This is a genomic window from Gordonia sp. NPDC003425, assembly GCF_053588635.1.
On record NZ_JBSFQI010000004.1, the window covers coordinates 57,672 to 288,357 of the forward strand.

Genomic DNA, 230,686 nt, shown 5'->3' on the forward strand with positions numbered 1-230,686 from the left:
ACAGCGCCACCGCAGCACCCCCGCCGCGACCGCGTCACGCAGCTTCGGTGATCGCGTCCGGGGATGGAGCCGCACCACAGCGATCGTGCTGGTCTCGCTGGTGGCCGCAGTGGTCGTCTATTTCATCCTCGCGGCGTTCCTCCCCCGCTGGTGGGCCGGCGTCATCGGTCGCAATGTCGACGGCTCCTTCGGCCGCGGTATCGGTACCGGCCTCTCCCTCGGCTTCGTGTGCACCTTCGTGCCGCTGTTGCTCATCGGTTTCGCCGTGCTGCTGCGCGGCCGGTGGAAGAACGTGCCGACCGTCCTGCTCGCCCTCCTCGGGGTCGCGGCGGCGATCCCCAATCTGCTGACCCTGAGTGTGGTGCTCGGCGGCGGCAGCGCCGCCCATGCCGGTCAGCGGATCTTCGACGTGCAGGCACCCGGGTTCCGCGCGTCCACGCTGTGGGGAGCCATCATCGCGGTGGTGGTGTTCGCCGCGGTGGCCTACTTCATCTGGGCGTTCCGGCGTCGCGGGCAGAAGCTACGCGAGTCCTAGCCGTAGGACCCGACCACCTACGCCGATGGTGCGTGTCGGTCAGCCGGCGCGAGCGTGCTCGCGGCGGTTGGCCCGGACGCTGCTGAACAACGCGGCGCCGATGAACACGACGCCGATGAGCCCGGTCACCACGTCGTTGATGTGGTAGCGCACGCTGATCAGCAGGATCGTGGCCAGCGCGCCGATCGCCCAGTGCGCGCCGTGTTCGAGGTAGCGGTATTGGGCCAACGAGCCGGTACGCACCAGGAAGATGGTGATCGACCGGACGAACAGTGCACCGATGAAGCCAAGGCCGAGCGCGATGATGATCGGGTCGGCGGTGATCGCGAAGGCGCCGATCACACCGTCGAAGGAGAACGACGCGTCGAGGACCTCCAAGTAGAGAAACAGGAAGAACCCCGCCTTGCCGGTCGCCTTGGTGATCTCGGTGGGGCCGGAGCCGGTCTCGTCGTCGGTGTGGAACAGCGCACTGAGTCCGTCCACGAGTAGGTAGGTGATCAGGCCCAGGAGGCCGGAGATCAGTACCGTCGCCCGTATCGCGTCGGAGGCCAGAAACTCGCCGACGAGCACGAGTGTGATCGCGGCGAGTACCACGGGCAGCTGATTGAGCCTGCCGATCCTGATGAGCGGCCGTTCCAGCCACGACAACCAGGTGATCTCGCGGTCGCTGAACACGAAGTTGAGGAACAACATCAACAGGAACATGCCGCCGAACGACGCGATCTGCGGGTGCGCCTCGGTGAGAATGGTCTCGTAGCTCGGACTGCCGTCGGAGAAATAGGCGGCGTCGCCCGGCGGCGGATTCATCGCCAGCCGAAATGCCTCGACCGGGTCGAGGCCGGCCGTGATCCAGACGATGAGCAGCGGGAACAGCAGACGCATCCCGAACACCGCGATCACCACGCCGACGGTGAGGAACATGCGCTGCCAGAACGCGCTCATCCGTTCGAGGACCGTGGCGTTGATGACCGCGTTGTCGAACGACAGCGAGACCTCCAGAACGCCGAGGATGGCGCACAGCACCAGGGCCTCCCAGCCGCCATAGAAGTAGGCGACGACCAGCGCCAGGACCGTCACCAGAGTGGACAGTCCGAAGGTGCGGATGATCACCGGAGCCGTTCGGCTTCTCGCGCGAGGGTGAGCACCTCGTCGGCCAGCACGGTGAGCGTGTCGTGGGAGGCCCGCTCGACCACCGCGGTGGCCAGATCCTCGGTCGCACACCGCAGTGCGAATAGTCGGTCGCCGAGGCCGTCGACCTCTGCCCGGGTGAGGATGAGGGCGTCGGCGGGGATGGCGGTGCCCTCGGTGAGCGCTCGCTGTTCGTAGGCGCGCTGGCGGCACGACCGCTTGCAGTACTTGCGTCGCCGTCCCATCTCGGAGTCGACCATGCTCTGCCCGCACCACGCACAGTTGTACGGTTTGCGCGCCGCAGAGGTGGGTCGAATGGGGGTCACCACCCGACCGTACCCGGAGATGTCCGAGACACCCGGTTCAGGCGCGTAGAATAGATGTGTTCAAAGTCAAGGGAGAGGACACCGGCATGGCAGATCGGGTACTTCGTGGTAGCCGCCTCGGTGCGGTGAGTTATGAGACCGACCGTGATCACGATCTCGCGCCACGTCGCATCGTGCAGTACCGCACCGACAACGGCGAGATCTTTGACGTGCCCTTCGCCGACGACGCCGAGGTGCCGTCGAAGTGGCCGTGCAAGAACGGCATGGAGGGCACTCTGCTCGAGGGGGCCGAGCCCGAGGAGAAGAAGGGCAAGCCCCCCCGCACCCACTGGGACATGTTGCTGGAGCGGCGCAGCGAGGAAGAACTCGACGTGCTGTTGAATGAGCGTCTCGACCTGCTCAAACAACGCCGCAGGGGGATCAGTAGCTGACCCGCTGCGCGATCACGACGCAACGACATCACAGAACCGGGGTGGAGCCGATGGCTCCACCCCGGTTTTCTGTCGCCCAGGTGACGTGTTGTCGACGTTCAGGACCGTTTGATGCCGAGTTGGGTCAGACGGTTGTCGATTCCCCAGCGGGCCACCATGAAGAACGCCTCTCCCATCACGCCGCCACTCATCTTGGAAGTACCGATCTCGCGTTCGGTGAACGTGATCGGCACCTCACGGACATCGAAACCGGCGCGGATGGTCCGCCAGGCGAGATCGATCTGGAAGCAGTATCCGGCCGACTCCACCGTCTCCAGTCCGATGCTCTCCAACACCTTGCGACGGTAGGCCCGGTAGCCCGCGGTGATGTCCTTGACCTTGGAGCCCAGGGCCAGGCGCGCGTAGGTGTTGGCTCCGCGGGAGAGCACTTCGCGGTGTCGGGGCCAGTTCACCAGCTTGCCGCCGGGCACGTACCGCGAGCCGATCGCCAGGTCGGCGCCCGCATTGACCGCGTCGAGCAGCCGGTAGAGCTGCTCGGGCGCGTGGCTGCCGTCGGCATCCATCTCGATGATCACCTCGTACTCACGTTTGAGGCCCCACGCGAATCCCGCCAGATATGCCTTGCCCAGGCCGTCCTTCTCGAGCCGGTGCAGCACGTGGATGCGATGCGCGTCGTCGGCTTCGGCGAGTTCATCGGCCACCTCGCCGGTGCCGTCGGGACTCGAATCGTCGACAACCAGCACATGGATGCCACTCAGTGCCTTCTGCAGGCGAGCGATGATGAGCGGAAGATTATCGCGTTCATTGAACGTCGGGATGACGACGAGGGCGCCGTTTCCGTCCGCCGCCACGAGCGGATCGGGAACCGCCGCCCCCGCCGATGCATCATTGTCCGCTGTCACCGATGTCCTCCGACTTCTCGCCTGTCCGCTTTCGCGGGTCCGGCGTGCGTCGCGAACCCCCGAAAGGCTTGAAGGTGAACCTATAACGCCGCGCCACCAGCACCAAAAGCGCCGCGATCGTCGCGAGGACGGCAAGCACCTGCGGCCACGGTCCCAGGGTCGTGGCCAGCGTTTTCGACGAATGCAACGGTAACCGGTGACTGAGGATCGCCGGGGTGAAGATCCCCGACTCGGCCGAGATCGAACCGTCGGGTTCGATGATCGCACTGACCCCGCTGGTGGCTGCGACGACAACCGCTCGCCCGTGTTCGACCGCCCGGAACTGCGACATCGCCAGTTGCTGATAGGTCATGTCGGTGCGGCCGAAGGTGGCGTTGTTGGTGGGGACGTAGAGCAGTTGCGCACCCTGGTCGACGGCGGTGCGGGCCGAACGATCGAAGGCCACCTCCCAGCAGGTGGACACCCCCACCTGCACCTTTCCGGAGCGGCCGGGCACCTCGAGCACCGACGACCCCGCTCCCGGACGGAAGTTGCCGGCCATGTCGGCATACGACGAGAACATGCGGAAGAAGGGTCGCCACGGTAGATACTCGCCGAACGGCTGGACGATGTGCTTGTCGTACCGCGCGACCGGTCCCCGCTCGCCGTCCCACACCAGCACCGTGTTGGTGGGCCGGCCGTCGGCGTTCATCAGCAGGGTGCCCACCAGGATCGGGGCGTTGATCGCCTCGGACGCGTCGGTGATCTCCTGAGCGGCGTCGGGGTTTGTCAGCGGCGAGATGTCCGACGCGTTCTCCGGCCATGCGACGAAATCGGGCTGTTCGACTCGTCCCGAACGCACCTTGGCAGCCAGTGCCAGCGTCTCTCGGACATGGTTGTCGAGAACGGCCCTGCGCTGGGCGTTGAAGTCCAGTCCCAGGCGCGGCACGTTGCCCTGGATCGCGGCTACCTGCACCGAGGCCGACGACACGTTGCGGTCCACGGTGTCGGGGGTCAGCGCGATCGCCGCGATCGGCCCGACGAGCGCCAACACCACCGCGAGAGCGGCCACCCGGGCGGGGGTCCGGTATCCGTGGGCGACGCGTCGGAGGAGAAGGAGGACCAGCCAGGCCAACGACGCACCGAAGAGGGCCACCGCAGCCGACACCCCCGGGGCGCCGAGTACTGAGGCGAGCGGCAACAACGGTCCGTCGACCTGACTGAACGCCGTGCGGCCCCAGGGGAATCCGCCGAAGGGAAACGACGACCGCAGGGCCTCGATCGTCACCCACGACAGCGCGAACCAGACGGGCGGGAACGGCAGACGCATGGTGGTCACCGCCACCACACCGAACAGCGCCAGATAGCCGGCCATCACCAAGGACAGCGCGATCCACGGCAGCGGGCCGACGTACACGCCGATCCACGGCAGCAACGGGATGAAGAATCCGGCGCCGAAGACGAAACCCAGCCACGCGCCGGTACGGACACGCACGGCGCCCGCACCGAGCACCGCGAACAACACACCGAGTGACACGACCGCCATGAACCACCAGTTGCGCGGCGGAAATGCCGACCACATCGCCAATCCGCCGAGTAGTGCGGCGACAGTACGCACCGACCACACGGTCCATCGACCGTGGGCGGATGTGTCGCCGCGCTCGGCGGGTCCGGGCAGATCCGGCTCGTGCACACGGGTGCCGCCGCCGACCCGCTGCGCAGCAGTATCGGAGTCGCCCGTCACCAGCCCGCCCCGCGATACAGCTCCCGGCCGCGATGCACCGTCCGCACACAGCGGGGCAGGTCGGCTCCCGGGGAGACATCGGGCAGCGCGGGTACGCGGGACCGCGGGTCCAACGACCAGCGCTGCACGTCGGCGTGCGACCCGGCGACGACGAGTTCGTCGACCTCCCACACCGCATAGCTGGCGGGGGCCCCCGGAACCAGCGTGCCGGTGACGCCGTCGTTGACCGCCCCGGCCCGCCACCCGCCGCGGGTGCAGGCGGCGAACGCGGCACGAGCCGAGATCGCGCTGCGCGGCTGGTGGTGGTGGACAGCGGCACGCACCACGGCCCAGGGATCGATGGGAGTCACGGGTGAATCCGAGGAGAACGCCAAGGCCACACCGGCCTTCGCCATGGTCGCGAAATCGTTGAGGGAGGCGCCCCGCTCAGCGCCCAGCCGCTGCGCGTACAGGTCCCCCGGGCCTCCCCACACGGCGTCGAAACCCGGCTGCATGCACGCGATCACACCGCACCGACCCAGAACCTGCGCGTGTGCGGCTGACACCATCTCGGCGTGCTCGAGGCGGTGCGCGCGTGCGGCGACGGCCGGGGTGCCCAACTCCGCGGCCAGTGCGTCCAATGCCGCGGCCACAGCTTCGGTTGCCGCGTCACCGATCACGTGGAAACCGGCCTGCACACCGGCCACGGTGCAGGCGTGGAGATGGCGGTGGATGTCGTCGTATCCCAGGAAAGAGATGCCCCCGACATCGGGTTCGTCGGTGTAGGGCCGCGTGAGCCACGCGGTGTGCGAACCAATCGCGCCATCGATGAACAGATCGCCGCCGAGCGCATCGGCCCCGGTGATGGCCATCAGTTCGTGTGCGTGTTCGGCGTTTTCGACCGCCTGCCCCCAATAGCGTCGCACCTGCACCGGATGGTCGAGGTCGGCGAGCGCGAGAAAGTCGTCGAGGCCGCTGATCTCGGGGCCACCGTTCTCGTGGACGGCCACCACGCCGGCGGCCGCAGCCGCATCGAGGGCGCACCGTTGCGCCCGGGTGCGCATCGCCGGGGTGACCAGTTGCCACGCCATGGTGCGCACCAGGTGGTGGGCGTCGGCGATCAGTGGGCCGTCCGGGTCGAACCCGGCAGCCGATTCCAGGTCGGGGACGAGGCGGCGCAGGGCGGTGGAGGCGAGCGCCGAATGCTCGTCGACCCGCGCGAGGTAGACCGGCCTGTTGCCGACCACCGCGTCGATGTCGGCGGTGCTCGGGTGTGTGCGGTCGGCGGGATCGGTTGCCGCCCATGTCGAATCGTCCCAGCCGAGTCCCCAGATCAGGTCACCGTCGGCGGCGTCGGCGGTGGCGGCCGCCAGCCGCCCTAAGCAATCGCGGCGATCGGTGGCGTCGTTGAGTGTCAGGCCGAGCAGCGCGAGTCCGGTGGAGGTGACATGCACATGCGAGTCGACGAACCCGGGTGCGACGAAGCGACCGTCGAGGTCGGTGACCGTCGCGTCGGGATGCAGGGTTCGCCCGACGTCGTCGGCGCCGACCCAGGTGACGACGCCGTCGGTCACCGCCATCGCGGTGGCGTCGGGCGCGGAAGGTGAGTAAACGGCACCGCGCAGGAGCAGTTCGGTTGCCACGAGTGTTCAGTCTGCCCTGTCGGGCTGGTCAGGGATTCAGTGCCCCCGCGGCAGTTGCGGGGTGGCCGATCCCCGGGCGTCACCAGGATCGGTGAAGCTCGTCGCGACGGTGTCGCCGTCGATCGCGGTTCCGTCGATCACGGTGCGGTCGCGGTAGAGACCGGTGGCGTAGAGGCCGGCACGGTCCATCGATTTCATCATCGTGCGGGTGCCCATGGCGACGACGAGCGGGCGGACGGCCGTGCGGACCCCGGGGATGAGCAGCAGAGTGCCCAACACCGTGGAGACCAGGCCGGGGACGATGAGCAGAACCGACGATGCGCCGACCACCGCGGTGTCGACGAGAGGGCCGCGCGCGTCCACCTCGTTACGTGAGGCCTTGCGCAATTCGGCGAAGACCTTACGGCCCTGCCACCGCAGCATGAGGAAGCCGAAGAAGGTGGCCAGAATCGTGATGAGGACGGCCCAGGCGATGCCGAGCGTCATGACCAGCGCGACGAAGACGGCGATCTCGAGCACCAGGTAGACGAGTGCGTAGGGGAATCGCATGGTCGTTGTTGCCTTTCTCCGATCCGGCGTGGCCGCCCGGTTGCGACGGCCGTTTCGTCCGGATCCGTTCATTCTTCCCTGTGTAACGAACGACGGCGCGATTTTGCTCCACTCGCTCCCGGACGACGCGCGTCGTCAGCCGGTGCGGTCCTCGATCTCACCTTCTGCCTGCACGTACACCGCGCGCAACTGGTCGAGCATCTCCGCGGGCGGTTGCTCCCACATGTCGCGCTCGACCGCCTCGAGAAGCCGTTCGGCGATGCCGTGCAGGGCCCAGGGGTTCGACTGGTTCATGAACTCCTGGTTGCGTTCGTCGAGCACGTACGACTCGGTGAGCTTCTCGTACATCCAGTCGGCCACCACTCCGGTGGTGGCGTCGTAGCCGAACAGGTAGTCGACGGTGGCGGCCATCTCGAACGCCCCCTTGTATCCGTGCCGCTGCATGGCGGTGATCCAGCGTGGGTTGATCACCCGGGCACGAAACACCCGGCTCGTCTCCTCCGACAGGGTGCGCGTGCGCACCGCATCGGGGCGGGTGGAGTCGCCGATGTAGGCCTCCGGCGAACGTCCGGTGAGCGCTCGCACCGTGGCCACCATGCCGCCGTGGTACTGGAAGTAGTCGTCGGAGTCGGCGATGTCGTGTTCACGGGTGTCGGTGTTCTTGGCGGCCACCGCGATCCGTGTGTAGGCCGAGCGCATGTCGTCTACCGCGGCGACACCGTCGAGTTCCCGGCCGTACGCGTAGCCGCCCCACTCGGTGTAGACGCGGGCGAGGTCGTCATCGGTGCGCCAGTCCCGCGAATCGATCAGCTGCAACAGACCCGCGCCGTAAGTGCCGGGTTTGGATCCGAAGATGCGCGTGGTGGCGCGGCGGGCGTCGCCGTGTTCGGCCAGTGCCGCGGCGGTGTGCGCGGCGACGTGATTTTGTGCGGCGGGTTCGTCGGCGCCGGCGGCCAGACGCACCGCGTCGTCGAGCATCGTGACCACGTGGGGAAAGGCATCCCGGAAGAAGCCGGAGATCCGGACCGTGACGTCGATGCGCGGACGGCCGAGTTCGGTGAGGTCGATCAGTTCGAGGTCGCGCACCCGCCGCGAGGCCTCGTCCCACACGGGCATCACGCCGAGCAGCGCGAGCACCTCGGCGATGTCGTCACCCGAGGTGCGCATGGCGCTGGTCCCCCACACCGACAAACCCACCGACGCGGGATACTCCCCGTGATCACGCAGATAACGTTCGAGGAGGCTGTCGGCCATGGCCCGCCCGGTCTCCCAGGCCAGCCGCGAGGGCACCGCCTTGGGGTCGACGGAGTAGAAGTTGCGGCCGGTGGGCAGCACGTTGATCAGGCCGCGCAACGGCGAGCCACTCGGTCCGGCCGGGATGAACCCGCCGTCGAGGGCGTGCAGGACCTGCGGGATCTCCTGCCGGGTCTGCCGCAGACGCGGAACCACCTCGGTGGCCGCGAACTCGAGCACGTCGCGCACCGCGGGCGGATGACCGGCGGCGGCGTCGGCCACCGCGTTCTGGCCCCACTCCCCCTTCGCGCAGGCGGCGACCAGTTCGCGGGCGGTGTGTTCGACGGCGTCGACCTCGGTGCGCGGGGTCTCGGTGTTCTCGACGAGTCCGAGTGCTTCGCGCAGGCCAGGCAGCGCCGCGGTGCCGCCCCACAACTGCCGGGCCCGCAGCATCGCCAGCACCAGGTCGACCTCGGCGTCGTCGACGGGCGGTTCACCGAGGACGTGGAGTCCGTCGCGGATCTGCACGTCCTTGATCTCGCAGAGCCAGCCGTCCACGTGCAGCAGCATGTCGTCGAACACGTCTTCGTCGGGCCGCTCGGCGAGCCCGAGGTCGTGATCCATCTTGGCGGCGGTGAGCAGTGTCCAGATCTGCTGCCGAATGGCGGGCAGCTTCGCCGGATCGAGGGTGGAGATGTTCGCGTGCTCGTCGAGCAGCTGCTCGAGGCGGGCGATGTCGCCGTAGCTGTCCGCGCGGGCCATCGGCGGGATGAGGTGATCGACGAGCACGGCGTGCGCGCGACGTTTCGCCTGGGTCCCCTCCCCCGGGTCGTTCACGAGGAACGGGTAGATCAGCGGTAGATCGCCCAGTGCCGCGTCGGTCCCGCAGTCGGCCGACATGCCCAGGGTCTTTCCGGGCAGCCACTCCAGGTTGCCGTGCTTGCCGACGTGCACCACGGCGTCGGCCCCGAAGCCGGGGATGTCGGGCTCGTCTCCGGTGCGGCCGGCCAGCCACCGATAGGAGGCCAGATAGTGGTGCGACGGCGGCAGATCGGGGTCGTGGTAGATCGCCACCGGGTTCTCGCCGAAGCCGCGCGGCGGCTGCACCATGATCGCGATGTTGCCGAATGTCAGTGCCGCCACCACGATTTCGCCGTCGTCGCGGCCGGATCGGTCGACGAAGAGCTCGCCGGGGGCTGGACCCCAGTGCTCCTCGACGGCGGTCCGTAGGCCGTCGGGGAGGGTGGCGAACCATCGGCGATAGTCCTCGGCGCCCACCCGGATCGGGTTGGCGGCCAGCGTTTCCTCGGTCAGCCAGTCCGGATCCTGACCGCCGGCATCGACGATGGCATGGATCAGCGCGTCCGAATCATCCTCGGCGAGGCCGGGAATGGCGCCGGTGCCGGAGTCGGGGCCGATGTCGTAGCCCGCGGCACGCATCGCCTGCAACAGCCGCAGCAGGCTGCGCGGCGTGTCGAGACCCACCGCGTTGCCGATGCGGGCGTGCTTGGTGGGATAGGCCGACAGCAGGATGGCCACCCGCCGTCGTGCCGTGGGGATGCGCCGTAGGCGGGCGTGCGCGATCGCGATGCCGGCGACGCGTGCGCATCGCTCGGTGTCGGGCTGATACCAGGGCAGCCCGTTGTCGTCGAACTCCTTGAACGAGAACGGAACCGTGATGATGCGGCCGTCGAACTCGGGTACCGCCACCTGGGTGGCGACGTCGAGGGGGGACAGCCCGTCGTCACCGTCGGCCCACTCGGCACGCGGGCCGGTGAGGCACAGTCCCTGCAGGATCGGGATGTCGAGTGCGGCGAGACGTTCGATGTTCCAGGCGTCGTCGTCGCCGCCGGCCGACGCGGTTGCGGGGGTGGCGCCGCCGGCCGCGAGTACGGTCACCACCAGCGCGTCGGCGGTGCCGAGCAGGTCGAGAAGATCGTCGGGCGCTGTGCGCAGCGACGCGCAGAAGATCGGCAGCGCCCGCGCCCCCCGCGCTTCGACGGCCGCGGAGAGTGCGTCGACGTAGCGGGTGTTGCCGGCGAGGTGTTGCGCCCGGTAGTAGAGCACGCCGATGACCGGCGCGTCGTCGGGAAGGTCGGCGGCATCCCGTTCGAGGACGCCCCATTCGGCCGTCTGCGCGGGCGGTTCGAAACCCAGACCGGTGAGCAGCACCGTATCGGACAAGAAGTTGTGCAGGTTCACCAGATTCGGGACGCCGCCGAAGGCGAGATAGTTGTGCGCGTCGGCGGCCACCCCGGCCGGCACCGTCGAGAGAGCCATCAGATCCGGGTCGGGCTGCTGTTCACCGGAGAGGACCACCACCGGTGTGCCGACCGAGCGCACCGCGTCGAGCCCTTCCTCCCAGGCCCGCCGGCCGCCGAGGATGCGGACGATGGTGAGATCCGCGGCGGCGACCATGGCCGGTACGTCGTCGAGAAGCAGCCGCGACGGGTTGGCCACCCGGTAGGGCGCATCGCACGCGTCCGCGGTGATCAGGTCGGTATCCGACGTCGACAACAGCAGAATCATCGGCACTCCTCACCGGGATGTCGCGCCCGGACGGTGATATCGCGGAACTCGGGGATACGAGGTGACGGGTCTGGCTCCGCGAGACAGCGATGAACGGTCCCGCGTCACAGTGGCGCGACCGCGCCGGAATCGCACCGGCTTCCGCACACCTCGTGTGCGCTCAGCCTAGTGCAGCGACCACCCCCACCAGAACCCGCCGTAGGCTGAAACGGTGAGTGCCCCCGACGCCCGCTCCGTCCGCGACCGATGCCCGGGCGTGTTCAGCCCACATCCCGCGGCCGATGGCGCGGTGGCACGGATTCGCCTGGTCGGGGGAGCAATCGGGTCCGAGCAGTTGCACACCCTGGCCGACGTGGCCGCGTCCTTCGGCGACGGTCACCTCGAATTGACCGCGCGGGGCAATCTCCAGATCCGCGGGATTTCCGACGTCGAGGGTGCGGGCGCGGCGATCGCCGCGACCGGGCTGGTGCCCAGTTCGAGCCATGAGAAGGCGCGCAACATCGAGGTGAGCCCACTGACCGGGCGGATCGGCGGACACGTCGACGTCCGGCCGCTGGCCACCGACCTCGACGAACGGCTGCGCGCCGACTCCGCACTCGCGGGTTTGTCCGGCCGGTTCCTGTTCGGTCTCGACGACGGACGCGGCGACATCGTCGGCGGCCGTCCCGACGTCGCGGCCGCAGCCCGACGGATCGGCACCGGCGAGGTGCGCTTCGACGTGATCGTCGACGGCGAACCGGTGGGATCGGTGCCGGCTATCGACTCGGTGGCCCCAGCCCTGCTCGACGTCGCACACGACCTCACCGACATCGACTCCTCCGCGTGGCGCGTCGCCGACCTCGCCGAGCAGCCCCGGCGCGTCCTGCTCGACCGTGTTCGCGGTCGTCTCGATCCCGTCGTCGGACAGGTGCCCGATGGGCCGCAGTCCGACGGGGTGGTGCCTGAGGGCCGGTCATCCGACAGCCCCATCGTCGGCTGGTTCGACCAGGACGACGGCCGCGTGCTCCTCGGTGCCGTGGTGGCGCACGGCAGGCTCCCGGCGCGGCTCGGTGAGTTCCTGGCGGCCATCGGGGCGCCCATCATCATCACCCCGCACCGCGAGATCCTCATCGGTGACCTCGGCGAGGGCGTCGCCGACACCGTGGTGCGGGTGCTGGCCCCGATGGGCCTCATCTTCGACGCCGCATCACCGTGGGCCCGGATCACCTGCTGTGTGGGCGCGCCGGGGTGTGCGCGATCGCTCGCGCCGGTCCGCGCCGACGTCACCGCCAGGGTGGAGTCGGGTGAGCCGGTGACCGCGCGCGAGCACTGGGTGGGATGCGACCGCGGATGCGGGTCGCCGAAACGGCCGCACATCCGCGTGGAGGCGTCACCCGGTGGATACCGCCGGGCTCCGGCACCGTGAGCGGTGTCTAGGGTGAGACCACGATGACCGAGTACCTGCGCGACGGCGCTGCCATCTACCGACAGTCCTTTGCGATGATCCGCGCCGAATCGGATCTGTCGGCGTTCGACGATGACGTCGCCGGTGTGGTGGTTCGGATGATCCACGCCTGCGGGCAAACCGACCTCCCCCACGATGTGGTGGCCACCGCCGGAGTGGTTCGGGCGGCGCGCGCGGCGCTGCGCGGCGGGGCGCCCATCTTCTGCGACGCCACCATGGTGGCCGCCGGTGTCACCCGGCGCCGGCTGCCCGCCGACAACGAGGTGCTGTGCCTGCTGCACGATCCGGGCGTCCCCGATCTCGCCGAACGCCTGCAGACCACCCGTACCGCGGCTGCGGTGCACCTCTGGTTGCCCCGGCTGGCCGGCTCCGTGGTGGCCATCGGCAACGCGCCCACCGCGCTGTTCGCCCTGCTCGACCTGATCGATGCGGGCGCCCCCCGCCCCGCGGCCATCGTGGGCGCACCCGTCGGGTTCGTCGGGGCAGCCGAATCGTGCGCCGCCCTGGCCGCGCGCACCGACCTCGACTTCATCACGGTGACCGGGCGCCGGGGCGGATCGGCGATCACCGCCGCCGCGCTCAATGCGCTGGCCAGCCCGCAGGAATGAGCGTCCGATGACCACACCCGTGCACTCTTCCCCACCCGGCACACTCTGGGGCGTCGGGCTGGGTCCCGGCGACAGCGAACTGGTCACCGTCAAGGCCGCCCGCGTGATCGGTGACGCCGAGGTGATCGCGTATCACTGTGCGCGCCATGGCAACAGCATCGCCCGCGCGGTGGCGGCGCCCTACCTGCGGGACGGGCAGATCGAGGAACGCCTGATGTATCCGGTGACCACGGAGACCACCGATCATCCCGGCGGCTATCGCGGGGCCCTCGACGACTTCTACGAGCAGTCGGCGCAGCGGCTCGCCGCGCACCTGCGGGCCGGCCGCGACGTGTGCCTGCTCGCGGAGGGAGATCCGCTGTTCTTCAGCTCGTACATGCACATGCACAAACGGCTCGCCGCCGAGTTCCCCGCCGAGATCGTGCCCGGTGTGACGTCGGTGAGCGCGGCGTCGGCCGCGGTCGGTATCCCGCTGGTGGAGGGCGACGAGACCCTCACGGTGGTTCCCGGGACATTGCCCCCGGACGAACTGATCGCGCTGTTCGCCGGTGCGGACGCGATCGCCGTTCTCAAACTCGGCAGGACGTTCGCGACCGTGCGCGAAGCGCTGACGCGCGCGGGTCGCCTCGACGAGGCCTGGTACGTCGAGCGGGCATCCACCGCGGTGCAGCGCGTCGCCCCGGTCGGTGAGGTCGATCCCGCGCAGGTCCCCTACTTCTCGATGGTCGTGGTGCCCGGTCGTCGCAACAATCCGCGGTTCGCCACCCCGTCTTCCGTTGCCACATCAGGTGAGGTGGTGGTGGTGGGTCTGGGCCCGGGAGCGGCCGATCAGACCACGCCGCAGGTGCGTGCCGAGCTCGCCGCGGCCACCGATCTGGTGGGGTACAAGACGTATCTGGCACGGCTGACACCGCGCCCGGGGCAACGCGTGCACGCCAGCGACAACCGGGTGGAGGCCGAGCGCGCCGAGTTCGCGCTCGATCTCGCCTCACGCGGTGCGCGGGTGGCAGTGGTGTCGTCGGGCGATCCGGGAGTGTTCGCGATGGCCTCGGCCGTCGCCGAGGTGGCCGCCGAAGCGCGGTGGACCGACGTGCCGGTACGCGTGGTGCCCGGGGTGACCGCAGCGACGGCCGTGGCCGCGGCGGTGGGCGCACCGCTGGGTCACGACTTCGCGGTGATCTCGCTGTCCGACCGGCTCAAACCGTGGGATGTGATCGCCGAACGCATCCGGTCTGCCGTGGGCGCCGACCTCGTGGTGGCGATCTACAACCCGGGATCGCGCAGCCGCACCTGGCAGGTGCCGCGGCTACGAGAGATCCTGATCGACACCGTGTCCGCCGACCGGACGCTGATCCTCGGACGCGACGTGGGAGGTCCCGAACAGGACCTGCAGGTCACCACGGTCGGCGAGTTGGACCCGGCGTCGGTGGACATGCGCACGATGATCATCGTCGGATCCTCGGCCACCCGCGTCGTCGAGCGTGCCGGGGGGCGGCTGGTGTTCACCCCGCGCCACCACGACGGCTGACGAGCGACTCAGGCCCGTTCGACATGCCGGTCCGCCAGTGTGGCCGTGACCCAGTCGGCGGCCGCATCGGCATCGGAAACGGTTGGTTCGCCACCGGTTTCGTCGGGACGGTCGATCATGATCACCCGCACCCCGAGGTGCCGGGCCGCGTCGAGTTTGCCTCGGGTGAGCGCGCCGCCGCTGTTCTTGGTGACCAGTGTGTCCACTCGGTGCGTGCGCATCAGCGTGGCCTCGTCGTCGGCGCGGTAGGGTCCGCGCGACCTCAGCAGCCGATGATGGGCGGGCAGCAGTGCGGTGTCGGGTGCGTCGACCACCCGGATCAGGAACCAGGCGGACGTGATCTCGGTGAACGCGCCCACATCCTGACGGCCGGTGGTGAGAAAGACGCGCCCGCCACTCCGGTCGACCTCGTCGGCCGCGTCGGCGATGGTCGGCACCACATGCCACGCGTCGTCGGGTCCGGGCGTCCAGGCGGGTCGCCGCAACCGGAGCAGCGGTGTGCCGGTGGCCGTGGCTGCCGCGACGGCGTGGGCGCTGATGGTGGTGGCGTACGGGTGGGTGGCGTCGACGATCGCGGCAATGTCGTGCTCGCGCAACCATTCCCGCAGCCCGGAGATCCCGCCGAAACCTCCGATGCGGACCTCCCCGACCGGCAGTCGGGGGTCGGCGACCCGGCCGGCGAGTGAGCTGATCACCCCGATCCCCCGTCCATCCAGCCGACCCGCGAGCTCGCGTGCCTCGCTGGTACCGCCGAGCAGCAGCACCTGCGCGGTCACGGGTGATCCCTGTGCGTGGCGGGGTCGGCACGCAACGCAGCCATCCGGGCGTGGGAGTAAAGATAGCTGTCGGTGGGTGTGCGCTGGTCCGACGAACCCAGCACCGGTCCGACAAAAATGACGGCGGTGCGCCGAATGCCGCTGTCGGACAGAGATTTCGGAAGCTCCGACAGGGTACATCGCACGATCTGCTGGTTGGGTCGCGAGGCGAACGCGACCGTTGCCGTCGGGCAGTCGGGGCCGTAGTGCGGCGTCAGCACCTCGACGAGTTCCGCGGTTCGGTGGGCGGCGAGATGCAGGGCGAGGGTGATCCCGGTGGCCGCGAGTCGGTCGAGTTCCTCGCCGGGCGGCATGTCGGTGGACAGCGTCGACACCCGGGTGATCAGTAGGCTCTGCGCCACCCCGGGCACGGTCAGTTCAGTATCCAGGGCCGCGGCCGCGGCGGCAAACGCGGGCACTCCGGGCACGATCTCGACGTCGATGCCCCGCTCTTGTAGCGCGCGATGCTGTTCGGCGAACGCCGAATACAGCGAGATGTCGCCGGAGTGCAGGCGCGCCACGTGGTGCCCGGCACGATGGGCGGTCTCGATGTGACCGATGATCTCGGCCAGCGGCATCCGGGCGGTGTCGATGAGCACCGCATCGGCCGGACACGCCTGCAGCATCTCGGCGGGCACCAGCGATCCCGCGTAGAGGCAGGTTCGGCATTCGCCCAGGATGCGGGCACCCCGCAGGGTGATCAGGTCGTGGGCGCCCGGTCCGGCGCCGATGAAGTAGACGGTCACGGCTTCTCGGCGATCCACTGCACGATCGGCAGCACGGGCCGCCAGGTGGTCATCGACCCGAGCGGTTCCACCGTCTCGATCGAGATGCGGCGCAGCACACCGCCGTGGGCGCGATGCCAGGCGGTGAGCTGTTGCTGCGACTCGACGGTCACCGCGTTGACGACCATCGTCCCGCCCTCGAGCAACGCCTCCCACGCGGTGGCCATCACCTCCTCGTCCAGACCTCCGCCGATGAAGACGGCGTCGGGGTCCGGGGCTGCGGCGAGCGCCGCGGGCACCTCGCCACGCACCGACAGTGCGCCGCACACGCCGTGCCGGTGCGCGTTCTCGGCGATGCGGCCGGCGCGGCCGGTGTGGCGTTCGAAGGCGATGGCGTGCCCGGCGGGATCGGCCCGCAGCCATTCGATGGCGACGCTGCCCGATCCAGAACCGATGTCCCACAGCAGTTGTGGGCCACCGGGCCGGAGTGCGGCGACCGTCAGCGCCCGCACCGGCGACTTGGTGATCTGTCCGTCGTGGGTGAACTCATCGTCGCCACGTCCTGGCGCATTGCTGCCGCGAGGCCCGATGCACGCGATCGCGACGATGTTCAACGGGTCGAGGTCGTGGTGGCGCCAACTGCGGGCGAGTCCTTCCACCACAGTCTGCCGGGGGCCGCCGAGCTGTTCGAGCACCGTCAGCGTCGACCAGCCGAATCCCTGCGCCGTCACGACCTCGGCGAGTTGGGCCGGGGTGTGCCCGTCACGGCTCAGTACCAGCAGGCGCCGGCCGTCGGCGAGTTCGGGGATCACCGAGTGCACGTCGCCGCGCAGGGTGGTGATGACCCGGGTGTCCACCAGGTCCCACCCGAGCTGCGCGCACGCGAGACTCACACTGGACACCGCGGGGATCACCGTGACACGTTGCGCACCCACCGATTTGACCACCGAGCTGCCGACACCGTGGAACATGGGGTCGCCGCTGGCGAGGATGTGCACCACCGGCCGGATGTGCTCGGCGAGCACCGACGCCAGGTGGGTCGACATCGGGGTGTGCCAGCAGATCACCTCGGCGTCGACGCGTTCGATCAGATCGAGCTGACGCCGTGACCCGTAGATGACCGACGCGCCACGCAACTCCGTTCGCGCCCGTTCCGACAGTCCGCTCCACCCGTCCGCGCCGATCCCGACGACGACGAAGCGGGTGGAGATCGGCTGATCGACGGTCATCGTGGCAGCCGACGCCAGATCGCGCGCGGCATCAGACGCATGGCGAACGCCACCGGCCGCAAGGCCGTGGGAATCCACACCTCGCCCCGGCCCTTGCGGTACGCCCGTACCACTGCGTCGGCGACTTGATCGGCGGTCACCGACATGGGCGCCGGTGGCGTGCCCGCGGCCATCAGATCCGCGGTCATGTGACCGATCACGAAACCGGGACGGGCCAGCAGCAATCGCACCCCGCTGCCGTGCAGGGCGTCGGCCAGGCCGCCGGCGAAGCCGTCGAGTCCCGCCTTCGTCGAGCCGTACACGTAGTTGGCGCGGCGCACCCGCACCCCGGCGATCGACGAGAACACGATGATGGTGCCCGATCCCTGCGCGCGCATCGCGTTGGCCAGTGGTGTGAGCACACTGATCTGCGCGACGTAGTCGGTGTGCGCGATCTGCAGTGCGTGGGTGACGTCGTGTTCGGCCCGTTGCTGATCGCCGAGAATGCCGAAGGCAACGATGGCAACGGCGATCGGTCCGTGATCGGCGATCAGGCGATCGACCAGCGCGGTGTGGGTGTCGGTGTCGTCGGCGTCGAACGCGACGGCGATCACCTCGGTGGCCCCGGCGGCGTTCAGCGTCGCCGTCTCCTCGACCAGGTCGTCGGGCCGGCGTGCCGCGAGCACCACGGTGCGCCCGGCGGCGAGGCGGCGTGCCACCTGCAGTCCGATCTCACTTCGGCCGCCGAACACCACGATGGCACCGGGGTCGATGTGCCGAGTGTTCGCCATGTGTGCAGTATGTCAGCATGCCAACCACCTCCGTGCTGTCCCCCGGTGCGCTGCAGTTCCTGACCGAACGTCACCTGGCAACGCTGGCCACCACGCGCGCCGACGGCACCCCGCATGTGGTGGCGGTGGGTTTCACCTACGACCCCGACAACGGGCTCGCGCGGGTGATCACCACCGACGGAAATCAGAAGGTACGCAACGTGGAACGTGCGGGCTACGGTGCGGTGACCCACGTCGACGGCCCCCGGTGGATCACCCTGGAGGGTCCCGCGGTGGTGCGACGCGACCCCGATCGGGTGGCCGATGCCGAGCGTCGATACGCGGCACGCTATCGCGAGCCGCGGCCCAATCCGCGGCGTGTGGTCATCGAGATCGGGGTCGCCAGAGTATTGGGTTCGCGTACGCTGCTGGACTCCTGATCGGGGCGCTCAGAGCACGACGAGGTCATGCGGGCGGGTGTTCAGCGATGCGCAGCCATCATCGGTGACCACCACGATGTCCTCGATGCGCGCTCCCCACGACCCCGGGAAATACACACCGGGTTCGATGCTGAACGCCATTCCGGGTGCCAGGGTCAGTGTGTTGCCGCTGACGATGTAGGGCTCCTCGTGCACCGACAGGCCGATGCCGTGGCCGGTGCGGTGGATGAAGTTGTCGCCGAAACCGGCCTGCACCAACACATCCCGCGCCGCTGCGTCGACCTCCTCCGCGGTGACGCCGGGCGCGACGGCGGCCACCGCGGTGCGCTGGGCCAGTTGTAACGCGCTGTACGCGTCGGCGATCTCGCCGCTCGGCGGGGCGAAGCAGTAGGTGCGGGTGCTGTCGGAGTTGTAGCCGGGCTCCACCGGTCCGCCGATGTCGATCACGACGACGTCGTCGGCGGCGATCACCCGGTCGGAGAACTCGTGGTGCGGATCGGCGCCGTTGGGTCCGGACCCGACGATGATGAACTCGGCACCGGTGTGCCCCTCCGCCACGATCGCGGCGTCGATGTCGGCGGCCACCTCACGTTCGGTGCGCCCCGGCATCAGCCACTCCCCCATCCGCCCATGCACCCGGTCGATGGCCGCCCCGGCACGGCGCAACGCCTCGATCTCGTTGTCGTCCTTGATCATCCGCAGTTCACGAAGCACCGGCGTGGCCAGCGTCGGGGTGGCCCGGTTGCGGTCGGCGAACGGCACCACGTGCAGCGCGGGCATCGACTCCGACACGGCGATGCGTGACCCGCGCGGCAGACCCGACAGCGCCAGAGTATGGGCGTCGTCGCCGTCGACCCAGTCGTCCACCTCGATCCCGAGTTCCGAAACGGCCGACTCGCGGACCGATGCCAGTTCGAGCCGGGCCACCACGAGGTGCGGGTTGCCCGACGCCGGAATCACCAGCGCCATGAGACGTTCGAAGGTGTCCGCACGCGACCCGGTGAGGTACCGCAGGTCGGGGCCGGGCGAGACGATCAGCGCGTCGAGACCGGCTGCCGCGGTGAGCTCGGCCGCGCGCGCGAGTCGCTGCTGGTAGACGACCGACTCGAAACGTTCGTATCGGTTCGCGTGCACGGACCCGGTGGCACTCATGGACGCAGCCTACGCGGGCCCCCACCCGGATGGCATGGTGTGGGTATGGCCGGATCCCTGATGCTGCTCGACGGCGCGAGCCTGTGGTTTCGCTCGTTTCACGCCCTCCCGGAGAAGTTGACGGCACCCGACGGACGGCCGGTGAATGCGGTGCGCGGCTTCGTGGACACCATCGCGTCGCTGGTCACCACGCACCGACCCACCCGGCTGGTGGTGTGCCTCGACCTCGATTGGCGTCCGGCCTTCCGCACCGAACTCATCGGGTCGTACAAGGCGCACCGGGTGGCCGAAGAAGCGCCGCACGGCGCCGGCGGTGATGTCGAGGAGGTGCCCGACACACTGACCCCGCAGGTCGACATGATTCTCGACCTGCTCGCCGCGGCCGGGCTGACCACCTCCGGTGCCCCCGGCTGCGAGGCCGACGATGTGATCGGCACGCTGGCCCACGCGGAGACGACGGACCCGGTGATGGTGGTCAGCGGCGACCGCGACCTGCTGCAGGTGGTCGCCGACGACCCGGTGCCCGTTCGCGTGCTGTATGTGGGCCGAGGCCTGGCCCGGGCCGAACTGATGGGCCCCCGGGAGGTCGCCGAGAAGTACCGGCTCCCGGCCGATCGCGCCGGAACGGGCTATGCGGAGATGTCGATGCTGCGCGGCGATCCCTCCGACGGGTTGCCGGGCGTGAGCGGAATCGGCGAGAAGACGGCCGCGAAACTGATCTGCGAGTACGGCGACCTCGATGCGCTCGAGGCCGCGGCCACCGACCGCGCGACGTCGCTCACCGCGCGCACTCGCAGCGCGTTGCTGGCGGCCGCCGACTATCTCGACGCGGCCCGCACGGTGGTCACCGTGCGGATCGACGCACCGACCGTCGAGTCGAGAGCCGACGACCATCTGCCCAGCGCGCCCGCCGACCCGGCCGCACTCGCCGATCTCGTCGAGGAACTCGGTGTCGGCGGCTCGGTGGGGCGGTTGGCCGCGGCCCTCGGATGGGAGCTACCGGCCGGTTGAGTGTGCCTCAACTGGTGGGTCGGGCCACCTCGTACTTGCCGTCGTCGTCGAGGAAGGTGACCTTGACCTGCTGTTGCTGGCCGCCGACGGTGACCGAGCAGGTGAACGAATCGCCCTTGCGCACGCGCTGCCCCGACGGGCATTTCACGTTGCTGACGTCGGTGGCCTGGTAGTCACTGGTGAGCACGTGTTTGACGCCGTTCTGCGCGGCGGTCTGATCGAGGTTCTTCGGTGCCCATCCCGGCCATGCGAAGGCGGTGATGAGCAGGATCGCCGCGATCAGCACCAGCGCGCCCCCGCCGGCGATCAACAGGTTGCGCAACCCTTTACGTTGCGGCGTCGTCGACATCGCGGCGAACTGGTCGGGGGCCCCGTACTGGCCGGTGGGCCCGTAGGCTCCCGGCTGCTGGCCGTACCCGGGCTGCTGACCATATCCGGGTTGCTGGCCGTACCCGGGTTGCTCGCCATAGGCGGGCTGAGCATACGGCGACCCGGGGGTGCCGTAGCCCGCCTGTGGCTGACCCGGCTGGGAACCGAATGCGGCGGTCTGCCCGTATCCGCCGGCCGGGGGCTGCTGGTAGCCCTGTGGGGCATACCCGGGCGGGGTGCCGGCACCTTGCGGCGCCTGACCGTAGGCGGGCTGGCCATAGGGCGACTGGCCCTGGGGAGATTGGCCGCCCTGGGGAGATTGGCCCTGAGGAGATTGGCCCTGAGGAGGCTGGCCGTAGGGAGACTGGGCTCCCGGCGGCGGAGTGAGGGGGGCCGCCGTGGTCGGCGGGGCCGCAGGAGTGGGAGGCGGTGTCGGTGATCCGGTGTTGACCACTTCGGTCTCGTTGTCCGGCCCGCCGGGCCTGTTGGGGTCATGGGGGTGGCTCATGGTCTGTCTCCCGCTCTACCCGGCCGCGGTCGGTGCCCGCTGGGTTCTCCGATGGATCTACGGTCGAACCGGGCTCGGTTCACACGTTCCGCCGCGACCTGCGCAGCGATCACGGCACCGACCCGATATGCCTGAAGTACGTTACCGCAGCCGTCATCGACAATCACTTACCCGAACGTCCGACCGTCCGGGCGTCATCCCAGTTCGGCTGCGACCACACCGCGCCGGATCGCGCGTACCGCGGCCCGCGCCGGAACCGACAGCGGCGCGTCGTCTCCGACCCCGAGTCGTATCTGTTCGAGCAGGTCGACCACCTGGCGGTTCCATCGAACGAAATCCCCGGGCGACAGCAGTTGTCCCCGCTCCCCGGCCGCGGCCAGCGATTCGGTGAGCGAACGCCCAGACACCCACAGCGACACCGCAACCGAGAACCCGGTGTCGGGTTCTCGGGTGGGCGATATCCGGTGGGACGTCTCCACCGCGGTCACCGCACGCCAGATCTGCACGGTGTCGGCGATCGCCGTGCGCAGCGCAACACTCCCCGGCATGGCGTCGGCTCCGGCGAAGCTCTCCCGGCGCGATTCGAACACCACCGACGCGACGACGGCCGCCAGTTCGGCCGGGCCGAGCCGGTCCCAGACACCGGCGCGGATGCACTCGGTGACCAGAAGGTCGCTCTCGCTGTAGATTCGGCTGAGCAAATGACCTGTCGGGGTCACCGTGACACCGGTCGCGTCGTCCTCCAGATAGCCGAGTTCGGTGAGTACCGCGACGATGCGATCGAAGGTGGTCGACAGCGTCGAGGTGCGTTCGCCGATCGAGCGTTCCGCCGACACGATGTCACGCACGATGCGGTTGCGTTGCTCGGCCAGCCGGAACAGGTCGTCGGAGCCCTCGATGCGATGGGCGGGGTGCGCGCGCAGCGCCTGACGCAGTCGCACCAGGTCGGCGTCGTCGGCTGCGGGGGCGCGTTTGCGCGGCCTCCCGCGCGGCATCTCGAGGCCGGTGGAACGCAACGCCGAGGCGAGGTCTCGCCGCCCCCGGCCGGTCCGGCGATCGGGATTCTTCGGCAGACGCATGTTCCCGAGAACCTCGGGCGGATTGACGAAATCCCGGGTCCCCACCCGGCCGCACCACGCGTCCTCGCTGAGCACAAGCGGTTTCGGGTCGGCGGCCTGCGACGCGGGTTCGAGGACCACGGCCAGTCCGCGATGCCTGCCGTTGGGCACCCCGATCACGTGACCCTTCTTGAGCGCCGCGAGGTCGGCCACGGTGGATTCATGTGCGCTGATCCGCTTCTGGAACTTGAGGTCGCGTTCGCGTTGGCGGATCTCCTCCCGCAACGTCACGTAGCCGAGAAAGCCCGAATACGGATCATCCTCTGCCGCAGCGGCACCGACGTCACCGCCGGCACCCACGGCACCCGGTTCGATGCCCCGCGCGCGTGCCGCGCCGCTCAACTCGACGTCGAGTTTGCGCAGCCTCCGGTACATGTCGTCGACCTTGTGTGCCTGCCCCACCACCGAACGATCGGCCTGGAACTGGGCGAACGACCGGTTGAGGAGCGCCCGCGATCCGTCGATCCCGAGGCGCCCGATGAGGTTGACCGCCATGTTGTATTCCGGGGTGAACGAGCTGCGCAGCGGAAAGGTACGTGCCCCGGCGAGCCCGGCGACCTGTTCGGGCACGAGTTCGGGAGACCAGACCACCACCGCGTGACCCTCGACGTCGATGCCGCGCCGACCGGCGCGGCCGGTGAGCTGGGTGAACTCACCCGGGGTCAGGTCGACATGCGACTCGCCGTTGAATTTCACCAGGCGTTCGAGGACCACCGACCGGGCCGGCATGTTGATGCCGAGTGCGAGGGTCTCGGTGGCGAACACCATCCGGACCAGGCCTCGGACGAACAGTTCCTCCACGGTGTGCCGGAAGGTGGGCAGCAGGCCCGCGTGGTGGGCGGCGAACCCACGTCGCAGCCCCGTGCGCCATTCGTCGACGCCGAGGACGTCGGCATCGGCGGGTGAGATCTCGTCGAGATGACGGTCCACCACCTCGTCGACGGCCGCGGCCTCCTCCGGGGTGAGAAGGGTGAGACCCGACCGCAGGCACTGACTCAGTGCGGCGTCGCACCCGACGCGGGAGAAGATGAACCCGATCGCCGGCAGCAACGCCTCCCGGTCGAGCCGCGCGACGAGTTGCGGACGCGACAGCGTCCCGGCGGCGCGTCCGCGTCCCCCCTGGTTGCGTCCGGCCCGGTTCCCGCGGCGTGATCCGGCCGCGCCGCGTTCGTCAGCGAGCAGGATTCGGTGCCGGATATAGCGTTTGAGCTCGCCATTCACCTGCGGCCGGCCCGATCGCGACGACTGCGGGTCGAACAGGTCGAACATCCGCGAGCCCACCAGCATGTGCTGCTCGAGCGGCACCGGACGGTGCTCGTCGACGATGACGGTGGTGTCCCCGCGTACCGTCTGGATCCAGTCGCCGAACTCCTCGGCGTTGCTCACCGTCGCCGACAAGCTCACCACACGCACCGACGGTTCGAGGCCCAGGATCACCTCCTCCCACACCGCACCGCGGAAGCGGTCGGCGAGAAAGTGCACCTCGTCCATCACCACGTGGGACAGTCCGCGCAGTGCCGGCGAGTTGGCGTAGATCATGTTGCGCACCACCTCGGTGGTCATCACGACCACCGGGGCGTCGGAATTGATGGAACTGTCGCCGGTCAGCAGTCCCACCGACTCACGGCCGTGCACGGCCACCAGGTCGGCGTATTTCTGGTTACTGAGCGCCTTGATGGGCGTGGTGTAGAAACACTTGCTCCCCGCGGCCAGCGCGAGGTGCACCGCGAACTCGCCGACGATCGTCTTGCCCGCGCCGGTGGGTGCACACACGAGCACGCCGTGACCCGATTCCAGGGCCGTGCAGGCATCGACCTGAAAGCCGTCGAGCCCGAAGCTCAACCGTGCCCGGAACCGATCGAGTTCGCTCACAGGATGTCGTCGAAGATGTCCCGGTCGCGTACCGAGGACCGTATCGGTCCCGGCGACGCCACCCGTTCGGTCCGGCCGAGCGACGACGTGTCCGGCGTCCCCGACAGCGTGCTGGCTTCGTCGTCGGGCACCGACAACCAGTCCGGACGGCGGCGTGACTTGCGCTTGTCACTGATGCGGGCGATCTGAATCGAGATCTCCATCAGCAGCGTCAGCGCGAAGGCCAGCGCGCACATCGTGAACGGGTCCTGCCCGGGAGTGGCGAAGGCGGCGAACACGAAGAGCGCGAAGATCAGCCCGCGCCGCCACGTCTTGAGCCGTGCGTAGGGCAGCACCCCGATGTGGTTGAGGGCGACGATGAGCAGCGGCAGTTCGAAACTCACGCCGAAGATGATCAGCAGGTGCAACATGAAGTTGAAGTACTGGTCACCGGCCAGGGCGGTCACCTGAACTCCGTTGCCCACGGTGAGCAGGAACTCGAACGCCTTGGCCACCATCAGGTAGGCGAGCACGGCTCCGGCCACGAACAGCACCGCCGCCGCCGACACGAAGCTGACCGCGTAGCGCCGTTCGTTGGCGTAGAGGCCGGGCGTGATGAACTGCCACAACTGGTAGAACCAGATTGGGCACGCAAGCACGATTCCCGCGGTCAGCGCCACCTTGAGACGCAGCATGAATTGATCGAACGGCCCGGTGGCCAGGAGGCGACACGAGTCGTCGGGGGTCAGCGCAGCCCGCGACGATGCCGGCAGAGAACAGTAGGGCTCGCGCAGCAGGTCACCCAGTGACTCGATTCCGAAGAGGCTGTGGGAGTACCACATGAAGCCGACCATCGTGGTCAGAGCGATGGCGATCATGGCGATCACCAGCCGGGTGCGGAGCTCGTAGAGATGCTCCACCAGCGGCATCGTGCCGTCCGGATTGACCTTGCGTTTGCGGTATCGGGGATCCAGCGGGATACGCACTCGAGTGCTCCGCCGAGCCCCTAAGCGGACTTCTTCACGTCGTCGGCCGCGGGCTCCGACTTCGCGGTCGGCACCTCCGACGTCGACGACCCGCTGGGCAGAGCCTTACTCGCCTCGTCCTTGGCTCCGTCGGCCGGCGTGTCGTCGTCGCGCTGCATCTCCTTCATCTCGCTCTTGAAGATGCGCAGCGAGCGCCCCAGTCCGCGCGCGGTATCGGGCAGCCGTTTGGAGCCGAAGAGCAGCAGCAAGACGATCACGATCACGACGATGTGCCAGGGATGCAAGACGTTCCCGAACATGAAGACCTCCCGATCAGTTCACGCTCATGCTACCCGAGGCGCAGGTTTTGGCATGACAGCGCACGAGCGCGGTAGCGGGGCTTCAGTGGTAGCGGGGCTTCAGTGGTAGCGGGGCTTCAGTGGTAGCGGGCGCGGGCTGCGGTCGCCTCGCTGGTGACCGCATCGGCGATCGCGGGGTCGTCGACCACCCGGATGTGCCCGCCGAAACCGAGGAGGAACCGTGTCAGCCACGCGGGCGAGCCGTAGACGAGGCCGGCGCGCACCGGTGCATCGGGGTCGGTGCGCGCATCGAGTGGCTCCACGGGCTCGATCAGGTAGTAGTCGAGCACCCAGAGTTCGTCGGGATCGATGTCGATGAGCACCGACGGGAGCCCGGGATTGTCGGCGAGGATCACCGACTGTGGTGAGTCGATGGCCCGCTCGGGCGGATCGGAGGGTTCGTCGAGGACCGTGGCCTCCTCCACCCGATCGAAACGGAACAGACGCACACCCTCGCTGCTGCGACACCACGCCTCGAGGTAGGTGTTGTTATCCACCACCTGCAGCCGGATCGGGTCGACCGTGCGTTCGGTGACGGTGTCGCCGGTGGCCGAGTAGTAGCGAATCCGTACCGCACGCCCGGTACGCACCGCCTCACGCAGGGCCGCGTGGGTGGCCGCCGCGCCATCGTCATCATCCGATGCCGCCAGGCCGGGCACCGACTCCCCCACCGCCTGCTCGATCTTGGCGATCGCCCGGTGACCCGCGTCCCGGTCGACCACGCCGGGCATGTCGACAAGCGCCTGCAGCGCGACCAGCAGCGTCGACGCCTCCGTGGTGGTCAGTCGCAGCGGCCGGTCCATGCCCGCCGCGAACTTCACGTCGACGACACCCTCGCTGTACTCGATGTCGATCAGATCATCGGGGTAGTAGCCGGGCAGCCCGCACACGAAGAGCTGGTCGAGATCCTTGGTGAGCTGGCGGGCGGTGACACCGAGATCGGCGGCCGCCTGGTCGATCGAGATGCCGCTGCGCGCCTGGAAATACGGCACCAGGGCCAACAGCCGGCTGATCCGGGAGGGTTGCGCAGTGGCCATCAGACGCTGCTCCCGACGAGCGCGTCGAGTCCGGCGATCACCGCGTCACGCAGTTCCGGCGGATCGAGGACCACGGCTGCGGCGCCTGCGCCGAGCACCATCCGGGTGAGCGTGCCCAGCGACCGGACCTGCACCGTGAGCACGTCTCCGGCATCACCGTCGACGGTGCCGCGTTCGGTGGACGTGGCCAGCCGGCGCAGCCCGGCAGCCTTGCCGTCGGCCACCCAGATCCGCGCGGATCCGGTGTCGGGACCGGTTGCCGAGTCGACCGCTGCGGCGACGACGCCCTGCAGATCCACGTCATCGGGGGCCGCGACGGCGCCGGCCCGACCGACCGTATGGACGGCCGAGATCCGGGACAGCCGGAATGTGCGGGTGGCGTCTCGGTCACGGTCGTGCCCGACGACGTACCAGCGCCGGCGATGGGTCACCACCCCCCACGGCTCCAGGGTGCGGGTGGTGGCCGATGCCGCCGACCCGGGCCGATAGGTGAACCTCACCGCGTGGCCGTCGGTGATCGCGCCCAGGACCACGCCGATCGCGGTCTCCGACCCCATCGACCGGGATGAATCCGACGCCCGGATGCCGAGGTCGTCGTCGGCGCGGACGTCAAAGCCCGCGGCCTGCAACTTGAGCACCGCGGTCTGCGAGATCGCCGACACCTCCGGTGTGACCCACAGCGCCGACGCCGTGGCGATGACGGCCGCCTCGTCGGGTTCCAGGGTGATGTCGGGCAACGCGTAGCTCTCCCGGTTGATGCGGTAGCCGTCCACGCCGCCGCGCTCGATGGGGCCGGTGACCAGCGGGATGCCCAGGTCGCGGAGTTCGGTCTTGTCGCGCTCGAACATCCGGTTGAACGCCTCGTCGGACTGACCGTCGTCGTGGTAGCCCGTGACGTTGCGCCGGATGTACTCCGCGCTCACGAACTGCCGCGTCGACAGCAGACAGATCACCAGATTCAGGAGTCGCTCGACCTTGGACGTCGCCACGACTAGAGAGCCTACGGCTCACATGGAGGCGATGAGGCGATCGACGCGCTCGTCCACACTGCGGAAGGGATCTTTGCACAGCACGGTTCGCTGCGCCTGATCGTTGAGTTTGAGATGCACCCAGTCGACGGTGAAATCACGACCCGCCTTCTGCGCGGCCGAGATGAAATCACCCCGCAACTTCGCCCGCGTGGTCTGCGGGGGCTCGTTGACCGCCGTTTTGATGTCCTCGTCGGTGGTCGCGCGGGTGACCAGACCCTTACGGGAGAGCACATCGAACACGCCCCGGCCCCGCTTGATGTCGTGATAGGCGAGGTCGAGTTGCGCGATCTTCGGGTCGGAGAGATCCATCGAGTACTTGTCCTGATAGCGCTGGAACAGCTTGCGCTTGATCACCCAGTCCACCTCGGTGTCGACCTTGGCGAAGTCGTCGGCCTCGACCGCGTCGAGCATGCGGCCCCACAGGTCGACCACCTTCTCCATCTCGGGGTCGGGACGACGGTTGACCATGTGCTCGACCGCGCGTGCGTGATATTCACGCTGGATGTCGAGGGCGCTGGCCTGCCGCCCACCTGCCAACCGCACCGGTCGCCGACCCGACGGATCGTGACTGACCTCGCGGATCGCGCGGATCGGGTTGTCGAGGGCGAAGTCGCGGAACGCCACGCCCGCCTCGATCATCTCCAGCACCAATGCCGCGGACCCCACCTTGAGCAGGGTGGTCATCTCCGACATGTTCGAGTCGCCGACGATCACGTGCAGGCGACGATACTTCTCGGCGTCGGCGTGCGGTTCGTCGCGCGTGTTGATGATGGGACGTGACCGGGTGGTGGCCGACGACACGCCCTCCCAGATGTGCTCGGCGCGCTGCGACAGGCAGAACGTCGCGGCCTTGGGCGTGGCCAGCACCTTCCCGGCACCGCAGATCAACTGCCGGGTCACCAGGAACGGCAACAGCACGTCGGAGATGCGGGAGAACTCCCCGGCCCGCACCACCAGATAGTTCTCGTGGCAGCCGTATGAGTTGCCCGCCGAGTCGGTGTTGTTCTTGAACAGGTAGATGTCGCCGCCGATGCCTTCATCGGCCAGCCGCTGCTCGGCGTCGACCAGCAGATCCTCGAGCACCAGCTCCCCGGCGCGGTCGTGGTTGATCAGCTGGATCAGGCTGTCGCACTCGGCGGTCGCGTACTCCGGATGCGAACCCACGTCGAGGTAGAGACGTGCCCCGTTCTGCAGGAACACATTCGACGACCGGCCCCACGACACGACACGACGGAACAGGTACCTGGCCACCTCGTCGGGACTGAGTCGGCGATGGCCGTGGAAGGTACACGTGACACCGAATTCCGTCTCGATGCCCATGATTCGACGCTGCACGGTTCAACCCTACCCGCGGTGAGCTCGCCCGACCGGCTGCGCGATCAGGACTCGCCCGCTTCCTCATCGGTCGCCGGCGCCTGATCCGCGGGCTCAGCCGGTGCGGTGTCGGCGGGCAGCAGGTCGGCCACAGCCGCCGAACCGAGCCTGCGGAAGGCCCGTCGCGGGCGGTTGCGGTCGAGCACCGCCACTTCGAGGTCAGCCGGGTCGAGGTCGCGCGGCGCCGCCGCGGCACCATTGCCGGTGTCCACCGGCGCCGACAGTGCGGCCACCGCGATCTTCAGTGCGCTGCGCAGATCCAGGTCGGGTTCGTAGCTCTCCCGCAGCGCGGCCGCGATCGACTCGGTGGCACCGCCCATCACCAGGAAACGGGTTTCGTCGGCAATCGAACCGTCGTAGCTGATCCGGTAGAGCTGCGATGGCTTGGGTTTACCCGGCCGCGACACCTCGGCCACACACAGTTCCACCTCGTAGGGTTTCGGCTGCTCGGTGAACACCGACCCCAGCGCGTTGGCGTAGGTGTTGGCCAGCGACAACGCCGACACGTCGGCGCGGTCGTAGCTGTATCCCCGCATGTCGGCGAGCTGGATGCCGGCCTTGCGCAGACTCTCGAACTCGTTGTACTTGCCGACCGCGGCGAACCCGATCCGGTCGTAGATCTCGCTGGTCTTGCGCAGCGTGTTCGACGGGTTCTCGGCGACGAACAGCACGCCGTCGGCGAACGTCAGGATCACCACGCTGCGTCCGCGGGCGATGCCCTTGCGGGCCAGCTCCGAGCGATCCCGCATGATCTGCTCGGCACTGGCGTAATACGGGAAGGTCATCGCGGGGTCCCCTCGTGCTCGGCGGCGCGACGTTCCACGATGGCACGTGCGGCGGCCTCGATCTCGGTGGGCGGCACCTCCCGGGCACCCTCGGCGCCCACAATCACCGCGGTGGGGAAGATCTTGCGGACGATGTCGGGTCCACCGGTCGCCGAATCGTCGTCGGCGGCGTCGTAGAGCGACTCGACCGCGATCGCCAGGGCCGCATCGGCATCCAGGTCGGGTCGGTACAGCTTTTTCAGCGACGACTTGGCGAACACCGATCCCGACCCGATCGCCTGATATCCGCCCAGCTCCTCGTGCCGGTCACCGGCCACGTCGAAGGAGAAGATGCGGCCCCGCTCGCTGGGGTCGTTGTGGTCGATGTCGTAGCCGACCAGCAGCGGGATGGCCGCCAGACCCTGCATCGCGGCGCCCAGGTTGCCGCGGACCATCGACGCCAGGCGACTCACCTTGCCGTCCAGCGTGAGCGGCACACCCTCGATCTTCTCGTAGTGCTCGAGCTCTACGGTGAACAACCGCACCATCTCGATCGCGATCCCGGCGGTGCCGGCGATGCCCGCCGCCGAGTACTCGTCGGTGATGTAGACCTTCTGCACGTCGCGGGTGGCGATGAGGTTGCCCATCGTCGCCCGCCGGTCGCCGGCGAGGACCACCCCGCCGGGAAAACTCACCGCGACGATGGTGGTGCCGTGCGGGATCTCGGAGGTGTCGGCCGACCCGGCGAATCCACCCATGCGATCAGCCCGCGACTGCGGCAACTGATCCGGCGCATGGCTGCGCAGGAAATCGGTGAACGACGAGATGTCGGCGCCGAGCGATGAGAGGGATTCGCGGGAGGTCGGACGGTAGAACGGCAGTGATCCGAACGTGTCGCTCACTGGCCGCCCTTCTGCACGTATGCGCGCACGAAGTCTTCGGCGTTCTCCTCGAGCACATCATCGATTTCGTCGAGCAGATCGTCGGTGTCCTCGGCAAGCTTCTCGCGACGTTCCTGCCCGGCAGCTCCGTCGGGGCCGAGGTCACCATCGTCGTCGCCACCGCCGCGCTTGGTCTGTTCCTGCGCCATCTGCTCTCCTTAGCATCTGCCCGGGCCCGCATCTACCGCAGCCCGCATGTGCCCGAAGCCCGCCGTGCCCACGCCGGGCAACGGCGTAGGTCCACAGTACCGGCGGACGCCGACTCGGGTTGTGCAGAACACGAGGAGATCTGGTGTCACTCAGTTGGTGAGCTGATCCACCAGGTCGGCGGCCGAGTCGACCGAGTCGAGGAGTCTGCCCACGTGGGCGCGGGTCCCGCGCAACGGTTCGAGGGTGGGAATGCGCACCAGGGAGTCACCGCCGAGATCGAAGATCACCGAATCCCAGCTCGCCGCGGCGACGTCGGCGCCGAACCGACGCAGGCACTCGCCCCGGAAGAACGCGCGGGTGTTCTCCGGCGGCTCAGAGATCGCGCGGGTCACCTCCGCCTCGTCGACCAGGCGCTTCATCGAGCCGCGCGCCACCAGCCGGTTGTAGAGGCCCTTGTCGAGGCGCACGTCGGAATACTGCAAATCGATCAGTTGCAGCCGCGGGGCCGACCAGCCGAGTCCCTCACGCTGCCGAAAACCCTCAAGGATCCGCAGCTTGGCCGGCCAATCGAGGATGTCGGCGCACTCCATGGGGTCACGTTCGAGACGGTCGAGCACGTCGGCCCACGTGTCGAGCACATCCATCGCGCGAGCGTCGTCGGAGTGCTCATGCCGATGGAACCGTTCACACCGTTCGAGGTATTCACGCTGCAGCGCCAGGCCGGTGAGTTCGCGGCCGTCGGACAACGCGACGGTGGCCTGCAACGACGGGTCGTGGCTGATCGCATGCACCGCCGACACCGGCCGCGCGAGTTCGAGGTCGGAGAAGTCGACACCGGCCTCGATGAGGTCGAGGACCAGCGCGGTGGTGCCGACCTTGAGGTACGTCGCCGTCTCGGCGAGGTTGGCGTCGCCGATGATGACGTGCAGCCGGCGGTAGCGTTCCGGGTCGGCGTGCGGCTCGTCGCGGGTGTTGATGATGCCGCGTTTGAGTGTGGTCTCCAGACCGACCTCGACCTCGATGTAGTCCGAACGCTGCGACAACTGGTACCCGGCCTCGTCGCCGGACTGCCCGATGCCCACGCGGCCCGAGCCGCTGATCACCTGGCGGGACGCGAAGAACGTGGTGAGTCCACCGATCACCGCGGTGAACGGTGTGTCGCGGTTCATCAGGTAGTTCTCGTGGGTGCCGTAGGAGGCGCCTTTGCCGTCGATGTTGTTCTTGTAGAGCTGCAGTCGCGGCGCGCCCGGCACACTCGCCACGTGGCGGGCCGCGGCCTCCATCACACGTTCACCCGCCTTGTCCCAGATCACCGCGTCGCGGGGGTCGGTCACCTCCGGTGCCGAGTACTCCGGGTGGGCGTGGTCGACGTAGAGCCGCGCGCCGTTGGTGAGGATCATGTTCGCCGCACCGATCTCGTCGGCGTCGATGATGGGCGCGGGCCCCGACCCACGGCCCAGGTCGAAGCCGCGTGCGTCGCGAAGCGGTGATTCCACCTCGTAATCCCAGCGGGTCCGTTTGGCACGGGGCACGCCCGCGGCCGCCGCATAGGCCAGTACGGCCTGCGTCGAGGTCATGATCGGGTTCGCGGTCGGGTCGCCCGGAGCCGAGATCCCGTACTCCACCTCGGTGCCGATGATTCGCTGCATGACATTGAGGGTAGATGTCGGTCGTGTGAAAGGTCGTCACCAGGACCCCGGCCCCGGTCGCACGCGGTCGTGCGGTGTGGCATTTTCTAGTCGTGAAAGCATTCCGCCGGTTCACCGTTCGTGTGCCGCTTCCCGCACCGCTGTCGGATCTGGCAGACCTGGCCCACAACCTGCGCTGGGTGTGGCATCCGCCCACACAGGACCTGTTCGCCACGATCGACCCGGACCGCTGGGCGGCGATCGGTGACCCGTCCCGACTGCTCGCCGAGGTGCGCCCCGAACGGCTCGCCGAACTCGCCGAGGACGAGTCGTTCCGGCAACGCCTGACTCAGCTCCGGGCCGATCTCGACCGTTACTGCTCGGCCCCGCGGTGGTACGGGAACGAGGAGGCGACCGGGAAGGCCATGCCGCCCGGAATCGCCTACTTCTCGATGGAATTCGGCATTTCGGAGGTGCTGCCGATCTACTCCGGCGGTCTCGGGATCCTGGCGGGCGACCACCTCAAGGCAGCGTCGGACCTCGGTCTGCCGCTGATCGGCGTCGGCCTGTTCTATCGGTCCGGCTTCTTTCGCCAGAGCCTCTCCCACGACGGATGGCAGATCGAGCGGTACCAGGTGAACGATCCGGGCGCGCTCCCGTTGACACTGCTCACCGACGGCAACGACACACCGGTCCTCATCGACGTCTCGATGCCCGGTGGACGGACTCTGCACGCGCAGGTGTGGGTGGCCACGGTGGGCCGAATCCCGTTGCTGCTGCTCGATTCCGACCTTTCGCTCAATGACGACGAGCTCCGCGCGATCACCGACCGGCTCTACGGGGGTGATCAGGATCACCGCATCAAGCAGGAGATCCTGCTGGGTATCGGCGGTGTGCGCGCGCTGCGGGAGTATGTCCGCGTCACCGGGCACCCGGAGCCGACGGTGTTCCACATGAACGAGGGGCACGCCGGCTTTCTCGGCGTCGAACGCATCCGGGAACTCGTCGACTCTCCTGCCGCGCTCGATTTCGACTCCGCCGAGTCGGTGGTGCGCGCCTCGAACATCTTCACCACGCACACACCGGTGCCCGCCGGCATCGACCGGTTCCCCGACGACATGGTGCGCTACTACCTCGACGCGGGCCCCGACGGCATGTCCCGGCTGCTGCCGGGTCTGTCGGCCCGGACCGTGCTCGAACTCGGTGACGAATCCGAGCCAGGTGTCTTCAACATGGCGCACATGGGATTTCGGCTCGGCCAGCGATCCAACGGAGTGTCGCGGTTGCACGGTGCGGTCAGCCGCGAGATGTTCGCCGACCTGTGGCCGGGATTCGACGCAGCGCAGGTGCCGATCGGGTCGGTGACCAATGGTGTGCACGGTCCCACCTGGGTGGCCCGACCGTTCCTGGACCTGTGCCGCAACAACCTGGACGCGGCGTCGGAGGTGTTCGCGGCGATGTCGTCGGCGGACCTGTGGCGCATCCGTTCGGACCTGCGCGCCGGGTTGGTGACCGAAGTGCGCAGACGGGCGTACCAATCGGGCCGCGACCGTGGATTCAGCGACGCCGAATTGGGCTGGACCGGCGATCTTTTCGATCCGCAGGTGCTCACCATCGGGTTCGCGCGGCGCGCGGCCACCTACAAGCGACTCACCCTGATGCTGCGGGATCCGGATCGGATGCGGCGCATCCTGACCGATCCGCAGCGCCCGGTGCAACTGGTGATCGCCGGGAAGGCACACCCTGCCGATGACGCCGGAAAGGCGCTCATCCAGCAGGTGATCCGATTCACCGAGGACCCCGAACTGCGTGACCGCATCGTCTTCCTCCCCGATTACGACATCTCGATGGCCCGCCACATCTACGCGGGGTGCGACGTATGGCTCAACAATCCGGTGCGGCCGATGGAGGCGTGTGGCACGTCGGGAATGAAGTCCGCGCTCAACGGTGGTCTCAACCTGTCGATTCTCGACGGATGGTGGGACGAGATGGCCGACGGCGAGAACGGCTGGGCGATCCCGTCCGCCGAGGGGGTGACCGACGTCTATCGCCGCGACGACCTGGAGGCCGAGGCGCTCTACACACTTCTCGAGGACACCGTGGTGCCGATGTACTACAACCGGGACGCCGACGGGGTACCCGAACGCTGGGTCGAGATGGTCCGGCACACACTGAGCAGGCTCGGTCCCAAGGTGTTGGCCTCGCGGATGGTCCGTGACTACACCCTCGACTTGTACGCCCCGGCCGGGCGCTCCTACGTCCAGGCGTGCGCCGACGACTACGCCGCGGCCCGTTCGCTCGCCGACCTGCGCAACCGCCTGGCCAAGTCGTGGCCCGCGGTGAAGGTCGCTGCCCTCGACGAGGGTATCGGCCCCGATTCCGACGAACTCTCACTCACGGCGCACGTGGAGTTGGGCGATCTCGCACCCGACGAGGTGACGGTGCAGGCGGTGCTCGGTCGGGTGACCGACGACGGCGACATCTACGATGCCGTGTTCATCGACATGGCATCGACCGAGCCGGAATCGCAGGGTCGCACCCTGTTCAGCGCCAAGGGGCGGCCATACCGGTCCGGGGTGCTCGGCTACACCGCACGGGTGGTGCCCCGGCACCGGCTGCTCACCGACGCCGCCGAACTGGGCCTGGTGCACTACCCGGAGGTCAGTGGGGAGGCACCGGCCGTCGGCATTCCGGGCTAGTGCGCCGATTCGTGGCTAGTGTGCCTTCTTCAGCCGCAGCCGCGAGTAGGTGAAGCCGAGCAGCGCCACCGCGATCAGCGCGAGCATTCCGTAGCACAGGGCGAGGTGGGCCACTGACGGATCCCACAGCGTTGCGCCCTTGGTCTGGGGAGCCAGCGGCGAGATCCGGTTCAGGTCGACGGCCTGCGCCGCGGCGGCATATCCCCAGTACGACGGAAAGATCCACGACAGCTGTTCGAGTCCGGGTGCGGTGAGCCGGAACAGGCCCCCGCAGAACACCAGCTGCACCATCACGGCGATCACCAGCGGCGGCATCACCTGTTCGTTGGAACGCACGGCCGACGAGATGGCCAGTCCCACCAGGGTGCTGACGCAGGCGAGCACCGCGATGGCCACGAACAATTCGATGGCGCCGGGCAGCAGCACACCCGCGCCGGGCAGTCCGCGGCGGGAGTAGGTGATGGCCACCATCACCGCACTCTGCAGCACGGCGGCGATGAAGAACACCACCACCTTCGCGGCCAGATACGCCCCGGGCCGGAGGCCGACGGCCCGTTCCCGCTCGAAGATGTCGCGTTCGCCGACGAGGTCACGCACCGTCAGTGCGGCACCCATGAACGTGGCGCCGACGACGAGGACCACCAGCACCTGTACCGCTTCGCCCGCGGTGTCGGCGGAGCGGTTGACGTCGAAACCCACCGAGCCGGGGATCACCAGGGTCAGCAGTCCCAGCACGACCGGTAGCAAGAGCAGGAACACCAGGTAACCGGTATCGGCGAAGATGAGCCGGATCTGTCTGCGCGCCACCGTGCCCGCCTGCCGCGCGGCGCTGGTCTGGGGCACCGGGACCGGCGGCCCGGGCGGGCGCAGCGGTGGCGGCGGCGTCGAGGTGTGCCGGCTGCGCTGCAGGTAACGCTGGTGGGCGGTATCGGGCTGGGCTGCGACGAAGGCGAAGATCTCGGCCCAGTCGGAGGTTCCCATCGCCTCGTCCACCTGGTCGGGATTCCCGTAGAACGCGGTCTTGCCGCCCGGGGCCAGTAGCAGCACCTGATCGCACATCGACAGATATGTCAGCGAGTGGGTCACCACCAGCACCACGCGCCCGGCGTCGGCCAGACGCCGCAGCGTGGCCATCACCTGTCGGTCGAGCGCCGGGTCGAGCCCGGAGGTGGGTTCGTCCAGGATGAGCAGTGACGGACCGGTGAGGAGTTCCATCGCCACCGAAGCCCGCTTCTGCTGGCCGCCGGAGAGCTTCTCCACACGGGTGTCGACATGCTCGAGCAATTGCAGTTCGGAGAGCACGCCGTTGATCACGTTGTCACGGTCGGCGGTGCTCAGGTCGGGCGGGAGCCGCAACTCGGCGGCATACCGCAGCGCCTGGCGCAGCGTCAGTTTGTGGTGCAGCACGTCCTTCTGCGGCACCATGCCGATTCGGGTGCGCAGTGCCTCGTACTCCTCGTGGACGCTGCGGTTCTCGAAGGTCACCCGACCGCTGGTGGGCGCGTTGAGTCCCGCGACGATCCGCGACACCGTCGATTTGCCCGCACCCGACGGGCCGATCACCGCGGTCAGCGTTCCCGGACGAGCGCTGAACTCGACATCGGCGAGCAGCCGTTTGCCGCCGTCGACCACCAGGCTCACACCCTGGACCTGCAATCCTCCCGACACCACGGCACCGGCCTGACCGCGCATGAGGGTGCCGCCGGACACCACGAAGTCGCTGTTGCCGATCGTGACGACGCTGCCCTCGGTCAGGCGCGCCCGGTCGACCCGCTGCCCGTTCACATACGTGCCGTTGACGCTGCGCAGATCCTCGAGGTACAGCCCGTCGGGCTGGGTGATCACGCGGGCGTGGTGGCGGGATGCGAGCACGTCGCTCACCACGATGTCGTTGTCCGGGGTGCGGCCGATGGTCTGGACCCCCGACAGCGAGATGCTCTCCCGGCCGGGTGGCGTGGTCTGTCCGGGCACGCGATAGACCGCCGACACGTTCTGTTGCAGCGATTGCAGGTGCGGGGCGTTGCGCAGTTCCGGTGGCATGGGCGCCACGCCGCCCTTGCGGTAGGTACCGGGGGCGGGCACCCGCATCGGCGTCGACGGCGGTTGCGGCTGCGGCTGCGGCTGTGGCGCCATCGGCATCCGCCCGGATGCCGGTTGCGGCACGGGCCCCCGACCAGAGGGCGGCACGGGTGCACCGACCGCGGCATCGAGCACCGGCCCGGTCGCCGGATCACCGAGGCGTACCTGCACCGAACCGTTCAGGGGCAGCTCCCCCACCCGCCGGCCGCTGGCGAACACACCGTTGGTGCTGCCGATATCGACCAGCCACCACCGATCGCCGCGCCATTCGACGGCGAGGTGACGGCGCGACACCAGCGGATGGTTCACCACGATGTCGTTGTCCGGCGTTCGTCCCACGGTGATCCGGGCCGACTTACCGAGCGGGTGCGTCTGCCCCGCGACCGTGATCCGTCCGGTGGTCATCGACACGCTGTTCATCGTGTGAAAACTCTAGTGGGTGGCGACGACGAAGGCCCGGTTGCGTCGTGCAAGCGCACGACGCAACCGGGCCCGCGAAAGCCGAACCGGGTGGCTACAGGTACTGACCCGTGTTGGTCTCGGTGTCGATCGCACGGCTGGCGCCGGAACTCTTCCCGGTGACCAGCGTGCGGATGTAGACGATCCGTTCGCCCTTCTTACCGGAGATCCGTGCCCAGTCGTCGGGGTTGGTGGTGTTCGGCAGATCCTCGTTCTCGGCGAACTCGTCGAGGATCGAATCGAACAGATGCTGCACCCGGAGGCCGGGGGCACCTGTCTCCAATTGCGACTTGATGGCGTACTTCTTGGCCCGGTCCACGACGTTCTGGATCATCGCACCCGAGTTGAAGTCCTTGAAGTACATGATCTCTTTGTCGCCGTTGGCGTAGGTGACCTCGAGGAAGCGGTTGTCGTCGCTCTCGGCGTACATCCGCTCGACGACCTTCTCGATCATCGCGTTCAGGCATGCGGTGCGGTCGCCACCGAACTCGTTGAGATCGTCGACGTGCACCGGTAGCTCTTCCACCAGGTACTTCGAGAAGATGTCGATCGCCGATTCCGCGTCGGGACGTTCGATCTTGATCTTCACGTCGAGTCGACCGGGACGCAGGATGGCCGGGTCGATCATGTCCTCGCGGTTGGATGCGCCGATGACGATGACGTTCTCAAGGCCTTCGACACCGTCGATCTCGCTGAGCAGTTGTGGCACCACCGTGGTCTCCACGTCCGAGGACACGCCCGAGCCGCGGGTGCGGAAGATCGAGTCCATCTCGTCGAAGAACACGATCACCGGAGTTCCCTCCGACGCCTTCTCGCGGGCACGCTGGAAGATGAGGCGGATGTGCCGCTCGGTCTCGCCGACGAACTTGTTCAGCAGCTCCGGGCCCTTGATGTTGAGGAAGTAGGACTTGGCCTCCTTCGCATCGTCGCCACGGGCCTGGGCGATCTTCTTGGCCAGGGAGTTGGCCACCGCCTTGGCGATCAGCGTCTTGCCGCAACCGGGCGGACCGTAGAGCAGCACGCCCTTCGGCGGCCGCAGCGCGTAGTCGCGGAACAGGTCCTTGTGCAGGAACGGAAGCTCCACCGCATCGCGGATCTGTTCGATCTGCCTGCCCAGCCCACCGATGTCCTCGTAGCCCACATCGGGAACTTCCTCGAGCACCAGATCTTCCACCTCGGCCTTGGGCACGCGCTCGAAGGCGAATCCGGCCTTGGTGTCGATCAGCAGCGAGTCGCCCGGACGCAGTTTGCGCCGCTGCCCGTCCTCGCCGTCCACATCGCCGAGCAGCGGTTCGGCGAGCCACACCACGCGCTCCTCGTCGGCATGACCCACCACGAGGGCACGCTCGCCGTCGCCGAGCACCTCGCGCAGGGTGCTGATCTCGCCGACCGAATCGTATTCGCCGGCCTCGACGATCGTGAGTGCCTCGTTGAGGCGCAGCGTCTGCCCCTTGCGGAGCGTGTCCACGTCGATGTTGGGCGAGCAGGTCAGGCGCATCTTGCGACCCGAGGTGAACACGTCGACGGTCTGGTCGGGATGGATGTCGAGCAGAACGCCGTAGCCGCTGGGCGGCTGGCCGAGGCGGTCGACCTCCTCGCGGAGAGCCACCAGCTGCTGCCGTGCTTCCTTGAGCGTCTCCAGGAGCTTCGCGTTGCGTGCCGTGAGGTTGTCCACCCGGTTCTGGAGATCCGTCGTCTCGGCACCACGGGCGAACGACGATCCCTCACCGTCCGGACGCATGACGGGTGAACTGTAGGCGGGGGTGAACGTCTCCTCGGGCACGTTCGACGTCCTGCCGTGATTCTCACCGGAGGTTTCGTGGCGATCAGATTCGGTCATTGCTGACTCCTCTCCCCGGCAATCGCCCCCCATCGGGAACGCTTGCGCCGTAACCCCACGCTACCGGGGTGCGGCAAATATCGCCCTGCACCGCGCAACCCGCGGTGTTGACGACGTGTTAAATGTGTGTCTTCGCAACGTATTCGCGATGTTTCACCGGGTAAACCGGACGTGGTTCAGCCTCGCGTCGGGCGGCGTTGTACACGCAGTGTGGTGACGCCGTCCGCGAGGCGACGTGCAGTGACCAGAAAAGCGGTGTGCCCTTGCATTTTGTGCTCCGGCCGCACGGCGAGCCCGACCGCGCTCCAGTCACGCACCAGTGATTCCCACGCCCGCGGCTCGGTCCAGCATTCCTGTGCGCGCAGCGCCTCGATGATTCGCGACAACTGGGTGACCGTTGCCACATAGATGGTCAAGACCCCGCCTGGTTTCAACACCGTTCGAACGACGTCGAGCGGTTCCCACGGCGCGAGCATGTCGAGGATGATGCGGTCGAACCGCTCATCGGTGTCGATGTCGGCGAGGTCGGCGATCACCAGCGACCAGTTGTCGGGGGCACCGCCGAAAAAGGTGTCGACGTTGCGTCGGGCGTGCTCGGCGTGGTCGTCACGGATCTCGTAGGAGACCACCTCACCGGCCGGCCCCACGGCACGCAGCAGCGAACAGGTCAGCGCGCCGGACCCTGCGCCGGCCTCGAGTACCCGGGCACCGGGGAAGATATCGCCCTCGGTGACGATCTGGGCGGAGTCCTTCGGGTAGATGACCTGAGCACCACGTGGCATGGACAGCACATAGTCGATCAGCAGCGGGCGCAGCGCGAGGTATTCGGTGCCGCTGGTGGCCGAGACGATGCTGCCCTCGGGGGCGCCGATGAGATCGTCGTGGGCGATGGCACCGCGATGGGTGTGGAAGAGTTTGCCGGGTTCGAGCACAACGGTGAACTTGCGACCCTTCGCGTCGCTGAGCTGGACCCGATCGCCCACGGTGAATGCGCCACTCGCCGCCATTACTGAAGTACCCTCCTGGGACTGAAGTGATGCATGTGACCAGGGTGTTTGGTAGAACCGGTGGTCGTGCATGTCGGACGGCGTTTATGTCAGCGCCGCGCCCTACCCTGCCAAATGTGAGCATGACCGCCTACGCCGGGGCGACAGATCCCGGTTCGCAGACCTCGTCGCGGGGACTGGTCGGCAGGCCGCTGGCCCTGTCACCGTCACGTGCCGCCGACTTCAAACAGTGTCCCCTGCTCTACCGATATCGGGCCATCGACCGTTTTCCCGAGCGCCCCACCGCGGCTCAAACCCGTGGCACCGTGGTGCACGCGGCGCTGGAGAATCTGTTCGACATCCCCGCTGCCCTGCGCACCCGTGAGTCCGCGGAATTTCTCGTCGAGGGCGCGTGGGCGGCGATGTGCGAGGCCGACCCGGAGCTGGCCACCGTCGTCACCGACGCCGAGCAGGGACGCTTCCTCGCCGACGCGTTCGGGCTGATCGCCAACTACTACCGGCTGGAGAACCCCACGGCGTTCGATGCCGATGCGGTGGAGGAACACGTCGAGATCGAATCCGACGACGTCTTGATGCGCGGATTCATCGACCGCATCGACGTGGCGCCCACCGGGGAGATCCGCATCGTCGACTACAAGACGGGGCGATCTCCCGGAGAGGGATTCGAGGCCAAAGCGCTGTTCCAGATGAAGTTCTACGCCCTGGCAATCCTGCGAATCCGCGGCGTGGTGCCGCACCGGCTGCAGCTGATGTATCTCTCGGACGGTCAGGTGCTCACCTACCAACCCGACCGCGACGAACTCGAGAGGTTCGCGCGCACGTTGTCGGCGATCTGGCGGGCCATTCGCGCGGCGGTGGCCACCGGCGACTTCCGTCCCCGTCGGTCACGGCTGTGTGCCTCGTGCGAGCACAAGGTGCGGTGTCCCGAATTCGGCGGCGAGATTCCCGAGTACCCCGGACCGCCCGCGGGTTTCGGTTCTCCCGACACCTAGACCCACTCGACTGCTAGACCCACTCGACTGCTAGTCGGACTGCGCGCCGGCTCCGGAACTGCCCGGCCCCGAACTCTCGCCGGCGGCACCCGCTCCCCCGCCGCCCGCGGATGGGGGCCCGCCCGTCCCGCTGTCGCTCGTCCCTGTGTCGCCCGTGACGGCGTTGGCACCGGCGGCGGCATGCGGAGCGTCACCGCCGGTCGCGTCGGAACCAGACCCGCCCGACTCGGGCGCGGCATGTCGGCCGCCACCGGTGGAAGGCTGTTCGGAGCGCTGGTGGCGGCCTCCGCCGAGGAGTTGATGCCGGCCACCCGGTGGGGGCGCAGGTGTCGTGGACGGCGGGGTTACGGCATCCTCGGCGGTCACGCCGTGGTCGGAACCTGCGACCGGCGCGGTCGGAGACGGCGGGGAGTCGACGACAGGTTCGCTGTAGGCCGTCACGGCCGGGCCGGCGTCGGCGGCGATGTCGGGCGATGTGGTTGTGCCGGAATCGGATTGGTGTGGGGTCTGGGCGACACGCTGTGCGGGCGTGGTGACCACCGGAGCCGCCGGATCGGCGGTGGCCTTCAGGGGTTCCTGCAGCGGATAGAACGCGTTGTTGACCGTGTCCCACCGCTCGAGTTGCTCGTCTGTGGTGTCGAGGCCGGCGTCTGTGCGCACCATCTGTGCCAGCAGCGTCAGCGGATGGTGCGTGGTGCGATAGATCAGGTAGGTGGTGTCGCCGTCCTCGCTGTACAGATGCGTCGGCGGATCCATCTCGTTGAGGGTTGCGTAATTCTCCGAACCCCCGCCGGAGTGGATCGTCAAAAACCCGGCGAGATCGACCACCAGGGAGCTGACGGGCCGAAACCACACCCACTGGAAGTTGGCGACGGGATCACCCACGATGATCACCGAGGTGACGTCGGTGTCGCCCGTGGCGCCCGGGTCGCGCGCCCCGTTCGATTCGGCCCCGAACGCATCCATCGCCATGCTCACCATGAAGTGCTGTTTCGCCCACGACTTGAGGCCCCAGGGACTCCGGGGATCGGAGATCAGCAGGATCTTCGTGGTGGTCGACCCGGTCAACAGGTCGTCGGCATAGGCCAGCTCCGCGGCATTGCCGAGGGCCTCGGCACCCTGCGAATACCCCGTGTAGACGACGACCGCACCCGTGTTCTGCAACGCAGCCATCACGGCGAGGTTGCGTTGCACGGCGACCTCTCGTGAGGCGTCGTAGCCGGGTGCGAGCATCGGTGACGACACGTCGGCCTTGCCGGCGATGAACGGCCCCAGCGACTGCGGGTAGTCGACGATGTAGGTGGTGCGATCGCCCCGGAGACCCTTGATTCGCGGATACAGCGTGGTGTCGTCGGTGCCCGGGGTCACCACCATGATGACGTCGGGGTTGTTGTCCACCTGACGATCGCGGTAGTACCAGTTGACCTGCCCCGGCTCCCCGGTGTACGGGTCGGCGTTCTCAATCACTCCGTCATCGAGAAGGCCGTCGAGCTGCGCCTGCGCCGCTGCGGGCACCTGCGCGCCGGCCGCGCTGCTCGCGAAGACCGTCGGGGCGATCGCCCCGAGGCACAGTGCGCAGCCGACGGCACTCGCGCCGACAGTTCTCTTGAAACCGGTCGTTTTCGCCGGCGTTCGTGTCTTCATCAGCGTTGACATGGTTTCCCGCCATCACAAGCGATGCCGGAGAAGTTCGTTAGGAACGCAAAACTTCTTCGTCACCGAGATCTGGATATGCAGTTCATCGAACTCGCTGAGCATGACGGGGATCGTCGCAGAATGGATTGACTCCCCGGCGCAATTACTCCGATCGAACTACCCGAATTCCCCATTTCGGACGACGCCGCCCCGTGTGCGAGGCCACCCGGGAACGGCCGTGACATACGCTCCGCGGATGGAGAGCCACTATTACGCCCGGGTCGACGGGATTCCCGACGCCGACGAGGATGCCGACACCTACGAGTACTTCACTCCGACGTCGGCGACCCTGAGCGTGTGGTCACCCGACATCCAGCACGGCGGACCACCCGCGGGACTGCTGATGCGCGCGTTGCTGCGGACCGCCTCCGACCCGAGTCAGCATTTCACCCGCGTCACCACCGAGATCCTCGGTCCCATCGGCTTGGGACTCAACCGGGTGCGCGCTCGTATCCTGCGGCCGGGCAAGCAGATCACTCTGCTCGGGGCCGACCTCGAGGTGCAACAGCGCGACGGCAGTTTCCGCCTGACCGCCCAGAGCATCGGCTGGCGGATGAGGACCGCCGACACCGCCACGGTGGCTCGGTCACCGCACCCGGCGCTCCCCGCCCCGGAGACCCTGCCGATCACCACCGGAATCAGCGTCGACACGGGCCCAGGGGTCGATTGGGGAACCGTCGGATTCATCGGGACCACCGAGACCGCGGCGACCGATGGACGCCACGGAGAGACCCCCGCGGTGTGGATCCGCCCGGCCATCCCGCTCGTCGAGGGCGAAACCATGTCGAACCTCGAGTCGGTGTTCACCGTCCTCGACGTCGCCAACGGGCTGGGTTCGACGCTGCGTCCCGACCGGTGGACGTGGATGAACACCGACACCACGATCCACCTGGTGGCTCCGCCGACCAGTCCCTGGTTGGGCATCGACGCCGATCTGGTGACCGGCCGCCACGGGTTCGGGGCGACGTTCGCCGACCTCTACGACGTCAGCGGATATCTGGGGCGGTCGGCGCAGACCGTCCTGCTCGAAGCCCGTTCGGGCGGCTGATCAGAAGCGGCAGGAACGGATGTCGGAGGCCAGGATCGCCCGGGCGCCGAGTTCGGACAGGTCGTCCATGAGGTTCTGGTGGTCGCGACGGGGCACCATCGCGCGTACGGCCACCCATTCCGGGTCCGCCATGGGTGCAACGGTCGGCGATTCGAGCCCAGGGGTGAGGGTGGTGGCCTGTTCGAGGATCGACCGGGGGCAGTCGTAATCGATCATCACGTACTGCTGGCCGAACACGACGCCCTGCACACGCTTGATGAATTGGGTCGCGGCCTTCTCGGCAACGGTGCCCGCCCGGCTGACCAGCACCCCTTCGGAGTCGCAGAGTGATTCACCGAAGGCGACGAGTCCGTGCTGACGCAACGTGCGCCCCGAGCCCACCACATCGGCGATGGCGTCGGCCACACCGAGTTGGATGGAGATCTCGACGGCCCCGTCGAGGCGGATGATGTCGGCGGTCAGGCCACGCTCTGCGAGGTCGCGGCGAACCAGATTCGGATACGACGTCGCGATACGCTTGCCCGCCAGGTCGTCGACGGTCCAGTCCGTGCCGGCGGGTGCGGCGTAGCGGAAACTCGACGACCCGAAGCCCATGGCGAGTTGCTCGTCGACGTCGGCACCGGAATCGCGGGCCAGGTCACGGCCGGTGATGCCGAGGTCGAGCGTGCCCGCGCCGACGTAGATGGCGATGTCCTTGGGACGGAGGAAGAAGAATTCGACCCCGTTGGTGGTGTCGAGAACGGTGAGGTCTTTCGCGTCGGATCGTTTGCGGTATCCGGCCTCGGCGAGCACCGCGGCCGCCGATTCTGAGAGGGCGCCCTTGTTGGGAACTGCGACACGCAGCATGGTCACTCCGGTGATTGGTGGTTGGTCATCCAGGACGAGGTTCTCCGGCCGCACCGAATGGGGTGCGGCCTACAGATGCCGGTAGACGTCCTGCAGCGACAGTCCGCGTTTGATCATCATCACCTGTAACCAGTAGATGAGCTGCGAGATCTCCTCGGCGAGCGACTCGTCGGATTCGTGTTCGGCGGCCAGCCACACTTCGCCGGCCTCCTCGATGATCTTCTTGCCGAGCGTGTGGATGCCGGCGTCGAGGGCCGCGACGGTGCCGCTGCCGGCAGGGCGGTGCGCCGCCTTGTCGGTCAGTTCGGCATACAGCTCGTCGAAGGTTTTCACGAGTTCTTATCCTCGCATGACGACGATGTCGAGGTCGGCGAGGGTCAGTCCCTCCAGACTGCTCCGGAAGGTGCGAGCGAGGCCGGGCGCAACCGCGGCCGCCGAGGGCACCACGAGTGTCGAGCACCCTGCCGCCACCGCCGACGCGGTTCCCGCGGGTGAATCCTCAATGGCCGCGCAGGCGCGCGCATCAACTCCCAGCAATGCAGCCGCCCGCAGATACGGGTCGGGCGCGGGCTTGCCCTGCTCCACCTCGTCGCCGCAGACGGTGGCCACGAACCGGTGACGCCCGAGCGTGTCGAGCGCCAGTTCGGTGAGCTCGCGCACCGTGTTGGTCACCAGCGCCATCGGAATCCCTGCGGACGCGACCATGTCCAGGGCGTCGGCAGCTCCCGGCCGCCAGGGCAGGTCCTCGCGGAAGAGTTCGGCCACCCGGTCGAGCAGCCACCGGTCGTCGGCGGCGTAGTCGCGTGCCTCGGGTGGCACGCCTGCCGCGTCGTACACCTTGGTGAGCGCGTCGACCATCGAGTTGCCGAGCGTCGACTCGCGAAGTTCGCGGGTCATGGTGAAGCCCTGTCGCGCGGAGAGTTCGGCCACCGCGACGTCCCAGAGCACCTCGGAATCGAGCAGCGTGCCGTCCATGTCCCAGAACACGGCGGCGGGCGGCGTCCTCGACGCTCGATTCGTCACTCCAGCATCTTCCCGGACGGCGCCGCCCGCAGCCCAATCCGGTGGCGGCGGTCACGCTCGCCGCGAGTGAAGCGGGGCCCGACGGAGGGTGTCGACCACCGCGTAGACCACGCCGAGGGCGGCCGCCGCCATGAACGACGCATACACGGTGAGCGCGGAGTCTCCCCGGCCCGACGAGTACCCGCCGGTACCGGATCCGCCTGCACCGTGTCCACCCGCACCGGCGCCACCTTCGGCACCGGGAGGTGCGTCGTGACCGCCGGGGCCACCGGCCGGGCCATGCCCACCCCAGCCACCGGCGGGGCCACCCCGACCGGTTGCACCGGGACCGCCGTGCGAGCCGCCCATCCCGCCGCCGAAGCCGTGGCCCTGGTCGCCGGCCAGCGACGAGTGATACACACCGATCGCCGAGGCCTGGATCAGCACGGGCACGGCGACGAACCACAGCGGCAGATAGAACGCCGCCACGACGCTGAGGACCTCGGCCAGGTAGAAGTACCGGTCGTGCATGTTCGGCAGCAAGAAGGGCACGATCACGGCGCTTGCGGTGGCCACGACCAGGATCGACGCGGGGGTCACTGCCGGGCGTTTCCACGCTGACCATCCGAGGAAGGCAGCGATCACCGCACCCGCGAGCCCGATACCGAGGTAAGCCAGCCACGTGGCGTCGCCCGAGATCGGGATGAGCTGGTACAGGTTGGCCGCGCCCAGCGTGAGTTGCTTGTACGAATCGGTCTGATCCAGATACACCGACAGTGCCGTCGACCACGATGCCCCGGCAAGCACCGCGGGGATGTCGAGCAGCAGATACACCGCGGGTATCGCGAGCAACGCGCACCACGGCAGCCTGCGCCGGACGAGCAGCCACGCCAAGAGCGGGAACACGAAGACCGCCTGCAGCTTGAACCCGAGCGACAGCCCGAAGAACACACACGCGATCACCGAGTTCCACACGAACACACGATGGCCGGGCTCACCACGACGTGGGCCGCCGGCCTGCGCGCGCAGCAGGAAGTACACCCCACCGAGGGCCAGCGCCGAGTAGATGGCGTCGGCCTGACCCCAATACGCGCTGTTGGCGATGACCGACGGGAGAAACACGACGAGACCGAACGCGAAGGCCCGCAACCAGAATCGGTCCGTCCGCAGCGCGACGATGCGATAGGCGAAGAACGCGAGCACGAAGTCGAAGGCGACCGACAGCGCCTTGATCCCGATGAGTGACGGCACCTTCAGCACGGTGAGCAGCCAGATGAGATACAGGTACGGGTAGTTGTAGTCGGCGAACTTCTCCCTGAATGCACCGAAACCCTGCGTGTCGAGGGTGTCGTACCACCGGCTCAGAAACGCCTCATAGTCCATCGTCTGTCGATCGAGGAAGTACCAGCGCACCCCGAGGGCGACCACCACTATGGTCGCGAGCACGGGAAGGCGTATCCATGAGGGCGGACCTACGTGCCGCGACGACGCGGTGGGTGCCGAGTCGGATGGAGTGCCGTGTTGGCCGGGAGCAAGGGTGCTGGTCACCATGCCACGATGACCGGCGAAGCTGGCAGCACGGTGGGAGGCGGCTGTTAGCTTGGTCGTGGACAGGTTTGATCATCCGCACGAGAGCAACCGCTCGGAGGTAGCGATGCCGAAGACCCTCGTGTTCGGGCACCGCAATCCCGACACCGACGCGATCGGAGCCGCCATCGCGATGGCGCGGCTCGAGCAGACCACCGGTGCCGACACGGAAGCGGTGGCGCTCGGCGCGCCGAATCCCGAGACCCGCTTTGCCCTCGATCGCTTCGGGATACCGGCGCCGCGAGTGATCGAGCGGGCAGCACCCGAGGCCGCCGAGGTCATCCTCGTCGATCACAACGAACGCCAACAAAGCGTCTCCGATATCGCCGATGTGACCATCCGCAAAGTGATCGACCATCATCGCGTTGCGAACTTCGAGACCCTCGAACCCCTCTATTTCCGTGCCGAACCCGTCGGCTGCACCTGCACGATCCTGACCAACATGTACGACGAACGGTCGGTGCCCATTCCGCCCGACACGGCGGGGATCATGTTGTCGGCCATCATTTCCGACACACTGTTGCTGCACTCGCCCACCACCACCGAACTCGACCGCTCGGCGGCCACCAGGCTGGCCGCGACAGCCGGCGTCGACCTCGATGCCTATGGCCGTGAATTACTGCGTGCGGGAACCGATTTCGGTGGCAAGTCGGCTGCGGAACTCGTCGGCCTCGACGCCAAGGATTACACGATGGGATCGATCTCGGTCCGCGTCGGGCAACTCAACACGGTGGACCCGGACACGCTGCTCGGGCGCCGCGACGAACTGCTCGACGCCATGCACGTGCGCGCCGAATCCGACGGCGTCGACCTGTTCCTGCTGTTCCTCACCGACGTGTTGGCCGTCGATTCGCAGCTGTTGGTGGTGGGCAAGCCGATCGACGCGGTGGAACGGGCACTGGGGGTGACGGTCCACGACGGGCTCGCCGCCGCCCCGGGCATCGTGTCGCGCAAGAAGCAGGTCGTTCCCCAGCTCACGCGGGAGCTGCGCTGATCGAGGTTTTACCGCGCACGCTGGGGCCTGTGGCGGTTGCCGGATCCGTGGTCTACGTAGTCCTGGTGAGTCGCGGCGCCATCGGATGACCCTCACGTGTTGAAATATTTCGCCTCCGGGTGATGCAGCACGAACGCGTCGGTGGACTGTTCGGGATGCAATTGCAGTTCCTCCGACAACTCCACGCCGATGCGCTCTGGCTCGAGCAGTTCCATCATGGTGGCCCGGTCCTCCAGATTCGGGCACGCACCGTAGCCGAACGAGAAACGCGCACCACGGTATTCGAGGTCGAAGAAACCTTGTGCCTCGGCAGGGTCGTCACTGCCCAGCGAGCGGTCGCCGACGATCAATTCGCTGCGCACCCGCTGATGCCAGTACTCGGCGAGCGCCTCGGTCAGTTGCACGCCGATGCCGTGCACCTCGAGGTAGTCGCGGTAGGCGTCCGCGGCGAACAGCTCATTGGCGAAGTCGGCGATGGGCTGGCCCATGGTGACCAGTTGGAAGGGCAGCACGTCCACCTGGCCCGCGGCGATCGCGTCGTCGCGGGACCGGATGAAGTCGGCGATGCACAGGAACCTCGGTCGCTGCTGACGAGGGAAGGTGAAACTGTGCCGCACCGGCGCATCCGGGCGCGGTTCGGTGAGCACGTGCACCGTGTCACCGTCGCTGACGGCAGGAAAGTAGCCGTACACCACCGCGGCGTGCTGCAGGATGTTCTCGGTGGCCAGGCGATCGATCCAGTAGCGCAACCGGGGACGCCCTTCGGTCTCCACCAGTTCCTCGTACGACGGCCCCTCACCGCCCCGGACTCCGCGTAATCCCCACTGCCCCAGAAACAGTGCACGCTCGTCGAGGAGCTGCAGATAGTCGGCGACGGGCACGCCCTTGATGATCCGGGTGCCCCAGAACGGGGGTGTGGGAACGTCGTTGTCGGCGGCGACGTCGGAGCGTGCGGGCACCTCGACCGGCGCTTCGGCGGCCTTGCGTTTCGCGGCGATGCGCTTGGATCGTTCGTGGCGTGCCTTGCGTTCGGCGGCCTTCTGCGCGGCGGCGATCGAGTCGGCGCTTTCCGGCACCGACCCGCCGCCCCGCTTGAGCGCCATGATGTCGTCCATCAGGCGCAAACCCTCGAACGCGTCGCGTGCGTAATGCACGTGACCGTCGTAGGTGTCGGAGAGGTCGTTCTCCACGTACGTGCGGGTCAGTGCGGCGCCGCCGAGCAGCACCGGGTAGCGGTCGGCGAGTCCGCGGGCGTTGATCTCCTCGAGATTCTCCTTCATCACCACCGTGGATTTCACCAGCAGACCCGACATGCCGATCACGTCGGCGCGCTTGTCCTCGGCGGCGTCGAGAATCGCCGTGATGGGCTGCTTGATCCCGATGTTGATGACCTCGTAGCCGTTGTTGCTCAGGATGATGTCGACGAGGTTCTTGCCGATGTCGTGCACGTCGCCCTTCACGGTGGCCAGCACGATGCGGCCCTTGCCGTCCTCGTCGGAGGCCTCCATGTGTGGTTCCAGGTGTGCCACAGCGGTTTTCATCACCTCGGCCGATTGCAGCACAAACGGCAACTGCATCTGACCCGACCCGAAGAGCTCGCCGACGGTCTTCATCCCCGACAGCAATGTCTCGTTGATGATGGCCAGCGGAGGTCGCTGCGTCATCGCCTCGTCCAGATCGGCTTCCAGACCGTTGCGCTCGCCGTCGACGATGCGCCGCTCGAGCCGCTCGAACAGCGGGAGTTTCGCGAGTTCGGCCGCGCGCGACTCGCGTGCCGATGCCGCCGACACACCCTCGAACAACTCCATGAGCCGCTGCAACGGGTCATAACCCTCGCGCCTGCGGTCATACACCAGGTCGAGCGCCACCTCGCGCTGTTCCTCCGGGATGCGGGCCATCGGCAGGATCTTCGACGCGTGCACGATCGCGGTGTCGAGCCCTGCCTGCACGCACTCGTGCAGGAACACCGAGTTGAGCACCTGCCGTGCGGCCGGATTGAGCCCGAAGGAGATATTGGAGATGCCGAGCGTGAAGTGCACGTCGGGGTGCGCCTCGTGCAACCGGCGGATCGCCTCGATCGTCTCGATCCCGTCGCGGCGCACCTCCTCCTGCCCGGTGGAGATCGGGAACGTGAGGGTGTCGAGGATGATGTCCTCCTCGGCCAGGCCCCAGTTGCCGGTGATATCGGCGATGAGCCGCTGCGCCACCCGCACCTTCCAATCGGCGGTGCGGGCCTGACCCTCCTCGTCGATCGTCAGCGCGACCACCGCGGCACCGTGCTCCACCGCGAGCCGCATGATGCGAGCGAACCGCGAGTCGGGTCCGTCGCCGTCCTCGTAGTTCACCGAGTTCACCGCGCAGCGGCCACCCAATGCCTCGAGGCCTGCGCGGATCACCTCCGGTTCGGTGGAGTCGAGCATGATCGGCAGCGTCGACGAGGTGGCGAACCGGCTCGCGAGCGCGGTCATGTCGGCCGCACCGTCGCGGCCCACGTAGTCGACGTTGAGGTCGAGCATGTGGGCACCGTCGCGGGTCTGGTCTTTGGCGATGTCCAGGCACTTCTGATAGTCCTCGGCGATCATCGCCTCGCGAAACGCCTTGGAGCCGTTGGAGTTCGTGCGTTCCCCGATCACCAGGAAGCTGGCGTCCTGGTCGAAGGGCACGGCGGTGTAGAGCGACGAGGTCTCCGAGACGTGCTCGGGACGGCGCGGGGCGCGGGTGGCATCGGCCACCGCGGCGGCCACCTGCCGGATGTGCTCGGGCGTGGTACCGCAGCATCCGCCCACGAACGACAACCCGAAATCACCCACGAAGTCGGCCAGCGCGGTGGCGAGTTCGTCCGGGGCCAAGGGATATTCGGCCCCGTTGGGGCCCAGCACGGGCAATCCGGCGTTGGGCATCACCGACACCGGGATGCGGGCGTGGCGGGACAGGTAACGCAGGTGTTCACTCATCTCGGCCGGGCCGGTGGCGCAGTTCAGGCCGATCAGGTCGACGCCGAGGGGTTCGATCGCGGTCAATGCCGCCCCGATCTCCGAACCGAGCAGCATGGTGCCGGTGGTCTCGACGGTGACGTGCGAGATGATCGGAAGGTGTCGTCCCAGGTCGGCCATCGCGCGCCGGGCCGCGACCACCGCCGCCTTGACCTGCAGCAAATCCTGGGAGGTTTCCACCAGGATCGCGTCGGCACCGCCGTCGAGCATCCCGGCGACGCACTCGTAGTAGGCGTCGCGGATCACGGCGAACGTGGTGTGTCCCAGGCTCGGCAGCTTGGTGCCCGGGCCGATCGACCCCAGCACGTACCGGCCGGTGCCGTCGGCGGATGCGCCCATCTCGTCGGCCACGCCGCGAGCGATGCTGGTGCCCTTGAAGGACAGTTCCCGAATCCGGTCGGCGATGTCGTAATCACCGAGATTGGAGAGATTGCAGCCGAACGTGTTGGTCTCGACGGCGTCGGCGCCGGCTTCGAAATAGGCGCGGTGGATGGCGGCGAGCACGTCGGGCCGGGTGTCGTTGAGGATCTCGTTACAGCCTTCGAGACCGGCGAAATCATCCAGCGTCAGGTCTGCTGCCTGCAACATCGTGCCCATCGCGCCGTCGCCGATCAGTACCCGACGCGACATCGCCGAGAGGAATGTCGTGTCGAAGCCGGTGTCGTGCTCTGCGGGGGTGGACATGGTTGTCAGGGTAGTTCGCTCTCTGTTGGCTGTGGTCGTAGGCTGGTTCGGTGAACGCTGAGCAGGTGCCGAACCTTCCCCGACTGCGGCGACCCATCTTACTGGCCGCCTTCGAGGGCTGGAACGACGCGGGCGACGCCGCGAGCAGCGCGGTGGAGCATTTGGCGCTCACCTGGGATGCACGGCCACTGCTCGACATCGACGCCGACGACTACTACGACTTCCAGGTCAATCGACCCACCGTGAAGCAGGTGGACGGGGTGACCCGCCGTATCGACTGGCCCACCACGTCGATCTCCTACTGCAGTCCGGCCGGAACCGACCGGGACATCGTGCTGGTGCGCGGAATCGAACCCAACATGCGCTGGCGCGCCTTCTGCGCCGAAATCGTCGACCTCGCACACCACCTCGGGGTGGAGACCACGGTGATGCTGGGCGCGTTGCTCGCCGACACCCCGCACACCCGTCCGGTGCCGGTGACCGGCAGCGCCTACAGCAGCGAGGCGGCCGAACGCTACAACCTCGCCGAGAGCCGCTACGAAGGACCCACCGGGATCACCGGGGTGCTGCAGGATCTTTTCGTGCAGGCCGGCCTGCCCGCCGTGTCGTTCTGGGCGGCCGTGCCGCACTACGTGTCGACGCCGCCGAATCCCAAGGCCACCGTCGCCCTGCTCAACCGCGTCGAGGAGGTCCTCGACATCGAGGTGCCGCTCGGTACGCTGCCCGAGCAGGCCGAGGAGTGGGAGTCGGCGGTCACCGAGATGACCGAGGACGACGAGGAGATCGCCGAGTACGTCCGCGGTCTCGAGGAGCGCGGTGACGCCGAGATCAACACCGACGAGGTGATGGCGAAGATCGACGGCGACGCGCTGGCCGCCGAGTTCGAGCGCTATCTCAAGCGGCGCGGTCCGGGCACCTTCGGGAGCTGAGTTCAGCCGATCTGTTCGATCGACACCACCGGGGTGGTGATGCGCCAGGTGCGCACCTCGGGATCGTCGGCGGCACGCACCCAGAACTGGGCGGACTCGCCCACACGGCACGACTTCACGCCGAGCAGCGGGATGTCCTCGGAGTCGCGGCGAAGTTGGCTGACGGCCCATTCCTCGCTGTCGGTGCCCCCGACGCCGGGAGCACGCAGCAGCGTCATCTCGTCGAGGTCGATCAGATACGTCGAGGTCCGGGTGACCACTGTGAAAACGCCGGAATGGGTGTCCGGGTGGATCTCCTGCACGCGTGCCACGGAAGAACTGTACTAAGCGCGTCGGCGCCGCACCCTGTGTGGGTCAGCCGCGCAGTTGCACCCCGAGCAGCGCATCGATGGCGGCTGCCATGTCGCCCGACGCGGTGGTCGACGACCCGATCCCCTGTTCCACGTCGCGGCACCAGCCGTCGATCGCGGCCAGTGCCCGGGGCGTGTCGAGGTCGTCGGCAAGGTGCTCGCGGACGCGGGCGATCACCGGCCACGGGTCGGGACCGGTGTCGGCGGACGTCGCTGCCCGCCAGCGCGACAACCGACGCCGCGCGTCGTCGAGTACCGCGTCGGTCCACATCCGGTCGCTACGGTAGTGGGCGTCGAGTAGCGCAAGGCGAATTGCCGCCGGGTCCTCCCCGGCGCGGCGCAGGACGGACACGAACACCAGGTTTCCGCGGCTCTTCGACATCTTCTCGCCGTCGAGGCCGACCATCCCGCTGTGCACGTAGTGCCGGGCGAAGCGTCGGGTCCCGCTCAGTGCCTCGGCGTGGGCGGCGGAGAACTCGTGATGCGGGAAGATCAGGTCGCTGCCGCCGCCCTGGATGTCGAACTCGACGCCGAGGCGGTTGAGCGCGATGGCCGCGCATTCCACATGCCAGCCGGGTCGGCCGGGCCCGAACGGCGACTCCCACGACGGTTCGTCGGGTCGCTGCGCCCGCCACAGCACCGCGTCGAGGCGGTCGCGTTTGCCCGGGCGGTCGGGGTCGCCGCCGCGCTCGGCGAAGAACTGCTCCATCAGGGCGCGGTCGTACCCGGATTCGTAGCCGAACTGTTCGGTGGCGTCGGCGCGGAAGTAGACGTCGGGGTACTGCGGGTCGTCCACCACGTAGGCCGCACCGGAGGCCAGCAACTTGCCCACCACCTCGATCACCTCCCCGACCGACTCCATCGCCCCGATGTAGTCGCGCGGGGGCAGGATGGCCAGCGCCGTCATGTCCTCGCGGAACAGGTCGATCTGTTCGGAACCCAGGGCACGCCAGTCGACGCCGTCACGGGCGGCACGCTCGAACAGCGGATCGTCGACGTCGGTGATGTTCTGCACGTAATGCATGTCGTGACCCTGATCGCGCAGAATCCGGTTCACCAGGTCGAAGGCCAGGTAGGTGGCGGCGTGGCCCAGATGGGTGGCGTCGTACGGGGTGATCCCGCAGACGTACATGGTGGCGGTGGCTCCCGGGGCGACCGGCGCGACGGCGCGGCGCGACGTGTCGTAGAGACGGAGCGCCGGTCCGGAGCCCTCAAGCGTGGGCAGGGCAGGTTGCGGCCACGAATGCATGTGTCCACTGTATGGGTCCCGCCGGCAGGCGACGACGACGGATGGCTCGGGCTCTCCGTGTCAGAACGGTGGCCACGGAATCGGGCGATGCGGAGGAGGTTCCGGCATACGACCGGTCTCGGCCAACACGATGGCACGGATCGTCAGGGCATCGATCTCGTCGTCGGTGATGTGATCGGCCAACTCGGCACGTAACGACGAGTCGTCGGCGTCGAGTCGCTCGGCCAGGTCCGCGATGTCGGCGACGAGGTGGCCGGGGATCGTCTCTCCGGCCCAGCCCCACAACACGGTGCGCAACTTGTCCTCGCTGTGCAGGCAGATGCCATGGTCCACCCCGTAGACATCGCCGTCGCGCCCCTCGAGCACGTGGCCGCCCTTGCGGTCGGCGTTGTTCAGGATCACATCGAGCACGGCCATGCGCTGCAACCGTGGGTCGTCGGCGTGGACCAACACCACTCGCTCCCCCATCGGGTCGAGTGCACGCAGAATCGAGCGATAGTTGCGCGGCACCGCGTCGGGAGGACACAGATCGACGAGATCTATTCTCGGCGTGGGTATTTCGGCATCGACAGGATCGGGTGTATCGATCCACCGCTGCACCATGCCCGGTCCGAGCGGGCCGTCGCGCAGCATGGTGGTGGGGATCGCCGACCATCCGAGGGCCTCGGAGACGAGGTACGAGGCAACCTCGCGTCCGGCGAGCGTGCCGTGCGGAAAATCCCACAGCGGCACCTCCCCGCGCACCGGCTTGTACACGCAGCGCACCGACGCGTCACCCCACACCGCGTCGCACACCAGGGTGGCGTTGCTCGCTGCGGGGATGCGACCGATGATCACCAGCTCACCGCGGCGCAGCGTCTCCGCCGGGGCATCCACCGGCCCGGAGGCCGGTGCGGGTTCGGCCGCCGACGCCATGGTCAGTCCCCGTGCCCGGAACCGGTGTCGGGATCGTCGGTGTCGGGATCCTCGGGGTCGGGATCCTCGGGGTCGAGTTCGTCGGTGTCGAGCAGTCCGGTGTCGTCGCCGAGGGCCAGATTGTTGAACACCTCCGGGTCGACGAAATCCAGGGACTTGCTCAGCTGCGCGTCACGCTTGTATCCGTTGGTGCGAATACACAGGTGACCCTCCGGGTCCAGCGGTTCGGCGCACAGCGGGCAGGGCGGGCGACCGGCGGAGATCACCCGCGACGACCGGGCCGCGAACTCCCGGGCCGCTTCGGTGGTGAGGAACACGCGCACCGCGTCGGGCCCCTCGTCGGTGTCGTCGAGCACCACGCTCTCGTCGAACTCACCTTCGGTGATGGCGAGCAACTCCACCACCACCGCTTCGGATTCGGCATCCCAGCCCAGCCCCATGGTGCCCACCCGGAACTCGGCGTCCACCGGCATCACCAGCGGGTGCAGATCACCCACCCGGTCGGCCGGCGGCGGGACAGGGGTGCCGAAACGGCGATGGATCTCGTCGAGCAGGGCACCGATCCGGTCGGCGAGGATCTGCACCTGCTGCTTCTCCAGCATCACGCTCACGATCCGCGATTCGTGGACCGCCTGGAGGTAGAACGTCCGGTCACCCGGCTGCCCGACGGTACCGGCCACAAACCGGTCGGGGCTGCGGAACACGTGTATCGCCCGAGACATCACACCTCCTTCGTCGTCGTGTTCATTATCCGCGCGTCGCCACCGTTGTCGCGGGTGGCACCGGCTGACTCTCACTCTCGGCATCAGCGGCGACGCCGCGGTCACCGCCGATGGTCGCGTCGTCGGAGGCTCCCGCGGTGCGTTCGGGCGGCATCGGTACCGAGATCGCCGCCGTGTTGTTCACGGTGTGCACGTACGGCCTCGTCGGTCCGTACCGGATGATGCTGATCGAGGCCGGCTCCACCACGATCCGCTGAAACGAGTCGAGGTGCGAGCCCAACGCGTCGGCGATCACCGCTTTGATGACATCGCCGTGCGAGCACGCCACCCAGACACCCGATCCGTCGGAGCCGCCGTGCTCCCGGTCGAGTGCGCGGATCGCGCCGACCGCCCGTGACTGAACCGCCGAAAGCCCCTCCCCGTCGGGGAAGATCGCTGCGGACGGATGTTGCTGCACCACCTTCCACAGCGGCTCGCCCACCAGATCCTTGATGGGTCGGTTGGTCCAGCTGCCGTAGTCGACCTCCGCGAGATCGTCCACCACGACCTCGGGGACCTCCCGGCCGGTGGCCGCAATCGCCGCGAGTAGCGGCTGAACCGTCTCGGCACAGCGTTGCAGCGGTGAACGGGCCACCGCGTCGATCTTCTCCAGGCAACCACCCAGGCGAGTCACGATCTCGTCGGCCTGCGACCTGCCCTTGTCGTCGAGGGCGACGCCCGGTGTCCGTCCGGCGAGCACACCCGAGGTGTTGGCGGTGGACCGCCCGTGGCGCACCAGGATCACGGTCATCCCTCAACCATAGGCACACCCCGATCACACGGCACGCCGCCGTGATCTCGTGGCCGCTCGCGGCGGTGAGACGCATGAGAAATCCGCCCGCCACCGAATTTCCGCGCGTCAGGTGGCGCTGATCACCCCGCCGGCCAGCAGCCCCATCACCACCAGGCCCAGGGCCACGCGGTAGACGCCGAACCAGTTCAGCGAGTGTCCGCTGACGAACCGCAGCAGCCAGGCGATGGAGATGTAGCCGACGACGAAAGAGATCACGGTCGCCACGGCCAACTGGGCGCCGGTGGCCTCCATCCCGTCGCCGCTGGGGTGAAACGCGTCGGGCAGGCTGAACAGCCCCGAGGCCACCACTGCCGGAATCGCCAGCAGGAACGAGAACCGGAACGCTGCCTCGCGTTCGAGACCGAGGAACAGTCCGGCGCTGGCCGTGGCGCCCGAGCGTGACACCCCCGGCACCAACGCCAGACACTGCGCCAAGCCCATCACCAGACCGTCGCGCAGCGTCAGCCGATTGAGCGAGCGGGAGCGCGTTCCGTAGCGTTCGGCGAGCCAGAACACGCCGGAGAACAGGATCAACACCGTCGCGGTGAGCCACAGGTTGCGGGCCGCCGTGCGGATCTCGTCCTTCAACAGGTAGCCGATGATGCCAATTGGGATGGTCGCGAAGATCACATACCAGCCCACCCGGTAGTCGAGGTTGCGGGCCGAGGGGTTGAACAATCCTCGGAACCACGCCGCCACGATGCGGCCGATGTCGCGGGCGAAATAGACAAGCACCGCCGCCTCGGTGCCCAACTGGATCACGGCGGTGAACGACGCACCCGCATCGCCACCGAACATGAGTTCCGAGGCGATCCGCAGGTGCGCCGACGACGAGATCGGCAAGAACTCGGTCAGGCCCTGGATGATTCCCAGCACGATCGACTGGGCCCAAGTCATGGTCTCGGTCACGGCCGCTGATGCTACCGGTCACCCGATCGCCCGTCCGTGCCCGGCGCGTTCCCCCGGGCGCAGACGCTGCGGTGCTCTGACGCAAGATGGACCCATGCCTGCGCCCCGGTTGTCCCGATCCGCACGACATCGGCCGCGCGGCCACCGCCTGCTCGCCTCGTCGGCGGTCGTGGCGTGTGCTGTCGTCGTTGTCGCCGGGTGCGGATCGTCGAACGACAACACCGGTGACATACCCACGGTCCCGGCGGCAACGGCAAGCCCCGCGCCGCATGGCCCGCCGGCCACCCCCGCGGGCACGGTGATCCCGACGCCGCCGGGGAGCACCCAGCTCGCATTGTCGAGTGATCTGCTGGCCGTGCCGTCCGCCGACGGCACCTCGCTGCTGCGGATCCGTACGGGCGCACCGGCCGATCCGCTGCCGACGGTGACCACACCCCACCTGACCACGGTGATCGGTGTGGGTGGCGGAACGTTCCTCGGTGCGGGACCGCGCGTGCTGGTGCGCATCGATCCGGACGGCTCCACCCACCCGACCACCACCGCGGTCACCGACCCGACCGCACTGGCCCGCACCCCGTCGGGCCAGACACTCGTGGGCACCGGCAACGGCCACGTGCTGGTGTTCGACAACGCCTTCAAGCAGGTCCGCGACATCGGCGGCTTCGTGCGCGTCGACGAGATCACCGTCTCGCCGACCACGGCCGACCTGCCCTCGCAGCAGGTGGTGGTCCTCGATCGTGCCCAGTCGTCGGTCACACCGGTCACCCTCGGCGACGGTGACCTGGGGCCGGCGCTGCGCGCGGGCAACGGCGCCGCCGAGGCCACCGTGGACCGGTACGGCCGCGTGCTGGTGTCCAACCCGCGCGACAACGAGATCCTCGGGTTCTTCGGATCGCCACTGGTGATGCGGTTTCGCTATCCGGTGCCCGACGGGCCGTTCGCCGTAGACTACGACGACACCCACAACCTGCTGTGGGTGTCGACGACCGCGAACAACGAGGTGATGGCCTATGACCTGGCCGGGGGCGAGCCCGTTGAGAAACACCGATTTGCGTCGGTGGCACAGCCGGATGCGATCGCCGTCGACGACACGTCGGGCACCGTGTTCGTACTCTCCGCCCGCGACGGCGGTGTCCAGGTGATCACACCGGGCACGCCCGCGGCGCCCTCGACCACACCCACGGGAGGGTGACGCCGATGTCCCAACGGATCGGCGCCCGCTACCCGCGCGGCTGGGAGGTCACCTCCGAGGATTACGAATGCATGCTGGTCCGGTTGCCCCCGGACGTGACGAGGGTGACCGCGTCGATGCGCCTGTCACTGGAGGCGGAGTTCGGCGGCTGGGAGCTGTCGCGGGTGCGGCTGTATTCCGACGGCACGCGAAAAGTGTTGCTGCGGCGCAAGAAGCCGACACGCCGTCGGCCCGACGACTACTCCGGCGAGGACGCCCGGGCATGCTGATCCGGGCCAACCGGCTGCTGTACCCGGTGGCCCTGCGGGCGATGTTTCTGCTACCCCCCGAACGAATCCACGCGCTCATCGCCACACTGCTGCGGGTGACCATGCGTGTCGGGCCGCTGCGAAGCCTGTGTGCGCGACTGTTCGCCACCACCGACCCGGTGCTGCGGCAGACCGTGTTCGGTGTCCATTTCGATTCACCGCTCGGACTGGCCGCCGGGTTCGACAAGTCGGCGTCGGCCATCAACGCGTGGGGTCACCTCGGTTTCGGTCATGCCGAGATCGGCACGATCACCGGTGCGGCCCAGCCGGGCAATCCCCCGCCGCGGTTGTTCCGGCTGCCGCGCGACCGGGCGCTGATCAACCGGATGGGATTCAACAATCCGGGCGCGCAGGTCGCCGCCACCCATCTCGACGCACCCCGACTCGGCCCGGTGCGCGTGCCGATCGGCGCCAACATCGGCAAGACCAAGGTGGTCCCGCTCGAGGAGGCCGTCGACGACTACCGCCTGTCGGCGCGGCTACTGGGCCCGCGCGCCGATTTCGTGGTGGTCAACGTCAGCTCCCCCAACACCCCGGGCCTGCGTGACCTGCAGGCCGTCGACTCGTTGCGGCCCATCCTGGCCGCGGTGCAGCAGGAGGTGTCGGTCCCGGTGCTCGTCAAGATCGCCCCCGACCTCGCCGACGCCGACATCGACGCGGTCGCCGACCTCGCGCTCGACCTCGGACTGGCCGGGATCGTGGCAACCAACACCACTATCGCCCGTACCGGCCTGCAGACCCCCGCCGACGAGGTCGCCGCGATGGGCGCGGGCGGTCTGTCGGGCGCACCGCTGGCCGACAGGTCACTGGCGGTGTTACGTCGTCTGTACGCCCGCGTCGACGGCCGACTCGCCCTGATCAGTGTGGGCGGCATCGAAACGGCCGATCAGGCGTGGGAACGTATCTGCGCGGGCGCCGACCTGCTGCAGTGCTACACCGGATTCATCTACGGGGGTCCGGTGCGGCTCAAGGAGATTCACGACGGACTCGCCGCGCGGGTGCGGACCGCGGGATTCGCCGATCTGAGCGCGGCGGTGGGGAGCGCGGCGTCGGACTGAGGTGCCCGTCGCTCAGCCGATCACCCGGATCCGCTGCATCATGTCGTGATCTTCGTGATCGAGGTTGTGGCAGTGCCACACATAGCCGCGCAGCGGTTCGTCTGCGGCGTTCATCGAATGCGACATAACAGAATCCGACATGCCAGGACCCGTCTGGGCCCGCTCGGCGCCGTCGGGTACCTCGATTGCGGCGTCCGGGTCGAAGCCGAGTTCGGCCGCCGACGGCCAGTAGACGAGCAGCGAGGTGACGGTGTCCTCGGGGCAGTGCACCGTGTCCTTCAGGCCCCGCTCCCACGCACGCGGCCCCTGCACGGGACCGAAGGTGAATCCCTCCGGCGACGGACTCCACCGGATGCCCATCCGCACCGGCGGCGGGTGCGCCGCGACGTAGCGGGTCGAGTCGAGGGAGCGTCGGCCCAGCACGCGGAACCGTGCGAGGTGGATGTGCACCGGATGCTCGACCGGCAGAATGTTGACGATGTCCCAGCGCTCCACCGTGCCCGCGCGGGCCCGGTCCACATCGTCGGACATGAAGCCGAGGTTGTTGATCATCAGCATCGCGCGCACCGGAACCGGCAGCGACGCCGCGGCGTTGAGCGCCCACATCAGCGTCACCACGCGCACCCGGTCGGGACGCCGTGGCGGGGGTAGGGCCGCAGGCCGGCGGCGGCCGCCCCGCAACGTGTCGGGAATCCGTGCGGGCACACGGGCACCGCGCGCGTCGAAGCGCATGATCTCGCGCAGCGGCGGCACCATGAATCCGGTGTTGCCGATGCTGTTGCGGGCGATGTTGATCAGTTCCACCGATTCGCCGTCGGCGAGTTCACCGAAGTCGACGAGCACATCGGCGCGTTCCCCGGGCGTGAGCACCAGCGACCGCACGGGAGACGGCCGGTCGATGAGCCCCTGGTCGGAGCCGATCACCCAGAAACGCATCCGGTTGGCGAAGGCGAGTTCGTAGCTGCGCGAATTGGCACCGCACAGCAGCCGCAACCGGTACAGGCGCCGCGACACGGTGTGCCGTGGCCACGCGGTCCCGTTGACCACGGCCACATCACCCCACTGACCGCCCTGGTTCATGCCCTCGGGCAAGAACCAGAACTGGCGATACTGCAGACTGCCGTCGGTGTTGAAGGTGCGGTCGGCGATCACCAGCGGCAGCTCCTGATCGCCGCTGGGAAGACCGAGCGGATTGTCGGGGGCACCGGTGTCGAAATCGTCACGGACCAGATAGAAACCGGCGAGACCGGCGTGCACGTTGAGGCGGGTCACACCGACGGCGTGGTCGTGATACCACAGCGTCGCCGCCTCCTGCCGGTTGTGGTAGCGGTGTGTGGCCGTCCCGCCCGGACGCCAGGTGATCAGTGGATGACCGTCGGAATCGGGTGCGGTGGGGGCACCGTGCAGATGCATCGTCGTGCGCGGTTGCGTGCGGTCGCGGTCGGTGACGCCCATCATCGTCGTGTCGACGTCGCCGGCGAGAATGTGCCTGCCCAACGCGTTGACCACGGCGATGTCGGCGACCTCACCGGAGCGCGCGGTCAGCGTGGGGCCGAGGATGTGCCGATCGGCACCGGTGGCGCCGTATCCCCAGGCCCGGGTGGCGGGCAGGTCACGGTGATAGCGGTGCACCGCCTCGTGCGCCCGCAGGGTACCGCCGGCGTCACCGGTGGGCGGCACGGTGAGTGCGTCGACGTACCGGGCCAGGGGTGGTGACCGGAAATCGGCGGGGCTCGTCGTCGGCCACTGCGGTTGCGGACCGATGTTGCCCGGCAACGGCGGCAGCGGGATCGACGGCGGGTCGGCCGCGGCTCGCCCCGCCGCGAAGGTGGAACCCAGCAGCAACCCGCCCGCGATCAGCGCACGCCTGCGCGTCGTATCCCCCATACGGCCCCCCGGCTCCGTTCTCGTCGAACCGTCAGACGTCCTCGCTGGGCTGTTCGTGGGTTCCCACGATCACGGCACGCCCGATGGCGTGCGAGAACAGGTTGAAACCGAGATAGGCCGGAGTGGCGCCGTCGGGCAGTTCCAGCGACTCGACATCCACCGCGTGCACCGCGATGAAATAGCGGTGCGGACCGTGGCCGGGCGGCGGGGCGGCACCGACGAAGCGGGCCAGAGAGGCGTCGTTGGCGAGGGTGACCGCACCGGCGGGCAGCCCGCTGCCGTTCTCGTCGCCGGCACCCTCGGGCAGGCTGGTCACCGACACCGGGATGTCGGCGACGGCCCAGTGCCAGAAGCCGGAGGCCGTGGGGGCGTCGGGGTCGTACACGGTGACCGCGAAACTCTTGGTATCCGAGGGGAATCCCGACCACGACAGTTGCGGCGAGCGGTCTTCACCCCCCGCTCCCATGAGTCCACTCACCTGCGGATTACGCAGGGGCGCACCGTCGATGACGCTCTCGGAGGTCACGGTGAATCCGGGCAGCGCGGGCAGCGCCTCATAGGGATCGAACGTCGACATCAGAACACCTTTCTCGGGGGGTCGGACCAGCGGCGCCGGACTAGCAGTTCCGCAGAAAATGCTCGAATACCTTGGTGCCGAACAGAACCGCGTCCACCGGGACACGTTCGTCGACGCCGTGGAAGAGCGCGGCGAAATCCAGTTCGGGCGGCAACTGCAGCGGCGCGAATCCGAAGCAGCGGATCCCCAGTTTCGCGAACGCCTTGGCGTCGGTGCCTCCCGACATCATGTAGGGCACGGTGCGGCCCTGCGGGTCGAAGGCGAGGATCGCGTCGTTCATCGCATCCACCAGATCGCCGTCGAAGGTGGTCTCGTACGAGTCGAGGTGGGTGATCCACTCGCGCGTCACGTTGGGGCCGATCAGCTCGTCGATCTCGGCCTCGAAGGCACGCTGGCGGCCGGGCAGCACCCGGCAATCCACGACGGCCTCGGCCTTCTGCGGGATGACGTTGGCCTTGTATCCCGCCTTGAGCATGGTGGGGTTGGCGGTGTCGCGCAGCGTGGCACCGAGGATGCGGGCCAGACTGCCGAGCTTGAACAGCACGGTCTCCAGGTCGGGGGTGTCGGGACCCAGATCCCAGCCGGTCTCCTCCGACACCGCCTGCAGGAATTCGGCCACCGAGTCACTGATGACCGTCGGGAAGGTGTGCTGTCCGATGCGGGCGACAGCCGCGGCCACTTCGGTGACCGCGTTGTCCGAGTGCAGGAACGAGCCGTGCCCGGCCGTCGCGTCGGCGGTCAGTCGCATCCACGACAACCCCTTCTCGGCGGTCTCGATGAGGTAGAGGCGACGCTCGGTGCCGTCGGGCCGGTCGACGGTCAGCGAGTAGCCGCCCACCTCGCCGACGGCCTCGGTGATGCCGTCGAACAGATCCGGGCGGTGTTCCACCAGCCAGTGCGCGCCCCACGTGCCGCCGGCCTCCTCGTCGGCGAGGAAGGCGAACACGAGTTCACGCGGCGGCACGGTCCCGGTGCGTTTGAGCTGACGTGCCAGTGCGAGTGCCATACCCGCCATGTCCTTCATGTCCACCGCGCCGCGGCCCCAGATGTAGCCGTCGGAGACCGAACCGGAGAAGGGGTGCACGCTCCAGTCGGCCGGTTCGGCGGGTACGACGTCGAGGTGGGCGTGGATCAGCAATGCGCCACGGTCGGAGTCCTCGGGTCCGGCCAGCCGCGCGAAGACGTTGCCCCGGCCCGGTTGTCCCGACTCCACGTACTGGGTGGTGTAGCCGACCTCTTCGAGCATCGCCGCGACCCATTTGGCGCAATCCTCCTCGCCGCGGGTGGTCTCGAGTTCACCGGTGTTGCTGGTGTCGAACCGGATGAGTGTGCTGACGATGTCGACAACCTCGTCGACGGCGAGTGTTGTCCCGGGCTCCGATGTCACTCCCACACTCCTACGGGATTTGGGATAACGCGGCAACCTCGGTTACTGTTATCGCCGCCGGTGCGAACGCGGCACCTTCGGGTGCGGCACCGACGACTGGTCCGAGTGGCGGAATGGCAGACGCGCTAGCTTGAGGTGCTAGTGCCCTATTAACGGGCGTGGGGGTTCAAGTCCCCCCTCGGACACCAGCAGCAAGACGTCCCTGGGGATACGGCAGATCGATGCCGTGCTCATCGAACGACCTCAGGATCTCCCGCCGCAACACCCGCGCCACGGCCCACTGCGCATTGGGCCGGGTGGTGAGCGTGATTCGCAGCGTCAACAGGTCCGGCGCGATCTCCTGCACGCCGAGCATCTCCGGTTCACCGATCACGTCGACCGCCAACTGCTCGTCGGCGACGGCTTCGCGCGACGCCTCGAGCGCCACCTGTTGGGCACGGTCCACATCGGCGGTCAACGCCACCGGCACCTCGATCCGCGCCACCGCGTACTCCTGGCTCATGTTGCCCACCCGGGCGATCTCACCGTTGCGCACGTACCAGAGGGTGCCGTCGAGGTCGCGGATCGTGGTGATCCGCAGTCCCACCGATTCCACCTCGCCGCTCGCCTCACCGAGGTCCACGAAGTCACCGACCCCGTACTGGTCCTCGAGGAGCATGAAGATGCCGGTCACGAAATCGCGCACCAGGTTCTGGGCACCGAATCCGACGGCCAGCCCCACCACACCGGCGGAGGCGATGAACGGCGCGATGTTGACGCCGAGCACCGACAGCACCGCGAGCGCCGCCCAGGTGAGCAGCACGATCGACACGGTGGACTTCAGCACCGAGCCGATGGTGCGGGCCCGCTGCGCTCGGCGCCCGGCGAGACGCCTGCGGGTGGCCCGGTCGATCAGCCGGTGGAGCACGTACCGGACGAGCAGCGCCGCCAGCACGTATCCGGCGATCCGCACCGGATTCTCCACAAGCAACTCGCGATTCTTGTCAGTCCACTCGAAAGCCGTTGTGTAGGTGTGCATGTGACCGACCGTACGGATCATTCACGATCTCTCAAGTGTCCCTGCCAGAATGGGCTGGTGACCCAGCATGTGTTCTTCGACTGCGACACCGGCATCGACGATTCGATCGCATTGCTGTACCTGCTGGCCCGCACCGATGTGAACCTGGTGGGTGTGGCCAGCACTGCGGGCAACGTGCCCGTCGATGTGGTCACCGACAACAACCTCGCGTGGCTGTCGGTATGCCGGCGCCCGGAGATCCCGGTGTTCCGCGGCTCCCCAACCCCGTTGGTGGCAGAGCTGATGACCACCGAGGACACCCACGGCCCGCTCGGCATCGGATACGCGGAGCTGCCGGCCACCGATCTCACCGCCGCGGACCTCGATGCCGCGGACGCCTGGATCGACGCGGCACGCACACACGACGGCGAACTCGTGGGTCTGGTGACCGGTCCGCTCACCTCGTTGGCCACCGCCGTCCGCCGAGATCCGGCGCTGCCTGCCCGGCTGCGGCGGCTGGTGGTGATGGGCGGCGCCTTCCACGTGCACGGCAACACCACGCCCACCGCCGAATGGAACGTGGCCGTCGATCCCGAGGCGGCCGCGGAGGTGTTCGCCGCATTCGGCACCGGTGGGGCGCCGAGCCCCATCGTGTGTTCGCTGGATCTCACCGAATCGGTGGCGCTGACCCCCGACCATCTGGTGCGTCTGGCCGCGGCGGCCGGCAGCAGCCCGGTCGAGTGCCCGGATCCGTCGGATGAGATGGGCCTGCGGTCGGTCGCCGACAACGAGCTGATCCGCCACATCGTCGACGCCATGCGCTTCTACCTGGAGTTTCACCACGCCCATGACGAGGGCTACATCGCGCACCTGCACGATCCGTTCGCGGCGATGGTGGCCCTCGACCCCGCGATCGTGACCACGGCGGCCGCGCAGGTGGGTGTGGAGCTGCGCGGCGCGCTGACCCGCGGCATGACGGTGGCCGACGAGCGGGGCATGTGGGGTGGGGCGCCGAATGCGCGCATCGCCACTGCCGCCGACGTCGACGCGGTGCTCGATCACCTCGTCGAGACCCTCGCAGGTTTCGCGCGCACCGTGGATCCGCGCGCGTAGCGTGGGTCAGGTGACTCGCCTCGGCTATCAGATCCCGAACTTCACCTACCCCGACATCAAGCCCGACCACCTGTTTCCCACCATCACCGCGCAGGCGGTGGAGGCGGAGAACTCCGGATTCGACACCGTGCTGGTGATGGACCACTTCTATCAACTACCCATGCTCGGCACGCCCGACGACCCGATGATCGAGTGCTACACCCTGCTTGCGGCCCTGGCCCAGCACACCTCACGGGTGCGGCTGTCGGCGCTGGTCACCGGCAACACCTATCGCAATCCCACCCTGCTCGCCAAGATCGTCACCGCATTGGACCTGGTGTCGGAGGGGCGCGCTCAGCTCGGTATCGGCGCAGGGTGGTTCGAACTCGAACACGACTCTCTCGGTTACGAATTCGGCACCTTCACCGACCGTTTCGAAAAGCTCGAGGAGGCGTTGCAGATCATCCTGCCGATGCTGCGCGGCGAGCAGCCGTCGCTGCAGGGCAAGTGGTATCAGGTCCGTGACGCGATCAACTCCCCCGCACCGCTGGGCCGGATCCCGGTGATGATCGGCGGTGGCGGCGAGAAGAAGACGCTGCGGATGGTGGCCCGCTACGCCGACGAATCGAATCTCATCTGCGCGCCGGCCGACATCGGCCGCAAACTCGATGCGCTCGCCGCCCACTGTGAGACCTACGGACGCGACCCGGCCGAGATCACGGTCACGCTACAGACCTCCGCCTGTATCGCTCCCACCCACGATCTCGCTGTCGCCGAACTCGAGTCGTATCTCGCCCGCAATCCGGCCGCCGAGGTGCGTCGGGCCAGCACCATCGTCGGCGATCCGGCCGAGGTGGCCGAAGCCTTCGAGGCACTCAAGGTCAGCGGCATCGACGGCTTCACGGTGAACGCACCCGCCAACGGTCACATCCCGGGGCGTGTGTCGCTGCTCGGCCACACGCTGGCACGCGTGGTCGCCTGACCGCGTGCGCGCGGCGCGATCGCTGCTCGTCGACGTCTCGCCGCTACGCGAGAGTGCACCGTTCCGGCGGATCTTCGTAGCGCGCCTGATCTCGCTGGTGGGCATCGGGTTACTGCTGGTGTCGGTGCCGGTGCAGACCTACGAGCTCACCGGCTCGTCGGCCCAGGTGGGGGCGGCCACCGCGGTCACCGCCATCAGCACGTTCGTCGGCATGCTCCTCGGTGGCTCCCTCGCCGACCGCTTCGACCGCAAGAAGCTCATCCTGGTCGGGCGATCGGGTGCGGCGGTGTCGTTCATGGGGCTCGCGGCGAACGCTTTCGGCGTGGTCCCCGGGACGCCGTCGATGGCCGTGCTGTACGCGCTCGCCGGGGTCGACGGTCTCGTGGGAGCGCTGTCGACGTCGGCGTTGATGGCGGTGGTGCCCACCCTGATACCGCGTGAGCAACTCGTGGCGGTCGGCGCACTGAGCTCCATGACGGTGCGGATCGGCTCTGCGGTCTCCCCCGGCATCGCCGGCTTCGTGATCGCCGGCGCAGGCGTCGCGTGGGCGTTCGTGATCGCCGCATGCCTCGCGACACTCACCGTGCTGATTCTGTTCGGACTGCCGTCGATGCCGCCTTCCGCGCGCGAACCGGAAACGGGTTCGACTCGCCCGCAAGCAGTTTCGATCCTGAAGTTCATCCTCCACGAGCGCGCGGTGGGCGGTGTGATGATCGTCGGCGTCCTCGCGATGTTGGGCGCGGGCGTGGTCGCACTGCTACCCGCCCTGGTGGCCCAGCGTTTCGACGATGACGCGCGCGCCACGGGTCTGCTGTACGCGGCGGCCGCCGTCGGCGCGATGATCGCGGCACTGACCAGTGGATGGCTGTCGTCGGTCCGGCGGCCGGGGCGCGTGCTGGCCGTGGCGTTGATGCTGACTTTCGTGGCCCAGATAGTGTTCGGCCTGACGCCGACATTCTGGGCGGCGCTGATCGTGTTGGTGATGATCGGATCCTTCGAAGCCGTCGGGGAAGTGTTGCGATATGCCCTCATCCAGCACCACACCCCCGGCCCCCTGCTGGGCCGGGTCAATGGGATCTGGATGGCCCAAGAGGTCGCGGGTGTCGCGGTCGGCGCCCTCGTTGCCGGCGTGTTCGGCACGATCTGGGTGGCCTCGACCGCCATCGTCTACTACGGGATCGTGATGCTCGTGCTGTCGCTCGGGACAACGCTGGTGCTGCGCTCGTCGATAGGAGTCGACGAGGCGAGCCCCGAGGCCGAAAGGAATATAGGTTAGGCTAGCCTGAGCAAATGTCTCTGCTGCGCCTTTCCCGCGACCATCCTGCCTCGACCACCCCGCGCGCGCTCGTCGTCGCCGCGACGGCGCTGCTCGTCACACTCGTCGCGGCGTGCTCGACTCCCGCCGAGGACGATTCGCCTAGTTCGTCGAGTCCCTACACCGCGGTGACCATTCCACACGAATACGGCACCACGACGATCGACAAGCGCCCCACGCGCGTGGTCAGCCTGAACAGCAGTTGGACCGACACCCTCGCCGCGTTGGGTGTGCCCATCACCGCGGAGTTCAAAGAGCGGGGATATGCCGGACCGGGCAACACGTTCGCGTGGACGCCGAAGCACGACTCCGAGATCAAGGTGGTCGGTTCGATCTCCACGCTCGGCGTATCCGAGCTTGCCGCGTACAAACCCGATCTGATCCTGGCCGGCTACCTCGGCGACCGCAAGGCGTACGAACGTCTGAGCTCGGTGGCCCCGACCATTCCGGTGATGCGCACCGGCGCCACCGTCGACTCATGGGAGGACATCGCGACCACCACCGGCAAGATCTTCGAGAAGCAGTCCGCGGCAGAGAAACTCGTGGCCACCACCAATGCCGACATCGCACGGTTCAAGGCGGACCATCCCACTGCTGTGGGCAAGACGTTCACCTTCGCCCAGTTCGGGCCGACCGGCCAGATCGGCGCGATCAACTCCACGAAGGACTCCGCCGCCGGGCTTCTCGCGCAACTCGGATTCGTGCTGAATCCGGCGTTGGCCGCCGAACAGACCGGCACGGCGACTCGCGCGCTGATCTCACCCGAACGTGTCGATCTGCTCAACTCCGACCTGCTCGTCGCGTGGAGTCTCGGCACGGATTCGGTGTATCAGCGTGTTCCCGGATGGGACAACCTGAAGGCGGTGCGTGACAACACCGTGGTGTACCTGACCAACGACAACGCACCCGCGTTCGGAGTCCCCAGCGCCCCGTCGGTCACCTACGTGATCGGGCTGCTCGAGCCCGTCGCCGCGCGTCTGTAGGTCCGCGCGTTCAACCGGCGGGCCACCCAAGGCGGTTCGCCCACCGTAGTGCGTCGGTCTCCGCCCATGCCCCCAGGCCGTGACCGGTGGGTGCCGTCCGGAAATCGATGTCGGCCCCGTTGGCGCGCGCCTCGGTCACGAAGCGTGCGGTCAGCGGCGCGAACGCCACCGGATCGAGGACTCCCTGCTGAATCAGCAACGGCGACCGGTAGCCCGTCGTGGGCACGTCGGTGACGGCCCGCAGCGCCGGGATGAGCGGTCCGTCGGCGAGCGGCCGCGCGATGAGTTGCCCCACCGTCATCCCTGCGGTGGCACGCCCCTGATCGGGATAACACCGGGTCGACGCCTCGGCGATCACCCTGCGCCCCACCGGCGTCAGGTAGGAGTCGATGTCCATGTCGGGTCGTGCGGCCGCGAGCCCGGCAAGCACATACGAGAAGTAGGTGACGTAGTCGGGCACCGCGATCGGTGGGAATCCCGGCCGCAGGGCCCCGAAGTAGTCGGCGATCCCGATGGGCGGTGAATTGGCGACCCCGCCGACCTGGGTCAGTTCCGGTGTGTACGACGGGGCGATGTTGGACGCCCACAGCGAGGCGTGCCCGCCCTGAGAGCCGCCGTCGGTGACGAATGCGGTCGAGGTGCGTCCCGCGCGTTGCGCCACCACCGTCCGGGCGGCGCGCACCGAGTCGAGGACATTCTTGCCGGCCACCGCGCCGTCGAGGTAGGCATGCGCGCCCGGCCCGCCGACGCCCGCGTATTCGGTCGCGGTCACGACGTAGCCGTCCTTCAGCCACGGCCCGAGCCAATCGTCGTAGCGCCCTTGATGTCCCATCCGGTGCGTGACGGCGCATCCGTCGCCGAGCCCTGCCGTGCCGTGGGCGTATCCGAGCACGCGCCACCCTCCGGGCCGTGGCGGTGCCGAGGGGATCATCACGGTGCCCCGCACCGGCATGAGCGTGCCGTCGGCGCCTTCCGACAGGTATGTCATCGAGATCACGCGGGCGGCGCCGGCGACCTTCGCGTCGGCGCGGTCGGTGATGTCGGTGGTGGCCACCACGTCTCCCGCGCCGCGGTGCGGGGTGGGAGACGTGGTCGCGACGGGGGCCGCTCCGACGGCGCCGGCGGTGATGAGTCCAACGGTGATGAGGCACAGGGTGAGCGCCGCGATGAGCACCCCCCTGAATGTCTGTCGCGAAGTCATGCGACGGCCACCTCCACTCGCTTGTCCTCGGCGAAGCACATCGACCGCAGCACGTTGTGGTAGGCGGTGAAGCCGAAGTTCAGCGGCGCGTAGAACAATCCGAAAGGGCGGGGGACGAGGTTGGCGATGCCGGGCAGCGCCAACGGGAGCGCGTTCGCGTAGATCACCTGGGTGACATAGATGCTGAAATACATCGTGTAGTAGGCCGCAGTCATTGACTTCGTGACCGGTAGATCCCAGAGCGACACCTGTTCCCCCATGTTCTTGCCGTGGTTGATGTTGTGGATCAATCCGATGACGATGTCGAGCGGTGCGCCGCCTGTTCCGATCCCGAAGGTGTTGTCCCCGATGGTGATCGGGATGTCGGGTGCCACGTAGCCGCCAAGCAGCGAGATGATTCCCTCGATCTGGTTGTAGTCCGCGGGATCGGCGGGAATCAGGTTCACCGGCACCCGAGTGGCACGCATCCGGTGTTCGACGTCCTTCGCGACGGCCTCGATCATGGTGCGGGTTGCCGGGTCGGTGTTCGTGTCGGTCAGGTACGTCGCCACGCGGCGGACGATCCGCGACATGGGCTGATCGCCGATGGGTGCGCAGCCCTTCTGGTCGGCCAGATCGACCTGACCCGCGATGTCGTCGACGAATGCCGGCACGGCACCGGAGAACCGCAGATCCTTGACCGGTTGACCGGCGCGGTCGCGCTCGGTCTTCGTCATGGAGACAAGGCACGAGTTCACCAGGGCGTTGGAGATGAACTGGTAGAGATAACGTGCACCGTAGATGCCGAGGTAGAAGGGCAGCGTGACCAGGAAACGCACGGTGATCGGCCCCCAGACGGGAGCGATGTTCGGCACCGCGCTCAACACCACGGTGAGCGGAATGATCACGGTGGCGTAGATCAGCAACCAGGCCGTCTCCACGGCCTGGGCAAGGGTGAGGTTCTCCATCGTAATCGCCTGGAACTGCTTGCCATGCCGCACGTTCAGCAGTTGCGAGACCACGTACAGCGAAATCGGATCACGGTAGCGGGTGATCGGATCGCCGCGCTGCGCACCGAGTTGGCCGGGATGATCGGACACCAGCATGTTCGAGACGCGCACTCGGTCCATGTCGCGGTGCGCCTGCGCCTTGATCCTGTCCTTGTCCCGCCGCACCTGCGGCGGCAGGCGGGGAACGAAGGAATCGAAGACGGCGTCGTAGATCTTTCCCAGCGTCGCGAAATCCGATCCGACACACCGGGCGTCGGTGGCCGTGCCGGGATGCGTCGTGCTCGGGGAGGCCCCGGCGGGCGCGACAAGCGGACCATGACTCTCGACGTACCCGACCGTGAGAACCGCCGCGAGCACGATGATGGTCAGACGGCGAAACATGCGCGAGAACCCCCAACCCGATTACTTAGGTGATCCTAAGCAAAGTATCAGGTGGGTTCTCGCCCCGGCCGCGGCGGGCGGCATCAGCCCGGTCGAGTGCCCGGGTCCGCGTGCGTAGCGTTGGTCAAGCGCACCGCGGCAGAAGAACTCGTGCCAAAGGCAGGAAGATGAGCATTTTCCGATTGTGTCGGCCGTTGCTGGGCGCCGCCGCTCTGGCCCTCGCCGGTGTCCTCGGGTTGCGCGTCGGGGTGACCAGTCCGTGCTACTTCATCCGGAAACTCACCGACTCCGACGGCGGCACGTTGCCGTCCGGTGACATCACCAAGGTCACCGGTTTCATCCAGCAGAACTGGGACCGGTGAACACGCGGGAGAACCCGCGGACCCGCTGTCATGCCCCAGGTGTCGGAGACACCGGTCATCGACACCTGGTCGGAGACACCGGTCATCGACCCTGGTCGAAGACCTCGACGATCCGTTGCGCGCCGAGTGCGGGCGTCAACCGCTCGTCGGCCACCTGTGCTTCGATCTCGTCTCGCTCCGCCTTGACCGCCGCCGAGTCAGCGAGCCGCGACAACACGGTCTCGCGGGCCATCTCCCACATCCAGTCGATCTGCTGACGGTTGCGTCGGGCCGCGAATTCGCCTGCCGCCACCAGGGTTTCGTGATGACGCTGCACGGCGTCCCAGTACTCGGCGACTCCGGTGTGTTCGATGGCGCTCATCGTCAGCACCGGCGGAAACCACAGCGCGTCATGCGGATAGATCAGCTTGAGCGCGTTCTTCAGTTCGCGGGCAGCCGATTTCGCCTCGGTGAGGTGTTTCCCGTCGGCCTTGTTCACCACGATCACGTCGGCGAGCTCGAGCACGCCCTTCTTGATGCCCTGCAGCGAATCCCCGGTCCGCGCGAGCGTGAGGAAGGTGAAGGTGTCCACCATGTTGGCCACCGTCACCTCGGACTGGCCCACGCCGACCGTCTCCACGAGCACCACGTCGAATCCGGCCGCCTCCACCAGCACGATCGACTCGCGAGTCGCCTTGGCCACCCCGCCGAGGGTGCCCGACGTCGGCGAGGGACGCACGTAGGCGTCGGGATGCACCGACAACCGTCCCATGCGTGTCTTGTCGCCGAGGATCGATCCCCCGGTGCGCGTCGACGACGGATCCACGGCCAGCACCGCCACCCGGTGGCCCTGCGCGATGAGGTCCATGCCGAGCGCCTCGATCGTGGTGGATTTGCCCACGCCGGGCACCCCGGTGATGCCGACCCGGAACGAGTTCCCCGCGTGGGGGGTGAGCCGCAGCAGCAGCTCCTGTGCGGCGTGCCGATGATCGGGTCGGGTCGATTCGACCAGGGTGATCGCGCGCGCGAGATCGGCACGTCGGCCGGCGAGCACCGACTCGGTGAGAGCATCGACATCGATGCGACGCGCTCCCATCAGCCGGCCGCCACCCCCGGAAGCTCGAGGTCGAGGCTGTCGGCGAGTTTGGTCACCAATTCGACCGCGGAATCGGCGATGACGGTGCCGGGCGGGAAGATCGCCGCCGCACCCGCGTCGTAGAGCTCCTGGAAGTCGCCCGGCGGGATGACCCCGCCGACCACGATCATGATGTCGTCGCGACCCACGTCGGCCAGCGCCTGACGCAGCGCAGGCACGAGGGTGAGGTGCCCTGCTGCCAGCGACGACACGCCGACGACGTGCACATCGTTGTCGGCGGCCTGCGCGGCCACCTCCTCCGGCGTCTGGAACAGGGGGCCCACGTCGACGTCGAAGCCGAGGTCGGCGAACGCGGTCGCGATCACCTTCTGGCCGCGGTCGTGACCGTCCTGCCCCATCTTCGCGATGAGGACGCGGGGCCTGCGACCCTCGGCCTCGGCGAACTGCCGCACGATCTCCATCGCCGCGTCGATGTTGCTCACGTCGCCGGCCTCATGTCGGTACACCCCGCTGATGGTCTTGATCTCCGCCTGATGGCGACCATAGACCTTTTCCAGCGCGGCGGAGATCTCGCCGACCGTCGCCTGGCGGCGCGCCGCCTCGATCGCGAGCGCCATCAGGTTGTTCTCCATGCCACCGTCGGTCGATGCGGCAGCCCGGGTCAGGTCGGCGAGTGCGGCGTCGACGGCGGACTGGTCGCGGCCGGCGCGCAGCCGTTGCAGTTTCTCCAACTGCTCGGCGCGCACCTTGGAGTTCTCCACCTTGAGCACCTCGATGTGCTCGTCCTCGTCCACCCGGTACTTGTTCACCCCGATCACCGGCTGCTGGCCGGAGTCGATCCGCGCCTGGGTGCGGGCGGCCGCCTCCTCGATGCGCAGTTTGGGCAGGCCCTCGTTGATCGCCTGCGCCATGCCGCCGGTCTCCTCGACCTCGGCGATGTGGGCGCGGGCCTTGTCGGCGAGCTGCGCGGTGAGCCACTCGACGTAGTTCGAGCCCGCCCACGGGTCGATGGGTCGCGTGGTTCCCGACTCCTGCTGCAGCAGCAGCTGGGTGTTGCGGGCGATGCGCGCCGAGAAGTCGGTGGGCAGTGCCAGCGCCTCGTCGAGAGCGTTGGTGTGCAGCGACTGGGTGTGTCCCTGCGTGGCCGCCATCGCCTCCACGCAGGTGCGCGCCACGTTGTTGAACACGTCCTGCGCGGTCAGCGACCATCCCGACGTCTGCGAATGTGTGCGCAGCGAGCGGGATTTCGGGTTCTTCGGATCGAACTGCGCGACGAGTTCGCTCCACAGCAGCCGCGCCGCACGCAGCTTGGCCACCTCCATGAAAAAGTTCATCCCGATGCCCCAGAAGAACGACAACCGGGGTGCGAACTTGTCGATGTCGAGGCCTGCGTCGAGGCCGGCGCGGATGTACTCCACGCCGTCGGCCAACGTGTACGCAAGCTCAAGGTCCGCGGTGGCCCCGGCCTCCTGGATGTGGTATCCGGAGATCGAGATGGAGTTGAAGCGCGGCATCTTCTGGCTGGTGAATTCAAAGATGTTGGAGATGATCCGCATCGACGGCTTCGGCGGGTAGATGTAGGTGTTGCGGACCATGAACTCTTTGAGGATGTCGTTCTGGATGGTCCCGGCGAGCTTCTCCGGCGGCACACCCTGCTCCTCGGCGGCCACCACGTACAGCGCCAGGATGGGCAGCACCGCACCGTTCATGGTCATCGACACCGACACCGAACCCAGGTCGATGCCGTCGAAGAGCTGACGCATGTCGAGGATGGAGTCGATGGCCACACCGGCCATGCCGACGTCGCCGGCCACGCGCGGATGGTCGGAGTCGTAGCCGCGGTGGGTGGCGAGGTCGAAGGCCACCGACAGGCCCTTCTGGCCTGCGGCGAGGTTACGCCGGTAGAAGGCGTTGGATTCGGCGGCGGTGGAGAATCCGGCGTACTGCCGGATCGTCCACGGCTGGTTGACGTACATCGTCGGATACGGCCCACGCAGGAACGGCGGCTCACCGGGAATGGTGTCGAGCGGATAGGGGTGCTCGCCGCCGCGGCTCACCGCGTCGCGGTCGGCCCTGGTGTAGAGAGGTTTGACGTCGATCTGTTCCGGCGTGCTCCAGATCTCGTCGGCCGGGGTGTCGGGGGTCGGGGTGTCGGGCGTCGGGGTGTGGGAGGCGGTCGCCGCCGGCTCCACGGCGTCGAGGTCGACGTCGACGAAGCTGGCGATCGTGGCCCGGTTCTGCGTATCGGTCATGCCGTCCCTCCCGTGGTGGCCGTCACCGAGGTGAGCGTGTCGAACAGATCGGTGAGCACAGCGATGGCATCGATACCGATGCGTAGCGACCCGTCGGGCCGATCCCCGCTGGGCCATTCTCGGTCGGGTCCGGCGAACAGTATGCGGCCGGCTCCGGCGGCGCGGGCGGCGGCCAACGCTGCCTGCCCGTCCTCGGCGTAGCGAGGCTTGCTGCCGCAGATCACGGCAACGTCGGCCTGCGCAGCCACCGAGGCGATGTCGTCGGGGGCGAGTGGTCCCGGGTTGATGACCGAGATACCGCCCGCGGCAAGAAGATTGGTGACGAACGTGGTGCGGGCATTGTGTTCGGCGACGCTACCCAACGGCAACAGCAGCACCGTGGGACGGCGTCCGGTGGCGGCGAGAACCGCGTCCGAACGGTCTCGCAGTTCCTCGAATGCGCGGCCCACCCGCGCCAGCCGCGGCGTGCCCGCCACCACGTCGGTCGTCGCTGCCACCGCGGCGCCGAGTGGTTTCTCGTCGAGGTTGGGAAATTCACTGACACCGGTGACCGGACTGCGCCGGTGTGCCACCTCGATGTCGCGGGTGGCCAACGACGTTCCCACACGGTCGGTGATCCAGCCGGAGTCGAGTGCCGAACGGTAGCCACCGAGTCCTTCGATGTCGGTGAACACCGCCCAGGCATTGGCGGCCAGATCGTCGGTGAGGCTCTCCACGAACCAGGAGCCGCCCGCGGGGTCGAGCACACGCCCCACATTCGATTCCTCGAGCAGCAGCAACTGCGTGTTGCGCGCGATCCGGCGGGAGAACCGCGCGCCGGAGGTGCGCATGTCGGCGGGAATCGCGGCATCGAAGCCGAGCACGGTCACCTGGTCGGCTCCACCGACACCCGCGCCGAATGCGGCGACGGTGCTGCGCAGCATATTCACCCACGGATCGCGCTGGGTGTACATCGACAGGTCGGTGACCGCATGGGTGATCGCAGCTCCCGCGTCGCGAGCGCCGACCACGTCCGCGACCCGCCCCCACATCTTGCGCAGCGCACGGAGTTTGGCGATCGTGGCGAACTGGTCGTCGTCGACGGACACGGCGAACGAGATCTGCGCGAGCGCTTGTGCCGGGGTGAGACCGGCGGCGGTGAGGTCGCGCAGATGGGTGAGCGCGGCAGCGACGATGAGCGCAAGTTCGAGGCCGTTGTCGGCGCCGGCGGTGGCGAAATCGGCGCCGTCGACCCGGAATCCGCGGATACCCGCACGATCGCCGCCGCCCGCCGCGACGAGCGCGGTGGCCTCGTCGGGGTCGACGGTGGGCCGACCGGAGAACGCCGCGGTCAGCGGCGAGAGGCCCAGGGAGTCGGTGGTGGCGACGGTGGGGGGCGCCGGTTGCGGCGCCGTGTCGGCGGCCGCGCGGACCGCCGCGAAGGCGCTGGCAGCGGTGATGCCGTCGGCGCCGGCGTCGAGGGTGACCGGGATGAGGTCGAGGTACACCCCGTCGAGCACCGCGACGAGGTTGTCGACGGTGATGGCCCCGCCCACCGACAGCCACAGGCCGCTGGCGCCGTTGCCCATGGCGTCGAGGATGTCGGCGTTGATCTGCTCGGCAGAGGCTCCCGGATCGTCTCCGAAGCGTTCGGTGACCCGCCATCCCATGGTGACGTCGCGGGCGGCGTCGGCACCCCGCACGTAGGGAAACCCTCCGGGCAGCCCGGGTTCGGGGCGCTCGTCGCGGCGCGTGTAGAGCGGGCGGATGACGAGACCGTCGGCGGTGTCGGTGGACAGCATCGCCTCGGGCGTGTCGGGCAGGTCGTCGACCTCCACGCGGCGCGATTTGGCCAGCACCTTCGCCGCGGCCGTCGACCAGGAGCGGTAGGCCTCCTCGAGGGCTGCATCCGATTCGGATCGGTCCGGTTCATCACTCATGTGGTCTGGACTCATGTGGTCTGGCGCACCTCCGTGATGCTCTTGTCGAGCGCGTTACCGACATTAGCCGATCGGTCGCTCGGTTCGTTCGCCGAGTCCCACCGCGGCCGGCGTTATGCTCGACTCCGTGAACGCTGAGGTGACGGACCCGATGTCGAGCGGTGTCGACGTGGTGACCGCACCCTCACTCCGTGGTGGTCGGCGCGACAAGATCCGTAATGCGCTCATCGGCTTCGCGGCGATTTGCGCTCTCCTCGTGCTTTCGTACCTCGTGCCCATTCCGTCGGTGGCCAGCGTCCGGGACTGGGGAGAGCAGCTCGGGCCGGCATTCGTCTGGACGTTCTTTCTCGCCTACGTGGTGGTGACGATCTTTCCCATCCCGCGCACGGTGTTCACGGTGATGTCGGGTGTGCTCTTCGGTCCGGTGGTGGGCCTCGCCGGCGCCATGTGCGCGGCCACCACCGCCGCGATCTGCGCCTTCCTGCTCGCGCGCTGGGCGGGCCGCGAGAGGGTGGCCCCGCACCTGAAACGACCCGTGGTGATGGCGGTGGATTCACGGTTGCGCAGTCGCGGCTGGCTGGCCATCGGATCGTTGCGGTTGATTCCGATCTGCCCGTTCTGGCTGGTGAACTGGTGCGCCGGCGTGTCGTCGGTGCGGCTGCTGCCGTTCGTGGTGGCATCGGTGATCGGAATGGCACCCGGCACGATCGCCGTCGTGTTGCTCGGTGACGCGATGACCGGCCAGACCAACCCCATGCTGCTCCTGCTGAGCGCGTCGTTCTTCGCCGTTGGCGTCGTCGGTCTGCTCTTCGACGCGCGGATGCCGGTTTCCTCATGCGAATCACACCTATCCGAGGGCAATCTCCCAGACTGAACGCGGATCGTTTTCCCAGTGGGTGATCAGACACAGTCAGGGGTGTCGCTGATCTCGGGGTATGTGCCGCTGGTCGTCGAGGTGGCGGCTGTTGTCGCACTCGTCGTGGTGGTGGCGCGTCGCTCGGGTCGGTGGTGGGCGCTCTGGGTGCCTCTCGCTGCCGCGTTCGGCACGTCGTGCGTCGTGGTGACCCACCTGTACTGGACCTCGCCGGGTGTCGCCGGCGACCCGGCACCTGCCCGGTTCTGGTGGTGGGTCGGGGCGAGCGGATTCGCGATCGCCGTCGCGATCCTCGGTGTCGCGCACACCCGGTGGTGGCGTCGCACTGCCTCGGCGGCCGCGGTGGTACTCACTTCCCTGGCCGCGGCGCTCACCCTCAACCAGTGGATCGGCTACTTCCCCACCGTCGACGAGGCCTGGGATCAGCTCAGCGGCGGGTCGGTGGCGCACAGCGTCGACCTTGCCGCGCTGACCTCTGCCCGCAACTCGTACCGGGCCGACGGCTCGGTGGTGCCGATCGACGCCGGGTCGGCCACGAGCGGTTTCGTGCACCGCACCGAGTACGCGTACCTGCCGCCGGCCTGGTTCCGCGGACGGATACCGCCACGCCTGCCCGCGGTGATGATGATCGGCGGTGAATTCAACACGCCCGCCGATTGGATCCGGATCGGCGATGCGGTGTCCGACGCGGACAGCTACGCGCACCGCCACGACGGGATGTCACCCATCCTCGTCTTCCCGGATGTGAGCGGCAGTTTCGGCAACGACACCGAATGCGTCGACGGTCCGCGTGGACGGGTGGCCACTCACCTCGTCGACGAGGTGCGGCCGTATGTGATCCGCCATTTCGCCGCCGATCCCGCAGGCGCCGGCTGGGGCGTGGTCGGCTTTTCGATGGGCGGGACCTGTGCGGTGGATCTGGTGACCGAACATCCCGAGCTGTTCTCGACCTTCGAGGACATCGCCGGCGATGTGGCACCCAACGCCGGTGACCGCGCGCAGACGATCGACGCCCTGTTCGGCGGTGACACCGACGCCTACGACGACTTCAACCCGATGACGGTGATGGGCCGCCACGGCCGCTACACCGGTGCCGGCGGATGGTTCGACGAGGCCATCGCCGCCCGCTCCCGGTCCGGCGGTGCCGATCTCGGGCATGCTCCCGAACTCGCGGCGGCACGCGAATTGTGTGCCGAGGGACGAGCAGTGGACATCGACTGCTCGATCCACCTCGCGCATGGTGGTCATACATGGCAGTTCGCCGAGCGGGCGTTCCACCGCGGGTTCGGCCCGCTCGCACGCAGGCTCGGGCTACCGGCTGCCGAACGGTCTTCTACGCCGATCCCGGCGTGAGCACTACTCCGGCTGCTGCGGAAGCACCGACCGGGCCGGACGGGGGGCCTGGATCTCCGGTGCCACCGGCGTGCGGGCCACCGCCTCGGCTTCGGCGACGGCCTGCGCCACCTTGGGGTCTGATGCGAGCGAGAACCAGTCGTCGGTCTCCGACTCGTCGACCTGCGGCACCTCGTCGCTCGCCGGTGGCTCGTAGCGGAACACGCCGTCGTCGCCCTGCGCGCCGAAGGATTTCGCGAATCCCTGCAGTGCAGAACCGAAATCGGACGGCACCACCCACACCTTGCTGGCCTCGCCCTTGGCCATCTCCGGCAAGGTCTGCAGGTATTGGTAGGCCAGGAGTTCCGGTGTGGGTTTGGACGCCTTGACCGCGGCGAACGTCTTCTCGATCGCCTTCGCCTCGCCTTGGGCCTTCAGGTAGAGCGCCGCCCGGTCGCCCTGGGCGCGCAGGATCCTCGACTGCCGGTCGGCCTCGGCCGCCAGGATCGCCGCCTGCTTGGCACCCTCGGCGGCGAGGATCTGACTCTGTTTGTTGCCCTCGGCCGTTTTGATCGCCGACTCGCGCTGACCCTCGGCGGCCAGAATGGTCGCCCGCTTCTCGCGGTCGGCCTTCATCTGCTTCTCCATCGATTCCTGGATCGACGGAGGCGGCATGATCGATTTCAGTTCCACCCGCGCCACCCGCAGGCCCCACCGACCGGTGGCCTCGTCGAGGACGCCGCGCAGCTGCCCGTTGATGGAGTCGCGCGAGGTGAGGGTCTCCTCCAGCGTCATCCCGCCCACCACGTTGCGCAATGTGGTGATGGTGAGCTGCTCCACGCCGGCGATGTAGTCGTCGATCTCGTACACCGCCGACCGCGGATTGGTCACCTGGAAATACACCACGGTGTCGATCGAGAGCGTCAGATTGTCCTCGGTGATCACCGGCTGCGGCGGAAACGACACGACGCGCTCACGAATGTCCACGCGCGCACGGATGCGGTCGATGAAGGGCAGCAGCAATGTCAACTGACCCGACACCGTGCGGGTGTAGCGACCCAGACGCTCGATGACCGCCGCCTCCGCCTGTGGGATGAGGGCCACCGATTTGGCCAGCACCACCACCACGAGCAGGACCAGCAGCACCACGATCCCGAGTCCGACGTATTCCATCCCGGCTCACCCTCTCCACACGACGGCGGTAGCGCCGTCGATCTCGACAACTGTCACGTGAGCGCCGGCCTCGATGACCTCTCCCGCGTTCATCGTCCGCGCCGACCAGATGTCGCCGCCGATCTTCACCCGGCCGTCGTGCTCATCGACCTGTTCGGTGACCACCGCGGTACGGCCCTCGAGCGCCTCGGTGTTGGTCAGCACCTTGGGGCGACTGAGCATGTGCCGCTTGGCCACCGGGCGCACCCCGGCCACCAGCAGCACCGACACCACCGCGAACACCAGTCCGTCCACCCACACCGGGGTGTCGAAGAAGTAGTCGACCCCGGCGGCCGACAATGCACCGCCGGCGAGCATGAGCAGCACGAGGTCGCCACTGAACATCTCGGCGATCAGCAGCACGACCACGGCGGCAAGCCACAGCAGGGCGCTCATGAATCCAGTCTGCCAGATCTCCCGGATCGTCCGGTGGCCGAATGCGCCGCTCGGCGATGGTCAGGCGTCGGATTCCGCCGCGGTGACGAAATCGATCAGTTCCTCCACCGACCGCAGAAGCGGTACCTCGAGGTCACGAAAACCCGACACCCCCGACAACACCCGGCGCCACCCGTCTTGCGGTGTGCCCCAACGCAATCGGCGGCACACTCCGGTCTTCCAGTCCTCGCCGCGCGGCACGTCGGGCCAGGCCTCGATCCGCACCGATGCGGGTTTGACCGCCTGCCAGACATCGATGTATGGGTGGCCGCACACCAGCACGTGCTCCCCGACCGATGCGGTCAGCCGTTCCTCCTTGGAACCGGCGACGAGGTGATCGACGAGCACGCCCACCCGCCGGTGCGGGGCGGGATCGAAGTCGGCCAGCGCGGCCGCGAGATTGTCGAGACCGTCGAGGCTTTCCACCACGACGCCCTCCGCGCGCAGGTCCGCGCCCCACACCCGCTCCAGCAGGGTGGCGTCGTGCACACCCTCCACGAAAATCCGGCTCGCCCTGGCCTGCCGTGCCCGCTGCCGGGGCGCCGCGCGTGAACCCGACGCGGTGCGCACCGGGGCCTGTGGACCACGTACCCGTGGCTTCACCAGCGTGACCGGGGCGCCGTCGACGAAGAAGGCGGCGGGCAGCATCAGGAACACACGCGTGGTGCCGTGCCGGTCCTCGAGCCGCACGAGATCACCGGAGTAGCTCTTCTCCAATCCGACCACGGCACCACAGAAACCGGTTGCCGCGTCCTCGACCACGAGATCGTGCTCGGCCGCCACCTCCGGTACCCGCGGCGCGGTGCGGCGAGGTCTGGCGAGCACGTCGGGTCCGTATCGATCGTCTGTCACGTCGCACACGCTATGCGCCGCATCCGCACGACCGGGGCAGCCACGCCGTGCCGATCGTCGGCGGCCGACGCGCGCGCCGGTCGGTCGGTATCGTGGTCGATCGTGACCAGTACCGACCGCACCGTGAGCCGCGCCTGGCCGGCGTGTGCGCTGGGTGGCTGGTCGGCGGCCTGGGTGGCTGGCCGGTGTTCTCCCGACGACGTCGCCGACACGCTCGCGATGTTCGGCTCCCGGCATGTGGTCGACGATCGTCGAGACGGCCGATCTGACAGTTCGGTGGGTGTGTTGGGTCTGCTCTCCCTGCTCCGGGGCGCCCGGTACATGTCGGTGCGGCTGCCCGCCCCCGGCGATCCGCACGGCCTCCCACCGGGCCCGGCGACGCAGGCGGCCTATGGTGCCGGCGAGGTGCTCCTCGTCGACGGCCCCGGCTTGTCCATTCCGACGTCCGGGGCAGCGACCGGACCCGTGGCGGTGATTCCCGAACCCGACGGTGACGGGTGCCGGTGGATCGTGCACCGCTACCCCGCGCCGCTGCCCGTCGATCCGGTGCCGAGTGTCGGCGAGATCGAACATCAACTCCGACAATCGGTTTCCGAGGCGACCGCGCTGATCGGCAGCCTGGGGACGCTGCGGGTCAGTGGACCGTCTGATCTGCGCGGCACGCTGCGCACACTGACGCTGCGACATCAGGTGGAGTTGCCCCCGCACGACGACGCGCGGGCCACCCGCATCATCGACAGCGCCGCGCAGGTGGAGGCGATCGTGACGATGGCCGATTCCGGCGGCGTCAGTTTCGGATCCACGTCCGGTCAACTGCACGCCGGTGACGGCGAATTGCGGCGACTGGTCGGGTTGGCGCACACCGCTCGCGCCGCGGCGGTCAACCGCGTGATTGCCGAGCACCTCCCGGTCGAACGTTAGCGCTCCAGAATCCCAGCGCTCCAGAATCCCAGTGCCCCAGAACACCAGCGCCCCAGAACATTAGCGCCCCCGGAATGGATCACTGCGCGGGTCGGCCGGGCCGGGCCGGTGGTACGCAGCATCGTTCGCGACACAAGGCACCGTTGTCGCCGCATCCCATCGCGGTGATGTCCCCGCCCCCGTCGGCGTACCGATCGATGAGGTCGGCGATCATCTCGATGAAGCCGGGGTCGGTGCCCACGGTGTCGGCCCGGACATAGTCCATTCCTCGCCGTTGCGCGGTCTCGGCGGCCTCGTGGTCGAGATCCCAGATCACCTCGAGATGGTCGGACACGAAACCGACGGGGCTCACCACCACTTGCCGCACACCAGCGTCGGCGATGTCGTCGAGATGATCACAGATGTCGGGTTCCAGCCAGGGCACCTGCGGTGGGCCCGACCGCGACTGCCACACCTGGTCGAACGAGTCGGCCCCGTCGGCGGCGGCCGACGCCGCGGCATACACCTGCCGCGAATAGAGGTGACCGCCGTAGCACTCCACCTGCTCCCCGGTTTCCGGATTGCCGGTCGGTTCACTGCCCGCACCGGCCGGCCCGGACGCCGCATCCGCGGCCGCGGGCACCGAGTGCGCCGTGAACACAAGCCGCGGAACGGGATTGGCACCGGGCAACGTCGCGACGGCGCGGCGCAACGCGGCGCGCCCCGCCGCCACGAAGCCGGGCTCGGCCCAGTATTGCGGCAACTTGCGCAACAGCATCGGGTTGTCGGCGCTCGCCGGAACACGTTCGGCCAGCGCATCGAGCGCCCGCGCGATGTCCTCGTGATACTGCCGGCACCCCGAGTACCCGCCCCAGGCCGACGTGGGGAACACCAGGATTCGTCGATGACCGTCGGCGTACATCTGTGCCACGGTGTCCTCGACCAGCGGATGCCAGTTGCGGTTGCCGAAATACACCGGCAGGGTGCGCCCGCGCTGCGCCAGCACCGCACGCAGCGCGTCGATCATGTCGAGATTGAGCTTGTTGATCGGCGACACGCCGCCGAAATGCAGGTAGTGCGCTGCCACTCCCTCGAGTCGCTCGCGGGGGACGCCGCGGCCGCGGGTCACGTTCTCCAGGAACGGCATCACCTCGTCGGGACCGTTGGGTCCGCCGAAAGACAGGAACAGCACCGCGTCGAATGCGGCGCTGTGCCCGTCTCCCCCGGTGTGCGTCACGTTCACTGCGCGGGGATGAAGTCCTCGGGGAACCAGGTGTTGTGGCTGGCGCCACCGTCGACGTACACGATCGACCCCGTGGTGCCGGGCAGGAAATCGGAAAGCAAAGCGCAGACGCTGGTGCCGACCACCGACGGGTCGTCGACGTTCCAGCCGATCGGCGACGCGCCATCCCAGTAGTCGTTGAGCATGGTGAGCTTCTTCGCGTCATCGGTTGCGGTGCCCGAGATCGCCTTGGCCGCAAGCGTCTTGATGGGTCCGGCGGCGACCAGGTTGGAGCGGATGCGCTTGGCGTAGCCCACCTCGCGCGCCACGTAACGGTTGACCGATTCCAGCGCCGCCTTGGCCACGCCCATCCAGTTGTAGTCGGGCATGGCGGTACGCGGGTCGAAATCCATTCCGACGATGGAGCCGCCCTCGTTCATCACCGGCAGTGCGGCGCGCGCCAGTGAGGCGTAACTCCAGGCGGAGATCTCGAACGCCTTGGCCACGTCGGGTCCGGGACCGTCGAGGAAGGGCACCGCGTCCGGTCCCATCAGCGTCTTGGGAGCGAAGGCGATGGAGTGCACCAGCCCGTCGATGCCCTGCGGCGCCAGCTCGCGCACCTTGTCGGCCAATCCCGCGAGGCTCTCTTCGTCGGTGACGTCGAGCGGGATGGCGGGGGGCACGTCCTGCGGGAGCCGTTTGGCGATGCGGTCGATGAGCCGCAACCGCTCCGGGATGCCGGTGATGATCACCGTCGCGCCCTGTTCCTGGGCCACCTTGGCGGTGGAGAAGGCGATCGAGGCATCGGTGATGATGCCGGTGATGAGAACGGTTTTGCCGTCCAGGATTCCGCTCAACGTGTGCTCCTTGCGCGATGTGACGTGCGGACAGATGTCGGGGATCGGATGCGTGCGGGTGGCTAGTGGCCCATGCCCATGCCGCCGTCGACGGGCAGCACGGCGCCGGTGATGTAGTCGGCCTGATCGGATGCCAGGAAGCTGATGGCGGCGGCCACCTGTTCGGGTTTCCCGGTCCGTCCCAGCGGAATGGCCTGCTTGGCCATCTCGATGTAGCGGTCCTCCATCTCGGCGGTCATGTCGGTGTCGATGAAGCCGGGCGCCACCACGTTCGCGGTGATGTTGCGCGAGCCCACCTCACGCGCGATCGACCGCGCCATGCCGATCAGTCCGGCCTTGGACGCGGCATAGTTGACCTGTCCGGGCACCCCCGACATGGCCACCACCGAACCGAGGAAGATCATGCGGCCCCATTTGGCGCGCTGCATGCCCTTGGTCGCGCGCTTGGCACACCGGAACGCGCCCGTCAGGTTGGCGTCGACGACCCGTTCAAAGGACTCGTCACTCATCCGCATGAGGAGCATGTTCTCGGTGGTGCCCGCATTGGCGACGAGAACCTCCACCGGACCCTGATGCGCGGCAACCTCTTCGAAGGCGCGATCCACCGACTCCGAGTCGGTGACGTCGCATTTCACGCCGAACAATCCCTCGGGGGCGCCGGATCCGCGGTGCGTGACGGCCACCTTGTGCCCGTCGTCGGCCAGTCGGCGGGCCACGGCGAGCCCGATTCCGCGATTGCCTCCGGTCACCAGGACCGATCGTGACACCTGAGTGCTGTCGTTGGTCTCAGCCATGTGTTCAAACCTATCGTTCGTGGTGGGATGCGCGGGAGCAGGGTTGGCGGTCCCGCGCGCCGGTCAGGGTAGCCGCTGGTTGATCGCCAGTGCTCCGGCGGCCGCCAGAATCACCAGGATGGTGCCGCTGAACAGCCACGGCCAGGAGGCGTCGCCCTTGCGGTACTCGTAGCCGATCTCCTCCTGCAGCGTCTGATACACCTTGTTCAGCTCGTCGAGGCTCGACGCGGTGAAGAATTGTCCGCCACTGAGATTGGCGATCTTGCGGAGCGATTCGTCGTCCACCGGCACCGGGATCTGGTCGCCGTCGAGGTCCACCGTGCCCGTGGCGGTGCCGAACGAGATGGTGGACACCGGGATCTTCTCCTCCTTGGCCTTGCGGGCGGCGGTGAAGGCACCCCGCGGGTCGTCGGGGTCGTCGGGAACGGTTTCCTTGCCGTCGGAGAGCAGCACGATGCGGGCCGGTGGTGCGCCCTCCTCACCGCCGAGGACCGCGTTGAGCGTCTGGATCTGCTGGATCGCGGCAAAGATGCCCTCGCCGGTCGCGGTCTTGTCGGCGAGTTGCAGCTTGTCGACCGCTTCCTTGGTGGCGTTGTGATTGGGGGTGGGCGTGACCAGCGTGGACGCTGTCCCGGCGAACGAGATCAGCCCCAGGTTGATGCCCTCGGTGAGGTTGTCGGCGAATTTCTTGGCCGCCGACTGGGCGGCCTTGATGCGTGAGGGCGCGACGTCGGTGGCATTCATCGACCGTGACACGTCGATCACGAGCATCACGGTGGCCTTGTTCCGCGGGATCTTGCGGTTGGCCTGCGGGCCGGCCACCGCGACCACCAGCAGCAGCAGCGCGACGATGAGCAGCGCGATGGGAGCATGTCTCAGCCAGCGCCGGTAGGCCGGCTCGGCGGGAGACACCCGGTCGAGCATCTCGGTGTTGGCGAACTGCAGGGCGCGACGGCGGCGTTGCATCTGCATGTAGACATAGCCGGCGCCGAGCGCGATGACGACCAGCAGCAGCAACAACCACCAGGGGTTGGCGAACATCGGGCCTGCTCACCCCACCCCGGCGGCGAGTCCGCGACGGCGCTGCGCCACGAACCGCACCATGTCGGTGATCCATTCCCGATCGGTACGCAAGGTGAGCACCGGGCCGCCGCAACTGCGGATCGTGCGGTGTACGTCGCGCTGATGAGCGGTGGCCGCCGCGGCGAACTCCCGGCGCAGCTTGTCGGTCACGGTGATCTCGCGGATCTCGCCGGATTCCGCGTCGGCCAGTGTGACCTCGCCGATCGCGGGCAGCTCCATGTCGCGGGGGTCGAGCACCTCGACGGCCAGCAACTCGTGGTGCGCCCCGATCGCCCGCAGCGATCGTTCCCAGTCGATCGGGCCGAGGAAGTCGCTGATCACCACCGCGAGTCCGCGGCGGCGTTGGGGCCGGCGCAGCGCCTCGATCCCGGCTTTCAGGTCGCCGCGCACACCCGGTGCCGCGCGGCGTGTGGTGGCGATCGTCTTCAGCAGGGACTGATCGTGCGCACGTCCGGCACGCGCGGGTACCCGGACGAGCTGATCGCCGGTCACCACGATGGCGCCGTGGCGGTTGCCGCCGCCACTGGTGAGGTGCACGATCGACGCCGCCGCGGCCACCGCCAGATCGCGTTTGGTGCAGTTGACCGTCCCGAAGTCGAGACTTGCCGACGCGTCGACCACCAGCCACGTCTCGAGCTCGCGGTCGGCGATCATCTGGCGCACATGCGGCTGTGTGGTGCGCGCGGTGACCGACCACTCCATGCGGCGGATGTCGTCGCCGGGCTGGTAGGTGCGGGCCTCCCCCGGCTCGGAACCGGGCCCCGGGATCAGGCCGAGGTGTTCGCCCTGCAGCACCCCGTCGAGCTTGCGGCGCACGGTGAGTTCGAGCGTTTTGAGCGCAGCCGTGAGCTGCGGCTCCTCCAGCAGACCGCTGCCCAGCGACGGCAGATCGGCGTTAACCGCCATACCGTGCCGAGGTCTGGTTCACCGGGGGCGACGGATACCCCGCCGACTGCTGCGGCGCCATCTGTTGTGGCACCCCCTGCTGCGGTGGCTGTGCGGGCTGCTGAACCGGTGCGGCGGGCGGCGGTGCGGCGACGGGCTGGGCGCCCACCTGGGGCAGGCCGACGGTCTGCAGCACGCGTGTGATGACGTCATCGGCGGTCACCTCGTCGGCGAGCGCGTCGTAGCTCAGCACCAGTCGGTGGCGCAGCACATCCGGCACGATCTCCACCACGTCCTGCGGGATCACGTAGTCGCGCCCACGGATCAGGGCCAGTGAGCGCGCGGCGGCCACAATGCCGAGGGTGGCACGCGGCGATGCCCCGTAGGACAGCCAGGAGGCGACGTCGGTGAGGCCGAGTTCGGCGGGACGCCGGGTCGCGTTGATCACGCGGACCACATAGTCGACGAGCGCGTGGTGGACGAACACATTCGCGGCCGTCTGCTGCAGGCGGATCGTGGTGGCCGGGTCGAGGATCTGAGTCGCGGTGGGCGGCACATTGCCCATCCGGTAGACGATCTCGCGCTCTTCCTCGACGGTGGGATAGTCGACGAGAACCTTGAACAGGAAACGGTCGCGCTGCGCCTCGGGCAGCGGGTAGACACCCTCGTTCTCGATCGGGTTCTGCGTGGCCATGACAAGGAACGGGTCGGGCATCGGGTAGGTGGTGCCGCCGATGGAGACGTGTCGCTCGGCCATCACCTCCAGCAGCGCCGACTGCACCTTTGCCGGTGCACGGTTGATCTCGTCGGCGAGCAGGAAGTTGGCCACCACCGGACCGAGTTCGGTGTCGAACTCTTCTCGGCCCTGCCGGTAGATACGGGTACCGATGAGGTCGGTGGGCACCAGGTCGGGGGTGAATTGCACGCGCGAGAACGTTCCGCCGATCACGGTAGCGAAGGTCTCCACGGCCAGCGTCTTGGCCACGCCCGGCACACCCTCCAACAGGATGTGGCCGCGGGCGAGCAGCCCCACCAGGATGCGTTCGACGAGCTGGTCCTGTCCGACGATGACGCGCTTGACCTCGTAGATCGCACGCTCCAACAGCTTCACGTCGTCATCGCTGAGCGTCACCGCGCCCTCGCCGACAGTCGGCGCCGGACGCGCCGAAGGCGCACTGGGATGCGAAGAGGTCAACACCTGCTCCTGTTCGTCGGGATCTCACGGTGGCCACGCGCGCACACGCGGCGGACAACCGCGACGCATTGGGTGCCAGCGTAGCCGGGCCGCCTGAAACGGCGCCAAGAAGGTGACCGTGCTCAGAGCAGACGCACGACATTCGGCATGGCGCCGGCGGTGCGCAACGGCGACACCTTCACCACGTCGCCGGACTGCGGCGCCTCCACCATCTTGTTGTCGCCGAGGTAGAGGGCGACGTGCTCGCTGGCGTTGGGGCCGTAGAAGATCATGTCGCCGCGCTGCATCTGCGAGAGCGGGACCTGCGGCCCCGACGTGTACTGGTAGCCGGTGTAGTGCGGCAATTGGATCCCCACACCGGCGAACGCGTAGACCATCAGGCCCGAACAGTCGAAACCGATCTTGTTGTAGTCGCCGTAGCTGTCGGCCACGCCGCCGTCGCGGATTCCCTGGGTCGGCCCGTTGGCGTCGCCGCCGCCCCACGCGTAGGGCACGTTGAGCTGTGCCAGCGCACGGTTGACCACGATCTCGACGGCTTGCGGACCACGAAGTCCGGGCCGGACCACGCCGGGACCCGACGAGCTGCCGAACAGGGTGCCGAGGCTTCCGCCGCCGATCCTGCTGCTGAGATTGTCGGCACCCGAACCCAGGGTCGATCCCCCGATGCCGAGTTCGTCGAGCAACTCCGAATGCGGGATCTGCGCCTGGCCCACGACCCCGGCCAGCAGTTGCTGACCGACATCCATCGCCAGTCGCGCCGCGGCCTCGGCCGCCACCTGCAGTGCCGGGTTGTCGCCGCCCTCCACGGGGGTCGCTCCGGGCGCGGCCGGAGTGGCACCGGGAATCCCGGGCAGGTTGGGGAACAGGTTGGACAGCAGATCAGGGGTGGTGGAGGGGGCGTCGACCTTCTTCGGTGCGACGGTGCCGCGCAGTTTGTCGAGCCGGGCCTGCACCGTGTCGCGCTGTGTCACCAGCGCCACGCGCCGCTGCTGTTCGTTGGCCATGGCGCTCCGTGCGGCGGCGACGGCGGCCAGGGCATCGTCCTTGCGCGAGGCGGCACCGGAGGTGGCCAGGGCGGCCTGCCGCTGCATCGCCTGCAACGCGGCCACCCGGTTGGCCTGTTGATTGCGGGCGACCTGCAGTCGATGAATGGTCTCACGCTGTTTGCGGGCCATGCGGTCGAGCGCCGATACCCGTTCCAGCACGCCTTGCGGGTTGTCGGAGGACACGTAGTTGGTCATCGATCCCACCGCGGTGCCGTTGCGGTACGCCGACCGGATGAAGGCGTCGAAGGTGCGCTGAGCGGAGGTGGTTTCCCGATTCGCCTTGGCCAGCGAGGTCTGCGCACCCTGCGCGGCGACCGACGCCAGGCGTTGGGCGGCCAGTGCGTTCTGGTAATCGGCGATGGCCCGGTTGACGTTCTCCTGTCGCACGGCGACAGCGCTGTCGAGATCTTTGATGTTCTGATTCGCGGTGGCGATCTGGTTGATCAGTGCAGAGACCGGCGAGCCCGGCTGCGGGGCCTTCGATGCCGGCGCGGCCGCAGCGTGTCCGGCCCCCATCGCGCCGAGCAGGGCCACCGCCACCGCGGCGCCCAGACGCGCGAACCGCGACCTGCCGCGGGCCGCTCCGGTGGTCACTCGACTCACGTGTGAACTCCCTCGCCCTGTGCCACGGATGTGCGGGTTGCCGACGCACATCCAGATCCGAGATGGGCGGTGCACGCTTCCCCTATCACCCGCGCACCACACGCCACATGTGAAGCACAGAGCATCCTTTGCACCACAAGTGACATGAGAACCGTACGTCACATCCGACTCATCGGAAAACAGTGGCAACGAATTACATCAACGTGATTACCTGCGAAAATGCCGTGAACTGGCCAAAGAACCCGGCCGCCGTCGAGATATCGAATTGGCAACAACCAGCGCGACTCGACGCGACTGTGCCCGGCACGCAGCTGCGCGGGGTGTAACGGCGCTCAGGCCGAGTGGGTGGCTTCCGGCTCGGTGACCGGTTCTGCGACCTGGTCGGCTCCGGCGCGCTCGCGGGCACGGAGCGTGCGCAGCCGCGCGAGGACCGCCCCGATCACGGTCACGACGATGAGCACCACCGCCACCAGCGTCCAATCCACCTGTGGTGCGGTCATCTGGTCGAGCATCTGCTGGGCGGCCAGAGGCGGATTGGTGAGGGTGAGATTGTCGGTCGCCTGCTCCTGGACCACACGACTGAAGTCCGGCGAGGCACTGCCCACCGAATTGGGGGCGAGCACGATCACCGTGCCGCCGACCTCGGACTGCAGTTGGGTGGCGATGTCGCGGTAGTAGGTGAACTTCGGCTGCGTCTCGGTGAGGACGACGAAGTTGACGTCGTAACCCTCCGACTTCGCGTGCGCGACCACCTCGCGCAGCGCGTCCACCTGATCGGCGGGGGCGGCGACGTGATCGGCGAGCAACTCCTTGCGCAACTCGGCCATGTCGACGTTGTCGGGGATCACGGCCGGCAACCCGGCAGGGTCAGGACTCATGACTCGATCCCACTTTCTCTCTCGCGACCGCCCCCATCCTGCCGAACGATGACGCATTGGCGTCGACCGCCCCCCGCGTGTCGTCGCACAGGTTTCGCGGTCATTAAATGTCACTCTCTCCGACGGTCCGGACAAACCTCGACCGACGGGGTGGGACAGAATGGTTGGTGACTGTCGTGAAGCCGCCACGCCGCGCGAGGCCCCTTGTTAACAGTACGGACGTACTGTTAAGGTGGATTGGCAGCAACGCGAAATGCCCGGCGCAGCCCGTCGGGCGATGGTCAGAGTCGACGAGCGGGCGTTCGGCGACGTGCCCAGCAGCGTCCTGGCGGGTCACCGCGGGACGACCAGCGATGCCGGCGCAGCCCGCCGGCTCTAGAGGAGAGTGGATTAGACGTGAGTATCAATTCCTTTGGCGCCAAGGGAACCCTCGAGGTCGGCGACAAGTCGTACGAGATCTACCGGCTCAGCGCCGTCGAGGGCACCGAGAAGCTCCCCTACGCGCTGAAGGTCCTCGCCGAGAACCTGCTGCGCACCGAGGACGGCGCCAACGTCACCAAAGAACACATCGAGGCCATCGCCAACTGGGACCCGAGCGCGGAGCCGAGCATCGAGATCCAGTTCACCCCTGCACGCGTCATCATGCAGGACTTCACCGGTGTGCCCTGCGTCGTCGACCTCGCCACCATGCGCGACGCGGTCGCCGAACTCGGCGGTGACCCCGACAAGGTCAATCCCCTCGCCCCCGCCGAGATGGTCATCGACCACTCGGTGATCATCGAGGCGTTCGGCAACGCGCAGGCCTTCGAACGCAACGTCGAGATCGAATACCAGCGCAACGAAGAGCGCTACAAGTTCCTGCGCTGGGGACAGGGCGCCTTCGACGACTTCCGTGTCGTCCCGCCGGGCACCGGCATCGTGCACCAGGTCAACATCGAGCACCTCGCCCGTTCGGTCATGGTCCGCGCCGATGAGACCGGTACCGAGGTCGCCTACCCGGACACCTGCATCGGCACCGATTCGCACACCACGATGGAGAACGGGCTTGGCGTGCTCGGCTGGGGTGTCGGCGGCATCGAGGCCGAGGCCGCGATGCTCGGCCAGCCCGTGTCGATGCTGATCCCCCGCGTGGTGGGCTTCAAGCTGACCGGTGCCACCAAGCCCGGGGTGACCGCCACCGACGTGGTGCTCACCATCACCGACATGCTGCGCAAGCACGGCGTGGTCGGCAAGTTCGTCGAGTTCTACGGCAATGGCGTCGCCGAGGTTCCGCTGGCCAACCGCGCCACCATCGGCAACATGAGCCCGGAGTTCGGTTCCACCTGCGCGATCTTCCCGATCGACGGCGAGACCATCAGCTACCTCAAGCTGACCGGCCGCAGCCCGGAGACCCTCGCACTCGTCGAGGCGTACGCCAAGGAACAGGGCATGTGGCTCGAGAAGGACGCCACCGAAGCCGCGTACTCGGAGTACATGGAACTCGACCTGTCGACCGTGGTGCCCTCGATCGCCGGACCCAAGCGCCCGCAGGACCGCATCGAACTGTGGGACGCGAAGAACGCGTTCCGCAAGGACATCCACAACTACGTCGAAGAGGGCAACACGCCCACACTCAACGGCGTCGACGAAGCCAATGAGGAGAGCTTCCCGGCATCTGACGCACCGGCCACCTCGCCCGGGGCGGCGAGCCTGTCCTTCGCCGACGAGGGCTCCGAGCCGGCCCACAACGCCTCCAAGGGCGCCGAGGGCCGTCCGTCCAAGCCGGTCAAGGTGGAGTCGGCCGAACGCGGCACGATGATCCTCGACCACGGCATCGTGACGATCGCGTCGATCACGAGTTGCACCAACACCTCCAACCCGTCGGTCATGCTGGGTGCGGGTCTGCTCGCCAAGAAGGCGGTGGAGAAGGGCCTCACCTCCAAGCCGTGGGTCAAGACGTCGATGGCCCCGGGATCGCAGGTCGTCACCGGCTACTACGACAAGGCCGGCCTCTGGCCGTACCTGGAGAAGCTCGGCTTCTTCCTCGTCGGCTACGGCTGCACCACCTGTATCGGCAACTCGGGTCCGCTGCCCGAGGAGATCTCCAAGGCGATCAACGACCACGACCTCACCGCCACCGCGGTGCTGTCGGGCAACCGCAACTTCGAGGGTCGCATCAACCCCGACGTGAAGATGAACTATCTGGCCTCACCGCCGCTGGTCATCGCCTACGCGCTCGCGGGCACGATGGACTTCGACTTCGAGAACGACCCGCTGGGCCAGGATTCCGACGGCAACGACGTTTTCCTCAAGGACATCTGGCCGTCGGGTGAGGAGATCGCCGACACCATCGCGTCCTCGATCTCTGCCGAGCAGTACGCCGAGGACTATGCCGACGTCTTCAAGGGCGACGAGCGGTGGCGCGGCCTGCCCACCCCGGACGGCAAGACGTTCGAGTGGGACGACGAATCGACCTACGTGCGCAAGCCCCCGTACTTCGAGGGCATGCAGCCCGAGCCCGCGCCGGTCGCCGACATCACCGGCGCCCGGGTGCTGGCCAAGCTGGGCGACTCGGTCACCACCGACCACATCTCCCCCGCCTCGACCATCAAGCCCGGCACCCCGGCCGCGCAGTACCTCGACGCGCACGGTGTGGCCCGCAAGGACTACAACTCGCTGGGTGCCCGACGCGGCAACCACGAGGTGATGATCCGGTCCACCTTCGGCAACATCCGCCTGCAGAACCAACTGGTGGAGCAGACCGGCGGATATACCCGCGACTTCACCCAGGAGGGCGCACCGGAGTCGTTCATCTACGACGCGGCGCAGAACTACGCGAAGGCGGGCACCCCGCTGGTGGTGCTCGGCGGCAAGGAGTACGGCACCGGGTCGTCGCGTGACTGGGCGGCCAAGGGCACCAGCCTGCTGGGCGTCAAGGCCGTCATCACCGAGAGTTTCGAGCGCATCCACCGCTCGAACCTCATCGGCATGGGTGTGATCCCGCTGCAGTTCCCCGAGGGCGAGTCGCACAAGTCGCTCGGCCTCGACGGCACCGAGGTCTTCGACATCACCGGCATCGAGGAGCTGAACTCGGGCACCACCCCGGCGACGGTTCACGTCACCGCCACCAAGGAGGACGGCTCGGCCATCGAGTTCGACGCCAAGGTGCGCATCGACACCCCCGGTGAGGCCGATTACTACCGCAACGGAGGCATCCTGCAGTACGTGCTGCGAAACATGATCAAGAGCTGATCGGGGCCACCGAGAGTGCCCAAGGTCAGCGATGACCGCATTGCCGCGCGTCGTCGGGAGATTCTCGACGGCGCGCGGCACTGCTTCGCGGAGTACGGCTACGACGGCGCCACCGTCAAACGCATCGAGGAGTCGACGGGACTGTCACGCGGCGCGATCTTCCATCACTTCCGGGACAAGGAGGCGTTGTTCCTCGCGCTGGCGCAAGAGGACGCCGAGCGCATGGCCGACGTCGCCGCCGAGGAAGGCCTCGTGCAGGTGATGCGTGATGTCCTCGAGCGCCCGCAGGATTTCGACTGGCTCGGGACGCGGCTGGAGATCGCCCGCAAGCTCCGGACCGACCCCAGTTTCCGGACTGCATGGCTCGCACATTCGGCCGAGTTGGAGAAGGCCACCCTCGACCGGCTCGAGCGTGGGCGCAAAACCGGGCGGCTCCGCGACGACGTGCCGACCGGGGTGCTGCTCGATTATCTGGACCTGGTTCTCGACGGTCTGATCACGCGGCTCGCGTCCGGCAGGCCCACCGATGATCTGGAGGCCGTGCTCGATCTGGTGGAGGCCTCGGTCCGTTCGCCACGGGCGGTGCGCTGACATGATCGGCGGCCGCAGCCTGGCCGAACTCAACGCACGCCGGGTGCGCCGGATGTATGTCGGCGGCCGGGGCGACGCCACTGCCCGCCGGTTCGCGCGGTTGTGGGCGTGGGCATTTGCGCGCGGCCTGGCGCCGGGCCGGCGCTGGGTGACGCTCGAGGTGCCCGGCCGGCGTAGCGGTCGGCCCACCCGCTTCCCGCTCGGCATGGCGCGGGTCGATGGTCGGCGCTATCTCGGCGCCATGCTGGGCAACGACTGCAACTGGGTGCGCAATGTCCGCGCGAACAACGGCAACGCGATCATCGAACGGCGCGGTAGGCGTCGGGTTCACCTGGCGGAGGTCCCGGTGGACGAGCGGCCACCGCTCCTGAAGGCCTACCTGGAGCAGGTGCCCGGAGCCCGGCCGCACATACCGGTCGATCGTCGCGGGACGATCGCGGAGTTCGAGGCGGTGTCAGCCGACTATCCGGTGTTCCTGATCGAATGGCTCGATCCCACGCACGGCGATCGCTGACCCCGCCCACACCCGGCGGCCTATGCAATTCCTTCGCGGGCAAGGAAATCGGCGGACGTCTGGGCCACCAGTTCCCACTGGTCGTCGATCACCAGCGAGTGTCCCGCGCCCGGGATCTCCACCAGTTCTGTGGTGGCCGTGTTCTTCCGTTGCTTGCCGTACGCGGCCCGGGCCAGCACTGCCGGTGCGATGTGGTCGTTCTCACCGGTGATCAGCAGCATCGGCCCGCGGTCGGGATTCTTCTTGTCCACCTTGGTCTTTGCCCACGGATTGACGTTGGCGCCGGCCGCCTGATAGAGCGGACGGCCCGGGCCGGGCGTGTGGTAGGTCGCATACAGCTCGCGCGCCTGCGCCTCGTCGACGGCGTTGGCAAAGCCGTACCGGAACTGCTCGAACGTGAGGGTCACCATCCCGCGATAGGCACCCGGATGCCCGAGCACCGGGAACGAGGCCTTGAGAGTGGACAGCGGTAGCGGCAGCACGCCCTGACTGGGTGCGGGGTCGATCGACACCGTTGCCGCCGCGACACCCCTGCCCGCAACCATCTGGACCAGCAATCCACCGAAACTGTGTCCGATGAGGACGGGCTCGGTGTCGAGTTGCGCAACCACCTCGGCGACATGGTCGGCGACGTCGGCGACCGACGTTCCGGCCAATGTCTCCGGATGAGCGTGTGCGAGCGCGTATGTTGCCTGATCTCCCGGCCAGTCGACTGCCACGGTGGCAAATCCGCGATCCTCGAAGAACTTTCGCCATTTGTCCCAGCTGTCGGCGAGCAGCCACAGACCGTGGACGAAGACGACGGGGCGGCGACCGGACGAGTTGGCAGCGGAGATCTCGGCGGCTTCGCGCTCGGTGATGGTGGTTGGCATCGGCACTCCTGGTAGAACGAACGTTCTGTCTATCATCGCGGATGAGACACTCGATGGTCAAGACATGTCGGTACGGGAACGAGGATGAGGGGATGGCGGACACCGGCTCTGCGCGCGGACGACTGCTCGACACCGCGACGCGCCTGTTCTACACGGAGGGAATCCACAGCGTCGGCGTCGACCGTATCCTGGCCGAGGCCGGCGTCACCCGTGCCACGATGTACCGGCACTTCGCCGGGAAGGAGGCGCTCGTCGTCGCCTATCTCGACGGCGAGGACGCCGCGATCCGCGGACTGCTCGACGCCGCCGGGCAGTCCGGCGGGTCCCCCCATGACCTGCTCGTCGCCGTGATCGACGGCATCGCGCTCGACGCCACCCGGTATCACACCCGCGGCTGCCCGTTCATCAACGCCGCCGCCGAGTATCCCGACGCCGACGGTCCGGTGCGCCAGGTGGTGGCGCGCCACCGGGCCTGGTTCCGGGCGGCGCTGACCGAGGTGTGTACCGCCGCGCAGGTGCCCGACCCGCAGCAGGCCGCGGGCGCCCTGGTACTGCTGCGCGATGCCACCCTGGTGGGCACCTACCTCGACGGTGACGGCGTGGTCTCGACGTTCCGGTCGACTGCCCGGCGTGCGGTGGGACTGGACTGACCCCACTCAGTCGTCGACGGTGAAAGAACCGGGACCGACCCGCACCGGCAGGTCATAACTTCCGGCGCCCGACTCGTAGGTGTCGAGGTAGACCGAGCGGTCACCGCGCGCCGCCGCCCGGGAGTGGCCATCGAGCGGTACCGACACCGTCCCGCCGGTGACCTGCACCGTGGCGCCACTGCCCGACGGCAGGTAAAGCTCGGAGTTCGTGTTCACCACCCGGACGCCGAGTCGGTGTCCGGGCGCCAGCAGCCAGTCGGTGGGTAGCAGGTCGAGGTGTGTCGTCCTCGAACCCGCCGGCAGAACCGTTGCGGCACGAGTGATTCGCGTCGCCGATCCGGCGGGAGGGATGTCGTAGAGGTCCACCACCATCTGCGCCGTGCGCGGGCCCGCACCCGACACCGTCGTCCGGGCGGTGACGTGCGGGACACCCGATATCCGCACGGGCGTCCGCACCGGTCGGCTGATCCGCCACAGTCCGGGGTTGCGGTCGAGCACGACGAGCGCCTTGATCGTCGGCTTCTGGGTGCCGTAGGAACCGATGGCCGTTCCGGAGTCGAGGTAGCTGCCGGTGGGCAGTGCCACCGTCGACGCCGACGTCGGCGTCGGCCAGGACGCCTGTTCACGCCAGTGCCCCGTGTTGTCCTCGACGACCACCGCAGGGTCGGCCGGAGTGTCGATTCCCTTGAGGTACTTGTCGAACCATCGCATGACCTCGTCGAACCAACCGGCTCTTCCCATGGCGAGGCGTCCGGACTTCTCGTCGATCTCATTGCCGCGCACGTGATCCCACATTCCCAGCCATGCCCGCGTGGAAGCGCGCCTGCCGGCGATGGTCTCCGAAAGCCCGTCAGGCCAGGTGTTGTTCTCGATGAGTCCCTGTGTCACGAACAGCGGCACGGACGAATCATGGGCGGCGCCGGCGGAATCCCTGGCACGCCAGTATGCAGACCGATGATCGGTGTTGAACACCTGGGAGCGCGCGTTGTCGGTGAGGCACTGCGGGTGTGCGGCCTCGAATGTCGCCGCGCGCGAGTAGCGGGGGTCGTCGCCGAGCGAACCGGGTGCCGAGGCGATCTGGTTGTACCACGAGGACATGTACCACGAGTTCAGGTACCGAACTCCGTTCTGATACAGGTAGCGGTACCCGTCGTAGATCGGCTCTCCGGCAACCACCGCTCGTAAACCCCTGGGCGCCAGTGCTGCACCGACCACGCCGGCGCCTCCGTCATAGGACTTTCCGTACATCCCCACTGCGCCCGTCGACCACGGTTGCGTGGCGGCCCAGGTGATCGCGGTGCGTACGTCGGCCTTCTCCCCCGGACCGTAGTAGTCCAGACAGCCGGTGCTGGCACCGAACCCACGTAGGTCGACCATGACGAAGGTGTAGCCCCGCTCCATCAGCTGCCCGCCGGTCACCAGATCGGCGAACCGCGAGTTGGGTCCAGCCGGGGATACGGGGTTGTACTCGAAACCGTCCAGCGCGCCGAACACGCCCCCGGACCCGGAGTGGTTGAAATACGGTCCAACGCTGAGGATCACCGGCGTCTTGGCGGTCAGCGACAAGTGCGCCGGCCGCAGCACGTCGGCGTGGAGGGTGACTCCACCGGGCGCGTCGATGTATCTCTGCTCCCAGTGCGCGCCCGGCGCCCATCGCACATTCTCGGTCGTTGCGGAGGCCGGTGCGCCGGGTTGGACCAGACCGGCGGCGAACGCCAACACGCAGGCGACGGTGACCGTCAGAAGCCGCCGCCTCACCCGACTGCCCGGAAGCGGGCCGCCAGGAACGGGGTCGAATCCGGTAGCGAGGCCGCCATGGTGCCGTCGTGCCCGCTGGGATATCCCCGGAACTCGACCGTGGCGCCCGAGGCCCGCATGTCGTTGACCAGCGAGGCGGTCACCGGGTACACCGCGGTGTCGTCGAAGTATCCCTCGCCGATGAACAGGGGCCGGGTGAATCCGGAGGTGGGAATCCGCTGCATGTCGGCGAAGGCCTGCTGGACGCGCGGATCACTGATCGGCTTGGCGAACAGCGACGAGATCTGTACGTGCGCGAGTTGTGTGTTCAGCTCGTCGTCGCAGGTGGTGGTGGCCTCGGCGAGCAGTCGCTTGCCGCTCGGACTGAGGTACTGGCCCAGATCGAGTTCGGGATGGGCGGCATCGACACCGGCCAGGGTGAACACCACATACGCCGTCGCGTCCTCGATCGGGACGGGCAGCGACGCCTTCGGCGCAAGCTGGATCAGCAGCGGTGCCAGGCGGTCGAAGTAGCCGGTGAGCCCCGTCGACACCGAGCCGACGAACCGCAAGTCCGGCGCATACCGCTGAGCCTCCGACGCGGCGGCGACCGACGCCTGACCACCCTGCGACTGCCCGATCGCGGCCCAGCGCGTCGAGATGGTCTCCGGCATCAGCGAATGTGCCGCACGCACCATGTCGATGACATTGAAACCCGGGGTGTGGGCGTCACCATAGGGATGATGGCCGGTGCCGTCGACGCCGTAGGTGCCGAGTCCGTAGTAGTCGCTGGCGACCACCGCGTATCCGAGGCGCAGCCAGTGCGACAGGTAGGCGTTGTCGCGCTCGCGATACACCGGACCGTGAATCGTTGGTGCACACTGGTTTCCGATTCCGACGGTGCCGTGCGCCCAGGAGAGCACCGGGTAGCCGCCCCGCGGCGCGGGTGTGGTGGGCAGGAATATCGCGCCACTCGAGAGTCCCGGCCGTCCACCGGGGCCGACGGTGCGGTAGACGATCCGCTTCTGTTGTGCCACATCGGCACCCGGAATCGTCCAGACCCGCGGCGACAGGGCTGCCACCGACACCACGGCCCCCGGATCCGCCGGTGCGGCGTCGGCCCCGGGCGCGAGCAGAACCGACGCCCCCACCGCGACGACGCCGGCGCACGCCGCCAGAAAGCGCTTCCGCCTCCCGGCGAACACGCGATGGACACTGTTTGGACCCGACATGCTTGTCTCCCTCCCCCGGTCGCGCCCCGACGGCGACCACGGGTGTCCCGAGACCCTAAGCACGGCGAATGACCTGGCGCGCGCCGAACCGGGCTTCCGAGCGGTCCGGTGTGGTCAAACACACTTTCCCGAGTGTTCGCTCGGGATAGCATCGGCGCCACACCGTCGTCGCCGAGGAGGACCCGTGTTCCCAGGAGTGATCGCCGCAATCACCCCCGACAAGCCCGCCGTCATCCGCGCGACGACCGGGGACTTGCTCACCTACCGGCAACTCGACGAGAACTCTCGGCGCCTGGCCAATCATCTTGATGCGGTGGGCCTGCGCCCCGGCGACACCGTGGCGATGGTGTCGACCAACACCCTGCACATGTTCGAGGTGTATTGGGCGGCGCTGCGCAGCGGCCTCTACATCACCGTGATCAACCACCACCTGACGGCGGCCGAGACCGACTACATCCTCCTCGACAGCGGCGCCGACGTGCTCTTCGCCGGCGCCGACGTGGCCGACGCGGTGGCCACCTCCGGCGACATCGCGGCCCTGGCCCGCCCCGGCCACCGCATCGCCTGGGGCGGACGGATCGACGGTTTCGACGACTTTGAGACGATCCTCGCCACAGCTTCGGACACACCGCGCGGCGACGAGCCGCGTGGCACCGACATGCTCTACTCGTCCGGAACCACCGGTCGCCCCAAGGGGATCCGGACACCACTCCCGCAGGGCCGGATCGACGAGATCCCCGATGCCTACACCGCCATCTTCGGGCCGATGTACGGCTTCGGCCCAGAAAGTGTCTACCTCTCCCCGGCGCCGCTCTATCACGCTGCGCCACTGAGGTTCTGCGGCGTCACGAACTCCACCGGCGGCACGGTGGTCTTCATGGACCACTTCGATGCCGAAGAGGCACTCGCACTGATCGAGCGCTACGGCGTCACCCACAGTCAGTGGGTGCCCACCATGTTCATCCGGATGCTCAAGTTGCCCGACCACGTCCGCGCCAAGTACGACGTGTCGAGTCTGCAGGTGGCCATCCACGCGGCCGCGCCGTGCCCGGCCGAGGTGAAGCGGGCGATGATCGAGTGGTGGGGCCCGGTGATCCACGAGTACTACGCCTCCACCGAAGCCGCGGGCGCCACGTTCATCGGGCCCGATGACGCCCTCACGCATCCCGGTTCGGTGGGTCGCGCCGGCATGGGCGTGATCCGCATCTGCGACGACACCGGTACCGAAGTGCCCACCGGTGAGGTGGGTTTGGTGTACTTCGAACGCGATGTCCCGGCGTTCGCCTACCACAATGATCCGGTGAAGACGGCCGCCGCCTACCACCCCGACCACGCCGCGTGGGCGACCACCGGCGACATGGGTTATGTCGATGATGACGGTTTCCTCTACCTCACCGACCGCAAGGCGTTCATGATCATCTCCGGCGGCGTCAACATCTATCCACAGGAGGCCGAGAACGTGATGATCGGCCATCCCGCGGTGTACGACGTGGCGGTGATCGGGGTTCCCGACGACGACCTGGGGGAGGTCGCCAAGGCCTGCGTGCAGCTCGATCCCGCCCATGCCGCCTCGGATCAACTCGCTGCCGACCTCCTCGACTTCACCGCTGCGTCGTTGGCCCCGTTCAAGGTGCCCCGATCCGTCGACTTCGTCGACGACCTACCCCGCACCCCCACCGGCAAACTTGTCAAAGGCGAGTTGCGCAAGCGGTACCTCGTCGGCTGACCCGACGCTCTCCTGTGCATTTGCACAAATAGCTCCCGCGAGATCGTGGACTTACACGATGACGTGTGAACCCCGTCTCGGCGAATATGACAAGCATCGGTCCATATCGTGAACGGGAGAGACAACGATGACACTCGATGCGAGCGGTTCGGTCGACGACCTGTCGACCGCAACGTGGCGTGACAAGAAGCGATATCTGTGGTTGATGGGCCTGGTGGTGCCGTCCTTCGCATTCATGGGGATCGGCGCCTACCTGCTGACCGGCTGGGGGGTGTTCCTCTGGATCGGGGCCTTCATCATCTTCCTGGTGGTACCGATCGTCGACCTGATCACCGGTACCGACCAGTCGAATCCGCCCGACGAGGTGATCGAGGCACTCGAGAACGACAAGTACTACCGGTACGTCACATTCGCCTACCTGCCGCTGCAGTACGCCGGCTTCGTCTTCGGCATGTACCTGATCGCGACCGGCGGTTGGCCCGTCATCGACAAGATCGGACTCGCGACCACCCTCGGCATGATCGGTGGAGTTGCCATCAACACCGCGCACGAACTCGGCCACAAGAAGCCCAGCCATGAGCGGTGGCTGTCCAAAATCGCTCTGGCACAGACGTTTTACGGACACTTCTACATCGAGCACAACCGCGGACATCACGTTCGGGTGGCCACCCCCGAAGACCCGGCGTCATCGCGGATGGGTGAATCGTTCTACCGGTTCTGGCCGCGCACCGTCACCGGTTCGCTGCGTTCTGCCTGGGGTGTGGAGAAGAAGCGGTACGCCCGCAAGGACACCCACCCGTTCCACATCGGCAACGACGTGCTCAACGCCTGGCTGATGAGCCTGGTGCTGTGGATCGGCCTGACCATCTGGCTCGGCGTCGGGATTGTGCCCTACCTGGTGCTGCAAGCCGTGATCGGCTTCTCGCTGCTCGAGATCATCAACTACATGGAGCATTACGGAATGCTGCGCCGGCAGGTGGGATCGGCGCAGCGGCCACGGTTCGAGCGCGTACTGCCGGCACATTCGTGGAACGCCAACAACATCGCCACCAACATCCTGCTCTATCACCTGCAGCGGCACAGCGATCATCACGCCAATCCCACCCGCCGCTACCAGACGTTGCGCGATTACAAGGAGTCGCCGGTACTGCCGACCGGTTACGCCGGGATGATCCTCATCGCACTGGTTCCGCCCCTGTGGTACCGGGTGATGGACAAGCGGGTGGTGGCCCACGTCGACGGGGACATTCGGCTGGCCAACCTGCAGCCGGGTAGGGAGGAGCGCCTGCTCCGCAGGTTCCCGCCTCCCGGTGTCGATCTCGACGACGCGCTGGGCGAGGACGTGACGAGGCAGACCCATACCGAGGAGGTGCTCGCCGCGCGCTGCCCCGGCTGTGGTTACACCTACCAGGTCGCCGCCGGCGACGAGGCGGAGGGATTCGCGGCCGGCACGGCCTGGAACGAGATCCCCGACGACTGGTGCTGCCCGGATTGCGGTGTGCGCGAAAAGGTCGACTTCGTCGCGGTCAAGGAGGCAGCGCTGTGAGCCGCATTCACGCTGACCGGACCGTCTGTGAAGGCATCGGAATGTGCGAGGCGCAGGCCGACGACTACTTCGAGATCGGCGAGGACGGGCTGGTGCACGTCCGGGCCGACGAGGTGGCCGAGGCCGACAGCGCACATGTGCGCGCTGCCGTCGACTCCTGCCCGGTCTCCGCACTGCGATTGGCGACGTCGTGAGTGCCGCCGACCGTATGGTCATCGTCGGGACCGGTCTGGCGGCGGTGCGCGCCGCCGAGGGGGCACGCTCGGCCGGGTGGTCGGGAACCATCGAACTGATCGGTGAGGAACGCCACCGGCCCTACGACCGTCCGCCGCTGTCCAAGGAGTTCCTCGCCGCCGGCGACGACGGGACGTTCCCCGCGCTGCGGTCCGACGAGTCATGGGATGCGTTGGGCGCGAAGGTGAGAGCGGGCACGGCCGCGATCGGACTCGACCCGGTCCGCCGGGTGGTGGCCACCGACGGCGGCGAGATCGGCTACAACCGCCTGGTGATCGCGACCGGCAGCCGCCCGAAGACCATCCCGTCGCTTCGGGACGTTCCCGGCGTGCACACCCTGCACGGATACGACGACGCCTGCGCCCTCCGGGCCGCGCTGCGGCGCGCGCAGCACCTCCTGGTGGTCGGCGCCGGGTTCATCGGATCGGAGATCGCTTCGGCGGCGCGCGCACACGATGTCGAGGTGACCGTCGTGGATGCCGCATCGCCTCCTCTCGCGCGGGCGGTGGGGCCGCTCGCGGCTGCGCGCCTGATGGACTTGCACGTGGCGGCCGGGGTGAAGCTCGAACTCGGTACAGGTGTCCGGTTGGCGGCGGATTCGTTCGGCGCGAAGCCATCCCCCGACAGGGGCGTCGCCCTGCACCTCGACACGGGCCGCCGACTCCACGCCGACGCAGTGATCGTGGGCGTGGGCGTGGCACCGGCCACCGGGTGGCTCACCGACAGCGGCGTCGCCCTCGATCCGACATCGGGTGGGGTGATCTGCGACGACCACATGGCAGGCTCCGTACCGAATGTGTGGGCCGCCGGTGACGTCGCCGTTGTCGACGGGCAACCGGGTCAGCATTGGACCGCCGCGGCCGAACAGGGATTTGTGGCCGGCGCGAACGCGGCCGGAGACCGCAAGACGGTGGTGGGTGTTGCGTTCGCCTGGTCCACCTGGCACGGTCATCGCATTCAGGTGGTCGGCGAGACCGGCGGTGCCGGCGAGATGACCGACGAGGTGGAGGTCGGCGACGGACTGATCGAATACCTGTCCGGCGACGTGGTGGTGGGTGCGGTCGGCATCGATCGTCCCGCCGACATCGCCAAGGTGCGCCGTCACCTGCTCGCCGCCAACAAGGAGCGACGTCAGGCGCCGAAGGTGTCGTGATAATCCAGCGCGAGCAGGATGTCGCCGGCGCGCTGCGGTAGTGGCCGGCCGATCAGCCGCTCGATCTGCGTCACGCGGTACCGCACGGTGTTGCGGTGGACACCGAGTGCGTCGGCCACGGCGTCGGCTCCCCCGGTGGCGGTCAGGACCACGCGGGCGGTCTCGCGAAGTTTCTCGTGCTGGTCGTCGACCAGGCCGCGCAGGGTCGACCGCACGAACCGTCGCGCGGCAGCATGATCGGCGGCGAGCAGGGTGACCGCGGTGACATCGTCGTAGACGGTGATCACCTCACGTCGACGGGGCGCCAGCGCCACCCGGGCAGCGGTACGCGCATCACGATGTGCCGCAACGAATCCCGTGACCCCGTCGCCGCCGCTGCCGATCGCCAGGCGCACCGCGTCCGGGTCGATGGCCGATGTGTCGACCGCTGTGGCGTCGATGGCGCCGACATCGCGTGATCCGGAGTCGCGCAACGCAATCCAGGCCCACAGCTCCCGGCCGCCGGGCCGCACCACCACCGAGGGTGCGCGCTGCGCACGTGTCACCGCGCCGATCGCGTGGTCGAGGTCCTCGATGGACTCCGTGGTCAGTGCGAAGGCGATGACCGCGCAATGGCGGACCCCGGTGATCGGATGACCGTCGAGGCTTGCCGACAGCTCCGACGGCGACAGATCAGTACCGTCGAGAAGCTTCGCGACGGCCTCGTGGCGGCGTGCGTCACCTCGCTGCCGCACCCGGTTGGCCTCTTCGGTGTAGATCTGCACCGACTGCTCGACCGAGGTGGCGAACCACCCATTGGCCTTGGTCCACAACGTGATGATCGCCGCCTCATGGTCCACCGTGCCCGGTGCCTGCCCCACCACGTCCACCGCGAAGCGCCACGATGCGGTCTGCGCAGCCTGGTAGACGTGCAGCAGCACCGGGAGTGGAACGTGCAGACGGGCACAGTCGGCGGCCAGTTCCCGCGCGGAGTCGACGAGGGTCACCGCGTCCTCGGGTCGGTCCAGGTTGTCCAGGAATGCCCGCCAGTGATCGACGATCGCGTCCCCGACGCGTCCGTGCAGTTCGTCGGGCACCCCGGACACTTCGTCGAGAATGTGGCGCATTGTCCGCTCGGCCCACTGCGTCACCTCATCGGGTTCGCGTTGGGCCGCGACGAAACCCGCCAGCCACTGCGCCGTCGCGGCGGCCTCGCTCGTCGCCATCGGCTCACGCTAACAGCAGGTCGTGAGCTCCGTCACGCCAGCTCGATGAGCTCCTGATACTCCTCGTTCCAGTGGTCCTCGGTGCCGTCGGGCAACAGGATCACCCGCTGCGGGTCGAGTGCCGCCGCGGCGCCGGGGTCGTGGGTGACGAGCACCACCGCACCGGTGTAGCTGCGCAGCGCGTCGAGTACCTGCTCGCGCGAAATGGGGTCGAGGTTGTTGGTGGGCTCGTCGAGCAGCAGCACGTTGGCCGCCGAGGACACCAGCCCGGCCAGGGTGAGCCGCGTCTTCTCGCCGCCCGACAGGGTGCCCGCCGGTTGATCGAGCTGTGCGCCGTTGAACATGAACGCACCGAGCAGTCCACGCAGTTCCTGCTCACCGGCGTCGGGTGCGGCGTGACGGATGTTCTCCCACACCGAGGCCATGTCGTCGAGGGTGTCGTGTTCCTGCGCGAAATAGCCGATCTTGAGTCCGTACCCGGGTTCGAGCTGCCCTACGTCGGGCTCCTCGACCCCGGCGAGCAGTTTGAGCAGCGTGGTCTTGCCTGCTCCGTTGAGTCCGAGCACCACCACGCGGCTGCCCTTGTCGATCGCCAGGTCGACCCCGGTGAAGATCTCCAGTGAGCCATACGATTTGCTCAATCCGGATGCCATCAGCGGCGTCTTGCCGCATGCCGCGGGATCGGGGAACTTGATGCGGGCGGTGCGGTCGGCCACCCGCTCCTCCTCGAGCGCGTCGAGCATGCGGTCGGCGCGCTTGAGCATCTGCTGCGCAGCGGTGGCCTTGGTGGCCTTGGCGCCGAGCTTGGCCGCCTGTGCACGCAACGCCGACGCCTTCTTCTCGGCGTTCGCCCGTTCACGGCGGCGACGTTGTTCGTCGGTGGCGCGCGCGTCGAGATACCGCTTCCATCCCATGTTGTAGATGTCCGCCTCGCCGCGCACCGCGTCGAGGAACCACACCTTGTTCACAACGTCGGCGAGCAGGTCGACGTCGTGGCTGATCACCACCAGGCCACCCTCGTGGTTCTGCAGGAACGAGCGCAGCCAGGTGATCGAGTCGGCATCGAGGTGGTTGGTCGGTTCGTCGAGCAGCAATGTGGTGTCGGACTTGCCGGAGCCGTCGGAGGCGGCGAACAGGATGCGGGCCAGTTCGATGCGACGGCGCTGACCTCCCGACAGGGTGCGTAACGCTTGCCCCAGCACGCGGTCGGGCAGCCCGAGACTGTGACAGATGCGTGCTGCCTCGGATTCGGCGACGTAGCCGCCGAGCGCGGAGAACCGCTCCTCGAGCCGTCCGTAACGGCCGACGGCCCGGTCGCGCACCTTGTCGTCGACCGCTTCGGCCATCAACGCCTGCTGCTTTTCCATCTCGCGCATGATCTCGTCGAGGCCGCGCGCCGACAGCACCCGATCGCGTCCCAGTACGCCGAGGTCGCCCTCCTTGGGGTCCTGCGGGAGGTAGCCGAGTTCGCCGGTACGGGCAACGGTGCCCGCGTACGGTTCTGTTTCGCCGGCCAGAATGCGCAGGGTGGTGGTCTTGCCGGCCCCGTTGCGGCCGACGAGACCGATACGGTCGCCGGGCTGGATACGCAGCGCCGATCCGGGCGCCGACAGCAGGGTCCGGGCGCCCGCTCGGACTTCCAGGTCGGTCGCGGTGATCACGACGGACCAGTCTACTGTGCCCGCGCCACGCCGACCGATACCGTGGCGGGGTGACCGAATCCACATCGACACCGCACCCGATTCCCGTCGCCGACCTCACCGGACGCTCGGCCCTGGTGACCGGCGCCAGCCGGGGCATCGGCCTGGCCATCGCCACCGAACTCGCCCGCCGCGGCGCCGCCGTGGTGATCACCGGCCGCAAACCCGAGGCCCTCGACGCGGCGGTCGAGCAGATCGGCGCGGATGTCGCCGGCGCCACCGTGTCGGCATGCCCGGGCAACACCAGTGATCCCGCCCATCGCGCCGACGCGGTGGCCGCCGCGGTGAACCAGGGTGGCGGCATTCACATCCTGGTGAACAACACCGGCATCAACCCGACCTTCGGTCCGCTCGTCGACGCCGACCTCGACGCCGTCCGAAAGATCTTCGACAGCAACGTGGTGGCCGCGCTCGGCTTCGTGCAGCAGGCCCACCGTGCCGGCATGGCCACGACCGGCGGTGCGGTGCTCAACATCGCCTCGGTGGCGGGCCTGCGATCCACCGGCGTGATCGGCGCCTACGGCGCCTCCAAGGCCGCGCTGATCCGTCTCACCGCCGAACTGGCGTGGGAACTGGGGCCGGCGGGAATCCGCGTCAACGCGCTCGCCCCCGCGATCGTGCGCACCAAGTTCTCCGACGCCCTCATCGCCGGCGACAACGAGGCCAAGGCAGTGCGCGGCTACCCGCTCGGTCGCCTCGGCGAGCCCGAGGACATCGCCCGCGCCGCGGCGTTCCTGGTGTCCGATCAGGCGTCGTGGATCACCGGCGAAACGCTGCGCGTGGACGGCGGACTGCTCGCCACCGGCTCGATGTGACCGGTCACAGCGCGGCGGTGGTCGGCGCCGGGCCGGCCGGGCGTGCCCTGGCCCACCGACTCGAGCACCACGGCGTCGATGTGACCCTGATCGACCCGCATCCCGACCGGCAGTGGCACGCGACCTTCGCGGCGTGGACCGACGAACTGCCGGAGTGGTTGGGCGACAATGCGATCGCGGCCCGAACCGAATCGGTGCGAGTGCGCGGCCGCACCGACCATCACGTCGCCCGCGGCTACAGCGTGCTCGACAACACCGCGCTGCGCGCCGCCCTCGACCTACCCGGCGCCCACCTGATCGCGACCCGCGCACGCGCGGTGCACCCCGATCGGGTGGAATGCGAGGACGGCACGGTGGTGCGCGCCGACCAGGTGATCGACTGCCGCGGCGCACTGCCCCACGACGCCCCCGCGCAGACGGCGTTCGGCATCGTGGTGGACTCCGCGAGCGCCGACCGCCTCCTCGACGGCGCACCGGCGCTGCTGATGCAGTGGTCGCTGCCGCAGGATCTCGGGGCGTCGCCGGACGATCTGCCGTCGTTCCTCTACGCGGTGCCACTCGGCGGCGGCGCCACCCTGCTGGAGGAGACCTGCCTGGCCGGGCATCCCCCGCTGGCGCCCGCCGAACTCGAGCGGCGCCTGCAACATCGCCTCGGTGACCGGAAATGGAGCGCCACCCGCAGCGAGACGGTGTCGTTCCCGCTGATCGGGGCATCCGCCCAACCCTGGCGCGACCCGGTCTTCACCTACGGTGCCGCGGGTGGCCTCAAGCACCCGACGACCGGCTACAGCGTCGCCGCGGCCCTGCGCTGCGCCGACACCGTGGCCGCCGCGGTCGCCGACGGTCACGACCCGGCCGACGCGCTGTGGCCGTCGAACGCACGGGCCGTGCACAATCTGCGCATCCGTGGACTGTCGGCGCTGCTGCGGTTGACCACGGCGCAGACACTCGAGTTCTTCGACGTGTTCTTCGAGATGCCCGTTGCCGCGCAACGCAGTTACCTCAGTGATCGAGACGATCTCACCGGCACCATGGAGGCGATGTCGCGCGTCATCGCGAAGGTCGGCATGCGATCACGCATGCAGATCGTCCGCGGTGCCATGGCCCGCCCGGCATGGGCGGGTGACATCTTCACCGACAGGTGAAGATGTCCGGTCACAGCCGCACATCGACGGGCTCGGATTCTAGTGCGAGAACGGCGAACACGAACTCGTGCACCTTCCATAGCGGCGCACCGGCGGCGTGGCGGGCCACGGCCTCGCGGCCCAGCTGGTACTCGCGCATCGCCATCGACCGCTTGTGTCGCAGATCGCGCGATCGCAACCGCGCCAGGTCGTGCCGGTACCCCGGGCCGTAGATGATCCGCAGATACTCGGCGCCGCGCACCTTGAGGCCCGGCAACACCATCCGACCCCGGCGGTCGCGGGTCAGATTGGCTGCGGGCTTGACCACCATGCCCTCGGCACCGTCGGCGGTGAGGGTGGTCCACCACTGGTGGCCCCGCGCGCACGACTGCTCCGAGCCGGTGTCGACGAGGAGGCGCCGGGTGGAGGCGAACAGCGTCGGATCGGCCGCCACCAGTGCGTCGGACATCTCCAGATGCCAGGCGTGGGAACGATTCTCGAATGTCGCGGCGGGCGAGTCCGCGCCGCCCGCAGCGATCACCTCGAACACCGCGAGCCGCACATCCGATGGGGTCGCCGCCGGTTCGACATACCGCATGTACGACGCGGTGAACGCATCGATGTCGGCGCGGCGACCCGACGTGCCGGCGCGCAAGGCCGTCACGTCCAATCCGCGGGATGCCGCTATGCCCAGCTCGACGTCGAGGACGTCGAGTTCCGGGTTCGCCGCCGCGGAAACGGCGGCGAACTCGTCGCGGATCAGAGCCTCCCCCTTGATGTTCCACGGCAACAACTCGGCATCGAGGATGAGCCAGCCGCAACCGAGGCGATCCATCACCGGCTTTGCGGCGGCGCGCGCACGGTCGAGCACGATGGCCGTGGTCGCCGGGTCGAAGAACGAGCGGCCGGTGCGGGTGTAGATGGCACCCACCGCACCGTCGACGTCGAATCCGGCGCGGGCCTGCTCCTGGTCGCGCGCGATCACCACCACCGCGCGCGATCCCATGTGCTTCTCCTCGCACATCACCTCACCGATCCCGGCCTCGGCGTAGTGGCCGAACGCCGCACACGGGCTCTCCAACAGGTCGTCGCTGTCCGATGACGCCGGACTCATGGTCGGCGGCAGATACCGCAGCCAGCGCGGGTCGAGGGCGAATCGCGACATCACCTCCAGTGCGGCGGCCGCGTTCTCGGCGCGGATGGTGATCGGCGGTCCGTATCCTGTTCGCACGGTGCGTTTTCCGGTCACGTCGTCGAGACGCAGCCGACTGCGCAGCAATGCATCGGCGGGGGTGTCGCCGTATCCCATCGCCTCTTCGGATGCCCAGTGGGTGGTGCGCGCAGGCACCGACACGGTGGTCATTTCCGGATACCGCAGGGCGGTCAGTGCGCCACCGAAGACGCATCCGGTGTCCACGCACAGGGTGTTGTTCACCCACGTGACCGCCGGCGTCGGCGTGTGTCCGTAGACCACACACGCCTCGCCGCGGTAGTCGCGGGCCCAGTCGACGCGGATCGGGTGACCCCAGCGGTCCTTCTCCCCCGTCGTCTCCCCGTACATCGCCAGATTGCGCACCCGGCCCGAGGTCCGGCCGTGATAGCGCTGCGCCAGTCCCGCATGGGAGACCACGAGGTGTCCGTCGTCGAACACGTAGTGCGACACGAGTCCGTCGAGAAAGGTGACGACGTCGGCGCGGAAGGCATCCGACGTGTCGTCGAGTTGAGTGAGGGACTCCGCGAGGCCGTTGGTGAGCGTGACAGCGCCACCGGCACGTCCGGTTCCGGCACGCCGGCGCAGTACCTTCAGCAGTTTCTCCTCGTGATTGCCGCGCACGCACAGCGCCTGCCCGGCGGCCACCATCGACATGACCAGCGCCAGCACCGCCGGCGTGTCCGGTCCGCGGTCGACGAGGTCGCCGACGAACACGACGCGTCTGCCGTCGGGGTGGTCGTGCACGCCGAGCACGTCACCGGCGGGTGAGACCCGCAGTGTCCAGCCGAGCGCGAGCAGCAGGTCGTGCAACTCGCCGGCGCAGCCGTGCACGTCGCCGATGATGTCGAACGGACCGTGTTCGTCTCGCCGGTCGTTGAACAGGCGGGTGCGTGTCACCTCGGTGGCGTCGATTGCGTCGACCCCTTCGAGGACGTAGACGAAGCGAAAACCCTCCTTGCGCAACGATGCCGAGTGCTTCCGCAGCAAGCGGTGTTGTCTCTCCACCACTGAGGTGTCGATGTCGGTGCGGTCGTGTGCACGTCGCCGCAACTCGTCCGCCGGTACGTCGAGCACCACGGCCACCGAGAACACGTCGTGGTCTTTCGCGATCGCCAGTAGCGTCGCCCGATCCTCGGGACGCAACGACGTGGCATCCACCACGGTCAGCAGTCCGCGTGTCAGTCGACGGCCCGCGATGTCGGCGAGGATGGCGAAGGCGTCCACCGTGGCCGACTGGTCTGTCGGATCATCGGCCACCATGCCGCGCAACGCATCCGACGACAAGATCTCAGTGTCGGCGAAGTGCCGGTGGGCGAAGGTGGTCTTTCCCGACCCGGTCACACCGACGAGGACCACCAGGCACAGTTCCGGTATCTCGATCACGCTCATGAGGTGACCTCCTCTCGTGTGAACAGCGCATACTGGGTCGACGGTCCGTCGTCCGGGTGAGTCGGCCCGATGCCGCCGAGTTCGGCGATGTATCGGTGATCGGAGCACACGCGATCGCACCACTCGGTGAACTCGGCGCGGGTGAACTCGAATCGGTGATCGGCGTGACGGAGGCGCTGATCATCCAGCCCGTAGTGCCGGTTGTAGTCACGGTTGGGTGTGGTGACGACGACCGTCGGCGGCGCCATCTCGGCGAAGACTGCGGCCACTGCACCGGGCAGGCGGTCGAGGTCGATGTGCTCGATGACCTCCATCAGCACGACGGCGTCGAAGCCGCGACACCGGTCATCGGCGTAGGCCAGCGACGATTGCCACACCTCCACGTGCCGCCACCGAGAGATGCGGGCTTCTGCCGCGTCGAGCGCGCCGGCCGACACGTCGGTGCCGGCCAGTCGGGTGTAGCCGGTCTCGCCGGCCAGGTCGGCGAGCAGCCTGCCCTCGCCGCAGCCGACGTCGAGCACGGTGCGTGCGCCGCTCTCGCGCAGCAGCCCGGCCACAGCGTCACGGCGGGCACTGGCCAGCGACGGGCGCAGCGCGCCCCGTCCCTCCTCGTCGGTGCCTTCATCCTTGATGCCGAGGCGTTCGCGCGCGAGATCACCCAGGGCACGAACGTGTTTGGTGTAGCCGCCGACGATCACGTCTCGTTTCGGGTGGTTGGGCAACCATCGGGCGGCAAAGTTTTCGAGCTTGTCGACCTCCGCCTCATCGACGAAGTAGTGCTTTCCGCCGGCCATCACGGGAAGCAGCACCGCGAGGTGACGAAGGGTGTCGACCACGGAATGACGGCCGGTGAGCCGCAGGGTGACGAACTCGGAGTCACCCCATTGTGCCGGCGTCAACGGTTGCGACTCGCACTCGATGTGCCATCCGAGCGGCTCGAACAGGTCTGCCGGCTCGACCGACGCCGACAACGGCACCGACGGCACCACAACCTCCACCGGCCACTCGTGGTTGACCAGTTCCGGCCGTTCGCTACAGCGCCCGGCCAGGGCGTCGCCGAACACCTTGCCGAGGGCGACACACAGCCGCGACGACGCGGCGTACGCGACCGTGTTCACGTGACGGTTGTCGTCACGGTCGAGTCGGGCCTGTGCGCCATCGACATGGAAGAGCAGGCGGCACATCCGGTCGTCGGCCACCGGGAAGAGGACGGTTGCGGTGCCCTGCGAGGTGGGGAACTGTTGTACGCGCTGTGGATGTTTGCGCAGTAGGAATCCCAAATCCGTTGCCGGGGTGTCGGCGTCGCCGTGAACCGCGAGTGTCAGCATCACAGGGTCCAACGTAGCCGTGACGGCAAGTGGATTTCGGGACCTCACCGGGGTTTCCGGGCGAAGTGTTCAGTGCCCGCCCCGCAATTCGCGCCACCGCAGCATCATCTCGTCGACATCGACGGTCCGCGCCACGATGTGCGACGCCGGACCCATCGTGGGGCGCAGTCGATCCTCTTTCACACGCCGGTTGAAGTCCTCGAGGATGGTGCGTACTGCGGCCTCGTCGGCAATGCGGGCGAGCGACTCGGGGAAGGTGTCGCGCTCCTTGCGCAACTGCAAGGTGGGTGGGAGCAGTGCGGTCGAGTCGAGGTCCTCGTCGCGGATCTTCTGCTTGGCCCACCAGTCGGGGTCGTCGAGTCCGGACAGGTTGAGCGGCTTGCCCATTCCCGGCAGGTTGTCGAACTCGCCGCGCTCGGTGGCCTCCCGGATCATCTTCTCCACCCGGTTCTCTTCGCGCGCGGGTCGCCACCGGCGCACGCGCCGGAAGCGGCCGTCGGGGTTCATGTCGATGCCGTGTCACCGCCTTCGGGCCGGATGGCCACTCGGTGCTGTTCCGCCCATCGCGCCAGGTCGAGCAGCGGGCCGGTCGCCAGCGAGGCACCCAACTCGGTCAACTCATAGTCCGCAGTGTCGACGTTGCGCCCGACGAGTCGTCGGTCGCGGAGTCGCACCAGCGACTGATGCAGAGATTTGTCGCTGATGCCACCGATCGACGAGATGAGTTCAACGCGGCGCGCAGGTCCCGACCTCAGTGCAGTCAGCACGACAGCGTCCCATCGGTGCGCAATCAATTCGACACCGAGTCGCACGAAGCAGTCGGCGGCGGCAGGCTCTGCGGGCGACATCCGATACGTCCTTCGCTCTGTCCTACCAATCGGTAGGAATCGCAACACTACCGTCGACATCGGACCACCACCACTCCAGACAGGTGACGAGAATGAACGCAGGGGACACGGATCTTCACCGTAGACACAGCCGCGAGGTCATCACGGTTTTCGGGGCCACCGGTCAGCAGGGCGGATCGGTGGCCCGCACCCTCCGGGCCGCGGGGTGGCGGGTAAGGGCGGTGGTCCGCGACGAGTCTGCACCCGCCGCCCGCGCGCTGAGATCTGGCGGAATCGAGACGGTATCGGGCGACTTCGCCGATGCCGCATCGATCGGTGCGGCGCTCACCGGTGCTCACGGTGTGTTCAGCGTTCAGCCGAGTTCCGGCGTGCCGGGTTCGTCGATGTCCGATGACGACGAGGTCGCCGCGGGCATTCTCGTCGCCGACCTCGCGCACGCCGCCGACGTCGAGCACCTCGTGTACAGCTCGGCAATGGCCCTCGGTGACGATGACTCCGGGATCGGGCATTTCGAATCCAAACGTCGAATCGAAAACCACATCGCAACAATGGATCTGGCCAGCACCGTGATCAGGCCGGCAACTTTCATGGAGATGATCCCCGTGCCTGCGCGCACAGGGACCGACGACCACATCGACTTCCTCATGGCTGCCGACCAGAAGATGCAGTTCATTGCTGTCCGCGACATCGGCTTGGTTGTCGCCGAGATTTTCGGTGCACCCGACCGGTACCGGGGCCACACGCTGGACATCGCGGGTGACGAACTGACCGGAGACGAAACCGCGGCGTGTGTGAGCGCATTTCTCGGCCGCCCCATCACCTACCGACGCATCGAACCCGCGGGTGACGTACTCGTCGCACGCCTGGAAAAGGCCGTCGACGAAGGGCGACTGTCCACCGTTGACCTGACGTCGCTACGTCGACAGTTCCCGTTCCTGCTCGATTTCAGCCCGTGGCTGGATGTGAACGACTCGGAATGAGTGGCACCTGTCACGCCCGACGGATGATCAGACGGTGAACCCGAGCGCCCGTAGCTGTTCCCGGCCGTCGTCGGTGATCTTGTCGGGACCCCACGGCGGCAGCCACACCCAGTTGATCTCGATCTCGGTGCACAGTCCGCTGCCCACCAGGGCGGCACGTGACTGGTCTTCGATCACGTCGGTCAGTGGGCAGGCGGCCGAGGTGAGCGTCATGTCGATCTTGGCGACGGCGTCGTCGTCGACCTCGATTCCGTAGACCAGGCCCAGATCGACCACGTTGATGCCGAGTTCCGGGTCGACGACGTCCCGCATCGCCTCTTCGACGTCGTCGAGGCTGGGCAGGGAGGTGGTCACGGTGGTCTGGGTGGTCACGGTGGTTTCGGTTGTCTCGTCGGTCATGCTGTCTCCGCTCGTGTGTTCTCGGCTCGTGCGCTCTCGCCTCGTTCGTTCTCGCTGGCCTCCACCGATCGGGCCAACGCGTCCTTGAAAGCCAGCCATCCCAGCAGGGCGCACTTCACCCGCGCCGGATACTTGCTCACACCCGCCAACGCGATGCCGTCGCCGATCAGTTCCTCGTCGCCTTCGTCGGCCCCACGGGAGGTGATCATCGCGGTGAACGAGGCGACGACGGCCAGCGCGTCGTCCACACCGGCCCCGTCGAGCTGGTCGTGGAGTATCGACGTCGACGCCTGCGAGATCGAGCAGCCCTGCCCGTCGTAGGAGATGTCGGTGACGGTGTTGCCGTCATCCGACAGCGCCACCCGCATCGTCACCTCGTCACCGCAGGTGGGATTGACGTGATGCACCTCGGCGCCGAACGGTTCGCGCAGCCCCCGCCCGTGCGGGTGTTTGTAGTGGTCCAGGATCACGTCCTGGTACATCTGTTCCATGCGCATCGCGTCACCGCGTCCCGAAGAAGTTCTGCGCCTTCACGATCGCGTCCGCGAGCGCGTCGACCTCGGCCGTCGTGTTGTACGCAGCGAACGAGGCACGTGCGGTGGCGGCGATGCCGAAGCGGCGGTGCAACGGCCACGCGCAATGGTGGCCCACCCGGATCGCCACACCCTCGTCGTCGAGGATCTGACCGAGGTCGTGGGCATGGATGCCGTCCACCACGAACGACACTGCACCCCCACGGTTCTCGGGAGAGACCGGACCGATGATCCGCAGCCCCTCGATGTCTGCCAGTCGTTGCAGCGTGTGCTCCACCAGCTGGTGCTCGTGTGCCGCAACGGCGTCCATACCGATGTCGGTCAGGTAGTCGACGGCTGCGCCGAGCCCCACGACCTGCGAGGTCATCGGCACGCCGGCCTCGAAACGTTGCGGCGGCGGCGCGTAGGTGGAGACCTCCATGGTGACGGTCTCGATCATCGATCCGCCGGTGATGAACGGCGGCAACGCATCGAGCAGATCGCTGCGTCCGTAGAGGACGCCGACACCCGAGGGACCGAACATCTTGTGTCCGGAGAAGGCGGCGAAGTCGACGCCGAGTGCGGGGAAATCGACCGGCATGTGGGGTACCGACTGGCAGGCGTCGAGCACGACCAGTGCACCCACGGTGCGTGCGCGGCGAACCAGTTCGTCCACGTCGGCCACTGCGCCGGTCACGTTGGACTGATGGGTGAAGGCGACCACCTTGACGGTCTCGTCGAGTTCGAGCGAATCCAGATCGATTCGGCCGTCGTCGGTCACCCCGTACCAGCGCAGGGTGGCCCCGGTGCGCCGGCAGAGCTCCTGCCACGGAACCAGATTGGCGTGGTGCTCGAGCTCGGTGATCACCACGGTGTCACCTGCGCCGAGCGGTCGCCCGCCGAACAGCGCCGCGCTGCGGTCGTCACCGAGCGTGTAGGTGACGAGGTTGAGCGACTCGGTGGCGTTCTTGGTGAACACGATCTCGCTCGCACGCGCGCCGACGAACCGCGCGATGGCTTCGCGTGCACCCTCGTAGGCGTCGGTCGCCTCCTCGGCCAACTGATGCGCACCGCGGTGCACCGCCGCGTTGTGGGTCACCAGGAACTCACGTTCGGCGTCGAGCACCTGCACCGGGCGCTGCGACGTCGCTCCGGAGTCCAGGTACACCAACGGCTTTCCGTCGCGGACGGTGCGCGACAGGATCGGGAAGTCGGCGCGAATCCGCTCGACGTCGAGTGTCGGTGCGAGAGTCTCGGTGGACATGCTCAGCTCGCCGCGGCCGCCGACGTGAAGCGCACGTAACCGTTCTCCTCGAGTTCGTCGGCCAGTTCGGGCCCGCCGGACTCGACGACGCGGCCGTTGACGAAGACGTGCACGAAGTCGGGCTTGATGTAGCGGAGGATGCGGGTGTAGTGGGTGATCAGCAGAATCCCGCCGTTCTCCTGCGCCTTGTAGTGGTTCACGCCCTCGCTCACCACGCGCAGCGCGTCCACGTCGAGGCCCGAGTCGGTCTCGTCGAGGATCGCGAACTTCGGCTTGAGCAGGGCGAGCTGCAGGATCTCGTGCCGCTTCTTCTCGCCGCCGGAGAAGCCTTCGTTGACGCTTCGCTCGGAGAACGACGGGTCGATGTCCAACGCGGTCATCGCCTCCTTGGTCTCCTTGACCCAGTGGCGCAGTTTGGGTGCCTCCCCACGCACGGCCGTCGCCGCGGTGCGCAAGAAGTTCGACATCGAGACACCCGGCACCTCCACCGGATATTGCATCGCCAGGAACAGGCCCGCACGCGCCCGCTCGTCGACGCTCATCTCCAGGACGTCTTCCCCGTCGAGGGTGATCGAGCCGCTGGTGACCTGGTACTTGGGGTGGCCGGCGATGGCGTACGAGAGAGTCGATTTGCCGGAGCCGTTGGGCCCCATCAGGGCGTGGGTCTCCCCCGACTTCACGGTGAGGTCAACACCTTTGAGGATGTGGATGGGCTCGGCGTCGGTGTCGGACTGCGCGACGTCGACGTGCAGGTCGCGGATTTCGAGGGTGCTCATGGCGTGGGTCCTTCGGGGCTGGGGGTGATCTCGACAAGCTCGATCAGCGGATGGGGTCTCGATCAGCGGATGGGGTCTCGATCAGCGGATGGGGTCAGGCGCCGGAGATCTCGAGCTCGTGCTCGACGGCGGCGGAAAGGCGTTCGCGCAGTTCGGGAACCGAGATCTTCGCGATCACCTCGCCGAAGAAGCCACGGATCACCAGGCGGCGCGCCGTGTCCTCGGGGATGCCGCGCGACTGCAGATAGAAGAGATGCTCGTCATCGAAGCGGCCGGTGGCGCTGGCATGTCCGGCACCGACGATCTCGCCGGTCTCGATCTCCAGGTTGGGCACCGAGTCGGCGCGGGCGCCGTCGGTGAGCACCAGGTTGCGGTTGAGTTCGAAGGTGTCGGTGCCCTCGGCCTCCGGGCGGATCAGCACGTCGCCGATCCACACGGTGTGGGCCTCGCGGGCGCGGTCGGGCCGACTTCCCCTCGCTTCGCTCGACCGGGTATCTCCCTGCAGCGCGCCCTTGTAGACCACGTTGGAGCGGCAATGCGGCTGACTGTGATCGACGAGCAGGCGCTGTTCGAGGTGCTGCCCGGCGTCGGCGAAATACAGTCCCCAGAGTTCGACGTCGCCACCCGGAGCCCGATACTGCACGCGGGGCGAGATCCGCACCAGATCGCCGCCGAGGCTGATCGCGAAGTGCCGCACCACGGCGTCGCGGCCGACGCCGACATGATGCGCTGCCACGTGGACGGCGTCGTCGGCCCAGTCGTGCACGTTGACCACGGTCAGCGAGGCCTGGTCGCCGACAACGAATTCCACGTTCTCGGCGTAGGTTCCGCTGCCCTTCTGATCGAGCACCACCACGGCCCGGGCGAACGGTTCGAGCCGGATCTGCAGGTGCCCGTAGGCCACCTGGTCGACGCCCGGGCCGGTCACCGTGATGGTGACCGGTTCGGCGAGTTCCACCTCGCGCGCCACGGTCACCACGGTGGCCTGCTCGAACGAGGTGTAGGCCTGCGCGGCCACCCGGTCGAAGGGCACTCCCGCCTCGCCGAGACGCGCATCGTCGCGGCCCACGGTGTCCACCCGGACCCCGTCGGTGACGCCGTCGACCGTGACGGTGGCGGCTGCGGTGGCCGATGCGGTGCCGTCGTGCAGCCCGCGCAACCGGCGGAACGGGGTGAAGCGCCACGCCTCTTCACGCGGGCTCGGGATCTCGAACGCGTCGACGTCGAACGAGCTGAACAGTTCACCCTTGTTGACCTGGGCGATATCGCCGCCGGCGACGGGGGCGGCGTCGCCGCGCACAGGCAGTGTGGGGTCCGACATCAGCCGACCGATCCTTCCATCTGCAGTTCGATGAGCCGGTTGAGTTCGAGGGCGTACTCCATCGGCAGTTCCTTGGCGATTGGTTCCACGAACCCGCGGACCACCATCGCCATCGCCTCGTCTTCGGTGAGTCCACGGCTCATCAGGTAGAAGAGCTGGTCGTCGGAAACCTTGGACACCGTCGCCTCGTGACCCATGGTCACGTCGTCCTCGCGGATGTCGACGTACGGGTAGGTGTCGCTGCGCGAGATCGTGTCGACCAGCAGCGCATCGCATTTCACCGTCGACCGGCTGCCGTGTGCGCCGTTGTTGACCTTGATGAGGCCGCGGTAGGAGGCGCGGCCACCACCGCGGGCTACCGACTTGGACACGATGTTGCTCGACGTGTTGGGCGCGAGATGCACCATCTTGGAACCGGTGTCCTGATGCTGTCCCTCGCCGGCGAACGCGACCGAGAGCACCTCGCCCTTGGCGTGCTCACCGGTCAGCCACACCGCCGGATACTTCATGGTGACCTTGGAACCGATGTTGCCGTCGATCCACTCCATGGTGGCGCCCGCCTCGGCCTTGGCGCGCTTGGTGACCAGGTTGTAGACGTTGTTCGACCAGTTCTGGATGGTGGTGTAGCGGCACCTGCCGCCCTTCTTGACGATGATCTCCACCACCGCCGAGTGCAGCGAATCGGTCTTGTAGATCGGTGCGGTGCAACCCTCGACGTAGTGCACGTAGGCGCCCTCGTCGACGATGATGAGGGTGCGCTCGAACTGGCCCATGTTCTCGGTGTTGATGCGGAAGTAGGCCTGCAGCGGGATGTCGACGTGCACACCCGGCGGGACATAGATGAACGATCCGCCCGACCACACCGCGGTGTTGAGCGCGGAGAACTTGTTGTCGCCGGCGGGGATCACCGAACCGAAGTACTGCTGAAACAGCTCGGGATGCTCCTTGAGGCCGGTGTCGGTGTCGAGGAAGATCACGCCCTGGGCTTCGAGATCCTCACGGATCTGGTGGTAGACCACCTCAGACTCGTACTGGGCGGCGACGCCGGCCACCAGACGCTGCTTCTCGGCCTCGGGGATGCCGAGCTTGTCGTAGGTGTTCTTGATGTCCTCGGGCAGCTCATCCCAGGTGGTGGCCTGCTTCTCGGTGGAACGCACGAAGTACTTGATGTTGTCGAAGTCGATGCCCGACAGGTCGGCACCCCAGTGCGGCATCGGCTTGCGGTCGAAGATGCGCAGCGCCTTGAGCCGGTTCTCCAGCATCCACTCGGGCTCGCTCTTCTTGGCGGAGATGTCGGCGACCACCGCCGTGGAGAGCCCGCGCTGTGCGCTGGCACCGGCGATGTCGGAATCGGCCCAGCCGTACCCGTAATGCCCCAGGGAGGCGATTGTCTCTTCTTGGGTCAGCGGGCCGGGCGTGGTGGTCGGTGCACCGTTGGTGACCGCGGGGTCGGTGACAGTCATCGCGAGACCTTTCGAGTCGTCTTCTCCGGATGGGCAGCCGGAACGGTGGGAACGTGGGTGGTGCAGGCGCAATCGCCGTTGGCGATCGTCGCCAGCCGCTGGACGTGGGTGCCCAGCAGCTGGGTGAACGCGGCCGTCTCGGCCTCGCACAGTTGGGGGAACTCGGCCGCCACGTGTGCGACCGGGCAGTGGTGCTGGCAGATCTGCACGCCCGAGCCGACCTGCCGGGTGTTCGCGGCGTAACCGGCACTGGTCAACGCGTCGGCGATCTCGCCGACCGTGGTCGCCACCGACCCGGATTCGGCGACGGGGCGCACCCCCTTGACGATGCCGTCGATGCGGTCCCGGGCGAACTCGTCGATGGCGTCCTCACCGGCGATGTCGCGGAGCTTGCGCATCGCGGCGCCCGCGAGGTCGTCGTAGGCGTGGCGGAGTTTGCCGCGCCCGGTCGCGGTGAGCTGAAACCACTTGGCCGGACGTCCGCGACCCCGGTCGGCGGCGCCGAAGCCGGGTGACGCGACCTCCACGTCACCGGCCTCGAGCAACGCATCGAGGTGACGGCGCACACCCGCCGGGCTGATGCCGAGGCGATCGGCGATCTCACCCGCGGTGAGCGGACCGTCTTCCACCAGCACGGACACCACAGCAGCACGTGTCTGCCCATCGTGGTGGACGGCGTCCGGGGACAACACGTCTTCGTTCCGCATGGTTTTCACAACGCCAGTGTGACGTAATTACTTCCCCGCTGCCAGCAAGGGTTGCCTAAGGGTGCCACTGATCACGGTGGCGCGAGCCGCGCACGCCGAGCGGTCGCGAGAGGGTGTGACAACGGCGGTTAGAGTCGTCGTGTGCCAGAACCAACAGTCGTCCAGCGTGCGCTGGACTACGTCGGACTGCGCAAATCGCCCGATCGTCGCGACGCCGGCAGCGACGCGACCGGCGACTACGGCAAGTCGGTGGCGCTGCTGCACGACGACGAACGTGAGGTGGGCCCACTCAATGCGGCCGAGAACCGGCGGCTCAAGCGAATCCGGCTGTTCGGGGCGACCGGATCGGTGCTACTGCTGATCGGTTCGCTCGGCACGGGACAGATCCCTGTGCTGCAGAACCCCGTCGCCGGAATGCGCCTGCTGTCGCTGCCGTCACGGATGTGGAGCACTGCGCTCACGCTGTCGATCGGCGGGACGCTGATGCTGGTGGTCGCGTGGCTGATGATCGGCCGGTTCGCGGTGGGCAGGTTCGGCGTCGAGGTGCTCCAACGGCGCAGCCCGGAACGACGGATGACGCGCCGCCAGGCCGACGGCACGCTGCTCTTGTGGATCGCCCCGATCGTGATCGCCCCGCCGCTGCTGAGCAAGGACATCTATTCGTATCTGGCGCAGAGCGCCATCGCCCATCGCGGGATGGACCCGTATGTGGTGAGCCCGCTGCGGGGGCTCGGTGTGGACGACGTGCTGACCCGCTCGGTACCGAACCTCTGGCGCGACACTCCCGCGCCCTACGGTCCGTTCTTCCTGTGGATCGGCAAGGGCATCACGGCGTTGACCGGCGACAACATCACTGCCGCGATCTTCTTGCACCGCATCGTGGCGCTCATCGGTATCGCCTTGATCGTGTGGGCCCTGCCGCGGCTGGCGCGGCGGTGCGGCGTGTCAGGTGTTGCGGCCCTGTGGCTGGGCGCGATGAATCCGCTGCTGATCCTGCATCTGGTCGGCGGTATCCACAACGAGGCGCTCATGCTCGGCCTGATGCTGGTGGGTCTCGAATTCTGCTTCCGCGCGATCTACGGCTTCGAACGTCTCCGGATACCCGGCACGCTGTGGCCGAGCCGCAGCGGATGGTTCCTCGTCGCCGGTGCTGCGATTCTGGCCACCTCCTCGATGGTCAAGGTCACCTCCATGCTGGCACTCGGATTCGTCGGGATCGCGCTCGCCCGGCGGTGGGGAGCCACGCTGCCGGCGCTGCGCAACGCTCCGCCGCGGACGTGGTGGTCCCGCTCGCGTCAGACAATCCGTGCGCTCGCCGCGTCGGCCGGGCTGCTCGGCGCGATCCTCGTCGTGGTGACCGTGTCGATCGCCACGGCGACCGGACTCGGCTTCGGGTGGACCAAGACGCTCTCCACCGGCGAGGTGGTGCGGTCGTGGATGTCGATGCCCACGCTGCTCTCCGTGGTGACCGGCCGGGTGGGGGTGTGGCTGGGGCTCGGCGATCAGACGCAGGCCGTTCTCGACGTCGCGCGACCGCTCGGTCAGCTCATCGCCGCGCTGATCATCGTGCGATGGATGCTGGCCACCCTGGCCGGACGGCTGCATCCGCTCGGCGCGCTGGGCGTCTCGATGGCCACGGTGGTGCTGTTCTTCCCGTTCGTGCAGGCCTGGTACCTGCTGTGGGCGGTGATCCCGCTGGCCGCGTGGGCCACCGGCCCGTGGTTCCGGCTGTCCACCATCGCGATATCGGCGATCATCTCGATCGTCGTGATGCCCACGAGTTCCAACACCAGCGGCGTGGTACTGGCCCAGGGGCTGCTGGCCGGCGTGATCATGGTGGCCGTTCTCACCGCACTGTTCTTCGAGGACCTACCGTTCCCGGGACGTCGACAACGCGCCGGACATCCCGAACCGGGCAGCGAGTGATGCACGTCATGTACCCGCGATCGTTTTCTCTCCCGGACCACCGTGGGCCTAGTCTTGCCATGTGCGCAGCACTGTTTCACCGACTCCCGCCGACGATCCGATGACCGGTCGTGGTCCCGGGGTCGCGCTGCGCGTTCGCGGGCTGGTGAAACGATTCGGCCATCACACCGCCGTCGACGGCCTCGACCTCGACCTGGCGTCGGGAACCGTGTTGGCGCTACTCGGCCCCAACGGCGCGGGCAAGACCACCACCGTGGAGATCTGCGAGGGATTCCAGCGCGCCGACGACGGCACAGTGGAAGTACTCGGGCTCGACCCGTGGCATGACAACGACGCGCTGCGCGCACGCATCGGTGTCATGTTGCAGGGCGGAGGCGCCTACCCGGGCGCCCGTGCCGAGGAGATGTTGCGGTTGTGCGCCTCCTATTCTGCCGATCCGATCGACCCGGCGTGGTTGCTCGACACTCTCGGACTCACGGCGGCCGCGCGCACCCCGTTTCGCCGTCTGTCCGGCGGCCAGCAGCAGCGGTTGTCGCTTGCGTGCGCCATCGTGGGCCGCCCCGACCTGGTGTTTCTCGACGAACCCACCGCCGGTCTGGATGCCCAGGCGCGGCTGCTGGTGTGGGAGATCATCGACCGCCTGCGTGCGGACGGGGTGTCGGTGCTGCTGACCACCCACCTGATGGACGAAGCCGAGGAACTCGCCGATCACGTCGTGATCATCGATCGCGGGACGGTGGTCGCCGACGGCACACCGGCCGAACTGACCAGCCGTGGCGCGGAGAACGAGTTGCGTTTCACCGCGCCGCGCGGACTCGACCTGCGCATGCTCGAACTGGCCCTGCCCGAGGGCTACGTGTGCGCCGAATCCACTCCGGGCGGTTACCTCGTGGTCGGTCAGGTGACCCCCCAGGTGCTCGCGGCGGTGACCGCATGGTGCGCGAAGATCAACGTGCTGGCCACCGATCTGCGGGTGGAGACCCGCAGCCTCGAAGACGTGTTCCTCGACCTCACCGGACGGGAGCTGCGGCCATGACCGGCACCCGCTCGTCGACCACCACCTTCCCGCCGGGAACCTTCGCGCCGCACCCGCGCCCGGCGTCGTTGCCCGCGATGCTCGCCGCACAGACCCGGCTCGAACTCACCCTGCTGCTGCGCAACGGCGAACAGTTGCTGCTGACCATGTTCATCCCGGTCACCCTGCTGATCGGCCTGAGTCTGCTGCCGCTCGACACCGATCTCGGTTCGACCAACGCCGAACGCGCGGCAACCCTGGTGCCGGCGATCCTGACGGTCGCCGTGATGTCGACAGCGTTCACCGGGCAGGCCATCGCGGTGGGGTTCGACCGGCGCTACGGCGCGTTGAAACGCTTGGGCGCCACGCCCATTCCGCGTTGGGGGATCATCGCGGGCAAGTCGTTGGCCGTGGTGATCGTGGTGATCTTCCAGTCGATCCTGCTCGGCGCCATCGGGGCCGCGTTCGGATGGCGCCCCGAACCGGTCGGCCTGCTCATCGGTGCGTTCGTCATCGCAGTGGGCACCGCCGCGTTCTGCGCGCTCGGCCTGCTGCTCGGCGGCACCCTCAAGGCGGAGGTGGTGCTTGCGCTGGCCAACCTGCTGTGGTTCGCGATGGTGGGCATCGGCAGCCTCGTGGTGATGGAGTCGCGGGTCCCCACAGCGGTCTGGTGGATCGCGCGTTGCGTGCCGTCGGGCGCCCTCACCGAGGCGCTCGAACGCGCGGCAGAAGGCGGCATCGACTTTTTCGGCATAGTGGTCTTGCTGGTGTGGGCGCTGGTAGGCGCCACTCTGGCGGTGAGGTGGTTCCGGTTCGAATGACGACATCACACACAACTCCCCCGGCGGCGTCCGGCGCCGACCCCGGATCCGCCGGCAGCACACCCGCCGCGGCGAACGGGTCGTCGGTGTTCTCCCGGATACCGGGATTCGGGCGTCCCACCGCCCGTTTCGTCCACGGCTGGGCGATCGCATCGCTGATCGCCAATGTGGGCATCATCGTGACCGGTGGTGCCGTCCGCCTCACTCAGTCGGGTCTGGGCTGCCCCACCTGGCCGCAGTGCACCGGTGACTCGCTGACCCCGCACCCCGCCCTCGGTATCCACGGGGCCATCGAATTCGGCAACCGCCTGCTCACCTGGGTGTTGGTGGCGATCGCGATCGCCACCTGGGTGGCGGTATGGCGCTATCGGGGCGGCGACCGCCGCAACCGCAGGCTGGTGGTGCTTCTCGCGCTCGGTATCCCGTTCCAGGGCGTCGTCGGCGGCATCACCGTGCTCACCGACCTCAACCCGTGGGTGGTGGCCCTGCACTTCCTGCTGTCGATGGCGCTGGTGGCGGTCGCGACCGTGCTGGTCTATCGGACGTCGACCGCACCTCGCGCACAGGCACACGGGGTCGCCGCGCAGGTGGGTCGCGTCATCGCATGGCTGATCTTCGCCTTCACCTGGGCGGCCATCTACGTGGGCACCGTGGTCACCGGGTCGGGGCCGCACGCCGGTGACGCCGACGCCCCTCGTAACGGGCTGCGACCCGACCAGATGACGCAGCTCCACGCCGACTTCGTTTTCGTGTTGATCGGCTTGAGTATCGCCGCGATCGTGATCACCCACGTGATGCGTCTACCGCAGGCCCGGGCGACGTTGCACTTCGCCGGACTGCTCGCACTGCAGGCGGCGCTCGGACTGGTGCAGTACCTGACCGATCTGCCGATCGTGCTGGTGATCCTCCACATGCTGGGCAGCGCCCTGCTCATGGTCGGGGCGACGTGGCTGGTGCTGTGGTTCACCCCGCGCCACGACGCCGACGAACGCCTCGACGCCGGGAACCAGGACGTCGGGGCCCAGCCGGGCGTCAGAGAATAGCGCTGTTGCGTGCCTTCGGGAAATGCTTCTGATGGGCCACCCATCCGGCCATCTCGCGGTAGTGCTCGGGCGACACGGTGGTCTCCGAGGTGAGGTCACGATCCCATTCGGCGATCTCCACACCCGGCACGGCGTCGACCACCGCGCGTGCGGTGTCGAGGTCGGCCACCACGCGGTCGCCGAGATAGCCGTTGGACTCGCCCACCAGGGTGATCCGGACACCTGCGGCGCCGATCGGCTGTAGCACCGCCTTGGCGCTCCCACCTTCGGCGGCGACGAACTTCTTGATCGACTCGACCACGCTCATGGTCTACAGAGCATACCGGCCCCACCCCGGCGAGAAATGGCAGAGTAGTCGGCTATGAACTCCCCCGCGCCGGAACGCGAAATCCTCACCTGGGAACTCAACGGGATCGCCTGCCGCGAACTGGCACGTTCGATCGCCGACGACGGATTCGTGCCCGACATCATCCTCGGCATCGCCCGCGGTGGCCTGATCCCCGCGGGAGCGCTGGCCTACGCATTGGACTGCAAGCTGCTCATCTCGCTGAATGTCGAGTTCTACACCGGCGTCGGTGAGACGTTGTCGGAGCCGGTGATGTTGCCGTCACTGCTCGAGAGCAGCGGACTGCACGATCAGAAGGTGCTCGTGGTCGACGACGTCGCCGATTCGGGCAAGACACTCAAACTCGTCGATGACTTCTGCGAACAGCAGGGTCGTGTCGCCGAGGTCCGCAACGCGGTGATCTACCAAAAGCCCCACACCATCACCCGCCCCGACTACTTCTGGCGGCTCACCGACAAGTGGATCAACTTCCCATGGTCGGTGGATCCGCCGGTGGTCGATCACCTGTAGAACGTAGGTATGCGTGCCATCCAGGTGACCCGCCACGGCGGCCCAGACGTTCTGACCTACGGCACCGTCGACGATCCGATCCCCGCACCCGACGAGGTGATCGTGCGGACCACCGCGATCGGCGTCAACTTCATCGACACCTACCTGCGGCGTGGCCTGTACCCGTCGACACCCCCGTACGTGCCCGGCACCGAGGGTGCCGGCGAGGTGGTCACGGTGGGCGCCGACGTGACCGGTGTCGACGTGGGCCGGCGGGTGTGCTGGGTGGACGCGCCCGCAAGCTACGCCGAACTCGTCGCGGTGCGCGCCGACCGGGCGATGCCGGTTCCCGACGGCGTGCCCGACGAGGTCGCCGGTGCCACCATGCTGCGCGGACTGACCGCGCACTATCTGCTGCGTGGCAGCGCGAATCCCGACGAGGGCGACGTGGTTCTCGTGCACGCCGGGGCGGGCGGTGTGGGACTCATCCTCACCCAACTCGCCAAGCAGAGCGGCGTGCGGGTGATCACCACCGTCTCCACCGACGAGAAGGCCGAACTGTCGGCGGCGGCAGGCGCCGACCACGTGTTGCGCTACGGGGCCGACCTGGTGTCGCAGATCCGCGAAATCACCGACGGCCGCGGCGTGTCGGTGGCCTACGACGGCGTGGGTGCCGACACCTTCGACCAATCGCTGGCCGCGACCGCGGTGCGCGGCACCATCGTCGTGTTCGGAGCCGCCAGCGGCCCGGTGTCGCCGTTCGACATCCAACGCCTCAACGCGGGCGGATCGCTGTCGGTGACCCGACCCACACTCGCGCATTTCATCGCCGACCCCGACGAACTCCGGTGGCGGGCCGGTGAGTACTTCGCGGCCGTCCTCGGGGGCCTCGACGCGAGAATCGGTCAGCGGTATCGCCTCGCCGACGCCGCGCTCGCACAAACGGATCTGGAAGGACGCACCACAACCGGCGCGACAGTGCTGGTGCCCTAGGTGCCGCCGTGCCGAGCAGCCGGGCGACACGGCGGTCCTGCCGGCGGCGGTTTCAGAAGTAGCCGGCGATGGTCGGCAGGTTGATCACCGCGTCGATCGCCAGACCGCAGAACAGCACCGCAAGGTACTCGTTGGACTGCAGGAAGATCTTCAGCGGCGTGACCTCGGCGCCGCGGCGGGTGTCCCGGTACAGCAGGTGCACCCGGGAGAGGAACCATCCGCCGGCGATCACCGCGACCGCGGCGTAGATCCAGCTCGCCGCCGGAACCAGGATGAGCGAACTGATGACGGTGAGCCAGGTGTAGATCAGTATCTGCCGGGTGACCCGTTCGTCGTCGGCGATCACCGGGAGCATCGGTACCCCGGCCGCCTTGTAATCCTCGCGGTAGCGCATCGCCAGCGCCCAGGTGTGCGGCGGCGTCCAGAAGAAGATGACGGCGAACAGCACCACCGGCTGCCAGCTCAGCGAACCGGTCACCGCGGACCAGCCGACCAGTGTCGGCATGCATCCGGCGGCCCCGCCCCACACCACGTTCTGCCAGGTGCGGCGCTTGAGGATCATCGTGTAGACGACGACGTAGAACACGATCGTGGCCGACACGAGGAGCGCGCTGAGGAGATTCGCCGCCCACCACAACACCGCGAACGACGCCGCCCACAGCACGATGCCGAAGATCAGGGCGTTGTGCGTGGCCACCGCGTGTCGGGCCAGCGGACGGCGGGCGGTGCGGCGCATCTTCTTGTCGATGTCCGCGTCGACCACCATGTTGAGGGTGTTGGCGCTTGCCGCGCCCAGCCAGCCGCCCAGCAGGGTGAATGCGATGACGGCGATGTCGACGTGTCCGCGGTCGGCCTGCAGCATCACCGGAATGGTCGCCACCAGCAGCAGTTCGATGACGCGCGGTTTGGTCAGCGCGATATACGCGAGAACCACCGAACGCGCGCGATACAGCCAGCCCGAGTCCGTCCCGGAAGTGACGGTGGAGTCGGAGGTACCGCGAGTCGTGGCGGATGTATCTCCGCTCACATGCTCACCGATCCTCACGTCATTGGTACCTCGTGGACAACTACTCTGCATGGTAGACGTTGCCCTCGGCGGAGGAAGAATTGAGGGCGTCGACCGAAGCTGACCTGGCCCATCGGGCGGTCGGACGGATTTCACTCACTCGACGCGCCAGCACGACTCGACGGTGACTACTCTGGTCTGGGAAGAGGCCGAGGTCCCAACTGTGGACCTCACCCTCGCCGCCAGCTCAGGCATCGACATCACACGCCAACAGGTACAGGAGACCTCACGACCGTGGCCCACACAGACGAGATTCGCGAACGCACCACAGCGGTGCACCCCGACGACTGGTCCGACGTGGACACCCGCGCCGTTGACACCGCCCGCATCCTGGCTGCCGATGCCGTGCAGAAGGTCGGCAACGGCCATCCAGGCACCGCGATGAGCCTCGCACCGCTCGCCTACACGCTCTTCCAGCGGGTGATGCGACACGATCCCACCGACACCACCTGGGTGGGTCGCGACCGCTTCGTGCTGTCATGCGGGCATTCGAGCCTCACGCTCTACATCCAGCTCTATCTGGGCGGTTTCGGGCTCGAACTGTCCGACATCGAGTCGCTGCGCACGTGGGATTCGCTGACACCGGGCCACCCGGAGTTCCGTCACACCAAGGGCGTCGAGATCACCACCGGCCCGCTCGGCCAGGGATTGGCGTCCGCGGTCGGGATGAGCATGGCGTCGCGCTACGAGCGCGGGCTGTTCGACCCGGACGCCGCCGCCGGCGCCAGCCCCTTCGACCACCACATCTACGTGATCGCCTCCGACGGCGACATCGAGGAGGGCGTCACCTCCGAGGCCTCCTCGCTGGCCGGCACCCAGGAACTGGGCAACCTGATCGTCTTCTACGACCAGAACCAGATCTCCATCGAGGACGACACCGACATCGCACTGTCGGAGAACGTCGCGCTGCGCTACGAGGCGTACGGCTGGCATGTACAGACCGTCGACGGCGGTGAGAACGTCGTCGCCATCGAGGACGCGATCAAGACGGCGCAGGCCGTCACCGACAAGCCGTCGCTGATCTGTCTGCGCACCATCATCGGCTACCCCGCGCCGGACAAGATGAACACCGGGGCGGCACACGGCTCGGCGCTCGGCGCCGACGAGGTGGCGGCCACCAAGAAAATCCTCGGTTTCGACCCGGACAAGACCTTCGAGGTGTCCGAAGAGGTGATCACCCACACCCGCAAGCTGGTTGAACGCGGCGCCGAGGCCAAGGCGCAGTGGCAGACGGCATTCGACGCGTGGGCCGCCGCCAACCCCGACAACAAGTCGCTCTTCGACCGTCTGCAGGCGCATGAACTGCCCGCAGGCTGGACCGACGCGCTGCCGTCGTGGGAGCCCGGCGACAAGCCCGTCGCCACCCGCGCGGCGTCGGGCAAGGTGCTCTCCGCGCTCGGACCCGTGCTGCCCGAACTGTGGGGCGGTTCGGCCGACCTCGCCGGTTCCAACAACACCACCATCGACGGCGCCGAATCCTTCGGTCCCACGTCCATCAGCACCAAGAAGTGGTCGGCCAATCCGTTCGGCCGCACGCTGCATTTCGGCATCCGCGAGCATGCGATGGGCGCGATCCTGTCCGGCATCGTGCTGCACGGACCCACCCGCGCCTACGGCGGCACCTTCCTGCAGTTCTCCGACTACATGCGTCCCGCGGTCCGGCTGGCGTCGCTGATGGAGATCGACCCGATCTACGTGTGGACCCACGACTCGATCGGCCTCGGCGAGGACGGCCCCACCCACCAGCCGGTCGAACACCTCGCCGCCCTGCGCGCCATCCCCCACCTCGACGTGATCCGGCCCGCGGACGCCAACGAGACCGCCGCCGCGTGGGCGCACCTACTGACCCGGCGCAATCATCCGGCCGGACTCGCGCTCACCCGCCAGAACGTGGCCGTTCTGGAGGGCACGTCCGCCCAGGGCGTGGCCAACGGTGCATACGTCCTCAGCGAGGCCGACGGCGACCCGCAGGTCGTGATCATCGGCACCGGCTCGGAGGTCGAGCTCGCGGTGGCGGCGCAGAAAGCGTTGGCCGAGAAGGGTGTTGCCGCCCGCGTCGTGTCGATGCCGTGCATGGAGTGGTTCGACGAGCAGCCCCAGGGCTACCGCGACTCGGTGCTCCCGCCGGCCGTGCCGCGGGTGTCGGTGGAAGCCGGTATCGCGATGCCGTGGTACCGCATCGTCGGCGCCGGAGGCGAGATCGTGTCGCTCGAACACTTCGGCGCATCCGCCGATTACAAGGTGCTCTACGAGAAATTCGGTATCACCGCGGAGGCCGTCACCGACGCCGCACTTCGCGCGGTGGCCGGCTGACCCTTCAACACGTCCACAATCTCGAGCCGAGGAGAGACCCGTGACCCAGAACGAGAAGCTCGCCGAACTGTCCGCCGCCGGGGTATCGGTGTGGCTGGACGACCTGTCCCGTGACCTGATCGGATCGGGACAGCTCAACGACCTGATCGACACGCGTTCGGTGGTCGGGGTGACCACCAACCCGTCGATCTTCCAGGCCGCGCTGTCGAAGGGAACGAGCTACGACGCGCAGGTCAACGAACTCGCCGCCCGCGGCGCCGACGTGGACGCCACGGTCCGCACCGTGACCACCGACGATGTGCGCAACGCCTGCGACGTGCTCGCCGGGGTGTACGAGCAGTCCAGTGGCGTCGACGGGCGCGTATCCATCGAGGTGGATCCGCGCCTGGCGCACGACACCGACGCCACAGTCGCCCAGGCCGTCGAACTCTGGAAGATCGTCGATCGCCCCAACCTGCTGATCAAGATCCCCGCCACCAAGGCCGGTCTGCCCGCCATCACGAAGGTCATCGGCGAGGGCATCAGCGTCAACGTGACCCTGATCTTCTCGGTGGACCGCTACGGCGAGGTGATGGACGCCTACCTCGACGGTCTCGACGCCGCCGCGGCGGCCGGACATGATCTGTCCCGAATCCATTCGGTGGCCTCCTTCTTCGTCTCCCGCGTGGACACCGAGGTGGACAACCGGCTCGATGCCATCGGCACCCCCGAGGCGGTGGAACTCAAGGGCAAGGCCGCGCTGGCCAACGCGCGGCTGGCGTATTCGGCCTACCAGCAGGTGTTCGAGGTGTCGTCGCGATTCCCCGAACTGCTGGCCAAAGGTGCCCGGCCGCAGCGGCCGCTGTGGGCGTCGACCGGCACCAAGAACGCCGACTACCCCGACACGCTGTACGTCAGCGACCTGGTGGCACCGAACACGGTGAACACGATGCCGGGCAAGACGATGGAGGCATTCGCCGACCACGGGTGGGTGGACACGTCGTCGATCGTCGGGCGTGCGCAGGAATCGCAGGAGACGTTCGATGCGATCTCCGCGCTGGGCGTCGACTTCACCGACGTGTTCGCCGTCCTCGAGGACGAGGGTGTGCAGAAGTTCGAGGACGCCTGGAACGAGCTGCTCACCGCGACTTCCGAGCAGCTCGCCGCCGCGGCCGAGGGATGACCCGGGTGTCCGAGCGCACCACCACTTGGAAGAACCCGCTGCGGGATCCCCGCGACAAACGTCTGGCGCGCATCGCCGGACCGTGCAGTCTGGTGATTTTCGGCGTCACCGGCGACCTCGCCCGCAAGAAGCTGATGCCCGCGGTGTACGACCTGGCCAACCGCGGACTGCTGCCGCCGTCGTTCGCGCTGGTCGGGTTCGCCCGACGCGACTGGGACGACGAGGATTTCGCCAAAGTGGTGCACGACGCGGTTCGTGAACACGCCCGCACCGGGTTCCGCGAGGAGGTCTGGGAGCGCCTCTCCGAGGGGTTCCGGTTCGTGCAGGGCTCCTTCGACGACGACGCCGCCTTCGACCGGCTCAAGCAGACGCTGCAGCAACTCGACAAAGAGCGCGGCACCGACGGCAACCACGCGTTCTACCTGTCGATCCCGCCGAAAGCGTTCCCGCAGGTCTGCGCTCAGCTCCAACGCAGCGGTCTCGCGGCGGAGGAGGGCGACGACTGGCGTCGGGTGGTGATCGAGAAACCCTTCGGTCACGACCTCGACTCGGCCAAGGAACTCAACGCGATCGTCAACAGCGTCTTCCCCGAGTCGTCGGTGTTCCGCATCGACCACTACCTCGGCAAGGAGACCGTGCAGAACATCCTTGCGCTGCGCTTTGCCAACCAGCTGTTCGATCCGCTGTGGAGTTCGCACTATGTCGACCACGTGCAGATCACCATGGCCGAGGACATCGGCCTCGGGGGTCGCGCGGGCTATTACGACGGCATCGGCGCCGCGCGCGACGTCATCCAGAATCACCTGCTGCAGTTGATGGCGCTCATCGCGATGGAGGAACCGATCTCCTTCGAGCCCAAGCAATTACAGGCCGAGAAGATCAAGGTGCTCTCGGCGACGAGTAACATCCTGCCGCTCGAGGAGAACACCGCGCGCGGACAGTACGGTCCGGGCTGGCAGGGCAGCCAGAAGGTGCCCGGGTTGCTCGAAGAAGAGGGCTTCGCGAAGGACTCCACCACCGAGACCTTCGCCGCGATCGCACTGGAGGTCGATTCCCGCCGATGGGCCGGGGTGCCGTTCTATCTGCGCACCGGAAAACGGCTGGGCCGACGCGTCACCGAGATCGCCCTGGTGTTCAAGCGGGCGCCGCATCTGCCGTTCGACAAGACGATGACCGAAGAACTCTCGCAGAATGCGCTGGTGATCCGGGTGCAGCCCGACGAGGGCATCACGCTGCGCTTCGGTTCGAAGGTGCCCGCGTCGAGCATGGAGGTCCGCGACGTCAACATGGACTTCAGTTACGGCACCGCCTTCACCGAGGCGTCACCGGAGGCGTACGAACGACTGATTCTCGACGTGCTGTTGGGCGAACCGTCGCTGTTCCCGGTGAACGCCGAGGTGGAACTCGCGTGGCGGATCCTCGATCCGGTGCTCGAGCACTGGGCGGCCGGGGGCACACCGGACACCTACGAGTCGGGCACATGGGGACCCGATTCCGCCGACGAGATGATGTCGCGGACCGGACGCTCCTGGCGTCGCCCGTGAAATCCGAACAGGAGTCGCAGCGATGATCGTGACATTGCCGAACACGTCGACCAGCAACGTGGCGAAGAAGATCGTCGAGGTTCGTGAATCCGGCGGCGCCATCAGCCTCGGTCGCGTGCTGACGCTGGTTGTCGTCGCCGAACACGGCGAGCCGACGGAGGCCGCGATCGAGGCGGCCGTCGGGGCCAGTAGTGAACATCCCAGCCGCGTCATCGTCGTGTCCTGCGGCACCCGCTCGGGTGAATCCCGGCTCGACGCGGAGATACGGGTGGGGGGCGACGCCGGCGCGTCGGAGGTGGTGGTGCTCTTGCTGGCGGGCGAACTCGCCGATCACCCGCACTCGGTGGTGACCCCGTTCCTGCTACCCGACACCCCCATCGTCATCTGGTGGCCCGGTGCGGCGCCGGAGAACCCGGCGGCCGATCCGATGGGCAAGATCGGTCGGCGGCGCATCCTGGATGCGACGAAGTCGGCGAACCCGGAATCGGTCCTCGAACGGCGTCTGGCCACCTATGCACCCGGCGACACCGACCTGGCCTGGACCCAGATCACGCACTGGCGAGGTCTGCTCGCGTCGGCTGCGGATCGTCCGCCGCACACGCCGATCATCTCGGCCGAGGTGACCGGCCCGGCCGTCTCACCGAGCATCGATCTGCTCGCGGGGTGGTTGCGTGCCGCACTGGCCGTTCCCACCGAGCGTCGGGTGGGCAGCTTCGAGGTGCGCCTGCACCGCGACGACGGTGTCACCGTGCTCTCGATCGACGAGAACGGCAACGCGGTGATGAGCTCGCCCGGCAAACCCGACGGTCGGGTGGCGATGATGCACCGGGATCTGCGGATCTGCCTGGCCGAAGAGCTGCGCAGACTCGACACAGACGAGGTGTACGCGATGGCGTTGCGCGGTGCGGTGACCGAATTCGCCGAGGGGGCACCCGCGTGAGCGTGGAGACCCTGGTGTTCGGCGACAAGAGCGAGTTGGTGGTGGTCGCCGCGGAGCGCTTCGTCGACCTCATCGGGCGGGCGCAGGCCGAGCGTGGTTCCGCATCGGTGGTGTTGACCGGCGGAAGCAACGGCATCGGGATTCTGCGTGCGCTGGCTCCCGGCAGCGGGATCGACACCAGCGGCGTGGACTGGTCGCGCATCGACTTCTATTGGGGCGACGAACGATTCGTTTCCGCCGACGATCCGGAACGCAATTACGGACAGGCCGTCGAGGCACTGTTGGCGCACGTGCCCGTCGATCCCGCCCGGGTTCATCCGATGGCCGCATCGGACGGGCCGTTTGCCGACGACATCTCGCTCGCGGCGTTCGACTACGCCGCCACCCTGGCCGAGGCATCCGACGACGGCCGGGCCCCGCGCTTCGACCTGCACCTGCTGGGCATGGGCGGCGAGGGCCACATCAACTCGCTGTTCCCCCACTCCGCGGCCACCGCTGAAACGGTGCGCACGGTGGTGACGGTGGAGAACTCGCCCAAGCCCCCGCCGCGACGCCTCACCCTGACGCTTCCCGTGGTCAACCGAAGCACCGCGGTGTGGTTCCTGGTGTCCGGGGCCGACAAGGCCGCCGCCGTCGCCGCAGCCCACGCCGGCGCCGATCCGGCCGACTGGCCGTGCGCCGGCGCCCACGGTTCTGCGCAGACGATCTGGTTCCTCGACGACGACGCCGCGTCGAAACTCCCCTCCTGACGCCTCGCACCTCGTCGAGCGTGCCCGGATCCGAGTCGAGCGTGCCCAGATCCGAGTCGAGCGGGCCCGGATCCGCGTCGAGCGTGCCCAGATCCGCGTCGAGCGTGCCCAGATCCGCGTCGAGCGTGCCCAGATCCGAGTCGAGTGGGCCCAGATCCGAGTCGAGCGTGCCCGGATTTGGGTCGAGCGTGCCCGGATTTGGGTCGAGCGTGCCCGGATCCGAGTCGAGTGGGCCCGGATTTGGGTCGAGCGTGCCCGGATCTGAGTCGAGTGGGCGGTGATCGCCGCCGAAACACGGTGATCGACGACCTCGGCGGTGAATAATGTCGCCAACGAGGAGGACCACATGACCACCGATCTCACGAGCCCGTCGTCCGCTGCAACCGAACCCCACGACGACGGTTTTGGCGCCGACGATCTCCATGCCCTTCGGCGGGTGCAGGCATCTGGCCGCACCCGGGGACTCGACTGGCGACGCGCTCAATTGACGGGCCTCGACCGGATGCTGACCGAACGCGAGAACGACATCGCCGCCGCGCTCGATGCAGATCTACGTCGTACGGGTTTCGACGCCTTCATCGGCGACATCGCGTCGACGCGGGCCGAAGTGCTCTTCGCCCGCAAACACGTGAAGAAGTGGATGCGACGACGCCGGGTGTCATTGCCGCTCAACCAGTTACCGTCTCGGGGTTGGGTTCAGTTCGAGCCGCTGGGCGCGGTGCTCATCATCGGTCCGTGGAACTATCCGTTCCAGCTCGTCCTCTCCCCTCTCGTCGGTGCGCTCGCCGCAGGCAACTGTGTCGTCATCAAGCCATCCGAGGTGGCCCCGGCAACCGCCGCGCTGCTGGCCGATCTGCTGCCGCGCTATCTCGACGAGTCCGCTGTGAAGGTGGTCGAGGGCGATGCGGCAACCACCCAGGCGCTCATCGCGCTGGGCTTCGATCATGTTGTTTTCACCGGTGGCACCGAGATCGGCCGCAAAGTACTCGCCGCAGCGGCACCCACGTTGACGCCGGTCACCCTCGAACTCGGCGGCAAGAGCCCCACCTACGTCGCGTCCGACGCCGACATCGAGGTGGCCGCCCGACGGATCGCCTGGACCAAGTTCTTCAACTCGGGGCAGACGTGCATTGCACCCGACTACGTGCTGGCCGATCGTCGGATCGTCGACCGCCTGGTGGATGCGCTGGTCGCGACCGTCGCCACGTTCCGCAGCGAACGGCCCGTCGGCGAAGGCATGCCGATCGTCAACGAACGGCAATACGCGCGGATCGTGTCGTATCTTGAGGCGACAAACGGGCGCATTGTCCTCGGCGGCCGCGCCGATCCCGACGAGCAACGCATCGAACCGACCATCGTCCGCGACCCCTCCCCCGACGAAGCCCTCATGCAGAACGAGATCTTCGGTCCGGTGTTGCCGATCCTGACAGTCGACTCTGCCGACGATGTGATCGACTTCGTCAATGCCCGTCCGAAACCGTTGGCGTTCTACGTGTTCAGCAGCTCGACATCGGCGGCACGACACCTCATCGACGCCATTCCCGCCGGCGGGGCCGTGGTGAATCACGCCATGATGCACTGCCTGGTCCCCCAGCTACCGTTCGGCGGTGTGGGACCCAGCGGTATGGGTGCCTACCACGGGCCGTGGGGATTCGAGGCATTCAGCCACCGCAAGGCGGTCCTGGCCAAACCGAGTAAACCCGACCTCTCCCTGATCTATCCGCCGTACTCCGCGCGCGACATCAAGATCCTGCGCAAGCTCTTCTGAGCTCACCCCGAACCGGGCACGCTCGACCCCGAACCGGGCACGCTCGACCGGGATCCGGGCACGCTCGACCGGGATCTGGGCACGCTCGACCCCGATCTGGGCACGCTCGACCCCGAACCGGGCACGCTCGACCGGGATCCGGGCACGCTCGACCCCGAACCGGGCACGCTCGACCCCGATCCGGGCACGCTCGACGGCTAGCCGCTGTTGCGCAGGGCGGTGGCCAGCCCGTTCATGGTGAGCTGGATGCCGCGGCGCACGCGGGGGACGTCGTCGCCGGCACGGAAACGCCGGAGCAATTCCACCTGGAGCAGATTGAGCGGCTCGAGGTACGGGAACCGGTTGTAGACAGACCGTTTGAGCGCGGCGTTGTCGGCGAGCAGGTCGTTGGTGCCGGTGATTTTCGCGTACATCGCGATCGTCCGCTCGTGCTCCTCGGCGATCATGCCGAACACCTTGTCGCGCAACTCCACATCGTCGACCAGCTGGGCGTAGCGGTGCGCGAGACCCATGTCCGACTTGGCCAGCACCTGCGCCATGTTCGACATCACCGTCCGGAAGAACGGCCACTTCTCGTAGTACCGGGTGAGCGTCGCGAGTCGGCTCTCGTCGTCGCCGATCCACTCCTCGAACGCCGAACCCGTGCCGTACCAGCCCGGCAGCATCACGCGTGACTGTGTCCACGACAGCACCCACGGGATGGCCCGCAGATCGGAGATCTTCTCGGTCTGCTTACGCGACGCGGGGCGGCTGCCGATGTTGAGGGCGCCGATCTCCGACAGCGGGGTCGACGACGTGAAGTACTCGACGAAGCCGGGGGTCTCGTGGACCAGCCTGCTGTAGGCCGATCGCGCCAGCGCGGCGATCTCGTCCATGCTCTTGTACGCGTCCTCCGACTCGTCGCCGAGCCCCTCCACGTCCAGCAGTGACGACTCGATGGTCGCGGCCAGCAGGGTTTCCAGATTGCGTTCGGCCACAACGGGTTCGGCGTACTTGGCGGCGATGATCTCACCCTGCTCGGTGATCCGCAGCGACCCCTGGACCGCACCCGGCGGTTGCGCGAGGATCGCATCGTAGCTGGGGCCGCCGCCACGGCCCACGGTGCCACCGCGGCCGTGGAACAGCCGGAGCCGGATACCCGCCTTCTTGGCCGCCTCCACCAGATCGAGCTCGCCGCGGTAGAGCGCCCAGTTGGCGGCCATGTAACCGCCGTCCTTGTTGGAGTCGGAGTACCCGAGCATCACTTCCTGCATCCCTGCCTGACCGTCGACCAGATCGCGGTAGAGCGGGATGTCGAGTGCGGCGAGCAGCGTCTCGGCGCCCTGCTGCAGGTCCTCGATGGTTTCGAAGAGCGGCACGATGCGCACCGACGAGGAGAGCTTGCCGGTGTCGGGGTCGATCTCGATCAGACCCGCCTCCTTGAGGAGGATCATCGGTTCGAGCATGTCCGACACCGACGTGCACATGCTGATGATGTAGTTCGGCACCGACTGCGGCCCGAACCGCGCGATGGCGGCGGCCGCCGCGCGCACGATGTTGAGCTCCTTGATCGCCAGTTCGGACAGTTCGGCGTCGGGCCGGGTCAGCGGTCGCCGCGAGGTGAGTTCGGCGGTGAGGATCTCCACTCGCTCGTCCTCGCCGAGCGAAAGGTAGTCGGGGTGCACACCCGACCAGGCGAGTAGTTCGGCGATCACTTCCTCGTGCATGTCCGAGTTCTGCCGCATGTCGAGACCCGACAGATGAAAACCGAAGGTGCGCACCGATTCCCGCAACCGCAGCAGCCGGTCGTCGGCGATGATGTCATCGCCGGTGGATCGCAGGCCCTGGTCGACGACGTCGAGGTCGGCGAGGAAGTCGGTGGCGGTGGCGTACGGCGTCACGTGGTCGAGCAGGACGAGGTCGTACGCCTTCATCACCTCCTCGCCGAACAGGGCGGTCGCGGTCGCGACGAGACGAGCACGCATGTGCTTGAGGGCCACCCGGAAGGGTTCGTCACCGGCCGGATCATCGCGGGACACCCCGGCGAGCTCGTAGATGGCATCGCTGGGCGACATCAGCCGGGTCGACAGACTCAATTCCTCGGCCAGCACGTGCAATTCGGACAGGTGATGGCCCACCGCGGTACGCGCGGCCAGCGTCGTCGCCATCTCCACGATCTCGTCGGTGACGAAGGGATTCCCGTCGCGGTCACCGCCGATCCACGATCCCATGCGCAGGATCGGGTCGTCGGCGAGACCCGCATCGGGGTATGCGGCACGCAGGGTATCGCGCACCTCGGTGTTGATCTTGGGCACCACCTCGAAGAACGAGGCGTCGTAATAGCGCAGGCCGGAACGGATCTCGTCCTGGATGGTGAGGCGTTCGAGACGGATCAGGGCGGTCTGCCACAGCGTGAGGATCTGCCTGCGGATGCGTTCGACCACGGCGGCTTCTTCGGCCGGGGTCAGCTCGGTGCGCGCGCGGTAGCGCAGCAGCTCGGTGATCCGGTTCTGCGTCTCCGACACGGTGCGCCGACGCGTCTCGGTGGGGTGGGCGGTGATCACCGGGACCACGGTGGCATCGGCGAGCGCGCGGCCCACCTCGTCGTCGGTGAGATCGGCGGCGGCAAGCTTCTGATAGGTGGCGGCCAGCGTGCTGTCCTGCGGCGGATCACCGGCGAGTACGTGGATCTTGCGGCGTCGTTCGCGGTGGATGTCCTCGGCGAGGTTGGCCAGCAGCGCGAAGTTGGTGAACGCGCGAATCACCGGCATGGCGACAGCGATGTCGAGGTCGACGAACATGTCCGCGAGTTCGCCGCGGTCGATCTCCTCGCGGCGGATCTTGAAGGCCGCGACGCGGGCGGCCTCCACCAGATCGAACACCTCGGGCCCGGAATGATCGCGGATGGTGGTGCCCAGAATCCCACCGAGCAGCCGGATGTCCTCGCGCAGCGGTTCGGTGAGGGCCCGGCCCTCGTCGTCGACGATGATGTGATCACCGATCGGATGGGTGGGACGCCAGTCCGGGTCGCCGACGGAAGGGGTGGACGCGGGCGAGGTGGATTCGCTCATGCAGCCAGTATTCCGGGATTCACCGGAAGCGGCATCTCGGGAGCCACCCGAGGGCGTCGGCCCAGGGTCAGGACATCTTGATGTCGAGACCCACGCCGACGATGAGGATGAACCAGATCAGGCCGACGAAGATGGTGAGCCGGTCGAGGTTGCGTTCCACGACGCTCGAACCGGACAGGCTCGACTGCACGCCACCGCCGAACAGGGATGACAGGCCGCCGCCCTTGCCGCGGTGCAGCAGCACGAGCACGACCAGAATCACACTGGTCACGATCAGTCCGATGTCGAGCGCAAGCTTCATCGAGTCAGCAATCCTGTTTCGTCGGCGGTCATCACTGCACAGGACTCAGCACAGTGGCAGGCCGGACCCACCGAGGTGAGACCGACCTGCCACAGTGTACGCGGGTATCCGCAACGCCCCCGCAGGGGCACAAGGAGTCGTCAGGGCAACGGGCCACCGGCGGCGATCGCCGAGAGTGTCGCGAACTCGTCCGACTTCAGCGAGGCACCGCCCACGAGCGCGCCGTCGACGTCGGCCTGACCGACGATGTCGCCGACATTCTTGGAGCTCACCGAGCCGCCGTAGAGCACCCGCACCGAGGCGGCAGTGGCCTCGTCGGAGATCTCGGCGAGGGTCTCGCGAACCGCCTTGCACACCTCTTGGGCATCGTCGGCGCTGGCCACGCGGCCGGTGCCGATCGCCCAGACCGGCTCGTAGGCGATCACGACCTTGCCGATCTCCTCGGCCGACAATCCGGCCAGCGATGCCGTGAGTTGCGCCACGTTGTACGCGACGTGCTCACCGGACTCCCGGATCTCCAGACCCTCGCCGATGCACACGATGGGGGTGAGCCCGTGCCGCAGCGCGGCCTTGGTCTTCTCGAGCACCACCTCATCGGTCTCGGCGTGCATGGTGCGACGTTCCGAATGTCCCACCACCACGTAGGTGCAGCCCAGCTTGGCCAGGAAGGCCCCGCTGATCTCACCGGTGTAGGCACCCGAATCCTGTGCCGACAGATCCTGCGCACCGTAGGTGAACAGGAGTTTGTCGCCGTCGACGACGGTCTGCACGCTGCGGATGTCGGTGAACGGCGGGATCACCGTCACGTCGACCTTCTCGAAGTACTTCGCGGGCAGTGCGAAGGCGAGCTTCTGCACCAGGGCGATGGCCTCGAGGTGATTGAGGTTCATCTTCCAGTTGCCCGCGATCAGCGGTTTGCGGCTCATCAGCTCTCCAGCACCTTCAGTCCGGGCAGTTCCTTGCCCTCGAGGTATTCCAGCGACGCGCCGCCGCCGGTCGAGATGTGCGAGAAGCCCGAGTCGGGAAGCCCGAGCGTGCGCACCGCGGCCGCCGAGTCGCCGCCACCGACGACGCTGAAGGCGCCGTTGGCGGTGGCCCCGGCGATCGCCTCGGCCACTCCGCGGGTACCGGCGGAGAACTTCTCGAACTCGAACACACCCGACGGTCCGTTCCAGAAGATCGTCTCCGCCCCGGAGAGCACCGCGGCGAACCGCTTCACCGTCTCCGGCCCGATGTCCAGACCCATCCAGCCGTCCGGGATCTCCTCCACCGACACCGTCTTCGACTCCGCGTCGGCCTCGAACTTGTCGGCCACGACGACGTCGACGGGCAGATGGATCACGTCGCCGAAACGCTCCAGCAGGTCCTTGCAGACGTCGATCTGATCCTCCTGCAGCAGCGACGAACCCACCGAGTGGCCTTGGGCGGCGAGGAATGTGAACGCCATGCCGCCGCCGATCACCAGGGTGTCCACCTTGGGTGCCAGCGCCTCGATCACGCCCAGCTTGTCCGACACCTTGGAACCGCCGAGCACCACCGCGTACGGGCGGGCCGGATTGTCGGTGAGCTTCGAGAGCACCGACACCTCCGCGGCCACCAGTTCACCCGCGTAGTGCGGGAGCAGCTTGGCCACGTCGTAGACCGACGCCTGCTTGCGGTGCACCACGCCGAAACCGTCGGAGACGAACGCGCCGTCCTCACCGACGAGTTCGGCCAGCGCCTTGGCAAGCTCTTCGCGTTCGGCATCGACCTTCGACGTCTCGCGCGGATCGAAACGGACGTTCTCCAGTAGCAGGACGTCGCCGTCGGTGAGCCCCTCGGCGCGGGCGAGCGCATCGGGTCCCACGACGTCACCGGCCAGTTGGACGTTGCGACCGAGTTCCTCGCCGAGTCGCGCCGCCACCGGCGCGAGCGAGTACTTGGGGTCGGGCTCGCCCTTCGGCCGGCCGAGATGCGCGGTGATGACCACCTTGGCACCTGCATCGATCAACGCGTTCAGCGTCGGCAACGACGCGATGATGCGGCCCGGATCGGTGATCGTCGTCCCGTCGAGCGGGACGTTGAAATCCGACCGGACCAGCACACCACGCCCCGAAACGCCCTCATCGAGAAGGTCTTTCAGAGTTGGTACAGCCATGCTCGTGCTAGCTCCTAGATGGTGGGCGGGATCAGAGCGACTTGCCGACCAGACCCGTCAGGTCGACGAGCCGGTTGGAGTAGCCCCACTCGTTGTCGTACCAGGAACTCACCTTCGCCTGTCCGTCGATCACCTTGGTGAGCGGGGCGTCGAAGATCGAGGAGTGCGGGTCGCCGACGATGTCGGTGGACACGATCGGGTCCTCGCTGTACTTCAGGATGCCCTTGAGCGGTCCCTCGGCGGCGGCCTTGATGGCGGCGTTGATCTCCTCGGCGCTTCCCGGCTTCTCCAGGTCGACGGTGAGGTCGGTGATCGAGCCGGTCGGCACCGGAACGCGCAGCGCGTAACCGTCGAGCTTGCCCTTGAGTTCGGGAAGCACCAGACCGATCGCCTTGGCCGCACCCGTGGAGGTCGGCACGATGTTCAGGGCCGCGGCGCGCGCACGACGCGCGTCCTTGTGCGGGGCGTCCTGCAGGTTCTGATCCTGGGTGTAGGCGTGCACGGTGGTCATCAGGCCGCGCAGGATGCCGAACTCCTCGTGGATCACCTTGGCGAACGGGCCGAGGCAGTTCGTGGTGCACGACGCGTTGGAGATGATGTTCTGGCTGCCGTCGTAGCTGCCGTCGTTGACGCCCATGACGATGGTGATGTCGGGGTCGGTGGCCGGCGCCGAGATCACCACCTTCTTCGCGCCCGCGTCGAGATGCCCCTTGGCCTTCGCCGCGTTGGTGAAGATGCCGGTGGACTCGATCACCACGTCGACGCCGAGGTCGCCCCACGGAAGTGCGGCCGGTCCCTCCTTGATCGACATCGCCTTGATCGGAGTGGAACCCACCATGATGGTGTCTTCGCCCTCGAGGGAGACGTCCTCGCCGAGCCGACCCATGATCGAGTCGTACTTCAGCAGGGTTGCCAGCATGGCGTTGTCGGTGAGGTCGTTGACCGCGACGACCTCGATATCGGTTGCGCCGGATTCCTTTTGGGCCGCGAGGGCGCGGAAGAAGTTGCGGCCGATGCGACCGAATCCGTTGATGCCTACCCGAACAGTCACTGTGCGCTCCTTAAGCGGTTTCGTCTGTCAAGCCTTCCGGCCCGGTTCGCGGGGCCCCGACGATCCGCCGTCGAGCACCCACGCCCTCTCTTCACCCTAGTAGTCCCGTTGTGGCTCGGCATACTGAAACCCCTATTGCGGCCCGCGGATGGACCGCAGGTGACATGTGGGAAACGAACCGGTGCGGATCAGGCGTCGTCGAGCAGGTCGGAGGTGACCGCCGACTCGGTGTCGGGGGTGCCCTCGGCGCGGGCCTTCTTGTCGGCCATCGACAGCAGCCGGCGGATGCGGCCGGCGACGGCGTCCTTGGTCATCGGCGGGTCGGCGAGTTGCCCCAACTCTTCCAGTGACGCCTGCCGGTGGGTGACCCGCAACTGTCCGGCCGCGATCAGATGGTCGGGGACCTCGTCGCCGAGGATCTCCAGCGCGCGTTCCACCCGGGCCGCGGCGGCCACCGCCGCGCGTGCCGAACGCCGCAGGTTCGCGTCGTCGAAATTGGCGAGACGGTTCGCGGTGGCGCGCACCTCGCGACGCATCCGCCGTTCTTCCCACACCAGGCGCGTGTCGTGGGCACCCATGCGGGTGAGCAGTGCCCCGATCGCCTCACCGTCGCGGATCACCACCCGGTCGGCGCCGCGGACCTCGCGCGCCTTGGCCGACACCCCGAGTCGTCGTGCCGCACCGACGAGCGCCAGGGCCGCCTCCGGTCCGGGACAGCTGACCTCCAGCGCCGACGAGCGTCCGGGCTCGGTCAGCGAGCCGTGTGCGAGGAACGCGCCCCGCCACGCGGCTTCCGCGTCGGCCACACTGCCGCCCACCACCTGGGCGGGTAGTCCGCGTACGGGACGCCCGCGCAGATCGAGCAGTCCGGTCTGGCGGGCCAGTGCCTCACCGTCTTTGGTGACCCGAACGATGTACCGCGCGCCCTTGCGGATTCCGCCGCCGCGCAGCACATGCACGTCGGACGGATACCCGTAGAGGTCGTGGATCTCCCGGCGCAGCCGGCGCGCCACGTTACCGAGGTCCACCTCGGCCTCCACCACCACGCGGCCGCCGACGATGTGCAATCCCCCGGCGAACCTCAGCAACGCCGATACCTCGGCGCGGCGGCAACTCACCTGTGTCACCGTGAGCCGACTCAGTTCGTCTTTCACGGCTGCGGTCATCGCCACCGGTCCCTGGCCTCCTGTCACCTGACTCGCCGTCACAGTCTTCTCGTCCCCCTGGTGGCCGATCTCGCCTCGGTGCCGTGGATCGCCCTGGTGCCGCAGATTGCGGGTGTCGGCAACATCGGGTCAGCCTAGTCCGTCGATTCACCTTCGCACAGTTGCTTCACCAGTGACGCGACCTTCTCCGGATCGTGCACGTGCTTGCCGGACATGGCCACATCGCCCACCCGTAGCACGGCGCCGAACATTCCGGCGGCCCGTTCGAGGTGGGCACGTTCGGCCCCCGACGGTACCGACCCGGCATCGACGATCACGTCGTCGATGCTCAGCGTGTCGGCGTGCGCGTGCAGCACGTGCAGATGACGTTCCACCGAGAATCCCGGCGTCTCACCGGGCTCGGGCGCCAGGTTGACGAACAACATCTTGCGTGCGGTGGTGTGCCGCAACGCATTCAGTTGGTCGGGAACCAGCACGTGCGGGATGACGCTGGAAAACCACGACCCGGGACCCAGCACCACCAGGTCGGCGGCGGTGATGGCCTCGACGGCCTCCGCGCAGGCGGGTGGCTCGGTGGGCAGCAACCGCACCCGGCGGACCTTGCCCGGCGTGGTCGCCACCGCCACCTGCCCGCGGATCACCCGGCTGATGCGCGGATCGGATTCCAGCCCGGACACATCGGCCTCGATCTCCAGTGGACCGGTCGACATCGGCAGCACCCGGCCGTCGATGTCGAAAACCCTCACCATCTCGTCGAGGGCGGCAACCGGATCGGCGAGAACCTCGGTCAGTCCGGCCAGCAGCAGGTTTCCCACCGGGTGACCGGCCAGCGCCCCGTAGCCTCCGAACCGGTGCTGAAACGTGCGCGCCCACAACTCATGTCGGGCACGATTCATCGTGTCCTCGTCGCGGTCTGCGGCCTCACCGGTCTTCCGGGCGTCGAGGGCGGCCTGTGCGCTCATCAGGGCGGCCATCGCCATGCGCAGGTCACCCGGCGGGATCACGCCGAGTTCGGCGCGCAGGCGACCCGACGAACCGCCGTCGTCGGCGACGGTCACCACGGCGGTGATGTCAGGGCTCAGGTATCGCATCGCGGTGAGGGTGGCGTAGAGGCCGTGTCCGCCGCCGAGGGCCGCGATGCGCGGTGGTGTGGTCATTCTCGCCCCAGATCCCGGTGCATCACGCGCACGTCGTAGCGCGCCGTGCCGTTCTCGTCGGCGTCGTCGCGCAGCCGGGCCGCCAACTCCTCGGAGATGGCCACGCTGCGGTGCTTTCCGCCGGTGCATCCCACACTGATCGTCATGTAGCGCTTGCCCTCTCGGAGATAGCCGCGCCCCACCACCGACACCAGGTCGGTGTAGAGATCCACGAACCTGGCGGCGTCTGGCTGTCCGAGGACGTAGTCGCGCACCGGCACATCGCGGCCGTTGTGCTCACGCAGTTCGGGTACCCAGTACGGGTTGGGCAGGAACCGTACATCGGCGACAAGGTCGGAGTCGATGGGCAGGCCGTACTTGAAACCGAACGACTGCACCGCGATGCTCAGGCGCGCGTCGCTGTCGTGCGGGTAGGCGTCCTCGACCACCTCCCGCAGTTTGGCGACGGTCAGCGACGAGGTCTCCACCACGAGGTCGGCCGAATTCTTGATCGGCGCCAGGATGATGCGTTCCCGGGCGATGCCCTCGATGAGGGTTTCGCGGCCCTGCAGCGGATGTCGACGTCGCACCTGTTCGAATCGGCGCACGAGCACCTGGTCGCTGGCGTCGAGGAACAGCACGCGGCTGGCGATGCCGGAATCTGCCAGCCCGGCGCGTAGCGATTCGAGGTGGGCGCCCACTTCCGGATCGGAGGCGCGCAGCACCATGGCCAGGCGCAGGATCGGCAGGTCGCTGTCGCGCACCATCTGCACCATCGTCGAGATCAGTGTCGGCGGAACGTTGTCGGCGACGTACCACCCGTCGTCCTCGAGGACGTTGGCGACGGTCGAGCGGCCCGCGCCGGACATCCCGGCGACGAACAGCACCACCAGTGAGTCGGTGTCGTCACCGGTCTCGCGTTGCCCCGCCGCATGTTCACCGGCCGCGTGTTCACCGGACACCCGGGCCACCTTCGCTGCCGACCGTGCCGCTACCAGTCACCGAAACCTCCTGCTGTTCGTTGTGATGATCCGGATCATCGGTATCGCCGCGCAACGCCGCGCGCACCGCCCGGGCGGTCGTCTCGCCGATCCCCGGCACTTCTGCGATCTCCTCGACCGACGCCTCCCGCAGCCGCGTCACCGACCCGAAATGGCTGACCAGCGCGGTCCGCCGGGCACGGCCGAGTCCGGGCACCCCATCGAGGGCCGATTCGGTCATCCGTTTGCTGCGTTTGCTGCGATGGAAGGTGATCGCGAACCGGTGCGCCTCGTCACGCACCCGCTGCAACAGAAACAGCGCCTCGCTGGTGCGCGGCAGGATCGCCGGCTCGTCGTCACCGGGAATCCACACCTCCTCGAGCCGCTTGGCCAGACCGATCACCGACACGTCGGTGATGCCGAGTTCATCGAGCACCGAGGCCGCGGCATGCACCTGCGGCGCACCACCATCGACGACGAACAGGTTGGGCGGGTAGGCGAACCGTTTCGGGGTGGGGGGTGCGGCACCCACCTCGGCGACCGCGAGCTCGGACATCCCGGATGCGTTCTGCACGTCGCTGCGGTGCCGCAGGAAACGACGCCGGGTGACCTCCGCGATCGACGCGACATCGTCGGATCGCCCGTCTCCGGCGGCATGTTTGATCGAATAGTGCCGGTAGTCGGATTTGCGCGGTAACCCGTCCTCGAACACCACGAGGGAGGCCACCACATCGGTGCCCTGCACATGCGAGATGTCGACACATTCGATGCGCAGCGGCGCCTGGTCGAGTCCGAGGGACTCCTGCAGTTCGGTCAACGCCGCCGAGCGGGTGGTGAGGTCGCCGGCACGTTTGAGTTTGTGCTGCGCCAACGCTTCTCCCGCATTGCGCGCGACGGTGTCGAACAGCGCCTTCTTGTCGCCGCGCTGCGGTACCCGCAGCCGCACCCGGCTGCCGCGAAGATCGGAGAGCCACTCGGCGAGTTGCTCGTGGTCGTCGGGCAACTCGGGTACCAGCACCTCACGCGGTATGGCCTCGCCGTGGGTGCGCTCGGGATCGATGTGCACCGAGGAGTCGAAATCGACCTGGGCGCCGTAGAACTGGGTGAGGAACTGGCCGACCTGTTCGGCCAGCGACGCGTCGTCGGGGCGTTCCACCACCCAGCCGCGCTGACCGCGGACACGGCCGTCGCGGACGTGGAACACCTGCACCGACATCTCGAGGTCATCGCCCACCATGGCCACCACGTCGGCGTCGGTGCCGTCACCGAGCACCACCGCCTGCTTTTCCATGGCGCGGCGCATCGCACCGACGTCGTCGCGTAGCCGGGCGGCCCGCTCGAAGTCGAGTTCTGCTGCGGCCGTGTTCATCTCACGTTCGAGCCGACGGATCATCTGATCGGTGCGGCCGGCCAGGAAGTCGCAGAAATCGTCGACGATCGCGCGATGCTCGGCGGCACTCACCCGCCCGATGCACGGCGCGGAGCACTTGTCGATGTAGCCGAGCAGACACGGCCGGTCGATCTGCCGGTGCCGCTTGAACACCCCGGTGGAACAGGTACGTGCGGGGAACACCCGGGTGAGCAGATCCACCGTCTCGCGGATGGCCCAGGCATGCGAGTAGGGACCGAAGTAGCGCACGCCACGCCGACGGGGACCGCGGTAGACGAACAGGCGCGGGTACTCCTCGTTGAGCGTGACCGCCAGCATCGGATACGACTTGTCGTCGCGGTAGCGGACGTTGAACCGCGGGTCGAACTCCTTGATCCAGTTGTATTCGAGTTGCAGCGCCTCCACCTCGGTGCCCACCACGGTCCACTCCACCGATGCGGCGGTGGTGACCATCTGGCGGGTCCGCGGGTGCAGGGAGGCGATGTCGGCGAAGTAGGACGTGAGCCGCGACCGCAGGTTCTTGGCCTTGCCCACGTAGATCACGCGGCCGTACGCGTCACGGAAGCGGTAGACCCCGGGATCGGTCGGAATCGTCCCCGCGGCGGGACGGTAGGTCGTCGGGTCTGCCACGTGTCCAGGCTAGTACGGCCCACCGACCGCAGCGGTCAGCGCGGGTCGTCGGTGGTGGTGTCCGGCGAATACCGCTGCTGCAGGCGGCGGTACTCCTCCATGGCGGCCACCGCGCGTTCGCCGTCGCCGGCCTGGATCGCCAGCACCGGGATGTGCTCGTCGGCGGGCAGCAGCAGGCGCCCGCCGAATCCGGAGTCGGGATAGGTGAGGCCGCGCACCCGGTCCCAGCCGAACAGTCGGTCCGACCACAGGTTGCGTACCGACACCCCGCTCGGCCCGACGCGCAGTCGGGGTCGGGTCAACAGCAGGATGGCGCAGGCGATGATGACCCCGATCCCGATGATCGCGGCCTGGTCGGAGACGCCCACGTTGCGGGGACCGGTGTCGGAGATGGTGAGCAGGACGCCGAAGATCACGTGGATGGCCAACACGACCGCGGCGACGGCCACCGCCCAGCGCGGCAGCCGGCGCGGACGGTAGACCATGTCCCACTGCGTCTCGACCGGCGCGTCGTGGTGCGACTGTGCGCTCACCGCGCCTCCCCGCGCGCGAGCGCGCGCAGGGTGAGTGCCGACGCGAGTGCCGCAGTGGTGGCCTGGGCCCCTTTGTCCTCGGTGGAGTCGGGCAGGCCCGCGCGTGCGAGAGCCTGCTCCTCGGTGAGGGTGGTGAGCACCCCGTTGCCCACCGGGGTCGACTCGTCGAGCGACACCCGGGTGAGCCCCGCGGTCACCGCGTCGCACACGTAGTCGAAGTGGGGTGTCTCGCCCTTGATGACCACACCGAGTGCCACCACGGCGTCGTGGGTGCGGGCGAGGGCCTGCACGATCACCGGCAGTTCGATGGCTCCGGCCACCTTGACGACGGTGGGTTCGACGACGCCGTGGTGCTGCGCGGCGCGCAACGCGCCGTCGAGCAGCGCGGAGCAGATCGTCTCGTGCCATTGCGACGACACGACGGCCAGCCGGATACGGCTCGCGTCGGCGAGGTCGAGGACTGGTTCGCCGGCACCGCTCATGCCGTGCCCTCCCCACCGGCGACCGCGTCGGCGATCGTGTGCGCCTCATCCAGGCCGAGCAGGTCGTGTCCCATGCGGTCGCGTTTGGTCCGCAGGTAGCGCAGGTTCTCCTTGTTGGCGCGCACCGGCATCGGAACCCGTTCGACGATCTCGAGTCCGTAGCCGTCGAGGCCCACCCGCTTGGCGGGATTGTTGGTGAGCAGGCGCATGGAGGTGACACCGAGGTCGACGAGGATCTGGGCGCCGAGCCCGTAATCACGGGAGTCGGCGGGCAATCCGAGCGCCAGATTGGCGTCGACGGTGTCCGAGCCGGCGTCCTGGAGTTGGTAGGCCTGCAGTTTGTGCAGCAGGCCGATGCCGCGTCCCTCGTGGCCGCGCATGTAGAGCACCACGCCGCGTCCCTCGGCGGCCACCATCTCCATGGCGGCGTCGAGTTGCGGGCCGCAGTCGCAGCGCAGCGACCCGAACACATCACCGGTCAGGCACTCCGAATGCACGCGTACCAGCACGTCGCTGCCCGAGCCGTCGGGTCCGGGGATGTCGCCCATCACGAGCGCGACGTGCTCGACGTCGTCGTGGATGCTGGTGTAGCCCACAGCCCGGAAATCGCCGTGGCGGGTGGGGATGCGGGCGTCGGCCACGCGCACCACATGCTTCTCGTGTCGGCGGCGCCAGGCGATGAGGTCGGCGATCGAGATGAGCGCGAGGTCGTGCTCGTCGGCGAACACCCGCAGTTCGGGAGCATGTGCCATCGAGCCCTCGTCCTTCTGCGAGACGATCTCGCAGATCACCCCGGCGGGGGCGAATCCGGCGAGCCGTGCGAGGTCGACGGCCGCCTCGGTGTGGCCCGGGCGACGCAGCACTCCCCCGTCCTTGGCGCGTAACGGCACCACGTGGCCGGGTCGGGTGAAGTCGACGGCGGTGCTGGCCGGATCGGCGAGCAACCGCATCGTGGTGGCGCGGTCGGAGGCGGAGATGCCCGTGCCGATGCCCTCGCGGGCGTCGACGGTCACGGTGTAGGCGGTGCCGTGCTTGTCCTGATTCATCGAGTACATGGGTGGCAGGCCCAGACGATCGCAGGTGTCACCGTCGAGCGGGACGCACAGGTAGCCGGAGGTGTAGCGCACCATGAAGGCGACGAGTTCGGGGGTCGCCTTCTCGGCGGCGAAGATCAGGTCGCCTTCGTTCTCCCGGTCTTCGTCGTCGACCACCACCACGGCCTTGCCGGCGGCGATGTCGGCGATCGCCCGGTCGACGGAGTCGAGGTGCACATGAGTCTGCGCGGTGTCGTCGGTAGTCATCGGATCACTTCACTCCTGCTGCGTTCACTCCTGCTGCGTTTTGCCTGCTCGCCGCGCCCAGCCGTTCCACATATTTGGCGATCACGTCCACCTCGAGGTTTACCGGGATCTCACCGGCCGGTTGATCGGCGGTGAGCGCGCCGAGATTCGTCTCTTGCAACGTGGTGGGGATGAGGGAAATTTCGAACCAGTCACCGTGCGCGTCGTCGGTACCGATGGCCGAGACGGTCAGCGACACACCGTCGACGGTGATCGACCCCTTCTCCACCAGGTAGCGGCTGAGGCTGTCGGGAACACCGATGCGCACCACGGTCCAGTGCTGCGACGTGGTCACCGCCAGCACCCGTCCGGTGCCGTCGACGTGGCCCTGCACGATGTGGCCCCCGAAGCGTCCGTCGGCGGCCATCGCCCGCTCCAGATTCACCCGGCTGCCGGCGGCGAGAACGCCCAGTGAGCTGCGGCGCAGCGATTCGGCCATCACGTCGACGGTGAACCGGTCGTCGGCGAGGTCGACGACGGTGAGACAGACCCCGTTGACCGCGATCGAGTCGCCGTGGCCGGCGTCGGAGGTCACCAACGGGCCGGAGATGGTGAATCTGGCTGCGTCGGAAAGGTCTTCGCGCGCCACGATCGTGCCGAGTTCTTCGACGATGCCGGTGAACAAGCTGCGCTCCTGTCGTGCCCAACCCGGAGCGAGACGGCTCGCGCCGCCGTGTTCTCTCACATCCGGACTGTCACCGTCGGCTCCGGTTTTGCACCGGATCTGCTGTCCCCGTCCGCCTGTGGACGAGCGCTCGCGGGCTCGTCGTCACGATCGGATCGCAACCACTCACCGCCGGTGGGGAGTTTCACCCCGCCCCGAGAACGTGTGTCTTCGACGCTAGCACGACGTCCGGTGGCTGTGATATTCGCCGGACCCGGCCGGTCGCTGCCGGAGTGTGCGTGATCAGCGAGGATAATTGTGCTCACGGTGAGTGATCGCAGCACAGCGGATCACCGGCACGAGAAAGGCAAAGTCATGGCCAACGAGACCACCTCCCCGGCACCCGCACAGCGGGGTTCGTCCCCGGTTCTGGGGTTCCTCAAGCGTTACTGGCTTCCGCTCGTTCTGGTGATCGTGGCGACGATCTTCATCTTCCAGAACACGCAGGAGATTCGGATCAACCTCCTGATGTTCCACATCAGTACGTGGCAGTGGCTCATGCTGGCGATCGTCGGCGCCGCGGGAGTGGTGGTCGGCTGGTTCCTGGGCCGTAGCGGCAAGAAGTCGAAGTAGCCGCTGCCGTTCAGCCGGTTGGTGCGTCGCGAAGCAACCGGATGAGCACGTCGTCTCCGACGCGTTCTGCGGATGCGGTGTGAAAGCGCGCGGCGTCGGCGAGGGTGGTGACCGGTCGGCTGACCGCGGCCGGTCCCGCACCCAGGATGAGCGGTGCGATGTAGGCCTCCACCTCGTCGACGAGGTCGGCGTCGAGGAATGCGCCGATGATCGCGGGACCACCCTCCACGAGCACCCAGGTGGCGTCGGGCAGCGCGGCGAGAAGCTCGGACGGGTCATGGGTGCGGACGTGGCGGAACGGGGCGGAGTCGTCGTACACGCGTGCGGTGCGGGGGATGTCTCGCGCTCCCATCGCCACCCGGATCGGCTGGTGGTCGGCGAGTGAGCCGTCGGGTCGCCGCGCCGTCAGGGCCGGGTCGTCGCGAAGCACGGTGCCGGTGCCGACGACGATCGCGTCGAGCTGTGCGCGCTGTCGGTGCACTCGGGCGCGGGCGGCGGGTCCGGTGATCCAGCGGCTGGTGCCGTCGGGTGCGGCGATGCGTCCGTCGAGGGTGGCGGCCGTTTTCACGGTGACGAGGGGTCGGCCGTGGCGTTGGGCGAACAGCCAGTTCCGTAGCGGTCCGGCGCTTACCTCGTCGGCCAGCCACCCCCCGATCACGTCGACACCCGCGGCGCGCAGACGCGCGGCGCCACCGGTGGCCGTGGGATTGGGATCGGCCACCGCGTAGACGACACGGGCGATGCCGGCCTCGATCAGCGCCTCCGAGCACGGCCCGGTGCGCCCGGTGTGATTGCAGGGTTCGAGGGTGACGATCGCGGTGCCGCCACGCGCCGCGGCACCGGCCTGGTCGAGGGCCACGATCTCCGCGTGCGGCCCTCCCGGCGGACGGGTGTGGCCGACGCCGATCAGCGTGCCGTCCGAAGCGTGGATCACCGCGCCGACGGGCGGGTTGGGTGAACTCGATCCCAGCGCTCGCACCGACTCCTCGATGGCCGCGCGCATCGAGGTGTCCAGGGCGGCTGTGTCAGTCGGCATGGGTGCCGTCAGTGGGCATGGGTGCTGTCAGTGGGCATGGGTGCTATCAGTGGGCATGGGTGCTGTCAGTGGGCATGGGCACGGGCGGCTGCCGCCTGATTGCGCAACGCCGCGACCGCGGCACCCGGGTCATCGGCGCCGTAGACGGCCGAACCCGCCACAAAACAGTCGATGCCCGCCTCGGCCGCCTGCTCGATGGTGTCGGCGTTGATGCCGCCGTCGATTTCCACCACCAGTTGCAGATCGGAGGAGTCGACGATGGCGCGGAGGGTGCGGGCCTTGTCCAGCACGTCGGCGATGAATTTCTGGCCGCCGAAACCGGGTTCGACACTCATGATCAGCAGGGTGTCGATGTCGCGGAGGATGTCGAGGTAGGGCTCGAGCGCGGTGTTCGGTTTGATCGCCAGGCCCGCCCGGGCGCCCGCCGCGCGGATGTCGCGCGCCACCGCGACCGGGTTGTCGGTGGCCTCGGCGTGAAAGGTCACGTTGTGTGCCCCCGCCTCGGCGTAGGGCGGTGCCCAGCGGCCGGGGTCGTCGATCATGAGGTGGCAATCGAGCGGGATGTCGGTGGCCTTGAGCAGGCTTTCCACCACGGGCAGGCCCAGCGTCAGATTGGGGACGAAGTGCGCGTCCATCACGTCGACGTGCAGCCAATCCGATCCCTCGACGGCGGCCGCCTCGGCTGCCAGGTTGGCGAAGTCCGCCGAGAGGATCGACGGAGCAATCATGGGGGTACGGCCGCGGTCACACATGCCCCAGATTGTATGGATGGTCCTCCGAGCGGCGTCGGGCGGTCTCCTCGGGTGCCCGGATCGGGACCCTCGGCTCTAGTGAACCGCCAGTGGGCCTTCTAGCGTTGAGCACTCACCGCCCTCGTCCACCCGTGAGCGAATGCCGGAGCCGCCGATGAACACGCGCAACCGGATAGTGCAGGTTGCCGGCAGGCTGTTCTTCGAGAACGGCTACGAGCGAACATCATTCGCCGCGATCGCCGGCGAGGTCGGGATCTCGCGTGGCAACTTCTACTACCACTTCCGCACCAAGGACATGATCCTCGACGCGGTCCTGCAAGCCCGGCTTGTCCAGGCGAAGGCTCAACTCGCGGACTGGAGCGCGGCACCGATCACCCCGCTCGAGCGGATCATGCGTTTCGTGGAGACATCGCTGCGCGACCCCGGCGATGTCGAGGACTACGGATGCCCGATGAGTCCGCTGTGTGTCGAACTCGCGGCGATGAATCATCCGGCCCGGGTTGGTGCCGTCGCGGTGATCGAGGCGTACCGGGAGTGGCTGCGTATACAGCTCGAATGCCTGGGCTACACCGTCGACGAGTCCGACGACGTGGCGGTGCGCCTGCTCGCGTGGCTACACGGCACCGCCGCGGCATGGACGGTTCTGCGCTACCGCGACAGCGTGCAGCACGAGACCGCACACATCACGCAATGGTTGACCTCGGGCCTGCCGCACGAGGTCGGGCGACGCTGAGGGCAGGCCCCCCGCTGGTTGAGCTTGTCCGACCCGCTGGTTGAGCTTGTCCCGCCCGCTGGTTGAGCCTGTCCCGCCCGCTGGTTGAGCTTGTCCCACCCGCTGGTTGAGCTTGTCCGACCCGCTGGTTGAGCTTGTCGAAACCACCCCGCGTGCCCACCGCCCGCTGGTTGAGCTTTGTCCCACCCGCTGGTTGAGCTTGTCGAAACCACCCCGCGGCCACGCTCAACACGAATCCGGGCACGCTCAACACGGATTCGGGCACGCTCGACACGGATCCGGGCACGCTCAACACGAATCCGGGCACGCTCGACACGGATCCGGGCACGCTCGACGCGGATGTGGGCACGCTCGACGGTCAGTCCTTGGTCAACGCGGCCAGGAACATGGCGTCGGTGCCCTGGCGATGGGGCCAGAGCTGTACGTGCGGGCCGTCGCCGATCGCCTCCCCCGCACTCACCAGCGGACGTGCGTCGAGCTGCCGGGCGCCGGGCGTCTCGGCGAGCACGGTTGCCACCACCTCGGTGGTCTCTGCCGGATGTGGCGAGCACGTGGAGTAGATGATCACCCCGCCGGGCCGTACCAGGCGCAGCGCCTCGGTGAGCAGTGCCCGCTGCAGCGCCACCAGGTCGGGAACACTGTCGGGCGTGCGCCGCCACCGCACCTCCGGGCGACGGCGCAACGAGCCGAGTCCGGTACACGGCGCATCGAGGAGGATGCGATCGAAACCCGGCGCCAGGCCGGTCTCGGTGGTGAGATCACGCGCATCACCGACATGCACGTCGACGGGCATCTCGCGGGTCACCCCACGGATCAGGTTGGCGCGGTGTTCGCTCACCTCCACCGCGTCGAGGTGGGTGCCGTCGATGTCCGCGATGGCACCGATCAGTGCCGCCTTGCCGCCGGGTCCGGCACACATGTCCAGCCACCGGCCGCCGTCGGCTCCCACATCGGCCACGGTCACCGCGCGGGCCACGAGCTGGCTGCCCTCGTCCTGCACACCGGCGTAGCCCTGACGCACCGCCTCGATGTCCCCGGGATCACCTCCCGGCAGATACACGCAGTACGGCGAGTAGCGGCCCACCTCTCCCCCGCTGGTCAGGGCGAGTTCTTCGGCGGTGATCAGGCCGGGGCGGGCCACCAGGTGCACGGGCGGACGTTCGTCGTCGGCGGCCAGCGCGGCCTGCAGTTCTCCCGCCGACCCGCCGAGGGCCTCGAAGAACACTTCGGCGATCCATCGTGGGTGGGCGTACCGGAACGCCAGGTTGCCGATCAGGTCGTCGGCCATCGACGGGGCCAGCTCGTCGACCCACAGGTCCTCGTCGCGCTGTGAGATCTTGCGCAGCACGGCGTTGACGAATCCCGACGGTCCCATGCCCTTTTCGCTGCGAATGAGGTCGACCGACGTGGAAACCGCCGCGTGGGCACCGATGCGGGTGCGCAGCAACTGATACGCGCCCAGACGGAGCACGTCGAGCACCTCACCGTCGATGTCGGCGATCCGACGTTTCGCGGCGTCGGCGATGATCACGTCGAGGATGCCCTGCGCCCGCAGGGTGCCGTAGGTGAGTTCGGTGGCCAGTGCGGCGTCCCGTCCGGTGATGTGCCGCTCGCGCAACAGCTTCGGCAGCACCAGGTTGGCGTAGGCGTCGCGTTCCCGCACCGCGCGCAGCACGTCGCGGGCCACCGCGCGGGCCGGGTCGACGGCCTTGTCGCGGGTTTTCGGGTCGCGCGCGGCACCGCGTGTCCGTGGTCGATTGTTCACGTGAGCACCGTCTGATCGTCGAGTCGGGCTCCCCGCGCCCAGTCGGTGGCGGGCATCTGTTTCTTGCCCGGCGGTTGCACCCAGCCGAGCCGGACGGGTTCGGTGCCGGTGCCGACGAGGACGGCCTTCTTGGTTACCACGACGCGGCCCGGAGCAAGCTCGACGGGCCCGGCAGCGTCGGGTGTCGCCTCGGCGACGCCCACCGGTCCCAGTTTGATCCGGTTGTCGTCGAGCGTCGTCCACGCCCCCGGTGCCGGCGTGTGCGCACGGATTCGGCGTTCGAGCAGGTGAGCGGGCAACTCCCAGCGGACCCGCGCGTCGTCGACCTCGATCTTCGGGGCGTGGCTGACACCCTCGGCGGGCTGCTCACGCGGCACGAGGTCGCCCGATTCGATGCCGTCGAGCGTGGACACCAGCAGTCCGGCACCCGCGTCGGCAAGCCGGTCGAGCACATCCCCGCTGGTGTCGGAGGGCCGGACGGTCTCGGTGAGCACCCCGAACACCGGCCCCGTGTCGAGTCCTTTCTCCAGCCGGAAGGTGCTGGCCCCGGTGGTCTCGTCGCCGGCGGCGATGGCCGCCTGCACCGGGGCGGCACCGCGCCAGGCCGGCAGCACCGAAAAGTGCAGGTTCACCCAACCGTGTGCCGGCAGCTCGAGCAGCGCCGGCGGGACGAGCCCGCCGTAGGCCACTACCGCACCCACGTCGGGTGCCCAGCGGGCCAGCGTGTCGCCGACCTCGGGTTCGGACAGCCGACGCGGGGTGATCACCTCGATGCCGTGGTCATCGGCGAGCATCGCGACCGGCGCCCGGTTCACCTTGCGTCCTCGTCCGGACACGGCGTCGGGGCGGCTGATCACGCCGACCACCTCGTGTTGGGGAGAGTCGATGAGCCGCCGCAGCGAGGGCACGGCAACCTCAGGTGTTCCGGCGAACACGATCCGCACGCTTGTCCTCCTCGCGGTCTGGGCCCGGTCCATCTCGTCGACGCCGGCTGCGCTCATCCGATGGTAGGCGGGTCCACCTGAACGCGAAGCGGGCCGGTGCGGTGCGCCGTGTTGCGCCGGATCTGCGCCGCCCCGAGCGCCTGGGCCAGTTCGCGTCCGACGCGGCGGTCGGAGCGAACCAGGATGCGCTCCACCTCGCCGTCGAAGTCGGCATCGTCGGCCTCCCAGTCGTCGCTGCCCGCGGGGGGTCGCACGCCCGGCGGCAGTGGCACCGGCCCCAGTACGTCGGCACCCTCGGGCAGGTCGATGGTGTCGACGAACGACATCACCAGCGGCGCCGGGCCGTCGATCGACGCCATGGTGACGGCGGGCGGAAAACCGGACTCGACGCGGCGCGCCAGCTCGGTGCTCGCGAAACCGACTGGGTCCCAACGGATCACGGCCTGTACGGGAGCCAGCGCGGCATCGGCGACGATGACCATCGCACCGCCCTGGCCGCGGGGACGGACAAGGGCGCCAACCGCCATCCACCGTCGGACGGCGTCCTCGTCGACGCGCAGGTCGGCCCGGTCGAGTTGTGCCCAGGTGTCGAGCACGACGGCGGCACCGTAACCGCCGTCGGCCACCGGTTCGGCTCCCGGCGTGGCCACCACGACGCGTGCTCCCGCGTCCACCCGGTCGGCCACCGCCGCTCCCCCGCTGGTCAGCACCGGCACCCCGGCGAAGGCGCGACCGAGTTCCTCGGCGGTGCGGCGTGCGCCGGTGGTGAGCGCCCGCACCGTGGTGCCGCCGCACTCGGGGCAGCGGAACGCGACCTCCGGCCGGCCACACCACCGGCACGACAGATGCTGGTCGGCGTCGAGTTCGAGCGGACCGTGACAGGCGCGGCAGCGGGCGTGGGCGCGGCAACGGGCGCAGGACAGCGACGGGATGTAGCCGCGGCGGGGCACGCTGAACAGCACCGGGGCGTCGGCGGCCAGCGCGGAACGTGCCGCGTCGAAGGCCAGTGCGGGAATGCGGGCGGTACGCGCCAACCGATCGCGGGCGATGCGGGCGTCCTCGTCGGTGATGGCGTCGATCCGGGGTGCGCGTTCGCGCACCACCGCGCGATCGGCCACCAGATCGTGCGCCCACCCGGACTCGGCCAGCACCTGGGCCTCGGCGGTGCGGGCGAAACCGCCGATCACCAGTCCGGACTGTTCGATGTGCGCCCGCAACACCGCCACTTCCCGCGGATGCGGATAGGGTGCGCGGGGTTCGGCGAGGCTGTCGTCGCCGTCGTCCCACACCACGATGAGGCCCAGATCGTGCACCGGCGCGAACACCGCGCTGCGGGTGCCGAGCACCACGTCGGCGGCGCCGCGACGCACCGCGAGCCAGCGGCGGTAGCGGGCGGTGGGCCCGAGGCCGGCCGCCAGCGTCACACAGCGGTCGCCGAGCAGCGGTGCGCACGCCGCGTCGAGCCGGTCGAGATCGCGCTGGTCGGGCACGATGACCACCACTCCACGTCCGGCGGCGGCGGTGACGGCGGCCAGTTCGGCCAATCGCTGCGTCCATTGCTCACCCGGCAGCGCCTGCCACAGCGCGCGGGGCGTCGCCCCGGCGGCCAGCGCATCCAGGAACGAGTCGGCGTTGCGGTAGGCCCGCCACGGCTCGCGGTCGCCGACGATCACCTCGGCGGTGGGTGCGGCGGTGGCTTCTTTCTCGGTGCGCGCGTGACGTGGGGGCACCGCGAGGCGCACCACATCCGACATCGTGCCCGCGTAGCGGTCGGCGACGGCCCGGCACACCCGGATCATCTCCGGCGAGAGCACCGGCTCCGGCGAGACCACCCGGTCGAGCCAGCCCAGTTTGCCGGGATGCTCGGATTCGTCGACGCGGTCGAGCAGGAAACCGTCGATCAGTCGACCGGAGAACCGGACGCGCACGCGGGCGCCGGGCACCGCGTCGGCGTCCTGCTCGGAGTCGATGAGGTAATCGAAGGCCCGGTCGAGATGGGCCAGCCCGAGCATGGGCAGGACCTTCGCGACCGGCCTCGACGCGGCACGTTCTTTCAGAGAACTGCCGCTCGCGGTCAGAGACCTGCCGCCGCGCGCAACTTCTCGGCGCGGTCGGTGTTCTCCCACGGCAGACCCAGGTCGGTACGACCGAAGTGCCCGTAGGCGGCGGTGGGCGCGTAGATGGGTCGCAGCAGGTCGAGGTCGCGGATGATCGCGAGCGGACGCAGATCGAAGGTCTCGGCGATCGCCTTGCGGATCACCGCCGGGTCGGTCTTCTCGGTGCCGAAGGTCTCCACGAACAGTCCGACCGGCGCTGCCTTGCCGATCGCGTAGGCCACCTGCACCTCGATGCGGCTGGCCAGTCCCGCGGCCACCGCGTTCTTGGCCACCCAGCGCATCGCGTAGGCCGCGCTGCGGTCCACCTTCGACGGGTCCTTGCCGGAGAACGCGCCGCCACCGTGTCGCGCCATGCCGCCGTAGGTGTCGACGATGATCTTGCGTCCGGTGAGGCCCGCATCGCCCATCGGCCCGCCGAGCACGAACTTACCCGTGGGGTTGACGAACAACCGGTAGCCGTCGGTGACGAAGCCGGGCACCTCGAGGTCGGCGAGTACCGGATCGATCACCTGCGTGGTGATGTCGGGGGTGAGCATGTTGTCGAGGTCGATGTCGGCGGCATGCTGCGTCGAGACCACCACGGTGTCGAGACGGACCGGCTTGTCGCCGTCGTATTCGATGGTGACCTGCGTCTTGCCGTCGGGACGCAGGTACGGCAGCCTGCCGTTCTTGCGGACCTCGGTGAGCCGGCGCGACAGGCGGTGGGCCAGCGCGATGGGCACCGGCATCAGTTCGGGGGTCTCGTCGGTGGCATATCCGAACATCAGGCCCTGGTCGCCCGCGCCCTGCGCGTCGATCTCGTCCTCGGAGATGCCGCTGCGGCTCTCGTGCGAGTTGAACACGCCGCCGGCGATGTCGGGTGACTGCGCGCCGATCGCGACGTTGACGCCGCAGGACGCGCCGTCGAATCCCTTGGTCGACGAGTCGTAGCCGATGTCGAGGATCTTGGCGCGCACGATGCCCGGGATGTCGACGTACGCGGTGGTGGTGACCTCGCCCGCCACATGCACCTGCCCGGTGGTGACGAGGGTCTCCACGGCCACCCGGGCATGCGGGTCCTCGGCCAGGATCGCGTCGAGAACCGAGTCGCTGATCGCGTCACAGATCTTGTCGGGATGTCCCTCGGTGACTGACTCACTGGTGAACAGGCGCGACGCAGATGTGGTCATCGGGTCCTCTCAAGATCGTGGTGGTCCGCGGTGGCAACCGGCGCGGATGTCGTCGATTAGGGTTTCAACCTACACACCCGGTCCGACGGTGCGTCGGATCAGGTCAGGTGCGCTCTACATCTGGCACCAGCGTGCGGACTTCGTCAAGTATCCGGCTCGCCATGAGTGTTTTCGAGCCCAGCGGCAACGCCGTCTCCGAGCCCGTGGCGGTGAGCAGCCAGCCGGTGTTGTCCTCGGTGCCGAACGCCTTTCCGTTGCCCACGGCGTTCACGACAAGGACGTCGCAGCCCTTGCGACGCAGTTTTGCGCGGCCGTGGTCGAGGACGCCGCCGTGCTCGTCGCCGGTCTCGGCGGCAAATCCGACGATCACCGTGTCGGTGGGAATCGCCCCGGCCGCACGTTCTTCGACCAGCCCACGCAGGATGTCGGGATTGGTGGTCAGTTCGATCGGCGCCGGACCTTGCGCACCCTTCTTGATCTTCGCCTCGGCGGTGGAAACGGGACGGAAGTCGGCGACCGCGGCGGCCATGATCACCACATCGCATTCGGCGGCCCGTTTGGTCATCTCGTCGGCGAGTTGCCGGGCGGTGGACACGTGCACCACCTCGACCGCGGCGGGATCCCCGGCCTCGTTGGTGGATCCGGCGACGACGGTGACCTGGGCTCCGCGCTGCGCCGCGGCGCGGGCCAGGGCGAAGCCCTGCTTGCCGGAGCTGTGGTTGCCGAGGAAACGCACCGGGTCGAGTGGTTCGCGGGTGCCACCGGCGCTGATCACCATGCGCACCCCGGCCAGGTCGTGGGGCAGGGCGTCGGCGCGGTCGAGGAGCAGTTCACCCAGCAGAGCGATCTCCTGCGGATCGGGCAGGCGACCGGCGCCGCTGTCGCGGCCGGTGAGCCGCCCGGAGGCCGGGGTCAGCACCGTGACTCCACGCGCGCGCAGAGTGTCGACGTTCTGCTGGGTGGCGGGATGTTCCCACATCTCGGTGTGCATGGCGGGCACCATCATCACCGGGCAGCGCACCGTCAGCAGCGACGCGGTGAGCAGGTCGTCGGCGCGACCGGCGGCGGCGCGGGCCATCAGGTCGGCGGTGGCGGGTGCGACGATCACCAGGTCGGCGCCTTGCCCCAGACGCACATGCGCCACCTGGTCGACGTCGTCGAAGACCTCCGTGCTCACCGGGTGACCGGAGAGCGCCTCAAAAGTGGCGGCGCCGATGAAGTTCAGGGCGGCGCGGGTGGGTACCACCCGCACTTCGTGGCCGGCCTCGGTGAAATGCCGGATCACCGAGCACACCTTGTATGCGGCGATCCCGCCGCCGACGCCGACGAGGATGCGCCGCCGTGCGGTTCCCGGAGAGCTCATCGCCGCGGCCGCGGTCTTACTCGCCCTCGGTGTGCTCGAGCAGGTCGGAGTGGATCTCACGCAGCGCGATCGACAGCGGCTTTTCCTGCAGACCCGGCTCCACCAGCGGTCCGACGTATTCGAGGATGCCGTCGCCGAGCTGGTTGTAGTAGTCGTTGATCTGGCGGGCGCGCTTGGCCGCGTAGATCACCAGGGCGTACTTCGACGACGCGCGGTCGAGCAGGTCGTCGATGGGGGGATTGGTGATGCCGATGGGGGTCTCGTACGCCGGGGCGTCGGCGATCTCGGTCATCTCGAAATTGGTCTGCGTGCTCACGCGGGCTCCTGCGTTGATCTGTCGCGAATAATGTCGGTGGGCCTAGCTGCGGGCCACGGCGTCCGGTCCGACCAGCAAGGATACCAATTGGTGCGCTGCGGAGTCGACTTCGGTGTTCACCACCACGTGGTCGAACTCGTCTTGCGCGGCCATTTCGGTGCGGGCCGTGTCCAGTCGGCGGGCCACCGCCTCGGGGGTCTCGGTGCCGCGTTTGGTGAGGCGGGAGACGAGATCGTCCCAGCTCGGCGGCGCCAGGAAGACGGTGATCGCCTCCGGCAGCCGACGCACCACGTTGCGTGCGCCGACCAGGTCCACCTCCAACAGTACCGGCCTGCCCGCGGCCAGCGCGTCCTCGACGGGCCTCGCCACGGTACCGCTGCGCTGCAGGCCACCGTGGATGTCGGCCCATTCAAGGAACTCGTCGTCGGCGATCATCTGATCGAACCGCTCGCGGGACACAAAGCGGTAGTCGCGGCCGTCGACCTCGCCGGGACGCGGATCGCGGGTGGTGGCCGAGACGCTGAAGTACAGGTCGGGGACGAGTTCTCGGACCCGGCTGACCACCGTCGACTTCCCCACGGCCGAGGGGCCGACCAATACCACCAGTCGGCCCCTCGGTTTCGCGGTGTGTCCGCTCAGGACGGGAACTTCTCGAGCAGCGCCTTGCGCTGACGATCGCCGAGGCCGCGCAGGCGGCGGGTGGGGGCGATCTCGAGTTCGGTCATGATCTCCTGCGCCTTGACCTTGCCGACCTTGGGCAGGGCCTCGAGCAGTGCCGAGACCTTCATCTTGCCGAGGATCTCGTCGTTCTCGGCGTCCTTGAGCACCTGCGCGAGGTCGGTGCCGCCACGCTTGAGGCGTTCTTTGAGTTCAGCGCGTGCACGCCGAGCGGCCGCCGCCTTCTCCAACGCGGCAGCGCGCTGCTCGTCTGTCAACTGGGGAAGCGCCACGGTTTCCTCCGTCTTTCGTTCTCGATCTGGACTGCACCGGCACCTGGGTCAGGTGCCCGGTGGCACTGGGCCGGCGCTCGGCGGATGCGCGGGCCCCTGGTGGCCTGGCGTCCGCCGAATTACTGCGGCGAAAGCGACCGTACCCACGTGAGCAGGCATTTGCGAGAGCCACCCCCGGGTAAACACCAGGATCTGGTGCTGTAAAGAGTCCACCGGTCATCACGACGTGGATGGGCGTCCCCCTCGCCCACCGACCCCGGGAGGACGCGTTGATTCCTATTATCGACGCAGCTCAGAGGCACAAAAAGGGAGCGCACCAGGCCACCCGGCAGTTCCGCCCACACCGAGGACGACGCGGCACTGCTGAGCAGGATGTGACGGGTGGGACTGTGGCCGAGGAGACCGGATTTTCTCCGTCGTCCCAGCGTGTCGCGGCGCGCGACCCCGGATATGCACACCCACCCGCCGCCCCGGACCGATGGGTTAGTGTCTGCGCATGCCTAGGTCGAGGCGTCCGAAACGCGCGGAGTTGCGGTGACCACCTGGGACCTGCGGGTGCAGCGGTACCACGATGACCTCACCGACGCCGTGATAGCGGTCTTCGGCCCCGGCGCCGTGACCGACGTGGTGCCGCGGTTGTTGAACGTCGCCGAACAAGCGTTCCGTGTGCGACCCGAGGCACTCCGCGAACTCGACGAGCGGCGACTGCTGCGGCCCGACTGGCTTCAGCAACCCGACATGATCGGATACGCGGCCTACACCGAGCGTTTCGCCGGGACGCTGGCCGGGGTGGCCGGGCGTCTGGATCATCTGCGGGAACTCGGCGTCACCTATCTGCACTTGATGCCGCTGCTGCAACCGCGTCCGGGCGACAACGACGGCGGCTACGCCGTCGCCGACTACCGGCGGGTGCGCCCGGACCTGGGCACCACCGACGATCTGGCCGACCTCGCCGACACGCTGCGCGCCGCAGGAATCAGTCTCACCGTCGACCTCGTTCTCAATCACGTCGCGCGAGAACACGAGTGGGCGCAGAAGGCGATCGGCGGAGATCCCAAGTACCGCGCCTACTTCCACACATTCGCCGACCGCACCGAACCGGACGTGTACGAACGCACCCTTCCCGAGGTGTTCCCGGACTTCGCGCCCGGCAACTTCACGTTCGACGAGGAGATGGGCCGGTGGGTGTGGACCACCTTCAACTCCTGGCAGTGGGATCTGAACTGGGCCAATCCCGACGTGCTGCTCGAGTTCGCGGACATCATCTTCTTCCTGGCCAATCTCGGCGTGGAGGTGTTCCGTCTCGACGCGATCGCGTTCCTGTGGAAACGCGTCGGCACCGACTGCCAGAACCAGCCCGAGGTGCATGCGATCACCCAGATCCTGCGTGCGCTGACCCGAATGGTGGCGCCGGCGGTGGCGTTCAAGGCCGAGGCGATCGTGGGACCCGCCCAGCTCGTCGCCTACCTGGGTGTGGGCCGGCACGACGGCCGGGTGAGCGATCTGGCCTATCACAACTCGCTGATGGTGCAGATCTGGTCGATGCTCGCCACGGCCGACACCGCCCTGGCCGGCCACGCACTCGGCGCCCTGCCGCCGACACCGCCGACGGGCACCTGGATCTGTTACGTACGCTGCCACGACGACATCGGCTGGGCCATCGACGACGCCGACGCCGCAGCCGTGGGACTCACCGGCGGCCCGCACCGCCGGTTTCTCTCCGACTGGTTCTCCGGCGCGTTTCCCGGATCTCCCGCTGCGGGACTGGTGTTCCAGTCCAATCCGGAGACCGGCGACCGGCGGATCAGCGGCACCACCGCGGCGCTGACCGGACTTCAGACGGCCGCCGACGCCGCCGAGGTCGACGCCGCGCTGGGCCGCATCTTCCTGGCCCATGCGATCGCCTACGGGTGGGGTGGCATCCCGGTGATCTGGAGCGGCGACGAACTCGGCACACCCAACGATCCGCACTGGGCCGACGAGGCCGGCCACGCGAACGACAACAGGTGGGCACACCGGCCGGCACTCGACCCCGCACGATTCGCCGCGCGCCACGATCCGGAATCGATTCCCGGACGTGTCTTCGCCGGACTGCGTCACCTCGGGCGGGTGCGGGCGTCTCTCCCCCACCTGCACGCGCGTGTCCCCAGCGAGATCGTGTGGTCCGACGGGCCCGTTCTGGTGACCGCCCGACGGGCGCCGCTCGGCCCGCTGGTGGGTGTGTACAACGTGAGTGCGCGGTGGGTGTCCCTACCGATCGAGGTGATCGGAGGATGCGGGATCGAGCGGCCGTGGGATGTGCTCTCCGATCGCCCGATCAGCCCCGACGACGCCGGCTCGGTGTGGTTGGCCCCGTATGCGGCGTGGTGGGTGCTCGACGCTTCGGCGCGGTAGCCCTCCACATCGACAGGACGGCTAGCAGGGCAATGTCGCGATGGCCACCGTTCCGCCGCGCGGGGCCGCCATGACCGACAGCGTGCCGCCTTCGGCCTCCAGACGAATCCGCCGCGACTGCAGGCCCAGGTGCCCGTCGGCGAGCCTGGCCGCCAGGGTCGCGGGGTCCACGTCGGCGTCGGCCACACCCACACCGTCGTCGAGGACAACGAGCCGCGCGCGACCCTCGTCACGTTCGATGGTGACTTCGGCCCGGGTGGCGTGCGCGTGTTTGACCACGTTGGTGAGCAACTCCCGTGCCGTGGCGTAGAGCAGCCGGTCGGCGGGCGTGCGGGCGGTGTCGGGCCAGCCCGCGCTGTCGACGCTGACCCGCAACCGGTTGGTGGCCTCTACCGACCGCCCCAGTTCGCTCAGCGCCGCGGCCAGACCGTACTGGTCGAGCACCGCCGGATGCAGGGTGGTCAGCGTCGAGCGCAACAACCTGCTCGACTCGCCCAGCGCGGCGTCGATGCGGTCGAGAGCTGCCGGGTCGCCGTCGCGGGCGGCGGCCACGTCGTGCCGGGCGGCGAGCACGAACTGCAGCGCACCGTCGTGCAATGCCTCGGCGAGGTCGCGACGTTCCCGCTCCTCGATCTGCATCGCGTCGTCGAGCAGTTCGGACCTCTCGACGGCCAGCGCGCCGATGGCCTCCACGCGCGAGCGCTGCACCCGCGAGAGCATGATGCTTCCGACGCCGAGCGCTGCGATCACGAACGTGTCGAGCAGGACATAGGACCACGGCCTGTCGTTCGCGCCTTTGGCTGCTGCGCTGGCGACAAAGAACACCACGGTTGTCGGCACGGCGACCGCCACGCACACCCATGGACGCAGCTGTGTCGCCGCGATGAGCGGGATGATCGCCAACCCGTCGAGGAGTACGTCGGAGGTCCAGCTGATCGCGTCCGAACGCGCGCAGAGCACTGCGAGTGCCGTCAGCGCCGCGAGATCGACGAACACCGCGAGCCAGGCGAACCGAGCGATCCTGAGTCCCAACAGTGGCGCGGCCACGGCCGAGCCGACGCACCAGGCGACGTAACATCCCACCACCGTCCACGTCGCCGCCAGCGACCGGGCGGGTGGATCGAACGCGATCACGAGCACCACGAACACGGCCAGGATCAGGCGTAGGACGACCTGGATACGAACACCCCGCGTCACATGGTCGACGAGAATCGGGTAGAGCGACGCCGACCCGACCAGGTCGGGTAACTGTCGGTGCGGACGCGAGGCGGCCTCAGTCGATGAGTCCACGGCGCATCCCCTCGGCCACCGCGGCGGCACGGTCGGAGACGCCGAGTTTCTCGTAGAGGCGCTGCGTGTGGGTTTTCACCGTGGCGGCACCGATGTAGAGCTCGGCAGCGATCTGCGGGATGGACTGTCCGCGGGCGAACCCGTTGAGCACCTGGGATTCCCGCTCACTGAGCGTAGGTGCGCCGGACACCGAGTGCGCCCGGATCTGATCGACCAGCCCGGTGGCCAGTTCCGGCGGTATCACCGTCTCGCCCTTGGCCACCCGCTCCACCGCCGAGACGATCGTGTCGCGGTCGGATTCCTTGGACAGATAGCCGCTGGCGCCCTTCTCCAGCGCGGCGAACACGATCGGCGCATCGGTGACCGCCGAGAGCAGCAACACCTTGGTGGGCAGCCCATCCCGGGTCACGGCGTGCGCCACGTCGACACCGTTCATGTCGGGCATCTGGTAGTCGACGACGGCGACGTCGGGCGTCTTCTCACGGATCACCTCTAGTGCGCTGCGTCCGTCGCCGGCCTCGCCCACCACCGAGACGCGTCCGCTGGCAGTGAGACCCCGGCTGACACCGTCCCGGAAGAAGGGATGGTCATCGACGACCACCACGGTCACCCGCTGAGCACCCACATTTTCCATCACATGAGCGTAAACGGTGCATCCGCCGGGAATCCGAACCCCACGGTCGCGTTACCGACCGGACTTGGGTGGTGTTGGAGAATCTGGGTGCTCGTATGGAATGCCGCCTTGGGCCTTTGGTGCCGCACGAGTAGGACCTTTGGCCTATCACATTGTGGTGCAGCGGGTTTCGTGGTTTCCGAGTAGTTCATGATGCTATCATTGGCTATGTAGTGCAGTGCATATCCAGTGCGCGCACGGCCACCTGAAGGGGTGAGGTCGATGACGACCACACGGATCATGTCCATCAGCGGGGTGGCGGTCACCGCCGCAGCGTTGGCCGGGATCGGGGCCGCGGTGCTACCCGCGGCAGCAATGGGCACCGCACCCCCCAACCCGTTCACCGTTGTCGATGCGAGTGTGCCGGTGTGGGCTCAACACAATGGGTTGGCGCGCCTGGCGGGGATCACTGCCCCGATCGGCGGGGTCGGTACCACCAGCGATGGTGGGCAGGTTGCGGTGGTCGATACCGGCGCGTTCTTGTTGGATCTGCAGGCGGCGGTGGCGCGCGGTGATGCCAGTACCGGGGTGGTCGATCTGAACTCGCGGGTGCACACGGCGGTCACCGAGCTCACCGGACGTTCACTTGACGTGGCGGCACCCCACAGTGGTGGCGGTGCTGATCCTGCCGACGTCACGCACGCGAGCGCTGTCTCCTACACCGTGCCCACAGGGGGTGGTGGTGCCACCGTGCGTGGCGTGGTGGCGTCGGCCGCCGCGTTGGTGGCCGCGGTTGACGCCGATGGCAACGCGGTGAATCTGGTGATGACCATCAGCCTCGACCCCGACACCGGTCTGCGGGTGGTAGGCCCGTTCGGATTGTTGTGGATCGGCAACGGTGCTGATGGCACCAGCACCACTCCCAACGGGGGTAACGGCGGCATCCTGTTCGGCAGCGGTGGTGCCGGATTCGGCGGTGGTAGCGGTGGGAACGCCGGGCTGATCGGTAACGGCGGTGCCGGTGGTGACGGTACTACCGGCGGGAACGGTGGTATCGGTGGCTTGTTGTTCGGATCCGGTGGTGCCGGCGGCAACAGCACCGTGAATGGTGGAGTGGCCGGTAACGGTGGGCGCGCCGGGTTCTGGGGGTCCGGCGGTGACGGCGGCACCGCCGCCGCAGGCGTGTACGGGGTGACCGGCGGTAATGGTGGTGCCGGTGGCTGGGTCCTCGGCAACGGTGGTGCCGGCGGTAACGGCAGCAACGGCACCGAGTACTACGGCGGTAATGGGGGTTTGGTCCTCGTCAACGGTGGTAGCGGCGGTAACGGCGGCATCGCCTACCTCGTCGGTAACGGCGGCGCCGGCGGTAACGGCGGCAATGGCGCCGACGGCATCACCCTCGCCACCGTCACACCCCTCCCGCCGGCCGCTGACGGCACCGACGGCACCAGCGACGACAGGAACGGTGGCCACGGCAGTGACGGCACTGAAGTCGGGCAACCCGGCGGAAACGGTGGCAAAGGTTACTGGGATTCCGAGAGCAGCGCAGGTGGTGATGGCGGCAACGGCGGCCCCGCGGCCGATGGTGGCAACGGTGGTGCAGGTAGCGACGCGTACACCGGCGCCGGCGGCGCCGGCGGCAACGGCGGTGATGGCGGCACCGGGCTGACCGGCAACCCGGGCACCAGCGGCGGCAACGGCGGCAGCGGTGGCAACGGTGGGGTTCTCTTCGGCACCGGCGGAGCCGGCGGCGGCAGCGGCAATGGCGGTGACGGCAGCAACGGCGGAACGGGCGGCAATGGCGGCGCGGGTGGTAAGGGCGGTGGAGGATGGCATGTCGGCGGCACCGGAGGAGACGGGGGCGCGGGCGGTGACGGTGGCGCGGGCGGTGACGGCGGACACGCCGGCACCGCGGGCACCGCAGGCAGCGGCGGCCTCATCGGCCAGCGCGGCACCACCGGAACCACCGGAATCGGAGGCGCCGGAGGCGCTGGCGGTGTGGGGGGCACCGGAGGTGTCGGCGGTAACGGGGGAAGCAGCATCGACGGCGGCAGCGGCGCCTACGGCCAGTCCGGCGCCAGCGGTCAGCAAGGCGCCAACGGCGCGAACGGCTGACCCCATCCCACCTCGGCCCGGAGTCACACCCCCGGTCCGAATTGCGCGGGCCCTACCCGGACAGCAACGGTCAGTGGTGGGCGCTCAGCGCCGGTTGGCACGGCAATGTCGCGATGGCCACCGTTCCGCCGCGCGGGGCGGGCGTCGAGTGCGCTCGGATCTGGTCGACCAGCCCGGTGGCCAGTTCCGGTGGTATCACCGTCTCCCCCTTGGCCACCCGCTCCACCGCCGAGAGCAGCAACACCTTGGTGGGCAGCCCATCCCGGGTCACGGCGTGCGCGACGTCGACACCGTTCATGTCGGGCATCTGGTAGTCGACGACGGCGACGTCGGGAGTCTTCTCACGGATCACTTCTAGTGCGCTGCGTCCGTCGCCGGCCTCGCCCACCACCGAGACGCGTCCGCTGGCAGTGAGACCCCGACTGACACCGTCCCGGAAGAAGGGATGGTCATCCACAACCACCACAGTCACCCGCTGAGCGCCCACATTCTCCATCACATGAGCGTAAACGGTGCATCCACCGGGAATCCGAACCCGACGGTCGCGTTACCGACCGGACTTGGGTGGTGTTGGAGAATCTGGGTGCTACAGCACCCAGATTCTCCAAGATCACCCAGGTTCTCTGCGCTCGGCGTTTCCGCGACCTCACGAACCGGCGTCAGCCCAGCGCGGCTTCGACCTCGTCGCGGGTGCGGCTGCATTCGGCGGCCAGTGCGCCGACGTCGGGTCCGGCACGCAGCACCCCGCGCGAGCTGGCGGGCAGCACCCAGCGCAGGTCGGCGCCGGCGAATACCTCGGGCAGATCGGCCGCGGTGGCGCCCTGGGCGCCGAGTCCGGGTGCCAGGATCGGACCATTGAGGGCGCTCAGGTCGAGTCCGTGGGCGCGGGTGGCGCCGACCACGAGTCCCAGCGTCGCCGAGCCATCCGCATTGCGTGCGGCGGCGTCGTCGACCATCATCTGGGCGACGGTCCGTCCACCGGTAGCGGCGAGCTGGACCGGTGCGCCCTCCGGGTTCGAGGTGCGCGCGAGCACGAACACGCACCCGCCGGCGGCGCGTGCGGCGTCGAACGCCGGTGTGAGAGAGCCGAATCCGAGATACGGCGACGCGGTGACCGCGTCGGCGCACAGCGGCGAGGCGTCGTCGAGCCACGAGTGTGCGTAGGCGGCCATGGTGGAGCCGATGTCGCCGCGTTTGGCGTCGGCGATCACCAGTGCGCCCGCCTCCCGGCATCCGGCAATGGTGCGTTCGAGCACCGCGAAACCGGCCGCACCGAACGCCTCGAAGAACGCCACCTGCGGTTTGATCACCGCCGCGACGGGACCGAGTGCCTCGACGCAGATGTCGGCGAACCGCGCCAGACCGGTCGCGTCCACCGGCAACCCCCACTGGTCGAGGAGTTCGGCGTGCGGGTCGATGCCCGCACACAACCGTCCGCGCGCATCGACGGCGGCACGATACCGGGCGGCGAAACCCGTTGCCGCAGCAGTACTCACCGCTCGTTCACCAGCGCGGCGTGCCTGCGCTGCAGCGACTCGACACCCATCCGCTCCGAGAGCGCCGCCTCGATACCCTGCACGGCGGCGCTGGCCCCCTGCACCGTGGTGATGCACGGAATCCCAGCGGCCACTGCGGCGCTGCGGATCTCGTAGCCGTCGACACGCGGACCGGACTGCCCGTACGGGGTGTTGATCACCATCGCCACGTCGCCGTCGCGGATCGCATCGAGGATGGTGCGTTCACCGGGCGCGGCCTCGAAGTGTTTACGCACGGTGGTGGCCACGATCCCGTTGCGGCGCAACACCTCCGCAGTGCCCTCGGTCGCCAGGATGGTGAAGCCGAGGTCGGCGAGGTGTTTGACCGGGAACAGCAGGGCACGCTTGTCCTTGTTGGCCACCGACACGAACACCGCCCCCGTGGTGGGAAGCGAACCGTAGGCGGCGGTCTGCGATTTCGCGAACGCCCGGCCGAAGTCGGCGTCGATACCCATCACCTCGCCGGTCGACTTCATCTCCGGGCTCAGCAGCGAATCCACCCCGGTGCCGTCGTGACGCCGGAATCGGTTGAACGGCAACACCGCTTCCTTCACCGCGATCGGCGCCGCAGCCGGCGCCACCCCGCCGTCACCGGTGGGATCGAGGATCTGCTGCTCGCGCAGTTCGGCGATGCTCTCCCCCAACATCACCCGCGCGCACGCCTTCGCCAGCGGCACCGCGGTGGCCTTGGACACGAACGGCACCGTGCGACTCGCCCGCGGATTGGCTTCCAGCACATAGAGAACGTCGTCCTTGAGCGCGTACTGCACGTTGAGCAGCCCGCGCACCCCGATGCCCTTGGCCAGCGCCTCGGTGGACCGGCGCACCATCTCGAGATCGGACCGGCCCAGCGTGACCGGCGGCAACGCGCACGCGGAGTCGCCGGAATGGATGCCGGCCTCCTCGATGTGCTCCATCACGCCCCCGATGTACACCTCGTCGCCGTCGCACAGGGCGTCGACGTCGATCTCCACCGCATCCTCGAGGAAGCGGTCCACCAGCACCGGGTGGTCGGGGGTGAGTTCGGTGGCGCGCGAGATGTAGTCGGCGAGACTCGCCTCGTCGTAGACGATCTCCATGCCGCGTCCGCCGAGCACATACGACGGCCGCACGAGCACCGGATAGCCGATGCGCGCGGCGGTGTCGCGGGCCTCCTCGAACGATGTGGCGGTGCCGAAGGCGGGTGCCGGCAGACCGGCGGCCGTGAGGACCTTGCCGAATTCGCCGCGGTCCTCGGCCAGGTCGATGGCCGCCGGACTGGTGCCGACGATGGGCACCCCCGCCGCCTCGAGCCGATGCGCCAGACCCAGCGGTGTCTGCCCGCCGAGTTGCACGATGACGCCGGCGACGGTGCCCGATTCCGATTCGGCGTGGTACACCTCCAGCACATCCTCGAACGTCAGCGGCTCGAAATAGAGACGGTCGGCGGTGTCGTAGTCGGTGGAGACGGTCTCGGGGTTGCAGTTGACCATCACCGTCTCGTACCCCGCTTCGGAGAGGGTCAGCGCGGCGTGCACACACGAGTAGTCGAACTCGATGCCCTGACCGATGCGGTTGGGACCCGACCCCAGGATGAGCACCTTGGGCCGTTCGGTCTGCGGCGCGATCTCACTGACCGCGGCGGGGTCGAGTTCGTAGGTGGAGTAGTGATAGGGCGTGCGGGCCTCGAACTCGGCGGCGCAGGTGTCCACGGTCTTGTACACCGGGCGCACACCGAGCCCGATGCGGTGGTCCCGCACAGCCGCCTCGTCGGCGAAATCGGTACGCAGCGCGGCGATCTGGCGGTCGGAGAACCCCGACGACTTCGCGTCGCGCAGGAGATCCTCGGTGAGCTGCGCGGCGTCGCGGATCTCGGCGCCGAGTGCACCGATGCCCGCGATCTCGGCGAGGAACCACGGGTCGATGGCGGTGGCCTCGTAGAGCTGTTCGACGGTGGCGCCCGCATCGAAGGCCAGCATGATGCCGTAGAGCCGGCCGTCCTTCGGGGTGCGCAAGGTATCGAGCAGGGCATCGAGGTCGACGGTGGCCGGATCGGGCCGGTCGGCCTCGGTCCAGAAGCCGGCGGCCTTGGTCTCCAGCGACCGCATCACCTTGCCGAGCGCCTCGGTAAAGCTGCGTCCCAGGCTCATCGCCTCCCCCACCGACTTCATCGTGGTGGTCAGCGTGTCGTCGGCGCCGGGGAACTTCTCGAACGCGAACCGTGGTGCCTTGACCACCACGTAGTCCAGCGTCGGCTCGAAGCAGGCCGGCGTCTCCTTGGTGATGTCGTTGGTTATCTCGTCGAGGGTATAGCCGATGGCGAGCTTCGCGGCGATCTTGGCGATCGGGAATCCCGTTGCCTTGGAAGCCAATGCGGACGACCGCGAGACCCGCGGATTCATCTCGATCACCACGAGACGCCCATCGGTGGGGTCTTGGGCGAACTGGATGTTGCAGCCGCCGGTGTCGACGCCCACCTCGCGCAGGATGTCGATCGACAGGTCACGCATCCGCTGATATTCGCGGTCGGTCAGCGTCATCGCCGGTGCCACCGTGACCGAATCACCGGTGTGCACGCCCACCGGGTCGACGTTCTCGATGGAACACACCACCACCACGTTGTCGTGGTGGTCGCGCATCAGCTCGAGCTCGTATTCCTTCCAGCCCAGGATCGATTCCTCGATCAGCACGTTCGCCGTCGGGGATGCGGCCAGGCCGCCACCGGCGATGCGGTCGAGGTCGTCGGAGTCATACGCCATACCCGAACCGAGGCCGCCCATCGTGAACGACGGACGCACCACCACCGGGTAGCCGAGTTCGGCGACCGTCTCGCGGACCTCGGCCATGGTGTGGCAGACCCGTGAGCGGGCACTCTCCCCACCCACCTTGGCGACGATGTCCTTGAACATCTGACGGTCCTCGCCGCGCTGGATGGCGTCGAAGTCGGCACCGATGAGTTCGATGCCGTACTTCTCCAGCGAACCTCGATCATGCAGCGCCACAGCGGTGTTCAGTGCCGTCTGCCCGCCCAGGGTGGCGAGCACCGCGTCGATCGGGTGCCCGGCGTCGCGTTCGGCCTCGATCACCTTCTCCACGTACTCGGCGGTGATCGGTTCCACGTAGGTGGCGTCGGCGAACTCCGGGTCGGTCATGATGGTGGCGGGGTTGGAGTTCACCAGACTCACCCGTAGACCCTCGGCCTTGAGTACCCGGCATGCCTGCGTGCCGGAGTAGTCGAACTCGCAGGCCTGCCCGATGACGATCGGCCCGGAGCCGATCACCAGGACGTGCGCGATGTCTTGACGGCGCGGCATCTAGGACCTCGTTCCTTGTGCGCGTTCGGCCTCCAGCAGGGAGACGAACCTGTCGAAGAGGTAGGCGGCGTCGTGTGGACCCGCCGCCGCCTCCGGGTGGTATTGGACGGAAAACGCACGGCCCGAAAGCAGTTCGACGCCTTCGACGGTGCCGTCGTTGGCGCACACGTGGCTCACCCGGGCGCGGCCGAAGTCGGTGTCGAATTCCTCACCGGCTTCGCCTTCGAGCGCGAATCCGTGGTTCTGCGCGGTGATCGACACCTTGCCGGTGGCGGCGTCGATGACGGGGATGTTGATGCCACGGTGGCCGAACTTCATCTTGTAGGTGTCGCGGCCCAGTGCGCGGCCCAGGATCTGGTTGCCGAAACAGATACCGAACAGCGGCAATCCGGTGCCCAGTACCTGCCGGGTGAGTTCCACGGCGCCGTCGGCGGTGGCCGGGTCGCCGGGGCCGTTGGAGAGGAACACCCCGTCGGGACGCAGTTCGGTGATCGCGTCCAGACCGGCGTCGGCGGGCAGCACGTGCACGGCCACCCCACGCTGGGCGAACATGCGGGGCGTGTTGGTCTTGATGCCGAGATCGATGGCGGCGACGGTGAATCGGGCGTCGGCGGCCGGTTCCACCTCGTAGCCGGTGGGTGTGCTCACCTCGCCGGCCAGGTTGGCGCCCTTCATCGACGGTTGGTTGCGCACCCGGGCGAGCAACTCGTCTTCGGGGGCCAGGGCGGGACCGGAGAAGATGCCGGCGCGCATCGACCCGTGATCGCGGAGCATGCGCACCACGGTGCGGGTGTCGATGCCGCCGATCCCCACCACGCCCTGGCGCACCAACTCGTCCTGAAGGCTGGTGGTGGCACGCCAATTCGACACGCGCCGAGTGGGATTGCGCACCGCGTACCCGGCGACCCAGATCTTGCCGGAGTCACCGCGCTCGCCGTCGCTGCCCGCGCTGCCGGTCGATTCGCCGTCTTCGTCGTTCCAGCCGGTGTTACCGATCTGCGGTGCGGTGGCGATGACGATCTGCCGGTGATAGCTGGGATCGGTGAGCGTCTCCTGATACCCGGTCATCGCGGTGCAGAACACCGCCTCACCGAGTGTCTGGCCCACCGCGCCGAACTCCCGGCCGGTGAACACCTGTCCGTTCTCGAGTACGAGAACCGCTGAGCTCATTGGTCTTTCCTCTCGAACTCCGACACCCACGCGGGGTAGACGGTCTTGTCGTCGGCGCGTAACCCCGAGTCGATCTCGGTACCGCTGGGCAGCACCCAGCGGATCACCAGCACGCCGTCGGCGGTCATCACCTTGCCGGCCAGGCCGCGTTCGGTGCGCACCGCGGTGATCGAGGGCCGCGGAATCCAGATCTCGGTGGCGCCGCGGCGTTCGAGCAGGATGCCGTCGGGATAGGCCGCCATGGTGGCCGAGGCGCGATCACCGATGTCGCCCACAGCCACCCGATCCTGCCAGCTCGGCGCGATGGTGGAACCGACATAGAGTCCGGTGTCGGGCCCCAGCAGGGGTTCGCCGGGATCGGCCGGGATGAGCGGCATCTCGCCGATCATCTCGGCCTGACGCCGCCCCCGGTTGCGCCAGCCGCGCAGCACCAAGGCCACCAGTCCGGCCCACACCGCCACCACGACGACGATCACGATGATGCCGGAGATCGTCGAACTCATTGCGCCACCTGCCCGTTGCGGGTGGTCACCACACCGCGCAGCGTCGTGGCCACCACACTGGCCGGCATGGTGAGCGACTCGTACGGGGTGTTGGCCGACAGGCTGGCGAGCTTGGCACCCTCCACCTGCCAGGGAAGGTCGGGATCGACGAGCGTCAGATTGCCGGGCTCGCCCACCGCGATCGGACGTCCCTGGTCGGTGAGGCCGACGATCTGTGCGGGGCGTTCACTCATCACCAGCGCCACCCCGCGCCAGTCGAGCAGGCCCGGATTCACCATGGTCTCCACCACGATCGGCAGCGCGGTCTGCAGCCCCAGCATGCCGGGGCGCGCCTGGGAGAATTCGCAGCACTTCTCCTGCGCGGCGTGCGGTGCATGGTCGGTGGCCACGCAGTCGACGATGCCGTCGGCCAGTGCCTGCCGCAGCGCCAAGGTGTCGCTGACCTCCCGCAACGGCGGGTTCACCCGATTGATGCCGTCGTAGGTCTGCAGCCGGGAATCGTCGAGGAAGAGGTGATGAGGGGTGACCTCGGCGGTCACCGCGATGCCCTGCTGCTTGGCCCAGCGCAACAACTCCACGGTGCCCGCAGTCGAGGCGTGGCAGATGTGCACGCGCGCACCGGCGTCGCGCGCCAGCAGCGCGTCGCGCACCACGATCGACTCCTCGGCGGCGCGCGGCCAACCGGCAAGTCCCAGCCGCGCCGCGGTGGGGCCCTCGTGGGCCACCGCGCCGACGGTCAGCCTCGGCTCTTCGGCGTGCTGCGCGATGAGCACGTCGAGGCCCTTCGCGTATTCCAGTGCGCGGCGCATCAGCAGCGGGTCGGCGACACATTTGCCGTCGTCGCTGAACAGGCGGACCCGGCCGGCACCGGCGGCCATCAATCCCATCTCGGCGAGTTGCTTGCCCTCGAGCCCGACCGTCACCGCACCCACCGGGTACACGTCGACCAGACCCACCTCCTGCCCGGCGCGCCACACGTTGTCGGTGACGGTGGGGTTGTCGGCGACGGGAGAGGTGTTGGCCATCGCGAAGACCGCGGTGTAGCCGCCGAGAGCGGCTGCGGCCGAACCGGACCGGATGGTCTCGGTGTCCTCCCGGCCGGGTTCGCGTAGATGGGTGTGCAGGTCGACAAATCCCGGAAGTAGCACGCTCCCACCGCCGTCGATCACCTCCACATCGTCGGGCGACGACACCGCGTCGCCGATCTCGGTGATCTCACCGTCGGTGACGAGCACGTCGACCGGATCGCCCTCGCCGTAGGGCCGAACCTGCCGGAACAGCACTGACCCGGTCGCCGCGCTCACTGCGCACCTCCTGATTCGGCGCCGGCGAGCAGGCGGAAGAGCACCGCCATACGCACGTGCACCCCGTTGCGGACCTGTTCGAGAACGGCTGCGCGCGGCGAGTCGGCCACCGAGTACCCGATCTCCATGCCGCGCAGCATGGGACCCGGATGCAGCACGACGGCGTCGTCGGACAGCACACCGAGCCGGCGGTCGTTCAGGCCGAAACGCACCGAGTATTCCCGCGACGACGGGAAGAATCCGCCGTTCATGCGTTCGGCCTGCACTCGCAGCATCATCACCGCGTCGACGCCCGGCAGCACCGCGTTGAGATCGTCGGAGGTGGTCACCCCCCACTGGTCGACACCCACCGGCAGCAGGGTGGGCGGCGCGACGAGCACCACGTCGGCGCCAAGCGTGGTGAGGAGAAACGCGTTGGAGCGGGCCACCCGCGAGTGCAGGACGTCGCCGACGATCGCGATGCGTCGACCGTCGATCGATCCGAGCCGCTGCCGCAGGGTGAGAGCGTCGAGGAGCGCCTGCGTCGGATGTTCGTGGGTGCCGTCACCGGCGTTGATCACCGCAGGCCCGACCCCGGCGTCGTCGGGACCGTCGGGTCCGAAACCACCTTCGGTCCAGGCCGCGATCTGGTGGGCGGCACCGGATGCGGGGTGGCGCACGATGAGGGCGTCGGCGCCCGCCGCGCGCAGCGTCTTGACGGTGTCGCGCAGCGATTCGCCCTTGTTGACCGACGAACTCGAGGCGCTCACGTTGATCACATCGGCGCTCATCCACTTACCCGCCACCTCGAAGGACACGCGGGTGCGGGTGGAGTTCTCGTAGAACACGGTCATGATGGTGCGTCCGCGCAGGGTGGGCAGTTTGCGCACTTCCCGGCCGGTCAAGGCCTGTTCGAAGCGTTGCGCCTCGTCGAGCAGTGCGGTGGCGTCGTCGCGGGAGAGGTCGGCGGCCGACAGCAGGTGACGCATCAGCGGGCCGCCCGCCCGGCCGCGCCGAGCACGACCTCGTCGGCCCCGTCGTATTCCTCGAGGTGCACCGCGACGGTTTCGTCGCGTGAGGTGGGGATGTTCTTGCCGACGTAGTCGGCGCGCAGCGGCAGTTCGCGGTGGCCGCGGTCGACGAGCACCGCGAGTTGCACCGCGGCGGGCCGCCCGAGGTCGCGCAGCGCGTCGAGCGCGGCGCGCACGGTGCGACCGGAGTAGAGAACGTCGTCGACGAGGATGACCACCGCGTTGTCGACGCCGCCGGACGGCACCATGGTGGGTTCGAGCGCCCGGTGCGGTTTGGCGCGCAGGTCGTCGCGGTAGAGGGTGATGTCGAGGTAGCCCACCGGGACGTCGACCCCGGAGAACTCGCGGATCTTGTCGGCCAGCCGGTCGGCGAGAGTGGTTCCGCGCGTGGGGATTCCGATGATCACCACGCGGGGGGCGTCGGGTGAATCGAGCGCCGTCTTCTCGATGATCTGATGGGCGACCCGCGCGATGGTGCGGGAGACGTCTGCCGCGTCGAGCAGTACGCGCCGCGGGGATTGTTCGCCGTCGGTGGGCGTGACCACGCCGACCTCCTTCTCCGCCTCGCAGGACGGATCGTTAAAGGATGTCTGTCGTCGGACACTCTACACCGACGATGCCCCCGGTCCCGACGGGGCCGTCAGCCGTCGGTGTCCGACCCCGCCGCCTGCGCCGCCCGTACCTGCGGTGCGAGTTCGGCGATCTGACCGAGCACACCGTTGACGAATGCCGGCGAGTCGTCGGTGGAGAGTTCCTTGGCCAGTTCGACGGCCTCGTCGACCACCACGATCTCGTCGACGTCGGTGGCGTTGAACAGTTCCCACGTCGCCAGCCGCAGAATGGCGCGGTCGACGGCGGGGAGCCGGTCGAGTTTCCAGTCGCGCAGATGCGAGGTGATCACCGCGTCGATCTGATTCTGGTCGTCAGTGAGGCCGTCGATGACACGCGCGGTGTACGCGTGGATCTCGCCGACGCTCTCGTCGTCGCGCACGAATTCACGCCGCTCGGCCACCAGCTGCGCGGGGCTGACCTGCTTGGCCTCGGCCTCGAACAGCAGATCCACCGCGCGGCGGCGTGCTTTGTGTCGGGTTCCCGGTTGTTTCACGTCGGTTCGTCGGGTCTCAGCTGTTGACGCGGCCGAGGTAGCTGCCGTCACGCGAGTCGACCTTCAGCTTGTCGCCGGTGTTGATGAACAGCGGCACCTGGATCTCCGCGCCGCTCTCCACGGTCGCCGGCTTGGTACCGCCGGTCGAGCGATCACCCTGCAGGCCCGGGTCGGTGTGGGTGACCTCCATCTCGACGGTCACGGGCAGTTCGATGAACAGCGGCGTGCCCTCGTTCAGCGACACCTGCACGGTCATGTTCTCCAGCAGGAAGCGCGCACCGTCGCCCACCGTTTCAGGCGAGATCGCGTACTGCTCGTAGTCCTGGGCGTCCATGAACACGTAGTCGGTGCCGTCGTTGTACAGGAAGGTCATGTCACGACGGTCGACGGTGGCGGTCTCCACCTTCACGCCCGCGTTGAAGGTCTTGTCGACGGTCTTGCCCGACAGCACGTTCTTGATCTTGGTGCGCACGAACGCCGGCCCCTTGCCGGGCTTGACGTGCTGGAACTCCAGGATCTGCCAGAGCTGGTCGTCCATGCGCAGCACGAGGCCATTCTTGAAATCGGCGGTGGTCGCCATAGGTTGTCGTCTCTCTTCTACGTCGGGGGTTCTTGTGCGTCGCTTCTGCCTCGCCGGGTGCGGCGGGTCCGTCAAATGACGGTGAAAGCCTTGTCGGTGGCGGTCAGCAGGTCCGGTTCGTCGTCGGTGACGACGAGCGTGTCCTCGATCCTGACGCCACCTCGTCCGGGGAGGTAGACGCCGGGCTCCACGGTCACCGCCGCGCCGCATGGCAGTGTACCCGCCGCGAGTTTGCCGATTCCCGGCGCTTCGTGGATCTGCAGGCCGACGCCGTGACCGAGTCCGTGGACGTAATGCTCGCCGTGGCCGGCGTCCTCGATCACCGAGCGGGCCGCCGCGTCGACCGCACGAAGCTCCGCCCCCGGTGTCAGGGCGTCGCGGCCGGCGGCCTGCGCGGTGGACACCAGCTGGTAGAGGTCGCGCTGCCAGTCCGCAGCGCGGGTCAGCACAAAGGTGCGGGTCATGTCGGAGTGGTATCCGCCGTACACGCAGCCGAAGTCGATCTTGACCAGGTCGCCGTCGGCGAGCACCGACCCGGTGGGCCGATGATGCGGAATGGCCGAGTGCGCGCCCGCGGCCACGATGGTCTCGAAGGCAACCGCGTCGGCGCCGTGCCGGAACATCGACCACTCGAGCGCACGTGCCACCTCGCGTTCCGAAGCGCCTGCCCGGATGACTCCGTCGGCGATGATCTCGGCGAGCGCGGTGTCGCCGATGGCACATGCCCTGCGCAGCAAGGCGATCTCACCGGCGTCCTTGACCTCCCGCAAACCCGACACCAGCCCGGCCGCACCGACCAGTTCGGCGCCGCCGGGAGCATGGTCGACCAGCCGGCCGTGCTGGGCGACGGTGAGCGCATCGGACTCGAATCCGATCCGCACCGGGCCCGCAACGGCGGCGCGGCCGACGAGTTCGCCGACGCAATCGCGTGCGATCACCGCGGGAAGGTCGCCGGACTGCTGGGCGATCTGCGTGAGATAGCGACCGTCGGTGCAGATCACATCGTCGTCGGGTCCAGACGCCGAGACCAGCAGTGCGCCGTTGGAACCGGTGAACCCCGACAGATAACGGAGATTGATCAGATCCGACACCACCAACACGTCCACCGGTTTGTCGGCGGTCGCCAGCAGAGCTCGGAGTCTGTCTCGACGGACGGCATAATCCACGCCTCCACGCTACGACGCCCCGTGCGCAGATCACGAGTCGGAGCCGGAACGGACGGGAGTGGGCGCTGTCGGAGGCCTGCCGAACTACGATTCCGCACATGTTCGCGCAGATCACCGCCGTATCCCGTCGAATTCTTCTCGTTGTGATGGTGGCGGCAACCGCTCTGGCCTGGCCGGGCTCTGCGCGCGCCACAGTGGAAGCTCCCGCCGCCGGGTACGGCTTCGCCGGGGGCAGCTTCGAGCGCACCGAGTCGGCCGCCGACCTCAATCGCGAACTCGACGCGGTGGGTGCCACCGGCGCCCGGTGGCTGCGTGTGGAGATCAACTGGAATGTGATCGAGAAGACCAAGGGCACCTTCGACTGGTCGCAACCGGACACACTGATCGGTGCCGCGCGGGTCCACGGGCTCACCGTGCTGGCGAACTTTCTCGGCACCCCCGGTTGGGCCGGCGGCGGAGCGCTGACCACCGCACCCCCGACCGACCTGGGCAACGTCACCCCGTTCGTGCAGGCCTTCATCGCGCGGTATCCGTCGACCACGCATTTCGAGATCTGGAACGAACCCAACCTGCCGCTCTTTTTCGGCGGTTCGGTGAACGCCGCGAAGTACACCTCGTTGCTCAAGCGCTTCTACATCGACATCAAGGCCGCGGCACCGTCGGCGACGGTGGTGTCGGCGGGACTGAGCCCGGGAGCCGACGCGGCGGGCTTTTACACCGCGATGTACGCGAACGGCGCCAAGGGATTCTTCGACGCCGCGGCGATGCACCCCTACGTGTTTCCCAAGGGGATCTCCGCCACGCCCAACGGGTGGACCGAAACCGGGGACGTCCGAAAAGTGATGGTGACCAACGGCGACGCCGACAAGGACATCTGGCTCACCGAGATGGGCGCACCCACCTTCCAGGGCTCGTCGGGCCCGGGATCGACGGGCTCGAGTTCGGGTTCCACGCTCCTTGACACCGGCTCGCTCCTGCTCGGAAACTCGTCGAAAGACATGGTGTCCCAACAGGAACAGGCCGCCCAGATGGTCTCGGTGCTCTCTGCCGCCCGCGCCGCCGGCTACTGCGGACCGGCATTCATCTACATGCCTCGCGACACCGGCACCAGCACCACCGATCGTGAACAGAACTTCGGGGCGCTGCTCACCCATGATTGGAAGCCCAAGTACACCGCGAGTGTGCTCGCACGCTGACCGGGCGGGGACGTGTTCCAGATCACCGGCCCGTTCAGTACTCTGTCCGCTATGTCTTCGTGGTTGCTGCGCGGTCTCCTCATGGCCGCCGTACATGTCGTCACCCGGGTGCTCCTGGGTATCGCAGTGGTCCAGGCGCCGTTGCACACCACCACGTGGAAGACCATCGCCATCGCGGCGGTGGTGCTGGTGGCGCTGATCTGGGGCGGCTGGGACGGCATCCGCGACGCGCGGGCCAACCCGGACCCCGACGACTACGACGACCTCACCGTGCGGTGGCTGCAGGCCGGACTCCTCGCCGGTCTCCTCGCCGGGATCGTCGGCTGGATTCTGGGCAAGTTCGTCTTCGCCGGGATCGGTCAGGCGGGTCTGTTCGTGGAGATCATCGCGGGCGGTTCGTTCACCGCGCTGATCATCTTCTTCCCGGCTTTCCTCGGCGTGGCCATCGGCCGCTGGCTCACCCGACGCGAACAGCGCAAGGCCGGCGGCTCCGACGACGACTGGTCGGTGCACGCGGAGCGCGACGAAGAGGGACACCTCATCGAGCACTCGTGATCCCGCGCCGGATGTTCGCGCACCCGGGCGCCCCGGAGGTGGGCACGCTCAACGCCGAAGTGGGCACGCTCGACGGCCAGGTGGGCACGCTCAACGCCGAAGTGGGCACGCTCGACGCCGAAGTGGGCACGCTCGACGGGCAGGTGGGCACGCTCGACAGCGAAGTGGGCACGCTCGACGGGCAGGTGGGCACGCTCGACAGCGAAGTGGGCACGCTCGACGGGGAGGCGGGCATGCCTCAGAGCAGGGTGGCACCGCCCGTGGGTTCGTCCGCCGCGATCGCCGAGTAGGCCGCCGCGAGCAGTCCGGGGTCGGGGCCTTCCAGACGTCCGGGTTTGGCGAGTCCGTCGAGCACCACGAAGCGCAGCACACCCGATCGGTTCTTCTTGTCCCCCGACATCCCGTCGAGCAGGTCCGCAAACGCGTCGGCGTCGTAGCGGGTGGGCAGCCCGACGAGTTCGAGGATGCTGCGGTGACGGTCGGCGGTGGCGTCGTCGAGGCGGCCTGCGAGACGGGCCAGTTCGGCGACGTACACCAGGCCGACGGACACCGCGGCGCCGTGGCGCCAGCGGTACCGTTCGCGTCGCTCGATCGCGTGGCCCATGGTGTGCCCGTAGTTGAGGATCTCGCGAAGCGAGGATTCCCTGAGGTCGGCGGCCACCACGTCGGCCTTCACCTGCACCGAGCGGCGGATCAGGTCGGGCAGTACGTCGCCGGTGGGATCGGTGGCCGCGGCGGGATCGGCCTCGATGATGTCGAGGATCGTCGGGTCGGCGATGAATCCGGTCTTGATGACCTCGGCGAGACCGGCGATGATCTCGTTGCGCGGCACCGTTTCGAGCGTGCCGAGGTCGATGAGCACCGCGTCGGGTTCGTGGAAGGAACCGACGAGGTTCTTGCCCGCGTCGGTGTTGATACCGGTTTTGCCGCCGACGGCGGCGTCGACCATGGCGAGCAGGGTGGTGGGGATGTGGATCACACCGATGCCGCGCATCCAGGTGGCGGCGACGAAACCGGCGAGGTCGGTGGCCGCACCGCCGCCGAGCGCGATCACCTTGTCGTTGCGTTTGAGCCCGATCCGCCCGAACACCTCCCAGCAGAACGCCGCCACCGACAGATCCTTGCCCGCCTCGGCGTCGGGAATCTCGATGCGGTGGGCATCGAATCCCTTCTCGGCCAGGAACTCTCGCACCTGCTCGGCGGTCTGCGCGAGCGGGGGTTGGTAGAGCACGGCGATCCGGTCGGCGCCGGTGGCCGCATCGGCAACCTCGGTGAGCAGTCCGCGACCGATCACCACGTCGTAGGGATGTGCGGTGGCCACGCGGATGGTGGTGGGTGCGGCGTGGCTCATTCGGTCCTTCCGGGGACGAGTTCACGGGCGATCTCGGTGACGATCTCGTCGGCGATGAGTTGCGGATCGTCCCCGCTGGCGTCGACGTCGATGGTCGCCACCTCGTCGTAGAGGTCGGCCCGGTCGGCGAGGAGTTCGCGGTAGCGGGTTTCCGGGTCGTCGGCCAGCAGCGGCCGATCGGAGCCCGAGACCCGCGCGAACCCGGCGTCGGCGGTGACCCGCAGGTGGATGACGCGGTGGCCGCGCAGGGCTTCGCGGACCGCGTCGGTGGTCACCGCTCCCCCGCCCAACGACAGCACGCCGCGGTGCGCGTCGAGGACGTCGGCCACCACGTCGCGTTCGATCTCACGGAACCGCTCGGCACCCAGGTCGGTGAAGATCTCCGGGATGGACCGGCCGATGCGCCGCACGATCTCGGCGTCGGTGTCGACGAAGTCGACCCCCAGCCGGTCGGCGAGCAGGCGCCCCACCGTCGACTTGCCCGCGCCCATGAATCCCACCAGCACCGACACCGGTCGTCCGGACCCCGAACGGCCCGATGCGGTGGCGGCTGCGGCGTACTCCGCGGGTGTGCTCGCGGCCTCGCGGTGTGTGGGTGTGGGCATCATGCGGTCGGGTGCGGGGGGCGGGATGCGATGCGCTTGCGGTAGGCGGTCACGTTGTCCGAGGTCTCGGCCACCGAGTCGCCGCCGAACTTCTCGAGCGCCGCCTGGGCGACGACGAGGGCCACCATCGACTCGGCCACCACGCCGGCTGCGGGTACCGCGACGACGTCGGAGCGTTGGTGGATGGCGCTGGCCTGCTCACCGGTGGACATGTCGACGGTGGACAGTGCGCGCGGCACCGTGGAGATCGGCTTCATCGCGATCCGCACACGCAGGTCCTCACCGTTGGTCATACCGCCCTCGAGGCCACCGGCCCGGTTGGTGGAGCGCAGCACGCCGTCGGCGCCGGGCACCATCTCGTCGTGTGCGGCGCTGCCGCGACGTCGCGCGGTCTCGAAGCCGTCGCCCACCTCGACACCCTTGATCGCCTGGATACCCATCAGCGCGCCGGCGAGTCGCGCGTCGAGCCGGGTGTCGCCGCTGACGTGCGAACCCAGACCCACCGGAACGCCGGTGGCGACGATCTCCACCACCCCGCCGAGGGTGTCACCGTCCTTCTTGGCCGCCTCGATCTCGGTGATCATCGACTCCTCGGCGGCCTTGTCGAACGCCCGGACCGGGCTGGCATCGATGGCGGCGACATCGGCGGCCGTGGGCGGCGGACCCACGTAGGGATCGCTGGCGCCGATGGAGATCACGTGCGAGATCACCTCGATGCCGAGCACCTGCCGCAGGAAGTTGCGCGCCACGGTGCCCGCGGCGACGCGGGCCGCGGTCTCCCGCGCGCTGGCGCGCTCGAGAATCGGGCGGGCGTCGTCGAAGCCGTACTTGAGCATGCCCGAGAAGTCGGCGTGGCCGGGACGGGGCCGTGTGAGTGCCGCGTTGCGGGCGCTGCCCTCGAGTTCCGCCGGGTCCACCGGGTCGGGGGCCATCACGGTCTCCCACTTGGGCCATTCGGTGTTACCGATCTCGATCGCCACCGGACCACCCAGGGTGCGTCCGTGACGCAAACCGCCGAGCAATGTCACCTTGTCGGCCTCGAACTTCATGCGGGCCCCGCGACCGTAGCCGAGGCGGCGTCGGGCGAGTTGTTCGGCGATGTCCGAGGAGGTGATCTCCACTCCGGCCACCATGCCCTCGACGACGGCGACCAGGGCCGGGCCATGGGACTCTCCGGCAGTTATCCAGCGCAACACAAGATCCAATTGTTCCATGCGGGCGTGGACCCGCCCTCAACCCCTCACCTCACCCCGTCGGCACTGGTGACGGGGCACCGGCAGCGGGCAGCGACGAGGCGGCCACCACCAGCAGTGCGGCCACGGCCATCGCCGGGCCGTGTGGCCGCGGGCCCGGCCGTCGCAGGATCAGGACCGGAACCTGCGCGAGCACCACCATCACCAGTGCCGCAAGCGGATCGGCGAGCAGCCCACCGAGGCCGAAGGCGAACTTGGCGTCGCCGCCGCCGCAGACGCGCAGCCCGAAGCCGAGCACATACGGCGCGGACGCGGCGAGCGCGGCCACCAGCACTCCCGGATGGCCCACCGCCGACGCGACGACCGCACCACAGCCGGGCAACACGAGAACATTGGGTAGCCGGCCGCACCGGCGATCGGTTTCTGCCAGTGCCGCCGCCCACAGCACGACGAGCCAGGCGGACGCTCCCATGCCGCTCAGTGTCGGGCAGACGACGCACCCGGCGGCGCGCACGGGCCCCGTCCCGGCCCCGCCTGTGGAACGACTCCCATCTGGGGAGACGCGGGCCGCGGGGACGCGGCTGTGACCCGCTGCGGCGTCAGAGCTCGGTGTGGCCGAGCGCCGCGGCCATCGCCGCGCGTGGAGCCGGACGGCCGGTGAACTGCTCCACCTGGCTGTAGGCTTGGTTGAGCAGCATCACCAGGCCACCGACCACGCGGCCGCCGCGGTCGGCGACCGCGGTGGCGAGCGGGGTGGGCCACGGGTTGTAGATGACGTCGACGAGATGCGCAGTGCCCGCGACGTCGGCGGCGACCGGGGCGGCCGCGGCGGCGGGCACCGTCGACACCACCACGTCGGCGGCCGTGCACGCCTCGCGCAGCGCCGGGGAGGTTTCGAACACAAGGAAGCCGGGCGACAGACTCAGCCGGTGCGCGAGCGCGATGGCGTCGGCGGCGCGTCCTTCGTCACGGGCGATCACCGTGACCGACGTGAATCCGGCGGCCGCCAATGCGGCCAGGGCGGGCCGGGCCGTGCCGCCGGCGCCGAGGACCACCGCGTGATCGGTGCGCGCGGCGCCGTCGAGCACCTCGCGCAGCGCGCCGGTCATGCCGTCGATGTCGGTGCAGTCCGCACGCCAGCCCCGCTCGGTGCGCACGAGGGTGTTGGCCGAGCCGACGAGTTCGGCACGATCGGTGCGTTCTCCGGCCACGGCCAGCGCAGCCACCTTGCCCGGCATCGTCACCGACAGACCGACGAACTCGTCGGGCAAGCCGGCGACAAGGGCGGGCAGACCTGTTGCGTCGCAGTCGATCCGCTCGTAACGCCAGTCCGACAAGCCCAGTGCCCGATACGCCGCAAGGTGCAGATCAGGTGAACGCGAGTGCGACACAGGCGAACCCACCACGGCGGCGCGGCGCGCGTGCACACTTCCCGCCGGCGGGGTCATCGGCGGTGGGTCGAGGTCCATCGGCTCTCAGCTACATCCGGTGGTGAGAAGTTTGTTCTCACACGCACGTTCACGGTTGAGCTTGTGCTGCTCGAAGTTGTCGGCGAACAGGGTGGTGCCGTCGCGGTCCACCGTCACGAAGTACAGCCAGTTGCCCGGGGAGGGATTCTCGGTCGCCTCGAGCGCGCGTTCTCCGACCGCACCGATCGGCGTCGCGGGCAAACCCTTGATCTGGTAGGTGTTCCAGACGTTGTCGGCCTTGTAGGCGTCGCCGTACACGTCGATGTTGGTCACCGTGGCGGTGTAATTGGCGGTGGAGTCCATTTCCAGGCGCTGTCCCTTGGCGAGGCGGTTGACAATCACCCGGGCGACCTTAGGGTAGTCGTCGGCCATGGTCACCTCGCGCTCCACCACCGACGCGGCGGTCAGCGTCTCATAGGGCGTGAGCCCGGAACTGTTCTGGTTCAACAACCCCCACGCCTCGAACTGGGCAGCGCTCTTGGTGATCAGGTCGTGCAGGATGCGTGTCGCGTCGAACCGCGGGTCGATGGTCTCCCAGGTGCCCGGCGCGATGAGCCCCTCGATGCGACGGTGATCGCCGTCGAGTTTCTGCACCGAATCCGCTGCCCAGGACGGCACGCCGAGTTGTTGCGGCGTGTCCTGCGCCGCGGCCTTCTGCAGGTCCTCGACGGTGACACCGATCCTGGTGCCGTTGACGGTCACCGACGTGGCGTCGGCGATCATCTGGAAGATGCCGGGGGTGGTCTTGCCGTCGATGCCATTCTTGGTGTCGAGTTGCAGGCCCTCGGGAATCACCACCCGGCCCACCCGGTGGTCGGTGCCGTCGGTGAGCATCTGCACCGCCGTGGCCGCCGGGATCTCGGTGCGCAGTTTGTAGAAGCCCCCCGAGATGGTCTGGCCGTCGGCGGCGTTCACGAAGGCACGGGGACTGCCCACCACGTCCTCGTCGGTGAGGATTCGGCCGAAGTCCTTGAGAGTGGAGTTCGCCGGGATGTCGACGATCACGTCGGCGGTACCGGAGGCATTGGTGTAGTCCTTGCGCGAATCCAGCAGTCCGGCTGCGCGCAGCCCCACAAAGCCCACTCCGATCACCGCGACCAGCAGGCAGGTGAGTACGACGGCGAGGACCACTCGGCGTTTTCGCCTGCGCGCCGCGGACTGCGGGCTGCGACCCCGGCCGCGACGTGGACGGTGATGGACTGCGACGTCGGCGTCGCGCTCGAGCACGTCGTGGTGGTCGAGTGCCTCCGACCGGCGGAGGTGACCGCGGTCGGGGGCATGTCGCTCTGGGCGGTCACGCTCGCGGTGGTCGCGCTCGAGGTGGTCACCGACCGGCTCGGCTTCCACCACGGCCGGCGTCGCGCGGGTGCGGGGGCGGTCGCGCGGCCGGTCGACGACGGCGCGCCGGTCGGCGTCCGGACCGGTCGTGGGGCTCGTCGGGGTGCCGGTCGTCGTGCCATTGACCCGCGACCGCATGGTCGGAGTCGGGGTGGTGTCGCCATCGGGATCGGGCGGTGTGGCACGCACGCGACGCGGCGGTGGCTGCGGCGTTCTCGGGGCAGGTCTGGCGGTGCGGGAGTCGGCGCGTCTGCGGGTCGGCTGCGGATCGACCCTAACCGTGTCGTCGCCACGTACCGCCGGAATCTGTCCGGTGGGGCTGTCCGCGCCGCGCCGGCGACGGTGATGGGCGGCCGGCCTGCCTTCGGCCGGTTGCGTGAAGTACCGGAGGCGCTCGAGATCGATGCCCTCGGTGGGGTGATCGGAATTCTCGCGATGACGATTCCGGTGCCGGTCGTCGGTCAACGAGTGTCCCCTCCCTGGTGTGTGGTTTCGGCGATCCGAATGCACGGTGTCATCGTCTCGAATCCAGCCACCCCTGAAGAATAGCGACCGCGGCAGCCTGATCAATCACCCCACGCGACGACTTGACGCTGCGGCCACTGGCGTGCAGCGCCTGCTGGGCGGTGACGGTGGTGAGGCGTTCGTCGTGATATGTGACCGGTACCGGCGCGATCCGACTGGCCAGTCGGGTGCCGAAGGCGCGCGCCTTGTCGGCGGCGGGACCGCTGGTGTTGCGCAGCGTCTTCGGGAGCCCCACGATCACCTCCACCGCCTCGTACTCGCTGACCAGCGCGGCGATCCGGTCGATGTCGCCGTTGTCGCCCGGGCTATGCCGGACGGTTTCCACCGGCGTGGCGAGGATGCCGTCGGGATCGCACACGGCCACGCCGATGCGGACGCTTCCCACGTCCACCCCGATACGACGGCCCCGCGACACGGTCATCGGGTGACGAGCTCGGCGATCCGGGCGCGTGCGGCGTCGACACCGTCCACGTCGGTCCCCGATCCCTGCGCGAGGTCGGGTTTGCCACCGCCGCGTCCGCCCACCAGCGGCGCGATCTCCTTGACCAGGTCACCGGCCTTGATGCCCGCGGCCCGGGCGGCGTCGGTGGTGGCGACGACGAACGGCACCTTGGTGTCGGCGCCGTCGCCGGTGGCGGAGAACAGGGCGATCACCGCCTGCCGGTCGGCCACCCGGCCGCGCAGGTCGGTGGCGATGCCCCGCAGATCACCGGCGTCGACTCCGGCGAGCAGCCCGCCCACCACGAGCGTCGACCCGGCGGTGACCGCGGTGTCGAGCAATCCCGACGCGGCGGCGCGGGCGGCTTCGGCGCGGACCTTCTCCAACTGCTTTTCCGCGTCGCGCAGGCGGGTGACGAGCTGCTCCACGCGTCCGGGCACCTCCTCCGACGGCACCTTCAGCGACGACGCGAGACCGGCCAGCAGCGCACGTTCCTTCGACAGGTACCGGAACGAGTCCATGCCGACGTAGGCCTCGACGCGCCGCACACCCGATCCCACCGACGATTCGCCGATCACGGTGACCGGGCCGATCTGCGCCGACGACGCGACGTGGGTGCCACCGCACAGTTCCATGGAGAACGGGCCACCGATCTCCACCACCCGCACCACGTCGCCGTAGTTCTCCCCGAACAGCGCCATCGCGCCCATCGCCTTCGCCTCGACCAGTCCGGTCTCGAAGGTGTGGACCGGATAGTTGGCCTCGACCGCGTTGTTGGAGATCTCCTCGATCTGACGACGCTGATCCTCGGTGAGCGGTGACCCGGAATGGAAGTCGAAGCGCAGGTAGCCGGGCCGGTTGAGCGAGCCCGCCTGCGTTGCGCTGGGACCCAGGACGTCGCGCAGCGCCGCGTGCACCATGTGGGTGCCCGAATGGCCCTGGGTGGCGCCGTGCCGCCAGGCCTGGTCGACCGCGGCGATCACCTCATCGCCCTCGACGATCTCGCCCTCGTCGACCACCACCTTGTGCAGCCACACCGACTTGCCGACCTTCTGGACGTCCTTGACCGACAGCCGGACCCCGTCGCCGGTGGTGATGGTCCCGATGTCGGCCATCTGGCCACCCGACTCGGCGTAGAGCGGGCTGCGGTCGAGCACCACGGTCAGTTCGCTGCCGGGTGTGGCCGAACGCACCCGTTCGCCGTCGGACACCAGACCCAGCACGCGGGCCTCCGACACCAGTTCGTCGAATCCGGTGAACTCGGTGGGCCCGCGGTCGAGGAATTCGCGGTACACCGCGGCGTCGGTATGGCCGGTCTTGCGGGCGGTGGCGTCGGCCTTGGCGCGCTGCTTCTGTTCGGCCATCAGCGCGGTGAAGCCGGCCTGGTCGACGTCGAGTCCGGCCTCGGCGGCCATTTCGAGGGTGAGGTCGATGGGGAATCCGTAGGTGTCGTGCAGGGTGAAGGCGTCGTCGCCGCTGATGGTGGTGCGCGAGGCCGCCTTGGTGGCGTCTGCGGCGTCGGCGAAGAGCTTCGATCCCGCGGCGAGGGTCTTGGCGAAGGAGGTCTCCTCGCCCACCGCGACGGTCACGATGTGTTCGCGTTGTTCGGCCAGTTCGGGGTACGACGGCGACATCAGGTCGATCACCTTGTTGATGATCGGGCGCATGGTGGAGCGGGTGCCGGTGGCGGCGCCCTCGAGCAGCCGCACCGACCGCACCACGCGGCGCAGCAGTCGTCGCAGCACGTAGCCGCGGCCGTCGTTGCCCGGCAGTACGCCGTCGCCGATCAGCATCGCCGCGGTGCGGGCATGGTCGGCGATCACGCGGAACCGCACGTCGTTCTCGTGCGCGGCGGAGTCGCTACCGTCGCGACCGCCTGCGCCGTACCGCTGGCCGGTGAGTTCGGCGGCGAGGTCGATGACCGGCTTGAGCAGGTCGGTCTCGTAGACGTTGTCGACGCCTTGCAACAGGCACGCGACGCGTTCGATACCCATGCCGGTGTCGATGTTCTTCTTGGGCAGCGGCCCGAGGATCTCGTAGCCCTCCTTGCCGCCGCCGGGGCCGCGCACGTTCTGCATGAACACGAGATTCCAGATCTCGATGTAGCGGTCCTCGTCGGCCTCCGGGCCGCCCTCGACGCCGTAGGCGGGTCCCCGGTCGTAGAAGATCTCCGAGCAGGGGCCGCACGGGCCCGGCACGCCCATCGACCAGTAGTTGTCCTTCATGCCGCGGCGCTGGATGCGCTCGGCGGGCACCCCGATCTCGTCGCGCCAGATGGCCTCGGCCTCGTCGTCGTCGAGGTAGACCGTGGGCCACAGCTTCTCGGGTTCGATGCCGTAGCCGCCGTCGGCGACGCTGTTGGTGAGCAGTGTCCAGGCAAACGTGATGGCCTCACGTTTGAAGTAGTCGCCGAAGGAGAAGTTGCCCGCCATCTGGAAGAACGTGTTGTGACGGGTGGTGATGCCCACCTCGTCGATGTCGAGGGTGCGTACGCACTTCTGCACGCTGGTCGCGCGGTGATATGGCGGTGTCTGCTCACCGAGGAAGTACGGCTTGAACGGCACCATGCCGGCGTTGACGAAGAGCAGGTTGGGGTCGTCGAGGATGAGCGAGGCACTGGGCACCTCGGTGTGTCCGGCCTTGATGAAGTGATCCAGGAAGCGTTGCCGGATCTCATGCGTCTGCACTGGGAGTCGTCCTCGGTCGTTGGGTCTGCGACATACCAGCCTACCGTCGGGAACCGAACCGGCCGGTAGGCGGTGTTGACCGGCGCCTGCGTCAGCCACGGATCAACAGTCCGTGGTTGTTTCCCGCCATCCCGGGCAGGGTGGTCGGCAGGGCACCCGATCGAGTCCGGTTGGCCCACCCACCCGGCACCCGAAGCAGGAGTGAAGAGATGAAACCTCGTGAGTACGACCTGTCGATCCCGGACCTCACCGGCATGCGCGCGGTGGTCACCGGCGGGAGCGACGGAATCGGGTTGCGGATCGCGACCAGACTCGCGAGTGCGGGCGCCGACGTCGTGTTGCCGGTGCGCAATCAGGCAAAGGGAGAACATGCGCTCGCCGGCATCCGCGATGCCGATCCGGGCGCACGGGTTTCCCTGCGCGAACTCGACCTGTCGTCCCTGGAATCGGTCGCCGCTCTCGGCGAGACCCTGCGCTCCGAGGGCGATCCCATCCACATCCTGATCAACAATGCGGGCGTGATGACGCCACCGGATCGTCAGACGACACGAGATGGGTTCGAGTTGCAGTTCGGCACGAATCATCTCGGTCACTTTGCGCTGACCGCACAGCTGCTTCCGCTGCTGCGGGACGGCCACGCGAGGGTCACCTCACAGACCTCCATCGCGGCCCGATCGGGCGAGATCAACTGGGACGACCTGAATTGGGACCATCGCTACGACGGCATGGCCGCCTACCGGCAGTCAAAGATCGCGGTGGCGCTCTTCGGACTAGAACTGAGCCGCCGCAGCGCCGCCGGCGGATGGGATGTCACCAGCACCATCGCACATCCCGGCGTCGCCCCGACCAGTCTTCTCGCCGCACGACCGGAGGTCGGCCGCAGCGGCGACACCGCACAGGTGCGTGTGATCCGCTGGCTGTCGGCGCACGGCCTGCTCGTCGGCACGCCCGACAGCGCTGCCCTGCCCGCACTCATGGCGTCCACCTCGCCCGACTCACGCGACGGCGGGTTCTACGGACCACAGGGCCCCGGCAACGCCGGCGGGCGGCCCGGCGAGCAGAAGCTGTGGAAGCCGCTGCGCTCGACGAGCGATGCGTCGCGGCTGTGGACGACGTCGGCGGAACTCACGGGTGTGTCCTTCCCCGCCTGAACGTCGACTCAGCGTTTGCCCGACCGTCCGCGCCGGACGATCGACCGCAGTTTGGCCAGCCGCGGCCGGATTTCGCGCTCGAACCCGTGGTCGGTCGGCTCGTAGTAGTCGACGCCGACCAGCTCGTCGGGCGGATACTGTTGCGGCACAACACCGTCGGGATCGTCGTGGGGATACCGGTAGCCGATGCCGCTACCGAGTTTCTTGGCGCCGCTGTAGTGGCTGTCGCGCAGTTGAGCCGGAACCGCGCCCGCCTTGCCCGCCGCCACGTCGGCCAGCGCGGCGCCGATGGCGCTCACCACCCCGGCGGACTTCGGCGCGGTGGCCAAATGGATGGTGGCCTGGGTGAGGGCGAGTTTGGCCTCCGGCATGCCGACGAGCGCCACCACCTGCGCCGCGGCCACCGCGGTCTGCAACGCCATCGGGTCGGCCATCCCGATGTCCTCGCTGGCATGGATCATCAGCCGGCGGGCGATGAACCGCGGGTCCTCGCCCGCCGCGATCATCCGGGCCAGGTAGTGCAGCGCGGCGTCGACGTCCGAACCGCGGATCGACTTGATGAATGCGCTGGTCACGTCGTAGTGCTGATCGCCGTCGCGGTCGTAACGGACGGCCGCGCGGTCGATGGCCGCCTCCACGTCGGCGACGTCGACCACCGGAACCTGGGCACGCTCGACCGGATTCTGGGCACGCTCGACCGGATCCTGGGCACGCTCGACCGGATTCTGGGCACGCTCGACCGGATTCTGGGCACGCTCGGCGGGATTCTGGGCACGCTCGGCGGGGTCGGTGCGCAGCACCGCGTCCGCACTCGCCTCCAGTCCGGTGAGCGCCCGGCGGGCATCGCCGCCGGCGACGGCCACCAGGTGGTCGTAGGCCTCGTCGGTGAGGGTCACCGCACCGCCGAGTCCGCGCTCGTCGGTCACGGCGCGGTGTAACACCTCGCGGATGTCGTCGTCGGTGAGCGAGCGCAACTGCAGCACCAGCGACCGCGACAGCAACGGTGACACCACCGAGAACGACGGATTCTCGGTGGTCGCGGCCACCAGCAGCACGATGCGGTTCTCCACCGCATCGAGCAGCGCATCCTGCTGGGTCTTGGAGAACCGGTGTACCTCGTCGATGAACAGCACGGTCTGCTCGCCTGCGGCCAGGCGTCGCCGCGCGGTCTCGATCACCGCGCGCACCTCCTTGACGCCCGCCGACAACGCCGACAGCGCCTCGAAACGGCCACCGGCGGCCTGCGAGATCAGCGACGCCATCGTGGTCTTGCCGGTACCCGGTGGTCCGTAGAGCAGCACCGACGCGGCGCCGGCACCACTGATCAGTCGCCGCAGCGGCGACCCGGGCCCCAGCAGATGCTGCTGGCCGACGATCTCGTCGAGCGATTGTGGTCGCATCCGCACCGCCAGCGGGGCGCCCACCGCGGGTGGAGCCGACGCGGCGCCGCGCATCGAAGCGCTCACGCCTGCCGCATCCATCCCCGACGGTTGCTCGAACAACCCGTCCATGTGATCGGTCAGTCCAGCCACGTCCGCTGCAACGCCGCACCGACCTCGGTGGCGAACGCGGCGATCTCGTGGTCGGTGCCCGCGGCTGTCGCCGCCAGATCCGACCAGCGGTCCACCAGCACTCGCGGATCGTTGGTGTGCAGCGCCCAGTCGTGGGTGTGCTGGGGTGCCGGCACCTCGTCGATGACGTCGAAATCGATCGCGTCCGGGGCCGCGGCCGGCAGCATCCACGAGGTGCACAGCCACACCCACAGCAGACGCGCGGTGAGCACGTCGCGCTGCATCACGCGGTCGCGTTGCAGCGCCGGCCACACCGACACCACCTCCGAGCGCCACGCGTCGACCATCGACACCTCGAGGTCGAGTCGATGCTGCGCCCCGGTGCGACCCATCTGCGATGCCGCGGTGACCAGCGCGTAGGCGATGTCGAGGGTGGCATCCCGGAAGCCGCCCCACTCGTAGTCCATGAACTGCACGCCGTCGTCGTTGAGCAGGATGTTCTCCGGACCCACGTCCGACGGGCTGAACGCCCGGTGCTCGCCCTCGTCGAACAGGGCGCACGCGTCGGTCAGCGACGAGGTGATCACGTCGGGTACCCGGATGCCGAGGGCGTCGACGCGCTCGGCGGCCCGGGCCACCGCGCGTACCGCCTCGTCTCGCAGGATGTCGCGTCCCGCGGTACCGCCGGCCGCGACGCGGCGCTCCAGCGCACGGAAGTCGCCCTCGCCGCCGAAGGTGGCCGCATGCATGCGTCCCAACGCCTGTCCCCAGGCGCTGACCGCGCGGCTGATCTCCACCACGTCGACCCCACCGAGCAACGCGGTCATCGTGGTGCCGCGTCCGAGGTCGGAGAGCACCATCAGCCGGGTGTCGGCGTCCGAGGCGATCAGCTGCGGTCCCGGCCGCGACGAGTTCGGCAGCGCGGTGGCGTATTTGTAGGAGACGATCTCGCGGTGGAACGCGCGCGGGTCCTCGTGGTCGGGCAGGGCCTTGATGACGAGGGTGCGGTCCAGCGACAGCGGGTTCTGCGCGACACGCACCCGGATCACCGAGGTCCGTCCGCTGCCGCCGAGGTCTTCGGGATCGGCCAGGATCACCGCCGAACCCGCACGCTGCGACAGCAGCGCCTCCGCGGCGCGCATCACCCCGGTGATGCGACTCTCTGTGATGACGGTCATGGCATACACCAAGCTACCGAACCGCCTCGGTGCTCGTCATCGGCATTGTCCGAGTTGCAACCGGATTGCTGATGCCGAATTGCCGTGTCACCAGCATGATTCCCTTCTGTTGTGCATGTCGTGAGTCATTCGCGTCGACGTAATTCATTCGGTGTCGCCTCACACCCCGGCAGCCGGATCGACCAGCGGACTCACGTCCACCGACACCTCGATCTCGCTCTTCTTCGCGTCGGTGTAGATCACGCCGCGCAGCGGTGGGACGTCGTCGTAATCGCGTCCCCAGGCGACGGTCACGTGCCGCTCGTCGACCAGTTTGTTGTTGGTGGGATCGAAGGCCAGCCACCGGTCGCCCGGCAGCCACACCGCCGCCCACGCATGGCTGGCGTCGGCGCCGAAGATGCGTTCGGTTCCCGGCGGCGGGTCGGTGGCCAAATACCCCGACTCGTAGCGTGCGGCGAGTCCCACCGACCGCAGGCACGCGATGGCCACCCGGGCGAAGTCCTGGCAGACACCCATGCGGCGTTGCATCACGGTATCCACGCGGGTGCTGATCGCGGTGGATCCGGACCGGTAGGTGAAGTCACCGAAGATGCGCGCGGTCAGGTCGGTGACGGCCTCGATCAGCGGCCGGCCCGGGGTGAAGACCGCGGCGGCGTAGTCGGTGACGGCCGGGGTGATCTCGGGGGGATCGAGGTCGAGCACGAACTCTTCGGCGAGGGTGCCCGGTCCCCCGTCGGGACGCGCCTGTTCCCACGGCCCCTGCACCTCCGGGCTGAGCAACAGGTCCTGATCGATCGGGTCCACGTCGACCACCGACACGGCGGTGACCTCCAGCGCGCGGTGGGGTGTGCGGACGTGAAAATAGGCGTCGATGTTGCCGTAGACGTCAAGTCCGATCGACCGGTCGTCGGGTTCGGGTTCGATCACCGTGCCGGTCTCGTGGACCCGCTGATGCGGCAGGTCGCGGGGAGTGAGATAGCAGCGACCGTACGACGACGAGACCTCGTCGTCGTAGGTGTAGCAGGTGCGGTGGATCACGCGGTAGCGTCGGCGCCCCGACGGCGCGGACGGCACGGGCAGGCTCATGGTTGGCTGCCACCTCCGGCACCCCAGATCGGTTGCCCCATCGGGGGCGGCGCGAACCGGGTTCGCGTGAGGACGTCGGACAGTTCGCGGGAACCCTCACGCAGCGCGGTGAGCAGTTCCACCAGTTCCTCGCGCCGGCCACTGGTGCCGACATGGACGAGGTCGTCGGGGTCGGACCGGCGTAGTTCGGCGGTCATCTCCTCCACCAACCGCTCGGCCGCGGCCGAGCGCAGCGCGTCGGGCAGCGTTGTGAGATCGCGGCGCATCCGGCCGAGTTGGTAGATCATGGCGCGCGGATTGGCCTCGTCGAACAGCAGCAGTTCGGCCACCGTGTCGAGCCGGTACAGACCGCGGTTGCGGCGACGGTAGATCACCGACGACTCGTTGGCGGTGAGATACGACTCGAGCAGCGCCTGCTCCACGTCGGTCTGGTGCGGTTCGGCGAACATCGCGATGGTCAGGTCGGCCAGCGTGATGACACGCTCGACCCGGCGGCCCAGATCCATCAGCAGCCACGCCGCGTCGTGCACCATCGACTCGGCCTGCAGTCCGGCCAGCGCGAGCACCCCGTGCAGGATGTTCTCGTGCGTTCGGGCCAGGTCGGGCCCGAGGTCGAGGGCGGCGTCGCCCAGGATTCCGGTGCCGGCGCCGAGGTCGGTGCGGCTGCGTTCGACCTGACGGTGCAGTGATTCGATGGCCCGCTCGACCGGGGTAAGCACCATCCAGGTGCTCGTCGACAGCTGATCGCGCACCGCGCGGGCGGTGGCGACGAGACGATCCACCGAGTGCGCGACGGTGCCCGGCGCGAATCGGTTGACGGTGAGTTCGGTGATCTTCTCGATCGCCCGATTGACCTCGTCGGGCGACGGGGCGGGTGACGAGTCGGCGACGAGCATGTCGCCGGTGCCCAATTCGAGCGACGTACCGGTCACCGTGGCCACCGCGTGCAGCAGCAGCGGCACCGCCGAGGTACCCGACATCCACGGCCGGTACTGGAAGTCCTGATACCGCTCGCGGGTGACCTTGGCCAGCCTGGTCACCAGTTCGGTGCGCTCCCCGTACCGGCCGAACCAGTACATGTCGGCCAGCACGCGCGGGCTGCCGGCGGCCGCGACGTCCAGATAGCCCGTCGACACCGGACGCCCGGTGGCGATCGGCACCACCTCGTCGGGTTCGCTGCGTGATTCCGACCGCCTCGACACATGCCCGCCGACCTCCGGATTGGTCACCCAGATGTCCTTGGCGGCCACCGAGTGCAATGCGGCACCGTCGATTCCGTCGGCCAGCACCGATCCCAGCCCGCCGGGCATCACGGTGTAGGTGGGTCCCTGGGTCACACTGAAGGCCCGGATCGACACGGGCGCCGCCCGCAGCGCGCCCTGGGCGCGCGCGGGCAGTGCACCGGGGGTGATGGTGGGTGCCACCGAGTAGTGCTCGATCGTGCGGCCCACCCACTGCCAGCCATGGGCGGGGATGCGGGCGGCGAGTTGCTCGCGGGTGGCATGGTCGAGGCCGGCGCCCACGAACTCCTCGCCGGTGCGGATGTTGGTCACGACCATCGAGTCGAGGTCGCCGAGGATCTTGGTGGCCTGCAGCGCATCACCGGCCCAGAAGGTGGGTACCGACGGCAGCGCCAGGTCCTCGTCGATCAGCATGGGTGCCACCCGTTCGAGCACGGTGTGCAGCGCCGGATTCTCCAGCACCCCGCTGCCCAGTGTGTTGACCACGGTGATGTTGCCGCGCGAGATGGCCTCGACGAGCCCGGCGACTCCCAGACGCGAGTCGGTGCGCAGATCCAACGGATCGCAGTAGGCGGAGTCGACGCGTCGCAGCAGCACGTCGACGCGTTTGAACTTGCCCAGCGACCGCATGTACACCGCGCCGTCGCGCACGGTGAGGTCGCTGCCCTCGACCAGCGGGAACCCGAGCACCGACGCCAGGTACGCCTGATCGAACGCGGTCTCCGACATGCTGCCCGGACTGAACACGGCCACCGTCGGGTCGTCGACACCGGGTGGGGCGTAGTCGAACAGGGCCAACCGCAGGGTGCCGGCGAAGGTGGTCATCGGTCGCGGCGCGCAGGCCTGGAACAGTTGCGGGAATGTCCGCGAGAGCAGGCGACGGTCGGCGATGGCGAACCCGATCCCCGATGGCGCCTGCGTGCGGTCGGCGTAAACCGCGAACCCACCGTCGGGCAGCCGCCCCAGGTCGAGGGCGTGCAGGAACAGGGCGTGCGGTCCGGCGACCTCCAACCGGGCCGCCTTACGGATGTAGCCGGGATGCCCGAACACCATCTCCGGCGGGATGAGACCCGCCGTCACCGTCTTCTGATCGCGGTAGAGGTCACGCAGGATCAGATCCAGCAGCACCGACCGCTGGGTGATGCCCTTTTCGAGTTCGGCCCATTCCACGCCGTCGACGACCAGCGGTACCGCATCCATCTGCCAGTCCATCGGCACGGTCTCCGAGCCGATCACCCGGTTGTAGACCACGCCGTCGTCGCGGACCGCACTGGTCAGCCGCGCCGCCGCGGCCTGCAACCGCGCGTCACCGCGCAGGCCGTAGCCGGCGATCAACTGCTCCCAGGCAGGCCGGGCGGCGCCGCCTGCATCGAGCATCTCGTCGAAGTGGGCGGACGTGGCCGCGGGTGCGACACCGCCCGCCTGGAGTTGCGCGAGGTCGAACAGCGCGTAGCCGTCGGAGCGGTATCGGTCGAACACCGCGGGCAGTCCGCCGCCCGCAGAAAGGGTCACCGGAGAACTGTACGTGCCCGTCGGAGGTCCAGAATGCCCGGTACCCCGCTGTCGGTGGCCTGACGGGCCTGACGCTCCCGCAGCAAACCGATGTCGACGGAGCCGCTGGTGTGCCCGGACGCCTCGAAACGACCGTTGCGTCGCGACTCGGCCTCCACCGCGTTGACCGGCGGCCGGTCGTAGGCCCGTCCACCCGGGTGGACCACGTGATAGGTGGCGCCGCCCACCGACCGTCCGGCGGTGGTGTCCACGAGATCGAACGTCAGCGGCGTGTCGATACCGATGGTCGGGTGCAACGCGCTCGGCGGCTGCCACGCCCGGAACCGGATACCGGCCACCCGTTCACCGGCGCGGCCGGTGGAACGCAGCGGGATCGGAAACCCGTTGCAGGTCAGCACGAACCGGTCGTCGTCGGCCCCCTGCACGCGGATCTGGACCCGCTCGATCGACGAGTCGACGTACCGGGCGGTGCCGGTGCCCGTGGATTCCTCACCGAGGGTGTTCCACGGTTCGATCGCGCCGCGCAACTCCACCTCCTGATCGCGGATCTGCACGGTCCCCAATCGCGGGAAGCGGAACTCGGTGAACGGATCGAGCCACGCGGTGTCGAAGGGATAGCCCGCCTCCCGCAGTTCCTCGGCCACCAGCGAGATGTCGGCGATCACGTAGTAGGGCAACAACTGTGTGCCGTGCAGGTCGGCGCCCCAGCGGATCAGCCGCGACCGGTAGGGGCTCTCCCAGAACCACGACACCAGCGAACGCACCAGCAACGACTGCACCATCGCCATCTGGTGGTGCGGGGGCATCTCGAAGCCGCGCAGCTCCAGCAGCCCGAGCCGGCCGCGCGGCGAGTCGGGACTGTAGAGCTTGTCGATGCAGAATTCGGCGCGGTGCGTGTTGCCGGTGATGTCGGTGAGCAGGTGCCGCAGCGCACGGTCGGTGACCCACGGATTGGGCGGTTCCCCGACGGTCGGCGCGGTTGGCTCGCCCTTGGCGTGCTTGCCCGCGACCGCTGTCTTGACGGCGAGCCGATCGATCTCGGCGAACGCGATCTCCAACTCGTAGAGGGCGGATTCGCGCCCTTCGTCGGCTCGCGGCGCCTGTGATGTGGTGCCGATGAACTTGCCGCTGAACAGGTACGACAGCGATGGATGCCGCTGCCAGTAGGTGAGCATCGACACCAGCAGGTCGGGTCGGCGCAGCAGCGGCGAGTCGGCGGGTGTGGTGCCGCCGAGCGTGATGTGGTTGCCACCGCCGGTGCCGCCGTGACTTCCGTCGAGATCGAAGGTCTCGGTGCCCAGGCGCACGTGCCGGGCATGCTCATAGAGCGATTCGAGCAGTTCGGACTGTTCGACGAAACTGTCGGTGGGCTGCACGTTGACCTCGATCACACCGGGATCGGGTGTCACGGTCAGTGTGGTGAGCCGGCCGTCTGACGGCGGCCCGTAGCCTTCGATCACCACCGGGGTGCCGATCTCGGCGGCCGCGTCCTCGATCATCTCGACGATCGCGAGGTACTCCTCGAGTTCCCCGGTGGGCGGCAGGAAGACATACAGCACACCGCCGCGATTCTCGGTCACCAACGCGGTGCGCGGGATGAACTCATCGGGGTCCATCTCGGTCACCGTGTACCCGAGGGCGTCGGCGGGGTCGGCAGGCAGCGGATCGGCGGGCACCGACGGGTCGGCGACGAACATGGTGGGCGCCGGACCCCAGGACAGCGAATCCAGTGGCAGACGCAGACCGGCCGGCGAGGTTCCCGGCGTCAGCACGAGTCGTCCCCGACGCGTGATCCACTGCGCGCTCTGCCATGTGGTGCCGTCCTCGGAGCGGCTCAGCGGCAGCGCATGGCCGGTGGGGCCGGTGACGGCGGCGTCGAGTCTGGCGAGCATGTCCCGACGTGCAGTGACCGAGTCATCGTCGGGTCCGAGGTCGGCGGCCGACTCGTCATCGTCGTCGTCGGCCTCGGCGGCGGCTTTGGCCCACGTGGCCAGGCGCGCGGTGGCCAGGGTGCGATCGGCGCCCGGATCTCCCGGCGGCAGCGCGGCCATCTCGGCCATGCGGACGAGGGGATCCTCGAACAGCGGCATCACCTGCGAGGTGGGTAGGCCCAGGCGGGTGGCGAACGCGGTCAACAGTTTTTCCGCGCCCCCGTTGCCGGTCACGGCATCCGGCGCCGGACCGGCCGTCTCGGTCTTGATGCTCGCCGCCGCCGCGGCCCGGGTGGCCCATGGATCGGCCAGCAACTCCGGGCGACGCCAGACGGGCTGTCCGTCGTTGCGCCACATCAACGCGATCTGCCAGCGCGGCAACGGTTCTCCCGGATACCACTTGCCCTGGCTGCGTTGCACCAGGCCCTGCGGCGCATAGGCCTGCTTGAGGCGGGCCGCGAGTGCCGAGCTCAGTTCGCGCTTGTGCGGACCGTCGGCGTCGGTGGTCCATTCGGGATCGCTCTGGTTGTCCAGTGAGACGAACGTCGGTTCCCCGCCCATGGTGAGCCGCACGTCGTTCTCGGCCATCTTGGCGTCCACCTCGGCGCCGAGTTCGGAGACCCGCTTCCACTGGGAGGCGGTGTAGGGCAACGTGACCCGCGGGTCCTCGTGGAATCGGGTCACCACATTGGAGAAGTCGAGGGTGGCGTGGCAGGGACCGGTGGAACCGGTGATCGGCGCGGCCCCACCAGGATTGGGGGTGGCCGCGAGCGGGATGTGTCCCTCCCCGGCGAACAGGCCCGAGGTGGGGTCCATACCGACCCAGCCGGCGCCGGGCAGATACACCTCGGTCCACGCGTGCAGGTCGGTGAAGTCGGCGTCGGGACCCGACGGACCGTCGATCGATTTGATGTCGGAGGTCAACTGCACGAGGTAGCCGGAGACGAAGCGGGCCGCGAGTCCGAGTTCACGCAGCAACGCCACCAGCAGCCAGGCGGAGTCACGACATGAACCGATCGCGCTCGACAGTGTGTACTCGGGTGTCTGCACGCCCTGTTCGAGGCGAACCGTGTACCCCACCGCTTCGCGCACAGCCTGATTGAGCGCCACGAGGAAATCGATGATGCGTGTCTCGGTGACCGGCTTGTGCGCCGCCGCGAACTCGGCGATCGACGGATGCACCGGCGCACCGGCGAACTCGCCCGCGGTGACGCCCACCGGGCGCAAGAAGATCTCGAGGTCCTCGCGCAGATCCTCCGGGTAGGTGAACCCGTAGTTCTCTGCCCAGTCCTCGATGAAGAAGTCGAACGGATTGATGGCGGTCATGTCGGCGACGAGGCTGACGGTGATCGACAACGACGACGACGGTTCCGGGAACACCAGCCGCGCCATGTAATTGCTGAACGCGTCCTGCTGCCAGTTCAGGAAGTGGTCGCCGGGCTCGACCTTCAGCGAGTAGGCCTCGATCGGTGTGCGCGAATGCGGTGCCGGACGCAGGCGCACCACGTGCGGGAAGATCTTGACGGCACGGTCGAACGCGTAGCTCGTACGGTGTTCCAGCGCCACCTTGATTGTCACCGGTCGCTCTCCCCACAGGTCGTTGATACGGCGGATGCCCGAGTAGAAATCTCATCACAGATGCCGGTACGGCGCCCGCCGGACATCGGGCTCACGGGTCGGACCGGCACCATCGGCGACGTGTCATGTCACCGGTGTGGACAACCGCCGGAACTAGTTGGTGGCAGGAGTGTCGGCGGGGGTCTCGGGCGCCGTCTTGGCCTTCGGCTTGGCGTCGATTCCGGATTCCTTGCGCTGCTGCGCGGTGATGGGGGCGGGCGCCTCGGTGAGCGGGTCAACGCCGCCACCGGACTTGGGGAATGCGATGACCTCGCGGATCGAACTCTCCCCGGCGAGCAGCGCGGTGATGCGATCCCAGCCGAAGGCGAGACCGCCGTGCGGCGGGGCGCCGTAGGCGAAGGCGTCGAGCAGGAAGCCGAACTTCTCCTGCGCCTCGTCGTGGCTGATGCCCATGATCGCGAAGACGCGTTCCTGCACGTCACGTCGGTGGATACGGATCGACCCGCCGCCGATCTCGTTGCCGTTGCACACGATGTCGTAGGCGTAGGCCAGCGCGGCACCCGGATCGGATTCGAGCGCGGGCAGCGATTCGGGCTTGGGCGAGGTGAAGGCGTGGTGCACCGCCGTCCACGCTCCGGAACCGACGGCGACGTCGCCGGCCGCGGTGGCCTCGTCGGCCGGTTCGAACAGCGGCGCGTCGACCACCCAGGTGAACGCCCAGTCCGCGGTCGCCGGATCGATGGGGTCGCCGGGCGCCGGGATCAGGCCCAGACGTGTCGCGATCTCGCCGCGCGCGGCACCGAGCAGGGCGCGCTGCGCCTTGGCCGGACCCGCCGCGAAGAACACGCAGTCGCCCGGGTTGGCGCCGACATGGGCGGCCAGGCCGTCGCGTTCCTCCTCGGAGAGGTTCTTGGCGACCGGACCGCCCAGGGTGCCGTCCTCGGCCACCAGCACGTACGCCAGGCCCTTGGCGCCGCGCTGCTTGGCCCATTCCTGCCAGGCGTCGAGGGTGCGACGCGGCTGCGACGCCCCACCGGGCATCACCACGGCACCGACATAGGGTGCCTGGAACACGCGGAACGGGGTGTCGGCGAAGTAGTCGGTGCATTCGACGAGCTCGATGCCGAACCGCAGGTCGGGTTTGTCGGTGCCGAATCGCCGCATCGCCTCGGCGTAGGTGATCCGCGGGATCGGAGTGGTGATCTCGACGCCGATCACCTTCCACAGGGCCGCGACGATCTCCTCGGCCAGCGCGATCACGTCGTCCTCGTCGACGAAGCTCATCTCGATGTCGAGCTGGGTGAACTCCGGCTGGCGGTCGGCGCGGAAATCCTCGTCGCGGTAGCAGCGCGCGATCTGGTAGTAGCGCTCCATACCGGCGACCATGAGGAGCTGTTTGAACAACTGTGGGCTCTGCGGCAGGGCGTAGAAGGTTCCCGGCTGCAGGCGTGCGGGCACCAGGAAGTCGCGGGCTCCCTCGGGTGTCGAACGCGTCAAGGTAGGGGTCTCGATCTCCACGAAGTCGTGGGCGGCCAACACGCCGCGCGCCGCCGCGTTCACCTTCGACCGCAGGTGGATCGCCGCGTTCGGCGCGTCGCGACGCAGGTCGAGGTAGCGGTACTTCAGTCGCGTCTCCTCACCGGGGGTCTCATCGAGCTGGAACGGCAGCGGGGCCGCCTCGTTGAGCACCTCGAGCGTCACCGCGTTGATCTCGACGTCACCCGACGCCAGGTTAGGGTTCTCGCTGCCCTCGGGGCGCACCTCCACCACACCGGTCACCGCGATGACGTATTCGGCGCGCAGGCGGTGGGCCTGCTCGGCGACCGCCTCGTTGCGGAACACCACCTGGACCAGGCCGGAACTGTCGCGCAGGTCGATGAACACCACTCCGCCGTGATCGCGGCGGCGGGCCACCCATCCGGCGACGGTGACGGTCTGCGACGCGTCGGCGCGACGCAGCGAACCGGCGAAATGCGTGCGGAGCACTGAGTTCCTTCCTGGCGGGACGTGACGCGCACCCGCGCATCGAACATGCGGCCGGGGCGTCGTGAACATCACCGATGGTAGTTCGTGGCGCGTGTGGCCCATCAACCCGGTGTGATGGGTCCGCTCGCGACGGAATCAGCCGGATCGTCGTCGGGGCGTGCGATCATTTCCCCGTGACGTTCAGCGGTAGTGGCTCGATCGACAGCGGTTCCGTCTCCTCCGGCGGTGGCGGTGGAGGAGGCGGCGGCGGACGCATCGCGCTGGGCGGTGGCGCCGGTCTGATCATCACCATCGTGGCCTTGTTGTTCGGCATCAACCCGGGCGACGTCATCGGCGGGTCCTCCGGTCAGGGCGCCACCACGAACTCCGCGTCGCAGGAGCAGATCCAGCAGCACCTGGATTCCTGCACCTTCGAGATGGCCAACAACGGCGACGCGATCTGCCTGATCAAGGCCACCACGAACAGCCTCGACACCACGTGGCCCACGCTGATGAAGGGCTACACCCCGCCGCAGACCAAGATCTTCAGCGGCTCGGTGAACACCGGCTGTGGCGCGGCCACCGCGGCCACCGGGCCGTTCTACTGCCCCGTCGACAAGACCGCCTACTTCGACCCGTCGTTCTTCGCCGAACTCGAACGGATGGGTGGAAGCGACGGCGCCCTCGCCCAGGAGTACGTGGTGGCGCACGAGTACGGACATCACGTGCAGAACCTGACCGGTGCGCTGGCCAAGGGGCAGCGGATGGGCTCGCAGGGGCCGCTGTCGGGGTCGGTGCGGGTGGAGTTGCAGGCCGACTGCCTCGCCGGGATCTGGGCCACGCACGCCGACGAGGGACCCAACGCAACCCTCAAACCGCTGACGCCCGACCAGATCGCGGGGGTGATCCAGACCGCGAAGGCGATCGGCGACGACACCATCCAGGGGGCCAATTCGAACCCGGAGGGCTGGACCCACGGTTCGGCCCAGCAGCGCGCCCGCTGGTTCACCGTCGGCTACAAGTCGGGCGACCCGCGCCAGTGCGACACCTTCGCGACCAACGACTTGTGAGCACCGCTCGGTCGTCGCGGCGCTCGCCGTCGGAGGTGGATGCGATCGCCGACGCGCATGTGGCCGCGTCGGTGAACCTCGACCCGATCCTGGCCACCGAGTACGGCGTCGCCGGGCACGACCGCGTGCTGACCGACTTCTCCCCCGACGCGGTGATCGCGCGCGCGGACCTCAACCGTGCGACGCTGACCGCGCTCGACGCCGCCGAGCAGGTCGATCACATCGACCGCGTGACCGTCGCGACCATGCGGGCAAGTCTGCGCCGTGAACTCGCCCTGGCCGACGCCGGCGAACTGACCGGCGAGTGCAATGTGATCGCGTCGCCCCTGCAGGCCGTCCGCGACATCTTCGACCTGATGCCCACCGACACCGCCGATCAGCGTGCGGACATGATCCACCGGATCGCGGCGATCCCGGCGAGCGTGGCGACGATGATCGCCGGGCTCGACCGCCGCTTGTCGGTGGGCCCGCCCATCGCCGCGCGGCAGGCAGAACTGGTGGCAGCACAGGCCGACGCCGCGACCGACGCCATCTCGGCCAACACCGGGCCACTCGCCGACGACCCACGGTTGGCCGCCGACCTCGACACCGCACTCGCGTCGGCGGGCACCGCCTTCGACCATCTCGCCGAGGTGCTGCGCACCAGGGTGCTGCCGCGGGCCACCGACGACGACTCCATCGGTCGCGACCGCTATCTGCTGCGCCTACCGCACTATCTGGGTACCGACGTCGACCCGGACGAGTCGTATGCCTGGGCGCTGGACCATCTGCGCTCGATCGTCACCGAACAGCAGGCCATCGCCGACGATCTGCTCGGCCCCGGCGCGAGCGTGGCCGACACCCTGGGATTCCTCGACGCCGACCCGCGCTACCAGATCGACGACCGGCACGCCTTCGTGGCGTGGATGCAGGCGACGTCCGATGCGGCCGTCTCCGGTCTGGCGGGCACGCATTTCGACATCCCCGAACGCCTCACCCGGCTGGAGTGCCGGCTGGCGCCGTCGTCGACGGGCATCATCTACTACACCCAGCCCACCGCGGACCTGTCGCGTCCCGGCCGTATGTGGTGGGCGGTGCCGCCCGGCCAGACCGTGTTCCACACGTGGCAGGAGAAGACCACCGTCTACCACGAGGGCGTCCCGGGCCATCATCTGCAGCTGGGGTCGGCGATCGTCGACCCCGATCTGAACTCGTGGCGCAAACTCGCCTCGTTCACCTCTGGTCACGGTGAGGGCTGGGCGCTCTACGCCGAACGCCTCATGGCCGAACTGGGCTGGCTCGACGACCCGGGTGACCGGATGGGCATGCTCGATTCGCAGCGGCTGCGGGTTGCGCGTGTGGTCGTCGACATCGGCGTGCACTGCCGACTGCCCGCCCCGGAATCGCTGGGCGGCGGGATCTGGGATGCGGACAAGGCGTGGCGATTCCTGACCTCGTCGGTCGCCATGGACCGGGCCGTGCTGCGGTTCGAACTCAACCGCTATCTCGGCTGGGCCGGTCAGGCACCGTCGTATGCGCTCGGGCAGCGGGTGTGGGAACAGACCCGCGAGGTGGCGTTGGGCCGGCACCGCGGGTGGTCGCTCAAGGATTTCCACACCCGCGCGCTCTCGCTGGGCGGGGTGAGCCTGGACGTCCTGCGCAGCGAGATGACCCGCTGAGCCGCACTCGATGTAGGCAATGCTTCACACATTCAGCGTTTTCACAGCACCGTTGCGACAGGGTCGTGGGTCATGGGAACCATCAACGGGCTTCCGGCCCATCCGCTGTTCGTGCACCTGGCCGTCGTCGCGATCCCGCTGGCCGCGATTCTCGGCATCACCGCCGCGCTCTGGCCGGCCGCGCGGCGACGGCTGGGCGTGATCACCCCGATCGTGGCGCTCGTCGCCATGATCATCACCCCGCTGACCACGTCGGCCGGGGAATCGCTGGCGAAGACCAAGGAGCCCAATTCGGTACTGGCGCGCCACATCGACCTCGGAGACCAGATGATCTACTGGGTCGCTCCCCTGTTCGTCGCGATCACCCTCGGGTGGGCGATCACGATTCCGGTGCTGCGACAACGGGTTCCGTCGGTATCCGACCGCACCTACCGCATCGTGTCGGTGACGTTGTCGACGGTGGTGGTCATCGCGGCGGTCGGTTCGATCGTCATGGTGTTCCTGGTGGGCGACAGTGGGGCGCGCTCAGTCTGGACCGAGTGACCCGGTGATCGACGAACCGGACGACCCCGGATACGCCGTCGCCGGGACCAGTCGCGCGGTCCAGCGTTCCTCGATCCGGCCATACCGCCAGACCGCCAGCGACACGATCCAGGTGATGACGAACAGTCCCACGATCACGAACCCGAGAGCATTGAGATCGAGGCCGGACACGTCGTCCCAGAACGGTCCGGTCCACCCGAACTCGTCGGCGAGCAGCGAGAGGATCTCGATGGTGCCGATCACCACTGCCACCAGCACCGACAATCCGGTGATGATGAGGTTGTAGTAGACCTTGCGCACCGGATTGGCCAACGCCCAGCCGTAGGCGAAGTTCATGAATGATCCGTCGATGCTGTCGAACAGACTCATTCCCGCCGCGAACAGCACCGGCAGGCACAGGATCGCGTACCAGGGCAGGCCCGCCGCAGCGCTCGAGCCGGCCAGCACCAGCAGTGCCACCTCGGTCGCCGTGTCGAAGCCCAGACCGAAGAGCACCCCGATCGGGTACATCTGCCACGGCTTGGTGACCACCTTCATGAACCGGCCGAGTAGGCGATTCATGAAGCCGCGGTTGTTGAGGTGCTCTTCGAGCCGGTCCTCGTCGTAGACGCCGTTGCGCATGTCCCGGAACACCCGCAGGATGCCGACCAGGATGACCACGTTGATCGCCGCGATCAGGTAGAGGAAACCGCCCGAGACGGTGGTACCGATCAGCCCGGTCACGTGGTGCAGCGCCGACGAATCGTCCTCGACCGGTCCGGCGAGTGCCCTGATCCCGAACGCGAGCAGCACGGCGAGGCCGAACACGATCGTGGAGTGACCCAGGGAGAACCAGAATCCCACCGTCATGGGCCGTTTGCCGTCGGCCATGAGTTTGCGGGTGGTGTTGTCGATGGCGGAGATGTGGTCGGCGTCGAACGCGTGGCGCATCCCGAGGGTGTACGCGGTCAGCCCGATCCCGACACCGAGGGTCTTCTGCCCGACGGTGAAGTGTTCGGGCGCGACGAACACCACCAGCGTCACCCACCCGACGACGTGCAGCGCCGCCACGACGGCGATCATGCCGCCCACGCTCGCCCATTCGCGCGGGGTGAGCGCCGACCTGATCCGCCCGGTGCGTCGGCGAGTGTCGATATCGGTCATGGGGCGACCGTACGCACGGCACTCTCATCTGAACAGGCGAACCGATGACGAACTGACCTTCCGGACAGGCATCTCAAGCGGATCGGATAGTCCAGTGCACCAACAGGATTCGCGGGCGAATCGTGCGCATTGCCGGTTTCGTCAGGGTCACTGCCCGAGCAGTGCACGCACCTCGTCGACGATGCGCTCCAGCGCCACCTGATGCTGGTCGCCGGTGGCGAGATCCTTGACCTCCACCTTGCCGTCGGCGAGCTCACGATCCCCGAGTACCAGCGCGAGCCGGGCCCCCGACCGGTCGGCCGCCTTCATCGCGCCCTTGAGTCCACGATCGCCGTAGGCGAGGTCGACGCTGATCCCGGCGCTGCGCAATTGTCCTGCGACACCGACCAATTCAGCTTTCGCATCGGTGCCCAACGGCACCCCGAACACCTGACAGCGGGCGATGTCGGCGTGCGCGACGCCCTCGGCCTGCAATGCGAGCATGGTGCGGTCCACACCGAGTCCGTACCCGATGCCGGACAGATCCTGCTTGCTGCCGAGCTGGCGCATGAGTCCGTCGTATCGTCCACCACCGCCGATCCCCGACTGCGCGCCCAGCCCGTCGTGCACGAATTCGAACGTGGTCTTGGTGTAGTAATCCAGTCCGCGCACGAGTCGCGGGTTGATCTCGTAGGGCACCCCGAGCTGACGCAGATGCGACAGCACGCTCTCGAAATGCCCGCGCGCGTCGTCGGAGAGGTGGTCGAGCATCAGTGGGGCGTTCGCGGTTGCCGCGCGCACGTCGGGTCGCTTGTCGTCGAGCACGCGCAGCGGATTGATCCTCGCCCGCTCACGCGTGGCGTCGTCGAGGTCGAGTCCGGCCAGGAACTCCTGCAGCACTTCCCGGTACTGCGGCCGGCACGTGTCATCGCCCAGCGACGTGATCTCCAGCCGGAAACCGGACAGTCCGAGCCGCCGGTAGCCCTCGTCGGCGATCGCGATGACCTCGGCGTCGAGCGCCGGATCGTCGACGCCGATGGCCTCCACCCCGACCTGCTGGAGCTGCCGGTAGCGCCCGGCCTGGGGCCGTTCGTAGCGGAAGAACGGTCCGGCGTAGCAGAGTTTCACCGGTAGCTGGCCGCGGTCGAGGCCGTGTTCGATCACCGCGCGTACCACCCCGGCGGTGCCTTCGGGACGCAACGTCACCGACCGGTCGCCGCGGTCGGTGAAGGTGTACATCTCCTTGCTCACCACGTCGGTCGACTCGCCCACACCGCGGGCGAACAGCGCCGTCTCCTCGAAGATCGGCAACTCGATGTGCCCGTATCCGGCACGCCGGGCCGCCTCGGTGAAGGTGTCGCGCACCTTCCGGAAGTCCGCCGAGTTCGGCGGGTAGTAGTCGGGGATGCCTTTGGGCGCGGTGAAATCGGCGCTCACAGTCTTCTGCTTCCCTTCTGTCGGCCCGGTTCGCCGAGATCCGCGAGGAACGGGTTGGTCGCTCGCTCCTGTCCGATCGAGGTCTGCGGCCCGTGTCCGGGCAACACCTGGGTGTCGTCGGCGAGCGGCAACAGTTTCGCCGCGATGGAGTCGAGCAACTGCTGATGGTTGCCGCCGGGCAGGTCGGTGCGCCCGATCGATCCCGCAAACAGTACGTCACCGGAGAAGCACACCGGCACGGTAACGGGCGCACCGTCGTCGCCGGCCACCTCGACGTCGGTGCCCAGCAGCACCGATCCCTGGGTGTGGCCGGGCGCGAGATCCACCGAGAACCGGATTCCGGCGAGTTCCACCGCCTCGTCGTCGCCGAACTCCACCACCTTCTCGGGTTCGCGGAACTTCAGCGCCCCGATGACCGCCTCCAGCGCCCGCCCCAGACCCGATCCGGGGTCGGCGAGCATATGTCGGTCGGCGGGATGGATGTAGGCGGGAATGGCGAACTCGTCGCACAGATCCGCGGCGCTCCACGTGTGGTCGAGGTGGCCGTGGGTCAGGAGCACCGCCACCGGGGTGAGTCGGTGCTCGGCGAGCAGTTCCTTCACCCGCGGACCCGCATCCTGGCCCGGGTCGACGATGATCGCCTCGGCGCCTTGCTCCCGCGCCACGATGTAGCAGTTCGTCTGGAACATGCCCGCGGCGAATCCGGTGATCAGCATGTGGTCTCCTCATTCGGGCCGTGCGGGGTGGCGCCCGCCTGCGTTCACCCGCTGTCCATTGTGGACCAGGCAGTAACGGTGCCCGCCCACCACCCGGGACAATGCCCTCCCACCACCCGGCCAAGTCCCCGTCGACCACCCGGCCACGACGCGCCCACGACGGACCTGGCTGGGGAACTCTCAGGGTGTGCTGGCACACTTGCGTGTCGATACCGCCCAACGGGTTGCCAGTCAGACGTGTCAGGAGGGGCCACCAGCGTGACCACCAACGAGGAGCGCCGCGAGGCAGCCAAGCGCAAGCTGGAAGAGCGGCTCGAACGCGAACGTCAGGAGCGTCGACGCCGCCGCATCATCATCACCTCGGTGTCGACGGTGCTGGTGGTGGCAGTGGTGGCCACGGTCACCACCATTGTGGTCAAGAAGATCCTCGACGACAGGGAAGCGGCGCGGTGGACGTCGTGCACCTACGAGAATCAGCCCGACCGGCTCAAACCGATCCCCACCGACCCACCGCAGGGCGTCCCGGCCAATCAGGTCGACGAGTACCGCAAGTACGCCGCCGAGATGAACAAGATGATCGCCGAGGGCATCCCGAAGAAGAGGACCGCGCCCAAACCCGGCGACCGCCAGCTGAAGTCGGGTGACGTGTCGGCGACCTTCGACACCACCCAGGGCACCATTCCGGTGACGCTGACCCGCGCGAGCGCGCCGTGCAACACCGGTGCGGTGATCTCGCTGATCCAGGACAAGTTCTACAACGACTCACCGTGCCACCGGATGACCACCAGCGACACCCTCAAGGTGCTGCAGTGCGGTGACCCCACCGGAACCGGCGCCTCCGGCCCCGGCTGGAGCAGTCCCGACGAGCCGCCGACGAACCTGAAGCCGGCCGGGCAGCCGAACCCGATGACGGGTCAGCAGGCGGTGATCTACCCGCGCGGCACCATCGCCATCGCGAACAGCAACCAGGGCGGGCAGAGCAGCAACACCGGGTCGAGCCAGTTCTTCCTGGTGATCCAGGACAGCCAGCTCTCCCCCGACTACTCCGTGGTCGGCAAGGTGGACCCCGAGGGGCTCAAGGTCCTCGACAAGGTCGCCGCCGGCGGCGTCACGCCGGGTCCCTCGGGTGAACCGACCGACGGCAAGCCCAAGCTGCCGGTCACCATCACCGCCGCGACCATCACCGGCGGCGACCTGGACTGAGGCGCCGCCGCGACAGGACGCCAACCGTTCCCGCGCATCGAATTCCTTCCCGCGTACGGAATCCCGTGCGCGGGAAGGAAACCGTGACGCGGGAAGGGTCAGGCCGCCGAGGTCACCCGGTAGACGTCGTAGACACCTTCGACGTTGCGGACCACGTTGAGCACGTGTCCGAGATGCTTGGGGTCACCCATCTCGAAGGTGAACTTGCTGATCGCGACCCGATCGCGGCTGGTGGTGACCGACGCCGACAGGATGTTCACCCGCTCGTCGGCGAGCACCTTGGTGACATCCGACAGCAGCCGGTGCCGGTCGAGGGCCTCCACCTGGATCGCCACGAGGAACACCGATTCGGCCGACGGCGCCCACGCCACCGGGATGATGCGCTCGTTCTGCCGGCGCAGTTCGTCGGCGTTGGTGCAGTCGGTGCGGTGCACGCTGACACCACCGCCGCGAGTGACGAATCCGAGGATGTCGTCACCGGGAACGGGTGTGCAGCACTTGGCCAGCTTGATCGCGACGTTGTCGACCCCCTCGACCACGACGCCTGCATCGCCGCCGGTGCGGGTGCGCGCGGGCATCGTCGACGGTGTGGAGCGTTCGGCGATCTCCTCGGCCGCGTCGTCGATGCCGCCGAGCGAGGCCAGCAGTCGATTCACCACATGCCGCGCGGACACGTGGTTCTCGCCCACCGCGGTGTAGAGGGCGGTGACGTCGCTGTAGCGCAGTTCCTTGGCGATCGCGGCCATCGACTCCGCACTCATCAGCCGCTGCAACGGGAGTCCGCCGCGGCGGACCTCCTTGGCGATGGCGTCCTTACCCGCCTCGAGCGCCTCCTCGCGACGCTCCTTGGCGAACCACTGCCGGATCTTGGCCTTGGCTCGCGGGGACACGACGAAGTTCTGCCAGTCCTTGCTCGGACCGGCGTTGGCGGCCTTCGAGGTGAACACCTCCACCACCTCGCCGTTCTCGAGCGTGCGTTCGAGCGCGACGAGGCGACCGTTGACCCGGGCGCCGATGCACCGGTGCCCGACCTCGGTGTGCACGGCGTAGGCGAAATCGACCGGGGTGGAACCCGCGGGCAGCGTGATCACGTCACCCTTGGGGGTGAAGACGAAGATCTCCTTGACCGCGAGGTCGTAACGCAACGACTCGAGGAACTCGCCGGGGTCGGCGGCCTCGCGCTGCCAGTCGAGGAGTTGACGCATCCACGCCATGTCCTCGACCTCGGCGATATCGGAGCGTCGGCCGGACTTGCGGTCCTTGTAGCCGTTCTCCTTGTAGCGCCAGTGCGCCGCGATTCCGAACTCGGCGGTGCGATGCATGTCATGGGTGCGGATCTGCACCTCGAGCGGCTTGCCCTCCGGGCCGATCACCGTGGTGTGCAGCGACTGGTACACGCCGAAGCGGGGCTGGGCGATGTAGTCCTTGAAACGTCCTGCCATCGGCTGCCACAGCGAATGCACCACGCCGACCGCCGCGTAACAATCACGCACCTCGTCGCACAGGATGCGCATCCCCACCAGATCGTGGATGTCGTCGAACTCGCGTCCCTTGACGATCATCTTCTGATAGATCGACCAGTAGTGCTTGGGCCGTCCCTCGACGGTCGCGGAGATCTTGGCCGCCGACAACGCGTTGTTGATGTCGGCGCGCACCCGCGCCAGGTAGGTGTCGCGCGAGGGCGCGCGGTCGGCCACCAGCCGCACGATCTCCTCGTAGCGCTTGGGATGCAGAATGGCGAACGAGAGATCCTCGAGTTCCCACTTGACCGTCGCCATACCGAGCCGATGTGCCAGCGGCGCAATCACTTCGAGCGTTTCACGGGCCTTGCGTGCCTGCTTCTCCGGCGGCAGGAACCGCATCGTCCGCATGTTGTGCAACCGGTCGGCCACCTTGATCACCAGCACCCGCGGATCGCGCGCCATCGCGATGATCATCTTGCGGATGGTCTCGGCCTCGGCGGCGCTGCCCAGTGCCACCTTGTCGAGCTTGGTCACCCCGTCGACGAGGTGGGCGACCTCCGAACCGAAGTCGGATTCGAGCTGATCGAGGCTGTAGCCGGTGTCCTCGACGGTGTCGTGCAACAGGGCCGCCACCAGGGTGGTGGTGTCCATGCCGAGATCGGCGAGGATGGTCGCCACCGCGAGCGGGTGGGTGATGTAGGGATCCCCGGACTTGCGCGTCTGCCCGCGGTGGCGTTCGTCGGCCACGTCGTAGGCATGTTGCAGCAACGCGACGTCGGCCTTGGGATAGATCTCCCGGTGCAGCGTCACCAGCGGCTCGAGGACCGGACGGACCGGGCTGCGGGTGGCGGTCATACGGCGGGCCAGGCGTGCCCGGACCCGCCGGGACGCGGAGGTGTGTGCGGTGTCGGGCGCGGCGGCGGTGGTCTCCGGCGCAGACGAGCGCTCGGTGTCCGGCACCGGCTGTGCGCCATTGGTCACCGTGTCGGCATCGTCGGCCACCATCGGCCTCCTTCCGGCAGAACGGCTGTGCGCGGATTGCTGATCCGGACGAATCAACATCGCATGTGTCGAGTCTAGTCCGGCGGGTCGGTGCCCAGTGTCGTGGAGCGATGGAGCGGGAGGTCGGCGCCGATCAGTCCGCCGACAGCCGGGCCAGACGGGCCTTGCGCAGATTGGTGCGCACGATCCACGCGACGTCCGGATCGGGGTCGTCGCGTAGCGCGGTGAACCGATCGAGTCCGTGGTCGGGGTCGGCGGCCACCGCCACACTCCAGCAGTAGCCCAATCCCTGACGCAGCACCCGCAGGTCGGGGTCGCGACGACGATCGGCGGGCCGGGCACCGATCAGCGCGGTGGCGCGCTCACACACCTCGATCGCGGCGGCGGCCATGCCCGGATCGCGCAGTAGTCGCGGTTCGCAGATCCCGGCGGCCGCCGCCCGGGCCACGAGCGGCTCGGGCCCACCCGCCCAGTCCAGCGCGACGGCAGCCATGGCGCGCGGGTCGTCGTCGGCCCAGCGCTGCAGTCCCATCGCGGCACCCTCGCGCACCCGCCACCGCGGATCGTCGGCCGCGGCGCGCAGCGCGACGAGCGTCGCATCGCGGTCGGCTGTCTGCTCGGCGAGCAGTCGCCCCAGTCCCGCGGCACCGCAGCACGCCAGGTACTCGTCGTCGGCGGCTGCGGCCGCGCGGACCATCGCCGGGGTCGCCTCCTCCACGAATGCGGCGAGCAAGCTCAGATTCGCCCGTGGCCCCGGCAGATTCGACCGTTCACCGAGCCAGGAGAACCACACGTCGACGTCGTCGGGCAGCGCCGCGAGTTCACGCCGGTAGTCATCGACTTTGCTCATCGGGATTCCGCACTGATCGGAGGTGCCGGTCTAGGGGTCAGCTGTCGGTCACGACGGTGTGCACCGGAAGTGACTCGCCGAGTCCGCGGGCGATGGTCTCGCGGCCGCCGAGACCCTCGAGTTCCATGATCACCGCGACACCCACCACCGTGGCACCCGCGCGTTCGACGAGTTCTGCGGCGGCCAACGCGGTGCCACCGGTGGCCAGCACGTCGTCGACGAGGAGCACCCGCATGCCGGAGATGTCGATGCCACTGGCGGGGATCTCGAGCCGGGCCGACCCGTACTCGAGGCTGTACTCCACCGAGTGCACCGGGGGCGGGAGCTTGCCGCCCTTGCGGATCGCGAGGACGCCCACATCCAGTTCACGGGCCACCGCGCCGCCGAGGAGGAACCCGCGGGCGTCGATACCGCCGATCAGGTCGATGCCGCGGCACCCGTGGGTCAGCGCGGTGACGATCGACGACAGCCCGTCGCGGTCGGCGAGCACCGGGGTGAGGTCCTGGAACACGATGCCCGCCTCCGGAAAGTCCGGTACCCGGCGGGCGTGTCGGACGATGGCGGCCCTCGCCTCGGCCAGCGCTGCCTCCGTCACGTGCGTCGGAACCGCGGGCTCCTCGGGGGGCCTGGGCTCGGGAGGCATGGGCTCGAGAGGCACGGACTCGGGGGGTGTGGGCGACGCGTCGGCAGTACTCATGGCCTCACTCATCTCGATCGGTCTGGGCATGCGGTCGGATGGTCCGGGAGGGAATCCCGGTCACGGATGTGGTGCCGGCCACCACGCCCTGCGCGTGGCGAGAACGGCGTCCACGAGTGCGGTCACCTGCGGCAGTTGCTCCGGACGGAACGGCCACAGGCCGACCTCCCCGCGCTGGAAGTCGACGGTCAACGTGGTGCCGTCGATCCGGCAGCCCACGATGAGGGCGGCGTGATACCGCGTCGACCCCTGGCGGTACGGCGAGAACACCTCGAGGACGCGGCCGTCGAAAGCGGCCAGCCAGTTGGCGAGTGGCGCTTCGATGATGTCGCCCATCACTTGAGTATGGTCCATCGGTCCATGTTCCAGCCGGTCCCGTTGCGCGCCAGCCCGGCGACCGCATTGCCGACCCGATCATTCCACCGTCGTACCCGTGGCGCAGCGAACAGCGGCAGCGACGGAACACTTGCCCATGCGGCGTTCTCGATGGTGCGGACCAGTTCGAGACGGTCGGAGCCGAGCTGGGCCACGGCGAGCGCATCGATCGCCGCACTCACCTGCGGATCGCGAAATCCCGCGAGGTTCAGCGGATCCCCGCCGCGCAGTTGCTGGGCGTCGCGGATCGGGTCGGCGGCCCCGGCAGCGGCCATCGACGCCCCGTCGACGACGAGGATCGCGTCGACGTCGGTGCCGAGATCGGTGACACTGATCTGCGGCGACCCGGCGTCGACGACCGTGATCCCGGCGCCGCGGCACGAGTCGGCGATGGCGGCCACCATCTGTCGCCTGCGGTCGTCGGGCGCCAGGTAGCCGATCCGTACACGGAGCGGGCCGTCGCGTCCGGCGTCGGCGAGCAACGCGCGGGTCCGGGCGGGATCCACCCGGAAGTAGCCCTGGCCGAATTCGCTGTTGATGGCGGCGGCCAGATCGTCGGCGGGGGCGAGTGTGCGCAAATTCCAGACCTGCGCGCCCTGACCGAACCCGCGGGTCAGACGATCGCGGGGCACGCACGAGGCGAATGCTCTACGCACCGCAGGGTCGGCGAAGGCGCCACTGCCGGAGAACACCAGTTCCTCCACGCCCAACGAGCGGCCGGGCGCGTCGCGCGCCTGCACCTGATCGGCGGCGCCGGCGTCGGACGCGGTGGCGTCACCATCGGTGAGTCCCGCGGTTACGTCGGCGATGTCGTACCGGCCGTCGGCGATGCGGCGGACGGCGTCGCCGCGCCGGTCGTGTAGGACGATCCGCGACACCTTGGGGGCATCGCCCCACCATTTCGGATTGTCGGAGAGCACCAGCCCGCCCTCGCCGTACGAGCTGATCCGATACGGACCCGACGACGGGAACGTCCCGTCCTCCACCGCACCCGGGCGCAGGTCGAATCCGGTGTTCCATGCCTTGGCGATCTTGGCGATCACCGGACGGTTCATTGCCCGGATCGGTTCGATCACGTCGGCGACCTGCGCGTCGCGGGCCACCACCTGCGCGGGCAGGAGTGTGCCCGCCCCGAACAGCGACAGCCAGTCCCGGTAATCGCGCCCCGGCGCGAAGGTGACGGTGGCGGATTTGTCTCCGGGCGCGCAGCGCACATCGGTGATGTCGCGGTAGCCGGCGGTGGTGGCCGGTGTGAAGCCGGGCAACCGTCCGCTCATCGCCGCCCACGCCAGCACCAGGTCATCGCAGTCGAGAGGCCGGCCGTCGGAGAAGACCGCGTCGGGGGCGAACTGGTAGCGCAGGGTGAGCACGGGTCCCGGCTGTGCGGTCACGGTGCCGATGTCGCGGTCGGGTGTCACCTGACCCGAGGCGCCCAGATAGCTGAATCCGGGGAACACCCGCGTGACGGCCATCAGCGCACCGTCGGCGTTGCCGGCCACCGTGTTGGCGTTGACGGTGGACAACCGCGCATCCACGACGTAGTCGAGCTGAGGTTCGGCGTCTTCCGAGCAGGCAACCGTCAGTCCGAGTACACCCGCCGCAACCAGCAGCAGGGCGGTGACCCGCCCGGTTCGCCTCCCCATGGCACGCGAGACTAGCGGTTGCGGCGTCGTTTACCGGTGGGAGCGGCCTTCTCGGCCGTGTCACCGGAGGTGTCGACGCTCGCAGCGCGCGTCGAGGTCCGCCCACGCACCGGACGATCATCGGCGCCGGGCGTCTCGCCGGCGGCCACCGCGGCCCGACGGTCGAGCACCTTCTTGGTGTGGCGGCTGATGTCGCCGCGCCGTTCCTTCAGCGTCACCAGCAACGGCGCCGCGAGGAAGATCGACGAATACGCACCGACCACGATTCCGACGAGCTGAATGAGTGCCAGGTCCTTGAGGGTGCCGACACCGAGCAGCCACACCGCGATCACCATCAGGGCGATGATCGGCAGCACCGAGATCACGGTGGTGTTGATCGAGCGCATCAGCGTCTGGTTGACCGCCAGGTTGGTCTGCTCGGCGTAGGTGCGGCGCGTGGTCTGGCGCACCGAGCGGGTGTTCTCGGACACCTTGTCGAAGACGACGACGGTGTCGTAGAGCGAGAAGCCGAGGATCGTCAGCAGGCCGATCACGGTGGCCGGCGTGACCTCGAACCCGACCAGAGAATAGATTCCCGCGGTGCAGATGATGTCGAAGAACAGCGACGCCAGCGCCGCCACCGACATCTCGCGGTCGAACCGGACCGCGATGTAGACGAAGACGATCACCAGGAACACGCCGAGCGCGATCAGCATCTTCTGGGTGATCTCACGTCCCCACGTGGAGCTGACCTCGGAGATGCTGACGTCCTGAGTGGTCACCTCCGGCCCGAACGAGTCGGTCAGTGCCCGCGTGACCGCGGACGCCTGAGGCACCGTGAGAGCGTCGGTGCGCACCTGAACGGTCTCGCTGGATCCGGCCCCGGCCGTCTGCACGGACTCCGGTGCGTGGCCCAGCGCCTTCGACACCGCGTCCTCGACGGACTGACTGGTCACGTTGCTGCTGGTCGCGGGGATCGAGATCTGGGTGCCACCCTCGAAGTCGATGCCGAAGCTGAACCCGCGGATGGCGATGGAGCCGATACAGATCAGCAGGATCACCGCGGTGACGATGTACCACCGGCGGCGCTTCGACACGATCTCGAAAGCTCCTGTGCCGGTGTAGAGCCGGGACAGGAAGGAGCGATTGGAGTCGGCGACGAAATCGGCGTCCGACGCCGAGGTGGGTGCCAGCGTGGCCGTCGACCCGCTGTGGGTGCCGTTGCTGCTGCTCATTTCGCCGATCCTTCCGCGACGGCCTTGGCCTTAACGCCGGTTGTGCCGGGAGTCGCGGCCGCGCTCTCGCCGGCATCACTGCCCGCGCGCGGGGTGTGGCGACGCTGTCGGGCGACTTCGCTGACCGCACCCAGACCGTTGACGTTCGGTCGTGACATGAACGAGTTGCGGCTGGCGAGCACCACCAGCGGATGGGTCACCAGGAACACCACCACGACGTCGAGGATGGTGGTGAGTCCCAGGGTGAACGCGAAGCCGCGGACCTCGCCGATGGCCAGGGTGTAGATGACCGCGGCCGCGATGAAGCTGACCGCGTTGCCCGACCAGATGGTTCGCCGGGCGCTCGCCCAGCCGCGCGGCACCGCCGACCGGAAGCTACGGCCCTCGCGCATCTCGTCCTTGATGCGTTCGAAATACACCACGAACGAGTCGGCGGTCATGCCGATACCGATGATCAGACCGGCGATGCCGGCGAGGTCGAGGGTGAAGCCGATCCACCGGCCGAGCAGCACGATGATGCCGTAGACCATCGCACCCGAACAGACCAGCGAGAAGATCGTCAGGAAGCCGAGCATCCGGTAATAGGCCAGCGCGTAGATGAACACCGCGATCAGACCGACCAGACCCGCGATCAGGCCCGCGCGCAGAGACGCGAGGCCCAGCGTCGCCGATACCGTTTCCGCATCGGACGTGGTGAACGACAGCGGCAGCGAGCCGTACTTGAGAACGTTGGCCAGGTCGGTGGCCTCCGACTCGGAGAACGAACCGGTGATCTGGGTCTTGCCACCGGAGATCTGAGAGTTGATGCGCGGCGCGGAGACCACACGGCTGTCGAGGACGAAGGCCGTGGAATTACCGATGTTCTTGGCGGTGAAGTCGCTCCACGTCTGCGCGGCGTCCGGCTTGAAGTCCAGGTACACCGTCCACGCACCACTCTGCGGATCGGATCCGGAGCTGGCCGACTTGATGTCGCGGCCGTCGATGATCTCCGGGGCGAGCAGGTAGACCTGTTTGCCGTCGGTGGAGCAGGCCACCAGGTACTGGTCGGGTTTGTCGTTGCCGAGGAGGGGGTCGTTGGCGCCCTTCGAGCAGTCCATCTTGGCCATCTGGGCCTTGAGGGCGTCGAGGTTGGCGTTGGCCGGGGCCTGCCGCTTCTGCTGCTCTTCGGCGATCGCTTTGGCCGACTCGTCGGCGGGCACCTGATTGGCCGGGGCCTGTTCACCGGGCGGCGTCGCGTTCGGCTGCGCCACCGCGTCCTGCGCGCTCACCACCGGCCGGATGAACAGACGAGCCGTCTGGCCGAGCGACTTGGCCTGCGCCCCATCCTGCCCGGGCACCGTGATCACCAGGTTGTTGCCATTGACCACGACCTCCGAGCCGGACACGCCGAGACCGTTGACGCGCTGCTCGATGATCTGTTTGGCCTGATCGAGCTGCTCGCGGGTCGGTGCGGCACCGTTCTCGGTGCGCGCGGTCAACGTCACACGGGTACCGCCCTGGAGGTCGATGCCCAGTTTCGGGGTGGGCGATCCTCCCCCGGTGAAGAAGATGAGGCCGTAGACCACCACGAGGAGGGCGAAGAACACGGCAAGGGGACGCCACGGCGGGATCTCTCGGGATCTGGCCGCTGCCCGGCGAGGGGTGGTCACGTTGTACTCGGTCTCCTTTGACACTGTTCCCATCGACGCTGATCCGCGCTCACGGGCGCGTACGGGCATGACGGTACGCGCACCGTCAGGGGGCGTCGATGGCCGCAGGCCACTCTACTGACCGGCCGGACGAAGGGGAAAACTTCCCCGACCGCGTGTGGGGTGTGTCGACTACTTCTCGGAGTCGGCCTGCTTGTCGGAGACCGAGTCGCCGGAGTCGGCGGGCCGCTGTTCGGCGGCGGGCTCGTCGAGGGCGGGCGACTCCCCCACCACCGAGCCGTCGACCGAGGTGAAATCCTCTGCGCTGAAATCCTCTGCGCTGAAATCGTCGACACCGTCGACGGGGGCCGCGGGCGGGACGTAACCCGCATAGGTGGCGGCGGCATCCTCGGTGGACACGACCTTCATGATGGCCAGCCGGTTCCAGCGGGTCACCACGCCGGTGGCGATCTCGACGTCGATGTAATCGGACGAGGTGGCGTCGATCACGGTGCCGAACAGCCCCGACGTCAACTGCACCCGGGTGCCGGTCTCGACCGAGTTCTGCATCTGCTGGGTCTCGGCCATGCGCCGCTTCTGCTTGCGCATCGAGAACCACATGAAACCGGCGAGCAGGACGAGCAGGAGGGGAAAGAGCAGAGATGACATGGGGAGAAGATCAGTCCTTCATCAGATCGGGGGTTCATACCAGTGTGCCACGCCGCCGGGAAGGGGTTTGCGTTGCCGACCGATTCGGCCGCACGGTCACAGTTCGTCGAAGAGACTGTCCGTCCCGATGTCGCGGGGACGAACCCCGAATGTGGCGTTCATCGCGCCCGCCGGCGGGGTGAGGCCGAGGTGATGCCAGGCCGCCGCGGTGGCCACCCGCCCGCGCGGGGTGCGCGCCACCATGCCCGCGCGCACCAGGAACGGCTCACATACTTCCTCGACGGTGGCCGGCTCCTCGCCGACGGCCACCGCGAGTGTCGACACACCGACCGGTCCACCGCCGAATGCCCTGATCAACGCGTTGAGCACGGCCCGGTCGAGCCGGTCGAAGCCGAGTTCGTCGACGTCGTAGACGGCCAGCGCGGCCCGCGAGATGTCGACAGTGATCACCCCGTCACCGCGCACCTCCGCGTAGTCGCGGACCCGGCGCAGCAGCCGGTTGGCGATGCGCGGGGTACCGCGGGAACGACTCGCGATCTCCGCGGCGGCGTCATCGCGCAGATCGATACCGAGAATTCGCGCCGACCGACGCAGCACGCGCACCAGTTCGTCGGTCTCGTAGAACTCCATGTGCGCGGTGAACCCGAACCGGTCGCGCAGCGGGCCGGTCAACGATCCCGACCGCGTGGTGGCGCCGACCAGGGTGAAGGGGGCGACGTCGAGCGGGATCGAGGTGGCGCCGGGGCCCTTCCCCACCACCACGTCGACGCGGAAATCCTCCATCGCCAGGTAGAGCATCTCCTCGGCGGGACGGGCGATGCGGTGGATCTCGTCGATGAACAGCACGTCGCCCTCGACGAGGTTGGAGAGCATCGCGGCGAGGTCGCCCGCGCGTTCGAGCGCCGGACCCGACGTCACCCGGATCGCCGCACCCATCTCGCTCGCGATGATCATGGCCAGCGACGTCTTGCCCAGACCGGGCGGACCCGACAGCAGGATGTGGTCGGGGGTACCGCCCCTACCCTTCGCTCCGTGCAGCACCAGTTCGAGTTGTTCGCACACCCGCGGCTGGCCGATGAAGTCGGCCAGCGACCGCGGGCGCAGGCCCGCATCGAAGTCTCCGTCGGAACGGACCGGGGTCGCGTTGACCTCCCGCTCGTCGGGCGGGATGTCGGCGCTCATGCGGTCTTGCCCAGCAGTGCCAGCGACTCGCGCAGCACCCGCGATGCGTCGGCACCGGGATCGTCGGCGAGGACAGCGGTGACCGCCTTTTCCGCGGGTGCGGCGGTGAAACCGAGGCCCACCAGGGCCTCGGTCACCTGATCTCTCACCCCGGCACCGACCAGCGAGGGCCCCATCGCGGTCTCCGACGCCGGGCGATCGACCTTGTCGCGCAACTCCACGACGAGCCGCTCGGCCACCCGTTTGCCGATGCCGGGCACGGTGGTGAGCGCTTTCACGTCGGAATCGGCGAGCGCACGGCGCAGCGCTTCGGGTTCGAGCACGGCCAGCGTGGCCATGGCCAGCCGCGGGCCGACCCCGGTCACCGTCTGCAGCAGCGCGAACAACGCGCGCGCGTCGGGTTCGGTGAAGCCGTACAGCGTCATGGAGTCCTCGCGGACGATCATCGACGTCAGCAGCGTGGACTCCTCCCCGCGCCGCATCTGCGACAACGTCGACGGCGTGGCGAGTACCCGATAGCCCACGCCGGCACAGTCGATCACGACGTGATCGAGGGCCACGTCGACCACCGGGCCACGTACCGAGGCGATCATGCACCCCTCCCTTCACGTGCGGGGATGATCCCTTGGCGCTGCCGTGCCCCGGCGATCTTCTCCCGATGCCGGGCGGCCGCAGCCTCCGCCTGCCGCTGCGCCTGGGCCAGACGCTCGGCCATCGGACCGCGCCAGCAGTGACAGATGGCCAGTGCGAGCGCGTCGGCGGCGTCGGCCGGGCGGGGTTTTGTCTGCATGCCCAGGATGCGTGTCACCATCGCGGTGACCTGGGATTTATCGGCGCGACCACTGCCGGTCACCGCTGCCTTCACCTCCGACGGCGTGTGAAACCGCACCGGGATGTCGCGCTGGCCGGCGGCCAGCGCGATCACACCACCCGCCTGCGCGGTGCCCATCGCGGTGGACACCTGATTCTGGGCGAAGACCCGCTCGATGGCCACCACGTCGGGCTGATGGACGTCGAGCCAGTGACAGGCCGCGGTGTACACCGCCAGCAACCGCGCCGAGAGCTCCATGTCGGTGGGGGTGCGCACCACGTCGACGTCGAGTGCGGTGACCTGCCGGCCGGCACCGGACTCGACGAGCGCGATGCCGCATCGCGTCAGCCCCGGATCGACACCCATCACCCGCACCGCGACCTCCCTCGACACGCCGAACAACTGTTCGATAAGTGTAGCGAGCGTCCCCGACATCACCGCGCACCGACACGCGCGCCGGATCCGTGGCAGCAAGTTCACTCACCGCGAAGTGCTGCTACCGGCGGACGCGGAATACCGGCGAGGCGATCAGGCGTCGAGTTCGGCGAGCACCTCGTCGCTGACGTCGACGTTGCTGTACACGTTCTGCACGTCGTCGCAGTCCTCGAGGGCGTCGATCAGCTTGAACACCTTGCGCGCACCCTCGGCATCGACGGGCACCTCCACCGATGCCCGGAAATCGGCCTCCGCCGAGTCGTAGTCGATCCCCGCATCCTGCAGCGAGGTGCGCACGGCCACCAGATCGGTGGGTTCGCTGACCACCTCGAAGGTCTCGCCGAGATCGTTGACCTCCTCGGCACCCGCGTCGAGGACGGCCATCAGGATGTCGTCCTCGCTCTGCCCGTTCTTCTCCAGCGTCACCACACCCCTGCGGGTGAACAGGTAGGCCACCGATCCGGGGTCGGCCATGTTGCCGCCGTTGCGGGTCATCGCGGTGCGCACCTCACCGGCCGCACGGTTGCGATTGTCGGTGAGGCATTCGATCAGGATGGCGACACCGTTGGGGCCGTATCCCTCGTAGGTGATGGTCTGCCAGTCGGCGCCGCCGGCCTCTTCACCGCCGCCGCGCTTGCGCGCGCGTTCGATGTTGTCGTTGGGAACCGAACTCTTCTTGGCCTTCTGGATCGCGTCGTAGAGGGTGGGATTGCCCGCCGGATCGCCGCCCCCGGTGCGCGCGGCCACCTCGATGTTCTTGATCAGCTTGGCGAACATCTTGCCGCGCTTGGCGTCGATGACCGCCTTCTTGTGCTTGGTGGTGGCCCATTTGGAGTGGCCGCTCATACTCTCCCGATCCTTTCCCGCATCCGGCGACGCTGCCGCGACGACGTCATCCGTCGATCTTACCGGCGCACATTCGGACGAAGTACTCATGCACCCGGCGATCCCCGGTCACCTCCGGATGAAACGAGGTGGCCAGCACGCTCGCCTGCCGGACCGCGACCACCCGGCCCGCGGCCGGACCGTCCGGCACGGTGGCCAGCACCCGCACGTCCGAGCCCACCTGCTCCACCCAGGGCGCGCGGATGAACACCGCCCGCATCGGCGCGCCGTGGGTGATGCCGTCGACCTCCAGATCGGTTTCGAACGACTCCACCTGACGCCCGAAGGCGTTGCGGCGCACCGTGATGTCCAGGGCGTCGAGGTGACGCGCGTCGGGTCGGGTGTCGAGTATCTGCGAGGCCAGCAGGATCATTCCCGCGCACGACCCGTAGGCGGGCATGCCGTCGGCGAGACGCTCGCGCAGCGGGTCGTAGAGGTCGAAGACACCGAGCAGCCGGCTCATCGTGGTGGATTCGCCGCCGGGGATGATGAGTCCGTCCACCTCGTCGAGTTCGCTGCGGCGGCGCACCGCCACCGGCCGCGCCCCCGACGCCGACAACGCGGCGAGGTGTTCGCGCACGTCACCCTGCAACGCGAGAACACCGACACGTGGAGCCGACGACGTCGCGGTCACCTCGCCCGCCGGGCGTGCTGATCGGTGGGCATCTGCCGCCCGGTCCGCGACAACCCCTCCTGGGTGACCGCGGCCACGAGGGCTCCGGAGCGATCGAAGATGCGGCCCTGGGTCAGGGCGCGACCGGCACCGGCCGACGGCGAGGTCTGGTCGTAGAGCAGCCATTCGTCGGCCCGGAACGGCCGCATGAACCACATCGCGTGATCCAGCGAGGCCGCCTGTGGTTCGACGCCGGGATGGGGCACCTTCGACGATCCGAGCAGCGTCATGTCGCTCATGTAGGCGAGCGTGCACACGTGGATCACCGGGTTGTCGGGCAGACGATTGCGGTACCGGAACCACACGCGCTGCTGTGCGACCACGAGGTCGGAGGTGACCATGTCCTTGCGCGGAACGATCCGGATGTCGAAGTTCTGCCATTCCTTGAAGACGGCCTTCTCCTCGTCGGAGAATTCGTCGGACCTTTCGGGGAGCGACTCCGGGTCGGGCGCCGGTGGCATCGGGTCCTGATGTTCGATGCCCTCGTCGCCGCTGACGTGAAACGACGCCGACATCGTGAAGATGGCCTCGCCGTTCTGGATCCCGGTCACCCGTCGCGTGCAGAACGACCGCCCGTCGCGGATGCGGTCGACGAGGAACACCGCGGGAATGTCGGGGTTGCCCGGCCGCAAGAAGTAGCCGTGCAGCGAGTGCACCATGTACTCGTCGCCCACGGTGCGGGTGGCCGAGACGAGGGCCTGCCCGGCCACCTGACCACCGAACGTGCGTTGCAGATGACTCTCGAACGCTCCGCCGCGGTAGATGTCGGTCTCGATGCGTTCGACCCGCAGGATCTCCTCGATGGCTG

200 protein-coding genes, 1 tRNA gene, 1 pseudogene and 1 riboswitch (1 of these 203 running past the window's edge) are annotated in these 230,686 nt (G+C 68.3%); of the genes and pseudogenes, 59 read left to right on the top strand and 143 right to left on the bottom strand.

From position 1 onward, the window contains the following. The first annotated feature begins 85 nt into the window (after positions 1-85). Positions 86-535 carry a hypothetical protein gene (locus ACWDTD_RS06605; protein ID WP_449746289.1) on the top strand — a complete coding sequence of 150 codons (450 nt, stop codon included), beginning with the start codon at positions 86-88 and terminating at the stop codon, positions 533-535. Between the two features lie 39 nt (positions 536-574). Here the strand turns inward: ACWDTD_RS06605 and ACWDTD_RS06610 are convergent, their stop codons facing one another. Both ACWDTD_RS06610 and ACWDTD_RS06615 read right to left on the bottom strand, forming a co-directional pair. Then, positions 575-1,645: a DUF475 domain-containing protein gene (locus ACWDTD_RS06610; RefSeq protein ID WP_449746290.1), complete on the bottom strand. Its 1,071-nt coding sequence runs from the start codon at positions 1,643-1,645 to the stop codon at positions 575-577. Beyond that, positions 1,642-1,923, bottom strand: a complete 282-nt coding sequence (locus ACWDTD_RS06615; RefSeq protein ID WP_449746504.1) for a hypothetical protein — start codon at positions 1,921-1,923, stop codon at positions 1,642-1,644. The genes ACWDTD_RS06610 and ACWDTD_RS06615 overlap by 4 nt, the downstream gene beginning before the upstream one ends. A 152-nt stretch (positions 1,924-2,075) precedes the next feature. On the opposite strand from ACWDTD_RS06615, the gene ACWDTD_RS06620 reads away from it, so the two are divergent. Next, positions 2,076-2,420 carry an RNA polymerase-binding protein RbpA gene (locus ACWDTD_RS06620; RefSeq protein ID WP_449746291.1) on the top strand — a complete coding sequence of 115 codons (345 nt, stop codon included), beginning with the start codon at positions 2,076-2,078 and terminating at the stop codon, positions 2,418-2,420. 98 nt (positions 2,421-2,518) lie between these two features. Here the strand turns inward: ACWDTD_RS06620 and ACWDTD_RS06625 are convergent, their stop codons facing one another. From ACWDTD_RS06625 to cobN, 5 genes are all read right to left on the bottom strand, one after another. Then, complete coding sequence (locus tag ACWDTD_RS06625) at positions 2,519-3,322, bottom strand: polyprenol monophosphomannose synthase (RefSeq protein WP_449746292.1); 804 nt, start codon at positions 3,320-3,322, stop codon at positions 2,519-2,521. After that, positions 3,306-4,883 (bottom strand): apolipoprotein N-acyltransferase, encoded by a 1,578-nt coding sequence (gene lnt / locus ACWDTD_RS06630; protein ID WP_449746505.1) that lies wholly within the window; start codon positions 4,881-4,883, stop codon positions 3,306-3,308. Before lnt ends, ACWDTD_RS06625 begins: the two co-directional genes overlap by 17 nt. Before the next feature lie 158 nt (positions 4,884-5,041). Then, positions 5,042-6,667 carry an amidohydrolase gene (locus ACWDTD_RS06635; protein WP_449746293.1) on the bottom strand — a complete coding sequence of 542 codons (1,626 nt, stop codon included), beginning with the start codon at positions 6,665-6,667 and terminating at the stop codon, positions 5,042-5,044. Positions 6,668-6,703: 36 nt separating this feature from the next. Continuing rightward, complete coding sequence (locus ACWDTD_RS06640; protein WP_449746294.1) at positions 6,704-7,216, bottom strand: FxsA family protein; 513 nt, start codon at positions 7,214-7,216, stop codon at positions 6,704-6,706. A gap of 135 nt (positions 7,217-7,351) precedes the next feature. Continuing rightward, positions 7,352-10,978, bottom strand: a complete 3,627-nt coding sequence (gene cobN / locus ACWDTD_RS06645) for a cobaltochelatase subunit CobN (RefSeq protein WP_449746295.1) — start codon at positions 10,976-10,978, stop codon at positions 7,352-7,354. A gap of 211 nt (positions 10,979-11,189) precedes the next feature. Here cobN and cobG point away from each other — a divergent pair, with 211 nt between their 5' ends. Genes cobG through cobJ form a run of 3 tightly spaced genes read left to right on the top strand, consistent with a single transcriptional unit; the run spans position 11,190 to position 14,558 of the window. Then, positions 11,190-12,383 carry a precorrin-3B synthase gene (gene cobG, locus ACWDTD_RS06650; RefSeq protein ID WP_449746296.1) on the top strand — a complete coding sequence of 398 codons (1,194 nt, stop codon included), beginning with the start codon at positions 11,190-11,192 and terminating at the stop codon, positions 12,381-12,383. Positions 12,384-12,406: 23 nt separating this feature from the next. Then, positions 12,407-13,030 (top strand): precorrin-8X methylmutase, encoded by a 624-nt coding sequence (locus tag ACWDTD_RS06655; protein ID WP_449746297.1) that lies wholly within the window; start codon positions 12,407-12,409, stop codon positions 13,028-13,030. 7 nt (positions 13,031-13,037) lie between these two features. Next, the gene (gene cobJ / locus ACWDTD_RS06660; RefSeq protein WP_449746298.1) at positions 13,038-14,558 is read left to right on the top strand and encodes a precorrin-3B C(17)-methyltransferase; all 1,521 of its coding nucleotides are present in this window, start codon (positions 13,038-13,040) and stop codon (positions 14,556-14,558) included. 8 nt (positions 14,559-14,566) lie between these two features. Here the strand turns inward: cobJ and ACWDTD_RS06665 are convergent, their stop codons facing one another. The 4 genes from ACWDTD_RS06665 to ACWDTD_RS06680 are packed head-to-tail and all read right to left on the bottom strand — an operon-like array spanning position 14,567 to position 18,097. Continuing rightward, entirely contained in the window at positions 14,567-15,334 is a 768-nt protein-coding gene (locus tag ACWDTD_RS06665) for a cobalt-precorrin-6A reductase (RefSeq protein WP_449746299.1), read from the bottom strand. After that, positions 15,331-16,119: a cobalt-precorrin-4/precorrin-4 C(11)-methyltransferase gene (locus ACWDTD_RS06670; RefSeq protein ID WP_449746300.1), complete on the bottom strand. Its 789-nt coding sequence runs from the start codon at positions 16,117-16,119 to the stop codon at positions 15,331-15,333. The genes ACWDTD_RS06665 and ACWDTD_RS06670 overlap by 4 nt, the downstream gene beginning before the upstream one ends. Next, entirely contained in the window at positions 16,116-17,327 is a 1,212-nt protein-coding gene (gene cbiE, locus ACWDTD_RS06675) for a precorrin-6y C5,15-methyltransferase (decarboxylating) subunit CbiE (RefSeq protein WP_449746301.1), read from the bottom strand. Before cbiE ends, ACWDTD_RS06670 begins: the two co-directional genes overlap by 4 nt. Then, a complete protein-coding gene (locus ACWDTD_RS06680) occupies positions 17,324-18,097 on the bottom strand; it encodes an SDR family NAD(P)-dependent oxidoreductase (RefSeq protein ID WP_449746302.1) in 774 nt (257 codons plus the stop codon). Before ACWDTD_RS06680 ends, cbiE begins: the two co-directional genes overlap by 4 nt. Before the next feature lie 17 nt (positions 18,098-18,114). Here ACWDTD_RS06680 and ACWDTD_RS06685 point away from each other — a divergent pair, with 17 nt between their 5' ends. Beyond that, positions 18,115-18,516, top strand: a complete 402-nt coding sequence (locus ACWDTD_RS06685; protein WP_449746303.1) for a TIGR03618 family F420-dependent PPOX class oxidoreductase — start codon at positions 18,115-18,117, stop codon at positions 18,514-18,516. Between the two features lie 9 nt (positions 18,517-18,525). Here ACWDTD_RS06685 and ACWDTD_RS06690 read toward each other — a convergent pair whose 3' ends face one another. Continuing rightward, a complete protein-coding gene (locus ACWDTD_RS06690; RefSeq protein ID WP_449746304.1) occupies positions 18,526-19,668 on the bottom strand; it encodes a M24 family metallopeptidase in 1,143 nt (380 codons plus the stop codon). A gap of 60 nt (positions 19,669-19,728) precedes the next feature. Between ACWDTD_RS06690 and ACWDTD_RS06695 the strand changes: the two genes are divergently transcribed. Continuing rightward, complete coding sequence (locus ACWDTD_RS06695; protein ID WP_449746506.1) at positions 19,729-20,679, top strand: 5'-3' exonuclease; 951 nt, start codon at positions 19,729-19,731, stop codon at positions 20,677-20,679. Between the two features lie 7 nt (positions 20,680-20,686). Here the strand turns inward: ACWDTD_RS06695 and ACWDTD_RS06700 are convergent, their stop codons facing one another. From ACWDTD_RS06700 to dop, 11 genes are all read right to left on the bottom strand, one after another. After that, positions 20,687-21,556 (bottom strand): DUF4333 domain-containing protein, encoded by an 870-nt coding sequence (locus ACWDTD_RS06700; protein ID WP_449746305.1) that lies wholly within the window; start codon positions 21,554-21,556, stop codon positions 20,687-20,689. 194 nt (positions 21,557-21,750) lie between these two features. Further along, positions 21,751-24,546 (bottom strand): DEAD/DEAH box helicase, encoded by a 2,796-nt coding sequence (locus ACWDTD_RS06705; RefSeq protein WP_449746306.1) that lies wholly within the window; start codon positions 24,544-24,546, stop codon positions 21,751-21,753. After that, positions 24,543-25,511: a twin-arginine translocase subunit TatC gene (gene tatC / locus ACWDTD_RS06710; protein ID WP_449746307.1), complete on the bottom strand. Its 969-nt coding sequence runs from the start codon at positions 25,509-25,511 to the stop codon at positions 24,543-24,545. Before tatC ends, ACWDTD_RS06705 begins: the two co-directional genes overlap by 4 nt. 20 nt (positions 25,512-25,531) lie before the next feature. Continuing rightward, positions 25,532-25,810 (bottom strand): Sec-independent protein translocase subunit TatA, encoded by a 279-nt coding sequence (gene tatA / locus ACWDTD_RS06715; RefSeq protein ID WP_449746308.1) that lies wholly within the window; start codon positions 25,808-25,810, stop codon positions 25,532-25,534. A 116-nt stretch (positions 25,811-25,926) separates the two neighbouring features. Continuing rightward, positions 25,927-26,886, bottom strand: coding sequence for a helix-turn-helix transcriptional regulator (locus tag ACWDTD_RS06720; protein ID WP_449746309.1), 960 nt, complete (start codon positions 26,884-26,886; stop codon positions 25,927-25,929). Next, positions 26,886-27,875 carry a helix-turn-helix transcriptional regulator gene (locus tag ACWDTD_RS06725; protein WP_449746310.1) on the bottom strand — a complete coding sequence of 330 codons (990 nt, stop codon included), beginning with the start codon at positions 27,873-27,875 and terminating at the stop codon, positions 26,886-26,888. Before ACWDTD_RS06725 ends, ACWDTD_RS06720 begins: the two co-directional genes overlap by 1 nt. 18 nt (positions 27,876-27,893) lie before the next feature. Beyond that, complete coding sequence (pafA, locus tag ACWDTD_RS06730; protein WP_449746311.1) at positions 27,894-29,252, bottom strand: Pup--protein ligase; 1,359 nt, start codon at positions 29,250-29,252, stop codon at positions 27,894-27,896. A gap of 44 nt (positions 29,253-29,296) precedes the next feature. Next, positions 29,297-30,076 (bottom strand): proteasome subunit alpha, encoded by a 780-nt coding sequence (gene prcA / locus ACWDTD_RS06735; protein ID WP_449746312.1) that lies wholly within the window; start codon positions 30,074-30,076, stop codon positions 29,297-29,299. After that, positions 30,073-30,957, bottom strand: a complete 885-nt coding sequence (gene prcB, locus ACWDTD_RS06740) for a proteasome subunit beta (RefSeq protein WP_449746313.1) — start codon at positions 30,955-30,957, stop codon at positions 30,073-30,075. Before prcB ends, prcA begins: the two co-directional genes overlap by 4 nt. Continuing rightward, on the bottom strand, positions 30,954-31,145 hold the full coding sequence (locus ACWDTD_RS06745; protein WP_449746314.1) for a ubiquitin-like protein Pup: 192 nt from the start codon (positions 31,143-31,145) through the stop codon (positions 30,954-30,956). Before ACWDTD_RS06745 ends, prcB begins: the two co-directional genes overlap by 4 nt. A gap of 150 nt (positions 31,146-31,295) precedes the next feature. Further along, on the bottom strand, positions 31,296-32,795 hold the full coding sequence (dop, locus tag ACWDTD_RS06750) for a depupylase/deamidase Dop (protein ID WP_449746315.1): 1,500 nt from the start codon (positions 32,793-32,795) through the stop codon (positions 31,296-31,298). 92 nt (positions 32,796-32,887) lie between these two features. On the opposite strand from dop, the gene glgP reads away from it, so the two are divergent. Further along, complete coding sequence (gene glgP / locus ACWDTD_RS06755) at positions 32,888-35,473, top strand: alpha-glucan family phosphorylase (protein WP_449746316.1); 2,586 nt, start codon at positions 32,888-32,890, stop codon at positions 35,471-35,473. A 15-nt stretch (positions 35,474-35,488) separates the two neighbouring features. Here the strand turns inward: glgP and ACWDTD_RS06760 are convergent, their stop codons facing one another. The 3 genes from ACWDTD_RS06760 to ACWDTD_RS06770 form a co-directional block, all read right to left on the bottom strand. After that, positions 35,489-37,957: an FHA domain-containing protein gene (locus ACWDTD_RS06760; RefSeq protein ID WP_449746507.1), complete on the bottom strand. Its 2,469-nt coding sequence runs from the start codon at positions 37,955-37,957 to the stop codon at positions 35,489-35,491. 109 nt (positions 37,958-38,066) lie between these two features. Continuing rightward, the gene (gene arc / locus ACWDTD_RS06765) at positions 38,067-39,851 is read right to left on the bottom strand and encodes a proteasome ATPase (RefSeq protein WP_449746317.1); all 1,785 of its coding nucleotides are present in this window, start codon (positions 39,849-39,851) and stop codon (positions 38,067-38,069) included. A 176-nt stretch (positions 39,852-40,027) separates the two neighbouring features. Then, positions 40,028-40,858 carry a tRNA (adenine-N1)-methyltransferase gene (locus ACWDTD_RS06770; protein WP_449746318.1) on the bottom strand — a complete coding sequence of 277 codons (831 nt, stop codon included), beginning with the start codon at positions 40,856-40,858 and terminating at the stop codon, positions 40,028-40,030. Between the two features lie 122 nt (positions 40,859-40,980). Here ACWDTD_RS06770 and ACWDTD_RS06775 point away from each other — a divergent pair, with 122 nt between their 5' ends. Continuing rightward, positions 40,981-41,850 (top strand): RecB family exonuclease, encoded by an 870-nt coding sequence (locus ACWDTD_RS06775; RefSeq protein ID WP_449746508.1) that lies wholly within the window; start codon positions 40,981-40,983, stop codon positions 41,848-41,850. Between the two features lie 30 nt (positions 41,851-41,880). Here the strand turns inward: ACWDTD_RS06775 and ACWDTD_RS06780 are convergent, their stop codons facing one another. Next, complete coding sequence (locus tag ACWDTD_RS06780) at positions 41,881-43,494, bottom strand: PE-PPE domain-containing protein (protein ID WP_449746319.1); 1,614 nt, start codon at positions 43,492-43,494, stop codon at positions 41,881-41,883. Between the two features lie 247 nt (positions 43,495-43,741). On the opposite strand from ACWDTD_RS06780, the gene ACWDTD_RS06785 reads away from it, so the two are divergent. Then, positions 43,742-44,593: a thioesterase family protein gene (locus ACWDTD_RS06785; RefSeq protein WP_449746320.1), complete on the top strand. Its 852-nt coding sequence runs from the start codon at positions 43,742-43,744 to the stop codon at positions 44,591-44,593. On the opposite strand, the gene hisG is transcribed toward ACWDTD_RS06785, so the two are convergent. The 4 genes from hisG to ACWDTD_RS06805 form a co-directional block, all read right to left on the bottom strand. Then, positions 44,594-45,439 carry an ATP phosphoribosyltransferase gene (hisG, locus tag ACWDTD_RS06790; protein ID WP_449746321.1) on the bottom strand — a complete coding sequence of 282 codons (846 nt, stop codon included), beginning with the start codon at positions 45,437-45,439 and terminating at the stop codon, positions 44,594-44,596. Positions 45,440-45,508: 69 nt separating this feature from the next. After that, positions 45,509-45,772: a phosphoribosyl-ATP diphosphatase gene (locus tag ACWDTD_RS06795; protein ID WP_449746322.1), complete on the bottom strand. Its 264-nt coding sequence runs from the start codon at positions 45,770-45,772 to the stop codon at positions 45,509-45,511. A 6-nt stretch (positions 45,773-45,778) separates the two neighbouring features. After that, a complete protein-coding gene (locus ACWDTD_RS06800) occupies positions 45,779-46,462 on the bottom strand; it encodes an HAD family hydrolase (RefSeq protein ID WP_449746323.1) in 684 nt (227 codons plus the stop codon). Positions 46,463-46,513: 51 nt separating this feature from the next. Then, complete coding sequence (locus ACWDTD_RS06805; protein WP_449746324.1) at positions 46,514-47,887, bottom strand: hypothetical protein; 1,374 nt, start codon at positions 47,885-47,887, stop codon at positions 46,514-46,516. Between the two features lie 208 nt (positions 47,888-48,095). Between ACWDTD_RS06805 and ACWDTD_RS06810 the strand changes: the two genes are divergently transcribed. Next, on the top strand, positions 48,096-49,022 hold the full coding sequence (locus ACWDTD_RS06810; protein WP_449746325.1) for a manganese-dependent inorganic pyrophosphatase: 927 nt from the start codon (positions 48,096-48,098) through the stop codon (positions 49,020-49,022). Between the two features lie 92 nt (positions 49,023-49,114). Here ACWDTD_RS06810 and metH read toward each other — a convergent pair whose 3' ends face one another. Then, complete coding sequence (gene metH / locus ACWDTD_RS06815) at positions 49,115-52,699, bottom strand: methionine synthase (RefSeq protein ID WP_449746326.1); 3,585 nt, start codon at positions 52,697-52,699, stop codon at positions 49,115-49,117. A gap of 50 nt (positions 52,700-52,749) precedes the next feature. Between metH and ACWDTD_RS06820 the strand changes: the two genes are divergently transcribed. Further along, complete coding sequence (locus ACWDTD_RS06820; protein WP_449746327.1) at positions 52,750-53,628, top strand: PAC2 family protein; 879 nt, start codon at positions 52,750-52,752, stop codon at positions 53,626-53,628. Positions 53,629-53,630: 2 nt separating this feature from the next. On the opposite strand, the gene ACWDTD_RS06825 is transcribed toward ACWDTD_RS06820, so the two are convergent. The 6 genes from ACWDTD_RS06825 to ACWDTD_RS06850 form a co-directional block, all read right to left on the bottom strand. After that, the gene (locus ACWDTD_RS06825; protein WP_449746328.1) at positions 53,631-53,939 is read right to left on the bottom strand and encodes a hypothetical protein; all 309 of its coding nucleotides are present in this window, start codon (positions 53,937-53,939) and stop codon (positions 53,631-53,633) included. A gap of 43 nt (positions 53,940-53,982) precedes the next feature. Then, positions 53,983-55,227 (bottom strand): cysteine--1-D-myo-inosityl 2-amino-2-deoxy-alpha-D-glucopyranoside ligase, encoded by a 1,245-nt coding sequence (gene mshC / locus ACWDTD_RS06830; protein ID WP_449746329.1) that lies wholly within the window; start codon positions 55,225-55,227, stop codon positions 53,983-53,985. Between the two features lie 60 nt (positions 55,228-55,287). Continuing rightward, on the bottom strand, positions 55,288-56,142 hold the full coding sequence (locus ACWDTD_RS06835) for an SCO1664 family protein (RefSeq protein WP_449746330.1): 855 nt from the start codon (positions 56,140-56,142) through the stop codon (positions 55,288-55,290). A gap of 2 nt (positions 56,143-56,144) precedes the next feature. Next, positions 56,145-56,864, bottom strand: a complete 720-nt coding sequence (locus tag ACWDTD_RS06840) for a DUF3090 domain-containing protein (protein ID WP_449746331.1) — start codon at positions 56,862-56,864, stop codon at positions 56,145-56,147. Between the two features lie 25 nt (positions 56,865-56,889). Beyond that, the gene (locus ACWDTD_RS06845; protein WP_449746332.1) at positions 56,890-57,654 is read right to left on the bottom strand and encodes an MSMEG_4193 family putative phosphomutase; all 765 of its coding nucleotides are present in this window, start codon (positions 57,652-57,654) and stop codon (positions 56,890-56,892) included. Between the two features lie 108 nt (positions 57,655-57,762). Continuing rightward, positions 57,763-58,605, bottom strand: a complete 843-nt coding sequence (locus ACWDTD_RS06850) for an undecaprenyl-diphosphate phosphatase (RefSeq protein WP_449746333.1) — start codon at positions 58,603-58,605, stop codon at positions 57,763-57,765. A gap of 94 nt (positions 58,606-58,699) precedes the next feature. Here ACWDTD_RS06850 and ACWDTD_RS06855 point away from each other — a divergent pair, with 94 nt between their 5' ends. The 3 genes from ACWDTD_RS06855 to ACWDTD_RS06865 are packed head-to-tail and all read left to right on the top strand — an operon-like array spanning position 58,700 to position 61,163. Further along, positions 58,700-59,797 (top strand): YncE family protein, encoded by a 1,098-nt coding sequence (locus tag ACWDTD_RS06855; RefSeq protein ID WP_449746334.1) that lies wholly within the window; start codon positions 58,700-58,702, stop codon positions 59,795-59,797. A 5-nt stretch (positions 59,798-59,802) separates the two neighbouring features. Then, the gene (locus tag ACWDTD_RS06860) at positions 59,803-60,066 is read left to right on the top strand and encodes a DUF5703 family protein (protein ID WP_449746335.1); all 264 of its coding nucleotides are present in this window, start codon (positions 59,803-59,805) and stop codon (positions 60,064-60,066) included. Further along, positions 60,060-61,163 carry a quinone-dependent dihydroorotate dehydrogenase gene (locus tag ACWDTD_RS06865; protein ID WP_449746336.1) on the top strand — a complete coding sequence of 368 codons (1,104 nt, stop codon included), beginning with the start codon at positions 60,060-60,062 and terminating at the stop codon, positions 61,161-61,163. Before ACWDTD_RS06860 ends, ACWDTD_RS06865 begins: the two co-directional genes overlap by 7 nt. Before the next feature lie 12 nt (positions 61,164-61,175). Here the strand turns inward: ACWDTD_RS06865 and ACWDTD_RS06870 are convergent, their stop codons facing one another. The 3 genes from ACWDTD_RS06870 to ACWDTD_RS06880 are packed head-to-tail and all read right to left on the bottom strand — an operon-like array spanning position 61,176 to position 65,014. Next, entirely contained in the window at positions 61,176-63,050 is a 1,875-nt protein-coding gene (locus ACWDTD_RS06870) for a multicopper oxidase family protein (RefSeq protein ID WP_449746337.1), read from the bottom strand. Between the two features lie 31 nt (positions 63,051-63,081). Further along, the gene (locus tag ACWDTD_RS06875; RefSeq protein WP_449746338.1) at positions 63,082-63,627 is read right to left on the bottom strand and encodes a YbhB/YbcL family Raf kinase inhibitor-like protein; all 546 of its coding nucleotides are present in this window, start codon (positions 63,625-63,627) and stop codon (positions 63,082-63,084) included. A 40-nt stretch (positions 63,628-63,667) separates the two neighbouring features. Further along, positions 63,668-65,014: a M20/M25/M40 family metallo-hydrolase gene (locus ACWDTD_RS06880; protein WP_449746339.1), complete on the bottom strand. Its 1,347-nt coding sequence runs from the start codon at positions 65,012-65,014 to the stop codon at positions 63,668-63,670. Positions 65,015-65,113: 99 nt separating this feature from the next. Here ACWDTD_RS06880 and ACWDTD_RS06885 point away from each other — a divergent pair. Then, positions 65,114-65,202 (top strand) — tRNA-Leu (locus tag ACWDTD_RS06885). Here ACWDTD_RS06885 and ACWDTD_RS06890 read toward each other — a convergent pair. Next, on the bottom strand, positions 65,181-66,032 hold the full coding sequence (locus ACWDTD_RS06890) for a mechanosensitive ion channel family protein (protein WP_449746340.1): 852 nt from the start codon (positions 66,030-66,032) through the stop codon (positions 65,181-65,183). The genes ACWDTD_RS06885 and ACWDTD_RS06890 overlap by 22 nt on opposite strands. A gap of 57 nt (positions 66,033-66,089) precedes the next feature. Between ACWDTD_RS06890 and ACWDTD_RS06895 the strand changes: the two genes are divergently transcribed. Genes ACWDTD_RS06895 through ACWDTD_RS06910 form a run of 4 tightly spaced genes read left to right on the top strand, consistent with a single transcriptional unit; the run spans position 66,090 to position 70,383 of the window. Further along, a complete protein-coding gene (locus tag ACWDTD_RS06895) occupies positions 66,090-67,124 on the top strand; it encodes a nucleoside hydrolase (protein ID WP_449746341.1) in 1,035 nt (344 codons plus the stop codon). Between the two features lie 10 nt (positions 67,125-67,134). Further along, complete coding sequence (locus ACWDTD_RS06900) at positions 67,135-68,085, top strand: LLM class F420-dependent oxidoreductase (protein ID WP_449746342.1); 951 nt, start codon at positions 67,135-67,137, stop codon at positions 68,083-68,085. A gap of 4 nt (positions 68,086-68,089) precedes the next feature. Further along, positions 68,090-69,361, top strand: a complete 1,272-nt coding sequence (gene entS, locus ACWDTD_RS06905) for an enterobactin transporter EntS (protein WP_449746343.1) — start codon at positions 68,090-68,092, stop codon at positions 69,359-69,361. 14 nt (positions 69,362-69,375) lie between these two features. Continuing rightward, entirely contained in the window at positions 69,376-70,383 is a 1,008-nt protein-coding gene (locus ACWDTD_RS06910) for an ABC transporter substrate-binding protein (RefSeq protein WP_449746344.1), read from the top strand. Positions 70,384-70,393: 10 nt separating this feature from the next. On the opposite strand, the gene ACWDTD_RS06915 is transcribed toward ACWDTD_RS06910, so the two are convergent. Together ACWDTD_RS06915 and ACWDTD_RS06920 are read right to left on the bottom strand one after the other, a co-directional pair. Beyond that, the gene (locus ACWDTD_RS06915; RefSeq protein WP_449746345.1) at positions 70,394-71,584 is read right to left on the bottom strand and encodes a lipase family protein; all 1,191 of its coding nucleotides are present in this window, start codon (positions 71,582-71,584) and stop codon (positions 70,394-70,396) included. Next, positions 71,581-72,954 carry a hypothetical protein gene (locus tag ACWDTD_RS06920; protein WP_449746346.1) on the bottom strand — a complete coding sequence of 458 codons (1,374 nt, stop codon included), beginning with the start codon at positions 72,952-72,954 and terminating at the stop codon, positions 71,581-71,583. Before ACWDTD_RS06920 ends, ACWDTD_RS06915 begins: the two co-directional genes overlap by 4 nt. A gap of 167 nt (positions 72,955-73,121) precedes the next feature. Between ACWDTD_RS06920 and ACWDTD_RS06925 the strand changes: the two genes are divergently transcribed. After that, positions 73,122-73,316 (top strand): hypothetical protein, encoded by a 195-nt coding sequence (locus ACWDTD_RS06925; protein ID WP_449746347.1) that lies wholly within the window; start codon positions 73,122-73,124, stop codon positions 73,314-73,316. 82 nt (positions 73,317-73,398) lie between these two features. On the opposite strand, the gene meaB is transcribed toward ACWDTD_RS06925, so the two are convergent. From meaB to ACWDTD_RS06940, 3 genes are read right to left on the bottom strand one after another with little or no spacing between them, the layout of a single operon-like run. Further along, entirely contained in the window at positions 73,399-74,391 is a 993-nt protein-coding gene (gene meaB, locus ACWDTD_RS06930; protein ID WP_449746348.1) for a methylmalonyl Co-A mutase-associated GTPase MeaB, read from the bottom strand. Then, a complete protein-coding gene (scpA, locus tag ACWDTD_RS06935; protein ID WP_449746349.1) occupies positions 74,391-76,643 on the bottom strand; it encodes a methylmalonyl-CoA mutase in 2,253 nt (750 codons plus the stop codon). The genes meaB and scpA overlap by 1 nt, the downstream gene beginning before the upstream one ends. Beyond that, positions 76,640-78,562 carry a methylmalonyl-CoA mutase family protein gene (locus tag ACWDTD_RS06940; RefSeq protein WP_449746350.1) on the bottom strand — a complete coding sequence of 641 codons (1,923 nt, stop codon included), beginning with the start codon at positions 78,560-78,562 and terminating at the stop codon, positions 76,640-76,642. The genes scpA and ACWDTD_RS06940 overlap by 4 nt, the downstream gene beginning before the upstream one ends. A 151-nt stretch (positions 78,563-78,713) precedes the next feature. Between ACWDTD_RS06940 and ACWDTD_RS06945 the strand changes: the two genes are divergently transcribed. Next, complete coding sequence (locus ACWDTD_RS06945) at positions 78,714-79,436, top strand: TVP38/TMEM64 family protein (protein WP_449746509.1); 723 nt, start codon at positions 78,714-78,716, stop codon at positions 79,434-79,436. Positions 79,437-79,454: 18 nt separating this feature from the next. Further along, a complete protein-coding gene (locus tag ACWDTD_RS06950) occupies positions 79,455-80,789 on the top strand; it encodes an alpha/beta hydrolase-fold protein (protein WP_449746351.1) in 1,335 nt (444 codons plus the stop codon). 3 nt (positions 80,790-80,792) lie between these two features. Here the strand turns inward: ACWDTD_RS06950 and ACWDTD_RS06955 are convergent, their stop codons facing one another. From ACWDTD_RS06955 to ACWDTD_RS06965, 3 genes are read right to left on the bottom strand one after another with little or no spacing between them, the layout of a single operon-like run. Further along, positions 80,793-81,941 carry an SPFH domain-containing protein gene (locus ACWDTD_RS06955; protein ID WP_449746352.1) on the bottom strand — a complete coding sequence of 383 codons (1,149 nt, stop codon included), beginning with the start codon at positions 81,939-81,941 and terminating at the stop codon, positions 80,793-80,795. A gap of 6 nt (positions 81,942-81,947) precedes the next feature. Beyond that, on the bottom strand, positions 81,948-82,376 hold the full coding sequence (locus ACWDTD_RS06960; RefSeq protein WP_449746353.1) for an NfeD family protein: 429 nt from the start codon (positions 82,374-82,376) through the stop codon (positions 81,948-81,950). A gap of 60 nt (positions 82,377-82,436) precedes the next feature. Further along, positions 82,437-83,267, bottom strand: a complete 831-nt coding sequence (locus ACWDTD_RS06965) for a DUF3097 domain-containing protein (protein WP_449746354.1) — start codon at positions 83,265-83,267, stop codon at positions 82,437-82,439. A 102-nt stretch (positions 83,268-83,369) separates the two neighbouring features. On the opposite strand from ACWDTD_RS06965, the gene ACWDTD_RS06970 reads away from it, so the two are divergent. After that, positions 83,370-84,188, top strand: a complete 819-nt coding sequence (locus ACWDTD_RS06970) for a hypothetical protein (RefSeq protein WP_449746355.1) — start codon at positions 83,370-83,372, stop codon at positions 84,186-84,188. 79 nt (positions 84,189-84,267) lie between these two features. Here the strand turns inward: ACWDTD_RS06970 and ACWDTD_RS06975 are convergent, their stop codons facing one another. The 8 genes from ACWDTD_RS06975 to ACWDTD_RS07010 form a co-directional block, all read right to left on the bottom strand. Next, positions 84,268-85,404 carry a ferrochelatase gene (locus ACWDTD_RS06975; RefSeq protein ID WP_449746356.1) on the bottom strand — a complete coding sequence of 379 codons (1,137 nt, stop codon included), beginning with the start codon at positions 85,402-85,404 and terminating at the stop codon, positions 84,268-84,270. Positions 85,405-85,406: 2 nt separating this feature from the next. Further along, positions 85,407-86,246, bottom strand: coding sequence for an NADH-dependent enoyl-ACP reductase InhA (inhA, locus tag ACWDTD_RS06980; protein ID WP_449746357.1), 840 nt, complete (start codon positions 86,244-86,246; stop codon positions 85,407-85,409). Positions 86,247-86,308: 62 nt separating this feature from the next. Then, a complete protein-coding gene (fabG1, locus tag ACWDTD_RS06985) occupies positions 86,309-87,040 on the bottom strand; it encodes a 3-oxoacyl-ACP reductase FabG1 (protein WP_449746358.1) in 732 nt (243 codons plus the stop codon). Positions 87,041-87,103: 63 nt separating this feature from the next. Beyond that, a complete protein-coding gene (locus ACWDTD_RS06990; protein ID WP_449746359.1) occupies positions 87,104-88,081 on the bottom strand; it encodes a VWA domain-containing protein in 978 nt (325 codons plus the stop codon). A 9-nt stretch (positions 88,082-88,090) separates the two neighbouring features. Beyond that, positions 88,091-89,029, bottom strand: coding sequence for a DUF58 domain-containing protein (locus ACWDTD_RS06995; protein WP_449746360.1), 939 nt, complete (start codon positions 89,027-89,029; stop codon positions 88,091-88,093). Then, positions 89,019-90,203 (bottom strand): AAA family ATPase, encoded by a 1,185-nt coding sequence (locus ACWDTD_RS07000; protein WP_449746510.1) that lies wholly within the window; start codon positions 90,201-90,203, stop codon positions 89,019-89,021. The genes ACWDTD_RS06995 and ACWDTD_RS07000 overlap by 11 nt, the downstream gene beginning before the upstream one ends. Before the next feature lie 122 nt (positions 90,204-90,325). After that, complete coding sequence (locus ACWDTD_RS07005; protein WP_449746361.1) at positions 90,326-91,852, bottom strand: NlpC/P60 family protein; 1,527 nt, start codon at positions 91,850-91,852, stop codon at positions 90,326-90,328. Positions 91,853-92,184: 332 nt separating this feature from the next. Further along, the gene (locus tag ACWDTD_RS07010) at positions 92,185-92,730 is read right to left on the bottom strand and encodes an Rv1476 family membrane protein (RefSeq protein ID WP_449746362.1); all 546 of its coding nucleotides are present in this window, start codon (positions 92,728-92,730) and stop codon (positions 92,185-92,187) included. A 396-nt stretch (positions 92,731-93,126) separates the two neighbouring features. On the opposite strand from ACWDTD_RS07010, the gene ACWDTD_RS07015 reads away from it, so the two are divergent. Genes ACWDTD_RS07015 through ACWDTD_RS07025 form a run of 3 tightly spaced genes read left to right on the top strand, consistent with a single transcriptional unit; the run spans position 93,127 to position 97,066 of the window. Next, a complete protein-coding gene (locus tag ACWDTD_RS07015) occupies positions 93,127-95,961 on the top strand; it encodes an aconitate hydratase (RefSeq protein WP_449746363.1) in 2,835 nt (944 codons plus the stop codon). Between the two features lie 15 nt (positions 95,962-95,976). Continuing rightward, on the top strand, positions 95,977-96,552 hold the full coding sequence (locus ACWDTD_RS07020) for a helix-turn-helix domain-containing protein (protein ID WP_449746364.1): 576 nt from the start codon (positions 95,977-95,979) through the stop codon (positions 96,550-96,552). 1 nt (position 96,553) lies between these two features. Then, positions 96,554-97,066 carry a nitroreductase/quinone reductase family protein gene (locus ACWDTD_RS07025; protein ID WP_449746365.1) on the top strand — a complete coding sequence of 171 codons (513 nt, stop codon included), beginning with the start codon at positions 96,554-96,556 and terminating at the stop codon, positions 97,064-97,066. A 20-nt stretch (positions 97,067-97,086) separates the two neighbouring features. Here ACWDTD_RS07025 and ACWDTD_RS07030 read toward each other — a convergent pair whose 3' ends face one another. Continuing rightward, entirely contained in the window at positions 97,087-97,938 is an 852-nt protein-coding gene (locus tag ACWDTD_RS07030; RefSeq protein WP_449746366.1) for an alpha/beta hydrolase, read from the bottom strand. A 92-nt stretch (positions 97,939-98,030) separates the two neighbouring features. Between ACWDTD_RS07030 and ACWDTD_RS07035 the strand changes: the two genes are divergently transcribed. Further along, positions 98,031-98,588 carry a TetR/AcrR family transcriptional regulator gene (locus ACWDTD_RS07035; protein WP_449746367.1) on the top strand — a complete coding sequence of 186 codons (558 nt, stop codon included), beginning with the start codon at positions 98,031-98,033 and terminating at the stop codon, positions 98,586-98,588. Positions 98,589-98,594: 6 nt separating this feature from the next. On the opposite strand, the gene ACWDTD_RS07040 is transcribed toward ACWDTD_RS07035, so the two are convergent. After that, positions 98,595-100,310, bottom strand: a complete 1,716-nt coding sequence (locus ACWDTD_RS07040) for a CocE/NonD family hydrolase (RefSeq protein WP_449746368.1) — start codon at positions 100,308-100,310, stop codon at positions 98,595-98,597. 32 nt (positions 100,311-100,342) lie between these two features. Continuing rightward, positions 100,343-101,557 carry a lipase family protein gene (locus tag ACWDTD_RS07045; RefSeq protein WP_449746369.1) on the bottom strand — a complete coding sequence of 405 codons (1,215 nt, stop codon included), beginning with the start codon at positions 101,555-101,557 and terminating at the stop codon, positions 100,343-100,345. Between the two features lie 184 nt (positions 101,558-101,741). Here ACWDTD_RS07045 and ACWDTD_RS07050 point away from each other — a divergent pair, with 184 nt between their 5' ends. The 4 genes from ACWDTD_RS07050 to ACWDTD_RS07065 all read left to right on the top strand — a co-directional run bounded on the left by ACWDTD_RS07050 (position 101,742) and on the right by ACWDTD_RS07065 (position 106,216). Beyond that, positions 101,742-103,283 (top strand): acyl-CoA synthetase, encoded by a 1,542-nt coding sequence (locus ACWDTD_RS07050; protein WP_449746370.1) that lies wholly within the window; start codon positions 101,742-101,744, stop codon positions 103,281-103,283. A 127-nt stretch (positions 103,284-103,410) separates the two neighbouring features. Beyond that, complete coding sequence (locus ACWDTD_RS07055) at positions 103,411-104,829, top strand: fatty acid desaturase (RefSeq protein WP_449746371.1); 1,419 nt, start codon at positions 103,411-103,413, stop codon at positions 104,827-104,829. After that, a complete protein-coding gene (locus tag ACWDTD_RS07060) occupies positions 104,826-105,023 on the top strand; it encodes a ferredoxin (RefSeq protein WP_449746372.1) in 198 nt (65 codons plus the stop codon). Before ACWDTD_RS07055 ends, ACWDTD_RS07060 begins: the two co-directional genes overlap by 4 nt. Then, positions 105,020-106,216 carry an NAD(P)/FAD-dependent oxidoreductase gene (locus ACWDTD_RS07065; RefSeq protein WP_449746373.1) on the top strand — a complete coding sequence of 399 codons (1,197 nt, stop codon included), beginning with the start codon at positions 105,020-105,022 and terminating at the stop codon, positions 106,214-106,216. The genes ACWDTD_RS07060 and ACWDTD_RS07065 overlap by 4 nt, the downstream gene beginning before the upstream one ends. Here the strand turns inward: ACWDTD_RS07065 and ACWDTD_RS07070 are convergent. Next, the gene (locus tag ACWDTD_RS07070) at positions 106,195-107,421 is read right to left on the bottom strand and encodes a PucR family transcriptional regulator (protein WP_449746374.1); all 1,227 of its coding nucleotides are present in this window, start codon (positions 107,419-107,421) and stop codon (positions 106,195-106,197) included. The genes ACWDTD_RS07065 and ACWDTD_RS07070 overlap by 22 nt on opposite strands. Before the next feature lie 32 nt (positions 107,422-107,453). Then, positions 107,454-109,082, bottom strand: a complete 1,629-nt coding sequence (locus tag ACWDTD_RS07075) for an ABC-F family ATP-binding cassette domain-containing protein (protein ID WP_449746375.1) — start codon at positions 109,080-109,082, stop codon at positions 107,454-107,456. A 50-nt stretch (positions 109,083-109,132) separates the two neighbouring features. On the opposite strand from ACWDTD_RS07075, the gene ACWDTD_RS07080 reads away from it, so the two are divergent. Further along, complete coding sequence (locus ACWDTD_RS07080; protein ID WP_449746376.1) at positions 109,133-109,936, top strand: SDR family oxidoreductase; 804 nt, start codon at positions 109,133-109,135, stop codon at positions 109,934-109,936. Then, a complete protein-coding gene (locus ACWDTD_RS07085) occupies positions 109,933-111,081 on the top strand; it encodes a lycopene cyclase family protein (RefSeq protein WP_449746377.1) in 1,149 nt (382 codons plus the stop codon). Before ACWDTD_RS07080 ends, ACWDTD_RS07085 begins: the two co-directional genes overlap by 4 nt. Before the next feature lie 10 nt (positions 111,082-111,091). On the opposite strand, the gene ACWDTD_RS07090 is transcribed toward ACWDTD_RS07085, so the two are convergent. The 4 genes from ACWDTD_RS07090 to ACWDTD_RS07105 form a co-directional block, all read right to left on the bottom strand. Next, positions 111,092-113,662, bottom strand: coding sequence for a polynucleotide kinase-phosphatase (locus ACWDTD_RS07090; RefSeq protein ID WP_449746378.1), 2,571 nt, complete (start codon positions 113,660-113,662; stop codon positions 111,092-111,094). Continuing rightward, positions 113,659-114,990, bottom strand: a complete 1,332-nt coding sequence (locus tag ACWDTD_RS07095) for a 3' terminal RNA ribose 2'-O-methyltransferase Hen1 (RefSeq protein ID WP_449746511.1) — start codon at positions 114,988-114,990, stop codon at positions 113,659-113,661. The genes ACWDTD_RS07090 and ACWDTD_RS07095 overlap by 4 nt, the downstream gene beginning before the upstream one ends. A 69-nt stretch (positions 114,991-115,059) precedes the next feature. Beyond that, positions 115,060-115,497 (bottom strand): DnaJ family domain-containing protein, encoded by a 438-nt coding sequence (locus ACWDTD_RS07100; protein ID WP_449746379.1) that lies wholly within the window; start codon positions 115,495-115,497, stop codon positions 115,060-115,062. Then, positions 115,494-115,838, bottom strand: a complete 345-nt coding sequence (locus ACWDTD_RS07105) for a winged helix-turn-helix transcriptional regulator (protein ID WP_449746380.1) — start codon at positions 115,836-115,838, stop codon at positions 115,494-115,496. Before ACWDTD_RS07105 ends, ACWDTD_RS07100 begins: the two co-directional genes overlap by 4 nt. 92 nt (positions 115,839-115,930) lie before the next feature. Between ACWDTD_RS07105 and ACWDTD_RS07110 the strand changes: the two genes are divergently transcribed. After that, positions 115,931-116,818 carry an NmrA/HSCARG family protein gene (locus ACWDTD_RS07110; protein WP_449746381.1) on the top strand — a complete coding sequence of 296 codons (888 nt, stop codon included), beginning with the start codon at positions 115,931-115,933 and terminating at the stop codon, positions 116,816-116,818. Between the two features lie 27 nt (positions 116,819-116,845). Here the strand turns inward: ACWDTD_RS07110 and ACWDTD_RS07115 are convergent, their stop codons facing one another. The 7 genes from ACWDTD_RS07115 to ACWDTD_RS07145 form a co-directional block, all read right to left on the bottom strand. Beyond that, positions 116,846-117,217 (bottom strand): metal-sulfur cluster assembly factor, encoded by a 372-nt coding sequence (locus tag ACWDTD_RS07115; protein ID WP_449746382.1) that lies wholly within the window; start codon positions 117,215-117,217, stop codon positions 116,846-116,848. Further along, the gene (sufU, locus tag ACWDTD_RS07120) at positions 117,214-117,714 is read right to left on the bottom strand and encodes a Fe-S cluster assembly sulfur transfer protein SufU (protein WP_449746383.1); all 501 of its coding nucleotides are present in this window, start codon (positions 117,712-117,714) and stop codon (positions 117,214-117,216) included. Before sufU ends, ACWDTD_RS07115 begins: the two co-directional genes overlap by 4 nt. A 4-nt stretch (positions 117,715-117,718) precedes the next feature. After that, positions 117,719-118,993, bottom strand: coding sequence for a cysteine desulfurase (locus tag ACWDTD_RS07125; protein WP_449746384.1), 1,275 nt, complete (start codon positions 118,991-118,993; stop codon positions 117,719-117,721). A 2-nt stretch (positions 118,994-118,995) separates the two neighbouring features. Next, a complete protein-coding gene (sufC, locus tag ACWDTD_RS07130; protein WP_449746385.1) occupies positions 118,996-119,769 on the bottom strand; it encodes a Fe-S cluster assembly ATPase SufC in 774 nt (257 codons plus the stop codon). 94 nt (positions 119,770-119,863) lie between these two features. After that, positions 119,864-121,090: a Fe-S cluster assembly protein SufD gene (gene sufD / locus ACWDTD_RS07135; protein ID WP_449746386.1), complete on the bottom strand. Its 1,227-nt coding sequence runs from the start codon at positions 121,088-121,090 to the stop codon at positions 119,864-119,866. Next, the gene (gene sufB / locus ACWDTD_RS07140; protein WP_449746387.1) at positions 121,090-122,553 is read right to left on the bottom strand and encodes a Fe-S cluster assembly protein SufB; all 1,464 of its coding nucleotides are present in this window, start codon (positions 122,551-122,553) and stop codon (positions 121,090-121,092) included. The genes sufD and sufB overlap by 1 nt, the downstream gene beginning before the upstream one ends. Then, positions 122,550-123,260 (bottom strand): helix-turn-helix transcriptional regulator, encoded by a 711-nt coding sequence (locus tag ACWDTD_RS07145; protein WP_449746388.1) that lies wholly within the window; start codon positions 123,258-123,260, stop codon positions 122,550-122,552. Before ACWDTD_RS07145 ends, sufB begins: the two co-directional genes overlap by 4 nt. A 141-nt stretch (positions 123,261-123,401) precedes the next feature. On the opposite strand from ACWDTD_RS07145, the gene mptB reads away from it, so the two are divergent. The 4 genes from mptB to ACWDTD_RS07165 all read left to right on the top strand — a co-directional run bounded on the left by mptB (position 123,402) and on the right by ACWDTD_RS07165 (position 128,065). Beyond that, entirely contained in the window at positions 123,402-125,186 is a 1,785-nt protein-coding gene (mptB, locus tag ACWDTD_RS07150; RefSeq protein WP_449746389.1) for a polyprenol phosphomannose-dependent alpha 1,6 mannosyltransferase MptB, read from the top strand. A gap of 100 nt (positions 125,187-125,286) precedes the next feature. Continuing rightward, the gene (locus ACWDTD_RS07155) at positions 125,287-126,222 is read left to right on the top strand and encodes an ABC transporter ATP-binding protein (RefSeq protein WP_449746512.1); all 936 of its coding nucleotides are present in this window, start codon (positions 125,287-125,289) and stop codon (positions 126,220-126,222) included. Next, positions 126,219-127,022, top strand: a complete 804-nt coding sequence (locus ACWDTD_RS07160) for an ABC transporter permease (RefSeq protein WP_449746390.1) — start codon at positions 126,219-126,221, stop codon at positions 127,020-127,022. The genes ACWDTD_RS07155 and ACWDTD_RS07160 overlap by 4 nt, the downstream gene beginning before the upstream one ends. After that, positions 127,019-128,065, top strand: a complete 1,047-nt coding sequence (locus tag ACWDTD_RS07165; protein ID WP_449746391.1) for a COX15/CtaA family protein — start codon at positions 127,019-127,021, stop codon at positions 128,063-128,065. Before ACWDTD_RS07160 ends, ACWDTD_RS07165 begins: the two co-directional genes overlap by 4 nt. Here the strand turns inward: ACWDTD_RS07165 and ACWDTD_RS07170 are convergent. Next, positions 128,055-128,372, bottom strand: coding sequence for a hypothetical protein (locus ACWDTD_RS07170; RefSeq protein WP_449746392.1), 318 nt, complete (start codon positions 128,370-128,372; stop codon positions 128,055-128,057). The genes ACWDTD_RS07165 and ACWDTD_RS07170 overlap by 11 nt on opposite strands. A 54-nt stretch (positions 128,373-128,426) precedes the next feature. On the opposite strand from ACWDTD_RS07170, the gene ACWDTD_RS07175 reads away from it, so the two are divergent. Continuing rightward, positions 128,427-128,921, top strand: coding sequence for a phosphoribosyltransferase (locus ACWDTD_RS07175; protein ID WP_449746393.1), 495 nt, complete (start codon positions 128,427-128,429; stop codon positions 128,919-128,921). Positions 128,922-128,930: 9 nt separating this feature from the next. Further along, positions 128,931-129,893 carry a quinone oxidoreductase family protein gene (locus ACWDTD_RS07180; RefSeq protein WP_449746394.1) on the top strand — a complete coding sequence of 321 codons (963 nt, stop codon included), beginning with the start codon at positions 128,931-128,933 and terminating at the stop codon, positions 129,891-129,893. A gap of 52 nt (positions 129,894-129,945) precedes the next feature. On the opposite strand, the gene ACWDTD_RS07185 is transcribed toward ACWDTD_RS07180, so the two are convergent. Beyond that, positions 129,946-130,920: a heme o synthase gene (locus ACWDTD_RS07185; RefSeq protein ID WP_449746395.1), complete on the bottom strand. Its 975-nt coding sequence runs from the start codon at positions 130,918-130,920 to the stop codon at positions 129,946-129,948. Between the two features lie 273 nt (positions 130,921-131,193). Between ACWDTD_RS07185 and tkt the strand changes: the two genes are divergently transcribed. From tkt to ACWDTD_RS07215, 6 genes are all read left to right on the top strand, one after another. Beyond that, a complete protein-coding gene (gene tkt, locus ACWDTD_RS07190) occupies positions 131,194-133,272 on the top strand; it encodes a transketolase (protein WP_449746396.1) in 2,079 nt (692 codons plus the stop codon). Positions 133,273-133,312: 40 nt separating this feature from the next. Beyond that, the gene (tal, locus tag ACWDTD_RS07195; protein ID WP_449746397.1) at positions 133,313-134,434 is read left to right on the top strand and encodes a transaldolase; all 1,122 of its coding nucleotides are present in this window, start codon (positions 133,313-133,315) and stop codon (positions 134,432-134,434) included. Further along, positions 134,431-135,978, top strand: a complete 1,548-nt coding sequence (zwf, locus tag ACWDTD_RS07200) for a glucose-6-phosphate dehydrogenase (protein WP_449746398.1) — start codon at positions 134,431-134,433, stop codon at positions 135,976-135,978. Before tal ends, zwf begins: the two co-directional genes overlap by 4 nt. 22 nt (positions 135,979-136,000) lie before the next feature. Further along, positions 136,001-136,918 carry a glucose-6-phosphate dehydrogenase assembly protein OpcA gene (locus ACWDTD_RS07205; RefSeq protein WP_449746399.1) on the top strand — a complete coding sequence of 306 codons (918 nt, stop codon included), beginning with the start codon at positions 136,001-136,003 and terminating at the stop codon, positions 136,916-136,918. Then, positions 136,915-137,667, top strand: a complete 753-nt coding sequence (gene pgl / locus ACWDTD_RS07210) for a 6-phosphogluconolactonase (RefSeq protein ID WP_449746400.1) — start codon at positions 136,915-136,917, stop codon at positions 137,665-137,667. Before ACWDTD_RS07205 ends, pgl begins: the two co-directional genes overlap by 4 nt. Before the next feature lie 346 nt (positions 137,668-138,013). Beyond that, positions 138,014-139,435: an aldehyde dehydrogenase family protein gene (locus ACWDTD_RS07215; RefSeq protein ID WP_449746401.1), complete on the top strand. Its 1,422-nt coding sequence runs from the start codon at positions 138,014-138,016 to the stop codon at positions 139,433-139,435. 197 nt (positions 139,436-139,632) lie between these two features. On the opposite strand, the gene ppc is transcribed toward ACWDTD_RS07215, so the two are convergent. From ppc to ACWDTD_RS07280, 13 genes are all read right to left on the bottom strand, one after another. Next, the gene (ppc, locus tag ACWDTD_RS07220; protein WP_449746402.1) at positions 139,633-142,485 is read right to left on the bottom strand and encodes a phosphoenolpyruvate carboxylase; all 2,853 of its coding nucleotides are present in this window, start codon (positions 142,483-142,485) and stop codon (positions 139,633-139,635) included. 67 nt (positions 142,486-142,552) lie between these two features. Next, the gene (gene secG, locus ACWDTD_RS07225; protein WP_449746403.1) at positions 142,553-142,786 is read right to left on the bottom strand and encodes a preprotein translocase subunit SecG; all 234 of its coding nucleotides are present in this window, start codon (positions 142,784-142,786) and stop codon (positions 142,553-142,555) included. A gap of 140 nt (positions 142,787-142,926) precedes the next feature. Continuing rightward, positions 142,927-143,715: a triose-phosphate isomerase gene (tpiA, locus tag ACWDTD_RS07230; protein WP_449746513.1), complete on the bottom strand. Its 789-nt coding sequence runs from the start codon at positions 143,713-143,715 to the stop codon at positions 142,927-142,929. Then, entirely contained in the window at positions 143,712-144,923 is a 1,212-nt protein-coding gene (locus ACWDTD_RS07235; protein ID WP_449746404.1) for a phosphoglycerate kinase, read from the bottom strand. Before ACWDTD_RS07235 ends, tpiA begins: the two co-directional genes overlap by 4 nt. A 31-nt stretch (positions 144,924-144,954) precedes the next feature. Then, positions 144,955-145,974 (bottom strand): type I glyceraldehyde-3-phosphate dehydrogenase, encoded by a 1,020-nt coding sequence (gene gap, locus ACWDTD_RS07240; RefSeq protein WP_449746405.1) that lies wholly within the window; start codon positions 145,972-145,974, stop codon positions 144,955-144,957. Between the two features lie 188 nt (positions 145,975-146,162). Next, positions 146,163-147,140, bottom strand: coding sequence for a DNA-binding protein WhiA (gene whiA / locus ACWDTD_RS07245; protein ID WP_449746406.1), 978 nt, complete (start codon positions 147,138-147,140; stop codon positions 146,163-146,165). A gap of 134 nt (positions 147,141-147,274) precedes the next feature. Beyond that, positions 147,275-148,297 carry a gluconeogenesis factor YvcK family protein gene (locus tag ACWDTD_RS07250; protein WP_449746407.1) on the bottom strand — a complete coding sequence of 341 codons (1,023 nt, stop codon included), beginning with the start codon at positions 148,295-148,297 and terminating at the stop codon, positions 147,275-147,277. Then, positions 148,294-149,238 carry an RNase adapter RapZ gene (gene rapZ, locus ACWDTD_RS07255; RefSeq protein WP_449746408.1) on the bottom strand — a complete coding sequence of 315 codons (945 nt, stop codon included), beginning with the start codon at positions 149,236-149,238 and terminating at the stop codon, positions 148,294-148,296. The genes ACWDTD_RS07250 and rapZ overlap by 4 nt, the downstream gene beginning before the upstream one ends. Further along, positions 149,228-151,276: an excinuclease ABC subunit UvrC gene (uvrC, locus tag ACWDTD_RS07260; RefSeq protein ID WP_449746409.1), complete on the bottom strand. Its 2,049-nt coding sequence runs from the start codon at positions 151,274-151,276 to the stop codon at positions 149,228-149,230. The genes rapZ and uvrC overlap by 11 nt, the downstream gene beginning before the upstream one ends. A 35-nt stretch (positions 151,277-151,311) precedes the next feature. Further along, positions 151,312-151,761 (bottom strand): PH domain-containing protein, encoded by a 450-nt coding sequence (locus tag ACWDTD_RS07265; RefSeq protein WP_449746514.1) that lies wholly within the window; start codon positions 151,759-151,761, stop codon positions 151,312-151,314. A gap of 44 nt (positions 151,762-151,805) precedes the next feature. Continuing rightward, on the bottom strand, positions 151,806-152,291 hold the full coding sequence (ribH, locus tag ACWDTD_RS07270) for a 6,7-dimethyl-8-ribityllumazine synthase (RefSeq protein WP_449746410.1): 486 nt from the start codon (positions 152,289-152,291) through the stop codon (positions 151,806-151,808). Further along, positions 152,288-153,592 (bottom strand): bifunctional 3,4-dihydroxy-2-butanone-4-phosphate synthase/GTP cyclohydrolase II, encoded by a 1,305-nt coding sequence (locus ACWDTD_RS07275; RefSeq protein ID WP_449746411.1) that lies wholly within the window; start codon positions 153,590-153,592, stop codon positions 152,288-152,290. Before ACWDTD_RS07275 ends, ribH begins: the two co-directional genes overlap by 4 nt. Before the next feature lie 4 nt (positions 153,593-153,596). Then, the gene (locus ACWDTD_RS07280) at positions 153,597-154,256 is read right to left on the bottom strand and encodes a riboflavin synthase (protein WP_449746412.1); all 660 of its coding nucleotides are present in this window, start codon (positions 154,254-154,256) and stop codon (positions 153,597-153,599) included. Between the two features lie 46 nt (positions 154,257-154,302). After that, positions 154,303-154,462, bottom strand: a riboswitch (FMN riboswitch). Between the two features lie 148 nt (positions 154,463-154,610). On the opposite strand from ACWDTD_RS07280, the gene ACWDTD_RS07285 reads away from it, so the two are divergent. Further along, the gene (locus ACWDTD_RS07285; protein ID WP_449746413.1) at positions 154,611-154,868 is read left to right on the top strand and encodes a lipopolysaccharide assembly protein LapA domain-containing protein; all 258 of its coding nucleotides are present in this window, start codon (positions 154,611-154,613) and stop codon (positions 154,866-154,868) included. A gap of 10 nt (positions 154,869-154,878) precedes the next feature. Here the strand turns inward: ACWDTD_RS07285 and ribD are convergent, their stop codons facing one another. Next, positions 154,879-155,904, bottom strand: a complete 1,026-nt coding sequence (gene ribD, locus ACWDTD_RS07290; RefSeq protein ID WP_449746414.1) for a bifunctional diaminohydroxyphosphoribosylaminopyrimidine deaminase/5-amino-6-(5-phosphoribosylamino)uracil reductase RibD — start codon at positions 155,902-155,904, stop codon at positions 154,879-154,881. A 65-nt stretch (positions 155,905-155,969) separates the two neighbouring features. Next, the gene (gene rpe / locus ACWDTD_RS07295) at positions 155,970-156,656 is read right to left on the bottom strand and encodes a ribulose-phosphate 3-epimerase (protein WP_449746415.1); all 687 of its coding nucleotides are present in this window, start codon (positions 156,654-156,656) and stop codon (positions 155,970-155,972) included. Between the two features lie 154 nt (positions 156,657-156,810). On the opposite strand from rpe, the gene ACWDTD_RS07300 reads away from it, so the two are divergent. After that, a complete protein-coding gene (locus ACWDTD_RS07300; RefSeq protein WP_449746416.1) occupies positions 156,811-157,389 on the top strand; it encodes a TetR/AcrR family transcriptional regulator in 579 nt (192 codons plus the stop codon). 358 nt (positions 157,390-157,747) lie between these two features. Here the strand turns inward: ACWDTD_RS07300 and ACWDTD_RS07305 are convergent, their stop codons facing one another. The 8 genes from ACWDTD_RS07305 to mihF form a co-directional block, all read right to left on the bottom strand. Further along, positions 157,748-159,154: an RsmB/NOP family class I SAM-dependent RNA methyltransferase gene (locus ACWDTD_RS07305; RefSeq protein ID WP_449746417.1), complete on the bottom strand. Its 1,407-nt coding sequence runs from the start codon at positions 159,152-159,154 to the stop codon at positions 157,748-157,750. Further along, a complete protein-coding gene (gene fmt / locus ACWDTD_RS07310; protein WP_449746515.1) occupies positions 159,151-160,098 on the bottom strand; it encodes a methionyl-tRNA formyltransferase in 948 nt (315 codons plus the stop codon). The genes ACWDTD_RS07305 and fmt overlap by 4 nt, the downstream gene beginning before the upstream one ends. A 53-nt stretch (positions 160,099-160,151) precedes the next feature. Further along, on the bottom strand, positions 160,152-162,110 hold the full coding sequence (locus tag ACWDTD_RS07315; protein WP_449746418.1) for a primosomal protein N': 1,959 nt from the start codon (positions 162,108-162,110) through the stop codon (positions 160,152-160,154). Positions 162,111-162,172: 62 nt separating this feature from the next. Next, on the bottom strand, positions 162,173-163,384 hold the full coding sequence (gene metK, locus ACWDTD_RS07320) for a methionine adenosyltransferase (RefSeq protein WP_449746419.1): 1,212 nt from the start codon (positions 163,382-163,384) through the stop codon (positions 162,173-162,175). Positions 163,385-163,487: 103 nt separating this feature from the next. Next, positions 163,488-164,747, bottom strand: a complete 1,260-nt coding sequence (coaBC, locus tag ACWDTD_RS07325) for a bifunctional phosphopantothenoylcysteine decarboxylase/phosphopantothenate--cysteine ligase CoaBC (RefSeq protein WP_449746420.1) — start codon at positions 164,745-164,747, stop codon at positions 163,488-163,490. 16 nt (positions 164,748-164,763) lie between these two features. Continuing rightward, entirely contained in the window at positions 164,764-165,063 is a 300-nt protein-coding gene (rpoZ, locus tag ACWDTD_RS07330) for a DNA-directed RNA polymerase subunit omega (RefSeq protein WP_449746421.1), read from the bottom strand. A 42-nt stretch (positions 165,064-165,105) separates the two neighbouring features. Further along, positions 165,106-165,702: a guanylate kinase gene (gmk, locus tag ACWDTD_RS07335; RefSeq protein ID WP_449746516.1), complete on the bottom strand. Its 597-nt coding sequence runs from the start codon at positions 165,700-165,702 to the stop codon at positions 165,106-165,108. After that, positions 165,699-166,013, bottom strand: a complete 315-nt coding sequence (gene mihF / locus ACWDTD_RS07340) for an integration host factor, actinobacterial type (RefSeq protein ID WP_449746422.1) — start codon at positions 166,011-166,013, stop codon at positions 165,699-165,701. The genes gmk and mihF overlap by 4 nt, the downstream gene beginning before the upstream one ends. A gap of 534 nt (positions 166,014-166,547) precedes the next feature. On the opposite strand from mihF, the gene ACWDTD_RS07345 reads away from it, so the two are divergent. Next, on the top strand, positions 166,548-168,407 hold the full coding sequence (locus ACWDTD_RS07345) for an alpha-amylase family protein (protein ID WP_449746423.1): 1,860 nt from the start codon (positions 166,548-166,550) through the stop codon (positions 168,405-168,407). 21 nt (positions 168,408-168,428) lie between these two features. Here ACWDTD_RS07345 and ACWDTD_RS07350 read toward each other — a convergent pair whose 3' ends face one another. Further along, positions 168,429-169,697, bottom strand: a complete 1,269-nt coding sequence (locus ACWDTD_RS07350; RefSeq protein WP_449746424.1) for a sensor histidine kinase — start codon at positions 169,695-169,697, stop codon at positions 168,429-168,431. Then, positions 169,681-170,331: a response regulator gene (locus ACWDTD_RS07355; RefSeq protein WP_449746425.1), complete on the bottom strand. Its 651-nt coding sequence runs from the start codon at positions 170,329-170,331 to the stop codon at positions 169,681-169,683. The genes ACWDTD_RS07350 and ACWDTD_RS07355 overlap by 17 nt, the downstream gene beginning before the upstream one ends. Positions 170,332-170,592: 261 nt before the next feature. Between ACWDTD_RS07355 and ACWDTD_RS07360 the strand changes: the two genes are divergently transcribed. Continuing rightward, positions 170,593-172,425: a PE family protein gene (locus ACWDTD_RS07360; protein WP_449746426.1), complete on the top strand. Its 1,833-nt coding sequence runs from the start codon at positions 170,593-170,595 to the stop codon at positions 172,423-172,425. A gap of 145 nt (positions 172,426-172,570) precedes the next feature. Here the strand turns inward: ACWDTD_RS07360 and ACWDTD_RS07365 are convergent. The 11 genes and pseudogenes from ACWDTD_RS07365 to ACWDTD_RS07415 all read right to left on the bottom strand — a co-directional run. After that, a pseudogene (locus ACWDTD_RS07365) lies at positions 172,571-172,921 on the bottom strand (response regulator); the annotation flags it as partial. Between the two features lie 163 nt (positions 172,922-173,084). Then, on the bottom strand, positions 173,085-173,921 hold the full coding sequence (gene pyrF / locus ACWDTD_RS07370; RefSeq protein ID WP_449746427.1) for an orotidine-5'-phosphate decarboxylase: 837 nt from the start codon (positions 173,919-173,921) through the stop codon (positions 173,085-173,087). Next, entirely contained in the window at positions 173,918-177,253 is a 3,336-nt protein-coding gene (gene carB, locus ACWDTD_RS07375) for a carbamoyl-phosphate synthase large subunit (RefSeq protein WP_449746428.1), read from the bottom strand. Before carB ends, pyrF begins: the two co-directional genes overlap by 4 nt. Next, positions 177,254-178,423 (bottom strand): glutamine-hydrolyzing carbamoyl-phosphate synthase small subunit, encoded by a 1,170-nt coding sequence (gene carA, locus ACWDTD_RS07380; protein WP_449746429.1) that lies wholly within the window; start codon positions 178,421-178,423, stop codon positions 177,254-177,256. Continuing rightward, positions 178,420-178,926 carry a PH-like domain-containing protein gene (locus tag ACWDTD_RS07385; RefSeq protein WP_449746430.1) on the bottom strand — a complete coding sequence of 169 codons (507 nt, stop codon included), beginning with the start codon at positions 178,924-178,926 and terminating at the stop codon, positions 178,420-178,422. Before ACWDTD_RS07385 ends, carA begins: the two co-directional genes overlap by 4 nt. Further along, a complete protein-coding gene (locus tag ACWDTD_RS07390; protein ID WP_449746431.1) occupies positions 178,923-180,230 on the bottom strand; it encodes a dihydroorotase in 1,308 nt (435 codons plus the stop codon). The genes ACWDTD_RS07385 and ACWDTD_RS07390 overlap by 4 nt, the downstream gene beginning before the upstream one ends. Continuing rightward, positions 180,227-181,198, bottom strand: a complete 972-nt coding sequence (locus ACWDTD_RS07395) for an aspartate carbamoyltransferase catalytic subunit (RefSeq protein ID WP_449746432.1) — start codon at positions 181,196-181,198, stop codon at positions 180,227-180,229. The genes ACWDTD_RS07390 and ACWDTD_RS07395 overlap by 4 nt, the downstream gene beginning before the upstream one ends. Then, positions 181,198-181,785, bottom strand: coding sequence for a bifunctional pyr operon transcriptional regulator/uracil phosphoribosyltransferase PyrR (gene pyrR / locus ACWDTD_RS07400; RefSeq protein ID WP_449746433.1), 588 nt, complete (start codon positions 181,783-181,785; stop codon positions 181,198-181,200). The genes ACWDTD_RS07395 and pyrR overlap by 1 nt, the downstream gene beginning before the upstream one ends. 95 nt (positions 181,786-181,880) lie before the next feature. Further along, a complete protein-coding gene (gene nusB, locus ACWDTD_RS07405) occupies positions 181,881-182,345 on the bottom strand; it encodes a transcription antitermination factor NusB (RefSeq protein ID WP_449746434.1) in 465 nt (154 codons plus the stop codon). A gap of 16 nt (positions 182,346-182,361) precedes the next feature. Then, positions 182,362-182,925: an elongation factor P gene (gene efp / locus ACWDTD_RS07410; RefSeq protein WP_449746435.1), complete on the bottom strand. Its 564-nt coding sequence runs from the start codon at positions 182,923-182,925 to the stop codon at positions 182,362-182,364. A 71-nt stretch (positions 182,926-182,996) separates the two neighbouring features. Beyond that, on the bottom strand, positions 182,997-184,091 hold the full coding sequence (locus tag ACWDTD_RS07415) for a M24 family metallopeptidase (protein ID WP_449746436.1): 1,095 nt from the start codon (positions 184,089-184,091) through the stop codon (positions 182,997-182,999). A 98-nt stretch (positions 184,092-184,189) separates the two neighbouring features. Here ACWDTD_RS07415 and ACWDTD_RS07420 point away from each other — a divergent pair, with 98 nt between their 5' ends. The 3 genes from ACWDTD_RS07420 to ACWDTD_RS07430 are packed head-to-tail and all read left to right on the top strand — an operon-like array spanning position 184,190 to position 186,132. Further along, a complete protein-coding gene (locus ACWDTD_RS07420; RefSeq protein WP_449746437.1) occupies positions 184,190-185,287 on the top strand; it encodes a hypothetical protein in 1,098 nt (365 codons plus the stop codon). A 51-nt stretch (positions 185,288-185,338) separates the two neighbouring features. After that, on the top strand, positions 185,339-185,842 hold the full coding sequence (locus ACWDTD_RS07425) for a B-4DMT family transporter (RefSeq protein ID WP_449746438.1): 504 nt from the start codon (positions 185,339-185,341) through the stop codon (positions 185,840-185,842). Positions 185,843-185,853: 11 nt separating this feature from the next. After that, positions 185,854-186,132, top strand: a complete 279-nt coding sequence (locus ACWDTD_RS07430) for a hypothetical protein (protein WP_449746439.1) — start codon at positions 185,854-185,856, stop codon at positions 186,130-186,132. Here the strand turns inward: ACWDTD_RS07430 and aroB are convergent. From aroB to alaS, 8 genes are all read right to left on the bottom strand, one after another. Further along, positions 186,081-187,193, bottom strand: a complete 1,113-nt coding sequence (gene aroB / locus ACWDTD_RS07435; protein WP_449746440.1) for a 3-dehydroquinate synthase — start codon at positions 187,191-187,193, stop codon at positions 186,081-186,083. The two genes, ACWDTD_RS07430 and aroB, sit on opposite strands and share 52 nt — an antisense overlap. After that, on the bottom strand, positions 187,190-187,684 hold the full coding sequence (locus ACWDTD_RS07440; protein WP_449746517.1) for a shikimate kinase: 495 nt from the start codon (positions 187,682-187,684) through the stop codon (positions 187,190-187,192). Before ACWDTD_RS07440 ends, aroB begins: the two co-directional genes overlap by 4 nt. 113 nt (positions 187,685-187,797) lie before the next feature. Beyond that, the gene (gene aroC / locus ACWDTD_RS07445; RefSeq protein ID WP_449746441.1) at positions 187,798-189,012 is read right to left on the bottom strand and encodes a chorismate synthase; all 1,215 of its coding nucleotides are present in this window, start codon (positions 189,010-189,012) and stop codon (positions 187,798-187,800) included. 31 nt (positions 189,013-189,043) lie between these two features. Further along, on the bottom strand, positions 189,044-189,463 hold the full coding sequence (locus tag ACWDTD_RS07450) for a prepilin peptidase (protein WP_449746442.1): 420 nt from the start codon (positions 189,461-189,463) through the stop codon (positions 189,044-189,046). Between the two features lie 127 nt (positions 189,464-189,590). Beyond that, the gene (locus ACWDTD_RS07455) at positions 189,591-190,460 is read right to left on the bottom strand and encodes a shikimate dehydrogenase (protein WP_449746443.1); all 870 of its coding nucleotides are present in this window, start codon (positions 190,458-190,460) and stop codon (positions 189,591-189,593) included. A gap of 6 nt (positions 190,461-190,466) precedes the next feature. Beyond that, a complete protein-coding gene (gene mltG / locus ACWDTD_RS07460; RefSeq protein WP_449746444.1) occupies positions 190,467-192,263 on the bottom strand; it encodes an endolytic transglycosylase MltG in 1,797 nt (598 codons plus the stop codon). A gap of 49 nt (positions 192,264-192,312) precedes the next feature. After that, positions 192,313-192,744, bottom strand: coding sequence for a Holliday junction resolvase RuvX (ruvX, locus tag ACWDTD_RS07465; protein WP_449746445.1), 432 nt, complete (start codon positions 192,742-192,744; stop codon positions 192,313-192,315). Then, positions 192,741-195,449, bottom strand: coding sequence for an alanine--tRNA ligase (alaS, locus tag ACWDTD_RS07470; RefSeq protein ID WP_449746446.1), 2,709 nt, complete (start codon positions 195,447-195,449; stop codon positions 192,741-192,743). The genes ruvX and alaS overlap by 4 nt, the downstream gene beginning before the upstream one ends. Before the next feature lie 209 nt (positions 195,450-195,658). On the opposite strand from alaS, the gene ACWDTD_RS07475 reads away from it, so the two are divergent. Then, on the top strand, positions 195,659-196,600 hold the full coding sequence (locus ACWDTD_RS07475; protein ID WP_449746447.1) for an SDR family oxidoreductase: 942 nt from the start codon (positions 195,659-195,661) through the stop codon (positions 196,598-196,600). Positions 196,601-196,608: 8 nt separating this feature from the next. On the opposite strand, the gene ACWDTD_RS07480 is transcribed toward ACWDTD_RS07475, so the two are convergent. The 6 genes from ACWDTD_RS07480 to aspS all read right to left on the bottom strand — a co-directional run bounded on the left by ACWDTD_RS07480 (position 196,609) and on the right by aspS (position 208,623). Further along, on the bottom strand, positions 196,609-198,111 hold the full coding sequence (locus ACWDTD_RS07480) for a replication-associated recombination protein A (RefSeq protein ID WP_449746518.1): 1,503 nt from the start codon (positions 198,109-198,111) through the stop codon (positions 196,609-196,611). An 8-nt stretch (positions 198,112-198,119) separates the two neighbouring features. Then, positions 198,120-199,289 (bottom strand): hypothetical protein, encoded by a 1,170-nt coding sequence (locus tag ACWDTD_RS07485; RefSeq protein ID WP_449746448.1) that lies wholly within the window; start codon positions 199,287-199,289, stop codon positions 198,120-198,122. A 159-nt stretch (positions 199,290-199,448) separates the two neighbouring features. Then, the gene (locus tag ACWDTD_RS07490; protein ID WP_449746449.1) at positions 199,449-200,375 is read right to left on the bottom strand and encodes a transglutaminase family protein; all 927 of its coding nucleotides are present in this window, start codon (positions 200,373-200,375) and stop codon (positions 199,449-199,451) included. Continuing rightward, on the bottom strand, positions 200,372-203,128 hold the full coding sequence (locus ACWDTD_RS07495) for a circularly permuted type 2 ATP-grasp protein (RefSeq protein ID WP_449746450.1): 2,757 nt from the start codon (positions 203,126-203,128) through the stop codon (positions 200,372-200,374). The genes ACWDTD_RS07490 and ACWDTD_RS07495 overlap by 4 nt, the downstream gene beginning before the upstream one ends. Then, entirely contained in the window at positions 203,125-206,637 is a 3,513-nt protein-coding gene (locus ACWDTD_RS07500; RefSeq protein WP_449746451.1) for a transglutaminase family protein, read from the bottom strand. Before ACWDTD_RS07500 ends, ACWDTD_RS07495 begins: the two co-directional genes overlap by 4 nt. 153 nt (positions 206,638-206,790) lie before the next feature. Further along, on the bottom strand, positions 206,791-208,623 hold the full coding sequence (gene aspS, locus ACWDTD_RS07505; protein WP_449746452.1) for an aspartate--tRNA ligase: 1,833 nt from the start codon (positions 208,621-208,623) through the stop codon (positions 206,791-206,793). 173 nt (positions 208,624-208,796) lie between these two features. On the opposite strand from aspS, the gene ypfJ reads away from it, so the two are divergent. The 3 genes from ypfJ (at position 208,797) to ACWDTD_RS07520 (ending at position 211,873) form a co-directional block, all read left to right on the top strand. Next, the gene (gene ypfJ, locus ACWDTD_RS07510; RefSeq protein ID WP_449746453.1) at positions 208,797-209,672 is read left to right on the top strand and encodes a KPN_02809 family neutral zinc metallopeptidase; all 876 of its coding nucleotides are present in this window, start codon (positions 208,797-208,799) and stop codon (positions 209,670-209,672) included. Beyond that, positions 209,669-211,330 (top strand): DUF885 domain-containing protein, encoded by a 1,662-nt coding sequence (locus ACWDTD_RS07515; protein ID WP_449746454.1) that lies wholly within the window; start codon positions 209,669-209,671, stop codon positions 211,328-211,330. Before ypfJ ends, ACWDTD_RS07515 begins: the two co-directional genes overlap by 4 nt. 72 nt (positions 211,331-211,402) lie before the next feature. After that, positions 211,403-211,873: a DUF2231 domain-containing protein gene (locus ACWDTD_RS07520; RefSeq protein WP_449746455.1), complete on the top strand. Its 471-nt coding sequence runs from the start codon at positions 211,403-211,405 to the stop codon at positions 211,871-211,873. Here ACWDTD_RS07520 and ACWDTD_RS07525 read toward each other — a convergent pair. The 3 genes from ACWDTD_RS07525 to ACWDTD_RS07535 form a co-directional block, all read right to left on the bottom strand. Then, on the bottom strand, positions 211,856-213,016 hold the full coding sequence (locus ACWDTD_RS07525; RefSeq protein WP_449746456.1) for a HoxN/HupN/NixA family nickel/cobalt transporter: 1,161 nt from the start codon (positions 213,014-213,016) through the stop codon (positions 211,856-211,858). The genes ACWDTD_RS07520 and ACWDTD_RS07525 overlap by 18 nt on opposite strands. Before the next feature lie 147 nt (positions 213,017-213,163). Beyond that, the gene (gene hisS, locus ACWDTD_RS07530) at positions 213,164-214,432 is read right to left on the bottom strand and encodes a histidine--tRNA ligase (protein ID WP_449746457.1); all 1,269 of its coding nucleotides are present in this window, start codon (positions 214,430-214,432) and stop codon (positions 213,164-213,166) included. Beyond that, complete coding sequence (locus ACWDTD_RS07535; RefSeq protein ID WP_449746458.1) at positions 214,429-215,148, bottom strand: MBL fold metallo-hydrolase; 720 nt, start codon at positions 215,146-215,148, stop codon at positions 214,429-214,431. Before ACWDTD_RS07535 ends, hisS begins: the two co-directional genes overlap by 4 nt. A 258-nt stretch (positions 215,149-215,406) precedes the next feature. Between ACWDTD_RS07535 and ACWDTD_RS07540 the strand changes: the two genes are divergently transcribed. Beyond that, positions 215,407-216,351 carry a peptidylprolyl isomerase gene (locus ACWDTD_RS07540; RefSeq protein WP_449746459.1) on the top strand — a complete coding sequence of 315 codons (945 nt, stop codon included), beginning with the start codon at positions 215,407-215,409 and terminating at the stop codon, positions 216,349-216,351. A gap of 98 nt (positions 216,352-216,449) precedes the next feature. Here the strand turns inward: ACWDTD_RS07540 and ACWDTD_RS07545 are convergent, their stop codons facing one another. From ACWDTD_RS07545 to ACWDTD_RS07610, 14 genes are all read right to left on the bottom strand, one after another. Next, positions 216,450-218,819 carry a RelA/SpoT family protein gene (locus tag ACWDTD_RS07545; RefSeq protein WP_449746460.1) on the bottom strand — a complete coding sequence of 790 codons (2,370 nt, stop codon included), beginning with the start codon at positions 218,817-218,819 and terminating at the stop codon, positions 216,450-216,452. 130 nt (positions 218,820-218,949) lie between these two features. Next, on the bottom strand, positions 218,950-219,666 hold the full coding sequence (locus ACWDTD_RS07550) for a HEAT repeat domain-containing protein (RefSeq protein WP_449746461.1): 717 nt from the start codon (positions 219,664-219,666) through the stop codon (positions 218,950-218,952). Positions 219,667-219,703: 37 nt separating this feature from the next. Further along, positions 219,704-220,309: an adenine phosphoribosyltransferase gene (locus ACWDTD_RS07555; protein WP_449746519.1), complete on the bottom strand. Its 606-nt coding sequence runs from the start codon at positions 220,307-220,309 to the stop codon at positions 219,704-219,706. 114 nt (positions 220,310-220,423) lie between these two features. Beyond that, complete coding sequence (locus tag ACWDTD_RS07560) at positions 220,424-220,699, bottom strand: hypothetical protein (protein WP_449746462.1); 276 nt, start codon at positions 220,697-220,699, stop codon at positions 220,424-220,426. Continuing rightward, entirely contained in the window at positions 220,699-222,381 is a 1,683-nt protein-coding gene (locus ACWDTD_RS07565) for an ABC transporter substrate-binding protein (RefSeq protein ID WP_449746463.1), read from the bottom strand. The genes ACWDTD_RS07560 and ACWDTD_RS07565 overlap by 1 nt, the downstream gene beginning before the upstream one ends. 11 nt (positions 222,382-222,392) lie before the next feature. Then, positions 222,393-223,595: a protein translocase subunit SecF gene (secF, locus tag ACWDTD_RS07570; RefSeq protein ID WP_449746464.1), complete on the bottom strand. Its 1,203-nt coding sequence runs from the start codon at positions 223,593-223,595 to the stop codon at positions 222,393-222,395. Continuing rightward, positions 223,592-225,277 carry a protein translocase subunit SecD gene (gene secD, locus ACWDTD_RS07575; RefSeq protein WP_449746465.1) on the bottom strand — a complete coding sequence of 562 codons (1,686 nt, stop codon included), beginning with the start codon at positions 225,275-225,277 and terminating at the stop codon, positions 223,592-223,594. Before secD ends, secF begins: the two co-directional genes overlap by 4 nt. A gap of 138 nt (positions 225,278-225,415) precedes the next feature. Beyond that, positions 225,416-225,892 carry a preprotein translocase subunit YajC gene (gene yajC / locus ACWDTD_RS07580; protein ID WP_449746466.1) on the bottom strand — a complete coding sequence of 159 codons (477 nt, stop codon included), beginning with the start codon at positions 225,890-225,892 and terminating at the stop codon, positions 225,416-225,418. Positions 225,893-225,988: 96 nt separating this feature from the next. After that, on the bottom strand, positions 225,989-227,074 hold the full coding sequence (gene ruvB / locus ACWDTD_RS07585) for a Holliday junction branch migration DNA helicase RuvB (protein ID WP_449746467.1): 1,086 nt from the start codon (positions 227,072-227,074) through the stop codon (positions 225,989-225,991). Next, the gene (ruvA, locus tag ACWDTD_RS07590; RefSeq protein ID WP_449746468.1) at positions 227,071-227,667 is read right to left on the bottom strand and encodes a Holliday junction branch migration protein RuvA; all 597 of its coding nucleotides are present in this window, start codon (positions 227,665-227,667) and stop codon (positions 227,071-227,073) included. The genes ruvB and ruvA overlap by 4 nt, the downstream gene beginning before the upstream one ends. Next, positions 227,664-228,260 carry a crossover junction endodeoxyribonuclease RuvC gene (gene ruvC, locus ACWDTD_RS07595; protein WP_449746520.1) on the bottom strand — a complete coding sequence of 199 codons (597 nt, stop codon included), beginning with the start codon at positions 228,258-228,260 and terminating at the stop codon, positions 227,664-227,666. The genes ruvA and ruvC overlap by 4 nt, the downstream gene beginning before the upstream one ends. Positions 228,261-228,413: 153 nt before the next feature. Continuing rightward, complete coding sequence (locus tag ACWDTD_RS07600; RefSeq protein WP_449746469.1) at positions 228,414-229,166, bottom strand: YebC/PmpR family DNA-binding transcriptional regulator; 753 nt, start codon at positions 229,164-229,166, stop codon at positions 228,414-228,416. A 46-nt stretch (positions 229,167-229,212) separates the two neighbouring features. After that, complete coding sequence (gene pdxT / locus ACWDTD_RS07605) at positions 229,213-229,839, bottom strand: pyridoxal 5'-phosphate synthase glutaminase subunit PdxT (RefSeq protein ID WP_449746470.1); 627 nt, start codon at positions 229,837-229,839, stop codon at positions 229,213-229,215. Further along, positions 229,836-230,686: the 3' portion of an acyl-CoA thioesterase gene (locus ACWDTD_RS07610; protein ID WP_449746471.1), read on the bottom strand. It continues 4 nt past the right edge of the window; 851 of the gene's 855 nt are visible here — the last part of the coding sequence; the start codon falls outside the window, past its right edge; the stop codon is at positions 229,836-229,838. Before ACWDTD_RS07610 ends, pdxT begins: the two co-directional genes overlap by 4 nt.

What these genes read in the sequence shown, in the direction of transcription:
- ACWDTD_RS06940 (WP_449746350.1), bottom strand. Translation starts at nt 78,562, where the DNA reads ATGAGTGATGAACCGGACCGATCCGAATCGGATGCAGCCCTCGAGGAG.
- secD (WP_449746465.1), bottom strand. Translation starts at nt 225,277, where the DNA reads ATGGGAACAGTGTCAAAGGAGACCGAGTACAACGTGACCACCCCTCGC.
- aroC (WP_449746441.1), bottom strand. Translation starts at nt 189,012, where the DNA reads ATGGAACAATTGGATCTTGTGTTGCGCTGGATAACTGCCGGAGAGTCC.
- ribD (WP_449746414.1), bottom strand. Translation starts at nt 155,904, where the DNA reads ATGCCGACTGACACAGCCGCCCTGGACACCTCGATGCGCGCGGCCATC.
- ACWDTD_RS07525 (WP_449746456.1), bottom strand. Translation starts at nt 213,016, where the DNA reads ATGACCGATATCGACACTCGCCGACGCACCGGGCGGATCAGGTCGGCG.
- secF (WP_449746464.1), bottom strand. Translation starts at nt 223,595, where the DNA reads ATGAGCAGCAGCAACGGCACCCACAGCGGGTCGACGGCCACGCTGGCA.
- ACWDTD_RS07560 (WP_449746462.1), bottom strand. Translation starts at nt 220,699, where the DNA reads ATGGGCGACATCATCGAAGCGCCACTCGCCAACTGGCTGGCCGCTTTC.
- sufB (WP_449746387.1), bottom strand. Translation starts at nt 122,553, where the DNA reads ATGACTGTCACCGACCCCGCGGTCACCAACGGTGCACCGACCACCACG.
- ACWDTD_RS07300 (WP_449746416.1), top strand. Translation starts at nt 156,811, where the DNA reads ATGAACACGCGCAACCGGATAGTGCAGGTTGCCGGCAGGCTGTTCTTC.
- sufD (WP_449746386.1), bottom strand. Translation starts at nt 121,090, where the DNA reads ATGTCGGACCCCACACTGCCTGTGCGCGGCGACGCCGCCCCCGTCGCC.
- ACWDTD_RS07100 (WP_449746379.1), bottom strand. Translation starts at nt 115,497, where the DNA reads ATGAACCCCGACGGCCGCTTCCGGCGCGTGCGCCGGTGGCGACCCGCG.
- ACWDTD_RS06865 (WP_449746336.1), top strand. Translation starts at nt 60,060, where the DNA reads ATGCTGATCCGGGCCAACCGGCTGCTGTACCCGGTGGCCCTGCGGGCG.
- ruvB (WP_449746467.1), bottom strand. Translation starts at nt 227,074, where the DNA reads ATGAGCGCCGACATCCCGCCCGACGAGCGGGAGGTCAACGCGACCCCG.
- ACWDTD_RS06835 (WP_449746330.1), bottom strand. Translation starts at nt 56,142, where the DNA reads ATGGCGTCGGCGGCCGAACCCGCACCGGCCTCCGGGCCGGTGGATGCC.
- ACWDTD_RS06775 (WP_449746508.1), top strand. Translation starts at nt 40,981, where the DNA reads ATGACCGCCTACGCCGGGGCGACAGATCCCGGTTCGCAGACCTCGTCG.
- ACWDTD_RS07110 (WP_449746381.1), top strand. Translation starts at nt 115,931, where the DNA reads ATGAACGCAGGGGACACGGATCTTCACCGTAGACACAGCCGCGAGGTC.
- ACWDTD_RS07030 (WP_449746366.1), bottom strand. Translation starts at nt 97,938, where the DNA reads ATGCCAACCACCATCACCGAGCGCGAAGCCGCCGAGATCTCCGCTGCC.
- ACWDTD_RS07545 (WP_449746460.1), bottom strand. Translation starts at nt 218,819, where the DNA reads ATGGTGGCCGACGATGCCGACACGGTGACCAATGGCGCACAGCCGGTG.
- hisG (WP_449746321.1), bottom strand. Translation starts at nt 45,439, where the DNA reads ATGCTGCGTGTCGCAGTTCCCAACAAGGGCGCCCTCTCAGAATCGGCG.
- ACWDTD_RS07475 (WP_449746447.1), top strand. Translation starts at nt 195,659, where the DNA reads ATGAAACCTCGTGAGTACGACCTGTCGATCCCGGACCTCACCGGCATG.
- ACWDTD_RS06955 (WP_449746352.1), bottom strand. Translation starts at nt 81,941, where the DNA reads ATGGAATACGTCGGACTCGGGATCGTGGTGCTGCTGGTCCTGCTCGTG.
- ACWDTD_RS07250 (WP_449746407.1), bottom strand. Translation starts at nt 148,297, where the DNA reads ATGACCACACCACCGCGCATCGCGGCCCTCGGCGGCGGACACGGCCTC.
- ACWDTD_RS06780 (WP_449746319.1), bottom strand. Translation starts at nt 43,494, where the DNA reads ATGAAGACACGAACGCCGGCGAAAACGACCGGTTTCAAGAGAACTGTC.
- ACWDTD_RS07565 (WP_449746463.1), bottom strand. Translation starts at nt 222,381, where the DNA reads ATGGGGAGGCGAACCGGGCGGGTCACCGCCCTGCTGCTGGTTGCGGCG.
- yajC (WP_449746466.1), bottom strand. Translation starts at nt 225,892, where the DNA reads ATGTCATCTCTGCTCTTTCCCCTCCTGCTCGTCCTGCTCGCCGGTTTC.
- ACWDTD_RS06855 (WP_449746334.1), top strand. Translation starts at nt 58,700, where the DNA reads ATGCCTGCGCCCCGGTTGTCCCGATCCGCACGACATCGGCCGCGCGGC.
- ACWDTD_RS06890 (WP_449746340.1), bottom strand. Translation starts at nt 66,032, where the DNA reads ATGCACACCTACACAACGGCTTTCGAGTGGACTGACAAGAATCGCGAG.
- ACWDTD_RS06620 (WP_449746291.1), top strand. Translation starts at nt 2,076, where the DNA reads ATGGCAGATCGGGTACTTCGTGGTAGCCGCCTCGGTGCGGTGAGTTAT.
- ACWDTD_RS06920 (WP_449746346.1), bottom strand. Translation starts at nt 72,954, where the DNA reads ATGTTTCGCCGTCTGACCATCATCGTGCTCGCGGCGGTTCTCACGGTC.
- ACWDTD_RS06690 (WP_449746304.1), bottom strand. Translation starts at nt 19,668, where the DNA reads ATGAGTGCCACCGGGTCCGTGCACGCGAACCGATACGAACGTTTCGAG.
- ACWDTD_RS06770 (WP_449746318.1), bottom strand. Translation starts at nt 40,858, where the DNA reads ATGGCGGCGAGTGGCGCATTCACCGTGGGCGATCGGGTCCAGCTCAGC.
- ACWDTD_RS07165 (WP_449746391.1), top strand. Translation starts at nt 127,019, where the DNA reads ATGACGACATCACACACAACTCCCCCGGCGGCGTCCGGCGCCGACCCC.
- ACWDTD_RS07180 (WP_449746394.1), top strand. Translation starts at nt 128,931, where the DNA reads ATGCGTGCCATCCAGGTGACCCGCCACGGCGGCCCAGACGTTCTGACC.
- ACWDTD_RS07425 (WP_449746438.1), top strand. Translation starts at nt 185,339, where the DNA reads ATGTCTTCGTGGTTGCTGCGCGGTCTCCTCATGGCCGCCGTACATGTC.
- ACWDTD_RS07600 (WP_449746469.1), bottom strand. Translation starts at nt 229,166, where the DNA reads ATGAGCGGCCACTCCAAATGGGCCACCACCAAGCACAAGAAGGCGGTC.
- carB (WP_449746428.1), bottom strand. Translation starts at nt 177,253, where the DNA reads ATGCCGCGCCGTCAAGACATCGCGCACGTCCTGGTGATCGGCTCCGGG.
- ACWDTD_RS06995 (WP_449746360.1), bottom strand. Translation starts at nt 89,029, where the DNA reads ATGGCGGTTAACGCCGATCTGCCGTCGCTGGGCAGCGGTCTGCTGGAG.
- ACWDTD_RS07550 (WP_449746461.1), bottom strand. Translation starts at nt 219,666, where the DNA reads ATGAGCAAAGTCGATGACTACCGGCGTGAACTCGCGGCGCTGCCCGAC.
- ACWDTD_RS07105 (WP_449746380.1), bottom strand. Translation starts at nt 115,838, where the DNA reads ATGTCGCCCGCAGAGCCTGCCGCCGCCGACTGCTTCGTGCGACTCGGT.
- ACWDTD_RS07440 (WP_449746517.1), bottom strand. Translation starts at nt 187,684, where the DNA reads ATGGGCGCGGGCAAGTCGACGGTGGGGCGCCTGCTCGCCGACCGGCTG.
- ACWDTD_RS06840 (WP_449746331.1), bottom strand. Translation starts at nt 56,864, where the DNA reads ATGTCTCGGGCGATACACGTGTTCCGCAGCCCCGACCGGTTTGTGGCC.
- ACWDTD_RS07155 (WP_449746512.1), top strand. Translation starts at nt 125,287, where the DNA reads ATGACCGGTCGTGGTCCCGGGGTCGCGCTGCGCGTTCGCGGGCTGGTG.
- dop (WP_449746315.1), bottom strand. Translation starts at nt 32,795, where the DNA reads ATGCAGCGAATCATCGGCACCGAGGTGGAGTACGGGATCTCGGCTCCG.
- ACWDTD_RS06655 (WP_449746297.1), top strand. Translation starts at nt 12,407, where the DNA reads ATGACCGAGTACCTGCGCGACGGCGCTGCCATCTACCGACAGTCCTTT.
- ACWDTD_RS06760 (WP_449746507.1), bottom strand. Translation starts at nt 37,957, where the DNA reads ATGACCACCGGACGGATCACGGTCGCGGGGCAGACGCACCCGCTCGGT.
- ACWDTD_RS07480 (WP_449746518.1), bottom strand. Translation starts at nt 198,111, where the DNA reads ATGGACGGGTTGTTCGAGCAACCGTCGGGGATGGATGCGGCAGGCGTG.
- aroB (WP_449746440.1), bottom strand. Translation starts at nt 187,193, where the DNA reads ATGAGCCACGCCGCACCCACCACCATCCGCGTGGCCACCGCACATCCC.
- mshC (WP_449746329.1), bottom strand. Translation starts at nt 55,227, where the DNA reads ATGCATTCGTGGCCGCAACCTGCCCTGCCCACGCTTGAGGGCTCCGGA.
- ACWDTD_RS06845 (WP_449746332.1), bottom strand. Translation starts at nt 57,654, where the DNA reads ATGACCGTGATCCTGGTGCGCCACGGGCGGTCCACCGCCAACACCTCG.
- whiA (WP_449746406.1), bottom strand. Translation starts at nt 147,140, where the DNA reads ATGACCGCAGCCGTGAAAGACGAACTGAGTCGGCTCACGGTGACACAG.
- ACWDTD_RS07285 (WP_449746413.1), top strand. Translation starts at nt 154,611, where the DNA reads ATGGCCAACGAGACCACCTCCCCGGCACCCGCACAGCGGGGTTCGTCC.
- meaB (WP_449746348.1), bottom strand. Translation starts at nt 74,391, where the DNA reads ATGGGAGCGCGTCGCATCGATGTCGATGCTCTCACCGAGTCGGTGCTC.
- ACWDTD_RS07090 (WP_449746378.1), bottom strand. Translation starts at nt 113,662, where the DNA reads ATGAGCGTGATCGAGATACCGGAACTGTGCCTGGTGGTCCTCGTCGGT.
- ACWDTD_RS07115 (WP_449746382.1), bottom strand. Translation starts at nt 117,217, where the DNA reads ATGACCGACGAGACAACCGAAACCACCGTGACCACCCAGACCACCGTG.
- scpA (WP_449746349.1), bottom strand. Translation starts at nt 76,643, where the DNA reads ATGACCGATACGCAGAACCGGGCCACGATCGCCAGCTTCGTCGACGTC.
- secG (WP_449746403.1), bottom strand. Translation starts at nt 142,786, where the DNA reads ATGAAGCTTGCGCTCGACATCGGACTGATCGTGACCAGTGTGATTCTG.
- ACWDTD_RS07490 (WP_449746449.1), bottom strand. Translation starts at nt 200,375, where the DNA reads ATGAGCCTGCCCGTGCCGTCCGCGCCGTCGGGGCGCCGACGCTACCGC.
- ACWDTD_RS06915 (WP_449746345.1), bottom strand. Translation starts at nt 71,584, where the DNA reads ATGACTTCGCGACAGACATTCAGGGGGGTGCTCATCGCGGCGCTCACC.
- ACWDTD_RS07125 (WP_449746384.1), bottom strand. Translation starts at nt 118,993, where the DNA reads ATGTCCACCGAGACTCTCGCACCGACACTCGACGTCGAGCGGATTCGC.
- ruvA (WP_449746468.1), bottom strand. Translation starts at nt 227,667, where the DNA reads ATGATCGCCTCGGTACGTGGCCCGGTGGTCGACGTGGCCCTCGATCAC.
- ACWDTD_RS06680 (WP_449746302.1), bottom strand. Translation starts at nt 18,097, where the DNA reads ATGGCGAACACTCGGCACATCGACCCCGGTGCCATCGTGGTGTTCGGC.
- ACWDTD_RS06870 (WP_449746337.1), bottom strand. Translation starts at nt 63,050, where the DNA reads ATGGGGGATACGACGCGCAGGCGTGCGCTGATCGCGGGCGGGTTGCTG.
- ACWDTD_RS06695 (WP_449746506.1), top strand. Translation starts at nt 19,729, where the DNA reads ATGCTGCTCGACGGCGCGAGCCTGTGGTTTCGCTCGTTTCACGCCCTC.
- ACWDTD_RS06615 (WP_449746504.1), bottom strand. Translation starts at nt 1,923, where the DNA reads ATGGTCGACTCCGAGATGGGACGGCGACGCAAGTACTGCAAGCGGTCG.
- ACWDTD_RS07395 (WP_449746432.1), bottom strand. Translation starts at nt 181,198, where the DNA reads ATGCGTCACCTGCTGTCGGCCGCCGACCTCTCCCGCGACGACGCCACC.
- ACWDTD_RS06945 (WP_449746509.1), top strand. Translation starts at nt 78,714, where the DNA reads ATGTCGAGCGGTGTCGACGTGGTGACCGCACCCTCACTCCGTGGTGGT.
- ACWDTD_RS06860 (WP_449746335.1), top strand. Translation starts at nt 59,803, where the DNA reads ATGTCCCAACGGATCGGCGCCCGCTACCCGCGCGGCTGGGAGGTCACC.
- ACWDTD_RS06875 (WP_449746338.1), bottom strand. Translation starts at nt 63,627, where the DNA reads ATGTCGACGTTCGATCCCTATGAGGCGCTGCCCGCGCTGCCCGGATTC.
- ACWDTD_RS07555 (WP_449746519.1), bottom strand. Translation starts at nt 220,309, where the DNA reads ATGCCTCCCGAGCCCAGGCCCCCCGAGGAGCCCGCGGTTCCGACGCAC.
- ACWDTD_RS07070 (WP_449746374.1), bottom strand. Translation starts at nt 107,421, where the DNA reads ATGGCGACGAGCGAGGCCGCCGCGACGGCGCAGTGGCTGGCGGGTTTC.
- ACWDTD_RS06990 (WP_449746359.1), bottom strand. Translation starts at nt 88,081, where the DNA reads ATGTTCGCCAACCCCTGGTGGTTGTTGCTGCTGCTGGTCGTCATCGCG.
- fabG1 (WP_449746358.1), bottom strand. Translation starts at nt 87,040, where the DNA reads ATGGCTGAGACCAACGACAGCACTCAGGTGTCACGATCGGTCCTGGTG.
- sufC (WP_449746385.1), bottom strand. Translation starts at nt 119,769, where the DNA reads ATGAGCACCCTCGAAATCCGCGACCTGCACGTCGACGTCGCGCAGTCC.
- rpe (WP_449746415.1), bottom strand. Translation starts at nt 156,656, where the DNA reads ATGTGTGACCGCGGCCGTACCCCCATGATTGCTCCGTCGATCCTCTCG.
- cobN (WP_449746295.1), bottom strand. Translation starts at nt 10,978, where the DNA reads ATGATTCTGCTGTTGTCGACGTCGGATACCGACCTGATCACCGCGGAC.
- ACWDTD_RS06925 (WP_449746347.1), top strand. Translation starts at nt 73,122, where the DNA reads ATGAGCATTTTCCGATTGTGTCGGCCGTTGCTGGGCGCCGCCGCTCTG.
- ACWDTD_RS06720 (WP_449746309.1), bottom strand. Translation starts at nt 26,886, where the DNA reads ATGGCCACTGCGCAACCCTCCCGGATCAGCCGGCTGTTGGCCCTGGTG.
- ACWDTD_RS07430 (WP_449746439.1), top strand. Translation starts at nt 185,854, where the DNA reads ATGTTCGCGCACCCGGGCGCCCCGGAGGTGGGCACGCTCAACGCCGAA.
- ACWDTD_RS07175 (WP_449746393.1), top strand. Translation starts at nt 128,427, where the DNA reads ATGAACTCCCCCGCGCCGGAACGCGAAATCCTCACCTGGGAACTCAAC.
- ACWDTD_RS07045 (WP_449746369.1), bottom strand. Translation starts at nt 101,557, where the DNA reads ATGTCGGGTCCAAACAGTGTCCATCGCGTGTTCGCCGGGAGGCGGAAG.
- ACWDTD_RS06745 (WP_449746314.1), bottom strand. Translation starts at nt 31,145, where the DNA reads ATGGCGCAGGAACAGACCAAGCGCGGCGGTGGCGACGACGATGGTGAC.
- ACWDTD_RS07420 (WP_449746437.1), top strand. Translation starts at nt 184,190, where the DNA reads ATGTTCGCGCAGATCACCGCCGTATCCCGTCGAATTCTTCTCGTTGTG.
- ACWDTD_RS07360 (WP_449746426.1), top strand. Translation starts at nt 170,593, where the DNA reads ATGACGACCACACGGATCATGTCCATCAGCGGGGTGGCGGTCACCGCC.
- metK (WP_449746419.1), bottom strand. Translation starts at nt 163,384, where the DNA reads ATGACCACATCTGCGTCGCGCCTGTTCACCAGTGAGTCAGTCACCGAG.
- ACWDTD_RS07025 (WP_449746365.1), top strand. Translation starts at nt 96,554, where the DNA reads ATGATCGGCGGCCGCAGCCTGGCCGAACTCAACGCACGCCGGGTGCGC.
- ACWDTD_RS07010 (WP_449746362.1), bottom strand. Translation starts at nt 92,730, where the DNA reads ATGAGTCCTGACCCTGCCGGGTTGCCGGCCGTGATCCCCGACAACGTC.
- ACWDTD_RS07145 (WP_449746388.1), bottom strand. Translation starts at nt 123,260, where the DNA reads ATGCGGAACGAAGACGTGTTGTCCCCGGACGCCGTCCACCACGATGGG.
- sufU (WP_449746383.1), bottom strand. Translation starts at nt 117,714, where the DNA reads ATGCGCATGGAACAGATGTACCAGGACGTGATCCTGGACCACTACAAA.
- ACWDTD_RS07215 (WP_449746401.1), top strand. Translation starts at nt 138,014, where the DNA reads ATGACCACCGATCTCACGAGCCCGTCGTCCGCTGCAACCGAACCCCAC.
- ribH (WP_449746410.1), bottom strand. Translation starts at nt 152,291, where the DNA reads ATGAGCGGTGCCGGCGAACCAGTCCTCGACCTCGCCGACGCGAGCCGT.
- ACWDTD_RS07385 (WP_449746430.1), bottom strand. Translation starts at nt 178,926, where the DNA reads ATGAGTTCGACGATCTCCGGCATCATCGTGATCGTCGTCGTGGTGGCG.
- carA (WP_449746429.1), bottom strand. Translation starts at nt 178,423, where the DNA reads ATGAGCTCAGCGGTTCTCGTACTCGAGAACGGACAGGTGTTCACCGGC.
- ACWDTD_RS07355 (WP_449746425.1), bottom strand. Translation starts at nt 170,331, where the DNA reads ATGGAAAATGTGGGTGCTCAGCGGGTGACCGTGGTGGTCGTCGATGAC.
- ACWDTD_RS07055 (WP_449746371.1), top strand. Translation starts at nt 103,411, where the DNA reads ATGACACTCGATGCGAGCGGTTCGGTCGACGACCTGTCGACCGCAACG.
- ACWDTD_RS07235 (WP_449746404.1), bottom strand. Translation starts at nt 144,923, where the DNA reads ATGGCTGTACCAACTCTGAAAGACCTTCTCGATGAGGGCGTTTCGGGG.
- metH (WP_449746326.1), bottom strand. Translation starts at nt 52,699, where the DNA reads ATGTCCACCCCCGCAGAGCACGACACCGGCTTCGACACGACATTCCTC.
- ACWDTD_RS07265 (WP_449746514.1), bottom strand. Translation starts at nt 151,761, where the DNA reads ATGGTCTACCGTCCGCGCCGGCTGCCGCGCTGGGCGGTGGCCGTCGCC.
- tatA (WP_449746308.1), bottom strand. Translation starts at nt 25,810, where the DNA reads ATGTTCGGGAACGTCTTGCATCCCTGGCACATCGTCGTGATCGTGATC.
- ACWDTD_RS07275 (WP_449746411.1), bottom strand. Translation starts at nt 153,592, where the DNA reads ATGACTACCGACGACACCGCGCAGACTCATGTGCACCTCGACTCCGTC.
- ACWDTD_RS06910 (WP_449746344.1), top strand. Translation starts at nt 69,376, where the DNA reads ATGTCTCTGCTGCGCCTTTCCCGCGACCATCCTGCCTCGACCACCCCG.
- zwf (WP_449746398.1), top strand. Translation starts at nt 134,431, where the DNA reads ATGACCCGGGTGTCCGAGCGCACCACCACTTGGAAGAACCCGCTGCGG.
- cbiE (WP_449746301.1), bottom strand. Translation starts at nt 17,327, where the DNA reads ATGACCGTCGATCAGCCGATCTCCACCCGCTTCGTCGTCGTCGGGATC.
- ACWDTD_RS07160 (WP_449746390.1), top strand. Translation starts at nt 126,219, where the DNA reads ATGACCGGCACCCGCTCGTCGACCACCACCTTCCCGCCGGGAACCTTC.
- ACWDTD_RS07535 (WP_449746458.1), bottom strand. Translation starts at nt 215,148, where the DNA reads ATGCTGATCACCGGATTCGCCGCGGGCATGTTCCAGACGAACTGCTAC.
- lnt (WP_449746505.1), bottom strand. Translation starts at nt 4,883, where the DNA reads ATGTGGTCGGCATTTCCGCCGCGCAACTGGTGGTTCATGGCGGTCGTG.
- ACWDTD_RS07520 (WP_449746455.1), top strand. Translation starts at nt 211,403, where the DNA reads ATGGGAACCATCAACGGGCTTCCGGCCCATCCGCTGTTCGTGCACCTG.
- efp (WP_449746435.1), bottom strand. Translation starts at nt 182,925, where the DNA reads ATGGCGACCACCGCCGATTTCAAGAATGGCCTCGTGCTGCGCATGGAC.
- ACWDTD_RS07205 (WP_449746399.1), top strand. Translation starts at nt 136,001, where the DNA reads ATGATCGTGACATTGCCGAACACGTCGACCAGCAACGTGGCGAAGAAG.
- ACWDTD_RS07170 (WP_449746392.1), bottom strand. Translation starts at nt 128,372, where the DNA reads ATGAGCGTGGTCGAGTCGATCAAGAAGTTCGTCGCCGCCGAAGGTGGG.
- arc (WP_449746317.1), bottom strand. Translation starts at nt 39,851, where the DNA reads ATGACCGAATCTGATCGCCACGAAACCTCCGGTGAGAATCACGGCAGG.
- ACWDTD_RS06640 (WP_449746294.1), bottom strand. Translation starts at nt 7,216, where the DNA reads ATGCGATTCCCCTACGCACTCGTCTACCTGGTGCTCGAGATCGCCGTC.
- ruvX (WP_449746445.1), bottom strand. Translation starts at nt 192,744, where the DNA reads ATGACCGTGTCGCGGGGCCGTCGTATCGGGGTGGACGTGGGAAGCGTC.
- cobJ (WP_449746298.1), top strand. Translation starts at nt 13,038, where the DNA reads ATGACCACACCCGTGCACTCTTCCCCACCCGGCACACTCTGGGGCGTC.
- ACWDTD_RS07035 (WP_449746367.1), top strand. Translation starts at nt 98,031, where the DNA reads ATGGCGGACACCGGCTCTGCGCGCGGACGACTGCTCGACACCGCGACG.
- ACWDTD_RS07455 (WP_449746443.1), bottom strand. Translation starts at nt 190,460, where the DNA reads ATGGACCTCGACCCACCGCCGATGACCCCGCCGGCGGGAAGTGTGCAC.
- ppc (WP_449746402.1), bottom strand. Translation starts at nt 142,485, where the DNA reads ATGAGCGAATCCACCTCGCCCGCGTCCACCCCTTCCGTCGGCGACCCG.
- ACWDTD_RS06685 (WP_449746303.1), top strand. Translation starts at nt 18,115, where the DNA reads ATGCCAACCACCTCCGTGCTGTCCCCCGGTGCGCTGCAGTTCCTGACC.
- ACWDTD_RS06785 (WP_449746320.1), top strand. Translation starts at nt 43,742, where the DNA reads ATGGAGAGCCACTATTACGCCCGGGTCGACGGGATTCCCGACGCCGAC.
- ACWDTD_RS06700 (WP_449746305.1), bottom strand. Translation starts at nt 21,556, where the DNA reads ATGAGCCACCCCCATGACCCCAACAGGCCCGGCGGGCCGGACAACGAG.
- ACWDTD_RS07485 (WP_449746448.1), bottom strand. Translation starts at nt 199,289, where the DNA reads ATGACCGTCATCACAGAGAGTCGCATCACCGGGGTGATGCGCGCCGCG.
- ACWDTD_RS07315 (WP_449746418.1), bottom strand. Translation starts at nt 162,110, where the DNA reads ATGCTCGGGCTGGCCCATCTCGACCGGGCCTTCGATTACCTCATCGAC.
- prcA (WP_449746312.1), bottom strand. Translation starts at nt 30,076, where the DNA reads ATGACCTTCCCGTATTACGCCAGTGCCGAGCAGATCATGCGGGATCGC.
- ACWDTD_RS06810 (WP_449746325.1), top strand. Translation starts at nt 48,096, where the DNA reads ATGCCGAAGACCCTCGTGTTCGGGCACCGCAATCCCGACACCGACGCG.
- coaBC (WP_449746420.1), bottom strand. Translation starts at nt 164,747, where the DNA reads ATGAGCTCTCCGGGAACCGCACGGCGGCGCATCCTCGTCGGCGTCGGC.
- ACWDTD_RS07450 (WP_449746442.1), bottom strand. Translation starts at nt 189,463, where the DNA reads ATGGGAGCGTCCGCCTGGCTCGTCGTGCTGTGGGCGGCGGCACTGGCA.
- ACWDTD_RS07095 (WP_449746511.1), bottom strand. Translation starts at nt 114,990, where the DNA reads ATGCTGACACTCGCGGTTCACGGCGACGCCGACACCCCGGCAACGGAT.
- ACWDTD_RS06960 (WP_449746353.1), bottom strand. Translation starts at nt 82,376, where the DNA reads ATGAGCGCCCTGCTGTGGCTTGCCGCCGTGGTCGTGCTGCTGATCGCC.